Genomic DNA, 168,332 nt, shown 5'->3' with positions numbered 1-168,332 from the left:
TTGGGGGCCGAACGGGAACCAGTCTTCCGCCCCCGAGCCGTTCGCCGGGTGAGGCCCTTGCGGCGCGGCCGTGCCGGTCAGCGCGCGGCCACGTCGGTGCAGCGCCAGCGGGCGCGGCCGTAGCCGGGGCCGGAGTCGGCGGTGCCGGGCTCGAGGCGGAAGGCGATCGCCCGGATCACGTCGTCGTCCAGGGCGACCACCGCGGTCACCTCCAGCGCGCCGTTCGCGGTCGCGAAGACCCGGCAGCGGCACACGTACGGGGTGCGGCCGTGGACCCGCCGCCGCCAGTCCGCGCGTTCGGCGTGCAGCATCCACAGCCGCTGGTAGGCCTCGTCCCTGACCCGGCCCGCCAGGGAGGTCAGCGGGCGGCGGCCGGTGAGGACGTCGAGCAGCCGTCCGGCGAACCACAGGTGCGGTGGCAGGGCGCGGGGTACGTACCTGGGCCGGGTGGCGGGGCGGCGCGGGTCGGTACGGCGCGGGGGTGCGGTGCCCGCGGCGGGCCGGCGGCCCGGGTGCGGTGGCGCGGGGCGTGGTGCGACCGGGTGGGGAGCGGCGTGCGGTGTCGCGCGGGCGTCCTGGCGGGTGGCGGCGGGGCGGGCGTGTTTCGGGCGGGCGGTGCCGCGGGCGCCGGGGCGGTTCGAGGGTGTGCTGCGCATGGTGGTTCCCCAAAGATCGTTTGCGGTGTCGATGGGGCCGGTTGTAGGGGGCGGGGCCGGTCGCGGGCAAGCAGCCGGGCGGCCGTCCGGGGTGAATCCGGCGGTCGGGCCGGATTCACCTGTGAAGGTGGTGGCGGCCGTATGCTTCACGCCATGCGCGTCTACATTCCCACCACCCTCGCCGGGCTCGCCGAGGCGTACAAGGCGGGCGAGCTGGGCCCGGCGCCGCTGGACGCCTTCGCGGTCACGCCGGGCCTGCGCGAGTGGTACGTCTCCGACGACATCGAGGAACTGGAGTACGCGGCGCTGACCCGTGCCGCCCAGAGTTCCCTGCGGCTGCTGGCCGCGCGGCCCGAACTACCGCGCCGGCGCGTGGTCGTGGCGGTGGACGTGGCCGACGGCGCGGTGCGCCACGACCCCGACCGCGGTCTGGACCCGGCCTCGCTCGGCGAGGTGCGGCTGACCGGGGTGGTGCGGCTCGCCGAGGCCGCGGCGGTGCATGTGGACGCCGACGACGCCGAATCCGACGTGCGGGCCGCGGCCGACGCGGTGGGCGCGGTGGACGCCGGGGACCAGGACGCACAGTTCACCGTCGACGGTGCCGAGGATCACGAGCTGCTGTGGTATGCGACACAGGAGATTCCCCACCTGATCGGCTGACCCCCGTGTGGAAGTTGTCCACAGGCCGGAAACGGGCTGTCGCCCTGCGCGAGTAACGTTCGTGCTGTGAACGCGCACCTCGTATGGGACTGGAACGGAACCCTCTTCAACGACATCGAAGCGGTGGTCGGGGCGACCAACGCCTCGTTCGCCGAACTCGGCCTGCCCCTGGTCACCGCCGAGCGGTACCGCGAGCTGTACTGCGTTCCGGTGCCGCGCTTCTACGAACGGCTGCTGGGCCGGCAGCCGTCCGCGGAGGAGTGGGCCGTGATGGACGCGAACTTCGACCGGCACTACCTGCGGCTGGCCGAGCAGTGCAGCCTCGCCGAAGGGGCGGCCGAACTGCTCGCGGCCCGCCACACCTCGGGCCTGACCCAGTCGCTGTGCTCGCTCGCCACCACCCGGCAGCTGCTGCCGTTCGTCACCGCGCACGGCATCGCCGAACGCTTCCAGCGGATCGACGGCCGCAGCGGAGCGTTGAGTGACGGCAAGTCGGCCCAGATGGCCCGGCACCTGGCCGCGCTCGACGGCCTCGACGGCCGCCCCGTGGTGGTCATCGGCGACGCTCTGGACGACGCGGCGGCCGCCGCCCATGTGGGTGCGTTCGCCGTGCTGTACACCGGCGGTTCACACAGTCGTGCGAGCCTGGAGACGGCCGGGGTCCCGGTGGTCGACAGCCTCGCCGAGGCCGTCGCCCACGCCGAGCGAATAACGGGCTGACCTGGGCGGGAACCCGGTTTCTGTCCAATCGGGCCAAAGGTGAGCGGTGCATTTGTACGAAGACGGCGCATGACAGCCACCCCGGCCGGGACGATAGCCTGGCGGGCGTGATCACTGTTGATCCGTGCTCCGGGGGCATGTCGTGCTGACGGGCACGACGAGCCACCTTTCCGGCATAGCGTCGTCCCGTAGCGGAAACCCCGCGTCGCGGTACGTCGTGCCACCAACCGACGTCACGCAATGGCGCGCGACAGGAGTCAGAGGACATGCAGACCAAGCTGGACGAGGCAAAGGCGGCGCTTCTCGAACGGGCGGCTCTGGCAGGTGAGAGCAGCTCGGCCGGAGGACCGCCCGGCCAGGGTCTCGACGCGCAGGCGCTGACCGCGTTCCTCCAGCGCTACTACCTGCACAGCGCGCCGGAGGACCTGATCGACCGCGACCCGGTCGACGTCTACGGCGCCGCGGTGTCGCACCACCGCCTCGCGGAGAACCGCCCGCAGGGCACCGCCAACCTCCGGGTGCACACCCCCACGGTGGAGCAGAACGGCTGGCAGTGCAGCCACACCGTGGTCGAGGTCGTCACCGACGACATGCCGTTCCTGGTGGACTCGGTCACCAACGCGCTGACCCAGGCGAACCGGGCCATCCACGTGGTCGTCCACCCGCAGTTCCACGTCCGGCGCGACGTCGCGGGCAAGCTCATCGAGGTCCTCGGGTACGCCCCGCAGACCGAGGGCGAACCGCTGCCGCACGACGTCCTGGTGGAGTCCTGGATCCACGTCGAGATCGACCGGGAGACCGATCGGGACGACATCAAGGAGATCACCGCCGATCTGCGCCGCGTGCTGTCCGACGTGCGCGAGTCCGTCGAGGACTGGACGAAGATGCGGCAGGCGGCGCTGACCATCGCCGACGAACTGGCCGCCGCCCCGCCACCGCTGCCGGAGCAGGAGTCCAGCGAGGCGTGGGAGCTGATGCGCTGGCTCGCCGACGACCACTTCACCTTCCTCGGCTACCGCGAGTACGAACTCACCACCGACACCGGTGACGGCGCCGAGGGCAGCGGTGAGGACGTGCTCGTCGCCGTGCCCGGCACGGGCCTGGGCATCCTGCGCTCCGACCCGCAGCACCCGCACGACGACGGCACCCACCCCGGGCACCCGGGCCACCCGGCCTCGCCGTCCTTCAGCCGACTGCCCGCCGACGCCCGCAAGAAGGCCCGCGAGCACCGGCTGCTGGTCCTCACCAAGGCCAACAGCCGCTCCACGGTGCACCGCCCGTCGTACCTGGACTACATCGGGGTCAAGAAGTTCGACGCCGAGGGCAATGTGATCGGCGAGCGGCGCTTCCTCGGGCTGTTCTCCTCCAGTGCCTACACCGAGTCGGTCCGCCGGGTGCCGGTGGTCCGCCGCAAGGTCCAGGAGGTCCTGGAGAGCTCCGGCTACCAGGCCGGCAGCCACGACGGCCGCGACCTGCTCCAGATCCTGGAGACCTACCCGCGCGACGAGCTGTTCCAGACCGGCGTCGAGGAGCTGCGCTCCACCGTCACCAGCGTGCTGTACCTCCAGGAGCGCCGCAAGCTCCGCCTCTACCTGCGGCAGGACGAGTACGGCCGGTACTACTCCGCGCTGGTCTACCTGCCCCGCGACCGCTACACCACCGCGGTGCGGCTGCGCCTGACCCACATCCTCCAGGAGGAACTGGGCGGCCGCAGCGTCGACTTCACCGCATGGAACACCGAGTCGGTGCTCTCCCGGCTGCACTTCGTGATCCGCGTCGACCCCGGCAACCGGCTCCCCGAACTCGACGAGTCCGACGCCGAGCGGATCGAGAACCGGCTCGCCGCGGCCGCCCGCTCCTGGGCCGACGGCTTCGCCGAGGCGCTCAACGCCGAGTGCGGCGAGGAACGCGCCGCCGAACTCGCCCGGCGCTACGCCGACGCCTTCCCCGACGGCTACCGGGCGGACTTCGCGCCGCGGGCCGCCGTCGCGGACCTCCAGCACATCGAGAGCCTGACCGAGGACGACTTCACCCTCTCGCTGTACGAACCGGTCTCCGCCGCCCCAGAGGAGCGCCGCTTCAAGATCTACCGCACCGGCGCCCCGGTGTCGCTGTCCGCGGTGCTCCCGGTGCTCCAGCGGCTCGGCGTCGAGGTCGTCGACGAGCGCCCCTACGAGCTGCGCCGCGCCGACAACTCCCGGGCCTGGGTCTACGACTTCGGGCTGCGCCTGGACCCCGCGCTCGGCGACCTCGGGGACGACGCGCGCGAGCGGTTCCAGGAGGCGTTCGCCGCGACCTGGACCGACCGGGCCGAGAACGACGGCTTCAACTCGCTGGTGCTGCGCGCCGGGCTGGACTGGCGGCAGGCGATGGTGCTGCGCGCCTACGCCAAGTACCTGCGGCAGGCCGGTTCCACCTTCAGCCAGGACTACATGGAGGACACCCTCCGCACGAACGTCCACACCACCCGGCTGCTGGTCAACCTCTTCCAGGCCCGGCTGTCGCCCGACCACCAGAAGGCCGGCCGGGAGCTGACCGACGGCATCCTGGAGGAGCTGGAGGGCGCCCTCGACCAGGTCGCCAGCCTCGACGAGGACCGCATCCTGCGCTCCTTCCTCACCCTGATCAAGGCCACGCTGCGCACCAACTACTTCCAGCGCGGCTCGGACGGCAAGCCGCACCCCTACCTGTCGATCAAGTTCGACCCGCAGGCGGTGCCCGACCTGCCCGCGCCCCGCCCGGCGTTCGAGATCTGGGTCTACAGCCCCCGGGTGGAGGGCGTGCACCTGCGGTTCGGGAAGGTCGCACGCGGCGGGCTGCGCTGGTCCGACCGCCGTGAGGACTTCCGCACCGAGGTGCTGGGCCTGGTCAAGGCCCAGATGGTGAAGAACACGGTGATCGTGCCGGTGGGCGCGAAGGGCGGTTTCGTCGGCAAGCGGCTGCCGGACCCGGCCGCCGACCGCGACGCGTGGATGGCCGAGGGCATCGCCTCGTACCGGACGTTCATCTCCGGGCTGCTCGACATCACCGACAACCTGGTCGGCGGCGAGGTGGTCCCGCCGCAGGACGTGGTCCGGCACGACGAGGACGACACCTACCTGGTGGTGGCGGCGGACAAGGGCACCGCGTCCTTCTCCGACATCGCCAACGAGGTCGCCGTCTCGTACGGGTTCTGGCTCGGCGACGCCTTCGCGTCGGGCGGCTCGGTCGGCTACGACCACAAGAAGATGGCCATCACCTCCTCCGGCGCCTGGGAGTCGGTGAAGCGGCACTTCCGGGAGACCGGCCACAACACGCAGGAAGAGGACTTCACCGTCGTCGGCATCGGCGACATGTCCGGTGACGTCTTCGGCAACGGCATGCTGCTGTCGGAGCACATCCGGCTGGTGGCCGCCTTCGACCACCGCCACATCTTCCTCGACCCGAACCCGGACGCGGCGACCTCCTACGCCGAGCGGCGCCGGATGTTCGAACTGCCGCGCTCCTCCTGGGCCGACTACGACTCCTCGCTGATCTCGCCCGGCGGCGGCATCTACCCGCGCACCGCCAAGGCGATCCCGGTCAGCGCGGCCGTCCGCGCCGCGCTCGGCATCGCGTCCTCGGCGGCGAAGCTCACCCCGGCCGAGCTGATGAAGGCGATCCTGAAGGCCCCGGTCGACCTGCTGTGGAACGGCGGCATCGGCACGTACGTCAAGGCGTCCACCGAGACGCAGGCGGACGTCGGCGACAAGGCCAACGACGCGATCCGGATCGACGGCGCCGACCTGCGCGTGAAGGTCGTCGGCGAGGGCGGCAACCTGGGCTTCACCCAGCTCGGCCGGATCGAGTTCGCCCGGTCCGGCGGCCCCGACGGCAGCGGCGGCCGGATCAACACCGACGCGATCGACAACAGCGCGGGCGTGGACGCCTCCGACCACGAGGTCAACATCAAGGTGCTGCTCAACCGCACCGTCGCCGACGGCGACATGACGGTCAAGCAGCGCAACGCGCTGCTCGCCGAGATGACCCATGACGTCGGCAACCTGGTGCTGCGCAACAACTACGCACAGAACGTCGCGCTGGCCAACAGCATGGCGCAGACCAGCAGCCTGCTCCACGCGCACCAGCGGTTCATGCGGCGCCTGGCACGGGAGGGCCGGCTGGACCGGGCGCTGGAGTTCCTGCCCACCGACCGGCAGATCCGCGAGCGGTCGGCGGCCGGCACCGGCCTGACCCAGCCGGAGATGGCCGTCATCCTCGCCTACGCGAAGATCACGGTGGCCGACGAGCTGATCCACACCGATCTGCCCGACGACCCGTATCTGCGGTCCCTGCTGCACGCGTACTTCCCGGCGGCCCTGCGGGAGCGGTTCGCCCAGCAGATCGACCACCACGCGCTGCACCGCGAGATCGTCACCACCGTGCTGGTCAACGACACGGTGAACACCGGCGGCACCACGTTCCTGCACCGGTTCCGGGAGGAGATCGGCGCGACCACCGAGGAGATCGTGCGGGCGCACACGGCGGCCCGGGCGATCTTCGACCTCAACGCGATCTGGGACGCGGTCGAGGCGCTGGACAACACCGTCGCGGCCGATGTGCAGACCCGGATCAGGCTGCACTCGCGGCGGCTGGTCGAGCGCGGCACCCGCTGGCTGCTCAACAACCGGATGCAGCCGCTCCAGATCGCCGAGACCATCGAGTTCTTCGGGGAGGGCGTCACCGCGGTCTGGTCGAAGCTGCCGCAGCTGCTGTGCGGGGCGGACCGGGAGTGGTACGCCGGGCTGCACGACGAGCTGACGGCCGCCGGGGTGCCGGAGGAGCTGGCGACGCGGGTCGCGGGGTTCTCGTCGGCGTTCCCGGCGCTGGACATCGTGGACGTGGCGCGCCGGGCCGGCAAGGAGCCGCTGGACGTCGCCGAGATCTACTTCGACCTCGCCGACCGGTTGGGCATCACCCAACTGCTCAACCGGATCATCCAGTTGCCGCGGGACGACCGCTGGCAGTCGATGGCGCGGGCCGCGATCCGCGAGGACCTGTTCGCGGCGCACGCGGCGCTCACCGCCGACGTGCTCAGCGCGGGCGAGGCCGGCGCCACCCCGGAGGAGCGTTACAAGGCGTGGGAGGAGCGCAACTCCGGCCTGGTCAACCGGGCCAGGACCACGCTGGAGGAGATCCAGGGCTCCGAGGAGTTCGACCTGGCGAGCCTGTCGGTGGCGATGCGGACCTTCCGTACGCTGCTGCGCACCCACCACTGAGCACCGCCCGCCCCCGAAGGACCGCGGTCTCACCGGCTCGGCATCTTCCACAAGGTGAGCTTGCCGGTGTACACGGGCGTCTTGTAGTAGTTCTCGCTCGGGGTGGTGCCGGTGATCAGCCACATCGCCAGGTGCCCGGAGCTGGTCACGGTGCACAGCCGGTCGCCGGTCCTGATCAGCGGGTCGTCGCCGGCCAGGTCCTGCCCGCCGACCTGGCCCGGCAGCGGGTTGGCCTCGGCGGCTTCCCGGCAGTCGGTGGGGGAGGCGCTGGTGGACTTGCCGGTGGGCGTGTTGAAGGTCAGGTAGTCGTCGCTGTAGCTCAGCTCGACCTGGCTGCTGGGCAGGCTGTCCTTCGGGTCGACCAGCGGGGTGTCGAGGTCGACGTCCGGGCCGGGGTCGATGGAGTTGGGCGGGCGGACGGTCAGTGAGCGGTCCTTGAAGATCACCTGGTAGCTGCCGTCGGCCGCCGCGTCGCCGGTGGTGGCGGTGGCGGTGTCCGTGCCGGTCGGTGCGGCGGTGCCGGGGGTGCTGGGCGTGCCGCCGGTCGACGTGCCGCCGATGGCCGCGGCCGGTGCCGGGGTGCTCTGCTGGGGGCCGGCATCGGAGTGGCCGTCGCCGCTGGTGGAGCGGGTGATGGCGTAGGTGAGGGTGACCGCGAGGACCAGGGCGAGCACGCCGCCGCCGACGACCAGCAGCTTGTGGGTGCCGCCGCCGGGTGTGGGGATCGGCTGGGGCTCGTTCTCGGGGGGCGGTGGGCCGTAACCGGTCGGGAGCGGCCCGGCGGGTGCGCCGGTGGGCGGGGCGAACGCGTTCGGGTGCTGCCCGGGCGGCGGCCCCGCGGGGTATCCGGTGGCCGGCGCGAACCCGGGCGGGTCCGGCATCGTGGGCCCGGACCCGGACCCGGAACCAGCGATGGAACCGGCCCCGGGGGCGGGTTCGGGCTGGGGCGGCTGCTTCGCGGCGGCCTCCCGCCGTACGATCTCGGCCGCGATCGGCTGCGGCAGCCATCCGGCGAAGTCCCGCAGCGACCGGCCGGCGGCGCGCGTGCACAGCTCGGCCAGTTCCGCGGGGGAGGGGCGCACCGCGGGGTCGGCGGTGAGGCAGCGGGTCAGCACCGGCCGCAGCGCGTCGGGGTAGCCGGACAGGTCGGGCGGTCGTATGGAGGTGTTGGCGATCTTCGTGGCGAGCGTGATGGCGCCCGCCTCGCCGTACGGATGGCGGCCCGTGGCGGCGACGGCGGCGATCAGGCCGAGCGAGAACAGGTCGGTGGCGGGGGTGAGTTCGTGGCCGTTCGCGTGCTCGGGGGACATGTACTGCGGAGTGCCGATCAGCCCGCCGCTGCGGGTGAGCTGCGTGGAGTCCGCGGCCCGGGCGATGCCGAAGTCGATCACCCACGGCCCGCCGGCGGCCAGCAGCACATTGCTGGGCTTGAGGTCGCGGTGGATGATGCCGGCCGCGTGCACGGCGCGCAGCGCCTCCGCGGCGCAGCCGACGAGTTGGAGCACGGTGGGCACCGGCAGCGCGCCGTACCGGGACAGCGCCTCGTCCAGGGGCAGCCCGGGGACGAAGGTGGTGGCGAGCCACGGCTGGTCGCCGGTGGTGTCGTGGTCGACGACCGGCACCACGTGGTAGCCCTGCACCTGGCGGGCGGCCCGCACCTCCTGCTGGAAGCGGCGCCGAAACTCCTCGTCGCGGGCGTACTCGCGGCGGATCAGCTTCAGCGCGACCGGCTGGCCGCCGCGGGTGTGCGAGAGGTAGACGGTGCCCATGCCGCCCTCGCCGATCCGGGCGAGGAGCCGGTAGCCGGCTTGCTCGCGCGGGTCCTGGGGGCCCAGCGGACGCAACTGGCCGCCGTGGTGGGCGTTTCCGCCGCGGTAGCCGGGTCCGTCGCCGTATGTGCGTCCGTCGTCGTGGCCGTCGATGTCGGGCACCCCCCTCGGATAGGTCCAAACGGCCCGATGGTACCCAGGGGGCCCGCCCCGGCACCGGTCCGGTCGTCAACTCGTGTACGGATCAGGGCACTTCGGTGACGCCGGAGGCGGAAAGGGCGGTATGACGGCGCTCGGGGGGCCGGGCACGGACACGGCGGCGCCCGTCCACCCGCCGTACCGGGCGGGTGAACGGGCGCCGTGACAGCGCTACTTGACCGCCCCGGCCATCACGCCGGAGACGAACTGCCGCTGGAACGCGAAGAACACGATCAGCGGGACCACCATCGACAGGAAGGCGCCGGGGGCCAGGATGTCGATGTTGTCGCTGAACTGCCGGACCTGCTGCTGGAGGGCGACCGTGATCGGTTGCGAGTCGCTGTTGGCGAAGATCAGCGCCACCAGCATGTCGTTCCACACCCACAGGAACTGGAAGATGCCGAGCGACGCGATCGCCGGGCCGCCCAGCGGCATGATCACCCGTACGAACAGCCGCAGTTCGCCGGCGCCGTCCAGCCGCGCCGCCTCCAGCAGCTCGCGGGGGATCTCCGCGAAGAAGTTCCGCAGCAGGAAGATCGCGAACGGCAGCCCGAAGGCGGTGTGGAAGAGCACCACCCCGGAGATGTCGCCGAAGATCCCGATCTTCCCGAAGAGCTTCGCCACCGGGACCAGCGCCACCTGCACCGGCACCACGAGCATCGCCACCACGCCGATGAACCACCAGTCCCGGCCGGGGAACTCCATCCACGCGAAGGCGTAGCCGGCCAGCGAGCCGATCACCACGACCAGCACGGTGGCCGGCACGGTGATCAGCACGGTGTTCCACAGCGAGCTGGTGATGGCGTGGTTGTCCAGCAGGGAGCGGTAGTTGGTGACCGTGAGCTGGGTCGGCGAGGTGAAGACCTTCCACCAGCCGCTGGCCGCGATGTCCTGCCGGCTGCGCAGACTGGACAGCAGCAGCCCGACGGTGGGCATCAGCCAGAACAGCGCCACCACCAGCAGCACCAGCCGGAGCAGGCCGCCGCTCGCCCCGGCGGCCAGCCGTGCCCCGATCCCGCGCCGACCGGCCCCCGCGCCAGCACCGGCGCCGGCACTCGTACCGGCCCCCGCACCCTTGTCCGCACCGGCGCCGACCCCCGCGACCGCACCAGCGCCAGCACCGGCACCGGCACCGGCACCGGCACCCGCACTCATACCCGCATCCGCGCTCATCGCCGTCCCTCCCTGCGCAGCCGCCGGATGTTGAAGACCATGACCGGCAGCACCAGCAGCAGCAGGATCACGCCGATCGCGCTGCCGACGCCCAGGTCGTTGCCGCCGCCGAAGGACGACAGGTAGAGCTGGAGCGCGAGCACGTTCGCGTTCGACTGGGTGTTGCCCGGCGCGATGATGTACACGAGGTCGAAGATCTTCAGCACGTTGATCATCAGCGTCACCATCACCACCACCAGCACGGGGGCCAGCAGCGGCACGGTGATCCGGCGGAAGACCTGCCACTCGCCCGCGCCGTCCACCCGGGCCTGCTCCAGCAGTTCACGCGGCACCCCGGCAAGTCCCGCCGCGATCAGCACCATGGCGAAGCCGGCCCACATCCACACGTAGGAGCCGATGATCGACGGGGTGACCAGGTCCGGGCCGAGCCAGTTGATGCCGTTGTACTTGCCGGAGAAGTTCGAGGCGGGCAACCGCAGTTGGGCGCCCGCCGCCTTCGCGGGCAGCGCGTAAGTGCCGTCCTTTCCGGAGGTCGCCGAGGCGATCACCTTGCCGTCCCTGACCGCCTGCACCTTCACCCCGGACAGTGCCTTCTCGCCCGGGTCGATGACATCGGGCTTGCCGGTGCCGCCGGGCCGGAAGTCCAGCCACACGGTGCCGGTGACATGGCCGGGCTGCGGCGCCGCCGGCTTGGCCTGCCGCGCCCCGGAGGGCAGTTCGGTCTGCGGGATGCCGACCAGCGGCAGGTCCGCCGACGTGCCGACGCGCGCGGTGGACGTCGAGGTGAACGACCCGCCCGCGGTCGGCTTCAGGTCGCTGTCCGGCCGCGGCCGCGCCCCCGGGTAGGCGGAGTTGCTGGTGAACGTGTCGTGCACGGCCACCACCACCGCGTTCGCCACCCCGCGCGACGGGTCCTGCTCGTAGACCAGCCGGAAGATGATGCCCGCGGCCAGCATCGAGATGGCCATCGGCATGAAGATGACCAGCTTGAACGCGGTGCTCCAGCGCACCCGTTCGGTGAGCACCGCGAAGACCAGGCCCAGCGCGGTCGCCACGGTGGGCGCCACCACCACCCAGATCGCGTTGTTGCGGACCGCGGTGAGGATGCCGTGGTCGGTGAAGACCGTACGGAAGTTCTTCAGCCCGACGAACGAGTCGCCGCTGGCGTCGAAGAGACTGCGGTAGACGGTGTAGCCGATCGGATACGCCACCAGCGCGCCCAGCAGGACGAGCGCCGGCAGCAGGAACAGCGCGACGATCCACGGGCGGGTGCCCACGACGCTGCGGAACCGGCCGGGGCGCCGACCGGAACCGGGCCCCTCGGCCGGCCCGTCGACAGAATTCCCGGGTCCTTGGGCGGAGTCGGGCCCGGCCGGGCGGGGGACGGCACCGAAGCCGCCCCCCGCCCCGACCGGACCGCCCGCCCCTGGCACAGAGGCGTCAGCCATCCGGCCTCAGCTCCCGTACGCCTTGGCCGCGTCCGACTCCAACTTCGCCTGCGCGCCGGCCACATCGGACGGCTTGCTGAGGAAGTCCTGGAGGTCCTTCCACTCGCCCTGGCCCTTGGTGCCGCCGAAGGCCGCCGGAGCCTGGTCCGACATGTCGAACCGGAAGTCGTCACCGGAGGCGATCAGCGCCTGGGCGATGGTGCGCTCGGTCGCGTCCGGGTACGCCGAGAACGGCAGCGCCTTGTTCGGCGAGAGGTAACCGCCGCTGGACGCCCAGATCTTGGCCGCGTCGGTGGACGCCACATAGGTGAGCAGCGCCTGCGCGCCCGCGTTGTCCTTCAGCGCCACGCCGACGTCGCCGCCGCTGACCACCGGCGCCTTGCCGCTGCCGACGGCCGGGAACGGGAACACCTTCGCGTCCGTGCCGACCTTCGCCTTGGTGTTGGCGGTGATGAACGACGCCACGAAGTCGGCCTCGTAGACCATCGCGGCCTTCGGCGGGTTGCTGCTGAACACCTGCGTCACCGACTTCGGGAAGTCGTCGGCGAGCGCGGTGGACGTGCCGCCGGCGACCAGGTCCTTGTTGCCGAAGAGCTGCGCGAGCGTGGTCAGCGCGGTCTTCACCGACGGGTCGGTCCACTTGATCTTGTGCGCGGTCAGCGCGTCGTACTTCGCCGGACCGGCCTGCGAGAGGTAGATGTTCTCGAACCAGTCGGTGAGGGTCCAGCCGTCCGCGCCGCCGATGGACACCGCCGGGGTGCCGGACTCGTAGACGGTCTCGGCGGTCTTCAGGAACTCCGCCCAGGTCTTCGGCACGGTCGCGCCCGCGTTGCTGAAGGCCGACGTGTTGTACCAGATCAGCGACTTGTTGGCGACCTTGGCGTAGACGCCGTACTGCTTGCCCTTCCAAGCGCCCAGGTCCTGCCAGCCCTTGGAGTAGTTCTTGCTCAACTGCGCCTGTGCGCCCGCGCCGAGCGGCTTCAGCCAGCCCTTGTCGGCGAACTGGTGCAGGACGCCGGGCTGGGCGAGGAACGCCACGTCCGGCGGGGCACCGCCCTCGATCTTCGTGCCCAGGAAGGTCGACTGGCTGTCCCCGGTCGGTACGAAGGTGGACTTCGCGCCGGTCAGCTTGTCGAACTGGTCCAGCACCTTCTGGAAGGCCTTCTGCTCCGGACCGGTCCACACCGCCGCGACCTCGAGCTTCTGCCCGTGCAGGTCCGGCAGGTTCAACTCGCTCCCGTCGGACCCGTTGCTCCCCGAAGAGGAGGCCGACGACGTGCTCTTGGAGCTGTCCTTCTTGTCGCTGCCCCCGCCGCAGGCCGCGGTGGTGAGCGCGAGCGCGGACACGGTCACCGCAGCGAGCGCGATGCGCGCGGTCCCCCGCGTTCTCCGTCGTGCGTCGTTGGTGCTTTTGCGCCGTAAGGTACGCATGTCGTCATCCCCTCAGTCCCGTTGGCGACTGTCCTACGCCCGGCGCGACGGCGCTCGCAAGGCCGTGTCGGAGCCTGCGGGGGTCATTGTGACGATGCCGTGATCTTGAACTCAATCCTTCGGTACGGAAACGGACGGACCGTCAGGTCCGGGCGCAAAGCGGCGCCGAACGGCCCGACCGGGGACCGCTGGGCGCCCTCGAGAGCCCAACGCCCCGATCAGACGAGCGGCTTCGTCAGCGCCGCCGGGGCGCCGCCCGACGCACCCGCGCTGCCCGACGCACCCGCACCCGCACTGGCGGACGCCGCCGCGCCGCGCGGCCCGGACTCGTCGGCCGGCGTCTCGGCGGCGCGTTGCAGCGCACTGGCCAGCAGCGCCAAGTCGGTGGGCCCGTTGCCGAGTTCACGCACCTGGCGGCGCGCCGGCGGGTCGCCCATCCGCTCCCACTCCAACGGCACCACGGTCGGCCGCAGCGTCGCCGTACGCGGGATGCGCGCGCTGACCCGGGCGGCCTGGAACGGCGTCACCGCGCCGCCCGGCCGCCGCAGGTAACCGCGCCCGGGCACCGCTTCGTCCAGCCCCGCCGGGTCCTCCACGTGCACCAGCAGCGCGGCCGACTCCGGGTCCGCGGTCCGCAGCGCGATCCGCAGCCGGGCCCGCTCGTCGGCCTCGGTGCCCGCGGTCCGCTCGGGCCGCCCGGTCGCGGCGACCAGGTGCACCCCGAGCCGCTCGCCGTCCCGCGCCACCGCCTCCAGGGCCCGCACCACGCTGCCCGCCGACGGCCGCCCCGGACTGCCGAGCCCCGGCGCCACGAGCGCGTCGAAGTCGTCCACGACCACGACCAGGCGCGGCAGTACGGGTACGGGTACGGGCACGGCTTGCGCGCCGCCGCCCTCACCCGAACGTGAACCCGCACGCGTTCCCGCACGCGTTCCCGCACCCGTGCCCGCACCCGAGCCCGTACGCCCGCCCGACCCGCGCCCGCCCTGGTGCGGCACCGTCCCCGCCACCGCGCCCCGGGCGCTGTGCCACGCCGCGAAGTCCTCGCCCCCCAGCACCTCCGCGCGCCGCTTCAGCTCCCCGCTCAGCGCCTGCGCGAACTCCCGCATCCGGGTCGGGTCCGACGCGACCAGGTGCGTGGAGACGTGCGGCAGGTCCGCGCAGGACGCCAGCCCCTCACCGCGCTCCGCCCCCGCCCCGTCCACCAGCACCAGCGCCAGCCGGTCCGGCCGGTCGGCCGCGGCCAGCGCCGCCACCACCGAGCGCAGCAGCTCCGTCTTGCCGCTGCCCGCGGCGCCCCCGAGCATCAGGTGCGGCCCCTCGGCCACCAGGTCCACGGCCACCCGGCCGCCCGCCCCCGCCCCGATCACCGCGGTCGCCCCCGACGCGGCACCGGGCGCCTCGGCCCACCGCGCCGCGATCCGGGCCGGCGTCGCGATCGCCAGGTCCAGCTCGTCCAGCAGCCGTACGGCGCCCGGCAGCACATGCCGTGAGGGCACGTCCACCGACCCCGCGTCGGCCTCTCGCAGCGGCGCGAGCGCCCGGGCGAAGTGCTCCGCCCATGCCGCGGACACCGCGTCCAGCACGATCACGCCGTCCACCGGCTCCGCCGGATACGTCCCCGCACCCGCCGCGGCGCCGTCGTACGCGCCCGGGGCCGACTGGAGGCGCAGCGTGGTCGCCACGTCGCCGGAGACGTGGGCCACCAGACCGCCCTGCACGGGCGGGCGTTCACCGGTCTCGGCGAGGCACAGCAGATGGACGCCGGCCGACGGGCCGGCCACGGCTATCCGGCCCAGCGCGTCGCGCAGCGCCTGCGAGCCGGGGTCGCCGTCGAGGACGACCAGGGTGTACGGGCCGTCGTGGCGCGCAGCCGCCGCGGCGACCGCGGCCGGGGGAGCGGTCGCCCAACCGGGCCCGAGCGGGCCCGACTCCAGCCGCCGCACCAGCTCGGCGGCGCGTGCCTCGGCCTGGTCGCGGTCGAAGGCGAGCAGCAGCCGGCAGTCCTGGCCGTGCGCGGGGCGCAGGTGCGGCAGCCAGTTCAGCCAGGACCACTCCTCGGTGCGCTCGTCCGCGCCGCGCGTGCGGTCCGCGCTGACCAGCACCACTTCCAGCGTGGCCGGGGAGTGCAGCGCGCACAGCTGTGCGAGCACCGCCCTCGCCAGCCCGGCCAGCCGCGGCCGGGGCCCGGCCAGGGTCAGCGCGGACCCGCCCGGGGCCCGCAGGTCCACGGTGTACGGGGCGCCGCGCAGCAGCCCGCCGTCCGGCGCCGCCAGATCGGCGGTGCCCAGGCGTACGGTCAGCGCGTCCGGGTGGGCGTGGCCGCGCTCCCACAGCCGCCGGCCCGGGCCGAGCGCGGTCAGCAGGACCGCCGCCGGGTCGGGCCAGCGCTCGCGCAGCGCCTCCGCGGCGGCCGGGTCGTCGGCGGCGGGGAGTGGGCCGGCCGCGGCGTCCTCGGGTGCCGGGCGGGCGCCCGCCAGCCGCCGTGCCCAGGCGCCTATCGCGCCGACGACCCCGGCCCGCGCCGGTTCGTCGAGGTCGCGGCGGTTGCGTTCGCCGGTCGGGCGCCGGGAGCTGTCCGCGGCGGGCGGCTCGGCCGGCGGCCACTCGGCTTCCGTCGGGGTGCCGAGGCGCAGGCCCACCCCGTGGGTGCCGTCCGCGCCGTGGCGTTCCTCGCGGCCGGTGTCCTCGTACGGTCCCGCGGACGCTCCCGGGGCCGGGGCCGGGGCCGTGGTCGGTGCCGGGCCCGGGTCGGCGGCCGCGGGGGTGTACGGGCCGCTGCCGTACGCGGTGGCGCCGTCGGGCTCCGCGGCGCTCTCCGGTGCGGCCGCGCCGCGCGGGGAGACCCGCAGGTGCCCCTCGCCGTCGGGGGCTGTCGCCAGCGGCGCGGGGGCGGCCGGGCGCGGCGGGGTGACGCTGAGCGTGGACTCGCCGATCCGCAGCAGCGCGCCGGGCGCGAACGGCAGCGGGTGGACGCCCACCGGGCGCCCGGACAGCACGGTGCCGTTGGTCGAGCCGAGGTCGGCGACGGTGACCGCGCCGTCGGAGCCCACCGCGATCTCGCAGTGCAGGCGGGAGACGTCGGGGTCGTCGAGGGGGACGTCCGCGTCCGCGGAGCGGCCCACCGCCGCCTGGCCGCCCTGGAGCAAGTGCACGCCGCCCGCGTCGGGGCCGCCCACCACGTGCAGCGCGGCGAGGTCCGCCGGCGGCCGCCCGTACTGGCCGAAACGGCCGTACTGGCCGTGGTCGCCATGCTGCTCCGCGGGGGCGTGCAGGGAGATCAGCGCGCCGTCCACGAGGGGCGGGGCGCCGAGGACCGCGGTCGGGGCCAGCCGTCCGCTGCCCGCGTACAGCGCGACCGGGGCGGCGGAGGAGCGGCCCCCGGGCTGGCCCGAGCCGGCCGCCGAGGCCAGCGCGCCGGCCACGGCGCCCAAGGTGGTGCCCGCGGGTGCCGTCACCAGCACGTCGCAGCCGCGAGCTGCCCGGCCGCTGCCGCGCGGCCCGAGGACGGTCAGCCGGATCTGCATCTCGTCCGCGGTCCCTTCTGCTCTGATCCGCCCGTGGCCCGCGCCCCCGTCCGGGAACGTCCTCCCCCGGCGCGGGGCGGGCCGCGACCCGACACCTACGAGTCACTGCGTGCGGCTGCTACTGACTTGGCCGCGCGGCGACTTGACCCATGCATCCTCCCACCCCCTGTGCCGGGCCCGCACCGCCCCTCCGCGCCTCGCGGTGCCCCGTGGCCGCGCGCCGGCTTCCCGCCACGGGGGTGCCTGCCGGTTCCCGGCCGCGGGCCGGTCGGTGGCCGGTCGCGCAGTTCCCCGCGCGCCTGGGTCGGTGGTTCTTGCGGTGGGTGTTCGGCTGCGGGTGCCTGGGTGCCTGGGTGCCTGGGTGGCTTGGGGCGCGGTTTCCCGCGCCCCCCTGCGTACGTGCGGGTGCTGCGCAGCGCACAGCGTTCGGAGGCAACCGGGGGAGCTGGGGTGGCGTCTGGAAGGGAATCCGGCACCGTGGGGCGGCAGGCTCTACGCTGGGCCGGAGCCGGGAAGACGAAGGACCATCACGCAGGGAGCGCATGACGTGCGGCCGGTAGGCAGCAAATACCTCCTGGAGGAGCCGCTCGGACGGGGCGCCACGGGGACCGTCTGGCGTGCCCGGGTGCGCGACGACGAGGGTACGCAGGTGGCGGTCAAGGTCCTCAAGGAGGAGCTGGCCGGGGACCCGGACGTGGTGATGCGCTTCCTGCGCGAGCGCTCCGCCCTGCTCAGGCTCCGCCACCCGCACATCGTGCGGGTCCGCGACCTTGTCGTGGAGGGCGACCTGCTCGCCCTGGTCATGGACCTGATCGACGGCCCGGACCTGCACCGCTACCTGCGGGAGAACGGCCCGTTCAGCCCGATCGGCACCGCCCTGCTGACCGCGGCCGTCGCGGACGCGCTGGCCGCCAGCCACGCGGACGGCATCGTGCACCGCGACCTGAAGCCCGCCAACGTGCTACTCGCCACCGCCACCGGCGAGGACGGCGCCGAGACGATGCACCCGATGCTCACCGACTTCGGCATCGCCCGGCTGGCCGACTCCCCGGGGGTGACCCGCACCGAGGAGTTCGTGGGCACCCCGGCGTACGTCGCGCCGGAGTCCGCGCAGGGCCGCCCGCAGACCTCGGCGGTCGACGTGTACGGCGCCGGCGTGCTGATGTACGAGCTGGTCACCGGGCACGCCCCGTTCCGCGGCGAGTCCGCGCTGGAGGTGCTGCGCGCCCACATGGCCGACCAGCCCGAGCGGCCCCGCACCGTACCGGAGCCGCTGTGGACGGTCATCGAGCGCTGCCTCCGCAAGGACCCCGCGCAGCGGCCCAGCGCGGAGAACCTGGCGCGCGCGCTGCGGGTGGTCGCCGCGGGCGTGGGCGTGCACGCCAGCCCGGCGCAGGCCGAGGCCGCGCTCGGGGTGGGCGCGCTGCTCGGGCCGGACGTCGACCCCGCGCCGGTGCCGGGCACCGGCGACGCCGAGCCCACCCAGGTGCTGCCGGCCGGCAGCGCGGCCTACGACCCGAACGCCACGACCGGCGTGCTCCCCTCGGACCGCTTCCAGGGCGCGGTGACCGCCGCCGACGCCGCGAACGCCGCCGACGGCACCCGGGTGCTGCCCACCGCCGAGGCGCAGGGCCCGCCGCAGGCCCAGGGCCCGCACCCGTGGGAGTCCCAGCTCAACGCCGCCCGGCACCGCAACGAGCAGACCGAGGTCAGCCGGGTCCCCCCGGAGATGGACCCGCTCTACCGCCGCCCGGTCCGCCGCGCCCAGCCGCAGCAGCCGCCCGCGCAGCCGCCGCAGCAGTACGACGGCGGCCGGCCGTATCCGCGGCAGCAGCCCCCGCAGTCCCCGCAGCCCCAGCAGCAGCGCTACCAGCCGCCGCCGCAGAACTACGAGCCCCAGCGGTACGAACCGCAGCGCCCGCCGGCCGCCGCGCCGCGCGAGCCGCGGCAGCCGCGGCGCAGCGCCAACCCGATGAAGATCCCGGGCCTGGGCTGCCTGAAGGGCTGCCTGATGGTGATCCTGGTGCTGGTGGTCATCTTCGTCGTGGTCTGGTACACGACCCCGCTGCCGGACTGGGTGAACAGCACCCGCAACCTGTGGGACGCGACGTCGAGCTGGGTGCACAGCGCCTGGGACAAGGTCGCCGCGATCACCGGTGACTCCGGCGGCGGCTCGGGCAGCAACTGACACGGCGGCCGATGCCGCGTCAGGTGGCCGTACACCCCGATATGCGGGCCGGGTTGGGGATTTGTCGACTTCCAGAGGGTGATTTCTCCGGCAGAACGGTTCCTCACTGCCCGGGGGCGTCCCGAACTGCCGCCGAGCCGCGTAGCTTTGTCGCCAACACGAGCCATCACGCGGTGCCGCACGGCGTCCCGGCCCCACCTGACGCCCTCGGCGGGCGGCGCCGCGACGGACCGTCGGAGGAGTCGGAGCAGTCTTGGCCAGGAAGATCGGCAGCCGGTACACCGCCCACCAGGTGCTGGGGCGCGGTTCGGCGGGCACCGTGTGGCTCGGCGAGGGTCCCGAGGGCCCGGTCGCCATCAAGCTGCTGCGCGAGGACCTCGCCTCCGACCAGGACCTGGTGGGCCGCTTCGTGCAGGAGCGCACCGCGCTGCTGTCGCTGGACGACCCGCACATCGTCGGCATCCGCGACCTCGTGGTCGACGGCACCGACCTCGCGCTGGTGATGGACCTGGTACGCGGCACCGACCTGCGCTCCCGGCTGGAGCGCGAGCGCCGGATGCTGCCCGAGGCGGCCGTGGCGATCGCCGCCGACGTCGCCGACGGCCTGGCTGCCGCCCACGCCGGCGGCGTGGTGCACCGCGACGTCAAGCCCGAGAACGTACTGCTCGACTCGGCCGCGGCGGCCGGCCCCGGCGGCGCCCCGCCCGCGCTGCTCACCGACTTCGGCATCGCCCGCCTCGTGGACACCCCGCGCCGCACCCGCGCGACCCGGATCATCGGCACCCCCGACTACCTCGCCCCCGAGATCATCGAGGGCCTGCCGCCGCGCGCCTCCGTGGACATCTACGCCCTGGCCACGGTGCTCTACGAACTCCTCGCCGGCTTCACGCCGTTCGGCGGCGGCCACCCCGGCGCCGTGCTGCGCCGGCACGTCACCGAGGCCGTACAGCCGCTGCCCGGGCTGGTCCCGGAGCTGTGGCAGATCCTCGCGCAGTGCCTGGCCAAGGCCCCCGCGTCCCGGCTGAAGGCGGGGGAGCTCGCCGAGCGGCTGCGGGAGCTGCTGCCGGAGCTGGCCGGGCTGCCCGCGCTGGACGTGGCCGCGCCCGGCGCCGGCGGCGAGCCGGAGCCCGCGGGCGGGGTGTACGACGACGCCGACGAGCCCGCCGGTTTCGGCGCCGACCGCGAACCGGCACGGCCCGCGGCGGGCACCGGCGACCGCAGGCGCGGCGCGGTGCCGTTGGTGCGCGGTGCCGCCCCGGACTCCAGCCGCGACACCCACACCAGCATCAAGCTGCCCACCGCCGAGGAACTGGCGGGCTTCGCCGCCGAGGCCGCGCGTACCGGCCGGGACGGGCGGCCCGAGAGACCCGGCGGCGCGGACCCGGCGGCAGGCACCGGCGGCGGGAATCCCGCCGGGAAGTCCGCCGGCAAGGACACCTCCCGGGGCCGCGCCTCCGCCCCCGACCGCCCCGCCAGCCCCCGCCACCGCTCGGTCTCCGACGCCGTGCGCCAGCGGCGGATCAAGTTGGCCGCGGCCGCCGCGGCCGCGCTCGCCGTCGCCGGGCTGGGCGGCTGGGGCATCGCCTCCGCCGGGTCCCCCGACCACGGCCACTCCGGCTCCGGCGGCACCTCCCGGGACGACGAGGCCCCCTCGGCCGGTACCGGTCAGGGCACCGACCCGGCCCACGACACCAGCGCCGCCCACAGCGCCACGGCCGCCCCGACCGGGGGTGCCGACTCCCCGCAGGGCCGCACCGGCGCCCCGGTCGACCTGCCGAAGTGGTCCGCCTTCCATGACGCGCCCGCCGCCGGGGTGCCGCTCACCGGCGGCCCCCGGGTGCTCGTCGAGGGCGGCCACACCTACGTCTTCGCCCGCGGCACCGACAAGAACATCTGGTACGTGGTGCGGGACGGCTCGGGCTACGGCCCGTGGCACAAGCTCACCGGGATCAGCGTCCAGGCCGACCCGGCCGTGGTGTCCGCGAAGTCCGGGTCGGTCGACCTGTTCGCGCTGGGCACCGACGGCCTGCTCTACCGCCGCACCCTGACCGGCGGCTACTGGCAGCCCTGGCTCCAGGTCGACGAGCGCACCCACTTCGACGCGGCGCCCGCGGCGGCCTCCTCCGCGCCCGGCCGGATCGACCTGGTGGGCCGGGTCGGCGGCGACCTGGTGACCGCCTCGCTGGTCGACGGCCGCTGGAACGCCTGGGCCGCGGTGCCCACCCCGGGCCGGATCAAGGACGCGCCCGCGCTGGTCTCCACCGGCCGCGGCACCCTGGACGCCTTCGTCGTACGCAAGGCGGACAACGCGGTGCTGCGGCTGCCGTTCTCCGACGGCGCCTGGCGGACCGCGGTGGTGATCGGCTCGGTCGAGGGCAGCTCCCGGGTCGAGGCGCTGCCCGACGGCGACCACCTGTACGTCTTCTCCGGCGGCCTCGTCACCGACGCGGCGGACTCGGCGGACCCGGCAGACCCGGCGGACACGGCCGACACCGCCGGCAACCGCAGCACGGACAGCACCGCGGCGGCCGGCGGCCTGGCCCGGCCCGAGGGCGCGATCGGCCCGGTCGGCGCCGGCGCCTCCGCCCACACGCTGGAGGTCTACCTGCTGACGGCCAAGGGCCGCCTGACCCGTGCGACGGCCGCCGCGTGAGCGCCACCCGACGAAGCCGGCGCGGCGGCGGCCGCCCCACCACCTGCCCCGCCTGCCGCCCCACCTGCCCCCGTGGCCGCCCGGTCGGCCGTGCGAGCCGCTCCGAAGCCGCGGTACGACCGAAAACCGCCCATCACCCGACCAGCCGGTAGGCTTGACCCCGTGGCGATCGTCGACGTTTCCGAAGAACTGAAGTCCCTCTCCTCCACCATGGGGTCGATCGAGGCCGTGCTCGACCTCGACCGGATGCGGGGCGACATCGCCGCGCTCGAGGAGCAGGCCGCGGCCCCGTCCCTGTGGGACGACCCGGAGAACGCGCAGAAGGTGACCAGCCGCCTGTCGCACCTCCAGGCCGAGCTGCGCAAGACCGAGACGCTCCGCGGCCGGATCGACGACCTCGCGGTGCTCTTCGAGCTGGCCGAGGCCGAGGACGACGCTGACACCCGCGCCGAGGCCGAGGCCGAGATGGAGCAGGTCCGCAAGGCGCTGGACGAGATGGAGGTCCGCACCCTGCTCTCCGGCGAGTACGACGCCCGCGAGGCGCTGGTCAACATCCGCGCCGAGGCCGGCGGGGTGGACGCCGCGGACTTCGCCGAGCAGCTCCAGCGGATGTACCTGCGCTGGGCCGAGCGGCACGGCTACCCGACCGAGATCTACGAGACGTCGTACGCGGAGGAGGCCGGCATCAAGTCGACCACCTTCACCGTCAAGGCGCCGTACGCCTACGGCACCCTGTCCGTCGAGCAGGGCACCCACCGCATGGTGCGGATCTCGCCGTTCGACAACCAGGGCCGCCGCCAGACGTCGTTCGCCGGTGTCGAGGTGCTGCCCGTCGTCGAGCAGTCCGACCACGTGGAGATCGACGAGTCTGAGCTGCGCGTCGACGTCTACCGCGCGTCCGGGCCCGGCGGCCAGGGCGTCAACACCACCGACTCCGCGGTCCGCATCACCCACCTGCCGACCGGCATCGTGGTCTCCTGCCAGAACGAGCGCTCGCAGATCCAGAACAAGGCGAGCGCGATGAACGTCCTCCAGGCCAAGCTGCTGGAACGGCGCCGTCAGGAGGAGCAGGCCCTGATGGACTCGCTCGGCAAGAGCGACGGCGGCAACTCCTGGGGCAACCAGATGCGTTCGTACGTCCTGCACCCCTACCAGATGGTGAAGGACCTGCGCACCGAGCACGAGGTCGGCAACCCGCAGGGCGTGCTCGACGGGGACATCGACGGCTTCATCGAGGCGGGCATCCGCTGGCGCAAGTCCCGCGAGAAGGCCGACGCGTAGGACGGCCGGCGCCGCCGCGCAACCGCCCGGTGCACGGCGGCAGTTGCGGCGCCGTTGTCACAGTGCTGTACAGAAGTGACGGTCACAGCCGGGCAATTCGCCCAAGGCGTGCGTAACGACCTTGACGGTGCTGGGCAAAGTCGCAAGGGTGTTGCGCGGCATGCGCATGTTTATGTGGTGTGAGCGTTTGGGGGCGGGCGCATCCGGGCCCCAGTGGCACCGCACTCCGCATGGCGGCGCATCCCTAAGCAGACATCTGATGGGGGTACTTGAGACATGACCAAGCGCAACACACGGCTGCGCGTCACTCGCATCGCCGCGGCCGCTGTCATCGCGGCGGGCGCCTCGCTGACGGCGGTGGGTGCTGCTCAGGCGGCGTCCCAGCCGAGCAGCACCTCGTCCGTGAAGCCGGCGTCGGCGCTGGATCTCATCGGGGGCATCACCAGCGGGGTGACCGAGGGCGCCTCCGGCGGTGACAGCACCACGGGCGGTGGCGACAACGGCACCGGCGGTGACACGACCACGACCGGTGGCGACAGCAGCACCGGTGGTGACAGCACCACGGGCGGCGGCGACAGCAGCACCGGTGGTGACACGACCACGATCGGTGGCCTCGCCTCCATCGGCGGCGACGACAGCACCGGCGGTGACAGCACGACGACCGGTGGAGACGACAGCACCGGTGGCGACAGCACGACGACCGGTGGCGACAACGGCACCGGTGGCGACAGCACGACGACCGGTGGCGACAACGGCACCGGCGGTGACACGACCACGACCGGTGGCGACAACGGCACCGGCGGTGGCAACGGCACCTCGGGTGGCGACACCACGACGACCGGCGGCGACAGCGGCTCGGGCGGTTCCTCGTCCACCGGCGGCGGCTCCTCCACGTCCGGCGGTTCGTCCAGCACGGGCGGCTCCTCGTCCACCGGTGGCGGCTCCTCCACCTCCGGCGGCTCGTCCACCTCGGGCGGCAACGACAACACCTGCACCCTGTCCGGTGACAGCGTCGACTGCGGCAACAACGCCAGCACCGACAACCAGCAGGTCCAGCAGGGCAAGACCACCTCGCAGCTGGCCGAGACCGGCTCCAGCGGCACCACCTTCATGATCATCGGCGCCGCGACCCTGATCGCGGGCGGGATCGGCTTCCGCCTCACCCCGCGCCTGGTCAACCGCGGCGGCGGCGACGGCGCCGCGGCGGCCTGACCGCTGTAGCAGCGCGAAAAGCACGAAAAAGCATAAACAGCACCAAAAAGGCGGGCCCGGAGCGCACACCAGCGCTCCGGGCCCGCCTGTCGTCTCCGGGCTTCGTACGTATTACGCGGTGGCGTGCTCCACGACGAGGACCACCGCCAGCAGCGCCACCAGGACGGCTATCAGTGTGGCGGGGGATATCGTCGACCAACCGCCCTGCTGCTCCATGCGCGCGCGGTTCGCGCGGCAGACCGGGCAGCGCCCCTCGCTCACGGGGCCGGCGCAGTTGGCACACACCAGTCGGTCGAACGTCATCGCGCTCTCCTTTTCCGTCCGGTGAACGCCCCCGGTCTGGAAATCGTTCCCTGGGCTCGACGCGTCTACTCCGTGCCCGCCGCGCGGTTCCGGCGGCCGGTGCCGCGCTCCGTCGCTGACGTGCACACCTTCTACTGTGCCAGGTTCGGCCGGGAAGAGCGCCCCGAGGCCGGTCCGCCGGCGATGGAAGCGCGGTGCGGAAGGGTCCAATGACGGCTTTGTCCGGGAGTGCCCTGTGGCCCGGGCCACCAACCACTCACCGCGACTGCGCGCGCGTCGCCAGGTCGCGTAGTGTCGCCCCCACATCCCCTATCCGGCCCTACCCCAAACCCCGATCCCGCAACCCCTGGTGCCAACGTGATCCGTTTCGACAACGTCACCAAGACCTATCCCAAGCAGAACCGCCCCGCCCTGCGGGACGTGTCGCTGGAGATCGAGAAAGGGGAGTTCGTCTTCCTGGTGGGCTCGTCCGGCTCCGGGAAGTCGACCTTCCTGCGTCTCATCCTCCGCGAGGAGCGCACCGACACCGGCATGGTGCACGTGCTGGGCAAGGACCTCAACCGGCTCTCGAACTGGAAGGTCCCGCAGATGCGGCGCCAACTCGGCACCGTCTTCCAGGACTTCCGGCTGCTGCCGAACAAGACCGTCGCCGAGAACGTGGCGTTCGCGCTGGAGGTCATCGGCAAGCCGCGCGGCACCATCCGCAAGACCGTGCCCGAGGTGCTCGACCTGGTCGGCCTGGCCGGCAAGGACGACCGGATGCCCGGCGAGCTGTCCGGTGGTGAGCAGCAGCGCGTGGCGATCGCCCGCGCCTTCGTCAACCGTCCGATGCTCCTGATCGCGGACGAGCCGACCGGAAACCTCGACCCGCAGACGTCGGTGGGCATCATGCGGCTGCTGGACCGGATCAACCGGACCGGCACCACCGTGGTGATGGCCACCCACGACCAGAACATCGTCGACCAGATGCGCAAGCGCGTCATCGAACTCGAGAAGGGGCGACTGGTCCGCGACCAGTCGCGCGGTGTGTACGGCTACCAGCACTGACTGCGGCCGCCCGCTCACACACCAACCCTCCGGAAGGAACCCCGACCCTCATGCGTGTCCAGTTCGTTCTGTCGGAGATCGGCGTCGGTCTCCGCCGGAACCTCACGATGACTCTTGCCGTCGTCATCTCCGTGGCCCTCTCGCTCGCCCTCACCGGCGGTGCCCTGCTGGTGAACAAGCAGGTCGACGCGATGAAGGGCTACTGGTACGACAAGGTCGAGGTGAGCGTCTACCTCTGCAACAAGAACGACGCGGCCACCACGCCCAACTGCGCCTCGGGCCCGGTGACCGACGACCAGAAGGCCCAGATCCTCGCGGACCTGAAGAAGCTGCCGGTCGTCAAGAAGATCTACTACGAGTCGGCCGAGGGCGCGTACAAGCACTACAAGGAGCAGTTCAAGTCCAACAAGCAGCTCGCCGACTCCATCACGCCGGACCAGATGGAGCAGAGCTACCAGGTCAAGCTGAAGGACCCGACGAAGTTCGAGGTGGTGGCGAGCGCCTTCAACGGGCGCAAGGGCGTGCAGTCCGTGGAGGACCAGCGCAAGGTGTTGCAGAACCTCTTCGACCTGCTCAACGGCATGACCCGGGTCGCGTACGTGGTGCTGGCGTTCATGCTCACCGTGGCCATGCTGCTGATCATCAACACCGTGCGGGTGTCCGCCTTCTCCCGGCGCCGGGAGACGGGGATCATGCGGCTGGTGGGCGCGTCGAGCTTCTACATCCAGATGCCGTTCATCATGGAGGCCGCCTTCGCGGGGCTGGTCGGCGCGGGACTGGCGTGCGTGATGCTGCTCGGCGGGCGGTACTTCCTGATCGACGCGGGCCTCAGACTCCAGGACAAGATCCCGCTGGTGTCGTTCATCGGCTGGGGCCCGGTGGTGCAGGTGCTCCCGCTGGTGCTGGTGATCGGCGTGGCCATGCCGGCGCTCGCGGCGTTCATCGCCCTGCGCCGCTACCTGAGGGTCTGACAGCCCGCCGAGGCTCCTGGCCGGTCGGTGTTGAACGAGGCGGGGCGGCGCCCCGGGACCTGGTCCGTACGCGGGCCGGTGCTCCCGGGGCGCCGACCCGCTTACGGCCTTCGTACGGCCCGCGTCGGGCCGATGCGCGCATCCCGGAGGTTGCGGTGCGCCCCGGCCGGGTGTAGCCGCAACTCCCCCTGCCGGCGCGGGTTCTGCCCTAGACTTCCGGCCATGTCCGGCCCGTCGCTGTTCGGGACGCCCCGCCGCTGGCGCCGCGGGGCCACCTTGACGTTGATGTGCGGTGCGATGCTCGCCACCGGCGCGGCCGCGAGCGGTCTCACCGGGGTCGACACCTCCGCCCGCAGGAACGGGCAGCTGGTGGCCGCGGCCCCGGCCGGTGCCGCGCCGACCGCCGCCGGCCCGTCCGCGGGCCCGGCCCCGGGCGGCGCCACCGCGTCCGCCACCCCGGGCGGCGCCGCCGACGACGGCCGCGACGGCGGCGGCGCCCCGGCCGGCACCGGCACGACCCCCGCGGCGGGCGACCGCACCGGACGGGCGGCCGCCCCGGGCACCACCGGGCCGGACGCCGCCCAGAAACTCGTCAGCCGCAGCGGCGACCGCTGGTCCACCTCCTACACCGCCCAGGAGTACGCCGGATTCCAGCAGGCCCTGGCGGGCCGCTACGTCGGCACCGGTGTCTCGGTGCGCCGGATCGACGGCGGCCGCATCCAGATCGCCGGGGTCCAGCCGGGCAGCCCCGCCGACCGGGCCGGGCTGCGCGGCGGCGACGTGCTCGCCGCGATCGGCGGCACCCGATGTACCGGCCTGCCCGTCACCGAGGTCGTCGCGGACCTGCGCGGCGACAACGTGCCGGGCAGCCGCGTCACGCTCGACGTCGAACGCGGTGCCCGTGACTGGACGGTCGCGGTGCACCGCGCCACGCTGGCCACCGACTCGGTCACCGTCACCCGGCAGCAGGACGGCCCGACCGTGATCGCGGTGGACGCCTTCACCAAGGGCGTCGGCGCGCAGGTCGCCGCCGCGGTCCGGGACGCCGCCGCCCGCGGCGAGGGCGTCCTGCTCGACCTGCGCGGCAACTCCGGCGGCCTGGTCGCCGAGGCGGTCGCCACCGCGTCGGCCTTCCTGGACGGCGGCCTCGTCGCCACCTACGACGTGCACGGACAGCAGCAGGCGCTCTACGCGGCGGACGGCGGCGACACCTCGGTGCCGCTGGTCGTCCTGGTCGACGGCGGCACCATGAGCGCGGCCGAGATGCTGTCCGGCGCGCTCCAGGACCGGGGCCGCGCGGTCGTCATCGGCTCGCGCACCTTCGGCAAGGGCTCGGTCCAGATGCCCACCACCCTCGCGGACGGCTCGGTGGCCGAACTGACCGTGGGCCACTACCGGTTGCCGGACGGCCGTACGGTCGAGGGCACCGGCATCACCCCCGACGTCGTGGTCGCCGGCGGCCAGGACCCGGTGGCCGCGAGCCGCGAGGTATTCGCTGGCCTCGGAGCCCCCTCGTAGTGGGAGAATGGCCCGGCTATGGCTAAAGAGACGGGTCGCAAGATCATCGCGCAGAACAAGAAGGCGCGGCACGACTACCTCATCCTCGACACGTACGAGGCGGGGCTGGTGCTCACCGGCACCGAGGTGAAGTCGCTGCGGCTGGGCCGCGCGTCGCTGGTGGACGGCTTCGCGCAGTTGGAGGGCGGCGAGGCGTACCTCTACAACGTGCACATCCCCGAGTACACGCAGGGCACCTGGACGAACCACGCCGCGCGCCGCAAGCGGAAGATGCTGCTGCACCGCGCGGAGATCGACAAGCTCGACCAGAAGTCCCAGGAGACCGGGCACACCGTGATCCCGCTGGCGCTGTACTTCAAGGACGGCCGGGTGAAGGTCGAGATCGCCCTCGCCAAGGGCAAGAAGGAGTACGACAAGCGGCAGACGCTGCGGGAGAAGCAGGACCGGCGCGAGACCGACCGCGCGATCTCCGCGGCGCGCCGCCGCCAGCGCGGCTGAGCCGCGGCGCGCGGGAATACGGTGGCTCCCTGGCCGGTTGTGGCACTACACTGGTGCACGCAGGGCCAGCAGTACCGACCGCCGGGAAACCGGCGGTGCACCTTGACAACACCACATGGGGATGATCGGTTTCGACTGGGGATGTCGAAGCAGGGGAAGCGAGCCGAGGAAGCGGCAATGATCTCGTTAACCATATGCCGAAACCAATAATCGCCAATTCCAAGCGCGATTCCTCCGCCTTCGCTCTCGCTGCCTAATTAGCAGCTAGCGAAGACTCCGCGGAGTGTCAGCCCGGGGATGTTCCCGACCCGGACCCTGGCATCATTCAGGGGACTCAACCGCCGAGCCCGGCCACGGGGCACGGCGGGAAACCTCACAGTGGCTGGGCCCGTCGGCGGCTTGTCCGCGTGACTGCCGGGGCCGAGAAAAGCACAGCGGACTGCGCTCGGAGAAGCCCTGGTTCCGCACCACAGGACGCGGGTTCGATTCCCGCCATCTCCACCATCTCCACTGAACACGACAGGCGAGGTGTGCCCGCGAACAGCGCGGGCGCGCCTCGCCTGTCGTCGTTTGCTATCGCCTGCCGCCGGGCCGTGCCTCCCCGCTCGGCTCACATCCGGCCCGGGGCGCGGGTGAGTGGGTGGTTGCGCGCGCGTCACGCCGGGGTCGGGGCACCCGAAACCCGGGGTTCGTAGCGTCGCCTTGTCAGTGCGGCAGGCGGCTACGGCGGGAGGCGGCGTGATGGGCCGGTGGATCGAGCAGTGGGACCCCGAGGACGAGAGGTTCTGGCAGGAGGGCGGCGGGCGGCAGGTGGCCCGGCGGAACCTGGCGTACTCCGTGCTGTCGGAGCACATCGGGTTCTCGGTGTGGAGCCTGTGGTCGGTGATGGTGCTGTTCATGGGGCCTGCCTACGGGGTGGACCCGGGCGGCAAGTTCTTCCTGGTGGCGCTGCCGACGCTGGTCGGCGGGGTGCTGCGGGTGCCGTACACGTTCGCGGTGGCGGTGTTCGGGGGCCGCAACTGGACGGTGGTGAGCGCGTCGCTGCTGCTGGTGCCGACGGTGGCCGCGGCGTTCGTGGTCAAGCCCGGGGTGTCGTATTCGACGCTGATGGTGGTGGCGGCGCTGACCGGCGTCGGCGGGGGGAACTTCGCCTCGTCGATGACGAACATCAACTCCTTCTACCCGCTGCGGGAGAAGGGCTACGCGCTCGGGCTGAACGCGGGCGGCGGCAACCTCGGGGTGGCGGCGATCCAGCTCGTCGGGCTACTGGTGATCGGCACCGCCGGGGCGGGGCACCCGCGAGTGGTGCTGGCGGTCTACATCCCGCTGATCGTGGTCGCGGCGGTGCTGGCCGCGCTGTTCATGGACAACCTCGCCCCGGTGCGCAATGACACCGGGGCCGCGCTGGACGCCGCCCGCGACCCGCACACGTGGATCATGTCGCTGCTGTACGTGGGCACCTTCGGGTCGTTCATCGGCTACAGCTTCGCCTTCGGCCTGGTGCTCCAGAACCAGTTCGGGCGCACCCCGTTGCAGGCGGCGTACCTGACCTTCATCGGGCCGCTGCTCGGCTCGCTGGTCCGCCCGGTCGGCGGGCGGCTGGCGGACAGGTTCGGCGGCGGCCGGATCACCTGGTGGAACTTCCTGGCGATGGCGGCGGCGACCGGTGTGGTGGTGGCCGCGTCGGAGGCGAAGTCGCTGGGGACGTTCCTGGTCGGCTTCATCGCGCTGTTCGTGCTCAGCGGACTCGGCAACGGGTCGTCGTACAAGATGATCCCGGGGATCTTCCAGAAGAAGGCCGAGGCCCGCGGGCTGACCGGGGAGGAGGCCGCGGCGTACGGGCGTCGGCTGTCCGGCGCGTCCATGGGGCTGATCGGCGCGGTCGGCGCGCTGGGCGGGGTCGGCATCAACCTCGCCTTCCGGGAGGCGTTCCTGAACGCGGGCAGCGGCACGCCCGCTTTCGTGGCGTTCCTGGGCTACTACGCTGTGTGCTTCGCGCTCACCTGGGCCGTATACCTGCGGCGGCCGGCCGCGGCGCGCGGGGGGAGCGAGGACGGCGCGGCGCAGGCGGTCCCGGCGGGGACGCAAGCGTACGCCGAGGTCTGAGCGGTGCCCGCCCGGCGGATGCCGACGCCCGTCGGGTGACACTGCACGTAACACCCGGGAAATCCCGGTGAACCGAACCCGTCACCCCGGGTTGGGAGGATGACCCTCCCGGGGCGGCGTCGCGCCGGGGCAGCGGGCCGCGGCGCGCGGACAGGTCAGGTCAGCGAGTGGAGCAGCCATGGAAGCGCATGCCGAAACCCCCGCGGGGGTGCCGCCGCTCGCCGGGTTCACGGTCGGGGTGACCGCCGCCCGCCGGGCCGACGAGCTGGCCGCGCTGCTGGAGCGGCGCGGCGCGGTGGTGCTGCGGGCCCCCAGCCTGCGGATCATGCCCCTGTCGGACGACACGGAGCTGCTGGCGACCACCAAGCGGCTGCTGGACGACGCGCCGGACGTGGTGGTCGCCACCACCGCGATCGGCTTCCGCGGCTGGATCGAGGCGGCCGACGGCTGGGGCCTGGGCGAGGCGCTGCTGCGGCGCCTGGGCGAGACCCGGCTGCTGGCCCGCGGCCCGAAGGTGCGCGGCGCGGTCCGTGCGGCCGGGCTCACCGAGGCGTGGTCGCCGGCGTCGGAGTCGATGGCCGAGGTGCTGGAACGGCTGCTGGCCGACGGCGTCGAGGGGCGGTGCGTGGCCGTCCAGCTGCACGGCGAGCCGGCCGCCGGGTTCGCCGAGGCGCTGCGGCTGGCCGGGGCGCGGGTGGTGGCGGTGCCGGTCTACCGGTGGATGCCGCCGGAGGACCTGGGGCCGGTGGACCGGCTGCTGGACGCGGTGTTCGCGGGCGGCCTCGACGCGGTGACGTTCACCTCCGCGCCCGCGGTGGCGTCGCTGCTGGACCGGGCGGAGCAGCGCGGGCAGCTGCCGGAGCTGCTGGCGGCGCTGCGCGGCCCGGTGCTGGCGGCGTGCGTGGGCCCGGTGACCGCGCTCCAGCTCCAGGAGCGGGACGTGCCGACCCGGCAGCCCGAGCGCTTCCGGCTGGGTCCGCTGGTGCAGCTGGTCGCGCGCGAGCTGCCGGCCCGGGTGGACGCGCTTCCGGTGGCCGGGCACCGCGTGGAGGTCCGCGGCCACGCGGCCGTCGTCGACGGGCGGCTGCGGCCGGTGCCGCCTGCGGGCATGGCGCTGCTGCGGGCGCTGGCGCGACGCCCGGGGTGGGTGGTCGGCCGCGGCGACCTGCTGCGGGTGCTGCCGGGCGCCGGGCGCGACGAGCACGCGGTGGAGACGGCGATGGCCCGGCTGCGTACGGCGCTGGGGGAGCCGCGGCTGGTGCAGACGGTCGTCAAGCGCGGGTACCGGCTGGCGCTCGACCCCCGTGAGGAGCCCCCCGCCGACGGGTCCGACACCAGCTGCGGCTGACCTCGCATCCATAGACCCCCCGAAGCGCCCAACCCCCGAAGCGCCAACCCCCAAAGCGCCCGCCCGAACCGGCCCCGGGCCGCTCCGGCGTACCCCGGCGCGCCCTCCTCAAGGTCCCCTTCGCCCCTTGTGCTCCCTTCGGCCCGCCGCCCCGGCGCCCCTTCGCGGTCGGGCAACCGCGCGGCCTGCGTGGCCGGGTGGGCAGCCGGGCGCAGGTCAAGTACGGTTGCAGGCTGCCCCACGCACGGACTCGCGCGGGGCGCCGCACACCAGAAGGGGGTCCTGCGTGGCAGCGCAGACCACAGCACCGGGGGTCCGGGACCAGGAGATCGCCGCGGAGCAGGCGCACCTGGACCGGGTGTACCGCCGCCTGGCGGAGAAGATCCACGAGGCCGAGTTCCTGATGGACGACGCCGCCAAGCGCGGGCAGGTCGGCACGCCCGGGGCGCTCGCCGAGCGCGACGCGCAGGTCTTCCGCGCCGGCATCCACCTCAACCGCCTGAACAACGAGTTCGAGGACTTCCTCTTCGGCCGGATCGACCTGCTGCGCGGCAAGGACGGCGTGAAGGGCGCCGACGGCGCCTACACCTCCGTCGAGCCCGCCGAGGACGCGGTCCGCGCCGACGGCACCGCGGACGTCGCCGAGACCCTGCACATCGGCCGGATCGGCGTGCTCGACGCGGAGTACGCGCCGCTGGTGATCGACTGGCGCGCGCCGGCCGCCGCGCCCTTCTACCGCTCCACGCCCGTCGCGCCCGGACGCGTGGTGCGCCGCCGGGTGATCCGCTCCAAGGGCCGCCGGGTGCTGGGCGTCGAGGACGACCTGCTGCGCCCGGAGCTGGCCACGGGCCTGCCGGTGGTCGGCGACGGCGCCTTGATGGCCGCGCTCGGCCAGGCGCGGACGCACAGCATGCGGGACATCGTCTCCAGCATCCAGGCCGAGCAGGACGTGGTGATCCGCGCCCCCGCCGCGTCGGTGACCGAGGTGTCCGGCGGTCCCGGCACCGGCAAGACCGCGGTGGCCCTGCACCGGGCGGCGTACCTGCTCTACCAGGACCGGCGCCGCTACTCCGGCGGCATCCTGTGCGTGAGCCCCACCCCGCTGCTGGTCGCCTACACCGAGGGCGTCCTGCCGTCGCTCGGCGAGGAGGGCCAGGTCGCGATCCGCGCGGTCGGCTCGCTGGTCGACGGCGTCACGGCCGACCTGTACGACGACCCGGCGGTGGCCCGCATCAAGGGCTCGCTGCGGATGCAGAAGGTGCTGCGCAACGCCGCCCGCGGCTGCCTGGAGCTGCCCGCGGGCACGGGCACGGGCAGCGGCACGGGAGCAGGTACCGGAGCGGGCGCAGGCACCGGGCCGGTCCGGCTGCGGGTGGTCGCCTTCGGCCGCCGGGTCGAGCTGGGGACCGAGGAGCTGAAGGCGGTGCGCCAGCAGGCGCTGGGCGGCACCACCCCGGTCAACCTGCTGCGCCCGCGCGCCAGGCGGCTGCTGCTGGACGCGCTGTGGCGCAAGACCGGCCGCCGCTTCGACGACCCGGACCTGGCCGCGCAGGAGCGCGCGGGCTTCGACGAGGACATCAGCACCGAGCCGGACTTCACCGACTTCCTGGATGCCTGGTGGCCGGTGCTGGAGCCGGTCCGGGTGCTTGCCGCGCTCGCCGACGACAAGCGGCTGTCGCGCTGGGCGCGCCGGGTGCTCAGCCCGCCGGAGGTGCGCCGGGTGGCGCGGTCGCTGCGCCGGGAGGGCACGTCGGTGCACGACGTGGCGCTGCTGGACGAGCTGGGCACGCTGCTGGGGCCGCCGCCCCGGGAGAAGCGCCGCGAGGCCGACCCGCTGGACCAGCTCACCGGCCTGGAGGAGCTGATGCCGCAGGCGGCCGCGGAGACCCGCAGGGAGCGGGCGGAGCGGCTGGCGCGGGAGCGCACCGAGTACGCGCACGTGATCGTGGACGAGGCGCAGGACCTGACGCCGATGCAGTGGCGGATGGTCGGGCGGCGCGGCCGCACCGCGACCTGGACGATCGTCGGCGACCCGGCGCAGAGTTCCTGGACGGACGTCGACGAGGCGGCCCGGGCCCGCGACGAGGCGCTCGGCAGCCGCCCGCGCCGCCGCTTCACCCTCACCGTCAACTACCGCAACCCCGCGGAGATCGCCGAGGTCGCCGCGACCGTGCTGGCGCTGGCGATGCCCGGCAGCCCCTCGCCGCGCGCGGTGCGCACCACCGGGATCGCGCCGCGCTACGAGGTGGCCGGCGACGACCTGGGCGCCGATGTGCGGGCAGCTGCGCGGCGGCTGCTGGCCGAGGTGGACGGCACCGTCGGTGTCGTGGTGGCGATGGACCGCCGCGCGCAGGCCCGCGGCTGGCTGGAGGGCCTGGGCGACCGCGTGGTGGCGCTGGGCAGCCTGGAGGCCAAGGGGCTGGAGTACGACGCCACGGTGGTCGTCGCGCCCGCGCAGATCGCCGAGGAGTCGCCCGCGGGGCTGCGCACGCTGTACGTGGCGCTGACCCGGGCCACGCAGCGGCTGACGGTGCTGGCGGTACCCGCGGACCTGCCGGACGAGGCGGGCGTGCCGGACCTGCTCCGGGCGGACTAGGAACGCATGTCCGGGGCCCCGACCCCGGCCTTCGACCCGGCCCCGGAAACAGGCTTCGGACCCCGGCCCCGCAAACGCCTCGGGCGCCCCCTTCACGGAGAAGGGGGCGCCCGACGGACGTCTGCGACACCGACCCGCCATGCTCGCCTCGCGGCAAGTGGGCGCTCGAAGCGCCTAAGGTTGGGCCCGGGGGCTTGGATCGAGCCGGTGCCGTACCCAGGCTAACAAACCCTGCGGCGAACCTCTTCCCGCGGGCCGGAATTGGTGGTTCGTCACTCGTCCGCCACGCGTTCTTCCGCCGCTGTGCACCCCGCGCCCGCGGCGCTCCCGTACCGCGGACGTACGATTCCCCTGCCTTCGGCGGGTTTACGTCTACCCGGCGGTAGGTGGAACGATCGCATGTGCAATCCCTCAGGCAGTAACCGGAAGAAGGTCGTCATGGCAACGGCGCCGAGCGTCTCGTACTCGATCACGGTGCGGCTGGAGGTCCCCGCCAGCGGGGGCGCGGTCGGGCGGCTGACGACGGCGGTCGAGACGTCGGGCGGGTCGGTCACCGGCCTGGACGTGACGGCCTCGGGCCACGAGAAGCTGCGGATCGACGTCACCATCGCGGCCAGCTCCACCGACCACGCCGCCGACATCGTCAGCAAGCTGCGCTCCATCGAGGGCGTGGCGATCGGCAAGGTCTCCGACCGCACCTTCCTGATGCACCTCGGCGGCAAGATCGAGATGCAGTCCAAGCACCCCATCCGCAACCGCGACGACCTGTCGATGGTCTACACGCCGGGGGTGGCCCGGGTGTGCATGGCGATCGCGGAGAACCCCGAGGACGCCCGCCGGCTGACCATCAAGCGCAACTCGGTCGCGGTGGTCACAGACGGCTCCGCGGTGCTGGGCCTGGGCAACATCGGGCCCAAGGCCGCGTTGCCGGTCATGGAGGGCAAGGCGGCGCTGTTCAAGCGGTTCGCCGGGATCGACGCCTGGCCGCTGTGCCTGGACACCCAGGACACCGACGAGATCGTGGCGATCGTCAAGGCCATCGCGCCGGGCTTCGCGGGCATCAACCTGGAGGACATCTCCGCGCCGCGCTGCTTCGAGATCGAGGCGCGGCTGCGCGAGGCGCTGGACATCCCGGTCTTCCACGACGACCAGCACGGCACCGCGATCGTGGTGCTCGCGGCGCTGACCAACGCGCTGCGCTGCGTCGGCAAGGAGATCGGCGACCTGCGGGTGGTCATGTCGGGCGCGGGTGCGGCCGGCACCGCCATCCTGAAGCTGCTGCTGGCCGCCGGGGTGAAGCACGCGGTCGTCGCCGACATCCACGGCGTGGTGCACGCCGAGCGGGACGACCTGAAGGACGTCGGTCCGGAGACCCCGCTGCGCTGGATCGCGGAGAACACCAACCCGGAGGGCGCCACCGGCACCCTCAAGGAGGCGGTGGTCGGCGCCGACGTGTTCATCGGGGTGTCCGCCCCGAACGTGCTCCAGGGCGCCGACATCGCCCGGATGGCCGAGGGCGCCATTGTCTTCGCACTTGCCAATCCCGACCCCGAGGTGGACCCGGCCGAGGCCCGCGAGACGGCCGCCGTGGTCGCCACCGGCCGCAGCGACTTCCCCAACCAGATCAACAACGTGCTGGTCTTCCCGGGCGTCTTCCGCGGCCTGCTGGACGCGCAGTCCCGCACCGTGAACACCGAGATGATGCTGGCCGCCGCACGTGCGCTGGCCTCGGTCGTCGCCGACGACGAGCTGAACCCGAACTACATCGTGCCGAGCGTCTTCAACGACAAGGTGGCCGGCGCCGTCGCCGACGCCGTGCGGGACGCCGCCCGGGCCGCCGCGCCGGAGCGCGGAAACGGATTCCCAGCGTCGAACGGCTGACGACAGCGCGTGATGCTCCTGCCCCAGCGTGGCCCTGGTGGGCCTCTCCCAGGGCTTTTTCCGCGACTCGCGCGGGCAGGCGATTGGCTTTCCCCCCATATATGGGGGCAGGATGCACACCTGGGCGGTGAGGCACACAGCAACAGCTTCGGCTCGCGCCCCCATGGCAGCAAGAACACGGGAGTACAGATATGAACCGCAGTGAGCTGGTGGCCGCGCTGGCCGACCGCGCCGAGGTGACCCGCAAGGACGCCGACGCCGTGCTGGCCGCGTTCGCCGAGACCGTCGGTGAGATCGTGGCCAAGGGTGACGAGAAGGTCACCATCCCCGGCTTCCTGACCTTCGAGCGCACCCACCGCAGCGCCCGCACCGCCCGCAACCCGCAGACCGGTGAGCCGATCGAGATCCCGGCCGGCTACAGCGTGAAGGTCTCCGCGGGTTCCAAGCTGAAGGAAGCCGCCAAGGGCAAGTGAGCCCTTCGGTGCGGCGGTAGCGCCGCAGACGAGACGCCAAGGGCGGCCGCCTCCGTGAGGAGGACGGCCGCCCTTGGCGTTGCCGGGGGCCGCGCACGGCTGCGTGCGGCTGCGTACGGACAGCACGGCCCGTACGGCCCGCACGCGCCCCCGTACGGCCCCGTACGCCCTTATCCGGCCGCGGCGGGGGAGTCCCGGCCCGGCACCTCGATGTCGGCGCCGAGCCCTTCGAGCTTCGCCAGGAAGTTCTCGTAGCCGCGGTTGATCAGGCTGATCCCGTGCACCCGCGAGGTGCCCTGCGCGGCCAGTGCCGCGATCAGGTACGAGAAGCCGCCGCGCAGGTCCGGGATGACCAGGTCGGCGCCCTGGAGCTTGGTCGGCCCCGACACCACCGCCGAGTGCAGGAAGTTGCGCTGCCCGAACCGGCAGGCGCTGCCGCCCAGGCACTCGCGGTAGAGCTGGATGTGGCCGCCCATCTGGTTGAGCGCCTCGGTGAAGCCGAGCCGGGACTCGTAGACCGTCTCGTGCACGATCGACAGGCCCGCGGCCTGGGTGAGCGCCACCACCAGCGGCTGCTGCCAGTCGGTCTGGAAGCCCGGGTGCACGTCGGTCTCCAGCGCGATGGCCTTCAGCGGGCCGCCCGGGTGCCAGAAGCGGATGCCCTCGTCGTCGATCTCGAAGGCGCCGCCGACCCGGCGGTAGGTGTTCAGGAAGGTCATCATCGAGCGCTGCTGCGCGCCGCGCACGTAGATGTCTCCCTCGGTGGCCAGCGCCGCGCTCGCCCAGGAGGCGGCCTCCAGCCGGTCCGGGATGGCCCGGTGGACGTAGCCGCCCAGGCGGTCCACGCCGGTGATCCGGATGGTGCGGTCGGTGTCGAGCGAGATGATCGCGCCCATCTTCTGGAGCACGCAGATCAGGTCCTCGATCTCCGGCTCCACCGCGGCGTTGGTGAGTTCGGTCACGCCCTCGGCGAGCACCGCGGTCAGCAGCACCTGCTCGGTGGAGCCGACCGACGGGTACGGCAGCCTGATCCGGCAGCCGCGCAGCCGGTGCGGCGCCTCCAGGTACTGGCCGTCGGCGCGCTTCTCGATGGTCGCGCCGAACTTCCGCAGCACGTCGAAGTGGAAGTCGATCGGGCGGCCGCCGATGTCGCAGCCGCCCAGGCCCGGGATGAACGCGTGCCCGAGCCGGTGCAGCAGCGGCCCGCAGAACAGGATCGGGATGCGGGAGGAGCCGGCGTGGGCGTCGATGTCCGCGACGTTGGCGCTCTCCACCCGCCGCGGGTCCAGCACCAGTTCACCCGGCGCCTCGCCGCTCTCCACGGTCACGCCGTGCAGCTGGAGCAGGCCGCGCACCACCCGCACGTCGCGGATCTCGGGCACCCCCAGCAGCCGGCTCGGCTCGCTGCCCAGCAGCGCGGCCACCATGGCCTTCGGCACGAGGTTCTTCGCACCTCTGACCCGGATCTCGCCTTCCAGGGGAGTTCCACCGTGGACAACCAGCACATCGGCGACGTCGGTCATGGATCTCGCGATCTTCTTCAGAAGCCGTCCCCGGCTTCGGTGAGCGCGGCCGCGGGTCTTTCGCCGGCGCGCAGGAACCAAGAAGAGATGGTAGTGCGCTCGGCGCCGCCTCCTACCCCGCCGTTGCCCCTCCCAACGGGCGCCGGTTGGGGGATCATGTGGACCATGACCGAGGTGTCCTCGCTCACCGGACGACTCCTGGTGGCCACGCCGAAGCTCGCGGACCCCAACTTCGACCGGGCGGTGGTGCTCCTCCTCGACCACGACGCGGAGGGGTCGCTCGGCGTCGTCCTGAACCGGCCCACCCCGGTCGGCGTGAGCGATGTGCTGCGGCCCTGGGCGCCGCTGGCGGTCGAACCGCCGGTGGTCTTCCAGGGCGGCCCGGTCTCGCTGGACTCCGCGCTCGGTCTGGCCGTCGTCCCCGGCGAGCCGGGCGAGCAGGGCGACGCGGCGATCCTGGGCTGGCGGCGGGTGCACGGCGCGATCGGCCTGATCGACCTGGAGGCGCCGCCCGAACTGCTCGCCGCCGAGCTGGGCTCGCTGCGGATCTTCGCCGGGTACGCGGGCTGGGGTGCCGGGCAGCTGGAGCGGGAGCTGTCCGAGGGCGCCTGGTACGTCGTGGAGTCCGAACCGGGTGACGTGTCCGCGCCCGACCCGGAGAAGATGTGGCGCGCGGTGCTGCGCCGCCAGCGCGGCAGGCTCGCGATGGTGGCCACGTATCCCGACGATCCCTCTCTCAATTAGGCTTGACGGTCATGAGCACTCTTGAGCCCGAGCGCGGGGCGGGCACCGGCACACTGGTCGAGCCGACTCCGCAGCTCTCCCACGGTGACGGCGACCACGAGCGCTACGCGCACTACGTCCAGAAGGACAAGATCATGGCGAGCGCGCTGGAAGGCACGCCCGTCGTCGCGCTGTGCGGCAAGGTCTGGGTCCCCGGCCGCGACCCGAAGAAGTACCCGGTCTGCCCGATGTGCAAGGAGATCTACGAGGGCATGCCGGCCGGTGGCGGCGGCAACGACAAGTCCGGCTCCGGGAAGTCCGGAAGGGGCGGCAACGGCTGAGTCCGGCGCGTTCGGCGCGGAGGTGCCGGACGACGACGCGGACAGCGGTGAGCGCGTGCACTCCCTGGTCGGCCAGGGCCGGTTCGCCGAGGCGCACGCGCTGGTCAGCGATGCCTTCGTGGAGCGCAACGGCAGCGCGGGGTACCTGCTGCGCGCCTGGGTGCTCGCGCAGGAGCAGCGGCCCGCTCAGGCGCGCGAGGCCGTCGACTGGGCGCTGGCGATCGCCTCGCCCGCCGAGGCCGGCGACGTGTTCGTGCTCGCCGGGGTGGTGCTGCTGTCGCTGGACGAGGCGCACGCGGCGCTCACCGTGGCGCTGCGGGCGACCGGCGCGGACCCCGACGGCTGGGAGCCGGCGGTGCTGCTGTCCGACGTCTACCGGCGGCTGGGGCGGGTGCCCGACGCGATCGCGGCCGCGCGGCGGGCGGTGCTGGCCGCGCCGCGCGAGGCGGAGGCGCAGATCGCGCTGGCCAGGTCCCTGTCGGCCGGCCGCGGGGTGCTCGGGCGGATACCGCGCCGGAACCGGGCGGAGCACCGGGCGGCCGCGGAGCGGGCGCTCGCCCTCGGCGCGGCCCCCGGGCAGCTGGTGGTGCCGCGCGGCGGCGCGGTGTTCGGCGGGGTGGGGCTCGCGGTGTTCCTCGGCGTGCAGCTCTACCGGATCGAGACCGGCGGGACCTGGGAGCTGGTCGCCGCCGGCATCGTCTTCGGGGCCACCTTCGGCCTGATCGGGGTGCTGGCCGCGATGGGCACGCGCCGCTCCGGGGTGAGCGCCCGCAGCCGCCTGCGCTCGGTGCGGGCCACCACGCGGACGGAGCTGGTCGGCGACTCCTGGCTGTGGCGGATCGCCGCGGTGCACGTCGCCACGCTCCTGCCGCTGCCGGCGCTGCTCACCAGCGGTCTGGTGGCCGACCGCGCCTGGCACGGCTCCCCGTGGCCGCTGTGGTCCGCGGCCCTGCTGTGCGCGGTCGGGCTCGCCGCGGTCTGCGGGCTGCTGCTCGCGGTGCCCTGGTGGTACGGCGAGATGTTCGCGGGCCGCATCCTGCGCTACGGCGGGCTGGTACGGCTGCAACTGACCGCCACCGGGCTGCTGATCGGCGGAACCCTGGCGATGTCCCTGCGGGGGCGGGGCACCAGCGACACCTGGGCGCCCATCGCCCTCGCGCACCTGTTCTGGACCGTCGGCGGCTGGCTCGTCGCGGCCGTGCGGACCACCCGCCTGCACGCCCTGCGCAGGCGGGCCCTGTAACGGCGGCACCCCCGCCCGCACCCGGACCCGTATTGGTCTATGCCAATCGTCGGGGGTGTTGCAGGATGAGGGAATGGACCTCATTCCGAAGCCGCGGCAGGCCACGACGGGAAGCGGGGACGGCCCGGCCGTCTTCACGGTGCGGGCGGGCACGGTGCTCGCGGCCGGACCGGGCACGCAGGCCGCCGAGACGTGGCTGCGCGGCACCCTGGGCGCGGCGACCGGCCTGCCGTGGGCCGCGGGGGAGCCGGCCGGGCAGGGCGCCGTACGGCTGGCCGTGGACGAGCGGCTGCCGGGCGGGCCCGAGGCGTACCGCCTGACCGTCGACGCGGACACCGGCGTGGAGATCCTCGGCGGCGGCCCCGCCGGCGTGTTCTGGGGCGCCCAGACGCTGCGCCAGCTGCTCGGCCCGGAGGCGTTCCGCCGCGGCCCCGTGACCGGCCGGGCCTGGACCGTACCGGTGTGCCGGATCACCGACGCGCCCCGCTTCGGCTGGCGCGGCTTCATGCTGGACGTGGCCCGCCACTTCATGCCCAAGGACGTGGTCCTGCGCTACCTGGACCTGATGGCCGCGCACAAGCTCAACGTCCTGCACCTGCACCTCACCGACGACCAGGGCTGGCGGGTGGAGATCCACCGCCACCCGCGCCTGACCGAGGTCGGCGCCTGGCGCGAGCGCACCAAGGTCGGCCTGCGCGAGTCCCCGCTGTGGGAGGAGCGCCCGCACGGCGGCTACTACACCCAGGACGACATCCGCGAGATCGTCGCGTACGCCGCCGCCCGCCACATCACCGTCGTCCCCGAGGTGGACATCCCCGGCCACTCCCAGGCCGCCATCGCCGCCTACCCCGAACTGGGCAACACCGACGTCATCGACACCGCCGCCCTTCCGGTGCTGCCCAGTTGGGGCGTCAACCCCAATGTGCTCGCCCCGACCGAGGCCGTCCTGCGCTTCTACGAGGAGGTGTTCACCGAACTGCTGGAGCTGTTCCCCGGCACCTTCTTCCACATCGGCGGCGACGAGTGCCCCAAGGAGCAGTGGACGAACTCCGTCACCGCCAAGGACCGCATGGCGGACCTCGGCCTGCACGACGCCGACGCGATGCAGAGCGCCCTGATCAGCCACTTCGACCGCTGGCTCACCGAACGCGGCCGCCGGCTGATCGGCTGGGACGAGATCCTGGAGGGCGGCCTCGCCGAGGGCGCCGCGGTCTCCTCCTGGCGCGGCTACCGGGGCGGCATCACCGCCGCCCGGGCCGGACACGACGTCGTGATGTGCCCCGAGGGCCACGTCTACCTCAACTGGCGCCAGTCCGACGCGCCCGAGGAACCGGTGCCCATCGCGCACGTGCGCACCCTGGAGGACGTCTACCGCTTCGAGCCGGTCCCGCCGGAGCTGACCGCGCAGGAGGCCGCGCACATCATCGGCACCCAGGCCAACGTCTGGACCGAGGTCATCGACTCGGTGCGGGTGCTGGACTACATGGTCTTCCCCCGGCTCGCCGCCTTCGCCGAGGTCGCCTGGTCCGAACTCGGCGCGCCCGCCGACCGGGACTGGCCCGGCTTCACACAGCGGATGAGCGCCCACTACGCGCGACTTGACGCCCTCGGCGTCGAGTACCGGCCGCCCGGCGGCCCGCGGCCCTGGCAGCGCCGCCCCGGCGTCCTGGGCCGCCCGAAGCCCGGACCGCCCCCGATCGTGTGACCGGCCCGGGGCGCCGCCGCGCCGCCCGCCGCCCCGCGGCCCGGGCGCCGTACCGTCCCAACAGCCCTGAACACCGCCAATTCCGACACAGCGCCCGATCGGGATCTAGCCGTACGATCACCCTGTGAGGGGCGGATCGGTACTTCGCGGACCCTCGCGTCGGGCGCCCCGGAACATGTGCCAGAGTTGCCACGTCCGGGCTGTCAGCACGTACGGTACGGCTACCGCGTGACGGAGGTAGGCCGGGAAGGGGCAGCGGCGTGAGCACGTATGCACGGCAGGAGGCGGCGAACGTCACGCTGCCTTCCTCGCTCGACGAGGCGGTGGCGGCACTGGCCGACATGCCCAGTGCCGTGCCGGTCGCCGGGGGCACCGACCTGATGGCGGCGGTCAACTCCGGGCTGCTGCGCCCGGCCGCGCTCGTCGGCCTCGGCCGGATCAGCGAGATCCGCGGCTGGCAGTACGCCGACGGCGCCGCCCTCCTCGGCGCGGGCCTGACCCACGCCCGCATGGGCCGCCCCGACTTCGCCGCGCTGATCCCCGCGCTCGCCGCCGCCGCCCGCGCCGCGGGCCCCCCGCAGATCCGCAACGCCGGCACCCTCGGCGGCAACATCGCCACCGCCGCGCCCACCGGCGACGCCCTGCCGGTGCTGGCCGCGCTGGAGGCCAGCGTCATCCTCGCCGGGCCGGACGGCGACCGCGAACTGCCCGTCAGCCACCTGCTCACCGGCATGGACCCGCTGCGCCCCGGCGAACTCCTCGCCTTCGTGCGCATCCCGCTGCTGCACGCCCCGCAGACCTTCCTCAAGGCCACCGGCCGCACCGGCCCCGGCCGGGCCGTCGCCTCCGTGGCGCTCGTCGTCGACCCCGCCCGGCGCCAGGTGCGCTGCTCGGTCGGCGCCGTCGCGCCGGTGCCGCTGCGGCCGCTGGAGGCCGAGCAGTGGGTGGCCGGGCTGATCGACTGGGACGGCGAGCGCAGCCTCGCCCCGGAGGCGTGCACGGCCTTCGGCGAGTACGTCGCCGCCGCCTGCATTCCCGACCAGCCGGGCGTCGAACTGCCGCCCGCCGCCGTCCAGTTGCGCCGTACCGTGGCCGCACTGTCCCGCCGAGCGCTCGGGAGGGCCCTGGCATGACCGACCAGCAGCCGAACGAGCTCGACCAGCGGGAGCAGCAGGAGGTGTACGGCCCGGGCAACGCCGGTGCCTGGCAACCGGTGCCCGGCGGCGGGGACTACGACCCCGACCAGACGATGCACGTGTCGTTCGCCGCCCAACTCCCGCCCGAGCCGCGCCCCGGCGAGGACCCGCTCGGCGCCCACGGCCCGGCCGGCCCCGGCTGGAGCGGCCAGGGCGGCTACCAGGAGGACGGCGGCTACCGGGTCAGCGGGCCGCTGTTCGCACCCGGCCCCGACGACGGCTACGGCTACCCGCCGCAGGAGCACACCGGCCCGCACACCGGCCAGTTCGACCAGCCGCACAGCGTCCCCGAGCAGCCGTACGAGCACCAGGGCGGCGCGGGCTACCCGGACCACACGGCCGACGGCACGGGCGGCACAGCCGGCACTGCCGGCACCGGTGGCTACGGCGGCTTCGGCGGCGGCCAGGGCACCGGCGACGGCGCCCTCGCCGGGGACTCCGGCGCTGCCTCCGCTCCGTCCGGCGGCGCGCCCGACCCGGCCACCACCTGGTCGATCCCGGTCATAAGGGAGGACGCCGAGGCCGAGTCCGGCGAGTACTCCCTCGGCGCCTTCTCACCCGCCTGGGACCAGACGCCCTCGCCCGCGCCCACCCACTCTTTCCCCGCCGGGATGTTCGGCCAGGGCGCGGCCGCGGCCGCGCAGGCCGCCCAGGAGCGGGCCGCGGCCGAACGGGTGCGCGGCGGCGCCGAACACGCGCCGTCCGACGGCGGCAGCGGCCACTGGGACCTGCCCTACACCGTCCCCGAGGGCGGCGACGCGGTGCCGTGGCTGCCCGCGCACGCCCCGGCCTCGGACGCCGCCTGGTCGGGCATCGTGGACGACCCCGAGGCCCCGCCCGCGGCGCCCCCGGCCGCCGCCGACCCCGAGCGGCCCGCGGGCCACGACACCGCCGCCGGCAGCCAACAGCCTTACGTCGTACCGCAGTTCGGTGGGCCCGCCGCCGCGGAACCTCCCGTGGCGCAGGTTCCCGGGCCGGAAGGCTACGGGGAGGTGCCCGCGGGGCCGGAAGGCGCGAGCGGCCCGGACGGCGCCGAGCAGGAGCCCGGGCGGGGCGAGGGCCCGGACCCTGCTGCCGAGCCCGCAGCGGGCGCCCTGGAGGGCGGCACGCCCGCATCTGAGCCCGCGCCCACTCTCCCGTCCCCGGACGATGCCGAACCGGCCCCCGCGCCCGGAAGCGGCGACGCCGCCCAGGAGTTCGGGGCCGACAGCGCCGAGCCCGCGGCCGAACCCGCAACCGACGCCGAGCCCGTCCCCGACGCCGAACCCGTTGCGGACCCCGTACCCGGGCCGGACGTCACATCCGGCGCCGATCTCGTAGCGGACCCCGATCTCGTAGCGGACCTGGACCAGAGGCAGGACCTCGACCCTGCGGCCGAAGCCGCTGCCGGGCCCGACCCCGTATCCGAACCCGACTCCGCGGCCGAGGCCGAGGCCGCGGCGGCCGAACCCGTCGCCGAGACCCGCAGCGAGCACCCGCTCGCCTCGTACATGCTGCGCGTCAACGGCACCGACCGGCCCGTCACCGACGCCTGGCTCGGCGAGTCGCTGCTGTACGTGCTGCGCGAGCGGCTCGGGCTGGCCGGCGCCAAGGACGGCTGCGAGCAGGGGGAGTGCGGCGCCTGCTCCGTCCAGGTCGACGGGCGGCTGGTGGCGTCCTGCCTGGTGCCCGCGGCGACCGCGGCCGGCAGCGAGGTGCGCACCGTCGAGGGCCTGACCGTCGACGGCCGCCCCTCCGACGTCCAGTGCGCGCTGGCCGACAGCGGCGCCGTGCAGTGCGGCTTCTGCATCCCGGGCATGGCGATGACCGTCCACGACCTGCTCGAGGGCAACCACCACCCGACCGACCTCGACATCCGCCAGGCGCTCAGCGGCAACCTCTGCCGCTGCTCGGGCTACCGCGGGGTCATCGACGCGGTCCGCTCGGTCGTCGCCGAGCGCGACACCGGCCGCGACGGCGACGACGGCGCGGCGCCCCCCGGCCCTGACGAAAGCGCCCGCATCCCGCACCAGAGCGGCCCCGCGACCTCGGGAGGCGACCGGTGAGCAGCATCGTCGAGGGCCCCTCAGCGGTGGCCGAGACCCCGGCCGGGCCGAGCGGCGAGCCGCACGGCATCGGCGCGCCGGTGCCCTCCGCCGACGCGCTGCCGAAGACCCAGGGCACCTACCCCTACGCCGCCGACCTGTGGGCCGAGGGCCTGCTGTGGGCGGCCGTGCTGCGCTCGCCCTACCCGCACGCGCGGATCACCCGCATCGACACCTCCGAAGCGGTCGCCATGCCCGGCGTGCGCGCCGTGGTCACCCACGAGGACGTGCCCGGCGACGCCATGCACGGCCGCAAGGTCGCCGACCGGCCGGTCTTCGCCCACGACGTGGTCCGCCACCACGGCGAGCCCATCGCCGCGGTCGCCGCCGACCACCCCGACACCGCCCGGCTGGCCGCGGCCGCGATCCTCGTCGAGTACGAGGTGCTGGAGCCGGTCACTGACCCGGAGAAGGCGTTCGCGGCCCCGCCGCTGCACCCCGACGGCAACCTGATCCGGCACATCCCGCTGCGCTTCGGCGACGCGGACGCGGTCGGCGAGATCGTGGTGGAGGGCCTGTACCGGGTCGGCCGCCAGGACCCCGCGCCGATCGGCGCCGAGGCGGGCCTGGCCGTGCCGCGCCCGGACGGCGGCGTGGAGCTGTACGTCGCCTCCACCGACCCGCACGCCGACCGGGACATCGCCGCCGCCTGCTTCGGCCTGGAGGCCGACCGGGTCAAGGTCGTCGTCACCGGCGTGCCCGGCGCGATGGGCGACCGCGAGGACTCCGGCATCCAACTGCCGCTGGGCCTGCTGGCGTTGCGCACCGGCTGCCCGGTGAAGTTCGTGGCCACCCGGGAGGAGTCCTTCCTCGGCCACGCCCACCGCCACCCCACCCTGCTGCGCTACCGCCACCACGCCGACGCCGAGGGCCGCCTGGTCAAGGTCGAGGCGCAGATCCTGCTCGACGCGGGCGCCTACGCCGACGCCTCCTCCGACGCGCTCGCCGCCGCGGTCTCCTTCGCCGCCGGCCCGTACGTGGTCCCGCACGTCTTCGTCGAGGGCTGGGTGGTGCGCACCAACAACCCGCCCTCCGGCCACGTCCGCGGCGAGGGCGCCCTCCAGGTCTGCGCCGCGTACGAGGGCCAGATGGACAAGCTCGCCGCCAAACTCGGCCTCGACCCGGCCGAGATCCGGATGCGCAACGTGCTCGCCACCGGCGACCTGCTGCCCACCGGGCAGACCGTCACCTGCCCGGCGCCGGTCGGCGAACTGCTGAAGTCGGTCCGCGACGCCGACCTGCCGCCGCTGCCCGACGGCGACGACGAGTCGCAGTGGCTGCTGCCCGGCGGGGTCTGCGGCGCCGGCGAGCCCGGGGCGGTGCGCCGCGGCGTCGGCTACGCGCTCGGCATGGTGCACGTCCTGGGCGCCGAGGGCGCCGACGAGGTGTCCACCGCGACCGTCCGCATCCACGACGGCCGCGCCACCGTCATCTGCGCGGCTGTCGAGACCGGGCAGGGGTTCACCACGCTGGCCCGGCAGATCGTGCAGGAGGTGCTCGGCGTCGACGACGTGCGGGTGCTGCCCTCCGACACCGACCAGCCCCCCGCCGGGCCCGCCGCCCGCGGCCGCCACACCTGGGTGTCGGGCGGGGCGGTGGAGCGCGCCGCGAAGATGGTCCGCACCCAGCTGCTCCAGCCGCTCGCGGCGAAGTTCGGCATGTCCGTGGAGCTGCTGTCCATCGCCGACGGCAAGATCACCTCCTACGACGGGGTGCTCTCCACGACCGTCGCCGAGACGCTCGACGGCAAGGAGCTGTGGGCCACCGCCCAGTGCCGGCCGCACCCCACCGACCGGCTCGACGACAACGGCCAGGGCGACGCGTTCGTCGGGTTGACCTTCTGCGCGATCCGCGCCGTGGTCGACGTCGACATCGAGCTGGGCGCGGTCCGCGTGGTCGAGCTGGCCGTCGCGCAGGATGTCGGGCGCGTGCTCAACCCGCGGCAGCTCGCCGCCCGGATCGAGGCCGGGGTCACCCAGGGGGTCGGGCTCGCCCTCATGGAGGACCTGCGGGCGCCGCGCGGCGTCATCAAGCGGCCCAACCTCACCGGGTACTGTCTGCCGACCGCCCTCGACGCCCCCGACGTGCGGGTCGTCAAACTCGTCGAGGAGCGCGACGTCGTCGCCCCCTTCGGGGCCAAGGCGGTCTCCGCGGTGCCGGTCGTGACCTCCCCGGCGGCCGTCGCCGCCGCCGTCCGTGCCGCCACCGGCCGCCCCGTCAACCGCCTCCCCATCCGCCCCCAGGCGGCCGTCGTCAAACCCCCCACCGCATAACGCCTGTTCCCCGCACTCCCCGCACCTCCGAGGGGGCGCGGGGAACCCGGGCGGTCCGGCGACGGCGGGTCAGGAGGCCAGGCCCGCCGCGACCTCGCGCAACGCGTCCAGCGCCTGGTGGTGGAGCCCTCCGCCGAACGTCACCCGGGCGGCACCGAACACCCCGAGTTCACGCGGCGCCGGCCCACCCGCCCGGCACAGCGCGTTCACCGGCAGGCCGACCCCCGCCGCGATCGCGGCGAGCTGCGCCGGCGGCGCGAGGATCGGGTAGAGCACGTCCGCACCCGCCGCCGCGTACCGCACCCCGCGGGCGATCGCGGCCGCGGGCGTACGGTCCGACCCCCGCAGATACGTGTCCACCCGCGCGTTGACCACGAGCGCGTCGCCCGCCGCGGCCCGCACCTCCGCCAGGAACTCCGCCTGCTCGCCCGGGTCCCGCAGGGTCCCCGTCGCCGGGTCGGAGTCCTCCAGGTTGCAGCCGGCCGCACCGGCCGCCAGCAGCCGTTCCACCAACTCCGCGGCGGGCAGCCCGTATCCGGCCTCGACGTCCGCGGTCACGGGGACGTCCACGGCCCGGGTGATCCGGCCGATCGCGGCGAACATCTCGTCCGGGGGCGTGCCCTGGCCGTCGGCGTACCCGAGCGCCGCGGACACCCCCTCGCTGGGCGTCGCGAGCGCCGGGAACCCCGCGTCCGCGAAGACCTTCGCGCTCGCCGCGTCCCACGGCCCGGGCAGCACCAGCGGATCGCCGGGGGCGCGGCCGTGGTGCAGCGCCCGCAGCGCCTGCGCGCCGCCGCTCACACCAGGTTCCCGGGAGCCGTCCGGTACGCCACGTTGAAGCGGTTCCACGCGTTGATCGCCACGATCGCGCTGACCAGCCGGGCGAGTTCCGCCTCGCCGAAGTGCGCGGCGGCCCGCGCGTACACCTCGTCCGGCACGAACCCCTCGGTGAGCAGCGTGACCGCCTCGGTCAGCGCCAGCGCCGCCCGCTCCCGCTCCGTGTACAGCCCGTCGACCTCCTCCCACGCGGCCAGCAGGTCGAGCCGCTCCTCGCTCTCGCCCGCCTTGCGCGCCTCCTTCAGGTGCATGTCCAGGCAGAACGCGCACCGGTTGATCTGCGAGGCCCTGATCTTCACCAGCTCCCCGACCACCGGGTCCAGCCCTTCCACCGCGGCCTGGCCGAACGCCCGCATCGCCTTGAACACGTCCGGCGCCAGCCGTGCGTAACTTCCTCGTTGCGTCATACCCCCGACGCTACGACCCCCCACCCCGCCCCCCTTGGTCCACTCCACCCCCCGTTCCCCGGGCCAATCCCCGCGGGCGTCAGGGCAGGGCGACGCGCAGGACGTAGCCGGCGTGGCCGGCGAGGGTGAGGCCGGACGGCGAGGCGGCCATGGTGGTGGGCAGGGCGCAGGGGAGGGCGGTGGCGCGGACGGGGTGGGGGAGGTGGCAGGTGCCGGAGGTCGCGTCCGTGGCGGCGCGGGCGACGAGTTGGGCGGTGCCGTCGTGCAGGTGGAGGACGTAGTCGTGGTGCTGGTCCTCGGCTCGTACGTAGACGCCGTCGGAGGCGTCGCCGGTGAGCCAGAGCACGTTCAGGTCGCCCGGGTCGCCGGTCACGGACGGGATGCTCGCCGGGAGCGGCAGGGTGCGGGTGCGGCCGTCGGTACCGATCGCGGTGATGGCGCCGGCGCGTTTGAGGTAGGTGCTGCCCGCCGCCACGTACGTGGTGCCCGCGTGGTCCACGGCGCCGTAGGACAGCAAGTCCTGCCCGGACTTTGCCTTGCCGGTGGGGAGTTGGTAGAGGCGGGTGAGGCGGCTGTCGTTGAGCGACCAGACGACGTCGGTGTCGGCGATCAGCACGGAGCCGTCCGGACGGGTGGCGAAGGGGACGGGGCCGGCTGCGGCGAAGTGGAAGCCGACGGCCGGGGCCGAGCGCGGTGCGGGCTGTCCGACCGCGCGGTGCGGGCCCGATGCGGAGGACGTGCCCGCCACACCGGCGAGCAGGGTGGCCGCTCCGCCGAGGACCCGCTCGACCGCGCCGCCCATCCCCGTGGCGAACGCGCCGTGCGGCAGCGGGGCCAGCCCGTTCGCCGTGGCCACGTCGTGGGAGAGTACGACCGCCGCCTTCCGGTCCGCGCCCACGCGCACCAGCTCGGACCCCAGCACGTACAGGTCCTCGTCGGAGCCGGCGGCGAAGCCCTGCACGGGGCCGTCGAAACCCGCCGCTGCCGCCTGCTCGGCGCTGTTCCCACCGCCACCCCTGCTCGCGTCCACCCACACCGCGGCCTGGCCCTTCCCGGGCGCCCGCCATCCGTGGGCGCCGCCCCCGCAGGCGGCGACGGTGGCCAGGACGCACGCGGTGGCGGCGAGCGCGCGGAGCCGCCCGGGGCGTGCGGGGCCGGTCGGTGCGGCGGTAACGGACATGTCGGTGTATCCCCCCTGCGGACGGTGGCCGGGTGAGCGGCCCCGTGGTCCTGGACGTTCCACCGTAGGTGCCGGGCCGCGGGCCCGGCGCGGATTCGGCGGGAACCGGGGGGAAGGGGCGGGCGTCATGGGGGTGGCGGGGGTGGGCGGTTGCTAGAGTGCCGGGGTTCGGGCGTGCCCGGGCTTTTGGGCGGTAACAGACGGCAATTGGGGCAAGTCGCGCGTGCAGCGCGGAATGGGGGATGGGCGTGGGACTGTTCGACGCGATCCGCGGCGAGTTCATCGACATCGTGGAGTGGACCGACGACAGCCGGGACACCATCGTGTGGCGCTTTCCGCGGCACGACAACGAGATCAAGATGGGCGCGAAGCTCATCGTGCGCGAGTCCCAGACGGCCGTGTTCGTCAACGAGGGCCAGATCGCCGACGTCTTCACGCCGGGCACCTACACCCTCCACACCCAGAACATGCCGATCCTGTCCACGCTCAAGGGCTGGAAGTACGGCTTCGACTCGCCGTTCAAGGCCGAGGTCTACTTCGTCACGACCCGCCAGTTCACCGACATGAAGTGGGGCACGGCGAACCCGGTGATCGTGCGGGACGCCGAGTTCGGGATGGTACGGCTGCGGGCCTTCGGCTCGTTCGCCGCGAAGGTGGTGGACGCGGCCGCGCTGCTGCGCGAACTGGCCGGCACCGACCCGCAGTTCCGCACCGAGGAGGTGCAGGAGTACCTGCGCCAGCTCATCGTCGGCCGGCTGTCCACCGCACTGGCCACCTCGGGCGTGCCGATGCTGGACCTGGCCACGCAGCAGGACGCGATCGGCACCCGGCTGGCCGGTGTGCTCACGCAGGAGCTGGCGCCGGTCGGCATCTCGGTGCCGAAGTTCGTGATCGAGAACATCTCGCTGCCGCCGGAGGTCGAGGAGGCCATCGACACCCGGTCGCGGATGGGCATCGCGGGCAACCTCGACCAGTACACGCAGTTCCAGGCGGCGAACGCGATCGGGGACGCGGCCCGCAACCCGGGCGGCGGAGGCGAGGGCGTCGGCCTGGGCGTCGGCCTGGCGATGGGCCAGCGGATCGCGGCAGGGCTCGCGCCGCAGGGCCAGCCGGTCCCGCAGGCCCCCGCGGCCGCCGCACCGGCACCCGCCCCGGCCCCCGCGTCCGCCGCGGCCACCCCGCCGCCGCTGCCCCAGCCGGCCCAGTGGTTCGTCGGCGTCGGCGGCACCCAGCAGGGCCCCTACGACGCGGCCGCGCTCTCCGGGCTGGTCGGCGCGGGCACCCTCACCCGCGAGACGCTGGTCTGGAAGGACGGTATGGCCGGGTGGCTGCCGGCCGCTCAGGTCCCGGAGGTCGGCGGGCTGTTCGGCGCGGTGCCGCCGCCGCTGCCGCCGCAGGGGTGACCTGAGGCGGTACGGGCGGTGCGGGCGCTGCGCACTCCGCTTCCGCACCGCCCGCGCCGCCCGTACCGCGCGCAGCGCACACTCCGCACGCACGCACACCGGCGCCGGGCCGGCGTCCCGCACGGACAAGCACACCAACGGTGGGGAGAGCACAGCCATGACCACGCAGGAGCGGGGCCCGGAGGGCTACGGGCCCGCCGCCGGTTCCACGGAAGCCCAGGCACAAACCCAGCCGGCCGTCGGCGTGCAGTCGTACCCCTGCGACGCCTGCGGCGCGACCGTCGAGTTCTCACCGGGCGCGGGCACCCTCAAGTGCCCGTACTGCGGCCACGAGCGCGCCCTCGCCGAGGTGCCCCGCCAGGTCCGCGAGCACCCCATCGAGGAACTCGCGACCCTGCGCGACAAGCCGCGCGCCCTCGTCCTGGGCGAGGCCCGCGCGTTCCTCTGCCCGGGCTGCGGCGCCCGTACCGAGACCGACGACCTGTCGGCGCGCTGCCAGTTCTGCGCCACCCCGCTGGTCGCCGACGCCGAGCAGACCGAGCGGGTGGTGCCGGAGGCGGTCGTCCCGTTCGGCCTGGACCGCGGCGCCGCCCGGGACCGGCTCAACTCCTGGACGTCCTCCCGCTGGTTCGCGCCGAGCAGCCTGAAGAAGGTCACCGAGGCGGAGACGTTCAAGGGCAGCTACCTGCCGCACTGGACCTACGACGCCGCGACCACCTCGCACTACCAGGGCCAGCGCGGCGAGCACTACTACACCACCGAGACCTACACGGCCACGGAGAACGGACAGCAGGTCACCCGCACCCGCCAGGTCCGGCACACCCGCTGGCACCACGCCTCCGGCACCGTCGCCCGCGCCTTCGACGACATCCTGGTGGCCGGCACCACCCACGTGAAGACCGCGCAGCTCGACAAGCTGACCCCGTGGCCGCTTCAGGAGGCGCGCCCCTTCCAGCCGGAGTACCTGGCTGGCTTCCAGACCGTCCGCTACGACGTCGAGCCCGAACAGGGCCTGGAGACGGCCAAGCAGCGGATGGCCACCACGATCGAGGCGGACTGCCGCGCCGACATCGGCGGCGACGAGCAGCGCGTCACCTCCGTCGACACGCGCTACGACGACGTGACGTACAAGCTGATGCTGCTGCCGGTGTGGTTCCTGACCTACCTGCACGCCGGCAGGAGCTGGCAGGTCATGGTGAACGCCCGCACCGGCGAGGTGATCGGCGACCGCCCGTACAGCGCCGCGAAGATCACGGCGGCGATCGCGGCCCTGGTCGTGCTGGTCGCGGTGATCGTGGCGGTGGTCAAGCTCAGGTGACCGAACGGCCGCCGGCCCGGCCCCCTGAAAAAGGGTGCCGGGCCGGCGGCCGTTCCGCTGGAGGCCGCGACCGGATTCGAACCGGTGTAGCTCGCTTTGCAGACGAGTCCCTAACCACTCGGGCACGCGGCCGCGTGTCCTTGCACGTACGACGATCCCGCCCCGCCCCGCCCCGGTCAACGCCCCGCCCCGCCCCGCAACACGACTGCCATACGCCGTTCACGCCGCCCCGCGCCCGCCGGGCGAGGGGATCGGCCGGTACCGGTAGGGGAGCAGGGGCCGCGGCGGCCCTTACCCTGGCCGGATGGCACCGACGAGACCGAACCCGGGTACCCGCCGCGGATGGCGGGCTGCCGGCCCGGCGGTACCGCGGCCGGCGAGGTGGCAGGAGCAGGCGGAAAAGGAGGCACCGCGGGGCGGCGGTGACATCGGCGGGCACGTCGGCGCGGACGTCGGCAGTGACCTCGGTGAGGACCTCGGCGGGGTGCTGTCGAGGCAGTACCGGGCGCTGACCTTCGGCATCGTCTCCGTGGTGCTGATGATCGCCTTCGAGGCGACCGCCGTGAGCACCGCGATGCCGGTCGCCGCCCGGGACCTGCACGGCGTCGGGCTGTACGCCTTCGCGTTCTCCGGCTACTTCACCACCTCGCTGCTCGCCATGGTCGTCAGCGGGCAGTGGTGCGACCGCAGCGGGCCGCTGGCGCCGCTGAGCTGCGGCATCGCCGGTTTCGGCGCGGGCCTGGTGGTCAGCGGCACCGCCCGCGCGATGGACGTGTTCGTGCTGGGCCGCGCGGTGCAGGGGCTCGGCGGCGGCCTGGTGATCGTGGCGCTGTACGTGGTGGTGGGCCGCGCCTACCCCGAGCGGCTGCGGCCCGCGGTGATGGCCGCGTTCTCCGCGTCCTGGGTGGTGCCCTCGATCGTGGGGCCGCTGGTGTCCGGCACGGTCACCCAGCACCTCGGCTGGCGCTGGGTCTTCCTGGCGATCCCGGTGCTGGTGGTGCTGCCGCTGGCGGTGATGCTGCCGGCGCTGCGCCGGGCCGCCCGGCGCGACCCGCACCAGCGGCCCGCCACCCGGCCGGACGCCCGCCGGATCGGGTGGGCGGGGGCGCTCGCGGCCGGTGCCGCGCTGCTCCAGTACGCCGGGCAGGACCTGCGGCCGCTGTCCGCGCTCCCGGCCGCGGCCGGTCTCGCCCTGCTGGTGCCGGCCGCGCTGCGGCTGCTGCCGCGCGGCACGTTCCGGGCGGTCCGCGGCCTGCCGACGGTGGTGCTGATGCGCGGCATCGCGGCGGGCTCCTTCTTCGCGGCGGAGAGCTTCGTCCCGCTGATGCTCGTCACCCAGCGCGCGCTGTCGCCGACCCTGGCCGGGCTGTCGCTCGCCGGGGGCGGCCTGACCTGGGCGCTGGGCTCCTTCCTCCAGTCCCGGCCGCGGCTCGAACCGCACCGGGAGCGGCTGGCGCAGGCCGGGATGGCGCTCACCGCGGCCGCGATCGGCACGGCGTCGTGCGCGCTGCTGCACGCGGTGCCGCCGTGGATCGTGGCCGTGGCGTGGTGCTGGGGCGGTCTCGGCATGGGGCTGACCATCTCGGTCCTGAGCGTGCTGCTGCTGCGGCTGTCCCCGCCCGCGGAGGCCGGCGCCAACTCCGCGGCCCTCCAGGTCGCCGACGCCCTGGCGAACGTCCTGATGGTCGGCGCCGCCGGCACCGTCTTCACCGCGCTGGGCGGCGGCTCGGTCGGCGCGGCCACCGGCGCCGTGGCGGCGGGCGCGGCCACCGGCCACCCGGCCGCGTTCGCCGCGGTGTTCGTGCCGGCCGCGGGCGTGGCGCTGGTGGGCATGCTGGTCGCGGCGCGGCTGCGTACGGCTCGGGCGGACGCGCGTCAGGTGACGGTGACTTCGAGGGTGTAGTGCACCATGCCGTCCAGGGCGAGCCGGCCGTCGCGGTAGGCCATGCCGGCGGGCAGTGCGCAGGGCAGTTGGAGGGCGCTCACCGCGTGCTGGAGGGTGCAGTCGAGGACGTGCGCGGCGGTGCGGCTGTGGGCGACGACGCTGGCCTTGCCGCCGTGCAGGTGCAGGACGTAGTCGTCCAGGCCGGCGGTGGCGGTGGCGGCGCCGGTGGGGGTGGGGGCGCCGGTGGAGGCGGAGGAGGTGCTCGTGCCGGCGGCGTCCGCGACCGCGTCGACGTAGACCCCGTCGGCGCCGTCGCCCGCCAGCGACCGCACGGTGAGCCGGTCCGGGCCGCCGGGCAGGCCCGGGATCGTGGCCGGGACGGCGACCTGCGTCTGCCTGCCCGCCGGGGTGACCCGGGTGATGCGGTGGGCCAGGCCGGGAGCGGGGTCGGCGCCCGGCACGAAGTACGCGTCGCCGTCGGCGTCGGCGGTGGGGCGTACGGCCCTGGTGTCGGTGCCGTCGTCGAGGGAGGACGCGCCCCCCGGGGTGTCCCGCACCTTGGCGGCCGCGCCGTTCGCGACGGTCCAGACCGCGCTGTCGTCCTGGACGACGAGGGCGCCGTCGGAGCGGGTGCCCAGCGGCCGGGCCACGCCCGTGAAGCCGGTGGTGGCGCCGGTGGCGGTCGAGCCGCCCGCCGAGCCGTCTCCTGAGCCGCTGCCCGAGCTGCTGCCCGATCCGCTGCCCGAACTGCCGTTCCCCGAGCTGTCCCCCGAGCCGTCGCCCGCGGCCGTACCGCTGCCCGGTGCCGGGGCCGGGCTGCCCGCCAGCACGGACGCCTTGCCGTGGGCGTCGATCCGCAGCAGGCCGCCGCGGACGCCGACCGCCACGGCGCCGTCGGCCAGCACCGTCAGACCGCCGGTGGTGTAGCCGCCGGCCCGCCAGACCCGGGTGACGACGCGGTCGGGCGAGACCTTGAACAGGTCGGTGCGCAGCAGGTACAGCGAGCCGTCGGGCGCGAAGGCCATGCCGTCGTCGGCGCGGATCGTGTTGAGGTCGAGCCCGGAGCCGGCCTGGTCCGGGGTGAGCAGGATCGACGCCTGCCCGGTGCGCGGCGGCACGTACGGGCTGCCCTTGTCCCGCTCCCGGTACTTCACCACGGCCACCACCGCGACCAGCACGAGCAGCAGCACCGCCGCCACCGCGACGTTCCGCCGCCGCCCCCCGCGCCACACCCGGCGCCCGGACCACCGCCCGGCCCACCCCCGCGCCCCGCGTCCACCGCGTCCGGCCCGGGGCCCTTCCCCGCCGTCCGTCCCGCCCCCACCGGTTCCCATCCCGCCCCCCGCTCCCATCCCGCCCCCTTCTCGGCCACCGCCCCTCGTCGGCTACGCAGTCTGCCGCACCGGGTACGCCCCGCGCGCGACCCCGGCGCCTCATTGTGAGGTGGGTCGCACCGCCGCGGCACACCCGCGCCGCCGCCCGGCACCCGCCGCACCGCCCGGTAGGCTGAGGCGGTTTTCGTACCGAACCGCACCGCGCGCGCCCGCCGCGCCGACAACCCCCTTACGGAGACCGTGACTACCGCCGCCTCGCACCCCCACTCCCACCACCTGTCGCCCGCCTTCCCCGGGAGGGCCCCCTGGGGCACGGCGAACAAGCTGCGGGCCTGGCAGCAGGGCGCCATCGACGCCTACGTGGCCGCGCAGCCGCGGGACTTCCTCGCGGTGGCGACGCCGGGCGCCGGCAAGACCACGTTCGCGCTCAGCCTGGCGTCCTACCTGCTGCACAACCACATGGTGCAGCAGATCACCGTGGTCGCCCCGACCGAGCACCTCAAGACGCAGTGGGCGGACGCCGCGGCGCGGATAGGGATCAAGCTCGACCCGGACTACAGCGCGGGCCCGGTCGGCCGCGAGTTCCACGGCGTCGCGGTGACGTACGCGGGTGTCGGGGTGCGGCCGATGCTGCACCGCAACCGCTGCGAGCAGCGCAAGACCCTGGTGATCCTCGACGAGATCCACCACGCCGGCGACAGCAAGTCCTGGGGCGAGGCGTGCCTGGAGGCGTTCGAGCCGGCCACCCGCCGGCTCGCGCTGACCGGCACCCCGTTCCGCTCCGACACCAACCCGATCCCGTTCGTGGTCTACGAGGAGGGCAACGACGGCATCCGCCGCTCCGCCGCCGACTACACGTACGGATACGGCAGCGCGCTCGCCGACGGCGTGGTCCGCCCGGTGATCTTCCTCAGCTACTCCGGCACCATGCGCTGGCGCACCCGGGCCGGCGACGAGCTGTCCGCGCGGCTGGGCGAGCCGATGACCAAGGACGCCACCGCCCAGGCGTGGCGCACCGCGCTCGCGCCCACCGGCGAGTGGATTCCCAACGTGCTCAAGAGCGCCGACCAGCGGCTGACCGAGGTCCGCAAGGGCATCCCGGACGCGGGCGGCCTGGTGATCGCCACCGACCAGGACTCCGCCCGCGCCTACGCCAAGCTCCTCAAGGAGCTGACCGGACACAAGCCGACGCTGGTGCTCTCCGACGACACCGGCGCCTCCAAGCGGATCGAGGAGTTCTCCGCGTCCGACGACCGCTGGATGGTCGCGGTCCGGATGGTCTCCGAGGGCGTCGACGTGCCGCGCTTGGCGGTCGGCGTCTACGCCACCACCATCTCCACCCCGCTGTTCTTCGCGCAGGCGGTGGGGCGCTTCGTGCGGTCCCGGCGGCGCGGCGAGACCGCGTCGGTGTTCGTGCCGACCATCCCGATGCTGCTGGAGTTCGCGAACGAGATGGAGGTCGAGCGCGACCACGTGCTCGACAAGCCGAAGAAGGCGGGCGAGGAGGACCCGTTCGCCGAGGAGGACAAGCTGCTCGCCGAGGCCGAGCGGGCCGAGGACGAGGCCACCGACGACGACATGCTGCCGTTCGAGGCGCTGGAGTCCGACGCGGTCTTCGACCGGGTGCTCTACGACGGCGCCGAGTTCGGCATGCAGGCCCACCCGGGCAGCGAGGAGGAGCAGGACTACCTCGGCATCCCCGGGCTGCTGGAGCCGGACCAGGTGCAGATACTGCTCCAGCGGCGGCAGGCCCGGCAGATCTCGCACAGCAGGAAGAAACCGGACGAAGAGGCCGACCTGCTCGAACTGCCCGCCGAGCGGCGGCCGATCGTCACCCACCGCCAGCTGCTCGAACTGCGCAAGCAGCTCAACACGCTGGTCGCCGCATACCACCACCAGAGCGGCAAACCGCACGGCGTCGTCCACAACGAGCTGCGCCGGGTCTGCGGCGGTCCGCCCAGCGCGGAGGCGAGCGCCGGGCAGCTGGCCGAGCGCATCAAGAAGGTCCAGGAGTGGGCGACCCGAATGCGGTGATCTCCGCCGGATTGTAGGTGATCGGCCCCGCGTCGAACCTCAAAGTCCGGTCAAGGGAACGCCCGGATTGTGGACGACCCCTTCCGCTGAGCGGTACTCCCTCGCTACGGTGCCGGTCACGCACGCGCCGTGGCAGTGCAGCCGCGGAGCGCAGCCGGGTAACGAAACCGACCGGCGGCCTCTCCGCGCACTGCCCCGGGACCGGCAGTGCGCACCCCGCAGCTGGGGCAGTGGGATGCGCCGCCGATTTCACGAGGAGGGGGCGTCGTGACCGCGGAGACGTCTCAAACGCTCGACCGGGGCCTACGGGTCCTCAAGCTGCTCGCCGACACCGACCACGGGCTGACCGTGACGGAGCTGGCGGCCAAGCTCGGGGTGAACCGCACGGTGGTCTACCGTCTGCTGGCCACGCTGGAGCAGCACTCGCTGGTCCGCCGGGACCTCGGGGGACGGGCCAGGGTGGGGCTCGGCGTGCTGGGCCTGGCGCACCAGGTGCACCCGCTGCTGCGGGAGGCGGCGCTGCCCGCGCTGCGGGCCCTGGCCGAGGACATCGGCGCGACGGCCCACCTGACCCTCGTCGACGGCACCGAGGCGCTGGCCGTCGCCGTGGTCGAGCCGACCTGGACCGACTACCACGTCGCCTACCGCACCGGCTTCCGGCACCCCCTCGACCGCGGCGCCGCCGGGCGCGCGATCCTCGCCGGGCGCGGCATGCAGCCGACCGCCGACGGCGTGGGCTGGGAGCGGGTCGAGAGCGAGGAGCTCGCCGGGTTCGCCGCGCGTTCCGCCGGGCTCGCCGAGCACGGCTTCGACGGCACCGACCGCGTCATCGGCGCCGGCGGCGCCGTCGGCCAGGCCCGCTGCGTCATCACCTCCGGTGAACTCGAGGCCGGCGCCGCCGGCGCCGCCGCGCCCCTCCTCGGCGTCCCCGGCATCGAAGGCAGCGTCGGCGTCGTCATGCTCGCGGAGTCCGTCCCGGAGCGCGTCGGCCACCGCGTGGTCGAGGCCGCCATCGAGGTCTCCGAGGCCCTGCGCTGACCCTCCGGGGTGGTGCGTTCCGCCGGCTCCGGGACCACCCGCCGGTGGTGGGCTTGTCGCGCAGTTCCCCGCGCCCCTGGATTGCGCTCGGCTCTTCCCACGAAAAGAAGCTCGCGCCCGAAGGGGCGCGGGGAACTGCGCGACAAGCCACCGCGGACCGCAAGGTCCCGTGGCTGACAGGACGGGGCAGGGCCGGGGGTGCCCACCCACCGGCAGGTGGTCCCGGAACGGGCAGGACGGGGGCACCCGGGAGGGTCCCGCCCACCCGATAAGCTTCGCCGCATGCCTGCCGTTTCCCGCCGCACCCTGATCCTCGGCCTGTGCGGCGCGTTCGTGGTCGCCCTGCTGGCCGTCGCCGCGTTCGCGCCGCTGCCGATGTCGATCGTGGTGCCCGGGCTGACCGCGAACGTCCTGGGCGCGGACAAGGGCACCCCGGTGATCACGGTGACCGGCGCGCAGACCCGCACCACCAGCGGCCAGCTCCGCCTGGTGACCGTCGCGGCGACGGCCCCGAACGCGTCGGTGCACTTCTCGGACGTCGCGAAGGCGTGGTTCAGCTCCGGCAAGGCGGTGATGCCCCGCGACTCGGTCTACCCGACCGGCGGCTCCGTCGAGGAGATCCAGAAGGCGAACCAGAAGGAGATGACCGACTCGCAGCAGGACGCCACCACCGCGGCCCTGAAGCACCTGGGCCTGTCGCCGTCGAAGGTGAAGGTCACCCTGCGGCTGGCGGACGTCGGCGGCCCGAGCGCGGGCCTGCTCTTCACCCTGGGCATCATCGACAAGGTCGAGGGCGACGGCCACGGCGGCGACCTGACCGGCGGCAAGGTGATCGCGGGCACCGGCACCATCGACGGCTCCGGCAAGGTCGGCGCGGTCGGCGGGGTCCCGCTGAAGGAGAAGGCCGCGGTCCGCGACGGCGCCACCGTCTTCATCGTGCCGCGCGGCGAGTGCAGCGACGCCAAGGCCGCGCTGCCCGGCGGGCTGAAGCTGGTCCCCGTCACCACACTGGACGGCGCCCTGTCCGCGCTGGCCGACCTGCGCGCGGGCCGTCAGACCCCCACCTGCTGAGCCGCTACACCTCGGCGCCGACCTGCTCCTGGGCCTCGGCGGCCGCCTCCGCCCCGGCCGCGTCCCACGCGCGGAACGCGGGCAGCACCAGCGGGCTCAGCGTGGCCAGCAGGTAGAGCGCGCTGACCGCCAGCATCCCGGTGCGCAGGCCCGCGTACTGCACGACGTACCCGCCGAGCAGGCCGCCCAGCGGCACCGCGACCAGTACGCCCGAGGTCACCGCGCCGAACACCCGGCTGCGCAGCCGCTCCGGGATCAGCCGCACCATCTCGGTGCCGATGATCGGGTTGAGCACGCCCGCGCCGAGCCCGCACACCGCGCAGACCACCAGCAGCGGGGCCAGTCCGGGCAGCAGCGCGGCCACCGCCGTCCGCGGGAAGCCGCAGACCAGGAACCCGCCGATGTACAGGGCCCGTTGCGAGAAGCGGTGCCCGACCGCCCCGAAGAGCAGCGACCCGGCCAGCGCGGAGCAGGCGAACACCCCGGAGACCAGCCCGACGCCGACCGATCCGCCCAGGTGCTCGCGGGCGTCCACCGGCAGCAGCACCGCCGACCACGCCTGGTCCAGCGCGTTGGTCACCATCACCATCGCCACCACCGCGAACAGCAGCCGGGCGCGCAGCAGATAGCGGTACCCCTCGGCGAGCTCGGCCCGGTACGCCGCCAGCTTCCCGCCCCGGCCGCCCCGCGCGCTCCCGGACCGCTCGCCGCGCACCGCGCCGCGGGTCCGCTCGTGCACGCCCAGCCCGATCAGCAGCGCGGAGACCGCGAAGGTGCCCGCGTCCAGCAGCAGGACGTTCGCCGCGCCGATCCCCGCGATCAGCACGCCCGCCAGCGGCGCGCCCAGCATCCGCGCCCCGCGCGTCGCGCCCTCGTACCCGCTGGAGGCGCGGGCGACCGTGGTGCCCGCGCGGGCGGCCAGCCGCGGCATCAGCACCTCGCGGGCGGTCTCGCCGGGGGAGTGGAACAGCCCGCTGACCGCCACCAGCACCAGCAGCAGCCCGTACGTGAGGTGCCCGGTGGCGTGCAGGACGGGGACGGCGACCGTGGCCAGCGCGCAGACGGTGTCGGAGACGACGCTGGTGACGGTGTAGCCGAGCCGGTCGATGAGCGGGCCGCCGAGCAGCGCCGCCAGCACCACCGGCACGGTGGAGGCGAAGGCGACCAGCCCCGCGCGGGCCGGGCTGCCGGTGGTGGCGAGCACGAACCACGGGACGGCGACCAGCGTGAGCATGTTGCCCGCGACGGAGACGACGTTGGCGGTGAGCAGCAGGGCGAGCGGGCGGCGGTCCCTGGGGCCGGCGGATATCCCGCCGGCGGGGTCCGGCCCGGAAGCGGGCATGGCTGATGAACTCATGGCGGGTCCCCCCGTGAGTGCGATGAGCGGTATGGGATCAGTGCGGGTGCGGGTGCGGGTGTGGGGACAGGTCAGTCGACGCGGCGCGGGAACGCGTGGAAGTGGACGCGTACGCTCGCCGAGCCGTCGGCGGCCGGGCTGCGCGGGTGCTCGCCCTCGGCCGGCTCCGGCACCCGGTCGCGGTAGGACTCGATCAACTCCTCGACGCGGCGCCCGAGTTCCGCCGCGAGTTCGGGGGTCAGCCGCAGCGTGAAGCTGCTGATGTCCCCCGACTCCCGCCAGGGCTCGGGCCATTCGTCGGAGGTGCCGAGCCAGGTGGTGAGGGCCTCGGCGTGCTCCACCGCGATCTGGTGCAGGAACGACCGCATGGCGCCGCGCACTTCGGGGTCGGCGTGCCCCAGGAACTCCTGGGCGCTGTCGAACCGGGTGCCGCGGTGCACCGCCTTCCACCACCGCTCGCGGCCGGTGCCGCGCTCCGGGTCGTCGGCGACGAAGCCGTGCGCGGCGAGCTGGCGCAGGTGGTAGCTGGTGGCGCCGCTGGACTCGCCGAGCCGCTCCCCGAGCCCGGAGGCGGTGGCGGGGCCGTACTCGCGCAGCGCGGCCATGATCCGCATCCGCAGCGGGTGGGCGAGGGCGCGCAGCGCGCGCGGGTCCATGACGCGGACCTCGCGCGGCTGGTCGGGGTGGCGGACGCCGTCCGCAGGGTTCTTGGGCACGCCACCACGGTAGGGGAGTGCAAAGATTCTTTGCAAGACTCCTTTGCAAAGAATCTTTGCATCCATGCGGCGGGGGATCAGCCCGCCTTGATGAAGCCCTCCTTCTCCAGCCAGTCCTTCGCCACGTCGTGCGGGTCCTGGCCGTCCACGTCCACTTTCGCGTTGAGCTGCTGCGCGACCGCGGTGGTGAGCTTCGCGCTGAGCGGGTCCAGCAGCTGCGCGATCACCGGGTGCTTGCGGAACGTCTTGGAGTAGATCACCGGCGCCGCGTTGTAGTTGGGGAAGAAGTTCCGGTCGTCCTTCATGACGGTCAGGTTCATCGACTTGATCCGGCCGTCGGTGGTGTACACCTCGCCCAGCAGACAGGAGTTGCTCTTGTTGATCTGGGTGTAGATGATCCCGGCGTCCATCTTCTGGATGTTCCCCGACGGCAGGCTCATGCCGTACGCCTTCTCCATGCCGACCAGGCCGTCCTGCCGGGACGCGAACTCGTTCTCCACGCAGAGCGTGACGGCCTTGGGGTCCTTGCGGGCCAGCGCGGCCACGTCGGAGAGCGTCCTGAGGTGGTACTTCGCCTCGTTGCGCGCGCTGACCGCCAGCGAGTAGGTGTTGTCGAGGGTGGACGGCGGCAGCCAGGTCAGGCCGTTCTTCAGGTCCGCGTCGCGCACCGCCTGCCACTGCGCGTGCGGGCTCGCGATCGGCGTGGTGTGCCCGAGGTAGGTGATCCAGGCGGTGCCGGTGTACTCGTACATCGCGTCCGCCTGGCCGGACTTGACCGCCTCGCGGGCGCCGATCGACCCGGTGATGTTGGTGCGGTCCAGCACCGAGGCGCCGGCCGCCTTGAAGACCAGGCCGATCATCTCGCCCAGGATGATGTTCTCGCTGAAGTTCTTGGAGGTGACGGTCAGCGAGGCGCCCTTGAGCGGCTTGCCGCGCCCGAGGGTGCCCGGCTGCACATCGTCCACCAGCGGGCTGCCGCTGGTCAGCCCGCAGGAGGAGACCACCGCGAGCGCCGCCAGCCCCGCGGCCACCGCCGCCACCGCCCGCCGCCCCGTCGGCCGGCGGCTGCCGGCCTGCGGCGGCCGGGCGCCGTGCCGCAACCCCGCGCCCCGCCTCACGCCTTCGCCCCCAGCCCGCGCGGCCGCAGCAGCGCCTCCGCGATCGAGGCGAGCCAGTCCACGAACAGCGCCAGCACCACCGTCAGGATCGAGCCGAGGATCAGCACCGGCATCCGCTGGTTGACGATGCCCGAGGTGATCAGGTCGCCCAACCCCCCGCCGCCCCCGAACGTGGCCAGCGTCGCGGTGCCGACGTTGAGCACCAGCGCGGTGCGCACCCCGGCCAGGATCAGCGGTACCGCCAGCGGCAGTTCGACCCGGGTCAGCACCCCGCGCGCCGACATCCCGATGCCGCGCGCCGCCTCCACCATCGTCGGGTCGATCGCCCGCAGCCCGGCGATCGTGTTCGACAGCACCGGCAGCACCGCGTACGCGACGATGCCGATGATCGCCGTGCGCGCCCCGATGCCCAGCCAGATCACCAGCAGCGCCAGCAGCCCGATCGCCGGGGTGGCCTGCCCGATGTTCGCCAGCGCGGTGAACGCCGGTGCCACCGGCCGCAGCCGGCGCCGGGTCAGCGCGATGCCCAGCGGGATCGCGATCAGCAGCACCCAGAACGTGGAGATCGCCGTGAGCCGGATGTGCTGCCACAGCCGCAGCTGCACATTGCCGTTGTCCAGGGAGTTGTGCTCGATCGCGTCCAGGTGGATGTTCGTGATCCACAAGTAGGTGGCGACCAGGGCGACCGCCAGGACGGCCGGGGTGATCACCAGCTTCTGCCAGGTCACCTTCCGGGCCGGACGGCCGCCCCGCCCGCCGCCCCCGCCCGGGCCGCCGCCCTCCCGGTCCGTGTCGCGGCCGTCCGGGTCGGCCGCCGGATCGCCTTCGTGCTCCGGCGCGAGCCCGGTGGCCCGGCCCGCGGTGTCCCAGCGGCTCGCCCCGCCGCGCTCGCCACGGTCGTCGCGCTCGCCGCCGTACCCGTCGCGCTCGCCGTCCCGGACCCCGGTCATGACGGCGCCTGCCCGTCCTCGCCGGCTCCCGGCCCGCCCTCCTGCCGCGCCTTGACCTCCTCCAGCTCGTGCCGGTGCTCCAGCGCGGTCAGCCGGTCCGCCTCCAGCATCTCGTGCACCGAGTTCATCAGCGTCTCCATGTCCACCACGCCGATGAACTCCCCGCGCCGCCCGGTCACCGCCACCCGGCCGCCGCTGTCGGTGAGCACCGCCTCCAGCGCGTCCCGCAGCGTCGCGTCCCGGGTGACCGTGTGCGTCACCAGGGTGCCGGAGCGGGCCAGCGAGCCCCGCGCCCGCATCAGGTCGCCGCGCCGCAGCCACTTGTACGGCCGCCGCCGGCGGTCCAGCAGCAGCAGTTCGTTGTGCTGGCCGGCCCGCAGCCGGTCGAAGATCGACTGGAGCGGCTCGTCCACCGTGACCGCCGCGAAGTCGGCGATCTCCACGTCCCGCACCCGGGTCAGGTTCAGCCGCTTCAGCGCCGCGCCCGCACCCACGAAGCCGGCGACGAACTCGTCGGCCGGGTTGGTGAGGATCGCCTCGGGGGTGTCGAACTGCGCGATGTGCGAGCGCTCGCGCAGCACCGCGATCCGGTCGCCCAGCTTGATCGCCTCGTCGAAGTCGTGGGTGACGAACACGATGGTCTTGTGCAGCTCGTGCTGGAGCCGGATCAGCTCGTCCTGGAGGTGGTCGCGGGTGATCGGGTCCACCGCGCCGAACGGCTCGTCCATCAGCAGCACCGGCGGGTCCGCGGCCAGCGCCCGGGCCACGCCGACCCGCTGCTGCTGCCCGCCGGACAGCTGCCGCGGATAGCGGCCGTGGAACTCCCGCGGGTCCAGGCCGACCAGGTCGAGCATCTCCTCCACCCGGTCCCGGACCCGGCTCTTGCCCCACCCGACCATCTTCGGCACCAGCCCGATGTTCTCGGCGACCGTCATGTGCGGGAAGAGCCCGGAGGACTGGATCGCGTAGCCGACCTTGCGGCGCAGCTTCACCGGGTCGATGCCGGTGACGTCCTCGTCGCCGATCCGGATGCGCCCGGACGACGGCTCGATCAGCCGGTTGATCATCTTCAGCGTGGTGGACTTGCCGCACCCCGACGGCCCGACCAGGATCACCGTCTCACCGGCGCCGATCTCCATGCTGACGCTCTCCACGGCCGGCCGCGGGTTGCCCGGGTAGCGCTTCGTCAGGTCCTCCAGGACGATCGCGGCGCCCGAGGCCCGCCCCTGGCCGCCGCCGTGCTCCTCGCCGGCCGCCGTACGGTCGGCCGCCACCCGCGCTCCCGTGCTCGCGCCCGCGTCCGTGTCGGGCTCAGCCGCTTCGGGCCGGTCCGCTGCTTCAGCCACGAATCCCCCTCGGGATGGTCAGCCGGCCGATCAGGACGTAGACCGCGTCGAAGGCCAGCGCCAGCACGATGATGCCGAGGGTGCCGGCCAGCACCTCGTTGAGGGCGTTGGCGCTGCCCAGCGACGCGATCCCGGTGAAGATCTCGTTGCCCAGGCCCGGCCCGGAGGCGTAGGCGGCGATCGCGGCGATGCCCATCAGCATCTGCGTGGACACCCGGATGCCGGTGAGGATCGGCGGCCAGGCCAGCGGCAGTTCGACCCGCAGCAGCCGGGCCGCCCGGGACATGCCGATGCCGCGGGCGGCCTCCACCAGCGACGCGTCCACCCCGCGCAGCCCCACGATCGCGTTGCGCACGATCGGCAGCAGCCCGTACAGCACCAGGGAGGTGACCGTCGGCGGCACGCCCAGGCCGAGCATCGGGATGAGCAGGCCGATCAGCGCCAGGGACGGGATGGTGAGGATCACCGCGGTCGTGGTGATCGAGAGGTTGCCGGCCCACTCGGCGCGGTAGGTGAGCACCCCGATCAGCACGCCGACCACGGTGGCGACCACCATGCACTGGAAGACCGCGCTGGCGTGCTGGTAGGCGTCGAACAGCAACTGCTGGTGCCGGTTGGACAGGTACTGCCAGAAACTCACGGCCGCCCTCCTCCCGTCGCCTCGCGTCCCGCGCCGGCCGCGGGGCCCGCGCGTCCCGCACGGACCGTCAGGTGTCCTGTGCGGCCTGCTCCACCAGCGGGATGATCCGCAGCGGCACCGGGTTCTCCATGACGATCGCCGTGGCGGCCCGGACGATGCCATCAAAGCCGACAACCCGATCGATCACCCGTTGGAGGTCGGCGTTCGACCGGGCCACCAGCCGGCAGAGCATGTCGCCCTCCCCGGTGGTGGTGTGCAGCTCCAGCACCTCCGGCACCCCCGCCAAGTGCGCCCGGACGTCCGTGCCTTGGCCCTGCCGGATCTCCAGCGTCGCGAACGCCGTCACCGGGTAGCCGAGCGCCGCCGGGTCCACCTGCGGCCCGAAACCGCGGATCACTCCATTGGCCCGCAGCCGGTCGAGCCGCGCCTGCACGGTGCCGCGCGCCACCCCCAGCCGCCGCGACGCCTCCAGCACGCCGATCCGCGGCTCCTCGTCCAGCAGTGTGATCAACCGGCCGTCCAGCGCGTCGATCCCCATCCCCGCCCGCCTTCCATGGTCATACTGCACAGATTGACGGTACGAGCCTGGCCTCGGCTGCACACACTGTCCAGTGAAAACCGGAACTATTGCGCACTCTGAAGGGCGGCGGGACGCTTTTCCCATGACTGCACTCACTGGGACCCCGGATGCTTTCCCCGTCAAGGGCATGGACGCCGTCGTCTTCGCGGTGGGCAACGCGAAGCAGGCGGCGCACTACTACTCCACCGCGTTCGGCATGCGCCGCGTGGCGTACGCCGGCCCCGAGAACGGCAGCCGCGAGACCGCGTCGTACGTCCTGGAGTCGGGCGGCGCGCGCTTCGTCTTCACCTCGGTGATCAAGCCGGACACCGAGTACGGCCGATTCCTCGCCGAGCACGTCGCCGCGCACGGCGACGGCGTGGTCGACCTCGCCATCGAGGTCCCCGACGCCCGCGCCGCGTACGCCTACGCCACCGCGCACGGCGCCACCGGCCTCACCGAGCCCTACGAGCTGAAGGACGACCACGGCACCGTCGTGCTGGCGGCCATCGCGACCTACGGGCAGACCCGGCACACCCTCGTCGAGCGCACCGGCTACGACGGCCCCTACCTGCCCGGCTACGAGGCCGCCGTGCCCCTCGTCGAGCCGCCCGCGCGGCGCTTCTTCCAGGCCGTCGACCACTGCGTCGGCAACGTCGAACTCGGCCGGATGAACGAGTGGGTGTCCTTCTACAACGACGTCATGGGCTTCACCAACATGAAGGAGTTCATCGGCGACGACATCGCCACCGAGTACTCCGCGCTCATGTCCAAGGTGGTCGCCGACGGGTCCCGCAAGGTCAAGTTCCCGCTCAACGAGCCGGCCGCGGGCAAGAAGAAGTCCCAGATCGACGAGTACCTGGAGTTCTACGGCGGGCCGGGCGTCCAGCACATCGCGCTGGCCACCAACGACATCGTCGCGTCCGTCCGCGCGATGCGCGCCGCCGGCGTCGAGTTCCTCGACACCCCCGACTCCTACTACGACACCCTCGGGGAGTGGGTCGGCGAGACCCGGGTGCCCCTCGACGAGCTGCGCGAACTCAAGCTGCTCGCCGACCGCGACGAGGACGGCTACCTCCTGCAGATCTTCACCAAGCCGGTCCAGGACCGCCCGACCGTCTTCTTCGAGATGATCGAGCGCCACGGCTCCATGGGCTTCGGCAAGGGCAACTTCAAGGCCCTCTTCGAAGCGATCGAGCGCGAACAGGAGCGCCGCGGCAACCTCTGACGGCTCCCGTTGGGGGGCGGGGCGGGCGGGTGGGCGGGAGAACGCCCCTCCCCAACGGGGGAGGCATATGACACGCTGTGCGGCATGCACGATGACGTGAGAGCCGAGCTGTCGTCCGTCCTCCCGCCGGAGGCGATCGTCACGGACCCCGACGTCGTGGCGTCCTACGCCCACGACATGGCGAGCTTCTCGGACGCGGGCACCGCGGCCCTCGTCGTGCGCCCCACCTCCGTGGAACAGGTCCAGCACGTGATGCGGACGGCCACCCGGTTCCGCGTCCCGGTCGTCCCGCAGGGCGCCCGCACCGGCCTGTCCGGGGGCGCCAACGCCGTGGACGGCTGCATCGTGCTGTCGCTGGCCGCGATGGACCGCATCCTGGAGATCGACCCGGTCGAGCGGATCGCCGTGGTGGAGCCGGGCGTCGTCAACGCGGTGCTCTCCCGCGCGGTCGCCGAACAGGGCCTGTCCTACCCGCCGGACCCCTCCAGCTGGGAGCAGTGCACCATCGGCGGCAACATCGGCACCGGCGCGGGCGGCCTGTGCTGCGTGAAGTACGGGGTGACCGCCGAGTACGTCCTCGGCCTGGACGTGGTACTGGCCGACGGGCGGCTGCTGAGCACCGGCCGGCGTACCGCCAAGGGCGTCGCCGGCTACGACCTGACCCGGCTCTTCGTCGGCTCCGAGGGCACCCTCGGCGTCGTGGTCAAGGCGGTCCTCGCGCTCCGGCCCGCCCCGCGCCCCCAGTTGACCCTGGTCGCGGAGTTCCCCTCCGCCCAGGCGGCCGGCGCCGCGGTGTGCGCGGTCATGGAGTCCGGCCACGCCCCCTCGCTGCTGGAGCTGATGGACGCCACCACCATCCGCGCGGTCAACGCCATGGCGCGGATGGGCCTGCCGGAGAGCACCGAGGCGCTGCTGCTGGCCGGGTACGACTCGGACGACCCGGCCGCGGACCTCGCCGTGCTCGCCGAGCTGTGCACGGCCGCGGGCGCCACCGAGGTGGTGCCGGCCGAGGACCCCGCCGAGTCGGAGATGCTGCTCCAGGCCCGCCGGCTGGCGCTGCCCGCGCTGGAGCGGGTCTCCACCGCCTCGATGATCGACGACGTGTGCGTGCCGCGCGCCCGGCTGGCGGCCCTGCTCGACGGGGTGGCCGCGATCGCCGCGAAGTTCGACCTGACCATCGGGGTGTGCGCGCACGCCGGGGACGGCAACACGCACCCCATCGTCTGCTTCGACGCGCAGGACCCGGACCAGACCCGCCGGGCCCGCGCGTCCTTCGACGAGATCATGTCCCTCGGTCTGGCCCTCGGCGGCACCATCACCGGTGAACACGGCGTGGGACTGCTGAAGAAGGACTGGCTCGCCCGCGAACTGGGCCCGGTGGGTCTGGAGGTGCAGCGCGGTGTGAAGGCGGTCTTCGACCCGCTCGGGCTGCTCAACCCGGGTAAGGTGCTCTGACCGCCGCCGCGCTCACGCACTGGCGTCCGGGGTGTCGTCGGAGTCCGACCACGGGTCGCGCAGCCACAGCTCGTCGCCGGCCGCGGGAGCCAGCAGCCGGCTCAACCCGTCGTCCATGCCGAGCTGTTCGTGCTCGCTGCCCGGCGGCACCACCCGCAGCGTGCGCTCCAGCCAGGCGGCCACCGGCGAGGACGGCGCCTCCAGCAGCGCGTCGCCGTCGGGCGAACTGAGCGCCATGCACAGCACGCTGCGCCCGTTGACCTTCGTCGGCCAGATCCGCACGTCGCCGTGCCCGCACGGCCGGAACACCCCCTCCACGATCAGCTCACGGGCGAACGTCCAGTTGACGGGCGCGTCGGAGCCGATGTGGAAGGTGATGTGCACCGCATACGGATCGTCCGTGCGGTAGGTCAGCCGAGCCGGCACCGGAATGCTCCGTTCCGGTGAGAGCACGAGCTGCATCTCCAGTTCACGTTCCACCACGTTCTGCATGAGTCCGACGTCCTTTCCTTGGCGCGGTGGCCCCGGGTGCGGGTGTCGCGACGGGGCCTGCACCTGGAAGAGAGCGCGTACCTCTCCAACCATTACGCGGGTTTCCCCGATTCGCTTCAGATTTCTCGAACCCGGAGCGGACGGCGGCGCACCGGGGTAATGACATGTCAACGAGACGTCGTGGAGCGGGGTGCGCGCCGGCGTGGACCCGCCGGGCCGGTCATTCTGGTAGATGTGGACGTGACACCACCCCGCGGTCGAGCAGATACGGAACTGTGACCATGAGCGCACCCACCTCTGGCTCCTCGGGTTCGTCGGCATCCCCCCAGCCGTCCGCGTCCCCGGGTGGGTCCGGCGCTCCTGTGCCCGGGTACTACCCGGACCCGTCGATCCCGCACTACATCCGGTACTGGAACGGCTCCGCGTGGGTGCCGGGCACCAGCCGCCCCGCGCCGGTGGACGGGGCGCTGCCCGGCGGGTCCCCGGCGCCCGTACCCGCGCCGGCCCCCGTACCGGCCCCGGCGCCCGCGCCCGCCGCGCCCGGTCCGCCCGCGCTCGACGAGTCCGGCCCGATGTTCCTCGACGAGGACCCGGCCGCACCTACCGCCGAGCGGTGGAGCGAGACCGGGGTCGGCCCCGTGGCGGCGCCCGCCCCGCAGCGGCCGGTGCCCGACCCGCGGGCCCATCTCGCCCAGGAGCAGGCGCCGTCCTGGCCGGCCCCGCACTCCGGTGCCGGTGCCGGGCTGCCCCCGATCTCCTGGGGTTCCCCGCAGTCCCCGGCCGTCCAGGAGCCCCTGCCGGCGCCGCAGCCGCCGGCCCCCGCGCCCTTCCCGGCACCGGCCCAGCAGTCCCCGCCGCTGTCGCCCCTGGTGCCCGCACCGGCTCCGGCCCCTGCTCCTGCTCCGGCCGCGCCCGCACCCGTTCCCGAGTCCGCCGCGCAGGCGTCCGCCCCGTGGGCCGCGCAGGTGCAGGACCTGGCCCGGGGCGAGGGCGGGGTGGTGCCGTGGCGGCCGCCGGTGGACGACCCGTTCGGGGCGTCCCGGGCCCCCGACCGGCCCGGCGGGCTGGTCCGCCGGTTCCTGGCCCGGCTGGTCGACGCCGTGGTGCTCGGCGCGGTGACCGCGGTCGCCGCCGTGCCGCTGGGCACCGCGGCCTACCACCACGCCAAGGACAAGGTGGACCAGGCCCGGCTGACCGGGGAGACCGTCCGGGTCTGGCTGATCGACAGCACCACGGGCGCCCAACTCGGCGCCGTACTGGCCACGTTCCTCGTCGCCGGCGTGCTGCTGGAGGTGCTGCCGACCGCGAGGTGGGGCCGTACGCTGGGCAAGCGCCTGGTCGGGCTGCGGGTGCTGGACATCGAGGCGCAACTGCCGCCCGGCTTCGGCCTCAGCGCGCGCCGCTGGCTGCTGCGCACCGTGCTGAACCTGCTGGCGGTCGGCGTGGTCGGCGTGGCCTGGTGCCTCTTCGACCGCCCCTGGAAGCAGTGCTGGCACGACAAGGCGGCCCGTACGTTCGTCGCCCGCGGCTAGGGCCTGTCGTACTCCGATCGGCTGCGGCCCGCGGGCGGGGGAGCGGCACCCGGGCTTGACTCGGGGCATGAGTAGCGATCAGCCCGGCGGCGGCTCACCGTACGACAAACCGTCAGGCGGGCAGCAGCCCCCGCCGGACCAGCCGCCGCCCGGCAACCCGTACGGCGGCAACCCGTACGGCGGGGGCCCGGGCGGGCAGAGCCCGTACGACCAGAACCCGTACGGTCAGCAGCCCTACGGCGGCGGCCCGGGCGGCCCCGACCCGCTGGCGGGGATGCCGCCGCTCGCGGAGGCCGGCCGGCGGCTGCTGGCGCGGATCATCGACATCATCATCGTGCTGATCCCCTCCTACCTCCTGGACTGGGCGTCCGTCGGGGCGCAGGGCAGCCACTTCACCGCGGGCCGCTCCGCGGTCGGCGGGATCTTCACCGCGGGCATCGGCTTCCTCTACGAGTTCCTGATGACCCGCGCCACCGGGCAGACCGTCGGCAAGCGCCTGCTCGGGATGCGCGCGGCCATGCTGGACAACGGCCGGGTCCCCGACTCCTACGCCGCCGCGATCCGCGCGGCCATCCTGTGGCTGCCCGCCTTCTGCTGCTCCTGCGTCTGGTTCCTCGTCATCGGCGCGACGATCGTCATCGACCGCCCCTACAAGCAGGGCATCCACGACAAGGCCGCCAAGACCGTCGTGGTCCAGGCCACGCCGTAGTGCGGGAGGCCGGGGCGCCGGGCGCCGCGGCTCAGCGCAGGGAGTGCTCCCGGGCCGGTGCCGGGGCCGCCGCGCGCGCCGGCTGTTCGGCGGCACCGTCCCCGGCGGGCCGCAGCGCGGCCGCGACCACCACCCCGAGCAGCAGCCCGAGCGCGGCGAACCCGATCACCGCCCCGGTGGAGGACGCCCCCGTCAGCAGCAGGACCGCGAAGGTGAACAGGACCACGGTGCCGGCACCGTAGGCGACTTGCGCGTGCGTGGGGCGTGGCATGAGGGAACCGTCCTCAAGGGGGTGCGTCGAGATGCGGGGGCCTGCTGACGGGCGTGACTCTACGGTTCGAAATGCCCAGACCCGTCCCCGGGTAAGCGTTGCCTCACCCGCGGTGCGGAGCACGGGGGGCGCACGGGGTCGCACGTGTGACCGATACCTCAACGCCTGTGCGACGCAGTCCCGTTGGGGCCGCTGGCGTCCGGTCGGCGGATCGCGGTCACCGGGAAGCGGCCCAGCTAACCAGCACGTCATGCGCAAGTCAAGATCTGTCTTTTCGCCCGTCGCTCCGGTGCAATGGCCTTTCCCAAGGGGAGGTCAAGGATCTTGAAAAGACAGCACTGGATCAGCCAAAGAGCCGCCCTGGCAGCCGCGATAGCCGTGCTCGCGGTCCCGGCCGCCGCCACCGGCGCGGCCGCGGCGTCCGCGGGCTCCGGCAGCACCGGCACCACATCCGCCGCCGCCGAGCACGACCCGGCGCAGGCCGAACCGCACAACCTGCCGGGCCCGTTCAGCAAGCAGCAGGCCGCCGAGCACTCCGCGGCCCTCCAGCAGGTCGTCTCCGGCGACGCCACCGTCCAGCAGCGCGACGGCTCCCAGGTGGTCCAACTCGGCCACGGCAAGGGCAAGCAGAGCAAGTACGTCGAGCTGGGCCGGGAGAAGACCGACAAGATCTTCACCATCCTGGTGGAGTTCGGCGACCAGGTCGACGACACCACGACCTACGACCCCGACGGCCCGGACGGACCCGAGCCGCCCGTGGCCAAGTACGGCGGCGACCCCGGCCCGGCCCACAACACCATTGCCCAGCCGGACCGTTCGCAGGACAACAGCACCGCCTGGCAGGCCGACTACGACCAGCAGCACTTCCAGGACCTGTACTTCTCCCACGCCAAGGACACCGAGTCGCTGGCGAAGTACTACGAGAAGCAGTCCTCGGGCCGCTACTCGGTCGACGGCGAGGTCTCGGACTGGGTCAAGGTCCCCTACAACGAGGCCCGTTACGGCTCCGACTGGTGCGGCTCCACCATCTGCTCCAGCGCCTGGGACCTGATCCGCGACGCCACCACCGCCTACGTCGCCGACCAGCAGGCGCAGGGCCGCACCGCCGCGCAGATCAAGGCCGACCTGGCGCAGTACGACCAGTGGGACCGCTACGACTACGACGGCGACGGCGACTTCAACGAGCCGGACGGCTACATCGACCACTTCCAGATCGTGCACGCCGGTGAGGACCAGTCGGCCGGCGGCGGCGCCCAGGGCACCGACGCGCTGTGGGCGCACCGCTGGTACGCCTACGGCAGCGACGCGGGGAAGACCGGGCCCGAGGGCGACAAGGCCGGCGGCACCGAGATCGGCGACACCGGCATCTGGGTCGGCGACTACACCCTCCAGCCGGAGAACGGGGGCCTGGGCGTCTTCGCCCACGAGTACGGCCACGACCTCGGCCTGCCCGACGAGTACGACACCTCCTACGTCGGCGAGAACAGCACCGCGTTCTGGACGCTGATGTCCTCCGGCTCCTGGATGGGCACCGGCCAGAACGCCATCGGCGACCTGCCCGACGACATGAACGCCTGGGACAAGCTCCAGCTCGGCTGGCTGAACTACGGCACCGCCAAGGCCGCGACCCGCTCCACCACCAAGCTGGGCGTCGCCGAGTACAACACCAAGGACAAACAGGCGCTGGTGGTGCAGCTGCCCGACAAGTCCGTCACCACCACCGTCACCACGCCCGCCGAGGGCGACAAGCAGTGGTGGAGCGGCATGGGCGACGACCTGTCCAACACCCTGACCCGCACCGTGGACCTCACCGGCGCCACCACCGCCGCCCTGGACCTCAAGGGCTGGTGGGACATCGAGCAGAACTACGACTTCCTCTACACCGAGGTCTCCACCGACGGCGGCGCGAACTGGACCGCGCTGGAGGGCACCGCGAACGGCAAGGCGCTGCCCCGCGACGGCAGCGACCGCCCGGCCCTGACCGGCACCTCCGGCGCCTACGAAAACCTGTCCTTCCCGCTGGACGCCTACGCCGGCCGGCAGATCCAGCTGCGCTTCCGCTACGCCACCGACGGCGGCGTGGCCCAGCAGGGCTTCGCGGCCGACGCGATCAGCGTCACCGCCGACGGCAAGGCGCTGCTCACCGACGGCGCCGAGACCGACGACAACGGCTGGAGCGCCGACGGCTTCTCCCGGATCGGCGCCTCCTTCAGCAAGGACTACCCGGAGTACTACATCGCCGAGAACCGGCAGTACACCTCGTACGACACCACGCTGAAGACCGGCCCGTACAACTTCGGCTGGACCAGCACCCGGCCGGACTGGGTGGAGCACTACCCGTACCAGACCGGGCTGCTGGTGTGGCTGTGGGACACCTCGCAGCAGGACAACAACGTCGGCGCCCACCCCGGCAGCGGCGAGATCCTGCCGGTGGACGCGCACGCCAAGCCGGAGACGTTCACCGACGGCACCGTCATCCGCAACCGGGTCCAGGCGTACGACTCGCCGTTCAGCTGGTACCCGTCGGCCGGGTTCACCCTCCATGACGACGGCGTCGCCAAGCGCATCGCCGCCAAGCCCGGGGCCCCGGTCTTCGACGACCACTACGGAACGTACTGGTACGCGAGCAACCCGTACGGCAGCGTCAAGGTCCCCGACACCAACACCCGGCTGACGATCACCGGCCAGGCCCTCGACGGGAGCACCCTGACGGTCCAGGTGAGCCCGTCACATCGGTAACATCGGTCACACTCGCCGCGCTGACCTGCGGTGACGCGACGTACGGCCGCCGTCCCCTGGTGGGCGGCGGCCGATGCGCAGAAGATGTGCTCATGGCGGTCGGCGGTTTCATCAAGCTCCCGGGCGGCACGGTCGTGGTGGCGCTCGGCCTGCCGCACCCGGCGTGCCCCGAGCTGGCCGTACGGGTGGTGGTGCACGCGGTGAACCGCCAGCGCGCCCTGACCCGGCTGAGCAACCTCGGGTTCCGCGGCGCGCGGCTGACCGGCAACGCCGAGCCGCCCACCCCCGACGAGGTCTCCGCGGTGCTGCACCACCCCGACGGCCTGGTCTGGCGGGAGTACGGGGCCCTGGGCACGGACCCCTGGTACCCGATCTCCACGCTGAAGCGGCTCAGCCACCACGCGTAGCCGGCGGGTTCCCTTGCGCGGGACCCGGGCAAGGGGCAAGGGGCCTGGGGCCTGGGGTCACGCTCCGCCCGCGGCCGCGACCTCTCCGTGCAGCTCCACCCCGGCCGCCCGCAGCTGCACCAGCGCCTGCCGGGTGGTCTCCGGCGCCACCCCCGCGGTCAGGTCCAGCAGCACCCGGGTGGTGAAGCCCTCCCGGGCCGCGTCCAGCGCGGTGGCGCGCACGCAGTGGTCGGTGGCGATCCCCACCACGTCCACCTCGTCGACCTCCCGCTCGCGCAGCCACGCGGCCAGCCCGGCGCCGTTCTCGTCCCTGCCCTCGAAACCGCTGTACGCCGCCGCGTAGGCGCCCTTGTCGAAGACCGCGTCCACCGCGCCCGAGGCCACCGCGGGCGTGAAGTTCGGGTGGAACCCGACCCCCTCGGTGCCCGCGACGCAGTGCCGCGGCCAGGACGACACGTAGTCCGGCTCGTCCGAGAAGTGGTCGCCCGGGTCCACATGGTGGTCGCGGGTCGCCACGACGTGCCGGTACACCCCGGCGGACTGCCCGATCAGGTCGGTGACCGCGGCGGCCACGTCCGCGCCCCCCGGCACCGCGAGGCTGCCGCCTTCGCAGAAGTCGTTCTGCACGTCCACGATGATCAGTGCGCGGTGCATGTCTGTCTCCGAGTGCTTTCCGGTTCGCCGGTGCCGAGCGTAGGGACTGAGCCCCTCCCACGGGAAGAGGGGGCGCGGGCCGCCTCTTCCCGCGGGCGGCCGGGACCGGCCTACATGGTCTCCGTGGGGAGCACCGGCTCGCCACGCGAGAGCTGGGTCGCCGACAGCGGCAGCCCCGCCCGCGCGGCGATGTGCCGGGTGCGCGCGGCGTCCAGCGGCTCGCGCCCGACCACCTCGCCGCCGCGCACCAGCGGCACCAGCAGCTGCCGGTCCACCAGGTCCGCAGGGATCTCGCCGCTGCCCACCACCTCGGCCTCGGCGACGCCGTCGGCGTCCAGCCGCCGCGCGGCCCACTTGCGGCCGCCCACGCTGGTCTTCCCGCCCAGCGCCCGCTTGGCGACCGGGGTGAGCGGCGCGTCCGCCTCGCCGGGCACGGACGCGCGGGCGACCAGCTTGTAGACCATCGCGCAGGTGGGGTGCCCGCTGCCGGTGACCAGCGACGTGCCGACCCCGTAGGCGTCGACCGGCGCCGCGGCCAGCGACGCGATCGCGTACTCGTCCAGGTCGGAGGTGACCACGATCTTCGTCTCCCGCGCCCCGAGGTCGTCCAGCTGCTGCCGCACCCGGTGGGCGAGCAGCAGCAGGTCGCCGGAGTCGATCCGGACCGCGCCCAGCTCCGGCCCGGCCACCTCCACGGCGGTGCGCACCGCCTCGGTCAGGTCGTAGGTGTCCACCAGCAGCGTGGTGCCGCGGCCGAGCGACTCGACCTGCGCGGTGAAGGCGTCCCGCTCGCTGTCGTGCAGCAGGGTGAAGGCGTGCGCGCTGGTGCCGATGGTGGGCAGCCCGTAGCGGAAGCCGGCGGCGAGGTTCGAGGAGGAGCGGAACCCGCCGACGTAGGCGGCCCGCGCGGCGGCGACCGCGGCCAGTTCGTGGGTGCGCCGCGCGCCCATCTCCATCAGCGGCCGGCCGCCGGCCGCCACCGCCATCCGGGAGGCGGCCGCGGCGATCGCCGAGTCGTGGTTGAGGATCGACAGGACCACCGTCTCCAGCAGCACCGCCTCGGCGAAGCTGCCCTCCACCCGCAGGATCGGCGAGCCGGGGAAGTACACCTCGCCCTCGGGGTAGCCCCAGATGTCGCCGGTGAAGCGGTAGTCCGCGAGCCACTTCAGCGTCGCTGCGTCCACCACCCGCTCCCGTTCGAGGAACTCCAGCACGGGAGCGTCGAACCGGAAGTTCTCCACCGCGTCCAGGACGCGGCCGGTGCCGGCCACGACGCCGTAGCGCCGCCCCTCCGGCAGCCGCCGGGTGAACGCCTCGAAGACCGAACGGCGGTGCGCGGCGCCGCTCTTGAGCGCCGCCTGAAGCATCGTGAACTCGTACCGGTCGGTGAACAGCGCGGTGGACGGCACGTCCACCGGCAGTGCCAGGTCTGCTGTGCTCATGGCGATGATGCTACCCTTCATTTCGTCAAACTGACGAGATCTCGCTCTGTGGGCCCTCTCACACGCCCATTTGTGCGACGGCCCCCCGGGGCGGCAGCATGGAACCTGTGAGTGTCGCGCCTGTTGAGATCGAGCGTCCCGAGTCGAGCGGGGCCCCTTCCGTGGTCCCCGAACCGGACGTTCCGTGGGTGACGCTCGTGCACAACGACCCCGTCAACCTCATGAGCTACGTGACGTACGTGTTCCAGACGTACTTCGGGTACTCGAAGAGCAAGGCCACCAAGCTGATGAAGGACGTCCACTACAAGGGGCGGGCCGTGGTCTCCAGCGGCACCCGCGAGGAGATGGAGCGGGACGTGCAGGCGATGCACGGCTACGGTCTGTGGGCGACGCTGTCCCAGGACCGCTGATGGCGCGCCGACGGGCCCGCGCCGGCTACTTCGAGCCGGTCCGCGGCGGCGGGGCGGCCATCGCGCTGGACGAGGTGGAGATCTCGATCCTGCGCAGCCTGACCGTGCAGCTGCTGGAACTGGTCGGCCCGGGCGAGCAGCCGGACGGCGCCGACGACGACCCGCTCGCGCGGCTCTTCGCCGAGGGCCCCACCAAGCCCCCGGACGACCCCGCGCTGGCCCGGCTCTTCCCGGACGCCTACGAGGAGACCGCCGACGCCTCGGAGTTCCGCCGCTTCACCGAGAACGACCTGCGGGCCCGCAAGCGCGACGACGCGCTGGCGGTGATCCGGGGCCTGGACGCGGGCGGACCGGTGCTGAAGCTGACCGGCGACGAGTCCCGGCAGTGGCTGGGCACCCTCAACGACCTGCGGCTGACCCTGGGCACCCGGCTCGGCGTCAGCGAGGACGAGGGCAGCGAGCTGTACCACCTGCCCGACAGCGACCCCCGCAAGCCGCTGGTCATGGCCTACCTGTGGCTCGGCGGGCTCCAGGAGAGCCTGGTCGAGACGCTGATGCACTGATGCACTGATGCACTGATATGTACTGAGGGCACTGACGGCTCCTCGCGCGGCGCACCCCCGCCCCAAGCTCCCGCGCAACCCGGGCGGCGCGTTCTTCGGCCTTTACGGTGGCGTGCGGCCCGGCTGCCCCGCCGACCGGGCCGCGGCGCCCGCCACGGGGTACACATCCGCGCATGGCGGACGAAACGCGTGTGCGGCCCGGGCCCGGCGAGCCCGCGGACACCGAGGGCTACGCCCGGGGCCTGGGCAGCCGGCAGGTCCAGATGATCGCGATCGGCGGCGCCATCGGCACCGGCCTGTTCCTCGGCGCCGGCACCGCGATCCACCGGGCCGGCCCCGGCCTGCTGCTGATGTACGCCGTCGCCGGCGCGGTCGTCTTCTGCATCATGCGCGCCCTGGGCGAACTGCTCACCTACCGTCCGGTCTCCGGCTCCTTCGCCGACTACGCCCGGGAGTTCCTCGGCCCCTTCACCGGCTACGCCACCGGCTGGACCTACTGGCTGATGTGGGTCGTCACGGGCATGGCCGAGGTCACCGCCGCGGCCACCTACACCGCCTACTGGTGGCCGGCGGTGCCGCAGTGGAGCGCCGCGCTGGTGTTCCTGCTGCTGCTGGCCGGCGTCAACCTGGTCTCGGTGGGCCTCTTCGGCGAGATCGAGTTCTGGCTGTCCACGGTGAAGGTCACCGCGATCCTCGGGATGATCCTGATCGGCGTCGGCGTGCTCACCCTCGGAGTGTCGGCAGCCGGGCACACCGCGTCCGTCGGCCACCTGTGGCGGGACGGCGGCTTCTTCCCCCACGGCGTCGGCCGGTCGCTGCTGACCTTGCAGATGGTGATGTTCGCCTACCTCGCCGTCGAACTCGTCGGCGTCACCGCGGGCGAGGCCCGCGAACCGCGCCGCACCCTGCCCAAGGCGATCAACACGCTGCCGTGGCGGATCGCGCTGTTCTACGTCGGCGCGCTCGCGGTGATCCTGTGCGTGGTGCCCTGGACCCGCTTCCAGCCCGGCGTCAGCCCCTTCGTGGCCGCCTTCGCGGAGATCGGCATCCCCTTCGGCGCCGGGGTGGTCAACTTCGTGGTGCTCACCGCCGCCCTGTCGTCCTGCAACTCCGGGATGTACTCCACCGGCCGCATGCTGCGCGACCTCGCCGCCAACGGGCAGGGCCCGCGCGCCTTCGACCGGCTCACCGCCCGCCGCACCCCGGCCGCCGGCACCCTCGCCTCGGTGGGCGTGATGGGCGTCGGCGTATGGGTCAACTACGTCGACCCGGACGGGGCGTTCACCTACATCACCGCCTTCGCCACCGTGGCCGCGGTGTGGACCTGGGCGGTGATCCTCCTCGCGCACATCCGCTACCGCGCCGCCGTACGCGCCGGGCGGGCCGCACCCGCCTGGTTCACCGCACCCGGGGGAGCGGCCGCCAGCTGGTGCGCGCTGGCCTTCCTCGCCCTCGTCCTGGTGCTGATCGGCATCGACGCCGACGCCCGGGTGTCGCTGTACGGGGTGCCGCTGTGGGCGGCGCTGCTCGGCGCCGGCTACCGGGTGCTGCGCCGGCGCGACCCGGCGGCGTTCGCCCGCCGCCCGCACCTGCCGCCGGGCGCGCCCGGCGCGGACGGCCCCGGGCCGGGCGCCCCGGACCCGGCGGTCGGCGAGGCCGGCGGACTGCCCGGCACCCCGGCCGTGTAGCCGCCGCGGCGGCCCCTGTTACTTTTCCCGCATGCTCACCATCACCCAGGACCTGTACGACGCGATCGTCGCCCACGCCCGCGCCGACCACCCCGACGAGGCGTGCGGGATCGTGGCGGGCCCGGCGGGCAGCGGCCGCCCCGAGCGGTTCGTGCCGATGCTGAACGCGGCCCGCTCGCCGACGTTCTACGAGTTCGACTCCACCGACCTGCTCCGGCTCTACCGCGACATGGACGACCGCGACGAGGAGCCCGTGATCGTCTACCACTCGCACACCGCGACCGAGGCGTACCCCTCCCGGACCGACATCAGCTACGCCAACGAGCCCGGCGCGCACTACGTCCTGGTCTCCACCGCGGAGGAGTTCCAGTTCCGCTCGTTCCGCATCCTGGACGGCCAGGTCACCGAAGAACCGGTCGAAGTGGTGCCATCCGCGCCCTGACCTTCCGGATGCTGGGACGGGCTCGCCGGGCGCCGGGCGGGAATCGATACGATGACCGCATGGTTGTCCATGGTGTGAGCGACTCATGAGCGGCACCGCACCCGGTGCGCTGCTCGTGGCGCGGCTGCACGTCGACCTGTGCCGCCGCACCGCCGCGGCGTGTCGGTAGCCGCGTACGCCCTCCGCCGAGGCGACCCGCCGCCCGCCGTGGCCCGGCCCCCGTGGTCCGGCAGAAAACCGCACGGCCCGCACCGCACCACCCCGGCTCCAGACCGGCGTCACCCACCCCGCTTCGTCCGCACCCACAGGAGCACCGTCATGGCCATCGAGGTCCGCATCCCGACCATCCTCCGCACATACACCGACGGCCAGAAGGCCGTCGAGGGTGCCGGGACCACGCTCGACGAGCTGTTCACCGACCTCGACTCCCGCCACGCCGGGCTGCGCGACCGGGTCGTCGACAACGGCGAACTGCGCCGCTTCGTGAACGTGTACCTCAACGACGAGGACGTCCGCTTCCTCAAGGGCATCGCCACCGAGGTCGCCGACGGCGACAGCGTGACGATCCTGCCCGCCGTCGCCGGCGGCTCGACCGCCGCCACCGCCCCGTCCGGCCACCGCTGATGCGGTACGACAGCCCGCTGGCCGCGGTCGGCAACACCCCGCTGGTGCGGCTGCCCCGGCTGTCGCCCTCGGACCGGGTGAGCGTCTGGGCGAAGCTGGAGGACCGCAACCCGACCGGCTCGGTCAAGGACCGGCCCGCGCTGCACATGATCGAGCGGGCCGAGGCCGAGGGCGTGCTCACCCCCGGCTGCACCATCCTGGAGCCGACCTCCGGCAACACCGGCATCTCGCTGGCGATGGCGGCCCGCCTCAAGGGCTACCGCATCGTCTGCGTGATGCCCGAGAACACCTCGTCCGAGCGGCGCGAACTGCTGGCGATGTGGGGCGCGGAGATCATCTCCTCGCCCGCGGCCGGGGGTTCCAACACCGCGGTGCGGGTGGCGAAGGAACTCGCCGCCGAGCACCCGGACTGGGTGATGCTCTACCAGTACGGCAACGCGGCCAACCCCGGCGCCCACTACGCCACCACCGGCCCGGAGATCCTCGCCGACCTGCCCACCATCACGCACTTCGTGGCGGGCCTGGGCACCACCGGCACCCTGATGGGCGTCGGCCGCTACCTGCGGGAGAAGGTGCCCGGCGTCACCATCGTGGCCGCCGAGCCGCGGTACGACGACGTCGTCTACGGCCTGCGCAACCTCGACGAGGGCTTCGTCCCCGAGCTGTACGACGAGTCGGTGCTCTCCACCCGCTACTCGGTCGGCTCGCAGGACGCGGTGCGCCGCACCCGCGAACTGCTGTCCGAGGAAGGCATCTTCGCCGGGGTCTCCACCGGTGCCGCGCTGCACGCGGCGCTCGGCGTGGCCCGCAAGGCGGAGAACTCCGGCGAGCGGGCGGACATCGTCTTCGTGGTCGCCGACGGCGGCTGGAAGTACCTGTCCACCGGCATCTACACCGCCGCCTCCACCGAAGAGGCGGTCGCCGCGCTGCACGGCCAGCTCTGGGCGTAAGGCGCCTGCGGCGAACGGCACTTGGCCCGGCGGCGCCCCCGCGCGGGACGACCGACCGGACACCGCCTACCACGGACGACCCGCCCCCGGCCGCACGGTCGGGGGCGGGTCGCGTTCGCAGCGGGGTTCGGGGTGACCCGGACTGGTGATTCCGCCCACAACCGGTGCCCGTAAGAGCGCGCTGCGCAGCGGCCCGCTTTACCCTTCCTAGAACGTGGCGGGAGTCCGCCACCCTAGGAGCCGGAATCGGGGCGAGCGCCGCGCCCTCGGAGGTGGACCCCGCGATGAACCTCACCGTCGTCGGCTGCTCGGGCTCGTTCCCGTCCGCGGACTCGGCCTGTTCGAGCTACCTGCTCGAAGCGGACGGCTTCCGGCTGCTGCTCGACATGGGCAACGGGGCCCTGGGCGAACTCCAACGCCACTGCGGCCTGTACGACCTGGACGCGGTGCTCCTCAGCCACCTGCACGCCGACCACTGCATCGACATGTGCGGCTACTTCGTGGCCCGCTACTACCGGCACGAGGGCGGCCCGGTCTCGGCGATCCCCGTCTACGGCCCGGCCGGCACCGAGCGGCGGTTGAACATCGCCTACGGCGACGTGCCGGACGAGAAGTGCATGAGCGAGGTCTTCGACTTCCGCACCCTGGAGCCCGGCGCCTTCCGGCTCGGCCCGTTCCAGGTCACCACGGACGCGGTCAGCCACCCGGTGGAGGCGTACGGCTTCCGGATCGAGGCGGACGGCCGCAGCCTCGCCTACTCCGGCGACACCGGGCCCTGCGAGGCGCTCAGCGGCCTGGCCGAGGGCGCCGACCTGTTCCTGTGCGAGGCGTCCTTCACCCACGGCAAGGAGGACATCCCCGACCTGCACCTCAACGGGCTCCAGGCCGGGCAGATCGCCGAGAGCGCGGGCGCGGGGCGCCTGGTGCTCACCCACATCCCGCCGTGGACCAACCCGTCGGTCAACCTCCGTGACGCGCAGACCGCCTTCGGCGGGCCGGTCGAGCTGGCGAAGGCGGGCGCGGTCTACGAGATCTGACCGGCCCCCGGCCGTACGCCCGGCGCCGGTGCACCGTCCGTGACCGCCGGTGACGTCCCCCCAACAGTGGGTTAGTGTGACATATCGGAAACACACCGACCCGCCCGGCGGGCCCCGGCACGCCACAGCAGCCGGGGCCAGGACGACAGGAGACGCGGATGGCCACCAAGGCAGAGAAGATCGTCGCCGGGCTCGGCGGGATCGACAACATCGAAGAGGTCGAGGGCTGCGTCACCCGGCTGCGCACCGAGGTCGTCGACCCCGGCCGGGTCGACGAGGACGCCCTCAAGGCCGCCGGCGCCCACGGGGTGGTCAAAATGGGCACCGCGATCCAGGTCGTCATCGGCACCGACGCCGACCCGATCGCCGACGAGATCGACCAGATGATGTAGCCGCGCCGGCCACCTGGGCCGCCCGGGCCGCCCCGCCCGGCGCCCCCGGCCCCCGCTCCCAGGGGACGGCGGCAGACCGTGACTCCGGGTGGCCGTTCACCCGGATAGGCTCCACACATGTCACGATTCGACGGCCGCACCCCCGACCAGCTCCGCCCCGTCACCATCGAGCGGGGCTGGAGCAAACACGCCGAAGGGTCCGTCCTGGTCTCCTTCGGCGACACCCGAGTCCTCTGCACCGCCAGCGCCACCCAGGGCGTACCCCGCTGGCGCAAGGGCAGCGGCGAAGGCTGGGTCACCGCCGAGTACAGCATGCTGCCGCGCGCCACCAACACCCGCGGCGACCGCGAGTCCGTCCGCGGCAAGATCGGCGGCCGCACCCACGAGATCTCCCGCCTGATCGGCCGCTCGCTGCGCGCCGTCATCGACTACAAGGCGCTCGGCGAGAACACCGTCGTCCTCGACTGCGACGTCCTCCAGGCCGACGGCGGCACCCGCACCGCCGCGATCACCGGCGCCTACGTCGCCCTCGTCGACGCCGTCAGCTGGATGCAGGCCAACCACCTGGTCCGCCTCAAGGCCAAGCCGATCACCGGCAGCGTCGCCGCGGTCAGCGTCGGCATCGTCGACGGCGTCCCCGTCCTCGACCTCCCCTACGAGGAGGACGTCAAGGCCGAGACCGACATGAACGTCGTCTGCACCGGCGACGGCCGCTTCGTCGAGGTCCAGGGCACCGCCGAGGGCGCCCCCTTCGACCGGGCCGAACTCGACGCGCTGCTCGCACTGGCCACCGGCGGGTGCGCCGAGCTGACGAAGATCCAGCAGGCGGCTCTCGCCGAGGGCTGACCGCAGTTGATCGCCCGCCCCCGCGCGGGCGGCCCCGTGTACCGTGTGCCGCGTGTCAACCGACGTGCGGCACACGGCCGTACGCCCGCGACAGGGGAGGGGCCACCGCATGAACGTCCGCCGCCGCACCGCCGTCCGCACCGCCGTCCGCGCCACCGCCCGCACCGCCCCAGGCGCCGCACGCTCCACACCGGCCGCCCGCTTACCGGTCCCCGCCGCAGCCCTCCCGGCCGCCGTCCTGCTGCTCACCGCCTTCCTCACCACCGCCTGCCAGGGCGCCGCGGCCCGCGCACTGGACTGCGCCAAGACCGCCGCCGCCATCGCCGGCGACATCCAGGACCTCCAGAGCACCGCCACCAACGTCGGCCAGGTCTCCGACGCCGGCCGCCGCAAGGACACCGTCTCCGCGCTCGACAAGGTGCAGAAGGACCTCAACCGGCTCGGCAGCGGCCACGGCTCCGACGTCGGCCACGCCGCCTCCGACCTGTCCACCTCGGTCCGCCATGCCCGCACCACCGCCGCCGGCGGCCACGACCCCGACCTGCGCCCCGTCGCCTCGGCGGCCGGCCGGCTGACGGTGGTCTGCGCCAAGGGATAACGGCGCCAAGGGATAATCGCGGCATGACCACCCGCCTCGTCCTCGCCACCCGCAACGCCCACAAAGTCACCGAACTGCGGGCCATCCTCGCGGCGGCCGGCCTCGACCACGAACTCGTGGGCGCCGACGCCTATCCGGAGATCCCCGACGTCAAGGAGACCGGGGTCACCTTCGCGGAGAACGCGCTGCTCAAGGCGCGCGCCCTCGCCGACGCGACCGGACTGCCCGCGATCGCCGACGACTCGGGCCTGTGCGTGGACGTGCTGGGCGGCGCCCCCGGCATCTTCTCCGCCCGCTGGGCCGGCCGGCACGGCGACGACGCCGCCAACCTCGACCTGCTGCTCGCCCAGCTCAGCGACATCGAACACCCCCACCGCGCCGCCCACTTCACCTGCGCGGCCGCCCTGGCGCTGCCCGACGGCACCACCCGCGTCGTCGAGGGCCGGCTGCGCGGCACCCTCCGCCACGCCCCCGCGGGCACCGGCGGTTTCGGCTACGACCCCATCCTCCAGCCCGACGGCGAGGAGCGGACCTGCGCCGAGCTGACCGCCGAGGAGAAGAACGCCATCAGCCACCGCGGCCAGGCCTTCCGCGCCCTGACCCCCCTCCTCACCGACCTCCTCCCCTGAGCAGGCGGAAAAGCGCGGCACCCGTCAGCGGATGCCGCGCTCGAGCGGTGGGCCCGGTGGGACTCGAACCCACGACACACCGGACCTAAACCGGCGCCCTCTGGCCAGCTGGGGTACGGGCCCGCCGCGCTACCTTACTTCGTCCCGCGCAGCCCGCGCACGGCCGGACCGGCCGCCGAAACCGGCGGTCTGGCTGTGGCACGAAGGGCACAGGTAGCGCAGGTTCTCACGCCGGTCGTCCGACCGGTCTCCGCTGATGTGGTCGATCTCCAGGACCAGACGGCGCCCCTGCCATGCCTCTCCCGTGCCGCACGCGGCGCAGACCCGCGGCACACCGATCTCGTCCAGCGCGCGCCGGAGCAGCCCCGTCCGCGTGCGGCCCGCGCCCGCCTCCCGCCGGACGAGTATCCGCTCGGCGGGCTTGCGGGCCGGTGACACGGTGCCGAGGAAGTGCCGCTGCCCGGTGAAGTGCGAGGTGTCGAGGCCGTACGCCGCCAGGCTGCGCCGCACGCGTCGCCGGCCCGAGGTGTTGCCCGCGATGCCCAGGGCGCGCAGCACCCCGGCGACGCTGGTGGAGGCGGAGACCGCGGCCGTGAGCACCTCACGCCCGATCAGTTCCTGGCCGTAGGCGCGTACGTCGGTGAAGCGGGCGGTGCTGATGCCGTAGCGCGCCAGTCTGCGGAGCAGGTTGGCGCGGGAGACCGGGTCGGCCGGCAGACCGAGGCGGTCCTGGAGCTGCGCGAGGCTGGTGCAGTCCGCCGCGGTGCCCGCCAGCAGCTCGCGGTCGAGGCGCGGTCCGCTCATCGGCGCCGCCGCCCGCGGTAGGTGTCGGTGACCGCATGGCAGTTGGGGCAGAGGAAGCGCAGGTTCGCCAGGCGGTTGTCCCACCACTCCCCGCTGATGTGGTCGATCTCGAGGGTGAGCGGCTTCCCGTTCCACTCCGTGCCCGTGCCGCACATCGCGCATGCCTCGACCACACCGGACCGCACCATCCCGCTGCGCAGCCGCTGCCGGGGCACCCGGCCCCGCGCGGGGTCCCGCAGCCGCAGCGGGCTCTCCCGCCGCGTGCCGGAGTTGCCCCCGGTGGGCGGCCCGAAGTGCGAGGTGTCGATGCCCAGTGCGGCGACACGGCGGCTGATGTGCGCCTGGTTGCCCCCGACCGGGCTGATGCCCAGGCGGCGCACCACGCCCTTGACGCTCGTCGAGGCGGCCACCGCGGCGCGCAGCCTGGCTTCGGTGTGCCGGGTGCGCCCCGTGGCGAAGTGGCTGGTGTCGAAGCCCGCCTCCGCCATCTTCTGCCGCAGGTAGCGCCGGCTGCCCGGTGTCGGACGGCCGCCGCAGCGGCGGACCGCGTCGTCGATGTGCTCCTCGCGTGCCGCCGCCGCCAGCAGTTCACGTGTGTATCGCGCCGCCATGACGCCCCCGCGCTCGTTCGTGTGTTCGCTTCTTCGTACGGGTCAACGAGGCGGGGCAGCCGGGGTTACGTGGACGGAGGGTCAGATCTTGAGGTCGCGGAGGAGTTTGGCGACGTGGCCGGTGGCCTTGACGTTGTAGAAGGCGTGCTCGACCTTGCCGGCGGGGTCGATGACGAGGGTGGAGCGGATCACGCCGGTGACGGTCCTGCCGTACATGGTCTTCTCGCCGTAGGCGCCGTAGGAGGTGAGGACGGCGCGGTCGGGGTCGGCGAGGAGGGTGACCTTGAGGGACTCCTTGTCGCGGAACTTCGCGAGCTTCTCCGGCTTGTCCGGGGAGATCCCGATCACGTCGTAGCCGGCCTCGGTGAACACCTCGAGGTTGTCGGTGAAGTCGCACGCCTGCTTGGTGCAGCCGGGGGTCAGGGCGGCGGGGTAGAAGTAGACGACCACCCGGCGGCCGAGGTGGTCGGCGAGCGAGACCTGCTTGCCGTCGGCGTCCGGCAGGGTGAACGCGGGGGCGGTGTCGCCGGGGGCGAGACGGTCGGACATGGAGGCTCCTGGGGCAAACGGGGGTGCCGACGAGGCGCGGGCCGCGTCGTACTGACAGACTGTCCGAACGCTACCTAATCAGGCGATGGAGGCAGTGCGGTGTCGGAAGGTGCCAGGACGGCCGCTCAGATCGAGGCGGATATCGCCCGCAGACGGCAGGACCTCGCGGTGACGCTGGACGAGATCGCGGTCCGGGTCCACCCGGTGACGATCATGCGGGACACCAAGGCGAAGGCGGTCTCCGCGCTCGACCACACGGTGGGGCAGGCGTACGTCGCCGCGAACCGTGCGGTCAGCCGGGCGCGGGCGCAGTTCGTCGACGAGGACGGCGCGCCGCGCATGGAGCGGGTCGTGCCGGCCGCGGTGGCCGGGGCGGCGGTCGTGGTCGCGGTGGCCGGTCTCATCGTGCGGCGCCGTCGCCGGTAGGTTCGTCGGCGTGAGTTCGAAGAGTGCACACGACAAGCTGCCCATCCGGATGCTGCACGACCGCGTGCTGGTGCGGCAGGACAACGGTGAGGGCGAGCGCCGCAGCGGCGGCGGCATCCTGATCCCGGCGACCGCGGCCGTCGGGAAGCGGCTGGCCTGGGCGGAGGTCGTCGCGATCGGCCAGCACGTGCGGACCGTCGAGGTCGGCGACCGGGTGCTGTTCGACCCGGAGGACCGGGCGGAGGTGGAGGTGCAGGGCGTGGCGTACGTGCTGATGCGGGAGCGCGACCTACACGCCGTGGCCGCCGAGCGCCTCCAGGGCGACGACTCGACCGGCCTGTACCTGTAGCACGCCGGCACCAGCACCAGCACCAGCACCGGCACCCGCGCCGGGGGCGGCCGCCCTATCCGCCGCGGGTGCCGGTCAGGCTGTCGGTGCCGCCGGTCCGGCCGGTGCCGCTCTGGTCGCCGCCCTGCGGGGCGAGGGTGTCGGTCGGGTCGCCGCCGGTGGGCGGTTGGACCGGGTCGGTCGGGACCGTGCTCGTCGGCGGGGTGGTGGGCGGGACGGTGGTGCCGGTGGTGGGCGGGGTGGTGGTCGGCTGCTGGCTGGGCGGTGTGGTCGCGCCGGTGGACGGCGCGGTGGTGATGCCGCCGTCGTCGGGTGTGGTGGGCTGGTCGCTCTGCGGGGCGACGGTCTGGCTGCCCTGCTGCATGTCGAGGTCGAAGTCGCTGACCTGCTGCCCCTTGAGCGCGGTGGCGGTGTAGTCGGCCCAGAGCGCGCCGGGTGGGCCGCCGCCGTTGATGCGGGCGGTGTTCATGGAGCCGTTGAGCTTCTCCTGGGCGCCGTTGGCGGGGTTCATGCCGAACAGGGCGACCACGGTGGCGAGTTTCGGCGTGTAGCCGGCGAACCAGGCGGCCTTGTCGTTCTCCGCGGTGCCGGTCTTCGCGGCGGACGGCCAGCCGGAGGCCTGTGCGGCCGCGGCGGTGCCGCCGGGGGTGTCGACGACGCTCTGGAGCATCGCGGTGGTGGTGTCGGCGGCGCTGCGCGGCACCGCCTGCACCGGCTTGCGGTCCGGCAGCCCGAGGGTGTCGCCGTCCTTGGTGATCTTCGCCACGATCGAGTAGGGGATCTCCACGCCGTGGTTGGCGAGGGTGGCGTACGCCTGGGCCATGTCCAGCGGGCTGGCGCTGTTGGGGTCGGACTGGCTGCTGCCGAAGGCGCCCAGTGCCATGGCCGGGGTCTGCGGGATGTCCACGGCGTCGGGAATGCCGAGGTCGTGGGCGGTCGCGATGACCTTCTTGGTGCCGACGTCCTGGGCCATCTGCGCGAAGACGGAGTTGACGGACTTGTCCATGGCCCGGGTGACGGTGATGTTGCCGTAGTCGGTGCCGTCCTCGTTGTCCGGGTGGTAGCCGACCGGGCCGTTCGGGCCCTGGACCTGGCGGCCGCTGGTGCCGTTGTAGATCGTGGTGGGGGTGATGGTCCGCCCGTCCTGGGTGGTGGAGTCGTTCTGCAGCGCCGAGGTGAAGATCACCGGCTTGAAGGTGGAGCCGGGCTGGTAGGTCCGGTTGGTGGCGCTGCTGACGTACTGCTTGGTGTAGTCGATGCCGCCGTAGAGCGCGACGACGTCGCCGGTGGCGGGGTCGATGGAGACGCCGCCGGCCCGGACGTACTTGTCCTGCTTGGCGTGGCCGAGCTGGTCGTAGACGTCCTTCTGGGCCGCCTTGACGAAGGCGTCCTCCTTGGGCTTCTGGATGGTGGTGACGATGCGGTAGCCGCCCCGGGACAGCGCGGAGGCGTCCACGATGTGGTTGTCGGTCAGGTACTGGTTGACCGCCTCGATGATGTAGCCGCGCTGGCCGGCCTTGCTCGCGACGGGCTTGGGTTTGCCGATCGTCGGGAACTTGGTGGCGGCGCGCTGGGCGGGGGTGAGCCAGTGCTCCTTGACCATGCCGTCCAGGACGTAGTTCCAGCGGGCCTTGGCGGCGGGCGCGTTCTCGGGGTGCGCGGACAGGTCGTACTCGCTGGGCGCGTTGAGCAGCGTGGCGAGGTAGGCGCCCTGGGCGGTGGTGAGGTCGGAGGCGTTCTCGCTGAAGTACGCCTGGGCGGCGGCCTCGATGCCGTACGCGTTGCGGCCGTAGTAGCTGGTGTTGAGGTAGCCCTGGAGGATCTGGTCCTTCGACTCGTTCTGGTCCAGCTTGATCGCGATGAAGAACTCCTTGACCTTGCGCGAGGCGGTCTGGCTCTGCGTGAGGTAGTAGTTCTTGACGTACTGCTGGGTGATCGTCGAGCCGGACTGCTTGCCCTTGCCGGTGGCGGTGTTCCAGGCGGCGCGCAGCATGGACTTCGGGCTGACCGCGGACTCGTGGTAGAACTTGCGGTCCTCCGCGGCCAGGGTGGCGTAGCGGGCGGTCCTGGCGATCTGGTCGAGCTGGACGTTCTGCCGGTTGACCGCGCCGTCGCGGGAGATCTCGGTCTTGCCGTCGGAGTAGAGGTAGACGTTGCTCTGGGCGGTGGCGGCGGCGTTGGCGTCGGGGATGGACACGAGCGCGTAGCCGACGAAGAACGCGCCGACCAGGAGCAGCAGCAGGGTGAGGGTGCCGCCGAGCGCCATCCGCCAGGTCGGCAGCAGCCGGCGCAGGCCGGTGCGGCGCGGCCGGCCGGAGGCGGCCGGGCGGGGCGCCCAGCCCTCCTGGCGCAGGCCCGCCGCCTGGTGTGCGTCCGGGCTCGCGTTCGAGTCCGCGCCCCGGTCCGTACTCCGGTTCGGATCGTCACTCATGTCTGTAAGGACTCCTCGGCCGCCGCCAGGGTTGGCCTGGGGCGGTACATCATGGACCAACCGTTACGTACGCGTCCGTACACCCACGTAGTCCTCCGACTCCCACACTGTCGCATCATCTGTGCGGTGCTGATCGGCATCGCACTTCCGTGACAGGGCTGTGACGAGCCCTACGGGGTGGCTCGATCACCCGTTCGGCCCAGGAAAACCGTTGGCAGCAGCGGGGTGTGCGGGGCTAGAGTCGGCGGTTTGTGTGTCGGGCCACGTGAGGGGGTTCACAGCCGATGGGCGGTTTCTACGGGGCGGTGGTCACGCGGGGCTTCCGCCGCTACGCCACCTACCGGGTCGCCACCGCCGCCGGGGTCTTCACCAACTGCGTCTTCGGTCTGATCATCAGCTACAGCTATCTCGCGCTGTGGGACCAGCGCCCGCACCTGGGCGGCTACGACCGGGCGCAGGCGCTGACGTACGTGTGGCTGGGGCAGGCGCTGCTGACGCCGATGGCGCTGATGGGCGGCGGGTGCGAGGACGAGCTGATGGAGCGGATCAGGTCGGGGGACATCGCGGTGGACCTGTACCGGCCGGCTGATCTCCAGGGCTGGTGGCTGGCGACGGACCTGGGGCGGATGGGTTTCCAGCTGCTGGGGCGCGGGGTGCTGCCGGTGCTGTGCGGCGCGCTCGTCTTCGACGTGGCGCTGCCGTCGGCGCCGTCGACCTGGCTGCTGTTCGCGGTGTCGGTGGTGCTGGCCGGGCTGGTCAGCTTCGCGCTGCGCTTCATGGTGGGCCTCAGCGCGTTCTTCCTGCTGGACGGCGCCGGGGTGAGCCAGGCGCTGATGCTGACCGGGTTGTTCTTCTCGGGGATGCTGCTGCCGCTGACGGTCTTCCCGGGCGCGCTGGGCGAGTTGGCGCGGGCCCTGCCGTGGGCGTCGATGCTCCAGGTGCCGGCGGACGTGCTGCTCGGGCGGCACAGCGGCGCCGGGGCGCTGCTGGCGCTGTGCGGCCAGGCCGGCTGGGCGGTGGCGCTGCTGGGCCTGGGGCGGCTGCTCCAGTCGGCGGCGACGCGCAGGGTGGTGGTCCAGGGTGGCTGAGGCCGAAGCCGGGACACGTACGGGCGGTGCGCGGGTGCCGCGGCCGGCCGGGGCGTACGACCGGTCCGGTCCGTGGGGCGATGACGGCGGCGGGCGCCGCGGCCCGTACCGCCTGGCGGTGCGGGCCCGGGAGGCGGTGCGCGCCTACGGCCTGATCGTGGGGATGTGGGTGCGCTCCACCATGGCCTACCGCACGTCCTTCGTGCTGACCACGCTCGGCAATTTCACCGCGACGCTGCTGGACTTCGTCACGGTCGTGCTGATGTTCGGGCACGTCCACCGGCTGGGCGGCTTCACGCTGCCGGAGGTGGCGTTCCTGTACGGGGCGTGCAGCACCTCCTTCGGCATCGCCGACCTGGTGATGGGTTCCATGGACCGGCTGGGCCGCCGGGTGCGCGACGGCACCTTGGACACGCTGCTGCTGCGCCCGGTGCCGGTGCTGGCGCAGGTCGCCGCGGACCGCTTCGCGCTGCGCCGGATCGGCCGGATCACGCAGGGCGCGGTGGTGCTGGGCTGGGCGCTGTGGCGGGTGGACGTGCACTGGACGGCGGTGAACGTACTCATGGTGCCGCTGATGCTGGTGTCGGGCGGGGTGATCTTCAGCGCGGTGTACGTGGTCGGCGGCGCGTTCCAGTTCTGGGCGCAGGACGCCTCGGAGGTGCAGAACTCGGTGACCTACGGCGGCAACACGATGCTCCAGTACCCGCCGGGGATCTTCGCCCGCGACCTGGTGCGGGGGGTCACCTTCGTGGTGCCGCTCGCCTTCGTCAACTGGCTGCCCGTGCTGCACGTGCTGGGCCGGCCGGACCCGCTCGGCCTGCCCGGGTGGCTGGACTTCGCCTCCCCGGCCGTCGCCGCGGTCTGCTGCGTGCTCGCGGCCGCGGCCTGGCGGCGGGGTCTTCGTACCTACCGCAGCACAGGGAGCTGAGACGGTGAGCGACATCGACCGGCCGGCCGGGCAGGACCCGCGCCCGTCCACGGATACGGCCGCGGGTACGGGCAGGGCCACGGCCCCGGGTACGGCCGCGGCTACGGCCCCGGCCGACCCGGTCATCGAACTCGACGGCGTGGAGAAGGTCTTCGACGTACGCCGCAAGGCCGGGTGGCTGCGGCGCGAGCGGCACCAGGTGCGGGCCGTGGACGGGATCAGCTTCAGCGTGCCGCGCGGCGAGATCGTCGGCTACATCGGGCCGAACGGCGCGGGCAAGTCCACCACGATCAAGATGCTCACCGGCATCCTCAACCCCAGCGCGGGCCGGGTGCGGGTGGACGGCATCGAGCCGGCCCGCGACCGCACCCGGCTGGCCCGGCGGATCGGCGTGGTCTTCGGGCAGCGCACCACCTTGTGGTGGGACCTGCCGCTGCGCGACTCCTACGAGCTGGTCCGGCGGATGTACCGGATTCCGGCCGCCTCCTACGCCCGCAACCTCGGCGCCTGTGTGGAACTCCTCGACCTCGGGCCGCTGCTGGACGTGCCGGTGCGGCAGCTCTCGCTCGGCCAGCGGATGCGCGGGGACATCGCGGCGGCGCTGCTGCACGACCCGGAGGTGCTCTACCTCGACGAGCCGACGATCGGGCTGGACGTGGTGAGCAAGAGCCGGGTGCGGGACTTCCTGCGGGACTTCAACGCCGAGCGGGGCACCACGATCCTGCTCACCACGCACGACCTCACCGACATCGAGAGCCTGTGCCGCCGGGTCATGGTCATCGACCACGGGAAGGTCATGTACGACGGCGACCTCACCGGGCTGCACGCGGTGGGGGAGAGCGAGCGGACGCTGGTCGCGGACTTCGCCCGGGAGCTTCCCCCGGTTCAGCTGCCGGGGGCGCGGCTGGTGGCGGTGGACGGGCCGCGGCAGTCCTTCGCCTTCCCCGCGCACGCCTCGGCGGCGCCCCTGGTCGCGGAACTGGCCGCGCACCACCCGCTGGTGGACCTCTCCCTGCGCGAGCCCGACATCGAGGACGTCATCGCGCGGATGTACGCCGGGCGCGGCTGACCCCGTTCCGGCAGGCGGGCGGCCCGCACCGTCACAGGGACGCGAGGGCCGCCCGCACGCGGGAGATCGCCGCGGGCGTGGTGGAGGCGTGGGCGGACAGCCGGAGCGAGTCGGTGCGGGTGGTGGGGGTGACCCCGTGCGCGTGCAGGGCGGCTGCGACGTCGGCGGCGGGGGTGCCGGGCATGCGGAAGGAGACGATGCCGGCGCGTTCGGCGGGCGCGTCGGGGGACAGCAGCAGCCCGCCCGCGCCGCGTACGGCGTCGATCAGCTCGCCGGTCCGGGTGCGGATGTGCGCCTCGATCGCCGGTACGCCGACGGCCTCGACCAGGGCGAGGGCGGCCTCCAGCCCGGCGGCGGCGACGGGGCTGAGGTTGGTGACGCTCCAGCGCTGGGCGCCGTCGGCCGGCGGGTGTTCCTCGTCGTCGAAGAGCCCGGCGTCGCGGACGCCGGTCCAGCCGGTGAGGGTGGGTTCGAGCCGCTCGAGGGCGCGGTCGGAGAGGGTGGCGAACCCGGTCGACCAGCTGGCCCGCAGCCATTTCTGCCCGCCCGCGACGACGACGTCGGCGGCCTGCCAGGGCAGGTCGGCCGCGCCGAAGCCCTGGATGGCGTCCACGACGAGCAGCCGGTCCGGCCCGATCACCTCGCGCAGCGCCGCGAGGTCCGCGCGGTGGCCGGTCCTGAAGTCCACCGCGCTGACCGACAGCGCGACCACGTCGCCGGTCAGGGCCGCGCGCACCGCGTCGGGGGTGACCCGGCCGTCCGGGCCGGCGGCCAGCCAGCGCGGCACGGCCCGGCCGAGCCCGGCCGACCGCCGCCACGGGTAGTGGTTCGCCGGGAAGTCCCCGGCGGGCACCAGCACCGCGCCGCCGGGCAGCCCGAACGCGGCGTGGAACATCCCGGTGGAGGCGTTCGGCAGCAGCACCGTGTGCGCCGGGTCGGTGCCGGCCAGCCGCGCCGCGGCCTGCTGGGCGCGCTGCTCGGCCCGCATGAGGTCGTTCACGGTGTGCTGGTCCGCACGGGCGGAACGGGCCAGCGCGTCGGAGGTGGCGGCGAGCACCTGGCGGGACGGCGGCCCGTACCGTGCGAAGTCGAGGTAGCCCTCGGGCTCCTCGAAGTGCTCGGCGTACCCGGGCAGCCCTCCGCCGGTGTGCTGCGGTGTCATCGCGGTGTTCTCCTGGGGTCTGCTGGGGTCTGCTGGGGTGTGCGGGCCGCTGCCGGGGCCCTCCTCGCAACCTCCCGCGGCGCGCGGGGAGGCGCCGGGAACCTGTCGTACGTTGCCGGAGTGTTCCCGGAGTGGCAGTGGCGGTGACAATACGCGGGTGGAGCCGATGGAGGCGGGGCGAGTGGACGGCACGCGCGGCGCGGGCGGTACCGACGGTACGGGAGCCGACCCGGACGAGGCACGGCGGGCGGGCGTACGCCGGATGAAGCTGATCGCGACCGGCTTCCTGCTGGCCGCGACGGTGGTGTACGCGCTGGCGAAGGCGGCCGGGGCGCACGGCGCGGGCAGCTGGGCGGGATACGTCTCGGCGGCCGCCGAGGCGGGCATGGTCGGCGCCCTCGCGGACTGGTTCGCGGTCACCGCGCTCTTCCGCCGCCCGCTGGGCCTGCCGATCCCGCACACCGCGATCATCCCGACGAAGAAGGACGCGCTGGGCGCGAGCCTCGGCGAGTTCGTCGGGGAGAACTTCCTGTCCGCCGACGTCGTACGGGCCCGGCTGCGGGCGGTCGGGATCGGGTCGCGGCTGGGCGGCTGGCTGGCGGAGCCGGCCAACGCGGACAAGGTCACCGAGCAGGCGTCGGCCGCGCTGCGCGGCGCGCTGCGGGTGCTGCGCGACTCCGACGTGCAGGCGGTCGTCGGCGAGGCGATCACCCGGCGGGCCGACGCGCAGGAGATCGGGCCGGGGCTGGGCAGGCTGCTGGAGCGGGTGGTGGCCGACGGCGGCCACAAGCGGCTGGTGGACCTGGTGTGTGTACGCGCCCACGACTGGCTGGTGCAGCACGGCGACTCCGTGATGGTGGCCGTGCAGGGCGGGGCGCCCGGGTGGACGCCCCGGTTCGTGGACCGCAGGATCGGTGAGCGCGTCTACAAGGAGCTGCTGCGGTTCGTCACGGAGATGCGGGACGCCCCGGGGCACCCCGCGCGCGGCGCGGTCGACCGCTTCCTCGGGGACTTCGCGGCCGAGCTCCAGTCCGACCCCGACACCCGGGCCCGGGTGGAGCGGCTGAAGAAGGAGCTGCTGGCGCGCAGCGAGGTGCAGGACCTCATCGCCAGTGCGTGGGGTTCGGTACGGACGATGGTGGTGGCCGCCGCGGACGACGAGCGCAGCGAGCTGCGGCAGCGCGCCCGGGTCTCGCTCCTCGGGCTCGGCGCGCGCCTGGCGGGCGACGCCCGGCTCCAGGCGAAGGTGGACTCCTGGCTGGAGGACGCCGCCACCTACCTCGTCACCACCTACCGGGACGAGATCACCTCGCTCATCAGCGAGACCGTCGCCGGCTGGGACGCGGAGCAGACCTCCCGCAAGATCGAGGCCCACGTCGGCCGCGACCTCCAGTTCATCCGGATCAACGGCACGGTCGTCGGCGCCCTGGCCGGACTGGTCATCTACGCCGTCTCCCGTGCTGTCGGGGGCTGACCGGAACAGCCCGGGACGGCACGGCGCCCCGTGGCGGGGGCTTGTTGACGGCCGGGCCGGCCGCGGGGAGGATGCGAGGAGACATCGGATGACCTGAGGGGTGGAGTGCACCTGTGAAGCTGTTGCGCGTCGGACCTGCCGGAGCGGAGCGCCCGGCCGTGCTGGACCCGGAGGGCACCCCGAGGGACATCGGGGCGGTCGTCCCGGAGATCGACGGGTCGCTGCTCGCGGACCCGGCGGCGCTCGCGCGGGTGGCCGCGGAACTCGCCGCGGGGACGCTGCCCGCGCTGGACCCCGCGCAGCGGGTGGGCCCGCCGCTGGCCGGCATCGGCAAGATCGTCTGCATCGGCCTGAACTACCACGACCACGCCGCCGAGACCGGTGCCGAGCCGCCCGCCGAGCCGGTGGTGTTCATGAAGGCGCCGGACACCGTGGTCGGCCCGGACGACACCGTGCTGGTGCCGCGCGGCAGCGAGAAGACCGACTGGGAGGTGGAGTTGGCGGTCGTCATCGGCCGCGAACTGCGGTACGCCGCCTCGCACGAGGAGGCGATGGCGGCCGTCGCGGGCTACGCGGTGGCGCACGACGTGTCCGAGCGGGCGTTCCAGATCGAGCGCGGCGGGCAGTGGGACAAGGGCAAGAACTGCGAGACGTTCAACCCGCTCGGCCCGTGGCTGGTCACCGCGGACGAGGTGCCCGACCCGCAGGCCCTGCCGCTGAAGCTGTGGGTGAACGGCGAGCTGAAGCAGGACGGCTCGACCGCCCACCAGATCTTCCCGGTGGCCGAAGTGGTGCGCTACCTCAGCCAGTTCATGACCCTCTACCCGGGCGACGTGATCAACACCGGCACCCCCGCGGGCGTGGCCATGGGGCAGCCCGAGCCCAAGCCGTACCTCAGGGCCGGGGACGTGGTGGAGCTCGCCATCGACGGACTCGGCCGCCAGCGCCAGGAGTTCAAGGACGCGTGAGCGTCAGTGCGGGCCTTGGGCCCCGGGCCTGGGTGGGGCCCGGGGCCTGGGCGGGGGCCGGTCACAGCCGTACGCTCTGCCCGCTCGCCGCGGAGCGGTGGGCCGCCTCGATGACGTCCAGGGCCGCGGCGGCCTCGTACGCGGTGACCGGGGCGGCCCCGCCGGTGCGCAGCGCGGTCGCCACGGCCGCGTAGAAGGCGGGGTAGTCGCCCGGGAGGGTCGGCACCGGTGCCGCGTCGTCGTCCGTGCCGGCGGTGCCCCAGGCGGCCGGCGGCACCTCGCCCCAGGGGGAGCCGTCGCCCGGGCGGCGGCCCGCCCGCAGGTCGGCCTCCTGCGGGTCCAGCCCGTGCACGACGTACCCGCCGGTGTCGCCGAGCAGGCGGAAGCGCGGGCCGAGCCGGGGGGTGAGCGCGCTCATCCACAGGTGGGAGCGGACCCCGGAGGTGTGGGTGAGCGCGATGAAGGCGTCGTCGTCGGTGCTCGCGCCCGGCCGCAGCGCGGCGGCCTCGGCGTACACCTGCGCGGCCGGACCGAACAGGACGAGCGCCTGATCGACGAGATGCGCGCCCAGATCGTAGAGCAGACCTCCGATGTCTGCCGGGTCGCCGGACTCCCGCCAGCCGCCCTTGAGCCGGGGCCGCCACCGTTCGAACCGGGACTCGAAGCGGTGGATGTCGCCGAGCGCGCCGCGCGCCACCAGGTCGCGCACGGTGCGGAAGTCGCCGTCCCAGCGGCGGTTCTGGAAGACGCCGAGCAGCAGCCCGCGGTCGTCGGCGAGCGCGGCGAGGGTGCGCGCCTGCGCGGCGGTCGCGGCGATCGGCTTGTCCACGATGACCGGCAGCCCGGCGGTCAACGCCTCGGTGGCCAGCGGCACATGGGTGCGGTTGGGGGAGGCGAGGACCACTAGGTCCAGTTCCCCGGCCCGCGTCCACAGCTCGTCCGCGCGGTCGGCGAAGCGCACGCCCGGGTGCTCGGCGCCCGCCCGGGCCCGGCGGTCCGGGTCGGCGGTGACGATCGTGTCCAGGGCCAGGCCCGGGGTCGCGGCGATCAGCGGCGCGTGGAAGAACGAGCCGGCGGGGCCGTATCCGACCAGGCCGACGCGCAGGGGCGGTGGAGTGCTCATACCCGCCACTGTCGCACCCGCCGGCTGCCGGCCGACGCCGGCAGGCACACCGCCCCGGCTACTCTTGGTACATCTCAGGCGGTCAGGTGGCACCCCCAGGACAGGAGCAACCCGTGTCGACACGCAAGCCGATCGAGTCGTGGCTCACCGACATGGACGGGGTGCTGATCCACGAAGGCACGCCGATCCCCGGCGCGGACGCGTTCCTGAAGAAGCTCCGGGAGTCGGGCAAGCCGTTCCTGGTGCTGACGAACAACTCCATCTACACCCCGCGCGACCTGCACGCGCGGCTGACCCGGATGGGCCTGGACGTGCCGGTGGGCAACATCTGGACCTCGGCGCTGGCCACCGCGAAGTTCCTGGACGACCAGCGGCCGGGCGGCACCGCGTACGTCATCGGCGAGGCCGGCCTGACCACGGCGCTGCACGACGTCGGGTACGTCCTGACCGACCACGACCCGGACTACGTGGTGCTCGGCGAGACCCGCACCTACAGCTTCGAGGCGCTGACGAAGGCGATCCGGCTGATCAACGGCGGCGCCCGCTTCATCTGCACCAACCCCGACCAGACCGGCCCCTCGCCGGAGGGCGTGCTGCCGGCCGCCGGCTCGGTGGCGGCGCTGATCACCCGGGCGACCGGCAAGGACCCCTACTTCGTGGGCAAGCCGAACCCCCTGATGATGCGGGCCGGGCTCAATGTCATCGGCGCGCACTCCGAGACCAGCGCGATGATCGGCGACCGGATGGACACCGACGTGCTGGCCGGGCTGGAGTCCGGCATGACCACGTACCTGGTGCTCACCGGCCTGACCACGGTGCCGGACATCGACCGCTACCCCTTCCGCCCGTCCCGGGTGGTCGACTCGATCGCGGACCTCGTCGGCGAGATCTGACCCGCCGGGCCTTTACGCTCCGTATGCCGACAATCACCCTGATGGACCACTGAGCCGCCGCCCGGAGTGCGGGCGGCGGCGGGCGGCGGAATCTTCGTAAGCACCGGGCGCGGGTCCCCGCTCCCGGCTGAGCGGAGGTCCTCATGTTTGGTCTGAAACTGCCCGCCGTCGCTGCCGCCGGCGCCGTCGCCGTGCTGGCCGTGGGCGGGGTCTCCGGACTGCCGAAGCCGGCCGCGGCCGACGACGGCGGGGGAGGGTCGGGCAGCTCCTCGTCGAGCAGTTCGTCCAGCTCGTCGAGTTCGTCGAGTTCGTCGAGCAGCTCGTCGTCCGGCATAGGCGGGATGGACGTCTCGCCGCGCACGGTCGCGCCGGGCGGCGTGGTCTCCCTGCACCTCGCGACCTCCTGCAAGGCCGGGAAGAGCGCGACCGCCAGCGCCGACGTGTTCGTGGACACCGTGACCCTGTCCCCGTCCGGGAGCGGCGGCGGCATGGACGGCGACGCGTTCATCAAGTCCACCGCCGTCCAGGGCTCGTACGCGATCGCGGTGCGCTGCCAGGACGGCACCAGCTCGGCGAGCGCGTCCATCACGGTGCGCGGCAGCAGCACCACCACCCCGGTCAACCCGATCCGCCCGGTGCCGGCCGGCGGCGGTGGCGCCGCCCGGCAGCTCGCCGCGCGCGACACCGGCGCCGAGCAGCTGGCCGCCGGCCCGGCCGCGGCCGGCGGCAGCACCGGGCCGCTGCTGGTCACCGGGGGCGTCGCGGCAGCCGGGCTGGCCGGGCTGGCGCTGTACCGCCGCCGCGGCACGAACCGCGGCTGACCGGGCATGGCGGCAGGGCAGGAGACCGCGGCCGACACCCGGGCCAAGGCCGACGGCAGGACGTGGACGGCCCTCGCGGTCGGCCTGCTCCTGCTCGCGGCCTGGCTCACCGGCCACGGCTCCGGCGGCCGTACCGCGCCCGGCGGGGCCGGCGGCGCCGGCGGGGTCTCGGCCGCGGCGGCGGGCGACCACCCACCGCACCTGTACGCGGCGCACGCGCCGCTGCCCGCGTCCGACCCGGTCCGGATCGACATCGACTCGATCGGGCTGCACGCCGGCCTGGTCGGGCGCGGGCTGACCGACGGCACGATCGACCCGCCGCCGTACTCGACGCCGAAGGTCGCCGGCTGGTACACCGGCGGCCCGACCCCCGGGGCGGCCGGCGCGGCGCTGATCGTCGGGCACGTGGACACCGAGACCGGCCCGGCGGTGTTCTTCCCGCTGAGCACGGTCGAGCCGGGCGCGCTGGTCGCGGTGACCCGGGCGGACCACTCGGTCGCGGACTTCTCCGTCGAGGCGGTGGAGGTGGTCCCCAAGGACCACTTCGACGCGACCCGGGTCTACGGCGCCGACGCGGCGAACCGCCCGGAGCTGCGGCTGATCACCTGCGGCGGCGACTTCGACAGCGCCCGGCAGGCGTACTCGGCGAACGTGGTGGTGTACGCCTCCCTGACCGGCTCGCGCGCGGCGTCCGGCAGCGGGGCTTAGGGTGCGCACAGGTGCAAGGGTGCCCAGGAACGGTGCGACCGGAACGGTGTGCGAAGCGGTGTGACGATCCCCTGACCCGGAGGAACGGATGCCCAAGCGTGACCCGCAGCGGGACAGGTGGCGGCCCGCCCCCGCCACGGCCGTGCGCCCGGCGCCGGACCGGGTCGAGGAGGCCCGCGCGGGCGGCACCCCGCCCGGCCTGCGCGCCGACCTCGAAGCGCTGCTCGGCCCGGGCAAGGTGCTCGGCGGTGCCCCCGACCTGGTGCGCTACGCCACCGACGCGAGCCCGTACCGGTTCGTCCCGCAGACGGTGGTGGTCCCCGACAGCGTGCAGGACGTCGTCAAGCTGCTGGGGTACGCCCGCGCGCAGCGCCGCAACCTGGTCTTCCGGGCGGCCGGCACCAGCCTGAACGGGCAGGCCCAGGGCGAGGACATCCTCGTGGACGTGCGGCGCCACTTCGCCGGTGTCGAGGTCGAGGCCGGCGGCACCCGGGCGCGGGTGCTGCCCGGGACGGTGCTGGCCCGGGCGAACGCCGCGCTCGCCCGGCACCGCCGGGTGCTGGGGCCCGACCCGGCGAGCGCGGCCGCCGCCACGGTCGGCGGGGTGCTGGCGACCAACGCCGCCGGGGCGGCCGCCGGCAGCGCCCGCGACTCCTACCGCACCGTCGTCTCGCTCACCGCGGTGCTGGCCTCCGGCACCGTCGTGGACACCGCCGACCCCGACGCCGACGCGGCGCTGGCCGCCGCGGAACCCGAGCTGTACCAGGGCCTGCTGGACCTGAAGGACGAGATCGAGGGCGACCCGGCACTGACCGCCCGCATCCGCGCCAAGCACGCCGTCCGCAACACCGGCGGCTACCGGCTGGACGCCTTCCTCGACGCCGAGACCCCGGTGCAGATCCTGCGCGGGCTGATGATCGGCTCGCAGGGCACCCTCGGGTTCGTCGCCGAGGCGGTCTACGCCACGCTCCCGGCCCGGCCCGCCGCCACCGCCGGGCTGCTGTTCTTCCCCACGCTGGACGCCGCCGCGGGCGCGGCCGCGCCCTTCGCGCAGGCCGGCGCGGCGGCGGTGGAGCTGATGGACGGCCAGGTGCTGGCCGCGGCCGCCGGCCTGCCCGGCGCCCCCGGCGACTGGCACCGGCTGCCCGCCGACTGCGCCGCGCTGCTGGTGGAGTTCCGGGCCGCGGACGACACCGAACTGGCCGCCTACGAACGGGCCGCCCGCCGGGTCCGCGACGACCTCGGGCTGGTCGCGCCGGTGGCCTCCGCGGACAACTCCTTCAGCCGCGACCCGGCGGCGGTCTCCCGGCTGTGGCGGCTGCACCGGGCCGCCGCGGCCGCGGTCGGCGGCGCCCGGCCGCCCGGCACCACCCTGGTCACCGTGGACTTCGCGGTGCCGCCGCACCGGCTCGCCGAGGCGTGCGCGGAACTGCGGGCGCTCCAGCGGCGGCACGGCTTCGAAGGGGCCGTGGCCGGCCACGCCGCCCACGGCACCCTGCGCTTCCCGCTCGCCCTCGACGCCGCGGAGCCGGCCGACGTCGAGCGCTACGCCGCCTTCACCGACGACTTCTGCCGCACCGTCACCGAGCGGTTCGACGGCTCACTGGCGGCCGGCCACGGCACCGGGCGCACCCTCGCGCCGTTCCTGGAACGGGAGTGGGGGCCGCGCGCCACCGCCCTGATGTGGCGGGTCAAGGCGCTGCTCGACCCCGTCGGCGTGCTCGCCCCGCGGGTCGTGCTCGACCAGGACCCGCGCGGCCACCTGCGCGGCCTGAAGACCCTCCCGGTCACCGGGGAGGCCGCCGACGCCTGCACCGAGTGCGGCCTGTGCGAACCGGTCTGCCCCAGCCGGGAGGCGACCACCACCCCGCGGCAGCGGATCGCGCTGCGCCGCGAGATGTTCCGGCAGCCGCCCGGCTCACCGGTGCTCCGGGCCCTCCTGGACGCCTACGGCCACGACGCCGTGGACTCCTGCGCCGGCGACACGCTGTGCGCGACCGCCTGCCCGGCCGGCATCGACACCGGCGCCCTCATGCGGGACCTGCGGCGGGTCCGGCACACCCGCGCCGAGCAGCGCGCCGCCACCGCGCTCGCCACCCACTGGCAGACCGCCGCCCGCGCGGTGCGGGCCGGGATGAGCGCGGCCGGCGCCGTACGCGGCAGCGGGCGGGTGCAGGCGCGGCCCGGCCTCGCACCGCGCCTGCCGCGCACCGAACGGCAGGGCGCCGCCGCGGTCTACCTGCCGTCCTGCGCCAACCGGATCTTCGGCCCGCCGAGCGGCGGCCCGAGCGGCGGCCCGGGCGGCTGGGTGGTGCACGCGCTGGTCGCCCTGGCCGAACGGGCCGGGCAGCCGCTGTGGATTCCGCCCGGTGTCACCCGCACCTGCTGCGGCGCCGGCTGGCACGCCGGCGGCTACGACGAGGGGCACGCGGTCATGGCGAACCGGGTGGTGGAGCACGCCTGGGCGTGGACCGGCGGCGGGCGGCTGCCGCTGGTCGTGGATGCCCAGTCCTGCGCGCTCGGGCTCACCCGGGACCTCGCCCCCCACCTCACCGCCGCCAACCGCGCGCTGCACGTCGAGCTGACGATCATGGACGCGGTGGCCTGGACGGCGGCGCAGCTGCTGCCGAAGCTCACCGTCAGCAGGCCGCTGGACTCTGCGGTGCTCCACCCCACCTGCGCGGCCGCCCACCTCGGCGCGGACCCGACCGGCGCGGACCTGCTCGGTGCGAGCGCCCTGGAGACCGTCGCCCGCGCCTGCGCCCGCGAGGTCGTCGTCCCCGACGACGCCGGCTGCTGCGGCGCCGCGCCCGACCACCGGCTCCGCCGCCGCCCGCACGGCCCCCTCACCGCGGCCGCCACCCGCCCCGAGGCGGAGGAGGTCGCCGCCCGCCCCTTCACCGCGCACCTCTCGGCCGACCGCAGCTGCGAGCTGGCCCTCGAAGACGCCACCGGGGAGCCTTACGCCTCCGTCCTCACCGCACTGGAACGCGCCACCCGCCCCTGAATCCCGCCCCCGGCGCACGGGCCGGGCGCACGGGCCCGGGCCATGGCGGCCTGTGGAGCGGGGGCTCAGAACAGGGGCGGGTCCGGGGGGTGGGTGGGGAGGGGGCGGGGGATGGGGGCCAGCAGGAGAAGGACCACGTCGTCGGAGAGGGAGCCGCCGGCGTGGGCCAGGAGGTCGGCGTAGACGCGTTCGACGGCGCCGTCCAGGTCGTGGCCGCAGCCGGCGACGAGGGGGCCGACCCGCTCGGAGAGCGGGTAGAAGGTGTTGTCGCGGGGGCTGCGCGCCTCGATGACACCGTCCGTGCACAGGACCAGGATGTCGCCGGGCAGCAGCGGCACCCGCCAGGGCACCGGCCCCCGGGTGACGGGCGGGGCGACGTCGGCGGCCGCGGGCGCGGACTCGGGCACCGCCACCGGCAGCGACCCGGGGCCCGGCGCCGGATCGCCCGAGCCGGCACCGACCATCCCGGCCAGCCCCAGCGGCACCCACGGGTCGACCGGCTCCAGGGTCTCCACCTTGCCGTCACGGGAGACCCGCAGCGGCGCCACATGGCCGTAGTGCAGCAGCTCCACGCTGTCCGGCCGGTCGAACTGGGCGAAGAGCGCCGTGATGAAGTCGCCGGTGTCCACGTGCCGCGCCACACTCGTGTCGACCCGCGCGGCGACCGTGTCGAGCCCGCCCTCGTCGTACGCGGCCTCGCGGAACGCGCCGAGCACCACCGCCGAGGTCTGCACGGCGGCCAGCCCCTTGCCGCGGACGTCGCCGATCATCGCCCGCACACCGTGCGGGGTGTCGAGCACGGCGTACAGGTCCCCGCCGATCTGCGCGGCGTCGGCGGCGGAGACGTACCGCACCGCGAGCCGGATCGTGCCGACGCGCGGCGCGGGCGGCCGCATCAGGGCGTGCTGGGCCGCCTCGGCGACGGACGTGATCGCGCTGAACGCCTTCGCCCCGGTCTCCCGCCGCCACGCGATGTACACGCTGAAGAGGCTGACCAGGCAGTAGGAGATGAGCTGGCCGACCAGGACGTCGTGGTTGCGGATGTGGGTGATGCCGTCGTAGGGCGACAGCGCGGCCTGGATGGTGGCGCCGAGCACGCAGATGAACAGGGTCCGCTTCCACGTCACGGTGATGGCGGCGAGCGGGGGCGCCACGATGATGCCGGGGGTCAGGTAGTGGTCCCGGCCCGCGGACACGTCGATCAGCGTGACCAGAGCCAGCGCGAGGAGCGGCAGCGACATGCCCATGCGGGAGAGGTAGTCGGTCTCCAGCCGCTGCACGGCTCGCATCCAGGCGTTCTTCACGTGGAGTACCTGTCTGGCCTTCCCGGTCGCCTCGGCCGCGTGCCTCCCGCGCCACGCACCCGGCCGGCCGCGGCCGGCACACCGTGGCCAGGAACGCTGCGCACACATCCAACGTTCCCCAGCTTCACGCACGCGTGCAACCCGATGGCGGGCGCTGTCCCCGCGCGCCCGACCCGGCAGACCTCCCGGCGGCCCGGTTTCCGCGGTTTCCGCGTCCCCCCGGAGAACCCCGCCCGGGCTCGCGGCGGGGGCCGCCCGCCGCGTAGGGCACCATGGACGCGGGCGGGGCGTCGGTCCGGCCGGGGAGACGGACCTTGCGAAGGGGCGCGCGTGACCACGACGGAGGACGCCCCGGCGGCCCGGCCGGGCGGGGAGCCGCCCCTGCTGCGCGCGGACTGCGCGAACTGCTTCGGCCTGTGCTGCGTGGCCCTGGCCTTCACCCGCTCCGCGGACTTCGCCGACGACAAGGACGCCGGCGATCCGTGCCGCAACCTCGCCGCCGACCACCGCTGCGGTATCCACGCCGGGCTGCGCGACGCCGGCTACCGCGGCTGCACGGTCTACGACTGCTTCGGTGCGGGCCAGCACCTCTCGCAGGTGACCTTCGGCGGCCGGGACTGGCGCGGCGCGCGGGACGGCGGCCGGGCGATGTTCGCCGCGCTGCCGCGGATGCGCCAGCTGCACGAACTGCTCGCCTACCTCACCGAGGTACGCGCCCGCCCGGCCGCCGCCGCGCTCCACCCGGCCGCGGACCGCGAGCTCGCCCGGGTCCGCGCGCTGACCGCCCTCGCCCCGGACGCCCTGGCCGGCCTCGACCTCGACGCCGAGCGCGCCGCGGTCAACCCGCTGCTGCTGCGGGCGAGCGAGCTGGTGCGGGCCGCCGTCCCGGGCGGGCGGCGCCGGCCCGGCCGCCGCGGCGCGGACCTGCTCGGCGCCCGGCTGCGCGGCGCGGACCTGCGGGGCACCGACTTCCGCGGCGCCTGCCTGATCGCGGCCGACCTGCGCGGCGCCGACCTGCGGCTGGCCGACCTGATCGGCGCTGACCTGCGGGACGCGGACCTGCGCGGCGCCGACCTGACCGGCGCCCTCTTCCTCACCCGGTCCCAGGTGAGCGCGGCGCGCGGCGACGCCCGCACCCGGATCGCCGCGGACCTGGGCCGCCCCGCGCACTGGTCCTGACCCGCGTCCGGGACCGATCCGCGCGCCGGTCCCGATCCGCCCGGGCCACGCGGAAAGGGTCCGGGCCCTGACCGTCGAAACCGACCGGTCAGGGCCCGAACCCTTACGTCATGTGCGCCGCCAGGGACTCGAACCCCGGACCCGCTGATTAAGAGTCAGCTGCTCTAACCAACTGAGCTAGCGGCGCCTGCTGACGTGGAAAACCATACCGCATGGCCGCCGTGCGGCGAAAATCAGATGCTCATGCTCAGCAGCACCGGAGCGGCCCGTTCGTGCAGGGTGTCCACGGCCGGCCGCAGCCGGTGCGCCTGGGCGTACGGCATGGACAGCGCCAGGCACGCGACGGTGCTGCCGATGGTGACCGGGATCGCCGCGCAGACGGTGCCGACCGCGTACTCCTGGAGGTCGAGCGTGGGGATGCTGGCCGGCTGCCGCTCCAGCTTGGTCAGCAGCACCCGGTCGTCGATCACGGTGCGGGAGGTGAGCCGGGCCGGGCGGTGCCGGGACAGGTGCTCGCGGCGGCCGTTGTGGTCGAGCTGCGCCAGCAGGCACTTGCCGACCGCGCTGGCGTGGGCGGCGGAGCGGAAGTCCACCCACTCGTTGACCTTCGGCGCGTTCGGGCCGTCGGCGAAGTCGATGATCCGCACCTCGCCGTCGTCGTACCGGCTGAAGTAGACGGCGGCGCCGACCTCGTCCCGCAGCTCGGTCAGGATCACCCGGAGCTTCTCGGCGAGCGCGGCATCGCGCTTGGCGGCGCCGAGCAGCACCAGCGACTCTCCGATGACGTAGCCGCCGCCGGGTACGAATCCGAGGTAGCGTTCCCTGCGCAGCATGGCGAGCAACTGGTTGAGGTAGCTCAGCGGCACGCCGATGTCGCGGGCGAGCTGCTCGGCGGTGATGCCGCTGCTGTGCGTGGTGACGGATTCGAGCACGCGCAGCGCGTACTGGACCGCTTGCACCCCCGGCCCGACCTGTCGGTGTTCCAGCGCCACGGTGACCCCCTGCAAGGTAAGACCGTCTGCGTGTGTGGTCCGACCGCTGGTCGTGGGTCAGTATCAGGGCTGACCCGCGGCGGGACCGGAACTCCACGATAGCGCCAATGCCCTTTCCGGCAGAGGCGGTTGAAAGCGATTCGAACCGCTCGCGTACGTATACCCAGGAAGAGGGCACGGTGGCATATGACATGGTCATTGCCCTCTTCGGGCTGATCTGCAAGTGCTGATTCGCGCCGGTCCGATGGGAGCGCGCGGAAGCGGGAATAAGGCGGCCGCGCGCCCCGGTTGCACTGGGCGGACGATGACACGCGTCCGCACCCGCACTTCATCCACTCGCGCAGCACAAGGAGGCGCCCACCGTGGCCGACGCAAGCCTGCCCGACCCGGGACACGGTATCCGGGGGACGGTCCGCGGGAGCGCTCCGGTGCCCCTGTCGGTGCTCGACCTGGCCACCGTCGGCAGCGGCTACACCGCCGGGGACGCGCTGCGCACCAGCGTGGAGATCGCCCGGGTCGCCGAGACCCGCGGCTATCACCGGATGTGGGTCGCCGAGCACCACTCGATGCCGGGCGTCGCCAGCTCCTCGCCCGCGGTGATCCTCGCCCACCTCGCCGCCCACACCCGCACGCTGCGGCTCGGCTCGGGCGGCGTCATGCTGCCCAACCACGCACCGCTGGTGATCGCCGAGCAGTTCGGCACCCTCGAAGCGCTCGCCCCCGGCCGCGTCGACCTCGGCCTCGGCCGCGCCCCGGGGACCGACGGCGCGACGGCCGCCGCGCTGCGCCGCACCGAGTCCCTGCACGAGGGCGCCGACGACTTCCCGCGCCAGCTGGCGGAGTTGACCCGGTTCCTGGACGACTCCTTCCCCGACGGCCACCGCTTCGCGCGCATCCACGCCATCCCCGGCCCGGTCCAGGGCACGGCGGCCGGCGGGGTGCAGTCCCCGGCCCGGCCGAGCGTGTGGCTGCTGGGGTCCTCCGGCTTCAGCGCGCAGCTGGCCGGTGCGCTCGGGCTGCCGTTCTCCTTCGCGCACCACTTCTCCGCGGCCAACACGCTGCCCGCGCTGGCGCTGTACCGCGAGTCGTTCCGCCCCTCGGAGGTCCTCGACCGGCCGTACGCCTCGATCGGCGTGGCCGCGCTGGCCGCCGAGGACCCGGAGGAGGCCCGCCGCCAGGTGCTGTCCGGGGCGCTGAGCATGCTCCGGCTGCGCACCGGCCGCCCCGGTCTGGTCCCGACGCCCGAGGAGGCGGCGGCGTACGAGTTCAGCCCGATCGAGCGGGACTTCGTCGACTCCTGGCTCGGCAACGTGATCTACGGCGACCCGGCGGCGGTGAAGGCCGGGCTCGACGAACTGGCGGGGCGCACCGGCGCCGACGAGCTGGTGATCACCGCGAACGCGCACACCCCGTCCGCCCGGCTGCGGTCGTACGAACTGATCGCGGACGCGTACGACTTCCCGAAGGACATCGCCGCGTCCGCCTGAGCGGGCGCGGCTCTGGCAGGTGAGCCGCCGTCGGCCGAAGGGGCCGGCGGCGGCTTCGTCGTGCGCCGGCGGCGGTTAAGGGAGGGTTACCGGCCGGTCGGTGGTCCGTTCGGTACGCGGCGGCCGGCGGGCGCCGAACGCCGACTTAAGTACGACTTAAAGCCCTCGTCACGGCTGTCGCCGCACGTCGGCGCCATGTCGGCGGGGTGCCGCGCCGCGCCCCGGCACCGTCCGATTGGTCTAGTCCAACTCTGGTTCAGACCATTGACGTGCACTTGACCAAGGGTTAACCATTCTGGACGCCCCTTGTTGTTCCTCCCTCTCCCCCCGGAGGTCCTTGTGCACTCAAGGTCAAGGAAGAGAGCGTTCGTGGCCGCGGCCACCAGCGCCGCCGTCGGACTGGGCCTGTTCGCCGCCCTGGTCGGCGGGGTCGGCACCGCGCAGGCGGACTCCGCCGGCGCCGCGGCGAAGGCCGCCGCGGCCCAGCCCGCGGCCGCCGCCGCGAGCAGCGGCGGGGCCAAGATCGCCTACTACGACCAGTGGAGCGTCTACGGCAACGCCTTCTACCCGAAGAACCTGGACACCGAGGGCATCGCCGGCAAGCTCGACATCCTCAACTACTCGTTCGAGAACATCGACCCGACCAACCTCACCTGTTTCGAGGCGACCAAGGCGTCGGACTCCACGAACGAGTCGGACCCGAACGCGGGCGACGGCGCGGGCGACGCGTTCGCCGACTACCAGAAGTCGTTCGGCTCGGACATCAGCGTCAACGGCACCGCCGACGTCTACAACCAGCCGATCGTGGGCAACTTCAACCAGCTCAAGGAGCTGAAGGCGAAGTACCCGAACCTGAAGATCCTGGTCTCGCTGGGCGGTTGGACCTACTCCAAGTACTTCTCCGACGCCGCGGCGACCGACGCCAGCCGCAAGAAGCTGGTCAGCTCCTGCATCGACATGTTCATCAAGGGCAACCTGCCCGTGCAGGGCGGCTACGGCGGCGACGGCAGCGCGGCCGGCATCTTCGACGGCTTCGACATCGACTGGGAGTACCCGGGCTCGGCGAACGGCCATGTCGGCAACCACTACAGCGCCGACGACAAGGCCAACTACACCAAGCTCCTCGCGGAGTTCCGCAGCGAGCTGGACGCGTACGGCACCGCCAACGGCGGCAAGCACCTGCTGCTGACCGCGGCCCTGCCGTCGGGCCAGGACAAGATCGCGAACATCGAGACCGACAAGATCGGCCAGTACCTCGACTACGCGAACGTCATGACGTACGACATGCACGGCGGCTTCGAGGCCACCGGCCCGACCAACGAGCAGGACCCGCTCTACGAGTCGCCGGACGACCCGTCCACCGCGGTCGCCCCGGGCACCGAGAAGTACAGCACCGACAACGCGCTCAAGGCGTGGACCCAGGGCGACGCGGCGTACGGCATCCCGGGCGGCATGCCGGCGGCCAAGATCACCATGGGCTACCCGCTGTACTACCGCGGCTGGACCGGGGTCGCGGCCGGCAGCAACCACGGCCTCTACCAGTCCGCGACCGGCCCCTCCGCGGCGCGCGGGATCAGCGCGACGGCCGGGATCGCCTACTACAAGGAGCTGAGCGGGGTCGTCGACAACTCCGCCGACACCTTCTACGACGCCAAGTCGCAGTCCGCGTACTTCTACGACGGGTCCACCTTCTGGACCGGCCTGAGCGACCAGTCCATCACCGCCAAGGCCAACTATGCGCACTGCAACGGCCTCGGCGGGTCGATGATGTACTCGCTGCTCGACCTGGACGCCTCCGCGACGCTCTTCAACAAGATCGTCACCGCGACGAACGGCTCGGCCACCGACTGCTCCGGCAGCTCCACGACCGGCGGCACCAGCAGCGGTACCACCAGCGGCAGCACGACCGGCGGCACCACGTCCGGGACCACGTCGGGCACCACCTCCGGCACCACGGACGGCGGGACCACCTCCGGCACCACGTCCGGCACGACCTCGGGCACCACGTCCGGCACCACGGACGGCGGGACCACCACCGGCGGGACCACCACCGGCGGCACCGGCGGCACCTGCACCCTGGCCTCCTGGAGCTCCAGCGCCGTCTACGTCGGCGGCAACCAGGTCTCCTGGAAGGGCCACAACTGGCAGGCCAAGTGGTGGACCACCAACGAGGAGCCCGGCACCACCGGCGAGTGGGGCGTCTGGAGCGACCTCGGCGCCTGCTGAACCGCCTCTTTGCCCGCGGGGCGGGCTGCCCCCACGCTCCCGCCCCGCCCAAGGGCCCGCGTCCTTACTCCCCCCGAGGACGCGGGCCCTTCCCTCGCGCGCCTTCACGCCCCCGTGGCCGTCATCACCACCAGGACAACCAGCAGCAGCCCCACGTACGCCGCCGAGTGGACCCGGTCCGGGACCCGGCCGGCGGTACGCCGCAGCAGCGCGATCACCGGCAGCGAACCGGCGAGCAGGGCGGCGCCCGCCGCGGGGTCGACGTAGCCGAGCCGACCGGCGCCGCCGGCCGCGGTCACCGCGGGGGCGAGGGCGTAGACCAGGGTGCCGGTCAGCGCGACGGGGACGCTGAGCGGGTTGGCCGTCGCGGTCGCCTCGGCCATCGGCAGCCCGCGCCGCCGCAGCAGCGGCACCGTCATGACGCTGCCGCCCACCCCGAGGCCCGCGGCCACCAGCCCGATCCCGACCCCGCCGAAGGTGACGGTGGAGCGGCCCAGCGGCCGCGGCCGCTCCCGGGCCACCGCGGCGAGGAAGCCCTTGCGCAGCAGGCTGTCGGCGATCGTCACCAGCAGGTAGGCGGCGAACAGCAGCCGCAGCACGGTGCCGCCGACCAGGGTCGCGGCCAGCGACCCGGCGGCGGCGCCGAGCGCGATGTAGCCGGCCAGCGGCCAGACGTACTCCGTGCGCAGCCGGTCCGCGCGCCACTGGGCGAGCGCCGCCGCGGAGGCGTTGACGGCCATCACGGCCGCCGAGGTCGCGACGGCGACGTGCATGGCGTCGGCGCCGCCCGCCGCCGGGCGCGCGGCCACGGTCAGCACGCCGTAGACGACGGGCACCGTGACGAAGCCGCCGCCGAAGCCGAAGAACACCGTGGTGACGCCGGTCAGGCAGCCGAAGCCCACCAGCGTGAGGAACGAGATCAGCACACCCACGACGCTAGGCAGCGGCCCCGATGGCGGGCAATCGATGCTCGGCCACCTTCCTACGCGCAGCAGACAGCGCGGGTGATCGCGCGTAGCCTCGTGCGCATGCGCAACGTCCCGCTCGCCGAGGTGGACAGCCTCGACCGCGCGGTGCTGGCCATCGGCACCGACTACCCGCGCGAGCACCTGCTCGCCTGGCACGAGCACCGCCGCGCCCAGGTGCTCTACGCGGCCACCGGCGTGATGCGGGTCGAGGCCGCGGACGGCCGCTGGACCGTGCCCACCGCCCGGGCCGTGCTCATCCCGCCGCGCACCCGGCACCAGGTCGCGATGACCGGCGTCAGCACCCGCAGCCTGTACGTCGAACCGGCCGCGGTGCCCTGGTTCCCCGACCGCTGCCGGGCCGTGGACGTCTCCCCGCTGCTGCGCGCGCTGCTGCTGGCGGCCGTCGACATGGAGCCGCGCTATCCCGAGCACAGCCGGGACGCGGCCGTGGTCGCCCTGATCCTGCACGAGCTGAAGGACCTCGCCCCGCTGCCGCTGGACGTGCCGCTGCCGGCCGACCCCCGGCTGCGCGACCTGTGCGAGGCGTTCTGGCGGCACCCGGACATCCACGACCCGCCGGCCCGCTGGTGCGCCGTGCTCAACGTGAGCGAACGCACCCTGGCGCGGCTGTTCCGCCGCGGCACCGGCCTGAGCTTCGCGCAGTGGCGGCAGCGCGCCTGCATCCTGCACTCGCTGCCGCACCTGGCCGCGGGCACCCCGGTCACGCAGGTCGCCGCGCTGCTCGGCTACGACAACCCCGCCGCGTACACCGCCGCGTTCGGCCGGCTGCTGGGCCGCCCGCCCACCGCCTACGCGGACCCGGCGCCGGGGCGCGCGGGCCGCCCGGACCACGCGGGCGCCGGTCAGCGCGGCGGGGTCCGCGCCAGCAGCTCGGAGATGGCGGCGGCGGCCACCGGGCGGGAGTAGTGCCAGCCCTGGCCGGTGTCGCAGCCGATCCGGCGCAGCCGCTCGGCCTGTTCGGCGTTCTCCACGCACTCCGCGGTGACGGTCAGCCCCAGCCGGTGCGCGAGGTCCACCAGCGCCTCCACGATCGTCTCGTCGGCGGGGTTGGGGTGTTCGGCCGAGCGGAAGCCCTGCACGAAGGAGCCGTCGAGCTTGAGGGTGGAGACCGGCAGCCGGCTCATGTAGGCGAGGTTGGAGTAGCCGGTGCCGAAGTCGTCGATGGCGATCCGCACCCCCATCTCGTGCAGCGCGTGCAGCGCCTGGAGCGGGCGGCCGGCGCTGCCCATCACCGCGGACTCGGTCAGTTCGAGTTGGAGCAGCCGCGCGGGCAGCCCGGTCTCGCGCAGGATCGCCGCGACGTCGGCGACCAGGTCGGAGTCCCACACCTGGCGCACCGCGACATTGACGCTGACCACCAGGGGAGTGCCGGGCCGCTCCCGCCGCCACGCGGCGGCCTGCCGGCAGGACTCGGCGAGCACCCAGCGCCCCAACTGCACGATGGAGCCGTCCTCCTCGGCCAGGCCGATGAAGCGGCCGGGCGCGAGCCGCCCGAACCGCGGGTGCTCCCAGCGCACCAGGGCCTCCACCCCGCGCACCTCGCCGCTGCCGAGCGCGACCAGCGGCTGGTACTCCAGCACGAACTCGCCGCGCTCCACGGCCTGCCGCAGGGTGCTGGACAGGGACTGGCGGGTCATCCGGTGCTCGTTGCGCTCCGGGTCGAAGAGCGTCCAGCGGCCCTTCCCGTCGTCCTTCGCCCAGTACAGCGTGGTGTCGGCGGCCTGCATCAGGCCGGTGGGCGTGGTGCCGTGGGCCTCGCGTTCGACCACGCCGATGCTCGCGGAGACCGCCAGGCGGTGCCCGGCGACGTCGAACGGCTGCCGGAACGCCTCCAGTACGGCCTCGGCGAGCGCGGTGGCCTGCCCGGTGCCGGTGGAGTCCCGCAGCAGCAGCGCGAACTCGTCGCCGCCCAGCCGGGCCGCGAGGTGGCCGCCAGGACCGGCGCAGGTCAGCAGCCGGTCGGCGACGGCGGCCAGCAGTTCGTCGCCGACCCGGTGCCCCAACGTGTCGTTGATCGCCTTGAATCCGTCGAGGTCGAGGTAGCACACCCCGATCCGGCCGGTGCCGCGCTCGGGGGCGCGGGCGCAGGCGTCCGCGAGCCGCTCGAAGAACAGCGCCCGGTTGGGCAGCCGCGTCACCGGGTCGTGCATCCGCAGGTGCCGCAACTGCCGCCGCAGCGACTCGCGTTCGCTGACGTCCTCGACGCTCAGCAGCAGCGTCCGGCCCTCGGTGCGGCACAGCGCCAGCTCCGCGCGCAGGTCGCCGCCGTCGGACCGGGTCAGCCGGCGGGTGCAGCGCAGCCGGCGCCGCCGGCCGGCCAGGACGTCGTCGAAGGCGGTGGAGACGTGCGGGTCGCCGGCCAGGCCGAGCAGAGTCCGGGCGTCGGCCGCCAGCATCCGCTCCCGCGGCATTCCCAGCAGCCGGGCCAGCGCCGCGTTCGCCGCCAGCACGCCGCCGTCGGGGCCGAGCAGCGCCAGCGCCGAGCGGGCGGCCGCGAAAGCGGCCCGAAAGTCACCTGGCTCCGCGGCGTACGAGGACCTGCGCGACCGGTCACAGCGGGTGATGGTGGCTGCTGTGCTGTCGGGCTCGACGCCGGGGCCGCCCGAGGGTCCGCCCATGGACTGCTCCCTGTTCGCACTGTCGTCAGTCGCGATCATATGGGCAGGCGGAGCGGGCGATCCAGCGTCGCACCGGCGATGTGTCGCGGGGGTCCCACCCAGGCGGGCCGTTACCGCCGGTCCCGCTCGATCACCTGAACGCCCCCCGCACACCACGACGCAGGGTAGTCACCCGCAGGGGTGGCGACCGACCCGCGCCGGCGCCCGCGCCCACCCGTACCGGCGCGCCGGTCGTACGTTTCTGCGCCTCTTCCACCTCCCGCGCCCCGCACGCCCGTACGTCGGTATGCCCACCCCGGTCGACGCCCGCCGCGGCACCGTTCCGGCGGCAACCCGCACGGAGCAGCCGAAGCCGACATAACGCCGCAATACATAGCAATGTGGGGAAAGTCCCGGACCGGAACCCGAACCTCCCGGAGGTCCTTGTGCGGCGGTCAGACCTCGCGTCAGGCAACCCGGCGGACGGTCCCCCCGCGACGGGCGCCGGCCGCCGCCCGCGGGTGCTGCGCGCGTTGCTCGCCGCGCTCGCCGGGTTCGCCGCGCTGGTGGCCTGGACCCTGATGACCGGACCGGCCGCGGGCGCCGCCGAGGGCACCGCGTGCCTGCTGCCGCGTACCGCCGTGCACCACTCCGAGGGCGTCGACAGCTGGGACGGCGACTACGCCCGGCCCGACGGCGACGTCAAGGCGCTCATGGTCTTCCTGTCCTTCCCCGGCGCCCCTCCGCAGCTCACCCCCGCCCAGGTCGCCGCCGACCACTACCCGGCCACCAGCCGGTTCTGGGAGAACGCCTCCTACGGGCAGTTCCGGCTGCACCTGCACGCCGACACCCGCTGGCTGCGGATGCCCCGCCCCGCGACGGACTACCTGATCAGCCGGAACTGGGACGCCGCCGACCGGGACGCCTACCTGCGCGACGCGATCGCCACCGCCGACCCGACGGTGGACTTCGCCGGATACGACGTGGTCTACCTCGTCGCCGACCCCGACGCGCCCGGCGTGGACTCCGACGCCACCAAGGTCGTCAACCTCGCCGCCCCGATCACCGTGGACGGCAACCCGATCCGCCACATGGTCACCGTCTTCGAGCACCACCCGCCGGACCGCAACGTGCTCGCCCACGAGACCGGCCACATCTTCGACCTGCCCGACCTCTACTACCAGCCGCCGCCCGGCAGCGACGCCGACTGGGACACCCACGTCGGCGACTGGGACCTGATGGGCAGCCAGTTCGGCCTGGCCCCCGACCCCTTCGCCTGGCACAAGTGGCGGCTGGGCTGGCTGCGCCCGGACCAGGTCGGCTGCGTCACCGGCGTCGGCACCACCTACCACGACCTCAGCCCCGACGAGACCCCCGGCGGCACCAAGCTGCTGGTGCTGCGCACCGGCGAGGACACCGCGCTGGCCATGGAGGCCCGCACCCGCACCGGCAACGACCGCATCGCGTGCAGCGAGGGCGTCCTGCTCTACGACGTCCGCTCCGACCGCGAGTCCGGCGCCGGGCCGATCGACGTGGTCGACGGCCACCCGGGGCGCTCCGCCTGCCCGGCCACCTCCGTCTACCCGCCGCTGGCCGACGCGCCGCTGGGCGTCGGCGAGTCGTACACCACGCCCGACCACAGCACCGAGGTCACCGTGCTCGGGCACCTGGGCGACGGCACCTGGTCGGTGCGGGTCACCGAGGCGGCCGCCGGCACCCTGGACCGGCCCGTCGACGGCGGCACCGCAGGCACCGGCGGCACCGCCTCCGGCCCGGGCACGGGCGGCACCGGCACGGACAGCACCGGCACGGCGGGCTGACGGGTGGACCTCCGCCGCCTGCGCCGGCGCCCCGGCATACGCGCCGCCGCCCTCGCGTTCTGCGGGCTGCTCGCCGTCGGCTCCGCGATCGTCGCCGAACCCCGGCCGGCCGGCTCCAACGCCGCACCGCCCGCCTCCCGCCCCTGCGCGCTGCGCGCCCAGCCCGGCGTCGCGATGTCCGAGGGCTTCCCGCCGCACCCGTACCACGGCAGCGACGAGGAGTTCGCGCCCTCCACCGGCAAGGTCCGCGCGCTCACCCTGCTGATCGACTTCCCCGACGCCAAGGCCCCCTACAGCGCCCGCGAGCGCTACGGCGAGTTCTTCCCCGCGGTCAAGCAGTGGTACGCCGCCGCCTCCTACGGCCGGCTCGACTACGAGTCCACGCCCGTGCTGCGCTGGATACGCATGCCGCGGCCGTTCTCCGCCTACGGGATCGGCCGCGGCTACGGCTGGGACCAGCACACCGCGATGATGCGGGACCTCGTCAAGGCCGCCGGCCCGAGCGTCGACTTCCGCGGCTACGACATCGTCAACATCCTCGTCACCCCCGACGCCGGCCCGCCCGCCGACCAGGCGGTGCTCTCCGTGACGTGGACCGGCGCCTCGGCCGCCACCACCGGCGACGGCACCCGCCTGGACAAGGTCTCGCTCATCTACGGCCACGACCAGTCCGGCTTCCGGGTGCTGGCCCACGAGAACGGCCACGCGCTGGGCCTGCCCGACCTGTACGCCGTCGACGACTTCCAGCGCACCGACCGCCTCGCCGGCCAGTGGGACAGCATGTCGCTGGACTGGGGGCTGCAAGGCGACCTGCTCGCCTGGCACAAGTGGAAGCTCGGCTGGATCGACGACCAGCAGATCGACTGCGTCACCACCGCCGGCACCCGCACCTACACGCTGCGGCCGATCGAGGTGCCCGGCGGCGGCAAGGCGGTGATCGTGCCCTTCGGCGACACCACCGCCTATGTCCTGGAGCTGCGCGAACCGCTGGGCGACGACAAGGACGCCTGCCGCAAGGGGATACTCGCCTACCGGGTGCGCACCGACGTCGACTCGGGGAAGGGCCCGGTCACCGTGGAGGACGCCCATCCCCGCACCGCCGCCTGCACCTACAGCAGCGCGTCCTTCAACTCGCTCAACGACGCGCCCTTCGGCCCCGGCGAGGGGTGGACCGACCGGGCGGACGGCTTCGGCTTCAAAGTGCTGGCGCCGGACGCGGCCGGCGACTGGCGGGTGCGGGTCACCCGCCGCTGAACCCGGCCGGCCGGCGGGGCCGACCGGGCTCGTGCCACGGCGCGGGGATCAGGCCAGCAGCTCGGCCTCGAGGGTGATGTCCACACCCGCGAGCGCCTTGCTGACCGGGCAGTTCGCCTTCGCGTCCTGCGCGGCGGCCTCGAACGCCTCGGCGGTCAGGCCCGGCACCCGCGCCTTGACCGCCAGGGTGATCCCGGTGATGCCCTCACCCGGCTGGAAGGTGACGTTCGCCACGGTCTGCACGGTCTCCGGCGGGGTGCCCGCGCCGGCCAGGCCGTGCGAGAGCGCCATCGAGTAGCAGGACGAGTGGGCGGCGGCGATCAGCTCCTCGGGGCTGGTCTTGCCGTTCGCGGCCTCGGCGCGCGACGGCCACGACACCTCGTACGTGCCCACGCCCGAGGTGTCCAGCGAGACCGTCCCGGCGCCGCCCATGAGCGGGCCCTTCCACTGGGTGGTCGCGGTACGAGTGGTTGCCATGGTGAAAGCCTCCAAGAGTACGAACCGGCCGGCGGATCGGGCCGCCGTAGGAACGCTACCCCGCGGGGGGTTCGCCGTGTGTGAGGTCCCCGCGCTGCGCGTGCGGGGCGGGCGCGGGCGCGTCCGCACCGGAACGGCGAAGGCCCCCCGCTTCTGCGGAGGGCCTTCGCCTCTCAGGTGCGCCGCCAGGGACTCGAACCCCGGACCCGCTGATTAAGAGTCAGCTGCTCTAACCAACTGAGCTAGCGGCGCCTGCTGACGTGGAAGACATTAGCACCCGGCTGAGCAGGGTGTGAAATCGATGGCCGGCGCCCGCCGGACCGCCCGTACGCAGGCCCACAGCAGCACGTCGGCGCCGGGCAGCCAGGGCTTGCGGGTGTCGGGCGCGACCACCCAGCGGGAGCGGCTGTCCCCGGGGCGCGGCGCCCGTCCGGCGGGCGGGCTGTCGTACAGCGGCGGCACCGTCACCGCGTCGCCGCGGCCGTGGCAGAGCAGCGGCGGCACCCGGCGGCCCCACTCCTCCCACGCCAGCAGCGAGGGCAGCCGGTGGGCGGTGCCCGGCGCGGCCAGCACCAGCACCCGGCCGCGGTGCACGGCCGCGGGGCCGGAGCCGGGCCCGGCCGCCCACAGCTGCTCCAGCACCTGCCGCCCGAAGAGCAGGGGGAGGTTGACCACGTCGAAGACGGTGCCGCAGGGCAGGACGCTCGGCGCGGCCGGGCGGGCCGCCCACAGCGCCTGCACGCTGCGCGGGAAGGCGCTGGCGGAGGCGAGCCATGCGGCGCCCGCCGAGGTGACGTAGGAGGTGTGCTGCTGACGCTGGATCTCGTCCATGTCTCCACATCTACCGACGTCACGCCCGCACCCCGGCGGAATCAGGGGAACGCGGGACAGCGGTGACGGGTGGCGGGTACCGTGCCCCGGGCCAGGAGAGTACTGGGGATACGGTGCCCCGGCTACGGGGTGAGGCCGCCGCCCTTGATCAGGCTCTCGCCGTGCTCGACCATCTTCCGGGCGTAGTCCTCGGTCCACCCCGCCTGCTCGGCCAGGGTCGCCAGGGTCAGCCGGTCGAAGCGGCGCGGGTCCGCGAGTTGCGCGGCCGCCATCGCCTGGAAGTCGGTGGCCCGCTCGGCCGCGGCGCGGAACGCCACCGCCAGTTCGGTGGCGCGGACCAGCAGATCGCGGGGGTCCTCCATCGACTCCAGGTCGAAGAAGCGGTCGGACCCCTCCTCCACCACGGCCCCCGGTTCGAAGAGCAGCGGCGCGGGCCTCTTCGGCCGCTCCCCGCCCGGCCGACGCGCCTGCGGCGGCTGGCTCATCCCTACCTCCACCAGTCTCGACAACACCCCCCATTGTCCCGCACCCCGAAGCCGAAGGGGCGGGGGACCTGGGCGCCCTGCCACGACGGTGCCGCAGGCGGGACGGGGCGGCGGCGGGACGCGGGCCGTGCCTCAGGACGAGGCGAGCATCCAGTGGCTGAACGCCGCGTAGCGCTCCGCGAAGTCGGCTGCCCCGTCGGCGTGTTCGACGGCGCGGGAGTGCACGCGGACCTGGTCGAAGCGGGCCCGGCGCTCACGCTCGTAGCGGGTGAAGGCGGTGGCGGCGTCGGGGCTGCTCGCGAGGTGGGTACGGAGGACACCGATGTCCTCGACGCCGAGGGTGCCGCCGGCGGCGATGTGCGGGGACAGCCCGTGGGCGGCGTCGCCGACGAGGGCGACGCGGCGGCCGGTCCAGCGCGGCAGCGGGGGCACCAGCGTGATCAGGTTCTCCAGGATGGCGTCCTCGGGGGTCGCGGCGATCATCTCCAGCAGGTCGGCGTGCCAGCCCCGCGCGGCGAGGTGCCGGGCCCGGGTGAGGGCGCGGTCCCGCTTGGTGCCGGTCAGCTCCCCCGCGTCGAACTGGTTGACCATCCACATGGTCCGGTCCGCGGAGACCCGCGCGTAGCCGCCGCGGGTGCGCTCGGCGCCGATGGTCAGGACGCTGCCCTCGGGCCGTTCGGCCCCCGCGGGCACCAGCGCGCGCCAGGCGTAGTGCCCTTCGTGCGGAACGGCGTCGCTGCCGGGCACGAGGCTCGCGCGGATGCGGGAGTGCACGCCGTCCGCGCCGATCAGCAGGTCGGCCCGCAGGTCCGTGCCGTCCGCGAGGTGGACGATGACCTCGGTGCCGGTCTCGGTGCAGCCGGTGGCCCGCGCGCCGAGGCGGATACGGTCCAGGCCGATCCGGTCGGCGAGCAGTTGGTTCAGCGCGGGCCGCGGCACCAGCAGGAACCGGTGGTCGTCGGGGCCGTAGCCGGCGGCGCGCTGGGGCCGGCCGGCCGGGTCGAAGAACCAGGTGTCGATCCAGGCGCCCAGGTCGCGGACGTCGGCGCCGACGCCGATGTGGTCGAACTCCCGCAGCGCGTTGGGCCACAGCCCGATGCCCGCACCCGCGGCCCGGATCTCCGGCGCCTGCTCCAGCACTGTGACCTCGTGGCCGATCGACTGCAGGGACGCCGCCGCGGTGAGTCCCACCAGGCCGCCTCCGGCGATCACTGTACGCATCACTGCCTCCTCGTTCTCCGGTCCGCGGTCACCGGTTCGCGTTCTCCGGTCCGCCCGTGCCCCGTTCGGGACTGGTCCCAGTGAACAAGCGCACTCGTATAACCTCAAATGCATAGATCTGATCGATAGCATTACCTCCATGCATATGGATCTGAACCTGCTCACCGCGCTGGACGCCCTCCTCGACGAACGCAGCGTGGGCGGCGCGGCCGACCGGCTGCACCTGTCGCAGCCCGCCATGAGCCGCACGCTCAGCCGGATCAGGCGGGCCACCGGCGACGAGATCCTGGTCCGCTCCGGCCGCGAGATGCTGCCGACCCCGTACGCCGAGCAGGTCCGCGAGGAGGTCCACCAGCTCGTCACCCGGGCGCAGGCCGTGCTCTCGCCGAACGCCGAGGTGGACCCGGCCGCGCTTGAGCGCACCTTCACCCTCCAGTGCAACGACGTCGTCGCCGGCGCCCTGCTGCCGCGCCTGGCCCCCGTCCTCGCCGGCACCGCCCCCGGGGTGTGCCTGCGGCTGCTCGGGGAGGGCGCCACCACCGCGGACGAACTGCGCCGCGGCCGCGTCGACCTCCAGATCAGCGACCGGGCGGCCGACCACGCCGACATCCGCAGCACCACCCTGTTCACCGACGAACTGGCCGCCGTGGGCCGCCGCGACCTGCCGTACGACCCGACCGGCTGGGACGGGTTCGCGGCCCTGCCGCACGTCGTCGTCTCCCGCCGGGGCCGCACCCGCGACCGCATCGACGACCTCCTCGACGAGCGGCGCCTGCGCCGCCACGTGGCGTTCACGGTGCCCACCCTGGTGCTGGCCCTCGGCGCCGTGGCCGCCCATCCGATGGTCACCGTCGCCCCGGCCGCCCTCACCGAGGGCCTGCTGCCCGCCGCCCTGCGCACCTACCCGCTGCCCGCCCCCACCCCGCCGGTGCCCGCCGTCCTCGCCTGGCACGCCCGCCACGACCGCGACGCTGCCCACCGCTGGCTCCGCACTCTGCTCACCACCACCCTCACCGGCTGACCACGTTCGACGGCTCGTCCAGCCACACCGCCTGGCGGTCCGCCGTGACCGTCAGCCCGAAGCGCCGGAACCCGGGCCGCCCCTGCTCCTGCCACCAGCGGAAGGCCGCCGACACCTCGTCCCACAGCCGCCGCTTCCCGGACTGGTGGACGGTGGCGGTGTCCTGGCCGTCGCGGAAGACGACCACGGCCCATGACCTGTCGGTCAGGCCGTAGAACCACACGGGCCGGCGCCCTGCCTGCTTGCGGTCGGGGACATGCGTGCAGTGCGGCACCCGCAAGCCGATCGCGAACTCCGCCACGTCCAGGTCGCCGGTCAGGAACTCCGCTTCCGTGACGGTGGTCGTCGACCTCTCCGCGTCCCCCGTTGCCGCCGTCCCCGGCCACCACCAGCCGCGCCGTCGCCTCGGTATACGTGTAGTACGTGCCCCAGGGTGCGACGACCACGCCGCCCGGGGCGGTCTGCCGCACCCACGTGAACAGGCCGGACCGCACCCCGCACGTGGCGATCACCCGGTCGTAGGGCGCGCCCGGCGGATGGCCGAGCAGACCGTCCCCCGTGACCACCCGCACCCCGCCGTATCCGGCCCGCCGCAGTGCCTGCCGTGCCGACTCGGCCACGACCGGGTCCACCTCCACCGACACCACGTTTCCGGCGCCGGCCCGGTGCGCCAGGAGTGCGGCGTTCCACCCGGTGCCCGTGCCGATCTCCAGCACCCGCCGGCCGGGCCGTACATCGAGGTCCGTGAGCATCGAGGCCACCACGCTCGGCATGGACGACGAGGAGGTGAAGACGGTGCCCGGCGCCGTTCCGGTGTGCGCTCCGTCGTCCCACTGCGTGACGATCGGCACGTCGGCGTCCGCGTACCGGTGCCAGGCCTCCGGGTCCACCGCCCTGTCGACGGCGACCGCTCGGCCGCTCGCGGCGTCGTGCGGCCACATCAGGCCGGGCAGGAAGGCGGTACGGGGCACCGCGGCGAACGCCGGGGCCCAGTCGGCCGGCACGAACCCCGCCTCGGCAAGGGGGCGGCCCGACTCCGGCCGCCCACCGTCTCCGTCGGTCACCTGCGGTGCTTCCCGTCGCCGTATCCGCCGCTTCGGTGCGCGCCGCGTACCCCTTCGCGCGGCTTTGTGAGCGTAATGCCGTGCTTCCGGGCCGGGGCCGGAAAGGCCGTTGCTCAAAGGCGCGGGCAAGCGGGCGCCGCGTTCGGGTCGGGCGGGGTCAGGGCGTGGCGGGGGTGCGGGCGCGGTGGGCGCGGATCTCGTCGTGGTGGTCGGAGACCCAGGCGATCAGCGAGGTGACGATCGCGTGGACGCTGCGGCTGAGCGGGGTCAGGGCGTACTCGACGCGCGGCGGCACCTCGGCGTACGCGGTTCTCGACACCAGCCCGTCCTCCACCAGTTGGCGCAGGGTGAGGGTGAGCATGCGCTGGGAGATGCCGGGGACCTCGCGTTGCAGGTCGGTGTAGCGCAGCGGGCCGGCCTCCAGGACGGCGATCACCAGCATGCTCCACTTGTCCCCGATCCGGTCCAGCAACTGCCGGATGAAGACCATCTGTTCGGCCGGGATGCCGGCGCACGGCCCCCGGCCTGCGACGCCACCCGTCTGGGCGCTGACCTCCATGGCGCACATTCCTCTCCGGTACGGACACCGGTGTTCCTTTTGTACGGCCTCCCATACTGGTCCACCATGGCGTTACGCACAAGTTGTAGGAATTGGGTGGCGCCGCGCTCGTCGTCGGCCCATCCCGCCGTGTCCGCACGGCTTCCACCCACCTGAGAGGCCCCGCCATGTCCTATCTGCTGCACATCGACGCCTCGTCCCTGGGCGCCGGCTCCGTATCCCGCCAGGTCGCCGGGTCCTTCCGCGACGCGTGGCGGGGCGAGGTGGTGCACCGCGACCTCGCCCTCGCGCCGGTACCCCACATCACCGCGGAGGGCATCTCCGCCCGCACGACCGACCCCGCGCGGTACACCCCGGAAGAGGCGGCGGCCGCCCGGCTCCAGGACGAGCTGATCGAGGAGTTCCTCGGGGCCGGCGCGTACCTGTTCACGGTGCCCCTGTACAACCTGTCGATGCCGTCGGTGTTCAAGGCGTGGCTGGACCAGATCATGGTCATCGGCCGCACCCTGGGCTTCACCGGCACCGCGCCCTCCGCGGGACGCCCGGCCGTCGTGATCTCCGCCCGCGGCGGCGGTTACAGCCCCGGCACCCCCAACGAGGGCCGCGACCACCTGCTGCCCACGCTGGAGACCATCCTGGGGTGGTCCCACACCCTCGGGCTCACCGTGACCTCGGTGACCCCCGAGCTGACCATGGCGCCCGACGTGCCGGCGATGTCCGACCTCGTCCCACTCCACCGGGCGTCCTTGGCCCGCGCCCACGAAGAGGCCCGCCGGCTGGCCGAGACGATCGGACGCCGGCCCGCCGCCTGACCGTGTCCGCCGCGCACGCCGCGGCCGCCGGTCCGCGGCCGCTCCGCGCCTTTACGGCTGCCAGGCGGTGCGGTGTTCGGCGAGGTGCGAGAGCACGGCGTCTGGACGCTTACCGACCGGAACCGCCGCAGGCCCCGGAGCCTGCGGCGGAACCGAAGCGGTCGGGTCGCCCGCCGGTGTCCGCGGCTGAGCGGCCCGAACTGCTCGAAGAGAATCCGTTCCGCGCACTGCTCTCGCAAATGGGCGGCATAGCAGACCCCCACATCCGAACTGCGGAGGTTTCTTGCTTCTCGGACACGGCGGGCGCACAGTGACGCGGTCAGGCGCTCACCTCGGAGCGCACCGGAACGGGCGGGCGCACTCCCGTGAGTGCCTCCGCTCGGGCAACCAGGTGGGGCGCAAGAGCGGGGTACCACCCACGGGCTACGGCTTGCAGCATCTCCGCCAGGGCCGCGAGTTCTCCGATTCGACCGGCCGGGGTGTCGAGGACCGGCGCGAACTCCTTGCGGATGCGGGCGGCTGCGTCGGGAACGAGGAGGCTATTGGCGTGGAGGAGTCCCGCGTCGTAACCGAACGGCACCCAGCCCCACCGCTCCCAGTCCAGAAGGCACAGGGGCGCGGCGGTGAGGTTGCCCCAGTGCAAGTCACCGTGACCGGTCACCCGCTCCACCTTGGCGGGGGCCGGAATGCCGAGGAACTGGGGGAAGGCCCGTTCGATCCACCCCTCCCGGACGGTCGTCTTCACACCCTCCGCTTCGGCGAGCAGGGCAAGGGCTTGGCGAAGGTCCGCCCACCACTCGTCAGGCAACCCAGGGTCGTGGTCGATGTCGGCCCGGTCCGGAGACACCACGGGTTGCGTGAGGTAGTCCAGGACTTCTGCCTCGAAGGCCCACTCTCCGTCAGTCCAGTCGTGCACCCCGTGCAGGCGCGGACGCGGGACGCCGTCAGGCACCAGCTCCGAGGCGCCGACGATGCCCTGCCCCTCCTTCCTGCCCGCGTTGCGCTTCGCTGTCCGGCTGACCCGTAGCCACCGGTCCCCTGCCCGGCGTCCGAGAGTGACACCGAGGAAGCCCCACGCCGGCGGACCCGAGCACGTCAGCCCCAGAGCCCTGGCCGCCCGGTCGTGGGCGGCCTCCATCAGGGCCTGTACCTCCTTATTCAGAGGCGAGTTCATCCGTCACTCTCCTGAGTTCCTGGGCTGTTAGCGGCGTAGCCAGAGCCTTGGCCACATCGTCCCAGTGCTCGCGGGTGCTCGCGGAGGTGAAGACGACATCGAGGCAGGGGCATGAGCCAGCGGCCAGCAGGGCAGCGGCTGCTGCCGACAGGCCGGGGCGGATGAGGTTCATCAGCTCGGGTGTCATGGCATCGAGGAGTTCGCCCCCGTGCAGGGGCGCGGAGCCGAACGTGATCAGCCCGGCGTCCTTCGCCTGCGCCAGTGGTCCGCCGCCGTTCAGGGCCTGTGTGATCGGGGCATCCATGATCAGGCTGACGGGCATCTGCAAGCCTGTGAGGTGGTGCTCGGCGGAACCCGCCGCCTGCCGGGCGAGCGCAAGTAGCTCGGGAACGCTGAACGCTCCGGAGGTCAGGCCCGACCAGGTTGCGACGCCGTACCCGGCGATCCTGCCCGCATGGGCGAACTCTTCCAGTGCCGTGAAGGCTTCCCGTACATGCTCGTGCAGAGTGGCACGGTCAAAGCCGTGCCCGAGGTGCTCGGGGTTGTGCACGAACACCAGGTCCACCCGCCCGAGCGCGGCCAACGAGTGCTCCGTCTGCCAACGGACGAAGCCCCGTTCAAGGCTGTGCCTGCCGGTTTTCCCTTCCCGGGTGAGTACGCCCTCAGCCAGGGCGCTGCGGCCCTGTTCCTCGGTGAAGAACCCCGTCTTCGTAGCTACCCGAACGGTCGGGTAGTCCCCGAGTGCCGGGCGCAGCTCCTCATGCGCCTGACCACGACCGTAGTTGGGTGCTGTGTCCACCCAGGGGCTACCGGCTGCCAGGGCGGTGCGTGCCGCCTGACTGACGGCACGCACGCGGTATGTCCCCAGGCAGAGTGCGGCGGTCACAGCGCCGTACCCACGACTGCGACGGCATGGCCGTCGATGAGGACCGAGACCAGTTCGGCCACCTCCTTGACCTCCAGTCCAGCGGAGTCGGCCATCTCGCCCAGCGTGGTCGGCCGGTTGGTCAGCAGCGTGCCCAGCGCAGGCGCGGCGGACTCCGTGACGTCCCAAGCGGTACCGGCCGCCGAGAAGGTGACCGTGCCCTGTGTCGGGTTCGCCGTCAGGCGGCCCCTCGGAGTAGTGAGCTTGACGGTGATCTCGCCCCGTGCCGGGAGTCCGTCAACGTACGGCAGGGACGGAATCGCGTGGCCCGGGTCGGTCGTGTCGATCGACTCCGCCCACCGCTCCACGAGGCGAGGGTCCGCCATCATGTCGGCCACCTCACCGCGTACAGCGTCGATGAAGTCCGACTGTTCCGCCCGCGAGTCGAAACGCGGTATGTCCCTGCGCAGCGCGAGGGACGACCGGAGCTGGTCGACGACCCACAGCATCAGATCAGCGCCCGTGTGCGGCACCATTCCGAACGTCAGGTGCAGGGATTCTGTCCCTTGGTCAGCGGTGACCGCGTGCCACCAGCCGCGCGGCAGGTAGAGCACATCACCCGGGGACAGAACCAGGTCCGCGATCGGGTCGCCCTCCGGCTCGTCCGGCGAGTCCACGTCCCGGAAGGTAGGCGCTTCACGGGTCATCCCCCACAGGCGCCACCGCTTCGATCCGTGCAGTTGGACCACGATCACGTCATGGTCGTCCCAGTGCCGGCCGAAGCCTTCCCGCTCGGTCCACGAGGCGTACACGTTGGCCTGTACGGAAGTCCCGAGGAAGCGTTCCAGTCCCTCCGCAGCTGCCTCCACGGTGGGGTGGATCTTCTCCACCGCGTCGAGGACCAGTGATGCCCCGTCCTTGAGTCGGGCGTGGAAGTCAGACGGCTGGATGCGTGACCAGGTGACCGCGCGGCGGTTCGTGGTCGGGATCGCATAGCGGTGGAGCGGGACCGTTTCGCCGTCGACCGACAGGCGCAGCCGGGGCGGCTCCAGCCGTTGCGTGGCGATGATCCGGTTCAGGTCGTCCCAGGAGAACAGGCCCGCCGTGTCGGCGGTGCCGGGGATGTGCGCGTAGGAGCGGTGGTACGTCTGGGCGAGGAACGTGTCCCCGCCCAGACGCCCCGCCCACGAGGCTGCGTCAAGCAACGTGGGCGCTCCCGTCAGTCGTTGCCGTCGGAACGGCCACTGCTGACGTCGGACTCCTGCTCGGCGCGGGTGCGCGCGGCCACGATCTTCCGCTTCGCGACGAGCAGGCCACCCCCCTCGGGGGCCACCGAAGTGGTGTTCTCTTCCACCATCGGACTACCTCTCTTCTTGGGAACCCCCACCAGGAATCCGGCGGGAAGCATCAGTGACAGCGGCCAATGCGGTTACCGAAGAGCCAGGGTCCCGGCGAGAACCAGGGCCACTCCGCCGAGGATCGTCGCCAGGTAGCGCGGACCCGCGTACCGGCCGAAGCGGCACAGCACCCACCGCCCTGAGCCGGACATCACGTCGACCCCAACGGCGACGGACGTCCCAGCCCCCGACCTACGCCGTGGCGCACCCGCTCTTCGTTTCGCTCGGTCGCTGTCATGGGGGAAATCATTGGCCCGGAAAGTGATGGCTGTGTAGTTCTTTCCCGTCATGGACTAAAGATCATGAACGGCAGGCGGCGGCCCACTCCGTCAACAAGGCTCGCGCTTCGGCCCCGAACAGCGCGTACCCCTCCAGTGTCGAGAACAGTTCCACATGCATTTCGATGTCGCGTGGATCTCTCAGGATCACAACACCGGTGGTGTTCTCCACAGTGGCCAGGGTGTTGTCGTAGACAGTGAAGGTGTCCATCGGAGCCATGGGCTTGTATCCCGCGATCGGGATGACACCTAGCTTCACATTCGGTAGGTGGGTCAGTGAGGCCAGCCGGTCAATCTGCATCGCCATCGCAGCCGGGGGCAGGAGTGGCCACCGCACAGCCTGCTCGGTCAAGATGAAGGTAAATCGCTTCTTCGTGTCGTAAAGAACCTCCTGCCGCTCCAGCTTCCTCGCGATCGTCTTGGTGACATCGGCCGGGGAATGGGCAAGGCTGGCTCGGATGTACTCGGGGGTGGACAGCAGTCCTGTAATCATCGAGAGCAGGAAGAATCGGAACTCCGTACCCGAGGATTCAAGGGCCGCAAGTTCGGTCTGCTTCTTCTCCAGGCCCCTGCGCCGCAGCGAGCGCAGGTCTTGCCATTCGGTGTTGGCCAGCCTCGCGAGAGCGATGACCTCCTCGATGACCTCAGGCGGAGCCACGACGGCCCGGAGGATTCTTTCCAGGTCGAGCAGGCTCGGTTGGGCTTTCCCATTCTCGATCCGACTGATCTTCGATTGGGACATGTTGCAACGCCGAGCGAGCCGGTCCCCAGTGAGGCCGGCTCGCATGCGTAGTTCTTTGAGCAGGGCCGCCAGTTCCTGTTTCGGCTGCCCCAACTGCTCGGGGTCGAACGTCACCCGTTCACGTACTCCAGGAATGGAACCGACTCGGCAACGGCAATCCGCTTCCACTGTCGGTACGGCTCCGGGTCACCCTCGTGCAGTTCCCGGTTTATCTGCGTCCCGTCGGCCCGGTAGTTCATCAGGACCACCTTGGACTCATCGAACATCCAGAAATCCTGATCCGGAATTCCCGGGTTCTCCCGGTCGGTGAGGTCGAGGATGCGGATGTCCTCGCCCGCCTTGACGTGATGCCGGTAGTAGTGCTCGAACTCGAACCGGAGATAGTCCGAGAGCGGGCGGGTCACGATATGCACCCTGCCGACCCTCTTTCCTTCCGAGGTCCATTGCTGGACCTCGTCCATCCAGCCCGAAGTGTAATCGTCGGGCGAATTCTCCCCGGCGAGAAAGCGCTTCAGTTTCTCCGCTTCCTGGGGCATGGTGTAGACGGGCAGCGTTTCCAGCCGCCACGCCTCCCGCTCCATGGAATCGAAGCAGTCATTCCACGCGTCACCATCCAAGTGCACGGAACGCCTCCCTGAGAACCGCCTCCGGGATTTCCACGAGCCCTTCACCAGTGGGCGGGCTGAAGGCGTCGGACACGTCGCCCTGCACCACGAACGACCCGGTCGCCGTGCGGTACACGTTCGGGCAGTCCTTCTCTCCGCACTCGCCGTTGCCGTTGCCCGTGAGCCGGGTGAGTGCCGAACGTTCGGACATGCCAAACCCCCCTGCTCTGGCCCCGTTTGGGCCGCCTGGCCAACGACAGTAGAAGGGGTGGCGCTACGCGTCTATGCGGGAACGCGACTATGCGTGTCCTTGCATAAAGTGGATCGGGCCACCACATGACCATCGCGTCACCGCAGCTCACGGCTGCCAGGCGGTGCGGTGTTCGGCGAGGTGCGCGAGCACGGCGTGGTTGGCCTCCCAGCCGTCGGGGAACTTGACGGTGACGCCGAGGCGGACCGGCTCGGAGGACGGGTGTTCGTCGAGGAGGTCGGCGACCCCGGCGCGGCAGACGACGATGCAGGCGTGCCGGTGCCGGGAGGCGAGCACGCAAAGGCGCCCGGTCTCCAGGTGGAACGCGGTGGCGTCGGGGCGGCCGGACAGCGGGTGGAGCACCACGGTGACGTCGAACTCCCGCCCCTGGAGCCGGTTCGCGGTGTCCACGGCGACCCCGGCCACCCCGAGCGAGGCGAGCGCGGCGCGCACCGCTGCGGCCTGGTCGCGGTGCGCGGTGCCGACCGCGATCCGCTCGGCCGTCAGCGGCTTGGGGTCGGGGTCGGGCGCGGAGTGGGTGAGCCCGCCGCGGTCGAGCAGGCGCCGTACGACCAGGGCGACGGCCCGGACCGCCTCCGGGTCGGTGCGCGGGGTGTGCCGGGCGGGCAGTTCCAGCAGGCCCCAGCCGCTCACCGCCGCCTCGTCCAGGACGCGGTCCAGGCCCCCGTCGTCGCCGCGGACGCCGAACCCGAGCCGCCGGTCGCCCGGCCCGGTGCCGCTGCGGAACGGCGTGTACGGGTAGAACGCCCGCGACACCAGCGGCGCGGCGGACGCGGGCAGCCGCCAGGACACCGGCAACCGGTGCTGCGGCAGGCCCGGGTTGTGCGCGAGCAGCGTCACCACCGCGCTCGCCGAGGGGTCCCAGCTCAGCCCCGCCCACTGCTCCGCGCCCACCACGCTGAACGGGTCGAGCTGGCCGGGGTCGCCGACGAACAGCGCGCGTTCGAAGAGCCCGGCGACCTGGAGCAGCGCGTCCGAGCGCATCTGGTACGCCTCGTCCACGATGGCGTGCCGCCAGGGCTCGACGTCCTTGACGTACGCCCACTTCGCCGCGGTCGCGATCACCACCGCCCGGTCCCGCAGCTCCGCCACGGACGTGGACTTCGCGAGCGAGGGGTGGCGGTCGAGCGCGGGGTCCGGCGGCGAGTCGGTGCCGTGCAGCCGCCCGACCGGCAGGTCCGGGTCGGCGGTGGCCAGCCGGTCGGCGAGGTCGTCGACCTGCGCGTTGGTCTGCGCGACGATCATCAGCGACTCGCCGGCCGCGGCCAGTTCGCGGGCCGCGCGCACCACGAGCGTGGACTTGCCCGCGCCCGGGGGCGAGTCCACGACCACGCCGCGCTCGGTGCCGTACAGGGTGCTCGCCAGGATCGCGGCGGTCGCCTCGGCGGCGGCCCGGCCCGGATCGAACGGCTCGGCCTCGCCGCCCGGGGCAGCCGCCCCGGCGCCTGGCACGGGCACGGGCTCGGTCACAGGAAGTCCTCCGCGGTCACGGGGTCGGGGGCGGTCGGGGCGGGGTCGGCGCCGGGCGGCCCGCCGTGGGTCCACGGGGTCAGCTCGGCGTCGGGCAGGGCGGGGCCGCTGCGCGGGTCGTGCTCGAACAGCGTGAAGGTGACGGTGTCGCCGGGTGCCGGGACCGAGCCCTCCCGCGGAGTGCGGCCGCTTCCCATGCCCCCGGTCAGCTTCACCCGCACGCACCAACGGGGGCCGGAGCCGGAGCCGTTGCCGCTGCCGGGCTCGGAGCCGCAGCCCGCCTCGTCACTGGACCCGGAACCGTTGCCGGCCCTGGCCTCATTGCCGGACCCGCCCCCGGAACCGCCGCCGGGCTCGCGCACCTCCACCAGCTCCACCACCTCCACCAGCTCCGCCGTCTGCGCCGACTTCGCGTCCGCCAGCGCCCGGTACGCCTTCGCGCCCGGCTCGGCCTGCGGCAGGTCCCTGGTGGTGAGGGTGAGCACCGGCCGGGGCATCGGGCGGCGGCCCTCGGACATGGTCATCTCGACCTCGACCACGGTCCCGGTGAACGCCTCCCCGGACAGCCGCCGCGCCGCCATGGCCAGCGGGTCGTCCAGCGCCTCCTGGGCGGAGAGCCGGGCCTGCGCGGTCTCCCGCCCGGCGAGCTTCTGCGCGGCGGTGATCGCGTCGTCGCGCTTGGGCTGGGGCGGCTCGCCCGCGCGGACCCGGTCGCGGTGCCCGGTGAAGGACCAGCGGTCCCGCTTCCACCGCTCCTCGACGTGGGCGGCCTCGGGCAGCGACCGCAGCAGGTCCAGGCCGCGCCACATGTCGTCCCAGGTGGGCCGCAGCTGGGAGGCGACCAGGTCCCTGATCGCCGTCTCGGCGGCCGCGCGCTCGGCGGCGCCGCGGGCCTTGTCGTACCGGGCCTGGGCCGAGGCGAGGACGCGGTTGTCGAAGACCGGGTCGGTGGCCGGGCCGGCCGGCGGGCTGAGCAGCAGGCCGTCGCGGGCCCGGCCGGTCTGGGCGCGGGCGGCGGCGGTGGGCCCGTCGGAGCCGGGCGGCGGGTCGATCCAGCCGAGCAGCGCGCCGAGGTGCTGGTCCTCCATGGCGCTCTGGCCGGTGGCCCAGTGCCGGGTGAGCAGGTCGGTCATGGCGAGCAGCAGCCCGCTGCCCGGGGTGCGGGAGCGTTCCGCGTAGTGCGTGAGCCAGCGGCCGAGCAGCGGCACCGGCACCGGCACCGGGTGCGGGGCGTCCGGGTCCTCGACGGTGCGCAGGAAGCGGGTGGAGCGGCCGACCAGCCGGACGTACTCCACGGCGGCGCTGTTGGGCACCACCATCTGGAGGGCGTCGGCGCACAGCTCGGTCTCCTCGCGGGTGCGGGTGGCCGGCTCGATCTCGACCTCGTCGGTGTACTGCTCCAGCGCGCGCAGCAGGGCCGCGGCGAGCCCGGCGAAGAAACCGAACCGCAGTTCGCGGTCGAGGGGTTGGGGCACCACCAGCAGTTCGGGGGCGTCCCGGTCGGTGCCGATCATCGCGCCCAGCGGCGCGCCCGCCTCGCCCGCGGTGGTGAGCGGCACCAGCACCAGCGGCCGGTCGGCGAGGTGGCAGTGGCGTACGGTCGCGGCCGGGACCGCCCGGCGGGCGGCGACCGCCTCGGCGCGGGCGAGGGTGTGCAGCACGCTCACGCCGGGCCTCCGGCCGTACGGGTCGGGGCGCCGGTGCCGGTGCCGGTGCCGGTACGGGTAGGGCCGCCGGTACGGTCGCGCGCCGGCTCGTCGGAGTCCGGCCGGGCGTCCCGCAGATCCCCTGTCTCCGGGGCGGGCGGCCGCGCGGGAGCCGGGACGGCGGGAGCGGAAGCGGGGGCGGGAACGGGAGCGGGGGCACCGTCCGCCGCCGAAGGCGCGTCGGCCCCCGCGGCCAGCGCCTCCGCGCGCAGCGCGGCGGCCCGGCGCAGCGCCGCGACCGCCGGGTCCCGCGGGTCGCCCGCGCGGCCGTGCGCGGCGGCGAGCACCGCCTCCACCGTGGTCAGGTCGCCGAGCTCGCCGCGCAGCGACCGGCCCAGCGCCTCGACCCGGCCCGCCGCCCGGGAGCGGTCGCGGCAGTGGAAGGCCAGCTCGCAGGTGGACAGGCACTCCGGGGCGTACGCGGCCGGGACGAGCTCCACGGCGGCGGCCAGCTCGGCCCGCGGCCGGGTCGGGGTGCGGCCGTCGGGGGTGTACGCCAGGTCGAAGGTGGTGTCTTCGGGCAGCAGGCCGGCGATGTCCGAGATCCGGGTCAGCCGGGTGAGCTGGCGACGGGTGACGGCGAGCTGCTTGCGGATGTCGACCCGGTCGGCGGTGGGCAGGTTGGAGAAGTCCTTCGGGCAGACCAGCAGGATGTCGGCGCGGGTGCGGCCGGCGGCCACCGCGTCGAGCGCCAGGACGTAGACCGCGGACTGCCGGGCGGCGGCGCCGACCTTCATGGCGTCGGCGCCGCCGTCCAGGATCGGGAAGGACTTGATCTCGACGACGGTCCAGCTGCCGTCGGGCGCGACCGCCACCGCGTCGGGTTCGAGGTGGACCGTGGAGCCGGCGACGTCCAGCGCGAGCAGCGGGTGGTCGAGCAGGGTCCAGGCGCCGGGGGCGGCCTCGGCCAGCGCCATCCGGGTCCTCGCCACCCGGCCCTCGGGCCCGGGCGCGGCCAGGTCGGGCAGGGCCGCGCGGCCCTCGGCGCCGAGCAGCCGCAGCAGTTCGGCGCAGCCGTCGGCCTTGACCCGCGCCTCGAAGGCGTGGCCGCGGGAGAAGGCGAACCGGGACTGGCCGAACCGGGCGGGGGAGCCGAGCGCTTCGGCGACGGCGCCCTTGTCCACCCCGGCGGCGTCCATCACCGCGCGGCGCTTGCAGCCGGGGTTGGCGGCGAGTGCGGCCAGCGCCCGCGCGTCCATCGGGCGGGGAGTGGTGCCGGGGCCGCGCAGGACGGCCAGCCGCTCCCGCAGGGAGTGCGTAGTGCTCACCCGGGAGAGTGTGTCATCCGCCACGGACAACGGCCCCGAGGGCGCCCCGGCAACCGGTCGGGACCCGCGGTCAGTTGTGGCCGGCGGGTTCGCCGGTCCGGTCGTCCTCGCCGGTCAGCTCGCCGCTGGCCTGCTCGGTCCCGCCGGCGGCGGCCGGAAGCTGGCGCGGCACGGACGGCTTGGCCGCCGGGGTCCGCCCGGCTCCCGGAGCCGGGGCGCCGCCGTGTGCGGCGGGGGCGGGGGCGGGGACCTCCGGGGCCGAAGCGGCCGGAGCGGCCGTGGAGACTGAAGCGGCCGGGGCGGCGGCGGACCGGGTGAGGCCGATCCGCGCGTGCAGCCCGTCCACCATCCGCAGCGCCGGCCGGGCCAGCAGGAAGCCGACGCCCATCACCGCGACGCCCGCGGCGGCGTCCATCAGGTAGTGGTTGGCGGTGCCCATCACCACGAGCGCGGTCATCAGCGGGTAGAGCACGCCGAGGGTGCGCACCGTCCAGTGCCGCCCGTAGCGGAAGAGCATGATCCCGCACCACAGCGACCAGCCGACGTGCAGGCTCGGCATCGCCGCGTACTGGTTGGTGAGGTCGCCCATGCCGCGCGGCGCGCTCGCCTCGCCGCCCCACCAGCCGTAGGAGCCGTACTGGGCCATGGTGTCGATGAAGCCGTGGTGGCCGGTGAGCAGCCGCGGCGGGGCCGTGGGCAGCAGGGTGAAGCCGATCAGCCCGATCAGGGTGGACAGCATCAGCCAGGTGCGGGCCATCCGGTAGTGGGTGGGCCGGCGGCGCCACAGCCAGACCAGGACCGTGGGGGTCACGATGTAGTGCAGCGACGCGTACATGAAGTCGGCCGGCACACCGAGGAAGGCGTGGTCGGTGAAGAGCCGGTTGAACCAGTGCTCCGGGTCGAGGTGGACGATCTGCTCGAAGTGCAGGATGTCCGCGCCGTGCTGCACCGCGCTGCTCACGTCACCGCGGACCAGCAGCCGCGCCCCGGAGTAGAGCGCGTAGACCACGGCGATGAGCGGCAGTTCGGTCCACCAGCGCAGCCGGCCGCGGTAGGCAGCGGCGCGCGGCGCAGCGGCAGTGATCGTCATCCGGACGTCTCTCCAGGTTCTCCGTTGGCCGCGGGTCCGGCGGTCTGGTCGGTGGCGTACGCTCAACCGTACGCCGTACGGTAAGTGCGGCGCACATCGCCCCCGAAGTTTCGCAGATACCCCGAGTTCGTACGGTGTTCAGCCCGGACATGCCGGGCGGGCACGCTCCGAAGGACGCCCGGTACCGCTCCCGGGTTGCCGCACGAGGTACGAAGGAGACGAGAACAGAGATCCCGATGTCGGTGTCCCCGTCGGCCCGGCCGCTGCGCACCCCACGGCGCCGCGCCCCCCGCAACACGCTCAACCCGGATCGTATCCTCGATGCGGCGATCGCTCTGCTCGATCGCGACGGCGCCGAGGCTTTCACCATGCGTGCACTCGCCGAACAGCTGGGTGTCGCCCCGATGGCGATCTACTCGCACTTCCGCGGCAAGGACGAGATCAGCGACGCCGTCGCCCAGCGTCTGCTGGACACCGTGGAGCTGCCGGGCACCTGCGGCGCGCACCCGGACCGCGAGCTGCGCGAGGTCTGCCTCGGGGTCTACCGGCTCTTCACCGACCACCCCTCCGCGCTGCAACTGCTCACCACCCGCCCCACCCGCGGTGACGACGCGCTCGCGGTCATCGACCGGATGCTGGCCCTGCTGCGGGCGTGCGGGCTGTCCGGGCAGGACGCGGTCCGCGCGCACGTGGCGCTCATGCAGTACACCGTGGGCTCGGCGGTGTGGAGCATCCGCCGCACCCGCGCGAAGTGCGAGGAGGGGGCGCGGGAGCGGGCCCGGACCAAGCTGGACGCGCTCCAGCCCGAGCGCTACCCGGCGCTGGTCGCCCTCGTCCCCGAGCTGCTGTGCGCGCAGGACGACGCTGGGGGCCAGTACGAATGGGGCCTGGACCGGCTGCTGGGCGGGCTGCTCGCCGAGCGCTGAGCGGCCGGCGCGCAGGTGCCGGGCAGCCGGTGCTCAGGGCGGTGAAGGGCGCCCGCGGGCGGTGGGTGATGATGGAGGCGTTTTCGGCCGGTCCGCGAAAGGTCCTTCGGTATGGCAGTGCTGGCGCCGCGTGTCCTCCTGGTCCGGCACGGGCAGACGGAGTGGTCCCGCACCGGGCGGCACACCGGCCGTACCGACATCCCGCTGACCGACGAGGGACGGCGTACGGCACGGCTGCTCGGCGAGCGGCTGGCCCGCGCCCCCTGGTCCGGCCTGCCCGACGCCGAGGTGCGCACCTCGCCGCTGGTCCGCGCCTCCGCCACCGCGGAACTCGCCGGCTTCGGCCGGGCCAAGGAGTGGGACCCGCTCGTCGAGTGGGACTACGGCCGGTACGAGGGCCTGACGCCCGCGCAGCTCCAGGAGCGGCGGCCCGGCTTCCACATATGGCGGGACGGCGTGCCCGGCGGCGAGACGCTGGCGGCGGTCGCCGAGCGCGCCGACGAGGTGATCGGGTGGGCCCGGTCCGCGCCGCGCGACGTGGTGGTCTTCGCGCACGGCCACTTCCTGCGGGTGCTGGGCGCGCGCTGGCTCGGCCTCGACCCCGCCTTCGCGGCGGCGCTGCGCCTGGAGCCGGCGTCGCTGTCGGTGCTGGGGTGGGCCTACGGCGCGCCGGCGCTGGAGCGCTGGAACGACACCGCGCACCTGGAGTAGGGCCGGAATCCGGACTTCCGCACCTCCCGGAGTACGCCGGCCGGTGCGCCCGGGCGCACTCCCACCGCCCCCGCCACCCCTCCTTCACCCCCGAACAGGGGGTTCACGCCGTGATTCGCCAGGGAACGCCACCCCTGGCGCGGGCCCCGGACGGGTACGGACGCCGTTGTACGAAGTGGGAGCCGATCACCTCGGCCCCCTTCGGAGGGAGGTTGCCGTGGAGAAGAGAAATGCTGCGGGCCACAGCCCGGAAGTGGTCGTGCCGGCGGCGCGGGACGTGGTGACCGTGCCGTTCCGGCAGGGCCTGGAGGCCGTGGACCTGCTCCGGCTGAGCACCGGGGTGGGACCGGTCTTCCACGACCACGCGGCGGACAGCCTGGCGTTCCTGGTGCCGCTGGGCACCGCGGACGGCTGGGACCTGCCCGGCAGCCAGTGCCACCGCAGGGGCGGCGGTTCCACGCCCTGCGGCGGCGGCTGGCTGGTCCCGCCGCGGACCGACGGGGCGGTGACGGACCCGGCGCAGCTGCGGCAGGCGCTGGGCGCGGCCGCGCGGACCATCGAGCTGGTCGACGGGTTCGCCCAGCCGCCGGCGGTGTCCTGATCAGCCGCGCGCAGGCGCGGGCGCCGGGGTGCGGGGGCACCGGCGCCGCCGGTCGATAATCGGACCATGGCACGTCAACGGCACAGCACTGCCGCTTCCCGCACCGTCCCCGTGGGCGGCGGCCTCGCCGAGCTGCGCCCGGACCGCGAACGGCCGCAGTCCTGGACCCTCCTGGTGGGCGGCGCCCCCCAGTCCCATGTCGACCTCGCCGACCCGGCCCGCCTCGACTTCGCCTACCAGCGCCGGCTGGGCCATGTCGTCGACCTCGCCGCGCCGCCCGGCCGCCCGCTGCGGGTGGTCCACCTCGGCGGCGGCGCCCTCACCCTCGCGCGCTACACCGCGCACACCCGGCCGCGCTCCACCCAGCAGGTCGTCGAGATCGACACCGCCCTGACCGAACTGGTCCGCACCGAACTGCCCTGGGACCGCACCTGGCGGATCAAGGTCCGCGGCGCCGACGCCCGCGAGGGCCTGGCGAAGGTCCCCGACGGCTGGGCCGACCTCGTCATCGCCGACGTCTTCGCCGCCGCCCGCACCCCCGCGCACCTGACCAGCGCCGAGTTCCTCGCCGACGTACGCCGTGCCCTCGACCCGGCCGGCATCTACGCCGCCAACCTCACCGACGGCGGCCCGCTCGCCTTCGTCCGCGGCCAAGTCGCCACCGCCCGGGCCGCCTTCACCGACACCGCCCTCGCCGCCGACCCCGCGGTACTGCGCGGCCGCCGCTTCGGCAACCTCCTGCTCGTCGCCGCCGCCCGCCCGCTCCCGCTCGCCGAACTCACCCGCCGCATCGCCACCGACCCGCACCCCGGCCGGCTCGAACACGGCCCGGCGCTCGCCGACTTCACCGCCGGCGCCCCCGTCGTCACCGACGCCACCGCCGACTCCTCCCCGCCCCCGCCCGCACACGTCTTCGACTGATCCGCCTGGGCAGGGCAGGATGGGGGCCGTGCGCAGGGCGGTGCTCCACCTCGGTGTCTGGGCAGTGGCGACCAGCATGGCGGTGGCCGTGTCCTGGTTCGGCGTGCGCTCCGTGCTGCGCAGCACCGCCTACGGTCCGCCGCGCGCGCTGCCCCTGCAACCCGCCGCCACCGGCTCGCCCCCGGGCATCTCCACCGCCGTCCACCGCCCCAAACCCTCCACCGCGCCCCCCACTTCCCCCACCACCCGCCCCCGCCCCACCCCCACCCGCTCCTCCACCCCGACCCCGACCCCCACGCCCACCCCCACCAACCCCGGCACCGTCCACAGCTACACCCTCTCCGGCGGCCAGGTCGTCCTCTCCCTCACCACCACCTCCGCCTCCCTCGTCTCCGCCACCCCCAACCCCACCTGGACCATGCAGCTCTGGACCGACCAACCCGGCTGGCTCCGCGTCACCTTCACCTCCGCCTCCGGCACCACCGCCGCCACCCTCCTCGCCACCTGGAACGCCCACCCCCCAACGGTCCAAACCTACGAGGACCACTAGCCGCACAACCCCCAAGCCCGCACAACCCCTTGGCTCGCAACCCTCAAGCCCGCGCGGCGTTTGAGCGCAGACAAGCGAAGGCCCCGCACAAGCCCTCAAGCCCGCGCGGCGATTGAGCGCAGACCGGCCCACCCGGGCACACCACACACGGCTCCACCCGCGGAGCGATTAGGTTCGGGTCATGCCAACAGTCCTCGTCGTCGAAGACGACCACTTCGTGCGGTCCGCCCTCATCCGGCACCTCGCCGACGCCGGGCACACCGTACGCAGCGTCGGCACCGCGCTGGAAGCGCTCCGCGAGGTCGCCCAGTTCGGCTTCGACGTGGTCATCCTGGACCTGGGTCTGCCGGACCTGGACGGCTCCGAGGCGCTGAAGATGCTGCGCGGCCTGAGCGACGTCCCCGTGATCGTGGCGACCGCGCGCGACGACGAGACCGAGATCGTCCGGCTGCTGAACGCCGGCGCGGACGACTACCTGGTCAAGCCGTTCTCCGTCGAGCACCTGTCGGCGCGGCTGGCCGCGGTGCTGCGCCGGGCCCGCGGCGGCGGCACCGGCGCGCCGCCCGCGGACGAACGCATCCGCGTCGGCGGCCTGGAGATCGACGCCCGCCGCCGCCTCGCCGTCCTCGACGGCCACCAACTCGACCTGACCCGCCGGGAGTTCGACCTGCTCGCCTTCCTCGCCGCCCGCCCGGGCGTGGTGGTGCCGCGCCGCGAACTGCTCGCCGAGGTCTGGCGCCAGTCCTACGGCGACGACCAGACCATCGACGTGCACCTGTCGTGGCTGCGCCGCAAACTCGGCGAGACCGCCGCCCGCCCCCGCTACCTGCACACGCTGCGCGGTGTCGGGGTCAAGCTGGAGCCCCCGGCGTGAGCGGCGCGCGGACGGCGGCCCGCCGATGAGATGGGCGCTGATACGGGTCTCGCTCGCCGTCACCGCGATGGTGGTGCTCGCCTTCGCGGTGCCGCTCGGCCTCGTGGTGAGGGAACTCGCCCGGGACCGCGCGCTGACCAACGCCGAACGCCAGGCCGCCGCGGTGGCCCCCGCGCTGGCCATCACCACCGACCGCGCCGAACTCGCCCGGGCCGTGGCCACCGCCCAGGCCGGCGGCGAGAACCGGATCGCGCTGCGCATCCCGGCCACCGCGCACACCGCGGCGGTGGACCTCGGCCGGCACCGAGCCTCGCGCGCCGCGCTGGCCGAGGCGTCGGCGCACGGCGCCGCCGCGACCGTACGGGTGCCCGGCGGGTACGCCCTGCTGCGGCCGACCGCAGTCTCCACCGGCACCATCGCGGTGGTCGAGGTGTTCGTGCCCGAGGCCGACGTCACCCGGGGCGTGGCCACCGCGTGGCTGGTGCTCGCGGGTGTCGGGGCGGTCCTGGTCGCGGGGTCCGCGGTGGTCGCCGACCGGCTCGGCAGCCGCACGATCCGGCCCGCGGTCCGGCTGGCCGGCGCCGCCCGCCGGCTCGGCGAGGGCGACCTCGCGGTGCGGGTGCCGGAGGCCGGCCCGGACGAACTGCGCGCCGCGGCAGCCGCGTTCAACGCGATGGCCGACCAGGTCGTCCAACTCCTGGCCAACGAAAGGGAACTCGCCGCCGACCTGTCGCACCGGCTGCGCACCCCGCTGACCGTGCTGCGGCTCAACACCGCCTCGCTGGGCGGCACTCCGGCCGCCGAGCACACCCGCGCGGCCGTCGCCCAACTCGAACGCGAGGTGGACCAGATCATCCGGGCCGCCCGCGGCCAGCGCACCGCACCCGCGGTGCCCGCCGGGTGCGACGCGGCCGAGGTGGTGCGCGAGCGGATGGCGTTCTGGTCGGCGCTCGCGGAGGACGAGAACCGCGAGGTGCGCACCGCGGGCGCCGACCGCCCGGTACGGGTGCCGGTCGCCCGCGCCGACCTCGCCGCCGCGCTCGACGCGATGCTCGGCAACGTCTTCCGGCACACCCCGGAGGGCACCGCCTTCGCCGTCGACGTCCACGAGTTCGACGGCGCCGTGATCCTGCTGGTCTCCGACGCCGGGCCGGGCGTCGCCGACCCCGACGCCGCGCTGCGCCGCGGCCACGGCGCGGGCGGGCCCGGCTCCACCGGCCTCGGCCTGGACATCGTGCGCCGCGTGGCGGAGTCCACCGGCGGGGACCTGGCCGTCGGCCGCAGCGTGCTCGGCGGCACCGAGGTCCGTATCCGCCTGGCCCGCACCCTGCCCGCCCCGGCGCCGCGCCCCACCCACCGCCGTACCTGAGCACCGCGCCCCCCACCGCCGTACCACCGTCGCCGTACGCCCGGCTTGGCGCGTCACCCCAGTGACGCCCCGTGAGTGGCGGGGCGCCGGGGCCGTCCCTAGCGTCGAAACGGCGGCCCGAGCCGCCGTTTTTCACGTCCATGCCCCCGGTGGGGGGCCGTAGGGAAGCGGGTCGGGCGATGGTGAAGCGTGTGATCGCGGGAGCGACGGTGACGGCCGCGGCGGTGGCCGCGATGGGCGCCGCGGGAGCGCCCGCGCGGGCGGCGGCGGTGCGGGTGGTGCACCCGGGGGAGTCCATCCAGGCGGCGGTGGACGCGGCCGCGCCGGGCGACACCGTGCTGGTGCTGCCGGGCACCTACCGCGGCAGCGTGCGGATCGGCACGCCGGACCTGACGCTGCGCGGCACCGGCGCGGGCAGCACCGTCCTGGCCCCGCCCACCGCGGGCACCGACCCGCACAGCGCGGCCGGCGCCGACCAGCCGGCGACCGCGGGTGCCCAGACGGGCGCCGCCGCGTGCGCCGCGGCCGGCGACGGCCTGTGCGTCACCGGCGCGTCCGGTGTGCGGGTGGAGTCCCTGGCGGTCACCGGTTTCGCCAAGTACGGCCTGTGGGCCACCGCCGCCGACCGCCTCACCGTCGACCACGTCCGGGCCGACCGCAACGGCCAGTACGGCATCGGCCAGGAGAAGTCGGTCCGCTCGCGCTTCACCGGCAACGAGGCGAGCGGCAACGGCGAGGCCGGCCTGTTCGTGGCGAACACCGTCTCCGAGGAGGGCGGCGCCACCGACACCCAGGGCACCGAGATCCGCGGCAACCGCCTCACCGGCAACCACATGGGCCTGGTCGTCCGCCGGCTGCGCGACGTCACCGTGGACGGCAACACCATGAACGGCAACTGCGCGGGCGTCTTCCTCGTCGGCGACGAGAACACCCCGCGCGCGGGCGAGATGACGCTCACCGGCAACACCGTGGACGCGAACAACGCCTACTGCCCGGCCACCGCCCGCCTGCCCTACGTCCAGGGCGCGGGCGTGGTGCTGACCGGCGTGGAGAACACGGTGCTCGACGGCAACGAGATCAACGGCAACGTCGGCGACTCGCCGCTGTCCGGGGGCGTCGTGCTCTTCCCGAGCTTCACCGGCAAACCCGACTCCGGCAACACGGTGCGGAACAACACGGTGCTGCGCAACGGCCCCGCCGACCTCGCCGACCGCGACCACGGCACCGGCAACACCTTCACCGCGAACACCTGCCAGGTCTCCCTGCCCGTCGGCCGCTGCTGACGGCACCCGCCGCACACCGGCGCTCCCCCCACCGCGCCCCACCGCTCCCCCCACCGCCATGACGCCATGAGAAAGGGCGGCACCATGACGACCACACCGGACACCGAGGCCCAACCCCCCCTGAACACCACCCCGTTCGGAAACGACACCCAAGCCGACACCGCGACCGGCCCCGGCAAGGACGACGGCACCGACGACGGCGCCGCGGCGATGCGGCTGCGCGAGATCGTCTTCGGCGCCGCCTGCGCCGCCTCCGTACGCGCCGCCGCCCGCCTGGGACTTCCCGACGCGCTCGGCGAAACCCCCGCCACCGCCGAGGAATTGGCCGAGCACCTCGACGTGGCACCCGAACCGCTGCGCCGGCTGCTGCGCGCCCTCGCCTGCTACGGGGTCTTCGCCGAAGCCGCCGACGGCCGCTTCACGCACACCGGCATGTCCCGGCTGCTGCGCGAGGACACCCCCGGCAGCCTGCACCACATCGCGCTGTGGTGCACCGAGCCCTGGACCTGGGACGCCTGGCCGCGGCTGGACGATGCCGTCCGCTCCGGCCGGGACGTCTTCGCCGACCTGTACGGCAAGAGCTTCTTCGAGTACCTGCACACCGACGCCGCCGACTCCGCCCGCGTCTTCGACCGCGCGATGACCTCCTCCAGCCGCCAGGCGGCCCGCGACCTGGCCGCGTACGTGGACCTGACCGGGGTCCGCTCCGTCGTCGACATCGGCGGCGGCCAGGGGCTGGCGCTCGCCGGGCTGCTGGAGAAGGCGCCCGGGCTGCACGGCACCCTGCTGGACCTGCCCGACGTCGTCGCCCACGCCGACCCGCGGCTGCGGGAAGGCGGCGCGCTCGCCGACCGGGTGCGGCTGGTCCCCGGCGACTGCCGCACCGCGATCCCGGTCCGCGCCGACCTGTACGTCCTGAAGAACATCCTCGAGTGGGACGACGCCAGCACCCGCTCCACCCTGCGCAACGTCATCGTCGCCGCCGAACCCGGCGCCCGGGTGCTGGTGATCGAGAACCTCGTCGACGACAGCCCCTCCATGCGGTTCACCACCGCGATGGACCTGCTCCTGCTGCTCAACGTCGGCGGCGCCAAGCACACCCGGGCGAGCATGACCGCCCTGATGGAGGAGGCGGGGCTGCCGGTCGAGGCCGTCCGCCCGATCAACCCCCACCTGCACGCCTTCGAGTCGCGGGTGCCCTGACCCCAGGACGTCCCCTTCACCGCGAAGCGGGTGGCCCCGTACCTTCCGGGACCACCCGCTTTCGCGGTGCCGTCACTGCCCGCCGAGCGCCTACGCGCGGTCCCAGCGGTAGAACTCCTGGGCCATCGCGTCCTTGGGCTCGCGCCAGGTCACCGGGTCGTACGCCGAGACGTACGGCGCGAGTGCCTCGCTGATGCGGCGGAACTCCGGGTGCCGCGCGTGCTGGGCGACCTCCGGCCCCGGCGGCCGCTCGGCCTCGATCAGGTGCAGGTAGAGGTCGTCGTGGAAGCGGAACAGGCTGCGCCCGGTCACCCCGATCAGCCCGGGCAGCTCACCCCGGTCGGACGCGGCGAACTCCTCGGCGACGGCGGCCGCGGCGTCCGGCTTCATCCGGGCCACGATCAGGCTGCGGTGCATCGCCCTCACGCCCTTTCCGCGGTGCGCGGCGGCATCGCGGTCAGCCCGCGTTCGGCGGCCCGCTTCTCGACGCGCTCGCGGATGCGCTCCATCTGGATCACGGAGTTGCGGTTGATCCGGTCGGTCATCTCCGCGTCGTCGACCGGCGCGGTCGGCTTCATCGCGAAGTCCTGCACCCACCGCATCGAGGTGCCGCCGGGCACCTCGGCGTACTCCCAGCGGATGTCCATGTGCGCGAACGGGCCGGTCTCCACCCGCCGGGCGCGCACCGTCAGGTTGCGGCGGTCCATCACCCGCTCGGAGACCCAGCTCCACACGGTGCCGTTCTCGTCGGGGTGCATGGTGAGCCGGAAGGTGACCCGGTCGCCGTCGCGCTCCATGACCTCCACCGCGGCGTACTCGCTGAACAGCTGCGGCCAGCTCTCCAGGTCGTTGGTGAGCTCCCAGGTGAGGTCCACCGGGGCGGCGATGGTGATGGAGTTCTCGGTGTGGCCTGCGGTCGATGCTGCCATGAGCTGCGCTCCTTGTCTGGTGCGTGCGTGCGTGCGTGCGTACGGCGCGGGCGCCGGTGTTCCGGTGCGGCGCCCGCGTGCGGTGCGGCGGACGGGTGCGGTCAGGCCGCGGCCGCCTTCAGCTGGGAGTTGACGGTGGCCAGGAACACGTGCGGGGTCTTGCACGTCTCGGCGTCGTCGCCGATCCGGCGCCCGTAGCGCTTCTCCAGCTCGGCGACGATGCCGAGCAGCCCGAGGGAGTCGAGGTTGAACTCCTCGAACGTCGTGGCCGGGTCGGCCGCCAGCTGGTGCGGCTCGACCGCGAGCCCGGCCCGGTTTCTCATCAGATCGGCCAGCTCGTCGAAGGTGACGGGGCCGTCCGCGGTCGTCTTCCGCCGCGGGTCCGTCTGCTGCTCGTCCATGGGGGTGCTCCTTCGGTGGGGGGATTCGGTGGGGATCGGGTTCAGTGGGGGGAGCGGGCCGGATCGGGCGCGCGCAGCACCATCGCCGCGTTGCACCCCATCAGCCCGCGGCTGAGCACCAGGGCGGTGCGCAGCGGGATGACACGTGCCTCGCCGGTGACCACGTCGAGGTCGTGCCGCACCTCGGCCACGTTCGGGGTGGGGGGCACCACGCCGTGTTCGAGGGCGAGTACCGCCGCCGCGGCGTCCAGTGCCGAGGCGGCGGAGTAGGCGCGGCCGAAGCCGGTCTTGGGGGCGGTGACGGGCACGGTCGCCGCGCGCGGCCCGAGCGCGTCGGCGATGGCCAGCGCCTCGGCCTGGTCGGCCGCGGGCACGCCCAGCGCGTCGGCGAAGACCACGTCCACGTCCGCGGGGGCGCAGCCGGCCGCCGCGAGGGCGCCGCGGGCGGCGCGGGCCAGTCCCTCCCGGGAGTCCCGCCAGGAGCGGGTGCCGGTGAAGGTCGCCGCGTGCCCGGCGACCACCGCCCGCACCCGCGCCCCGCGCCGCCGGGCCGCCGCCTCCTCCTCGACCACGAACATCGCGCCGCCCTCGGCGGGGGAGTAGCCGCGGGCGTCGTCGGTGAACGGCAGGTAGGCGCGGCGCGGGTCGCCGGCCAGGCTCAGCTCGCCGTAGCCGAGCTGGCACACCACGGAGTACGGCGCGAGCGGCGCCTCGGTGGCGCCGGTGACCATCGCGTCGGTGCCGCGCCGGATGGTCCGGGCCGCGTGCGCGAAGGCGTCCAGGCCGCCCGCCTCGTCGTCGGCGAGCACCCCGCACGGCCCGCGGAACCCGCCGCGGATCGAGATCTGGCCGGTGCTGGCCGCGTAGAACCAGGCGATGGACTGGTAGGGGCCGACGAACTGCGGTCCGCTGCCCCACAGTTGCTGCAACTCGCGCTGGCCGAACTCGCCGCCGCCGGAGCCGGCCGCGGTGACCACGCCGATCGCGTACGGGTCGTCCGGGTCGGCCGCCAGGTGCGCGTCGGCCAGGGCGAGTTCGGCGGCGGCCATGGCCAGGTGGCTGAACCGGTCGGTCTGCACGAGGAAGCGCTCCTCGACCAGCCCGCCCGGGTCGAAGCCGTCCGGGCCGCCCTGGACCTGCCCTGCGACCTTCAGCGGCAGCTGCTCGCAGCCCTCCCGGCGGACCGGGCCGAGCACCGAGGTCCCCTGCTGGACCGCCTTCCAGAACGCCTCGCTGCCGACGCCGTTCGGCGCGACCACGCCGAGCCCGGTGACCACCGCGGTCCGCTCTGCGCTGCCGGACCCGCTCATGACGCACTCCTCTCGGCGTGGGCGAGGACCACCGCGGACTGGAAGCCGCCGAAACCGCTGCCGACCGACAGCACCGACCTCAGCCGGACCTGCCGCGCGGTACACGGCACGTAGTCGAGGTCGCACTCCGGGTCGGGGGTCTCGTAGTTGGCGGTCGGCGGCACCACGTCGTGCTGCAACGCCAGTGCGCACGCGGCGAGTTCGATCGCGCCGATGGCGCCGAGCGAGTGCCCGACCATGGACTTGATCGAGCTCATCGGCACCGTGCGGGCGTGCTCGCCCAGCGAGCGCTTGACCGCGGCGGTCTCGTGCCGGTCGTTCTGCTTGGTGCCGGAGCCGTGCGCGTTGACGTAGTCCACCGCGGTGCGGTCGATCCGCGCGTCGGCCAGGGCCCGGTCGATGGCGTGGGACATCTCCCGGCCCTCGGTGGTCAGCCCGGTCATGTGGTAGGCGTTGCCGAACGTCGCGAAGCCGCGCAGCTCGCACAGCACCCGGGCGCCGCGCGCCCGCGCGTGCTCCCACTCCTCCAGCACCAGCACCGCCGAGCCCTCGCCGAGCACGAAGCCGTCCCGGTCGGCGTCGAACGGGCGGGAGGCGTGCGCCGGGTCGTCGTTGCGGGTCGAGGTGGCCTTGATCGCGTCGAAGCAGGCCACCGTGATGGGCGAGATCGGCGAGTCCGCCGCCCCGGCCACCACCACGTCGGCGCGGCCCTCCTGCACGGCGTGGAAGGCGTGGCCGACCGCGTCCAGGCCGGAGGTGCAGCCGGTGGAGACGGTGTGCACCGGGCCGTGCGCGCCGATGTCCTCGGCCACTTCCGAGGCGAGCGCGCTGGGCTGGAACGCCCGGTGCAGGTGCGCGCCGGCCGCCTCCGGGGAGACGTCCCAACGGCTGCCGGACGCACTGACCTTGACGTAGTCGCGCTCCAGCCGGGTGGTGCCGCCGACCGCGGAGCCCAGGCACACCCCGACCCGCCACGCGTCCTGCGCGGCGAGGTCGAGCCCGCTGTCGTCGATCGCCTCGCGCGCCGCGACCAGCGCGAACTGGGCGTAGCGGTCGGCGCGTTCGGCCTGCGCGGCACTGAGACCTGCGGCGCGCGGGTCGAAGTCGCACTCGGCGGCGATCCGGGACCGGAAGCCGGCCGGGTCGAAGAGGCTGATGCCGCGGGTGGCCGTCCGGCCGGCGGTCAGCAGGTCCCAGAAGGCCGGTACGCCGATCCCGCCGGGGGCGACCACCCCGACGCCGGTGATGGCGACCCGCCGGCTCCCGTCCGGGCCGGGGCCTGGCCCGCCGGGGCGCTTCACGCCTGTGCCTTCGCCGGGTCGGGAGGCGCGAGGTCGACCTCTCCGGCCACCTCCGCCGCCGGCTCGCGGCCGGTCTGCCCGGTGGACCCGTTCTCCTCGCCCTCCTCGGTGTCCACGTGGCCCAGCTCCGGGCGCGGCGCGAGCGGGCCGAGGTGGAAGACCATCCGGGCCTCGGTGTCGCCCACGTTGCGGAAGCGGTGCCGCATGTCGATCGGGATGAGCAGGCCCTGCTCCGGCCGCAGCGGGTGGCTCACGCCGTCCAGGTCCACTTCCAGCTGCCCGCTGAGCACGTAGACGAACTCCTCGGAGTACGGGTGGAAGTGCTCGCCGATCCGCTCGCCGGGCTGCATGATCGCCACGCCCATGAAGCCGCTGGTCGCGCCGCAGGAGGTGGGCGTGATCAGGGCCCGCAGGTCGCCGCCGCGCCGGCGGTTGGGGCTGGTGTCGTCCAGGTGCACGATGCGCACGTCGTTCGTCATGGCGGCTCCTCGATGTCCTTCGAAATCGCCCGGCCCTTCCTGGGGCCGGGGCTGTGGCTGGGGGGTGGTGCCGCACGCACCGCACGCGCTTCGCCTGCTCCGCGTGCTTCGGGTGCTGCGGTGCGCGGGGACCCGCGGGTCCCCGCGGCCGGTGTCAGTGCGAGGTCCGGTCCGTGACCGGCGTCATCGGGTGGCCGCCGAGGCCGAGCCCGGTGGGGTCGGCCGGGCCGCCCGGCACGAGCAGCTCGCGCAGCACAGCGGCGGGGTCGCCGTCGGCGGCGGGTGCGGCCGGGCCGTCGGAGGGCAGCCCGCGCACGTCGACCACCCGCACCACGGTGTCCTCGCGCCGGAAGACCGTGGCCGCGGCCAGCGGGTGCGCCGGGTCTGCGGCGGCCTCGGCGTCGAGGGCGCCCAGCAGCCGGGCGGCGTCGGCGCCGCGGCCGGGCCGCACGGGGTACAGGAACGCAAGGCGGGTCAGTGGCCCGCCCCCCTCGCTGATCTCGCCGGTCTCGCCGCTGCCGGCACCGGACGCGAGGGCCGGGTCCGTCTCGTGGCAGGCGGCCGGCAGGGCCGCCCGGGCGAAGAAGGCGCGCGCCGACGCGGGCGAGGTGAGGTCGCGCTCCTCCTCCAGGTAGGGGTTGATCGCCTGCTCCACGGCCCGGATCTCCGGCTGCGCGGCCACGTGGCGCAGCGCGTTGCCGAGGTCGCCGGCCACCTCGACCGCGCGCACCACCCGGTTGCCGTACATGAACAGCGAGGTGCGCAACAGCCGCGTGGTGTCGTCCACTTGGGGCTGCGGGGCGCGGTAGTCCGCCAGCAGCTTCGCCACCTCGGCCTCGCTGCCCGGCTTCACCGTGAAGGTGATCGCGTGCCGCACCACCCCGTTCGAGCACAGCGGCGGCGCGGGCAGCGGGTCGATCTCGTCGGCCGGCCTGCCCGAGCCCGTGTACGAGCGGGCGGCCGAACCGGCGGCCGAGCCGGTGACGGGGACGGCGCCCGGACCGGCGGACGCGGCACCGCGCGGCTGTGCGGCACCCTGCTCCGGGGTCTCCCGGGCGACCAGGAACCGCAGGGACGTGGTGTCCCGCACGCACCCGTGCAGCGGCTCGACCATCGTGCGGTGCGCGGCGCTCTCCACCCACTCCAGGAACGGCTCGCTGCCCTCCCACTCGCTGGTGATCAGCCACTGCGAGGAGTTGCCGAGCGACTGGCACAGCTGGTCGCTGATGTGGCCGGGCACGGCCGCCACTTGGTGCCGTATCTGCTCGTACGCCGCCAGGAAGTTCTCCTGCCTGCCGTCGAGCACGTCCAGCAGCAGTACGACGCGCAGCCGGGCGGTGGGCGGGGCGGCGGCGGAAGGGGGCGGGGCGAGCCGGTCGTCCAGAGTCGTCACGGGAGTTCGTTCCTCTCGGATGGGGCGGGTGCGCACGGCGGTGGGCCGGGCCCGGGCGGGGCGGCGGTGCCGGTGCCTCGGGGGGCGGTGGTGCCGTCGGATGTGCTGTTGGCGGGGCGCGGCCGAGGGCGCTGGGCGCGGTGGGCCGCCGCGGGCGGTGGTGCCTGCCGCATATGCGTTCTGCCGTATGCGCGGGGCCGGGCCGCCTGGTTCCGATGCTCACGCCCGGGCGGGAATCGTGCGCGGCACGTGAGGCGGCAGAGTGAAGCACGGCCCGGCCCGGCCCGCGGAGCGCCCCGGCAGGGAAGGGAACCACCGGGAAGCATCCCCTGGCCGCGGGCCCGGCCCCGCCGCCGCGTGCGCCCCCACCCCACCCCCCCACTCCGGGAGACCCCCATGACGAACGCCCCGCACCCCGCGCCGCCGCCCGGCCGCGACGGGCACACCGACGACCGCGTGCCCGTCCTGATCGCGGGCGGCTCCCTCGTCGGCCTGTCCGCGTCGCTCTTCCTCGGCCGCCTGGGCGTGCCGCACCTGCTCGTCGAACGGCATGCCCGCACCTCGCACCACCCGCGTGGCCGGGGCAACAATGTCCGCACCATGGAGCTGCTGCGCGCCGCGGGCGTCGAGGACCGGGTGCGCGCGGCCGCGTCCGTGCTCGCCGACAACCACGGCATCCTCCAGGCCGACACCCTCACCGGCGCCGAGCAGGAGTGGCTGTTCCGCACGATCGACCCCGGCGGCGCGCTGTCCCGGATCAGCCCGAGCGGCTGGTGCCTGTGCAGCCAGAACGACCTGGAGCCCGTACTGCTCGCCGCCGCCCGCGAGTTGGGCGGCGACATCCGCTTCGGCACCGAGCTGGTGTCCTTCGCGCAGGACGCCGACGGCGTCACCGCCGAGATCACCGACCGCGCCTCCGGCACCTCGCGCACCGTCCGCGCGGACTACCTGATCGCCGCCGACGGGCCGCGCAGCCCGGTCCGCGAGCGCCTCGGCATCCAGATGACCGGGCCGGGCGACCTCTTCCACAACGTCAGCATCACCTTCCGCGCCAAGCGGCTGGCCGACGCGGTCGGCGACCGCCGCTTCATCGTCTGCTACCTCACCAACCCCGACAGCCCCGGTGCGCTGCTGCCCGTCGACAACGCCCAGGACTGGGTCTTCCACGCGCCCTGGCGGCCCGACGACGGCGAGACCCTCGACGACTTCACCGACGAGCGCTGCGCACACCTCATCCGCACCGCCGTCGGCGTGCCCGACCTGGAGGTCGAGATCACCGGGAAGGCACCCTGGCACGCCGCCGAACGCGTCGCCGAGCGGTACGGGCACGGCCGGGTGCTGCTCGCCGGGGACTCCGCGCACGAGATGTCGCCGACCGGCGCGTTCGGCTCCAACACCGGTATCCAGGACGCCCACAACCTCGCCTGGAAGCTCGCCGCGGTGCTCGCCGGGTGGGCCGGGCCGGGCCTGGTGGACAGCTACGACGCCGAGCGGCGCCCGGTCGCGCTGGCCACCGCCGCCCGCGCGTCGGCCCGCTCCGCCGAGCACAGCCACCCCGGATACGACGCTGCGCCGGTCGCCGGCGGGCCGCGGTCCGGGATGATGCCGGCGGTGCTCGGCTACCGCTACCCGGGCGGCGCGGTGCTCGGCGCCGACCCCGGACAGCCCGCCGTACCGGACGAGTTCAGCCCCCGCGCGGTGCCCGGCGGCCGCGCCCCCCACGTGTGGGTGCGGTGCGGCGGCGAGCGGATCTCCACGCTCGACCTCTACGAGCGCACGCCGGTGCTGCTCACCGGCCCGGCGGGCGGCGCCTGGTACGACGCGGCGCGGCTGGCCGCCGAAAGGATCGGGGTGCCGCTGGCCTGCTACCGGCTCGGCCGCGAACTGAAGGTCCTGCCCCCGGCGGAACAGGCGGACTCGGCGGGACAGGCGGAACGGGCGGAGTCGGCGCGACCCGGGCCCGGGGGTCCGGCGCGACCCGCGCCCGACTTCTGCGGGCTGCACGGCATCGGGGAGGAGGGTGCGGTGCTGGTCCGCCCGGACGGCTTCGTCGCCTGGCGCTCCGAGGGCCCCCGCCCCGACCCCGAGTCCGTGCTGCGCACCGCCCTGACGGAGGCGTTCCGCCGCGCCTGACCTCGTGACGGCTGCCCCGTCCGCCGGCGGGCGGTCCCCGGACCGGTCGGACGGGGCAGCCAGGCGGGTCGGTCACCGCGTCACGCGGTACCTCCCCGCCATCCCGTGCATCATGTGGGCCGCCACATGGCAGTGGTAGAGCCAGTCGCCCGGGTTGTCCTCCAGGTACTCGGCCGTCAACGTGGTGGCGGGGCCGAGGAGTTGGGAGTCGGTCCAGCCGGCGGGGCTCAGCCAGCGGTGGCCGTGGACGTGGAAGACGTGGAAGGAGTTGCCGAGCGTGGCGACCCGCCACCGGACCCGTTCGCCCTCGCGCGCGGTGAACGTGGGGGCGTTGTCGACGAAGGCTCCTCCGTTGCACAGCGAGAGGTCCTGCTTCAGGCCGGTGGCGTCGTTCGCGGACAGGTCGTGGAAGAAGAGCACGAACTCCCGGTCGACGTCCGGCGTCTGCCGGTCGGTGACCGCGATCATCCCGAACAGCCCCAGCTCCGCGCCGATCTCCATGACCGGGCCGCTGCCGCCCAGCGCGCGGGAGTTCATCGAGTCGTGGGCCGGGGGCGGGGTGGTGCCGCCGGAGCCCCCGGCGGGCTGCGGCGGCGTCTGCGGCGCCGCGTGGTCGTGGTAGGGCCAACTCCCCACCGAACTGGGCACGCAGGTCCAGGTGTAGGTGTAACTCCCGCCGTAGGGCACGGCCGTTCCGGGAGAGTCGGGGTCATCCGCCATCCAGCCGCCGTCACTTGCCGGGGCGTACCGCACCCCGTGCGGGTGCATGCTGTGCGGCCACTTGTAGTGCGCGTCGTTGTTCCGGAAGTGCACCCGCAGCACGTCGCCGACCTCGGCGCGCAGCACCGGGCCGGGGATGCCGCTGTTCGGGCCGATGCCCTGCGGGCCCAGGTCGGCCGGCAGCGGCTCCGCCCAGTCGGGGGTGTAGGCGCGGTAGCCGATCGCCTGGTAGGTGGTGCGGTCCGCGGTGAAGGCCATCCCGGTCATGCCGTCGCGGCCGTTGGGCACGGCGTTGTGCGCGAAGGAGTCGGCCTGGACCCAGTACTCGCGGACCCGCCCGCCGCCGACCGCGCGGAACGCCTCCGCGGCGAACGGGTCGGCGCCGGCGCCGGGGGCCGTGCCGGAGCCGCCGAAGGCGGTGGCGGAGGTGGCGGCGGAGGCAGCGGCGGCGTCGGCGGGCGGGCCGGCCAGCGCCAGCGCGGCAGCCGCGCTGCCTCCGGTCAGCGCGCGCAGCAGGTTCCGGCGGTCGCTGCCTCGGCGCGGTTCGCGTACCGGCTCCGGTGACATGGGCGTCCTCTCGCTCGGGGGTGGGCGGCCGCCGCCCCGCGCTCCTGAGGCGCACTCAGGCGACCGCCGGGCGCGGCCCGCGGGCGTCGCCCGCCGCACGCCCACTGTGCGGGTCGAATCACCCGTCACGCGGGTGCCCCGCCCTGGAGAGTGACCGAACCAGGCAGGTGGCGGCGTCTGCCACCCGAAGAGCGGACCCGGTCACCCTGATGCGGCGATCTCCGGTGGCGGGCCCGCCGGGACTGGCTGACGGTGATCTTGTCGCCACTGCGCTTGTCGGGCTGACATGTTGTCAGCCGGCGTATGTCGGCGGCGGAAGGAATCGTCCCCATGCGTACTGCCCGCACCCTCGTGGCCGGAGCCGCGCTCACCGCCTGCCTCGCCCTCGCTGCTCCGGCCGCCCACGCCGCGGGTGCCGTCAACATCTACGACCCGAGCGGCCAGGGCTCGTCGTCGTCCTCTTCCTCGTCCTCCTCCTCTTCCTCCTCGTCGGACTCCGGCAAGTACTCGCACTCGTCCGGCAGCGACAGCTCGCAGGACGAGTCCGGCCAGGGCTCGGACGACAGCCAGTGGCACAAGCCGCACGGCGGCATGCACACCGGTGGCGGCGGCATGTCGGCGGCCGGCGGCAGCAGCCTCGCGGCCGGTTCGGTGCTGCTGCTCGGCGGCCTCGGCGCCGGTGCGTACGTCCTGCGCCGCCGTCGCGGTACGGCCGCGGCCGGCGCCCTGGCCTGACCGGTTCGCGCTCCGGTTCCCCCCTCCGGCTGCCCGGGCCGGGGGAAGAACCGCGGCTGAACCGGACCTGAGCCGGACCCGAACCGGACATGGCAGTGGCCGCCGTCGCGGTACGGCGGCGGCCGCGTCCCGGAATGCGGCCGGGACCTCCCACCGGCGGCCGGGCGCGTGCCGTCCCGCACCGCGCCCGGCCGCCCGGCTGCCCGGGACCGTCCCCCGTCCCGCCCGCGGCAGCCGCCCCACCTCTTCCCCTCCCGCGTACGCGCGGCACCCGTCATCCCGCGGACCGTCAGAAGGGCAGCACCGTATGAGCAGGCAGCAGCCGCAGCGCGAGCCACGGCCGGCGGACGCGCCGCCGGTGCGGGACCGCGGCACCCGGGTGATGCACTGGGCGATCGGGGCCACGCTGCTCGGCGCGTTCCTGGTGTTCCGCTCCTTCGGCTCCTCCGACACGGGCAGCGCCATCGGCGCGCCGATGCCCGCGCCCGCGGCGAGCGCTGCCTCGGGTTCCTCGCCCGACCCGACGGTGACGATGGGGGCCACCCCCGGCCCGTCGCTGCCGCGCTCCGTCCCGACGAAGATCTCCATCCCCACCATCGGGGTGAACGCCCCCTTCACCCCGCTGTCGATGGACGCGACCGGGGTGCTCCAGCCGCCGCCCGCCACCGACCGCAACCTCGCCGGCTGGTACCAGGGCGGTGTCACCCCCGGCGAGCGCGGCAACGCGATCGTCGCCGGCCACGTGGACACCACGACCGGCCCCGCCGTCTTCTACCTGCTGTCCTACCTGCGCAAGGGCGACCCGGTCGACATCACCCGTACGGACGGCTCGGTCGCCGACTTCACCGTGGACGAGGTCGACACCTTCTCCAAGGACGACTTCCCCGACCAGCGCGTGTACGGCGACACCTCCGACGCGCAACTGCGGCTGATCACCTGCGGCGGCGTCTTCGACCACAAGACCCGCGACTACGAGTCGAACGTGGTCGTCTTCGCGCACCTGACCTCGTCGCGGAACTCCTGACCCGGCCGGGCCGCGGTGCCCGGCCGCTCAGCGAGCGCCGAGTGTCCCCGGCACCGCTCGCCGAGCCGATCGTTAAGCCGTCCCTTCCGCTTCCTTAAGCCCGCCCTAAGAACCTGCCCGGCGGCCCTGAACTGGGCTTTTGTCCGTTCGGTGCCCGCTAGCGTGCTGCCCGCCCCCACCCCTCGAGTGCAAGGCAGGCAGCCATGGCACCCACCACCCACCGCCGCCGTCCCGGCCGCAGGACGCAGGTGCTCTGCGCGACCGTCGTGGCGGCGGCCGCCGCGGGCGGCGCGTTCGCCTTCGCCGGCTCCGCGAGCGCCGCCACCGTCGCGGCCGCGTACTCCACGACCAGCGACTGGACCACCGGCTACACCGGGCAGTACGAGATCAGCAACTCCAGCAGCAGCCCCCTGGACGGCTGGACGCTCACCTTCCGGCTGCCGTCCGGTACGACCATCGGCACGCTGTGGAACGGCCAGTACACCGTCTCCGGTCAGACCGTGACGGTCACCCCGGACAGCTGGAACCACACCGTCGCGCCCGGCGCGAAGGCCGAGGTCGGCTTCACCGCGAACGTCACCGGCGGCGGTACCTCCCCGGCCGCGGCCCCCGCGGACTGCACCATCAACGGCGCGAAGTGCTCGGTGGACGACGACCCCACCACCGCGCCCACCGGCCGCCCCACCGACACCGCCACCCCCACGGCGCAGCCCACCCAGACCCCCACCACGACGGCCACCCCGACCGCGACCCCCACCGCCACGCCCACTTCGAACTCCGGCCCGGGCGCCGGCTCGGCCGGCTCCGGCGGCTTCGCCCCCTACGTCGACACCTCGCTCTACCCCGCCTACGACCTGACGGGCGCGATGAAGGCGAACGGCGTCAAGCAGTTCAACCTCGCCTTCGTCGTCTCCGGCGGCGGCTGCACCCCGAAGTGGGGCGGCGTCACCGACCTCGACAGCGACGCGGTGGCCGCCCAGATCGGCGCGGTCCGCGCGGCGGGCGGCGACGTACGGGTCTCCTTCGGCGGCGCCAACGGCACCGAACTGGCCGGCGCCTGCTCCTCGGCGAGCGACCTCGCGGCGGCCTACGGCAAGGTCGTCGACACCTACCAGCTCACCAAGGTCGACTTCGACATCGAGGGCGGCGCGCTCACCGACACCGCCGCCGACACCCGCCGGGCGCAGGCGATCGCGCAGCTCCAGGCGAGCCACAGCGGCCTCGAGGTCTCCTACACGCTGCCCGCGATGCCCAGCGGCCTCACCCAGGACGGCATCGACGTGCTCTCCGACGCCAAGAGCAACGGCGTCGACGTGCACGCGGTCAACATCATGGCGATGGACTACGGCTCCTCGTACACCGGCGACATGGGGCAGTACGCCATCGACGGCGCCACCGCCACGCAGGCCCAGGTCAAGAGCGTGCTCGGGCTGTCCGACACCGACGCCTGGCACGCGGTCGCGGTCACCCCGATGATCGGCGTCAACGACGTGAGCAGCGAGACCTTCACCGTCGCCGACGCGGGCAAGCTCGCCGACTTCGCCACGTCCAAGGGCCTGGCCTGGCTGTCGATGTGGTCGGCCACCCGCGACAAGCAGTGCGCCGGCGGCGCCCAGAGCTACGCCGACGCCACGTGCAGCTCCATCACCCAGTCCGACGGCGACTTCGCCAAGGCCCTCGGCTCCTACACCGGCTGACCCGGGCACCGGCAGCGCCGGACGCCTTCCTGCCCTCCCCCCACGGGGCAGGACGGCAGCGGGCTCCGGCCGTCGCGCACCCTCGTTCGCGACGGCCGGAGCCCTTTCGCCCCCTCAGGACCCGTCGGCCTCCTCCGACAGACCCCGAAGGGCGTTGGTGCGCGCCACCTCCGCGTACCAGTGGGCGCTCTGCTTGGGGACGCGGCGCTGGGTGCCGAAGTCGACGTACACCGCGCCGAAGCGCTTGCTGTAGCCGTAGGACCACTCGAAGTTGTCCAGCAGCGACCACAGGAAGTAGCCGCGGATGTCGGCGCCGTCGGCGAGCGCGCGGTGCACCGCGGACAGGTGGCCGCGCAGGTACGCGATCCGCCGCGGGTCGCTGACGGTGCCCTCGGGCGAGACGTAGTCGTCGTAGGCGGCGCCGTTCTCGGTGACCATCATCGGCAGGTCGGGGTGCTCGTGGTGGACGCGCATCAGCAGGTCGTACAGCGCGCTGGCGTCGACCGCCCAGTTCATCGCGGTGGTCTCGCCGGGCGAGAGGTGGAAGGCCACGTGCTCCGAGCCGGGCCAGGGCGAGTAGTCGCTCGCGCCGTGGCCGTCGTTGCGCGGCAGGTCGGTCCTCTCCCGGCCGTCGGAGACCAGCGTCGGCGTGTAGTAGTTGACGCCGAGCAGGTCGATCGGGCGGGCGATCTCCTCCAGGTCGCCCGGGCGCACCAGCGCGTCCCAGTCGACGAGGTGGCCGGTGTCGGCGAGCAGGTCCGCCGGGTAGCCGTCGCCGAGGATCGGGCCGAGGAAGACCCGGTTGCCGACCGCGTCGATCCGGCGGGCCGCGTCCAGGTCGGCGGCCGACTGGCTGAAGGCCCGCACCTGGTGCAGGTTGAGGGTGATCGAGGTCTGCGCGGTGGTGGGGAGCACCGAGCGCAGCGCCCCGATCGCCCGGCCGTGAGCCAGGTTGAGGTGGTGCGCGGCCTTCAGCGCCGACTCCGGCTCGGTCCGGCCCGGCGCGTGCACGCCCGAGCCGTAGCCCAGGAATGCCGAGCACCACGGCTCGTTGAGCGTGGTCCAGTACGGCACCCGGTCGCCGAGTGCCCCGGCGACGATCTCCGCGTACTCCGCGAAGCGCTCGGGCGTCTGGCGGACCGTCCAGCCGCCGGCGTCCTCCAGCTCCTGCGGCAGGTCCCAGTGGTAGAGGGTCGCCACCGGGGTGATGCCCTTGGCCAGCAACTCGTCGACGAGCCGGCGGTAGAAGTCCAGGCCGCGCTGGACGGCCGGGCCGCGGCCGGTGGGCTGCACCCGCGACCAGGAGATCGAGAAGCGGTAGGCGCCCAGGCCGAGGTCGCTCATGAGCGCCACGTCGTCCTGGTAGCGGTGGTAGTGGTCCGCCGCGATGTCCCCGGTGTCCCCGTTGAGGACCCGGCCGGGGGTGTGGCTGAAGGTGTCCCAGATCGACGGGGTGCGGCCGTCCTCGGCCGCGGCGCCCTCGATCTGGTAGGCGGCGGTGGCCGACCCCCAGACGAAACCGGGAGGGAAGTGGAGTGCGGCCGGGCTCGCCGCGGCCTCCGCACTGTGCGAGTGGACTGCTGTCATAGCGGGGGACTCCAGGGGAATCAGGGGTCGTCGGGGGAAGAGGGACCGCGGGGCGCCGCGGACGGAATGGGTGCCGGGGAAGGGTGCGAACGGGCGCGCCGGCCGCGGCGGCGTCAGCTCTTGACCGCGCCGGCGGTGATCCCGCCGACGATCTGCCGGCCCAGCACCGCGAAGACCAGCAGCAGCGGCAGCGTCGCGACCAGCGCCCCGCACACCACCACGGCCTGGTTGATCGTGTGGTCACCGGAACCGAGCCCCTGCAGCGCGACCTGCACCGTCGGGTTCTGCTGGTTCAGCGCGATGAACGGCCAGAAGAAGTCGTTCCAGGACTGCACGAAGACGAGCATCCCGAGCACGGCCATCCCCGGCCGGGCGATCGGGAACACCACGTGCCAGATGATCCGCAGGCTGTGCGCCCCGTCCACCCGCGCCGCCTCGACCAGTTCGACCGGCAGCGCCTCGGAGAGGAACTGCCGCATGAAGAACACGCCGAACGCGGCCACCAGCGACGGCAGGATCACCGACTGGATGTGCCCGACCCAGCCCACCTTGGTGATGATCTGGTAGAGCGGGATCACGGTGAGCTGCGGCGGGATCGTCATGGTCGCCACCACGAGGGTCATCAGCGCGTTGCGGCCGCGGAACTCCAGCTTGGCGAAGGCGAATCCGGCCAGCGTCGCGAAGAGCACGGTGCTCACCGCCACGCAGCCCGCCACGATCGTGGAGTTGATCAGGGCCTTGGTCATGTCGACCTGGTCCCACACGATCTTCAGGTTGTCGACGAGGTGGCTGCCGGGCAGCAACGGCGTCGGTGGGGTGACCAGTTCGGTACCGGTGCGTGAGGCCGCCACCACGGTCCAGTACAGCGGGAACAGCGAGACCAGCGTGGCCAGGATCAGCAGCACGTACGCGATCGGGCCGGCCTTCTGCTGGCCGCCGGCGCTGCGGGCGCGCAGCCGGTGCCGCTTGCGCAGCTCGGGGGAGGAGTGCCGGGGCCCGGCTGACGGGATCGGCTGGGTGAGTTGTGCCATCGTCAGCTCCCAAGCTTCCGGCGGTTGCTGCGCATCACAAGGAGCTGGACCGCGCCGATGAGCAGCAGGATCAGCAGCATCACCCAGGCCACGGCGGACGCCTGGCCCAGCTCGCCGACCTGCCAGCCCTTGTCGTACATGTACAGGCTGAGGGTCTGGTACTGGTGGTTGGAGCCGCCGGAGACACCCACGTTGCCGCCGAACATCAGCGGCTCACCGAACAGCTGCGTGGCGCCGATGGTGGAGACGATGATCGTGAAGAAGATCGTCGGGCGGATCGACGGGACCGTGACGCTGATGAACTGCCGCCAGCGCGAGGCGCCGTCGAGCGCGGCCGCCTCGTACAGGTCGGCGGACACCGCCTGCATCGCGGCCAGGTAGATCAGCGCGTTGTAGCCGGTCCAGCGCCACGTCACGATCGAGGAGATCGCTATCTGCGCCGGCCACTTGGACGACGCCCACTGCACGTTCCCGATGCCGATGTGGCGGAAGACCTCGTTGATCAGGCCGTAGTCGGGGTTGAAGAGCTGGATGAAGACCAGCGTGGCGGCGGCGATCGACGTCGCGTACGGCGCGAGGATCGCGACCCGGAAGAAACCGCGGGCCCGCATCTGGTAGTTGAGCAGGTGGGCCAGGCCGATCGCCATCAGCAGCTGCGGCACCGTGGAGATCACCCCGAGGGTGAAGGTGTTGCGCAGCGCGGTCCAGAAGAAGCTGTTGTCCCACAGCGTCGTGTAGTTGTCGAAGCCGACCCAGGTGGCGTGCGTGCCCAACTGCACCTGGTGGAAGGAGAGCCAGCCGGTGTAGATCAGCGGGAACAGCCCGAAGGCGGCGAAGCAGAGGAAGAACGGGGCGATGTAGGCGTACGGCGAGGCCTTGGTGTCCAGCCGGAACGCCTTGGCGCGCCAGCCGCCGGGCGGGCCGGGGTCGCCGCTCTTGCGGTTCTTGCGGGCGTCGGTCCGGGACGACCGGGGGCTGCCGTCGGACGTCGCCCTGACGGAGGTGGCCACGAGTGGCGTCCTTCCGGTAGGGGAATCAGCGGGTGTCGACGGATGTCGACCGGGGAGCGGGGGGAAGCGCGAAGAAGCGGGGGAGAAGAGGGGCGCGGGGCCCCGGACACGGGCCGCCCGGCAGGTGGGAGTCACTGCCGGACGGCCCCGACGCCGGTCAGCCCGTGCTGACCTGGTCCTTCACCGTGGACTTGACCTTGTTCCAGGCCGTGTCCTTGCTGGTGCCGTGCTGCTCCATGTCGAGCAGCCCGTTCTTGGTGATGATGTCCTTCACGGTGCCGTCGTTCGGACCGATCGGGGCGGGCTGGATGTTGTGCGCGGTGTCCGAGAAGATCTTGCCGATCGGGGTGCCCGGGAAGTACGCGTTGGTGGTGTTCGCCACCGCCGGGTCGTCAAGGCCGCCCTTGGTCGACGGGATGTTGCCGAACTTCTGGAAGACCTTCACCTGCTGCGCCGGGGCGGTCAGCCACTGGGCCAGCGCCTCGGCCTCGGCGGCGTGCTTGCTCGCCTTCGTCACGGCGAGGAACGAACCGCCCCAGTTGCCGGCCTGCGGCGGTGCGGCGACGTCCCAGTTGCCCTTGTTGGCCGGACCGGAGTCCGAGGCGACCTGGCCGAGCATCCAGCTCGGGCACGCCACGGTGGCGAACTTGTTGGTCTTGAACGCCGAGGTCCAGCTGGTGTCGAACTGCTGGAGCTTGGCGGTCAGGCCGTCCTGCACCGCCTCCGCGGACAGGTTCCACGCGGTCTGCACCCCGGGGCTGCTGTCGTAGATCAGCTTCCCGCTCTGGTCGGAGTACTGCGTGGTCTGGCTGGAGAGCACCGCGTTGAACAGGCCGCCGGCCGAGTCGGTGAAGGACACGCCCTTGGCGGCCTTCGCCTGGAACTGCTTGCCGACGTTCACGAACTTCTGCCAGTCGCCCGCCCACAGCGCGGCGACCGCGTTGCGGTCGGTCGGCAGGCCGGCCGCCTTGAACATGTCCTTGCGGTAGCAGATCGCGGTCGGGCCGACGTCGGTGCCGACGCCGATGATCTTGCCGTCGGAGGTGGTGGCTTCCTTCTCCTTGTAGTCCAGCCAGTCACTGGCGTTGAAGCCCTTGACCGTCTTGAAGTCCACGAACTTGTTCGCGTACTGCGGCTGGACCGCGTTCGCCACGAAGCCGATCTCGATCGCCTGGATGTCGTCGAGGCCGCTGTTCTGGTTGAGGTGCAGCTTCAGCGAGTTCCAGTAGACGCCGCTGTCGGAGACGTTGTCTTCCTTGATGGTGATGTTCGGGTGCAGCTTGTGGTACTCGGCGAAGAGCTTCGCGCCCGTCTTGTCGTCGTAGCCGAAGGCGCCGTAGTCACCGATGCGCAGCGTGATCTTCTCGTTGGACGACCCCCCCTTGCTGTCGTTGTTGCTGTTGCTGCTGCAACCGGTGATCAGGGTCGCGCAGGCTGCGAGACCCGCGACCGCGATGACTGCGGTCCTGCGGGTTCTGCCGAAAGTGCGCATTCCACTCTCCTTGTCAGGGTGGGCCGTGCGGTGCGGTGGTGCGTGCGATGCGGTGGTTCGGTGGTGCGGTGGTGCGGTGTGGTGCTGGTGGAGCTGTCCCCGGGTGGTGACGACGCGGTGATCGTCGGATGCAATGCGTGGGAGCGCTCCCACTAGGCTTGCCGGAACACTCATGCCTGCGAGGGGTCAGTGTCAAGATGTGAAGTCGATTTCGTTGCCGGAACGTGTCCGGGACGGACGGATGGTCACTTCTTGAACGTAAGGAGTCGTACGGGCGGCACCTGGGCCCTGGCACGGGTACTTGTAACGTGGGAGCGCTCTCAGGAGCTTCGTCCCGGTGGAAGGACCTCGCGCTAAGGTGGCGCGCAGTGAGTACAGGAGGCTCCAGTGACCATGCACGGTCGGCGCAGCGGACGGCCCACCCTTGAGGAGGTCGCCGCGCGCGCGGGGGTGGGGCGCGGCACGGTGTCCCGGGTGATCAACGGCTCACCGCGGGTCAGCGAGCGGGCGAAGACGGCCGTGGAGGCGGCGATCGCCGAGCTGGGATACGTGCCGAACCGAGCCGCGCGGGCCCTGGCCGGCAACCGCACCGACGCGATCGCCCTGGTCATTCCCGAGCCGGAGACCAGGCTGTTCGCCGAGCCGTACTTCTCCGACATCATCCGCGGGATCGGCGCCGAACTCGCCGACACCGACATGCAGTTGCTGCTGACGCTGATCAGGACGCCGAAGGAGCGGGCGCGCTTCGCGCAGTACCTCGAGGCGCACCGGGTGGACGGGGTGCTGCTGGTGTCGGTCCACGAGGACGACCCGCTGCCCGACCTGCTGGAACAGCTCGACATGCCCGCGGTGCTCAACGGGCGGCGCTCGGACCTGGAGTCGGTGTCCTACGTCGACGCCGACAACGTGGGCGGGGCACGGGCGGCGGTCGCCCACCTCATCGAGCGCGGGCGGCGCCGGGTCGCCACGATCACCGGGCCCCCGGACATGTACGTGGCGCGCTCCCGGCTGGAGGGCTACCGGCAGGCGGTGGCCGCGGGCGGCGCCGGCTACGGGGAACTGGCCGCCGCCGGGGACTTCACCGAGGAGGGCGGGCGCCGCGCGATGCGGGAGCTGCTGGCGCGCTGGCCCGACGTGGACGGGGTGTTCGCCGCGTCCGACGTGATGGCGGCCGGTGCCCGGGCGGTGCTGCGCGAGGAGGGCCGCAGCGTGCCGGGCGACGTGGCGCTGGTCGGCTTCGAGGACTCGGCGATCGCCCGGCACATGGACCCGGCGCTCACCTCGGTGCGGCAGCCGACGGAGGAGATGGGCCGGACCATGGCGCGGGTACTGCTGGAGGAGATCGCCGAGCGGACGTCGGTGCGGCGGCATGTGGTGCTGGCGACGGAGCTGGTGCGGCGCGAGTCGGTGTGAGCCGGTGTGAGGGCAACTCATCCGTGTGGTACGGCGGTTGGGCCTCAGGGGTTTCAGGGGATCAGCCGGTCCAGCAGCTCGAAGGTGTCGTACGGCTGGTCGTAGTCCCCGAAGTGCCCGTCGTCGCGGACGATCTGGGTGCCGCCCAGCCGCTCGAACATCGCCCGCCCCTGGTGCTCGTCGCAACCGTAAGGGTCCTTGCGGGAGTTGATGAAGTACAAGTCCCGAACGTGCGACCTGATCGCCGCCCAGTCGTAGGTGTCCTGGAGCACCGGCTCCGCCGAGTCGTTCGGCCGCGTGGCGTACCCGGCGACCAACACCGCCTGCGCCACCCGCACCTCGATGTGCTCCAGCACGGCCAGCAGCAGGGCGGCGCCGCCGGAGTGCCCGACCAGGACCGTGTCCTCGTCGAACCGCTGCGCGGTCAGTACCTTCGGCAGGAACGTGCCGATCGGCTCCACGTTCAGGTCCGGGTAGTGCGGCGCGTCCACGGTGTAGCCGCGCGCGGCCAACTGCCCGGCCAGCCAGGGGTACCACGCCACCTCGGGGTTCGCCCCCGTGCCGTGGAAGACCACCGCGTTGCGCGCCATGCCGAACCTCTTCCTTCGGGCCGCCGGTCAGGCGGCGGGAAACTCCCCTGCTTTCACGCTCGCTACGAACGAGGCGAACGCGTCCACCGGGAAGACCAGTGCGGGCCCACCCGGGTCCTTGCTGTCCCGCACGGGCACGACGCCGTGTACGTCAACGAGGTTGGCGGCAACCTCGACGCAGGTGCCGCCGTTCTGGCTGTAGCTCGACTTGTACCAGTCGGCAACGGTCAGCTCTGGGTCGGCCATTTCATGTCCTCTCGGGCATCACGGATCAAAGCGAGAGACGCCGCTGTCGAAAGCGCCTCCGCCTGCAACCGATCGTAAGCCCTCTCCCACTGCACGACAGTCTCGCTTTCCCGGATCACGAACCCCCTCTCCGCCGACTCGGTATAGCCCTCAACTGCACGATCACGGAAGGTCAGGAGCGTCACGAGTCCGCTGAAGGGCACAGGCTCGGGAAGAGCGAAGGGGACGATCTGGAGCAGGACGTGCGGGCGCTCCGCCATGTGCACCAGGTGATCCAACTGCCTGGCCATGATGCCCGCTCCGCCGATGCCTCGCCGTATACCGCTCTCGTCGATGACCGCATGGACGAGTGGCGGAGCCGGGCGCGCGTGCAGGCGTTGTCGCGTTGCCAGGAACGTCAGTCGTTCGTCTGCCTGCTCCTGTGTGATCACGCCCCGCTTCACACTTGCCGTCGCATGCGCGGTCGCGTACTCCGCAGTCTGCAATAGCCCCGGAATGATGGTCGGCTCGAAGACACGGATCTCTTCCGCCTTGGCTTCATGGGCGGCGTGCTCAAGGAAACCCGGAAGGGAGGAGCGCTTCATCCCCCACCACATCAGCTCATGCGTCTGACCCGAACCCAGAGCCCCGTCGGCCGCCCTGGCGAACTTGAGCGTGGGAGATTTGCGAGCGACTTCCACCGCCGAGACGTACGTTCCGGAGTACCCCATCCGAGCGCCGGCTTCATCTTGAGTAAGCCCTAGAGCCTGGCGTGAGCTGCGTAATTGCGACCCGAATGCGTGGCGCGGTGACCTCGTTGGGTCCAGCTCCCTGCGGTTCATGATTCCCCATCAACTGTACTTCCGGACTGGTCAGGTTGAACAATTCCCGACCCTAGAGGACAGTGGCGCCAAGCGGTAGTGGTCTCGCTACGGAGAGGAGTTGAGCATGCCCGGAAGTGCGCGTTCGCGCTGGTCAGGGGCGGGTTTGAACCGTTGAACCGCCGACCCGGCGATACGAACTGAAGGATCGAGCGAAGAGGAGAGGGGAGCCGTATGTCCGACAGGGTCGGGGTCAACGAGGCAGTGATCGCCTCGGACCCGCATTCGGCGCGGGCGTTGTACGCACGTCAGCTCGGCGCGCTGCGCGAGAAGGCGGGGATGAGCTACATGCAGTTGGGCGCGTTGTGCATGTACGAGCAGTCGTATCTGCACCGGTTGGAGCGCGGGCAGCGCCTGGGCACGCTGGAGGTGGCCCGGATGCTGGACAAGGTGTACGGGACCGGGGACCTGCTGGAGCGGCTGTGGCGCCTGGCGAAGCGCGAGACGACGGACCAGCTCGTACGGAGTCCGGCGCCGTTCGAGGTGAACGCGGCCCGCATCCGCGAGTACGCCGGCCACACGATTCCCGACCTGCTCCAGATCCGGGCGTATGCCCTGGAGCAGCTGGAGGGGGCGCAGTTGCCCGAGGAGCAGGTGGCGGCCGAAATCGCGGAGCGGTTGGAGCGTCAATCCGCATTGGCCGGCTCGGAGCCGGTGTACTACCGGGCGTTGATCGACGAGGCGGCGCTGCGGCGCAAGGCGCGGGACCCGCAGACGTGGACGGCCCAGCTGGAGCACCTGATCGAGGCCGCCCAGTGGCCGGGGATCGCGCTGCACGTCGTGCCGTTCGCGGCCGGACCGCACCACCTGCGCGGCTCCCTGGAGCTGATCTCCCTGCGCGACGGCTCCACCGTGGCCTACACCCAGGGCAGTTGGAGCGGCCACCTCACCGACGACCCGGAAGACATCGAAGCTCTACGCGTCGCCTTCGACGCCCTACGCGACACCGCCCTCCTCCCCACCGAATCCCTGACCTTCCTCCGCACCCTCCTCGACACCCACACAACAACCCATCCGCACTCCTGACCGCCGTCCTGTTCACACGGGGCCACGCCCCCGCGCCCGAGCAAAGCAAGGCCCCCCACGTACCGGCGGGCCGGTCAGTCGAGGCAGAACTCGTTGCCCTCGATGTCCTGCATGGTGATGCAGGACTCGTTCTCCTCGTCCGCCACCTGCTCCAGTACGAGGGTTGCGCCGAGCGCCAGCAGGCGGTCGCACTCGGCGCGGAGTACGGCCAGCCGCTCGTCGCCGACGAGCCCGGTGCCGACTCGGACGTCCAGGTGGACCCGGTTCTTGACGACCTTGCCCTCGGGGACGCGTTGGAAGTACAGCCGCGGGCCCACGCCGGAGGGGTCCACGCAGGCGAAGCTCGCGCCCTGCTGCTCGGCGGGCAGCGAGCGGTCGTAGGCCGCCCAGTCGGCGAACCCCTGCGGCGGGGGCGGCACCACATAGCCCAGCACCTCGCACCAGAAGCGGGCCACGCGCTCGGGCTGCGCGCAGTCGAACGTGACCTGGAACTGCCTGATCGTCGTTGCCATCGGCGCACCCTAGCAAGGACGGACGGCGCCGCGGCCCGGAACCGTGCACCGACACCCGGTCGTCGTCCCCTGCGTACGGTGACATGTCGGAACGGCATCCGGGAGGCACCAATGGACGGCGGCGGCGGGCACGGCGGCGACTCCGGGCACAGCGGGGGACACGGCGGCGGACACAGCGGGCACACGGCCGACGCGGGCCTTGGCGCGGCGCTCGGCGCGGGCATGGACGCCCACGGCGGTCAGCACGGCTGGCACCACGGCCACCCGAGCGAGTACGGCGGCGGCCCCGACGGCCCCGTCGACCTGGGGAGTTCGGGCGGGAGCGGGCAACCGCGCCACGGCAGCGGCCCCGGCCCCGGCCGCCCCAGCTCCGGCGGCTACGGCCCCGCGCTGGTGGCCGTCCTCGGCGTCCTGGCCGTCGGGCTGCTGATGTTGCTGCTCCTCGCCCACTGAGGCGGAACCGCCGCGGCAGGGGGTTAACCTGCCCCCATGGGTTCGGGTGAGGGGGCCGAGGACATCGGCGCGGATCGTGACGGTCGGGGGTGGGGCGCCACGCGCTCCTGGGTGGAGAAGGGGCTGCCCGAAGGGGAGCGCATCGAGGAGGCGGTGCGGCTGCGCGGCGGCTGGACGTCGGAGATGCGCCGCCTGGACCTCAGCGGCCCTGATGGTCGGCGCTCACTTGTCCTGCGGTCCTTCGTCACGCCTTTCTTCGTCCGGCACGCGGAGGGCCTGCTGGCCCGCGAGGCGGATGTCCTGCGTCTGCTCGGCGACACTGACGTGCCCGCGGCCACACTCGCGGCGGTGGATGCGACGGCGCGGTACTGCGATCACCCCTCCTTGCTGATGTCCCTGCTGCCGGGGAGCGTGCGCCTGGACGACGCGGGTGCTGACGACCGCGCCGAACTGCTGGCCCGACAGCTGGTGCGTATCCACCGGTTGCCGGTGACCGCGCGGCAGCGGCCTCGCCCGTACCAGGCATGGACCTCTCCCGAGCGGGTGACGGTGCCCGCGGCCACCGAGCGGCCCGAACTCTGGCAGCGGGCCGTCGACGTCATCCGCCGGGAGCCCCCGGCCCACCAGGGGTGCTTCCTGCACCGGGACTTCCATCCCGGCAATGTCCTATTCTCAGGCGCCGACGATGACCTCCGGATCAGCGGGGTCGTCGACTGGGTGGAGACCTCGTGGGGGCCGGCCGACCTGGACGTGGCCCACTGCTCGACCGCCCTCGCCCTGCTCCACGGGGTTCCCGCCGGCATGGCTTTCGCCGATCGCTACGTCGCCGCGGGAGGGACCCTGGCCGAACCCGGCACCGCCCATCTCTACTGGCGGCTGCTGGATGCGCTGGGTTTCGCCCCGGACGCGGAGAAGGTCGCTGCCCCCTGGCGTGAACTGGGCCGTGCCGACCTGACGGCCAGTGCCCTGACCCGCAGGCTGGAGGAATACCTGGAAGCCCTCATCGACCGCTACGCCTGAGCCGTGTGGACACGGTCCGGGAGCTCGGTTCCGGCGTCCCTCACCATCGGCGAGGTGAGGGACGCGGGGGGGGGGGGGGGGGGGGGG

Annotated in this window: 148 protein-coding genes, 4 tRNA genes, 1 other RNA gene and 1 pseudogene; 83 read left to right on the top strand and 71 right to left on the bottom strand. The window is 73.6% G+C overall.

The genetic code is table 11. From position 1 onward, the window contains the following. Positions 1-77 precede the first annotated feature (77 nt). Complete coding sequence (locus AC3ERT_RS18500) at positions 78-656, bottom strand: Rv3235 family protein (protein ID WP_435131769.1); 579 nt, start codon at positions 654-656, stop codon at positions 78-80. A 153-nt stretch (positions 657-809) separates the two neighbouring features. Between AC3ERT_RS18500 and AC3ERT_RS18495 the strand changes: the two genes are divergently transcribed. From AC3ERT_RS18495 to AC3ERT_RS18485, 3 genes are all read left to right on the top strand, one after another. Next, positions 810-1,316 (top strand): DUF6912 family protein, encoded by a 507-nt coding sequence (locus AC3ERT_RS18495; protein WP_435131771.1) that lies wholly within the window; start codon positions 810-812, stop codon positions 1,314-1,316. A 66-nt stretch (positions 1,317-1,382) separates the two neighbouring features. Next, positions 1,383-2,036 carry an HAD family hydrolase gene (locus AC3ERT_RS18490; RefSeq protein ID WP_335977654.1) on the top strand — a complete coding sequence of 218 codons (654 nt, stop codon included), beginning with the start codon at positions 1,383-1,385 and terminating at the stop codon, positions 2,034-2,036. A gap of 266 nt (positions 2,037-2,302) precedes the next feature. Next, positions 2,303-7,273 (top strand): NAD-glutamate dehydrogenase, encoded by a 4,971-nt coding sequence (locus AC3ERT_RS18485; RefSeq protein ID WP_435175407.1) that lies wholly within the window; start codon positions 2,303-2,305, stop codon positions 7,271-7,273. A gap of 29 nt (positions 7,274-7,302) precedes the next feature. Here AC3ERT_RS18485 and AC3ERT_RS18480 read toward each other — a convergent pair whose 3' ends face one another. From AC3ERT_RS18480 to AC3ERT_RS18460, 5 genes are all read right to left on the bottom strand, one after another. After that, complete coding sequence (locus AC3ERT_RS18480; RefSeq protein WP_435131775.1) at positions 7,303-9,204, bottom strand: serine/threonine-protein kinase; 1,902 nt, start codon at positions 9,202-9,204, stop codon at positions 7,303-7,305. Between the two features lie 207 nt (positions 9,205-9,411). Beyond that, positions 9,412-10,413: a carbohydrate ABC transporter permease gene (locus tag AC3ERT_RS18475; protein WP_435175405.1), complete on the bottom strand. Its 1,002-nt coding sequence runs from the start codon at positions 10,411-10,413 to the stop codon at positions 9,412-9,414. After that, entirely contained in the window at positions 10,410-11,690 is a 1,281-nt protein-coding gene (locus AC3ERT_RS18470; protein WP_435175403.1) for a carbohydrate ABC transporter permease, read from the bottom strand. The genes AC3ERT_RS18475 and AC3ERT_RS18470 overlap by 4 nt, the downstream gene beginning before the upstream one ends. Positions 11,691-11,867: 177 nt before the next feature. Beyond that, the gene (locus tag AC3ERT_RS18465; protein ID WP_435131781.1) at positions 11,868-13,214 is read right to left on the bottom strand and encodes an ABC transporter substrate-binding protein; all 1,347 of its coding nucleotides are present in this window, start codon (positions 13,212-13,214) and stop codon (positions 11,868-11,870) included. 296 nt (positions 13,215-13,510) lie between these two features. Beyond that, a complete protein-coding gene (locus AC3ERT_RS18460) occupies positions 13,511-16,819 on the bottom strand; it encodes an FtsK/SpoIIIE domain-containing protein (protein WP_435175401.1) in 3,309 nt (1,102 codons plus the stop codon). Positions 16,820-17,366: 547 nt separating this feature from the next. On the opposite strand from AC3ERT_RS18460, the gene AC3ERT_RS18455 reads away from it, so the two are divergent. The 4 genes from AC3ERT_RS18455 (at position 17,367) to AC3ERT_RS18440 (ending at position 24,153) form a co-directional block, all read left to right on the top strand. Further along, positions 17,367-19,007 (top strand): serine/threonine-protein kinase, encoded by a 1,641-nt coding sequence (locus AC3ERT_RS18455; RefSeq protein WP_335977670.1) that lies wholly within the window; start codon positions 17,367-17,369, stop codon positions 19,005-19,007. A 253-nt stretch (positions 19,008-19,260) separates the two neighbouring features. After that, positions 19,261-21,660, top strand: coding sequence for a protein kinase domain-containing protein (locus AC3ERT_RS18450; RefSeq protein ID WP_488180740.1), 2,400 nt, complete (start codon positions 19,261-19,263; stop codon positions 21,658-21,660). Positions 21,661-21,822: 162 nt separating this feature from the next. After that, positions 21,823-22,941, top strand: coding sequence for a peptide chain release factor 2 (prfB, locus tag AC3ERT_RS18445; RefSeq protein ID WP_435131790.1), 1,119 nt, complete (start codon positions 21,823-21,825; stop codon positions 22,939-22,941). 276 nt (positions 22,942-23,217) lie between these two features. Continuing rightward, positions 23,218-24,153: a hypothetical protein gene (locus AC3ERT_RS18440; RefSeq protein WP_435175398.1), complete on the top strand. Its 936-nt coding sequence runs from the start codon at positions 23,218-23,220 to the stop codon at positions 24,151-24,153. Between the two features lie 111 nt (positions 24,154-24,264). On the opposite strand, the gene AC3ERT_RS18435 is transcribed toward AC3ERT_RS18440, so the two are convergent. Continuing rightward, entirely contained in the window at positions 24,265-24,456 is a 192-nt protein-coding gene (locus tag AC3ERT_RS18435; RefSeq protein ID WP_335977676.1) for a hypothetical protein, read from the bottom strand. A 357-nt stretch (positions 24,457-24,813) separates the two neighbouring features. Here AC3ERT_RS18435 and ftsE point away from each other — a divergent pair, with 357 nt between their 5' ends. The 10 genes from ftsE to AC3ERT_RS18385 all read left to right on the top strand — a co-directional run bounded on the left by ftsE (position 24,814) and on the right by AC3ERT_RS18385 (position 36,894). Next, on the top strand, positions 24,814-25,503 hold the full coding sequence (ftsE, locus tag AC3ERT_RS18430) for a cell division ATP-binding protein FtsE (protein ID WP_335977679.1): 690 nt from the start codon (positions 24,814-24,816) through the stop codon (positions 25,501-25,503). A gap of 50 nt (positions 25,504-25,553) precedes the next feature. Then, entirely contained in the window at positions 25,554-26,474 is a 921-nt protein-coding gene (gene ftsX, locus AC3ERT_RS18425; RefSeq protein ID WP_335977682.1) for a permease-like cell division protein FtsX, read from the top strand. Between the two features lie 222 nt (positions 26,475-26,696). Beyond that, positions 26,697-27,992: a S41 family peptidase gene (locus AC3ERT_RS18420; protein WP_435175396.1), complete on the top strand. Its 1,296-nt coding sequence runs from the start codon at positions 26,697-26,699 to the stop codon at positions 27,990-27,992. Positions 27,993-28,010: 18 nt separating this feature from the next. Beyond that, positions 28,011-28,490, top strand: coding sequence for an SsrA-binding protein SmpB (gene smpB / locus AC3ERT_RS18415; RefSeq protein ID WP_335977688.1), 480 nt, complete (start codon positions 28,011-28,013; stop codon positions 28,488-28,490). A 117-nt stretch (positions 28,491-28,607) separates the two neighbouring features. Then, positions 28,608-28,994: a transfer-messenger RNA gene (gene ssrA / locus AC3ERT_RS18410) on the top strand. Positions 28,995-29,231: 237 nt separating this feature from the next. Beyond that, positions 29,232-30,596 carry a nitrate/nitrite transporter gene (locus AC3ERT_RS18405; protein WP_435131799.1) on the top strand — a complete coding sequence of 455 codons (1,365 nt, stop codon included), beginning with the start codon at positions 29,232-29,234 and terminating at the stop codon, positions 30,594-30,596. A gap of 178 nt (positions 30,597-30,774) precedes the next feature. Next, entirely contained in the window at positions 30,775-31,944 is a 1,170-nt protein-coding gene (locus AC3ERT_RS18400; protein WP_335977694.1) for a uroporphyrinogen-III synthase, read from the top strand. Positions 31,945-32,230: 286 nt separating this feature from the next. Next, on the top strand, positions 32,231-34,540 hold the full coding sequence (locus AC3ERT_RS18395) for a HelD family protein (RefSeq protein ID WP_435175394.1): 2,310 nt from the start codon (positions 32,231-32,233) through the stop codon (positions 34,538-34,540). 438 nt (positions 34,541-34,978) lie between these two features. Further along, positions 34,979-36,421, top strand: a complete 1,443-nt coding sequence (locus tag AC3ERT_RS18390) for an NAD-dependent malic enzyme (protein ID WP_335977698.1) — start codon at positions 34,979-34,981, stop codon at positions 36,419-36,421. 191 nt (positions 36,422-36,612) lie between these two features. Next, entirely contained in the window at positions 36,613-36,894 is a 282-nt protein-coding gene (locus tag AC3ERT_RS18385; protein ID WP_103888102.1) for an HU family DNA-binding protein, read from the top strand. 170 nt (positions 36,895-37,064) lie between these two features. On the opposite strand, the gene murA is transcribed toward AC3ERT_RS18385, so the two are convergent. After that, on the bottom strand, positions 37,065-38,417 hold the full coding sequence (murA, locus tag AC3ERT_RS18380) for a UDP-N-acetylglucosamine 1-carboxyvinyltransferase (RefSeq protein WP_335977701.1): 1,353 nt from the start codon (positions 38,415-38,417) through the stop codon (positions 37,065-37,067). A gap of 165 nt (positions 38,418-38,582) precedes the next feature. Here murA and AC3ERT_RS18375 point away from each other — a divergent pair, with 165 nt between their 5' ends. The 7 genes from AC3ERT_RS18375 to AC3ERT_RS18345 all read left to right on the top strand — a co-directional run bounded on the left by AC3ERT_RS18375 (position 38,583) and on the right by AC3ERT_RS18345 (position 47,982). Then, positions 38,583-39,161: a YqgE/AlgH family protein gene (locus tag AC3ERT_RS18375; protein ID WP_335977704.1), complete on the top strand. Its 579-nt coding sequence runs from the start codon at positions 38,583-38,585 to the stop codon at positions 39,159-39,161. An 11-nt stretch (positions 39,162-39,172) separates the two neighbouring features. After that, positions 39,173-39,481: a DUF3039 domain-containing protein gene (locus AC3ERT_RS18370; protein ID WP_329369059.1), complete on the top strand. Its 309-nt coding sequence runs from the start codon at positions 39,173-39,175 to the stop codon at positions 39,479-39,481. Between the two features lie 22 nt (positions 39,482-39,503). Continuing rightward, the gene (locus AC3ERT_RS18365; RefSeq protein ID WP_335977709.1) at positions 39,504-40,724 is read left to right on the top strand and encodes a tetratricopeptide repeat protein; all 1,221 of its coding nucleotides are present in this window, start codon (positions 39,504-39,506) and stop codon (positions 40,722-40,724) included. A 73-nt stretch (positions 40,725-40,797) separates the two neighbouring features. Then, positions 40,798-42,429: a beta-N-acetylhexosaminidase gene (locus AC3ERT_RS18360; protein ID WP_435131809.1), complete on the top strand. Its 1,632-nt coding sequence runs from the start codon at positions 40,798-40,800 to the stop codon at positions 42,427-42,429. A 260-nt stretch (positions 42,430-42,689) separates the two neighbouring features. Continuing rightward, a complete protein-coding gene (locus AC3ERT_RS18355) occupies positions 42,690-43,562 on the top strand; it encodes an FAD binding domain-containing protein (RefSeq protein ID WP_335977715.1) in 873 nt (290 codons plus the stop codon). Then, positions 43,559-45,670 (top strand): (2Fe-2S)-binding protein, encoded by a 2,112-nt coding sequence (locus tag AC3ERT_RS18350; RefSeq protein ID WP_435175392.1) that lies wholly within the window; start codon positions 43,559-43,561, stop codon positions 45,668-45,670. The genes AC3ERT_RS18355 and AC3ERT_RS18350 overlap by 4 nt, the downstream gene beginning before the upstream one ends. Before the next feature lie 5 nt (positions 45,671-45,675). Continuing rightward, on the top strand, positions 45,676-47,982 hold the full coding sequence (locus tag AC3ERT_RS18345) for a xanthine dehydrogenase family protein molybdopterin-binding subunit (RefSeq protein WP_435175417.1): 2,307 nt from the start codon (positions 45,676-45,678) through the stop codon (positions 47,980-47,982). 69 nt (positions 47,983-48,051) lie between these two features. On the opposite strand, the gene AC3ERT_RS18340 is transcribed toward AC3ERT_RS18345, so the two are convergent. The 3 genes from AC3ERT_RS18340 to AC3ERT_RS18330 form a co-directional block, all read right to left on the bottom strand. Further along, positions 48,052-48,783, bottom strand: a complete 732-nt coding sequence (locus tag AC3ERT_RS18340) for an isocitrate lyase/PEP mutase family protein (RefSeq protein WP_335977720.1) — start codon at positions 48,781-48,783, stop codon at positions 48,052-48,054. Further along, positions 48,780-49,226: a carboxymuconolactone decarboxylase family protein gene (locus AC3ERT_RS18335; protein ID WP_335977723.1), complete on the bottom strand. Its 447-nt coding sequence runs from the start codon at positions 49,224-49,226 to the stop codon at positions 48,780-48,782. The genes AC3ERT_RS18340 and AC3ERT_RS18335 overlap by 4 nt, the downstream gene beginning before the upstream one ends. A gap of 79 nt (positions 49,227-49,305) precedes the next feature. Next, positions 49,306-50,406 (bottom strand): hypothetical protein, encoded by a 1,101-nt coding sequence (locus AC3ERT_RS18330; RefSeq protein WP_435175390.1) that lies wholly within the window; start codon positions 50,404-50,406, stop codon positions 49,306-49,308. A 242-nt stretch (positions 50,407-50,648) separates the two neighbouring features. Between AC3ERT_RS18330 and AC3ERT_RS18325 the strand changes: the two genes are divergently transcribed. Together AC3ERT_RS18325 and AC3ERT_RS18320 are read left to right on the top strand one after the other, a co-directional pair. Further along, entirely contained in the window at positions 50,649-51,809 is a 1,161-nt protein-coding gene (locus AC3ERT_RS18325) for an SPFH domain-containing protein (RefSeq protein WP_435131817.1), read from the top strand. 157 nt (positions 51,810-51,966) lie between these two features. Then, positions 51,967-53,127 carry a TFIIB-type zinc ribbon-containing protein gene (locus tag AC3ERT_RS18320; protein ID WP_435175388.1) on the top strand — a complete coding sequence of 387 codons (1,161 nt, stop codon included), beginning with the start codon at positions 51,967-51,969 and terminating at the stop codon, positions 53,125-53,127. A gap of 58 nt (positions 53,128-53,185) precedes the next feature. Here the strand turns inward: AC3ERT_RS18320 and AC3ERT_RS18315 are convergent. Further along, positions 53,186-53,259 (bottom strand) — tRNA-Cys (locus tag AC3ERT_RS18315). Between the two features lie 172 nt (positions 53,260-53,431). Here AC3ERT_RS18315 and AC3ERT_RS18310 point away from each other — a divergent pair. Continuing rightward, a complete protein-coding gene (locus tag AC3ERT_RS18310) occupies positions 53,432-55,030 on the top strand; it encodes an MFS transporter (protein ID WP_435175386.1) in 1,599 nt (532 codons plus the stop codon). Here the strand turns inward: AC3ERT_RS18310 and AC3ERT_RS18305 are convergent. Continuing rightward, a complete protein-coding gene (locus tag AC3ERT_RS18305; protein WP_435175384.1) occupies positions 55,003-56,211 on the bottom strand; it encodes a hypothetical protein in 1,209 nt (402 codons plus the stop codon). The two genes, AC3ERT_RS18310 and AC3ERT_RS18305, sit on opposite strands and share 28 nt — an antisense overlap. 375 nt (positions 56,212-56,586) lie before the next feature. Between AC3ERT_RS18305 and AC3ERT_RS18300 the strand changes: the two genes are divergently transcribed. The 3 genes from AC3ERT_RS18300 (at position 56,587) to AC3ERT_RS18290 (ending at position 60,489) form a co-directional block, all read left to right on the top strand. Continuing rightward, positions 56,587-58,380, top strand: coding sequence for a DEAD/DEAH box helicase (locus AC3ERT_RS18300; protein ID WP_335977736.1), 1,794 nt, complete (start codon positions 56,587-56,589; stop codon positions 58,378-58,380). A gap of 267 nt (positions 58,381-58,647) precedes the next feature. Continuing rightward, on the top strand, positions 58,648-59,418 hold the full coding sequence (locus tag AC3ERT_RS18295; protein ID WP_435175382.1) for an IclR family transcriptional regulator: 771 nt from the start codon (positions 58,648-58,650) through the stop codon (positions 59,416-59,418). Positions 59,419-59,700: 282 nt separating this feature from the next. Continuing rightward, positions 59,701-60,489, top strand: a complete 789-nt coding sequence (locus AC3ERT_RS18290; protein ID WP_435131825.1) for a hypothetical protein — start codon at positions 59,701-59,703, stop codon at positions 60,487-60,489. 4 nt (positions 60,490-60,493) lie between these two features. Here the strand turns inward: AC3ERT_RS18290 and AC3ERT_RS18285 are convergent, their stop codons facing one another. From AC3ERT_RS18285 to AC3ERT_RS18255, 7 genes are all read right to left on the bottom strand, one after another. Then, a complete protein-coding gene (locus AC3ERT_RS18285) occupies positions 60,494-61,846 on the bottom strand; it encodes an MFS transporter (RefSeq protein WP_435131828.1) in 1,353 nt (450 codons plus the stop codon). Between the two features lie 71 nt (positions 61,847-61,917). Then, the gene (locus AC3ERT_RS18280; protein WP_435132004.1) at positions 61,918-62,502 is read right to left on the bottom strand and encodes an ArsR/SmtB family transcription factor; all 585 of its coding nucleotides are present in this window, start codon (positions 62,500-62,502) and stop codon (positions 61,918-61,920) included. Between the two features lie 137 nt (positions 62,503-62,639). Continuing rightward, complete coding sequence (locus tag AC3ERT_RS18275; protein WP_435175415.1) at positions 62,640-63,602, bottom strand: glycine betaine ABC transporter substrate-binding protein; 963 nt, start codon at positions 63,600-63,602, stop codon at positions 62,640-62,642. A gap of 74 nt (positions 63,603-63,676) precedes the next feature. Beyond that, positions 63,677-64,630 carry an ABC transporter permease gene (locus AC3ERT_RS18270; protein WP_435175380.1) on the bottom strand — a complete coding sequence of 318 codons (954 nt, stop codon included), beginning with the start codon at positions 64,628-64,630 and terminating at the stop codon, positions 63,677-63,679. Continuing rightward, positions 64,627-65,976 carry a betaine/proline/choline family ABC transporter ATP-binding protein gene (locus AC3ERT_RS18265; RefSeq protein ID WP_435131833.1) on the bottom strand — a complete coding sequence of 450 codons (1,350 nt, stop codon included), beginning with the start codon at positions 65,974-65,976 and terminating at the stop codon, positions 64,627-64,629. Before AC3ERT_RS18265 ends, AC3ERT_RS18270 begins: the two co-directional genes overlap by 4 nt. Then, a complete protein-coding gene (locus AC3ERT_RS18260; RefSeq protein ID WP_335977748.1) occupies positions 65,969-66,616 on the bottom strand; it encodes an ABC transporter permease in 648 nt (215 codons plus the stop codon). Before AC3ERT_RS18260 ends, AC3ERT_RS18265 begins: the two co-directional genes overlap by 8 nt. A gap of 67 nt (positions 66,617-66,683) precedes the next feature. Beyond that, a complete protein-coding gene (locus AC3ERT_RS18255) occupies positions 66,684-67,154 on the bottom strand; it encodes an Lrp/AsnC family transcriptional regulator (RefSeq protein WP_335977750.1) in 471 nt (156 codons plus the stop codon). A 124-nt stretch (positions 67,155-67,278) separates the two neighbouring features. On the opposite strand from AC3ERT_RS18255, the gene hppD reads away from it, so the two are divergent. Then, the gene (gene hppD / locus AC3ERT_RS18250; RefSeq protein ID WP_435175378.1) at positions 67,279-68,403 is read left to right on the top strand and encodes a 4-hydroxyphenylpyruvate dioxygenase; all 1,125 of its coding nucleotides are present in this window, start codon (positions 67,279-67,281) and stop codon (positions 68,401-68,403) included. An 84-nt stretch (positions 68,404-68,487) separates the two neighbouring features. Further along, on the top strand, positions 68,488-69,858 hold the full coding sequence (locus tag AC3ERT_RS18245) for an FAD-binding oxidoreductase (RefSeq protein ID WP_335977754.1): 1,371 nt from the start codon (positions 68,488-68,490) through the stop codon (positions 69,856-69,858). Positions 69,859-69,870: 12 nt separating this feature from the next. Here the strand turns inward: AC3ERT_RS18245 and AC3ERT_RS18240 are convergent, their stop codons facing one another. Continuing rightward, on the bottom strand, positions 69,871-70,350 hold the full coding sequence (locus tag AC3ERT_RS18240; RefSeq protein ID WP_335977756.1) for an SsgA family sporulation/cell division regulator: 480 nt from the start codon (positions 70,348-70,350) through the stop codon (positions 69,871-69,873). 281 nt (positions 70,351-70,631) lie between these two features. On the opposite strand from AC3ERT_RS18240, the gene AC3ERT_RS18235 reads away from it, so the two are divergent. Further along, entirely contained in the window at positions 70,632-71,882 is a 1,251-nt protein-coding gene (locus AC3ERT_RS18235) for an RDD family protein (RefSeq protein WP_435175376.1), read from the top strand. Positions 71,883-71,949: 67 nt separating this feature from the next. Further along, positions 71,950-72,591, top strand: a complete 642-nt coding sequence (locus tag AC3ERT_RS18230; protein WP_435131842.1) for an RDD family protein — start codon at positions 71,950-71,952, stop codon at positions 72,589-72,591. Between the two features lie 31 nt (positions 72,592-72,622). On the opposite strand, the gene AC3ERT_RS18225 is transcribed toward AC3ERT_RS18230, so the two are convergent. Then, the gene (locus AC3ERT_RS18225; protein ID WP_435131845.1) at positions 72,623-72,862 is read right to left on the bottom strand and encodes a hypothetical protein; all 240 of its coding nucleotides are present in this window, start codon (positions 72,860-72,862) and stop codon (positions 72,623-72,625) included. Between the two features lie 324 nt (positions 72,863-73,186). On the opposite strand from AC3ERT_RS18225, the gene AC3ERT_RS18220 reads away from it, so the two are divergent. Both AC3ERT_RS18220 and AC3ERT_RS18215 read left to right on the top strand, forming a co-directional pair. Continuing rightward, positions 73,187-75,601, top strand: a complete 2,415-nt coding sequence (locus AC3ERT_RS18220; protein ID WP_488180739.1) for an immune inhibitor A domain-containing protein — start codon at positions 73,187-73,189, stop codon at positions 75,599-75,601. Between the two features lie 92 nt (positions 75,602-75,693). Next, a complete protein-coding gene (locus AC3ERT_RS18215; RefSeq protein WP_435175372.1) occupies positions 75,694-76,008 on the top strand; it encodes a hypothetical protein in 315 nt (104 codons plus the stop codon). Positions 76,009-76,065: 57 nt separating this feature from the next. Here the strand turns inward: AC3ERT_RS18215 and AC3ERT_RS18210 are convergent, their stop codons facing one another. Beyond that, the gene (locus AC3ERT_RS18210) at positions 76,066-76,662 is read right to left on the bottom strand and encodes an isochorismatase family protein (RefSeq protein ID WP_435175370.1); all 597 of its coding nucleotides are present in this window, start codon (positions 76,660-76,662) and stop codon (positions 76,066-76,068) included. Positions 76,663-76,772: 110 nt separating this feature from the next. After that, a complete protein-coding gene (locus AC3ERT_RS18205; RefSeq protein ID WP_435175368.1) occupies positions 76,773-78,104 on the bottom strand; it encodes a nicotinate phosphoribosyltransferase in 1,332 nt (443 codons plus the stop codon). 98 nt (positions 78,105-78,202) lie between these two features. Here AC3ERT_RS18205 and clpS point away from each other — a divergent pair, with 98 nt between their 5' ends. The 11 genes from clpS to rdgB all read left to right on the top strand — a co-directional run bounded on the left by clpS (position 78,203) and on the right by rdgB (position 86,283). Then, a complete protein-coding gene (clpS, locus tag AC3ERT_RS18200; RefSeq protein ID WP_335977767.1) occupies positions 78,203-78,514 on the top strand; it encodes an ATP-dependent Clp protease adapter ClpS in 312 nt (103 codons plus the stop codon). Further along, positions 78,514-79,077: a DUF2017 domain-containing protein gene (locus tag AC3ERT_RS18195; protein WP_335977769.1), complete on the top strand. Its 564-nt coding sequence runs from the start codon at positions 78,514-78,516 to the stop codon at positions 79,075-79,077. The genes clpS and AC3ERT_RS18195 overlap by 1 nt, the downstream gene beginning before the upstream one ends. Positions 79,078-79,250: 173 nt before the next feature. Further along, positions 79,251-80,765 (top strand): amino acid permease, encoded by a 1,515-nt coding sequence (locus AC3ERT_RS18190; RefSeq protein WP_435175366.1) that lies wholly within the window; start codon positions 79,251-79,253, stop codon positions 80,763-80,765. Positions 80,766-80,796: 31 nt separating this feature from the next. Beyond that, positions 80,797-81,207: a M67 family metallopeptidase gene (locus tag AC3ERT_RS18185; RefSeq protein ID WP_335977772.1), complete on the top strand. Its 411-nt coding sequence runs from the start codon at positions 80,797-80,799 to the stop codon at positions 81,205-81,207. A gap of 318 nt (positions 81,208-81,525) precedes the next feature. Then, a complete protein-coding gene (locus AC3ERT_RS18180; RefSeq protein WP_335977774.1) occupies positions 81,526-81,831 on the top strand; it encodes a MoaD/ThiS family protein in 306 nt (101 codons plus the stop codon). After that, positions 81,831-82,781: a PLP-dependent cysteine synthase family protein gene (locus AC3ERT_RS18175; protein WP_335977776.1), complete on the top strand. Its 951-nt coding sequence runs from the start codon at positions 81,831-81,833 to the stop codon at positions 82,779-82,781. The genes AC3ERT_RS18180 and AC3ERT_RS18175 overlap by 1 nt, the downstream gene beginning before the upstream one ends. Before the next feature lie 284 nt (positions 82,782-83,065). Further along, positions 83,066-83,818, top strand: coding sequence for an MBL fold metallo-hydrolase (locus AC3ERT_RS18170; protein ID WP_335977778.1), 753 nt, complete (start codon positions 83,066-83,068; stop codon positions 83,816-83,818). 158 nt (positions 83,819-83,976) lie between these two features. Then, the gene (locus tag AC3ERT_RS18165) at positions 83,977-84,210 is read left to right on the top strand and encodes a PTS sugar transporter subunit IIB (RefSeq protein WP_335977779.1); all 234 of its coding nucleotides are present in this window, start codon (positions 83,977-83,979) and stop codon (positions 84,208-84,210) included. Between the two features lie 117 nt (positions 84,211-84,327). Further along, positions 84,328-85,056 (top strand): ribonuclease PH, encoded by a 729-nt coding sequence (rph, locus tag AC3ERT_RS18160; RefSeq protein WP_335977781.1) that lies wholly within the window; start codon positions 84,328-84,330, stop codon positions 85,054-85,056. 109 nt (positions 85,057-85,165) lie between these two features. Further along, positions 85,166-85,654 (top strand): hypothetical protein, encoded by a 489-nt coding sequence (locus AC3ERT_RS18155; protein WP_335977782.1) that lies wholly within the window; start codon positions 85,166-85,168, stop codon positions 85,652-85,654. A 23-nt stretch (positions 85,655-85,677) separates the two neighbouring features. Beyond that, on the top strand, positions 85,678-86,283 hold the full coding sequence (gene rdgB / locus AC3ERT_RS18150) for an RdgB/HAM1 family non-canonical purine NTP pyrophosphatase (RefSeq protein WP_435175363.1): 606 nt from the start codon (positions 85,678-85,680) through the stop codon (positions 86,281-86,283). A 48-nt stretch (positions 86,284-86,331) separates the two neighbouring features. Here rdgB and AC3ERT_RS18145 read toward each other — a convergent pair. The 4 genes from AC3ERT_RS18145 to bcp form a co-directional block, all read right to left on the bottom strand. Beyond that, positions 86,332-86,406 (bottom strand) — tRNA-Leu (locus AC3ERT_RS18145). A 6-nt stretch (positions 86,407-86,412) separates the two neighbouring features. Beyond that, positions 86,413-87,087 carry an HNH endonuclease signature motif containing protein gene (locus AC3ERT_RS18140; RefSeq protein WP_435175361.1) on the bottom strand — a complete coding sequence of 225 codons (675 nt, stop codon included), beginning with the start codon at positions 87,085-87,087 and terminating at the stop codon, positions 86,413-86,415. After that, positions 87,084-87,698: an HNH endonuclease signature motif containing protein gene (locus AC3ERT_RS18135; RefSeq protein ID WP_435175359.1), complete on the bottom strand. Its 615-nt coding sequence runs from the start codon at positions 87,696-87,698 to the stop codon at positions 87,084-87,086. The genes AC3ERT_RS18140 and AC3ERT_RS18135 overlap by 4 nt, the downstream gene beginning before the upstream one ends. 81 nt (positions 87,699-87,779) lie before the next feature. Beyond that, positions 87,780-88,247 carry a thioredoxin-dependent thiol peroxidase gene (bcp, locus tag AC3ERT_RS18130; protein WP_435175357.1) on the bottom strand — a complete coding sequence of 156 codons (468 nt, stop codon included), beginning with the start codon at positions 88,245-88,247 and terminating at the stop codon, positions 87,780-87,782. A 99-nt stretch (positions 88,248-88,346) separates the two neighbouring features. On the opposite strand from bcp, the gene AC3ERT_RS18125 reads away from it, so the two are divergent. Together AC3ERT_RS18125 and AC3ERT_RS18120 are read left to right on the top strand one after the other, a co-directional pair. Further along, positions 88,347-88,673, top strand: coding sequence for a DUF3618 domain-containing protein (locus AC3ERT_RS18125; RefSeq protein WP_435131877.1), 327 nt, complete (start codon positions 88,347-88,349; stop codon positions 88,671-88,673). A gap of 49 nt (positions 88,674-88,722) precedes the next feature. Continuing rightward, positions 88,723-89,022, top strand: a complete 300-nt coding sequence (locus AC3ERT_RS18120; protein ID WP_202238557.1) for a GroES family chaperonin — start codon at positions 88,723-88,725, stop codon at positions 89,020-89,022. A gap of 55 nt (positions 89,023-89,077) precedes the next feature. On the opposite strand, the gene AC3ERT_RS18115 is transcribed toward AC3ERT_RS18120, so the two are convergent. Further along, positions 89,078-91,453 carry a transglycosylase domain-containing protein gene (locus AC3ERT_RS18115; protein ID WP_435131879.1) on the bottom strand — a complete coding sequence of 792 codons (2,376 nt, stop codon included), beginning with the start codon at positions 91,451-91,453 and terminating at the stop codon, positions 89,078-89,080. A gap of 284 nt (positions 91,454-91,737) precedes the next feature. Here AC3ERT_RS18115 and AC3ERT_RS18110 point away from each other — a divergent pair, with 284 nt between their 5' ends. The 3 genes from AC3ERT_RS18110 to AC3ERT_RS18100 are packed head-to-tail and all read left to right on the top strand — an operon-like array spanning position 91,738 to position 94,538. Continuing rightward, the gene (locus AC3ERT_RS18110; protein WP_335977792.1) at positions 91,738-92,541 is read left to right on the top strand and encodes an ABC transporter permease; all 804 of its coding nucleotides are present in this window, start codon (positions 91,738-91,740) and stop codon (positions 92,539-92,541) included. Continuing rightward, positions 92,534-93,469 (top strand): ABC transporter permease, encoded by a 936-nt coding sequence (locus AC3ERT_RS18105; RefSeq protein ID WP_435175355.1) that lies wholly within the window; start codon positions 92,534-92,536, stop codon positions 93,467-93,469. Before AC3ERT_RS18110 ends, AC3ERT_RS18105 begins: the two co-directional genes overlap by 8 nt. A 4-nt stretch (positions 93,470-93,473) precedes the next feature. Further along, positions 93,474-94,538: an ABC transporter ATP-binding protein gene (locus AC3ERT_RS18100; RefSeq protein ID WP_435175353.1), complete on the top strand. Its 1,065-nt coding sequence runs from the start codon at positions 93,474-93,476 to the stop codon at positions 94,536-94,538. 31 nt (positions 94,539-94,569) lie between these two features. Here AC3ERT_RS18100 and AC3ERT_RS18095 read toward each other — a convergent pair whose 3' ends face one another. Then, complete coding sequence (locus tag AC3ERT_RS18095) at positions 94,570-95,700, bottom strand: aminotransferase class V-fold PLP-dependent enzyme (RefSeq protein ID WP_435131887.1); 1,131 nt, start codon at positions 95,698-95,700, stop codon at positions 94,570-94,572. A gap of 166 nt (positions 95,701-95,866) precedes the next feature. On the opposite strand from AC3ERT_RS18095, the gene AC3ERT_RS18090 reads away from it, so the two are divergent. Then, complete coding sequence (locus AC3ERT_RS18090; RefSeq protein WP_435132009.1) at positions 95,867-97,174, top strand: DUF445 domain-containing protein; 1,308 nt, start codon at positions 95,867-95,869, stop codon at positions 97,172-97,174. Positions 97,175-97,287: 113 nt separating this feature from the next. After that, positions 97,288-98,142 carry a fumarylacetoacetate hydrolase family protein gene (locus AC3ERT_RS18085; RefSeq protein WP_335977797.1) on the top strand — a complete coding sequence of 285 codons (855 nt, stop codon included), beginning with the start codon at positions 97,288-97,290 and terminating at the stop codon, positions 98,140-98,142. Positions 98,143-98,203: 61 nt separating this feature from the next. Here AC3ERT_RS18085 and AC3ERT_RS18080 read toward each other — a convergent pair whose 3' ends face one another. Continuing rightward, positions 98,204-99,265 carry a Gfo/Idh/MocA family protein gene (locus AC3ERT_RS18080; RefSeq protein WP_435175351.1) on the bottom strand — a complete coding sequence of 354 codons (1,062 nt, stop codon included), beginning with the start codon at positions 99,263-99,265 and terminating at the stop codon, positions 98,204-98,206. 113 nt (positions 99,266-99,378) lie between these two features. On the opposite strand from AC3ERT_RS18080, the gene AC3ERT_RS18075 reads away from it, so the two are divergent. The 4 genes from AC3ERT_RS18075 to AC3ERT_RS18060 all read left to right on the top strand — a co-directional run bounded on the left by AC3ERT_RS18075 (position 99,379) and on the right by AC3ERT_RS18060 (position 104,694). Next, positions 99,379-100,158, top strand: coding sequence for an HAD-IIA family hydrolase (locus tag AC3ERT_RS18075; protein ID WP_335977801.1), 780 nt, complete (start codon positions 99,379-99,381; stop codon positions 100,156-100,158). A 143-nt stretch (positions 100,159-100,301) separates the two neighbouring features. Continuing rightward, entirely contained in the window at positions 100,302-100,979 is a 678-nt protein-coding gene (locus AC3ERT_RS18070) for a hypothetical protein (RefSeq protein WP_335977803.1), read from the top strand. 6 nt (positions 100,980-100,985) lie between these two features. Further along, positions 100,986-101,687, top strand: coding sequence for a class F sortase (locus AC3ERT_RS18065; protein ID WP_435175349.1), 702 nt, complete (start codon positions 100,986-100,988; stop codon positions 101,685-101,687). Between the two features lie 88 nt (positions 101,688-101,775). Beyond that, the gene (locus AC3ERT_RS18060) at positions 101,776-104,694 is read left to right on the top strand and encodes an FAD-binding and (Fe-S)-binding domain-containing protein (protein ID WP_435175347.1); all 2,919 of its coding nucleotides are present in this window, start codon (positions 101,776-101,778) and stop codon (positions 104,692-104,694) included. Between the two features lie 65 nt (positions 104,695-104,759). On the opposite strand, the gene AC3ERT_RS18055 is transcribed toward AC3ERT_RS18060, so the two are convergent. After that, complete coding sequence (locus AC3ERT_RS18055; protein ID WP_335977809.1) at positions 104,760-105,983, bottom strand: PP2C family protein-serine/threonine phosphatase; 1,224 nt, start codon at positions 105,981-105,983, stop codon at positions 104,760-104,762. A gap of 345 nt (positions 105,984-106,328) precedes the next feature. Between AC3ERT_RS18055 and AC3ERT_RS18050 the strand changes: the two genes are divergently transcribed. Continuing rightward, a complete protein-coding gene (locus tag AC3ERT_RS18050; RefSeq protein ID WP_435175344.1) occupies positions 106,329-107,177 on the top strand; it encodes a pentapeptide repeat-containing protein in 849 nt (282 codons plus the stop codon). Between the two features lie 113 nt (positions 107,178-107,290). Here AC3ERT_RS18050 and AC3ERT_RS18045 read toward each other — a convergent pair. Together AC3ERT_RS18045 and AC3ERT_RS18040 are read right to left on the bottom strand one after the other, a co-directional pair. Next, positions 107,291-107,364 (bottom strand) — tRNA-Lys (locus tag AC3ERT_RS18045). 46 nt (positions 107,365-107,410) lie between these two features. Beyond that, positions 107,411-108,169, bottom strand: a complete 759-nt coding sequence (locus AC3ERT_RS18040; protein WP_435132011.1) for an IclR family transcriptional regulator — start codon at positions 108,167-108,169, stop codon at positions 107,411-107,413. 362 nt (positions 108,170-108,531) lie between these two features. On the opposite strand from AC3ERT_RS18040, the gene AC3ERT_RS18035 reads away from it, so the two are divergent. Next, on the top strand, positions 108,532-109,656 hold the full coding sequence (locus tag AC3ERT_RS18035) for an LLM class flavin-dependent oxidoreductase (protein WP_335977812.1): 1,125 nt from the start codon (positions 108,532-108,534) through the stop codon (positions 109,654-109,656). A 369-nt stretch (positions 109,657-110,025) separates the two neighbouring features. After that, positions 110,026-111,882: a glycosyl hydrolase family 18 protein gene (locus AC3ERT_RS18030; protein WP_435175342.1), complete on the top strand. Its 1,857-nt coding sequence runs from the start codon at positions 110,026-110,028 to the stop codon at positions 111,880-111,882. Positions 111,883-111,986: 104 nt separating this feature from the next. Here the strand turns inward: AC3ERT_RS18030 and AC3ERT_RS18025 are convergent, their stop codons facing one another. Next, positions 111,987-112,808: a sulfite exporter TauE/SafE family protein gene (locus tag AC3ERT_RS18025; protein WP_335977814.1), complete on the bottom strand. Its 822-nt coding sequence runs from the start codon at positions 112,806-112,808 to the stop codon at positions 111,987-111,989. 102 nt (positions 112,809-112,910) lie between these two features. On the opposite strand from AC3ERT_RS18025, the gene AC3ERT_RS18020 reads away from it, so the two are divergent. Continuing rightward, complete coding sequence (locus tag AC3ERT_RS18020; RefSeq protein ID WP_435175339.1) at positions 112,911-113,777, top strand: AraC family transcriptional regulator; 867 nt, start codon at positions 112,911-112,913, stop codon at positions 113,775-113,777. On the opposite strand, the gene AC3ERT_RS18015 is transcribed toward AC3ERT_RS18020, so the two are convergent. Continuing rightward, positions 113,714-115,489 (bottom strand): putative bifunctional diguanylate cyclase/phosphodiesterase, encoded by a 1,776-nt coding sequence (locus AC3ERT_RS18015; protein WP_335977818.1) that lies wholly within the window; start codon positions 115,487-115,489, stop codon positions 113,714-113,716. The two genes, AC3ERT_RS18020 and AC3ERT_RS18015, sit on opposite strands and share 64 nt — an antisense overlap. A 425-nt stretch (positions 115,490-115,914) precedes the next feature. Between AC3ERT_RS18015 and AC3ERT_RS18010 the strand changes: the two genes are divergently transcribed. Continuing rightward, positions 115,915-117,288, top strand: a complete 1,374-nt coding sequence (locus AC3ERT_RS18010; protein WP_335977819.1) for a M6 family metalloprotease domain-containing protein — start codon at positions 115,915-115,917, stop codon at positions 117,286-117,288. Between the two features lie 3 nt (positions 117,289-117,291). Beyond that, positions 117,292-118,542 (top strand): M6 family metalloprotease domain-containing protein, encoded by a 1,251-nt coding sequence (locus AC3ERT_RS18005; protein WP_335977821.1) that lies wholly within the window; start codon positions 117,292-117,294, stop codon positions 118,540-118,542. Positions 118,543-118,590: 48 nt separating this feature from the next. Here AC3ERT_RS18005 and AC3ERT_RS18000 read toward each other — a convergent pair whose 3' ends face one another. The 5 genes from AC3ERT_RS18000 to AC3ERT_RS17980 form a co-directional block, all read right to left on the bottom strand. After that, a complete protein-coding gene (locus AC3ERT_RS18000; RefSeq protein WP_335977823.1) occupies positions 118,591-119,019 on the bottom strand; it encodes an OsmC family peroxiredoxin in 429 nt (142 codons plus the stop codon). A gap of 178 nt (positions 119,020-119,197) precedes the next feature. Further along, positions 119,198-119,271, bottom strand: a tRNA-Lys gene (locus tag AC3ERT_RS17995). An 18-nt stretch (positions 119,272-119,289) separates the two neighbouring features. After that, positions 119,290-119,850: a bifunctional DNA primase/polymerase gene (locus AC3ERT_RS17990; RefSeq protein WP_335977824.1), complete on the bottom strand. Its 561-nt coding sequence runs from the start codon at positions 119,848-119,850 to the stop codon at positions 119,290-119,292. Between the two features lie 122 nt (positions 119,851-119,972). After that, positions 119,973-120,335: a hypothetical protein gene (locus tag AC3ERT_RS17985; protein ID WP_335977826.1), complete on the bottom strand. Its 363-nt coding sequence runs from the start codon at positions 120,333-120,335 to the stop codon at positions 119,973-119,975. 132 nt (positions 120,336-120,467) lie between these two features. After that, on the bottom strand, positions 120,468-121,556 hold the full coding sequence (locus AC3ERT_RS17980) for an FAD-dependent monooxygenase (protein WP_435175337.1): 1,089 nt from the start codon (positions 121,554-121,556) through the stop codon (positions 120,468-120,470). A gap of 139 nt (positions 121,557-121,695) precedes the next feature. On the opposite strand from AC3ERT_RS17980, the gene AC3ERT_RS17975 reads away from it, so the two are divergent. Next, on the top strand, positions 121,696-122,577 hold the full coding sequence (locus tag AC3ERT_RS17975; RefSeq protein ID WP_435175335.1) for a LysR family transcriptional regulator: 882 nt from the start codon (positions 121,696-121,698) through the stop codon (positions 122,575-122,577). Here AC3ERT_RS17975 and AC3ERT_RS17970 read toward each other — a convergent pair. The 3 genes and pseudogenes from AC3ERT_RS17970 to AC3ERT_RS17960 all read right to left on the bottom strand — a co-directional run bounded on the left by AC3ERT_RS17970 (position 122,567) and on the right by AC3ERT_RS17960 (position 124,209). Beyond that, the gene (locus AC3ERT_RS17970; protein WP_435175419.1) at positions 122,567-122,878 is read right to left on the bottom strand and encodes a methyltransferase domain-containing protein; all 312 of its coding nucleotides are present in this window, start codon (positions 122,876-122,878) and stop codon (positions 122,567-122,569) included. The genes AC3ERT_RS17975 and AC3ERT_RS17970 overlap by 11 nt on opposite strands. A 181-nt stretch (positions 122,879-123,059) precedes the next feature. Beyond that, positions 123,060-123,329 (bottom strand): annotated as a pseudogene (locus AC3ERT_RS17965) (methyltransferase domain-containing protein); the annotation flags it as partial. Between the two features lie 469 nt (positions 123,330-123,798). Beyond that, on the bottom strand, positions 123,799-124,209 hold the full coding sequence (locus tag AC3ERT_RS17960; RefSeq protein ID WP_435131927.1) for a winged helix-turn-helix transcriptional regulator: 411 nt from the start codon (positions 124,207-124,209) through the stop codon (positions 123,799-123,801). A 158-nt stretch (positions 124,210-124,367) separates the two neighbouring features. Here AC3ERT_RS17960 and AC3ERT_RS17955 point away from each other — a divergent pair, with 158 nt between their 5' ends. Beyond that, positions 124,368-125,012 (top strand): FMN-dependent NADH-azoreductase, encoded by a 645-nt coding sequence (locus AC3ERT_RS17955; protein WP_335977833.1) that lies wholly within the window; start codon positions 124,368-124,370, stop codon positions 125,010-125,012. A gap of 319 nt (positions 125,013-125,331) precedes the next feature. Here AC3ERT_RS17955 and AC3ERT_RS17950 read toward each other — a convergent pair whose 3' ends face one another. The 11 genes from AC3ERT_RS17950 to AC3ERT_RS17900 form a co-directional block, all read right to left on the bottom strand. Then, positions 125,332-126,186 carry a hypothetical protein gene (locus AC3ERT_RS17950; protein ID WP_335977834.1) on the bottom strand — a complete coding sequence of 285 codons (855 nt, stop codon included), beginning with the start codon at positions 126,184-126,186 and terminating at the stop codon, positions 125,332-125,334. Beyond that, positions 126,167-127,039 (bottom strand): aldo/keto reductase, encoded by an 873-nt coding sequence (locus tag AC3ERT_RS17945; RefSeq protein ID WP_435175413.1) that lies wholly within the window; start codon positions 127,037-127,039, stop codon positions 126,167-126,169. Before AC3ERT_RS17945 ends, AC3ERT_RS17950 begins: the two co-directional genes overlap by 20 nt. A 29-nt stretch (positions 127,040-127,068) precedes the next feature. Continuing rightward, the gene (locus AC3ERT_RS17940) at positions 127,069-128,256 is read right to left on the bottom strand and encodes a cupin domain-containing protein (RefSeq protein ID WP_435175332.1); all 1,188 of its coding nucleotides are present in this window, start codon (positions 128,254-128,256) and stop codon (positions 127,069-127,071) included. Positions 128,257-128,270: 14 nt separating this feature from the next. Beyond that, the gene (locus AC3ERT_RS17935; protein ID WP_169748831.1) at positions 128,271-128,408 is read right to left on the bottom strand and encodes a hypothetical protein; all 138 of its coding nucleotides are present in this window, start codon (positions 128,406-128,408) and stop codon (positions 128,271-128,273) included. A gap of 340 nt (positions 128,409-128,748) precedes the next feature. After that, a complete protein-coding gene (locus AC3ERT_RS17930; RefSeq protein WP_335977840.1) occupies positions 128,749-129,582 on the bottom strand; it encodes a helix-turn-helix domain-containing protein in 834 nt (277 codons plus the stop codon). Further along, positions 129,579-130,091 carry a DUF6879 family protein gene (locus AC3ERT_RS17925; protein WP_435175329.1) on the bottom strand — a complete coding sequence of 171 codons (513 nt, stop codon included), beginning with the start codon at positions 130,089-130,091 and terminating at the stop codon, positions 129,579-129,581. The genes AC3ERT_RS17930 and AC3ERT_RS17925 overlap by 4 nt, the downstream gene beginning before the upstream one ends. After that, positions 130,075-130,284, bottom strand: coding sequence for a hypothetical protein (locus tag AC3ERT_RS17920; protein WP_335977843.1), 210 nt, complete (start codon positions 130,282-130,284; stop codon positions 130,075-130,077). Before AC3ERT_RS17920 ends, AC3ERT_RS17925 begins: the two co-directional genes overlap by 17 nt. Positions 130,285-130,431: 147 nt before the next feature. Beyond that, positions 130,432-131,796, bottom strand: coding sequence for an AAA domain-containing protein (locus tag AC3ERT_RS17915; protein ID WP_435175411.1), 1,365 nt, complete (start codon positions 131,794-131,796; stop codon positions 130,432-130,434). 14 nt (positions 131,797-131,810) lie between these two features. Then, positions 131,811-133,481 (bottom strand): hypothetical protein, encoded by a 1,671-nt coding sequence (locus AC3ERT_RS17910; RefSeq protein WP_435175327.1) that lies wholly within the window; start codon positions 133,479-133,481, stop codon positions 131,811-131,813. Then, positions 133,478-134,788, bottom strand: coding sequence for a hypothetical protein (locus AC3ERT_RS17905; RefSeq protein WP_435175325.1), 1,311 nt, complete (start codon positions 134,786-134,788; stop codon positions 133,478-133,480). Before AC3ERT_RS17905 ends, AC3ERT_RS17910 begins: the two co-directional genes overlap by 4 nt. A 70-nt stretch (positions 134,789-134,858) precedes the next feature. Further along, positions 134,859-135,878, bottom strand: a complete 1,020-nt coding sequence (locus AC3ERT_RS17900; RefSeq protein ID WP_435175323.1) for a phosphatase PAP2 family protein — start codon at positions 135,876-135,878, stop codon at positions 134,859-134,861. Positions 135,879-136,114: 236 nt separating this feature from the next. On the opposite strand from AC3ERT_RS17900, the gene AC3ERT_RS17895 reads away from it, so the two are divergent. The 9 genes from AC3ERT_RS17895 to AC3ERT_RS17855 all read left to right on the top strand — a co-directional run bounded on the left by AC3ERT_RS17895 (position 136,115) and on the right by AC3ERT_RS17855 (position 144,316). Continuing rightward, positions 136,115-136,804, top strand: a complete 690-nt coding sequence (locus tag AC3ERT_RS17895; protein ID WP_335977849.1) for a TetR/AcrR family transcriptional regulator — start codon at positions 136,115-136,117, stop codon at positions 136,802-136,804. Between the two features lie 120 nt (positions 136,805-136,924). After that, the gene (locus AC3ERT_RS17890) at positions 136,925-137,515 is read left to right on the top strand and encodes a histidine phosphatase family protein (protein ID WP_435175409.1); all 591 of its coding nucleotides are present in this window, start codon (positions 136,925-136,927) and stop codon (positions 137,513-137,515) included. Between the two features lie 217 nt (positions 137,516-137,732). Next, positions 137,733-138,116: a hypothetical protein gene (locus AC3ERT_RS17885; protein WP_435131938.1), complete on the top strand. Its 384-nt coding sequence runs from the start codon at positions 137,733-137,735 to the stop codon at positions 138,114-138,116. A gap of 66 nt (positions 138,117-138,182) precedes the next feature. Continuing rightward, entirely contained in the window at positions 138,183-139,037 is an 855-nt protein-coding gene (locus AC3ERT_RS17880; RefSeq protein WP_435131940.1) for a spermidine synthase, read from the top strand. A 28-nt stretch (positions 139,038-139,065) separates the two neighbouring features. Next, on the top strand, positions 139,066-139,587 hold the full coding sequence (locus tag AC3ERT_RS17875; protein WP_335977854.1) for a hypothetical protein: 522 nt from the start codon (positions 139,066-139,068) through the stop codon (positions 139,585-139,587). A gap of 181 nt (positions 139,588-139,768) precedes the next feature. Further along, positions 139,769-140,461 carry a response regulator transcription factor gene (locus AC3ERT_RS17870; RefSeq protein WP_335977856.1) on the top strand — a complete coding sequence of 231 codons (693 nt, stop codon included), beginning with the start codon at positions 139,769-139,771 and terminating at the stop codon, positions 140,459-140,461. A 25-nt stretch (positions 140,462-140,486) separates the two neighbouring features. Beyond that, positions 140,487-141,830 (top strand): sensor histidine kinase, encoded by a 1,344-nt coding sequence (locus tag AC3ERT_RS17865; protein ID WP_335977858.1) that lies wholly within the window; start codon positions 140,487-140,489, stop codon positions 141,828-141,830. A gap of 179 nt (positions 141,831-142,009) precedes the next feature. Next, entirely contained in the window at positions 142,010-143,113 is a 1,104-nt protein-coding gene (locus AC3ERT_RS17860) for a right-handed parallel beta-helix repeat-containing protein (protein ID WP_435175320.1), read from the top strand. Positions 143,114-143,197: 84 nt separating this feature from the next. Then, on the top strand, positions 143,198-144,316 hold the full coding sequence (locus tag AC3ERT_RS17855) for a methyltransferase (protein WP_435175318.1): 1,119 nt from the start codon (positions 143,198-143,200) through the stop codon (positions 144,314-144,316). A gap of 90 nt (positions 144,317-144,406) precedes the next feature. On the opposite strand, the gene AC3ERT_RS17850 is transcribed toward AC3ERT_RS17855, so the two are convergent. The 7 genes from AC3ERT_RS17850 to AC3ERT_RS17820 all read right to left on the bottom strand — a co-directional run bounded on the left by AC3ERT_RS17850 (position 144,407) and on the right by AC3ERT_RS17820 (position 150,129). After that, positions 144,407-144,733: a TcmI family type II polyketide cyclase gene (locus AC3ERT_RS17850; protein WP_335977862.1), complete on the bottom strand. Its 327-nt coding sequence runs from the start codon at positions 144,731-144,733 to the stop codon at positions 144,407-144,409. A 5-nt stretch (positions 144,734-144,738) separates the two neighbouring features. Further along, entirely contained in the window at positions 144,739-145,245 is a 507-nt protein-coding gene (locus tag AC3ERT_RS17845; RefSeq protein ID WP_435175316.1) for an SRPBCC family protein, read from the bottom strand. A gap of 101 nt (positions 145,246-145,346) precedes the next feature. Beyond that, positions 145,347-145,646, bottom strand: coding sequence for an acyl carrier protein (locus AC3ERT_RS17840; RefSeq protein WP_335977866.1), 300 nt, complete (start codon positions 145,644-145,646; stop codon positions 145,347-145,349). 41 nt (positions 145,647-145,687) lie between these two features. Then, entirely contained in the window at positions 145,688-146,956 is a 1,269-nt protein-coding gene (locus tag AC3ERT_RS17835; protein WP_435131952.1) for a beta-ketoacyl synthase N-terminal-like domain-containing protein, read from the bottom strand. Continuing rightward, on the bottom strand, positions 146,953-148,257 hold the full coding sequence (locus AC3ERT_RS17830; protein ID WP_435175314.1) for a beta-ketoacyl-[acyl-carrier-protein] synthase family protein: 1,305 nt from the start codon (positions 148,255-148,257) through the stop codon (positions 146,953-146,955). The genes AC3ERT_RS17835 and AC3ERT_RS17830 overlap by 4 nt, the downstream gene beginning before the upstream one ends. Next, entirely contained in the window at positions 148,254-148,736 is a 483-nt protein-coding gene (locus tag AC3ERT_RS17825; RefSeq protein ID WP_435131958.1) for a cupin domain-containing protein, read from the bottom strand. The genes AC3ERT_RS17830 and AC3ERT_RS17825 overlap by 4 nt, the downstream gene beginning before the upstream one ends. A 154-nt stretch (positions 148,737-148,890) precedes the next feature. Further along, complete coding sequence (locus tag AC3ERT_RS17820) at positions 148,891-150,129, bottom strand: SchA/CurD-like domain-containing protein (RefSeq protein WP_435175312.1); 1,239 nt, start codon at positions 150,127-150,129, stop codon at positions 148,891-148,893. A gap of 396 nt (positions 150,130-150,525) precedes the next feature. Here AC3ERT_RS17820 and AC3ERT_RS17815 point away from each other — a divergent pair, with 396 nt between their 5' ends. After that, a complete protein-coding gene (locus AC3ERT_RS17815) occupies positions 150,526-152,262 on the top strand; it encodes an FAD-dependent oxidoreductase (RefSeq protein ID WP_435175310.1) in 1,737 nt (578 codons plus the stop codon). A 72-nt stretch (positions 152,263-152,334) separates the two neighbouring features. Here AC3ERT_RS17815 and AC3ERT_RS17810 read toward each other — a convergent pair whose 3' ends face one another. Further along, entirely contained in the window at positions 152,335-153,549 is a 1,215-nt protein-coding gene (locus AC3ERT_RS17810; protein WP_435131966.1) for a multicopper oxidase domain-containing protein, read from the bottom strand. Between the two features lie 330 nt (positions 153,550-153,879). Between AC3ERT_RS17810 and AC3ERT_RS17805 the strand changes: the two genes are divergently transcribed. The 3 genes from AC3ERT_RS17805 (at position 153,880) to AC3ERT_RS17795 (ending at position 157,005) form a co-directional block, all read left to right on the top strand. After that, the gene (locus AC3ERT_RS17805; protein ID WP_335977879.1) at positions 153,880-154,284 is read left to right on the top strand and encodes a hypothetical protein; all 405 of its coding nucleotides are present in this window, start codon (positions 153,880-153,882) and stop codon (positions 154,282-154,284) included. A 307-nt stretch (positions 154,285-154,591) separates the two neighbouring features. Next, positions 154,592-155,308: a class F sortase gene (locus AC3ERT_RS17800; protein ID WP_435131968.1), complete on the top strand. Its 717-nt coding sequence runs from the start codon at positions 154,592-154,594 to the stop codon at positions 155,306-155,308. Positions 155,309-155,511: 203 nt separating this feature from the next. Next, positions 155,512-157,005 carry a glycoside hydrolase family 18 protein gene (locus AC3ERT_RS17795; protein WP_435131970.1) on the top strand — a complete coding sequence of 498 codons (1,494 nt, stop codon included), beginning with the start codon at positions 155,512-155,514 and terminating at the stop codon, positions 157,003-157,005. 114 nt (positions 157,006-157,119) lie between these two features. Here AC3ERT_RS17795 and AC3ERT_RS17790 read toward each other — a convergent pair whose 3' ends face one another. The 4 genes from AC3ERT_RS17790 to AC3ERT_RS17775 all read right to left on the bottom strand — a co-directional run bounded on the left by AC3ERT_RS17790 (position 157,120) and on the right by AC3ERT_RS17775 (position 162,125). After that, positions 157,120-158,592 carry a GH1 family beta-glucosidase gene (locus AC3ERT_RS17790; RefSeq protein WP_435175308.1) on the bottom strand — a complete coding sequence of 491 codons (1,473 nt, stop codon included), beginning with the start codon at positions 158,590-158,592 and terminating at the stop codon, positions 157,120-157,122. A gap of 113 nt (positions 158,593-158,705) precedes the next feature. After that, on the bottom strand, positions 158,706-159,623 hold the full coding sequence (locus AC3ERT_RS17785) for a carbohydrate ABC transporter permease (protein ID WP_335977883.1): 918 nt from the start codon (positions 159,621-159,623) through the stop codon (positions 158,706-158,708). A gap of 2 nt (positions 159,624-159,625) precedes the next feature. Next, the gene (locus AC3ERT_RS17780) at positions 159,626-160,633 is read right to left on the bottom strand and encodes a carbohydrate ABC transporter permease (protein ID WP_335977886.1); all 1,008 of its coding nucleotides are present in this window, start codon (positions 160,631-160,633) and stop codon (positions 159,626-159,628) included. A 157-nt stretch (positions 160,634-160,790) separates the two neighbouring features. Further along, positions 160,791-162,125, bottom strand: a complete 1,335-nt coding sequence (locus tag AC3ERT_RS17775; RefSeq protein ID WP_435175306.1) for an ABC transporter substrate-binding protein — start codon at positions 162,123-162,125, stop codon at positions 160,791-160,793. 393 nt (positions 162,126-162,518) lie between these two features. Here AC3ERT_RS17775 and AC3ERT_RS17770 point away from each other — a divergent pair, with 393 nt between their 5' ends. Further along, complete coding sequence (locus AC3ERT_RS17770; protein ID WP_335978082.1) at positions 162,519-163,538, top strand: LacI family DNA-binding transcriptional regulator; 1,020 nt, start codon at positions 162,519-162,521, stop codon at positions 163,536-163,538. Between the two features lie 53 nt (positions 163,539-163,591). On the opposite strand, the gene AC3ERT_RS17765 is transcribed toward AC3ERT_RS17770, so the two are convergent. The 3 genes from AC3ERT_RS17765 to AC3ERT_RS17755 are packed head-to-tail and all read right to left on the bottom strand — an operon-like array spanning position 163,592 to position 165,195. Then, positions 163,592-164,128: an RBBP9/YdeN family alpha/beta hydrolase gene (locus AC3ERT_RS17765; protein WP_435131980.1), complete on the bottom strand. Its 537-nt coding sequence runs from the start codon at positions 164,126-164,128 to the stop codon at positions 163,592-163,594. A gap of 27 nt (positions 164,129-164,155) precedes the next feature. After that, complete coding sequence (locus AC3ERT_RS17760; protein WP_435175304.1) at positions 164,156-164,374, bottom strand: DUF397 domain-containing protein; 219 nt, start codon at positions 164,372-164,374, stop codon at positions 164,156-164,158. Next, complete coding sequence (locus AC3ERT_RS17755; RefSeq protein ID WP_435175302.1) at positions 164,356-165,195, bottom strand: helix-turn-helix domain-containing protein; 840 nt, start codon at positions 165,193-165,195, stop codon at positions 164,356-164,358. Before AC3ERT_RS17755 ends, AC3ERT_RS17760 begins: the two co-directional genes overlap by 19 nt. A 213-nt stretch (positions 165,196-165,408) precedes the next feature. On the opposite strand from AC3ERT_RS17755, the gene AC3ERT_RS17750 reads away from it, so the two are divergent. Continuing rightward, complete coding sequence (locus AC3ERT_RS17750; protein ID WP_435175300.1) at positions 165,409-166,260, top strand: helix-turn-helix domain-containing protein; 852 nt, start codon at positions 165,409-165,411, stop codon at positions 166,258-166,260. Between the two features lie 74 nt (positions 166,261-166,334). Here AC3ERT_RS17750 and AC3ERT_RS17745 read toward each other — a convergent pair whose 3' ends face one another. After that, positions 166,335-166,772: a VOC family protein gene (locus tag AC3ERT_RS17745; protein WP_335977899.1), complete on the bottom strand. Its 438-nt coding sequence runs from the start codon at positions 166,770-166,772 to the stop codon at positions 166,335-166,337. Between the two features lie 78 nt (positions 166,773-166,850). Between AC3ERT_RS17745 and AC3ERT_RS17740 the strand changes: the two genes are divergently transcribed. Beyond that, positions 166,851-167,225, top strand: a complete 375-nt coding sequence (locus tag AC3ERT_RS17740; RefSeq protein ID WP_435175297.1) for a hypothetical protein — start codon at positions 166,851-166,853, stop codon at positions 167,223-167,225. 36 nt (positions 167,226-167,261) lie between these two features. Then, positions 167,262-168,245 (top strand): phosphotransferase family protein, encoded by a 984-nt coding sequence (locus tag AC3ERT_RS17735; protein ID WP_435175295.1) that lies wholly within the window; start codon positions 167,262-167,264, stop codon positions 168,243-168,245. The last annotated feature ends 87 nt before the right edge of the window (positions 168,246-168,332 follow it).

It is taken from the genome of Actinacidiphila sp. bgisy145 (genome assembly GCF_057708125.1).
The sequence above is the reverse complement of the archived record's forward strand: the minus strand, read 5'-3'. Positions and strand labels throughout refer to the sequence as shown.

Bases quoted from the DNA above. Each gene is read 5' to 3' on its own strand.
- AC3ERT_RS17775 (WP_435175306.1), bottom strand. From the start codon at position 162,125: ATGCGCACTTTCGGCAGAACCCGCAGGACCGCAGTCATCGCGGTCGCG.
- AC3ERT_RS17760 (WP_435175304.1), bottom strand. From the start codon at position 164,374: ATGGCCGACCCAGAGCTGACCGTTGCCGACTGGTACAAGTCGAGCTAC.
- AC3ERT_RS18240 (WP_335977756.1), bottom strand. From the start codon at position 70,350: ATGCAGAACGTGGTGGAACGTGAACTGGAGATGCAGCTCGTGCTCTCA.
- AC3ERT_RS17825 (WP_435131958.1), bottom strand. From the start codon at position 148,736: ATGACGAACGACGTGCGCATCGTGCACCTGGACGACACCAGCCCCAAC.
- AC3ERT_RS18185 (WP_335977772.1), top strand. From the start codon at position 80,797: ATGCTCACCATCACCCAGGACCTGTACGACGCGATCGTCGCCCACGCC.
- rdgB (WP_435175363.1), top strand. From the start codon at position 85,678: ATGACCACCCGCCTCGTCCTCGCCACCCGCAACGCCCACAAAGTCACC.
- AC3ERT_RS18195 (WP_335977769.1), top strand. From the start codon at position 78,514: ATGGCGCGCCGACGGGCCCGCGCCGGCTACTTCGAGCCGGTCCGCGGC.
- AC3ERT_RS18140 (WP_435175361.1), bottom strand. From the start codon at position 87,087: ATGAGCGGACCGCGCCTCGACCGCGAGCTGCTGGCGGGCACCGCGGCG.
- AC3ERT_RS18020 (WP_435175339.1), top strand. From the start codon at position 112,911: ATGCGCAACGTCCCGCTCGCCGAGGTGGACAGCCTCGACCGCGCGGTG.
- AC3ERT_RS17855 (WP_435175318.1), top strand. From the start codon at position 143,198: ATGACGACCACACCGGACACCGAGGCCCAACCCCCCCTGAACACCACC.
- AC3ERT_RS18440 (WP_435175398.1), top strand. From the start codon at position 23,218: ATGACCAAGCGCAACACACGGCTGCGCGTCACTCGCATCGCCGCGGCC.
- AC3ERT_RS17840 (WP_335977866.1), bottom strand. From the start codon at position 145,646: ATGGACGAGCAGCAGACGGACCCGCGGCGGAAGACGACCGCGGACGGC.
- AC3ERT_RS18090 (WP_435132009.1), top strand. From the start codon at position 95,867: ATGGAGGCGGGGCGAGTGGACGGCACGCGCGGCGCGGGCGGTACCGAC.
- AC3ERT_RS18120 (WP_202238557.1), top strand. From the start codon at position 88,723: ATGCTGCACGACCGCGTGCTGGTGCGGCAGGACAACGGTGAGGGCGAG.
- AC3ERT_RS17870 (WP_335977856.1), top strand. From the start codon at position 139,769: ATGCCAACAGTCCTCGTCGTCGAAGACGACCACTTCGTGCGGTCCGCC.
- AC3ERT_RS18165 (WP_335977779.1), top strand. From the start codon at position 83,977: ATGGCCACCAAGGCAGAGAAGATCGTCGCCGGGCTCGGCGGGATCGAC.
- AC3ERT_RS18055 (WP_335977809.1), bottom strand. From the start codon at position 105,983: ATGCGAGCCGTGCAGCGGCTGGAGACCGACTACCTCTCCCGCATGGGC.
- AC3ERT_RS17880 (WP_435131940.1), top strand. From the start codon at position 138,183: ATGGCACGTCAACGGCACAGCACTGCCGCTTCCCGCACCGTCCCCGTG.
- AC3ERT_RS17805 (WP_335977879.1), top strand. From the start codon at position 153,880: ATGCGTACTGCCCGCACCCTCGTGGCCGGAGCCGCGCTCACCGCCTGC.
- bcp (WP_435175357.1), bottom strand. From the start codon at position 88,247: ATGTCCGACCGTCTCGCCCCCGGCGACACCGCCCCCGCGTTCACCCTG.
- hppD (WP_435175378.1), top strand. From the start codon at position 67,279: ATGACTGCACTCACTGGGACCCCGGATGCTTTCCCCGTCAAGGGCATG.
- AC3ERT_RS18310 (WP_435175386.1), top strand. From the start codon at position 53,432: ATGGCACCGACGAGACCGAACCCGGGTACCCGCCGCGGATGGCGGGCT.
- AC3ERT_RS18320 (WP_435175388.1), top strand. From the start codon at position 51,967: ATGACCACGCAGGAGCGGGGCCCGGAGGGCTACGGGCCCGCCGCCGGT.
- AC3ERT_RS18385 (WP_103888102.1), top strand. From the start codon at position 36,613: ATGAACCGCAGTGAGCTGGTGGCCGCGCTGGCCGACCGCGCCGAGGTG.
- AC3ERT_RS18285 (WP_435131828.1), bottom strand. From the start codon at position 61,846: ATGAGTTCATCAGCCATGCCCGCTTCCGGGCCGGACCCCGCCGGCGGG.
- AC3ERT_RS17960 (WP_435131927.1), bottom strand. From the start codon at position 124,209: ATGTGCGCCATGGAGGTCAGCGCCCAGACGGGTGGCGTCGCAGGCCGG.
- AC3ERT_RS18330 (WP_435175390.1), bottom strand. From the start codon at position 50,406: ATGTCCGTTACCGCCGCACCGACCGGCCCCGCACGCCCCGGGCGGCTC.
- AC3ERT_RS18420 (WP_435175396.1), top strand. From the start codon at position 26,697: ATGTCCGGCCCGTCGCTGTTCGGGACGCCCCGCCGCTGGCGCCGCGGG.
- AC3ERT_RS17735 (WP_435175295.1), top strand. From the start codon at position 167,262: ATGGGTTCGGGTGAGGGGGCCGAGGACATCGGCGCGGATCGTGACGGT.
- AC3ERT_RS17980 (WP_435175337.1), bottom strand. From the start codon at position 121,556: ATGCGTACAGTGATCGCCGGAGGCGGCCTGGTGGGACTCACCGCGGCG.
- AC3ERT_RS18270 (WP_435175380.1), bottom strand. From the start codon at position 64,630: ATGACCGGGGTCCGGGACGGCGAGCGCGACGGGTACGGCGGCGAGCGC.
- AC3ERT_RS18170 (WP_335977778.1), top strand. From the start codon at position 83,066: ATGAACCTCACCGTCGTCGGCTGCTCGGGCTCGTTCCCGTCCGCGGAC.
- AC3ERT_RS18370 (WP_329369059.1), top strand. From the start codon at position 39,173: ATGAGCACTCTTGAGCCCGAGCGCGGGGCGGGCACCGGCACACTGGTC.
- AC3ERT_RS18180 (WP_335977774.1), top strand. From the start codon at position 81,526: ATGGCCATCGAGGTCCGCATCCCGACCATCCTCCGCACATACACCGAC.
- AC3ERT_RS17835 (WP_435131952.1), bottom strand. From the start codon at position 146,956: ATGAGCGGGTCCGGCAGCGCAGAGCGGACCGCGGTGGTCACCGGGCTC.
- AC3ERT_RS18215 (WP_435175372.1), top strand. From the start codon at position 75,694: ATGGCGGTCGGCGGTTTCATCAAGCTCCCGGGCGGCACGGTCGTGGTG.
- AC3ERT_RS18435 (WP_335977676.1), bottom strand. From the start codon at position 24,456: ATGACGTTCGACCGACTGGTGTGTGCCAACTGCGCCGGCCCCGTGAGC.
- AC3ERT_RS17860 (WP_435175320.1), top strand. From the start codon at position 142,010: ATGGTGAAGCGTGTGATCGCGGGAGCGACGGTGACGGCCGCGGCGGTG.
- clpS (WP_335977767.1), top strand. From the start codon at position 78,203: ATGGAACCTGTGAGTGTCGCGCCTGTTGAGATCGAGCGTCCCGAGTCG.
- AC3ERT_RS18065 (WP_435175349.1), top strand. From the start codon at position 100,986: ATGGCGGCAGGGCAGGAGACCGCGGCCGACACCCGGGCCAAGGCCGAC.
- AC3ERT_RS17795 (WP_435131970.1), top strand. From the start codon at position 155,512: ATGGCACCCACCACCCACCGCCGCCGTCCCGGCCGCAGGACGCAGGTG.
- AC3ERT_RS18245 (WP_335977754.1), top strand. From the start codon at position 68,488: ATGCACGATGACGTGAGAGCCGAGCTGTCGTCCGTCCTCCCGCCGGAG.
- AC3ERT_RS17955 (WP_335977833.1), top strand. From the start codon at position 124,368: ATGTCCTATCTGCTGCACATCGACGCCTCGTCCCTGGGCGCCGGCTCC.
- AC3ERT_RS18460 (WP_435175401.1), bottom strand. From the start codon at position 16,819: ATGCAGATCCGGCTGACCGTCCTCGGGCCGCGCGGCAGCGGCCGGGCA.
- AC3ERT_RS18080 (WP_435175351.1), bottom strand. From the start codon at position 99,265: ATGAGCACTCCACCGCCCCTGCGCGTCGGCCTGGTCGGATACGGCCCC.
- AC3ERT_RS18135 (WP_435175359.1), bottom strand. From the start codon at position 87,698: ATGGCGGCGCGATACACACGTGAACTGCTGGCGGCGGCGGCACGCGAG.
- rph (WP_335977781.1), top strand. From the start codon at position 84,328: ATGTCACGATTCGACGGCCGCACCCCCGACCAGCTCCGCCCCGTCACC.
- AC3ERT_RS18070 (WP_335977803.1), top strand. From the start codon at position 100,302: ATGTTTGGTCTGAAACTGCCCGCCGTCGCTGCCGCCGGCGCCGTCGCC.
- AC3ERT_RS18015 (WP_335977818.1), bottom strand. From the start codon at position 115,489: ATGGGCGGACCCTCGGGCGGCCCCGGCGTCGAGCCCGACAGCACAGCA.
- AC3ERT_RS17990 (WP_335977824.1), bottom strand. From the start codon at position 119,850: ATGGACGAGATCCAGCGTCAGCAGCACACCTCCTACGTCACCTCGGCG.
- AC3ERT_RS18405 (WP_435131799.1), top strand. From the start codon at position 29,232: ATGGGCCGGTGGATCGAGCAGTGGGACCCCGAGGACGAGAGGTTCTGG.
- AC3ERT_RS18375 (WP_335977704.1), top strand. From the start codon at position 38,583: ATGACCGAGGTGTCCTCGCTCACCGGACGACTCCTGGTGGCCACGCCG.
- AC3ERT_RS18400 (WP_335977694.1), top strand. From the start codon at position 30,775: ATGGAAGCGCATGCCGAAACCCCCGCGGGGGTGCCGCCGCTCGCCGGG.
- AC3ERT_RS17815 (WP_435175310.1), top strand. From the start codon at position 150,526: ATGACGAACGCCCCGCACCCCGCGCCGCCGCCCGGCCGCGACGGGCAC.
- AC3ERT_RS18475 (WP_435175405.1), bottom strand. From the start codon at position 10,413: ATGAGCGCGGATGCGGGTATGAGTGCGGGTGCCGGTGCCGGTGCCGGT.
- AC3ERT_RS18060 (WP_435175347.1), top strand. From the start codon at position 101,776: ATGCCCAAGCGTGACCCGCAGCGGGACAGGTGGCGGCCCGCCCCCGCC.
- AC3ERT_RS17975 (WP_435175335.1), top strand. From the start codon at position 121,696: ATGCATATGGATCTGAACCTGCTCACCGCGCTGGACGCCCTCCTCGAC.
- AC3ERT_RS18360 (WP_435131809.1), top strand. From the start codon at position 40,798: ATGGACCTCATTCCGAAGCCGCGGCAGGCCACGACGGGAAGCGGGGAC.
- AC3ERT_RS18235 (WP_435175376.1), top strand. From the start codon at position 70,632: ATGAGCGCACCCACCTCTGGCTCCTCGGGTTCGTCGGCATCCCCCCAG.
- smpB (WP_335977688.1), top strand. From the start codon at position 28,011: ATGGCTAAAGAGACGGGTCGCAAGATCATCGCGCAGAACAAGAAGGCG.
- AC3ERT_RS18255 (WP_335977750.1), bottom strand. From the start codon at position 67,154: ATGGGGATCGACGCGCTGGACGGCCGGTTGATCACACTGCTGGACGAG.
- AC3ERT_RS18210 (WP_435175370.1), bottom strand. From the start codon at position 76,662: ATGCACCGCGCACTGATCATCGTGGACGTGCAGAACGACTTCTGCGAA.
- AC3ERT_RS18350 (WP_435175392.1), top strand. From the start codon at position 43,559: ATGACCGACCAGCAGCCGAACGAGCTCGACCAGCGGGAGCAGCAGGAG.
- AC3ERT_RS17745 (WP_335977899.1), bottom strand. From the start codon at position 166,772: ATGGCAACGACGATCAGGCAGTTCCAGGTCACGTTCGACTGCGCGCAG.
- AC3ERT_RS17770 (WP_335978082.1), top strand. From the start codon at position 162,519: ATGCACGGTCGGCGCAGCGGACGGCCCACCCTTGAGGAGGTCGCCGCG.
- AC3ERT_RS18325 (WP_435131817.1), top strand. From the start codon at position 50,649: ATGGGCGTGGGACTGTTCGACGCGATCCGCGGCGAGTTCATCGACATC.
- AC3ERT_RS18230 (WP_435131842.1), top strand. From the start codon at position 71,950: ATGAGTAGCGATCAGCCCGGCGGCGGCTCACCGTACGACAAACCGTCA.
- ftsX (WP_335977682.1), top strand. From the start codon at position 25,554: ATGCGTGTCCAGTTCGTTCTGTCGGAGATCGGCGTCGGTCTCCGCCGG.
- AC3ERT_RS17785 (WP_335977883.1), bottom strand. From the start codon at position 159,623: ATGGCACAACTCACCCAGCCGATCCCGTCAGCCGGGCCCCGGCACTCC.
- AC3ERT_RS18500 (WP_435131769.1), bottom strand. From the start codon at position 656: ATGCGCAGCACACCCTCGAACCGCCCCGGCGCCCGCGGCACCGCCCGC.
- AC3ERT_RS18290 (WP_435131825.1), top strand. From the start codon at position 59,701: ATGCCTGCCGTTTCCCGCCGCACCCTGATCCTCGGCCTGTGCGGCGCG.
- AC3ERT_RS17750 (WP_435175300.1), top strand. From the start codon at position 165,409: ATGTCCGACAGGGTCGGGGTCAACGAGGCAGTGATCGCCTCGGACCCG.
- AC3ERT_RS17790 (WP_435175308.1), bottom strand. From the start codon at position 158,592: ATGACAGCAGTCCACTCGCACAGTGCGGAGGCCGCGGCGAGCCCGGCC.
- murA (WP_335977701.1), bottom strand. From the start codon at position 38,417: ATGACCGACGTCGCCGATGTGCTGGTTGTCCACGGTGGAACTCCCCTG.
- AC3ERT_RS17845 (WP_435175316.1), bottom strand. From the start codon at position 145,245: ATGGCAGCATCGACCGCAGGCCACACCGAGAACTCCATCACCATCGCC.
- AC3ERT_RS17850 (WP_335977862.1), bottom strand. From the start codon at position 144,733: ATGCACCGCAGCCTGATCGTGGCCCGGATGAAGCCGGACGCCGCGGCC.
- AC3ERT_RS18335 (WP_335977723.1), bottom strand. From the start codon at position 49,226: ATGACGCAACGAGGAAGTTACGCACGGCTGGCGCCGGACGTGTTCAAG.
- AC3ERT_RS17810 (WP_435131966.1), bottom strand. From the start codon at position 153,549: ATGTCACCGGAGCCGGTACGCGAACCGCGCCGAGGCAGCGACCGCCGG.
- AC3ERT_RS17920 (WP_335977843.1), bottom strand. From the start codon at position 130,284: ATGTCCGAACGTTCGGCACTCACCCGGCTCACGGGCAACGGCAACGGC.
- AC3ERT_RS17950 (WP_335977834.1), bottom strand. From the start codon at position 126,186: ATGAACTCGCCTCTGAATAAGGAGGTACAGGCCCTGATGGAGGCCGCC.
- AC3ERT_RS17935 (WP_169748831.1), bottom strand. From the start codon at position 128,408: ATGGTGGAAGAGAACACCACTTCGGTGGCCCCCGAGGGGGGTGGCCTG.
- AC3ERT_RS18155 (WP_335977782.1), top strand. From the start codon at position 85,166: ATGAACGTCCGCCGCCGCACCGCCGTCCGCACCGCCGTCCGCGCCACC.
- AC3ERT_RS18000 (WP_335977823.1), bottom strand. From the start codon at position 119,019: ATGGCAACCACTCGTACCGCGACCACCCAGTGGAAGGGCCCGCTCATG.
- AC3ERT_RS18495 (WP_435131771.1), top strand. From the start codon at position 810: ATGCGCGTCTACATTCCCACCACCCTCGCCGGGCTCGCCGAGGCGTAC.
- AC3ERT_RS18110 (WP_335977792.1), top strand. From the start codon at position 91,738: ATGGGCGGTTTCTACGGGGCGGTGGTCACGCGGGGCTTCCGCCGCTAC.
- AC3ERT_RS18115 (WP_435131879.1), bottom strand. From the start codon at position 91,453: ATGAGTGACGATCCGAACCGGAGTACGGACCGGGGCGCGGACTCGAAC.
- AC3ERT_RS18390 (WP_335977698.1), top strand. From the start codon at position 34,979: ATGGCAACGGCGCCGAGCGTCTCGTACTCGATCACGGTGCGGCTGGAG.
- AC3ERT_RS18175 (WP_335977776.1), top strand. From the start codon at position 81,831: ATGCGGTACGACAGCCCGCTGGCCGCGGTCGGCAACACCCCGCTGGTG.
- AC3ERT_RS17900 (WP_435175323.1), bottom strand. From the start codon at position 135,878: ATGACGATCACTGCCGCTGCGCCGCGCGCCGCTGCCTACCGCGGCCGG.
- AC3ERT_RS17800 (WP_435131968.1), top strand. From the start codon at position 154,592: ATGAGCAGGCAGCAGCCGCAGCGCGAGCCACGGCCGGCGGACGCGCCG.
- AC3ERT_RS18280 (WP_435132004.1), bottom strand. From the start codon at position 62,502: ATGGACCCGCGCGCGCTGCGCGCCCTCGCCCACCCGCTGCGGATGCGG.
- AC3ERT_RS18225 (WP_435131845.1), bottom strand. From the start codon at position 72,862: ATGCCACGCCCCACGCACGCGCAAGTCGCCTACGGTGCCGGCACCGTG.
- AC3ERT_RS18095 (WP_435131887.1), bottom strand. From the start codon at position 95,700: ATGACACCGCAGCACACCGGCGGAGGGCTGCCCGGGTACGCCGAGCAC.
- AC3ERT_RS18485 (WP_435175407.1), top strand. From the start codon at position 2,303: ATGCAGACCAAGCTGGACGAGGCAAAGGCGGCGCTTCTCGAACGGGCG.
- AC3ERT_RS18190 (WP_435175366.1), top strand. From the start codon at position 79,251: ATGGCGGACGAAACGCGTGTGCGGCCCGGGCCCGGCGAGCCCGCGGAC.
- AC3ERT_RS17865 (WP_335977858.1), top strand. From the start codon at position 140,487: ATGAGATGGGCGCTGATACGGGTCTCGCTCGCCGTCACCGCGATGGTG.
- AC3ERT_RS17755 (WP_435175302.1), bottom strand. From the start codon at position 165,195: ATGAACCGCAGGGAGCTGGACCCAACGAGGTCACCGCGCCACGCATTC.
- AC3ERT_RS17895 (WP_335977849.1), top strand. From the start codon at position 136,115: ATGTCGGTGTCCCCGTCGGCCCGGCCGCTGCGCACCCCACGGCGCCGC.
- AC3ERT_RS17985 (WP_335977826.1), bottom strand. From the start codon at position 120,335: ATGAGCCAGCCGCCGCAGGCGCGTCGGCCGGGCGGGGAGCGGCCGAAG.
- AC3ERT_RS17765 (WP_435131980.1), bottom strand. From the start codon at position 164,128: ATGGCGCGCAACGCGGTGGTCTTCCACGGCACGGGGGCGAACCCCGAG.
- AC3ERT_RS18205 (WP_435175368.1), bottom strand. From the start codon at position 78,104: ATGAGCACAGCAGACCTGGCACTGCCGGTGGACGTGCCGTCCACCGCG.